The 178492-nt window shown below is 62.9% G+C and carries 159 protein-coding genes and 10 pseudogenes (1 of these 169 cut by a window edge); 73 read left to right on the top strand and 96 right to left on the bottom strand.

The features are described from left to right. The first annotated feature begins 62 nt into the window (after positions 1-62). A complete protein-coding gene (locus ACF8R4_RS24130) occupies positions 63-1397 on the top strand; it encodes an MFS transporter (protein WP_392493615.1) in 1335 nt (444 codons plus the stop codon). A 124-nt stretch (positions 1398-1521) separates the two neighbouring features. Here ACF8R4_RS24130 and ACF8R4_RS24125 read toward each other — a convergent pair whose 3' ends face one another. Next, a complete protein-coding gene (locus ACF8R4_RS24125; protein WP_060497101.1) occupies positions 1522-2529 on the bottom strand; it encodes a GlxA family transcriptional regulator in 1008 nt (335 codons plus the stop codon). Between the two features lie 181 nt (positions 2530-2710). Between ACF8R4_RS24125 and pssA the strand changes: the two genes are divergently transcribed. Both pssA and ACF8R4_RS24115 read left to right on the top strand, forming a co-directional pair. Beyond that, the gene (gene pssA, locus ACF8R4_RS24120; RefSeq protein WP_082426314.1) at positions 2711-4039 is read left to right on the top strand and encodes a CDP-diacylglycerol--serine O-phosphatidyltransferase; all 1329 of its coding nucleotides are present in this window, start codon (positions 2711-2713) and stop codon (positions 4037-4039) included. Between the two features lie 340 nt (positions 4040-4379). After that, the gene (locus tag ACF8R4_RS24115; protein WP_060497100.1) at positions 4380-5525 is read left to right on the top strand and encodes a GGDEF domain-containing protein; all 1146 of its coding nucleotides are present in this window, start codon (positions 4380-4382) and stop codon (positions 5523-5525) included. Positions 5526-5564: 39 nt separating this feature from the next. Here the strand turns inward: ACF8R4_RS24115 and ppnN are convergent, their stop codons facing one another. Then, positions 5565-6938, bottom strand: a complete 1374-nt coding sequence (gene ppnN, locus ACF8R4_RS24110) for a nucleotide 5'-monophosphate nucleosidase PpnN (RefSeq protein WP_060497099.1) — start codon at positions 6936-6938, stop codon at positions 5565-5567. Between the two features lie 148 nt (positions 6939-7086). Beyond that, positions 7087-8148, bottom strand: a complete 1062-nt coding sequence (locus ACF8R4_RS24105; protein ID WP_060497098.1) for a YeiH family protein — start codon at positions 8146-8148, stop codon at positions 7087-7089. Between the two features lie 111 nt (positions 8149-8259). On the opposite strand from ACF8R4_RS24105, the gene ACF8R4_RS24100 reads away from it, so the two are divergent. After that, positions 8260-9165, top strand: a complete 906-nt coding sequence (locus ACF8R4_RS24100; RefSeq protein WP_392493614.1) for a LysR family transcriptional regulator — start codon at positions 8260-8262, stop codon at positions 9163-9165. On the opposite strand, the pseudogene ACF8R4_RS24095 reads toward ACF8R4_RS24100, so the two are convergent. Further along, positions 9134-9402, bottom strand: a pseudogene (locus tag ACF8R4_RS24095) (aldo/keto reductase); the annotation flags it as partial. The gene ACF8R4_RS24100 and the pseudogene ACF8R4_RS24095 overlap by 32 nt on opposite strands. A gap of 80 nt (positions 9403-9482) precedes the next feature. On the opposite strand from ACF8R4_RS24095, the pseudogene ACF8R4_RS24090 reads away from it, so the two are divergent. Together ACF8R4_RS24090 and ACF8R4_RS24085 are read left to right on the top strand one after the other, a co-directional pair. Next, positions 9483-9761: pseudogene (locus ACF8R4_RS24090) on the top strand (RHS repeat-associated core domain-containing protein); the annotation flags it as partial. Between the two features lie 51 nt (positions 9762-9812). Further along, a complete protein-coding gene (locus ACF8R4_RS24085) occupies positions 9813-10355 on the top strand; it encodes a hypothetical protein (RefSeq protein ID WP_223624097.1) in 543 nt (180 codons plus the stop codon). Between the two features lie 64 nt (positions 10356-10419). On the opposite strand, the pseudogene ACF8R4_RS24080 reads toward ACF8R4_RS24085, so the two are convergent. Both ACF8R4_RS24080 and ACF8R4_RS24075 read right to left on the bottom strand, forming a co-directional pair. After that, positions 10420-10736 (bottom strand): annotated as a pseudogene (locus ACF8R4_RS24080) (EamA family transporter); the annotation flags it as partial. A 77-nt stretch (positions 10737-10813) separates the two neighbouring features. Continuing rightward, positions 10814-11407 carry a cupin domain-containing protein gene (locus tag ACF8R4_RS24075; RefSeq protein WP_060497095.1) on the bottom strand — a complete coding sequence of 198 codons (594 nt, stop codon included), beginning with the start codon at positions 11405-11407 and terminating at the stop codon, positions 10814-10816. A 347-nt stretch (positions 11408-11754) separates the two neighbouring features. On the opposite strand from ACF8R4_RS24075, the gene glnT reads away from it, so the two are divergent. From glnT to ACF8R4_RS24050, 5 genes are all read left to right on the top strand, one after another. Further along, the gene (glnT, locus tag ACF8R4_RS24070) at positions 11755-13089 is read left to right on the top strand and encodes a type III glutamate--ammonia ligase (protein WP_019097857.1); all 1335 of its coding nucleotides are present in this window, start codon (positions 11755-11757) and stop codon (positions 13087-13089) included. Between the two features lie 128 nt (positions 13090-13217). Continuing rightward, entirely contained in the window at positions 13218-14123 is a 906-nt protein-coding gene (locus ACF8R4_RS24065) for a glutamine amidotransferase family protein (RefSeq protein ID WP_392493612.1), read from the top strand. 27 nt (positions 14124-14150) lie between these two features. After that, positions 14151-14825, top strand: coding sequence for a protein glxC (locus ACF8R4_RS24060; RefSeq protein ID WP_060497093.1), 675 nt, complete (start codon positions 14151-14153; stop codon positions 14823-14825). 15 nt (positions 14826-14840) lie between these two features. Beyond that, positions 14841-16166: an FMN-binding glutamate synthase family protein gene (locus ACF8R4_RS24055; protein WP_060497092.1), complete on the top strand. Its 1326-nt coding sequence runs from the start codon at positions 14841-14843 to the stop codon at positions 16164-16166. A 57-nt stretch (positions 16167-16223) separates the two neighbouring features. Beyond that, complete coding sequence (locus ACF8R4_RS24050; RefSeq protein WP_019097855.1) at positions 16224-17525, top strand: ammonium transporter; 1302 nt, start codon at positions 16224-16226, stop codon at positions 17523-17525. A gap of 64 nt (positions 17526-17589) precedes the next feature. Here the strand turns inward: ACF8R4_RS24050 and ACF8R4_RS24045 are convergent, their stop codons facing one another. Together ACF8R4_RS24045 and ACF8R4_RS24040 are read right to left on the bottom strand one after the other, a co-directional pair. Further along, entirely contained in the window at positions 17590-19002 is a 1413-nt protein-coding gene (locus ACF8R4_RS24045) for a cytosine permease (protein WP_060497091.1), read from the bottom strand. 414 nt (positions 19003-19416) lie between these two features. Beyond that, positions 19417-19869, bottom strand: coding sequence for an Lrp/AsnC family transcriptional regulator (locus ACF8R4_RS24040; RefSeq protein ID WP_060497090.1), 453 nt, complete (start codon positions 19867-19869; stop codon positions 19417-19419). 112 nt (positions 19870-19981) lie between these two features. Between ACF8R4_RS24040 and ACF8R4_RS24035 the strand changes: the two genes are divergently transcribed. After that, the gene (locus tag ACF8R4_RS24035) at positions 19982-20596 is read left to right on the top strand and encodes a LysE family translocator (protein ID WP_060497089.1); all 615 of its coding nucleotides are present in this window, start codon (positions 19982-19984) and stop codon (positions 20594-20596) included. A gap of 66 nt (positions 20597-20662) precedes the next feature. After that, positions 20663-21295, top strand: coding sequence for a LysE family translocator (locus tag ACF8R4_RS24030; protein WP_104834577.1), 633 nt, complete (start codon positions 20663-20665; stop codon positions 21293-21295). Positions 21296-21317: 22 nt separating this feature from the next. Here ACF8R4_RS24030 and ACF8R4_RS24025 read toward each other — a convergent pair whose 3' ends face one another. The 10 genes from ACF8R4_RS24025 to ACF8R4_RS23980 form a co-directional block, all read right to left on the bottom strand. Next, on the bottom strand, positions 21318-23501 hold the full coding sequence (locus tag ACF8R4_RS24025; protein ID WP_104834578.1) for a GAF domain-containing protein: 2184 nt from the start codon (positions 23499-23501) through the stop codon (positions 21318-21320). Between the two features lie 103 nt (positions 23502-23604). Then, positions 23605-24168, bottom strand: coding sequence for an NUDIX hydrolase (locus tag ACF8R4_RS24020; protein WP_060497086.1), 564 nt, complete (start codon positions 24166-24168; stop codon positions 23605-23607). Between the two features lie 2 nt (positions 24169-24170). Beyond that, positions 24171-24923, bottom strand: coding sequence for a GntR family transcriptional regulator (locus ACF8R4_RS24015; RefSeq protein WP_003256074.1), 753 nt, complete (start codon positions 24921-24923; stop codon positions 24171-24173). Between the two features lie 88 nt (positions 24924-25011). Continuing rightward, complete coding sequence (locus tag ACF8R4_RS24010) at positions 25012-25401, bottom strand: carboxymuconolactone decarboxylase family protein (protein WP_060497085.1); 390 nt, start codon at positions 25399-25401, stop codon at positions 25012-25014. A gap of 115 nt (positions 25402-25516) precedes the next feature. Then, positions 25517-26002, bottom strand: coding sequence for a flavin reductase family protein (locus tag ACF8R4_RS24005; protein ID WP_060497084.1), 486 nt, complete (start codon positions 26000-26002; stop codon positions 25517-25519). A 12-nt stretch (positions 26003-26014) separates the two neighbouring features. After that, positions 26015-27496 carry an aldehyde dehydrogenase gene (locus ACF8R4_RS24000; RefSeq protein WP_164524625.1) on the bottom strand — a complete coding sequence of 494 codons (1482 nt, stop codon included), beginning with the start codon at positions 27494-27496 and terminating at the stop codon, positions 26015-26017. After that, positions 27493-28326, bottom strand: coding sequence for an alpha/beta fold hydrolase (locus ACF8R4_RS23995; RefSeq protein ID WP_060497082.1), 834 nt, complete (start codon positions 28324-28326; stop codon positions 27493-27495). Before ACF8R4_RS23995 ends, ACF8R4_RS24000 begins: the two co-directional genes overlap by 4 nt. A 69-nt stretch (positions 28327-28395) precedes the next feature. Then, positions 28396-28992: an amino acid synthesis family protein gene (locus tag ACF8R4_RS23990; RefSeq protein ID WP_003256068.1), complete on the bottom strand. Its 597-nt coding sequence runs from the start codon at positions 28990-28992 to the stop codon at positions 28396-28398. A gap of 282 nt (positions 28993-29274) precedes the next feature. Next, complete coding sequence (locus tag ACF8R4_RS23985) at positions 29275-30315, bottom strand: LLM class flavin-dependent oxidoreductase (RefSeq protein WP_060497081.1); 1041 nt, start codon at positions 30313-30315, stop codon at positions 29275-29277. A 75-nt stretch (positions 30316-30390) separates the two neighbouring features. After that, on the bottom strand, positions 30391-30876 hold the full coding sequence (locus ACF8R4_RS23980; protein ID WP_060497080.1) for a flavin reductase family protein: 486 nt from the start codon (positions 30874-30876) through the stop codon (positions 30391-30393). A gap of 316 nt (positions 30877-31192) precedes the next feature. Here ACF8R4_RS23980 and ACF8R4_RS23975 point away from each other — a divergent pair, with 316 nt between their 5' ends. Beyond that, positions 31193-32599, top strand: a complete 1407-nt coding sequence (locus tag ACF8R4_RS23975) for a cytosine permease (protein ID WP_104834580.1) — start codon at positions 31193-31195, stop codon at positions 32597-32599. 52 nt (positions 32600-32651) lie between these two features. Here ACF8R4_RS23975 and ACF8R4_RS23970 read toward each other — a convergent pair whose 3' ends face one another. Further along, the gene (locus ACF8R4_RS23970) at positions 32652-34277 is read right to left on the bottom strand and encodes a methyl-accepting chemotaxis protein (RefSeq protein ID WP_156868185.1); all 1626 of its coding nucleotides are present in this window, start codon (positions 34275-34277) and stop codon (positions 32652-32654) included. Positions 34278-34509: 232 nt separating this feature from the next. Next, positions 34510-35706: an NAD(P)/FAD-dependent oxidoreductase gene (locus ACF8R4_RS23965; protein WP_060497077.1), complete on the bottom strand. Its 1197-nt coding sequence runs from the start codon at positions 35704-35706 to the stop codon at positions 34510-34512. Between the two features lie 257 nt (positions 35707-35963). On the opposite strand from ACF8R4_RS23965, the gene ACF8R4_RS23960 reads away from it, so the two are divergent. Then, positions 35964-36503: an Rrf2 family transcriptional regulator gene (locus ACF8R4_RS23960; RefSeq protein ID WP_060497076.1), complete on the top strand. Its 540-nt coding sequence runs from the start codon at positions 35964-35966 to the stop codon at positions 36501-36503. A 56-nt stretch (positions 36504-36559) separates the two neighbouring features. Here the strand turns inward: ACF8R4_RS23960 and ACF8R4_RS23955 are convergent, their stop codons facing one another. Continuing rightward, the gene (locus ACF8R4_RS23955) at positions 36560-37471 is read right to left on the bottom strand and encodes an AraC family transcriptional regulator (RefSeq protein WP_060497075.1); all 912 of its coding nucleotides are present in this window, start codon (positions 37469-37471) and stop codon (positions 36560-36562) included. Positions 37472-37573: 102 nt separating this feature from the next. Here ACF8R4_RS23955 and ACF8R4_RS23950 point away from each other — a divergent pair, with 102 nt between their 5' ends. The 5 genes from ACF8R4_RS23950 (at position 37574) to ACF8R4_RS23930 (ending at position 42063) form a co-directional block, all read left to right on the top strand. After that, positions 37574-38134: a carboxymuconolactone decarboxylase family protein gene (locus ACF8R4_RS23950; RefSeq protein ID WP_060497074.1), complete on the top strand. Its 561-nt coding sequence runs from the start codon at positions 37574-37576 to the stop codon at positions 38132-38134. Positions 38135-38233: 99 nt separating this feature from the next. Then, complete coding sequence (locus ACF8R4_RS23945; RefSeq protein WP_060497073.1) at positions 38234-39298, top strand: acyl-CoA dehydrogenase family protein; 1065 nt, start codon at positions 38234-38236, stop codon at positions 39296-39298. Then, entirely contained in the window at positions 39295-40116 is an 822-nt protein-coding gene (locus tag ACF8R4_RS23940; protein WP_060497072.1) for an ABC transporter ATP-binding protein, read from the top strand. Before ACF8R4_RS23945 ends, ACF8R4_RS23940 begins: the two co-directional genes overlap by 4 nt. Next, entirely contained in the window at positions 40103-41308 is a 1206-nt protein-coding gene (locus ACF8R4_RS23935) for an ABC transporter substrate-binding protein (RefSeq protein ID WP_060497071.1), read from the top strand. Before ACF8R4_RS23940 ends, ACF8R4_RS23935 begins: the two co-directional genes overlap by 14 nt. Beyond that, positions 41308-42063 carry an ABC transporter permease gene (locus tag ACF8R4_RS23930; RefSeq protein WP_060497070.1) on the top strand — a complete coding sequence of 252 codons (756 nt, stop codon included), beginning with the start codon at positions 41308-41310 and terminating at the stop codon, positions 42061-42063. Before ACF8R4_RS23935 ends, ACF8R4_RS23930 begins: the two co-directional genes overlap by 1 nt. Before the next feature lie 105 nt (positions 42064-42168). On the opposite strand, the gene ACF8R4_RS23925 is transcribed toward ACF8R4_RS23930, so the two are convergent. Both ACF8R4_RS23925 and argC read right to left on the bottom strand, forming a co-directional pair. After that, entirely contained in the window at positions 42169-42855 is a 687-nt protein-coding gene (locus ACF8R4_RS23925; protein ID WP_104834583.1) for a GNAT family N-acetyltransferase, read from the bottom strand. Positions 42856-42936: 81 nt separating this feature from the next. Next, positions 42937-43878, bottom strand: a complete 942-nt coding sequence (argC, locus tag ACF8R4_RS23920) for an N-acetyl-gamma-glutamyl-phosphate reductase (RefSeq protein ID WP_392493605.1) — start codon at positions 43876-43878, stop codon at positions 42937-42939. A gap of 116 nt (positions 43879-43994) precedes the next feature. On the opposite strand from argC, the gene ACF8R4_RS23915 reads away from it, so the two are divergent. Next, positions 43995-44876, top strand: coding sequence for a LysR family transcriptional regulator (locus tag ACF8R4_RS23915; RefSeq protein WP_060497067.1), 882 nt, complete (start codon positions 43995-43997; stop codon positions 44874-44876). A gap of 24 nt (positions 44877-44900) precedes the next feature. Here ACF8R4_RS23915 and ACF8R4_RS23910 read toward each other — a convergent pair whose 3' ends face one another. Together ACF8R4_RS23910 and ACF8R4_RS23905 are read right to left on the bottom strand one after the other, a co-directional pair. Then, positions 44901-45095, bottom strand: a complete 195-nt coding sequence (locus ACF8R4_RS23910; RefSeq protein ID WP_060497066.1) for a 2-hydroxymuconate tautomerase family protein — start codon at positions 45093-45095, stop codon at positions 44901-44903. Positions 45096-45113: 18 nt separating this feature from the next. Then, positions 45114-45883: pseudogene (locus ACF8R4_RS23905) on the bottom strand (SDR family NAD(P)-dependent oxidoreductase). 186 nt (positions 45884-46069) lie between these two features. On the opposite strand from ACF8R4_RS23905, the gene ACF8R4_RS23900 reads away from it, so the two are divergent. Then, positions 46070-46342 carry a hypothetical protein gene (locus ACF8R4_RS23900; protein WP_060497065.1) on the top strand — a complete coding sequence of 91 codons (273 nt, stop codon included), beginning with the start codon at positions 46070-46072 and terminating at the stop codon, positions 46340-46342. A 61-nt stretch (positions 46343-46403) separates the two neighbouring features. Here ACF8R4_RS23900 and ACF8R4_RS23895 read toward each other — a convergent pair whose 3' ends face one another. Next, positions 46404-47054, bottom strand: a complete 651-nt coding sequence (locus tag ACF8R4_RS23895) for a TIGR04211 family SH3 domain-containing protein (protein ID WP_060497064.1) — start codon at positions 47052-47054, stop codon at positions 46404-46406. A gap of 270 nt (positions 47055-47324) precedes the next feature. On the opposite strand from ACF8R4_RS23895, the gene ACF8R4_RS23890 reads away from it, so the two are divergent. The 3 genes and pseudogenes from ACF8R4_RS23890 to ACF8R4_RS23880 all read left to right on the top strand — a co-directional run. Further along, positions 47325-48668, top strand: a complete 1344-nt coding sequence (locus ACF8R4_RS23890; RefSeq protein WP_104834586.1) for an OprD family porin — start codon at positions 47325-47327, stop codon at positions 48666-48668. A 100-nt stretch (positions 48669-48768) separates the two neighbouring features. Next, positions 48769-49095, top strand: coding sequence for a hypothetical protein (locus ACF8R4_RS23885; protein WP_392493604.1), 327 nt, complete (start codon positions 48769-48771; stop codon positions 49093-49095). Between the two features lie 42 nt (positions 49096-49137). After that, positions 49138-49368, top strand: a pseudogene (locus ACF8R4_RS23880) (winged helix-turn-helix domain-containing protein); the annotation flags it as partial. Positions 49369-49436: 68 nt separating this feature from the next. Here ACF8R4_RS23880 and ACF8R4_RS23875 read toward each other — a convergent pair. After that, complete coding sequence (locus ACF8R4_RS23875; RefSeq protein WP_392493602.1) at positions 49437-51185, bottom strand: BCCT family transporter; 1749 nt, start codon at positions 51183-51185, stop codon at positions 49437-49439. A gap of 316 nt (positions 51186-51501) precedes the next feature. On the opposite strand from ACF8R4_RS23875, the gene ACF8R4_RS23870 reads away from it, so the two are divergent. The 4 genes from ACF8R4_RS23870 to ACF8R4_RS23855 all read left to right on the top strand — a co-directional run bounded on the left by ACF8R4_RS23870 (position 51502) and on the right by ACF8R4_RS23855 (position 53692). Further along, positions 51502-51819, top strand: coding sequence for a hypothetical protein (locus ACF8R4_RS23870; RefSeq protein WP_060497060.1), 318 nt, complete (start codon positions 51502-51504; stop codon positions 51817-51819). Between the two features lie 8 nt (positions 51820-51827). Further along, positions 51828-52028 (top strand): DUF1289 domain-containing protein, encoded by a 201-nt coding sequence (locus tag ACF8R4_RS23865; protein ID WP_060497059.1) that lies wholly within the window; start codon positions 51828-51830, stop codon positions 52026-52028. 51 nt (positions 52029-52079) lie between these two features. After that, positions 52080-52721: a LysE family translocator gene (locus ACF8R4_RS23860; protein WP_104834588.1), complete on the top strand. Its 642-nt coding sequence runs from the start codon at positions 52080-52082 to the stop codon at positions 52719-52721. A 182-nt stretch (positions 52722-52903) separates the two neighbouring features. Beyond that, on the top strand, positions 52904-53692 hold the full coding sequence (locus tag ACF8R4_RS23855; RefSeq protein ID WP_060497057.1) for an ABC transporter substrate-binding protein: 789 nt from the start codon (positions 52904-52906) through the stop codon (positions 53690-53692). On the opposite strand, the gene ACF8R4_RS23850 is transcribed toward ACF8R4_RS23855, so the two are convergent. Genes ACF8R4_RS23850 through ACF8R4_RS23835 form a run of 4 tightly spaced genes read right to left on the bottom strand, consistent with a single transcriptional unit; the run spans position 53693 to position 58794 of the window. After that, positions 53693-54715: an XdhC family protein gene (locus ACF8R4_RS23850; protein WP_200929422.1), complete on the bottom strand. Its 1023-nt coding sequence runs from the start codon at positions 54713-54715 to the stop codon at positions 53693-53695. It lies immediately after the preceding gene. A 12-nt stretch (positions 54716-54727) separates the two neighbouring features. Continuing rightward, positions 54728-56071 carry a cytochrome c gene (locus ACF8R4_RS23845; protein WP_060497055.1) on the bottom strand — a complete coding sequence of 448 codons (1344 nt, stop codon included), beginning with the start codon at positions 56069-56071 and terminating at the stop codon, positions 54728-54730. An 18-nt stretch (positions 56072-56089) separates the two neighbouring features. Continuing rightward, on the bottom strand, positions 56090-58339 hold the full coding sequence (locus tag ACF8R4_RS23840) for a molybdopterin cofactor-binding domain-containing protein (RefSeq protein ID WP_392493601.1): 2250 nt from the start codon (positions 58337-58339) through the stop codon (positions 56090-56092). Next, the gene (locus ACF8R4_RS23835; RefSeq protein WP_060497053.1) at positions 58339-58794 is read right to left on the bottom strand and encodes a (2Fe-2S)-binding protein; all 456 of its coding nucleotides are present in this window, start codon (positions 58792-58794) and stop codon (positions 58339-58341) included. The genes ACF8R4_RS23840 and ACF8R4_RS23835 overlap by 1 nt, the downstream gene beginning before the upstream one ends. Positions 58795-59038: 244 nt before the next feature. Here ACF8R4_RS23835 and ACF8R4_RS23830 point away from each other — a divergent pair, with 244 nt between their 5' ends. Continuing rightward, positions 59039-61225: an OsmC domain/YcaO domain-containing protein gene (locus ACF8R4_RS23830; RefSeq protein ID WP_392493600.1), complete on the top strand. Its 2187-nt coding sequence runs from the start codon at positions 59039-59041 to the stop codon at positions 61223-61225. 99 nt (positions 61226-61324) lie between these two features. Further along, positions 61325-61516 (top strand): annotated as a pseudogene (locus tag ACF8R4_RS23825) (SAM-dependent methyltransferase); the annotation flags it as partial. Between the two features lie 348 nt (positions 61517-61864). On the opposite strand, the gene ACF8R4_RS23820 reads toward ACF8R4_RS23825, so the two are convergent. Beyond that, complete coding sequence (locus tag ACF8R4_RS23820; protein WP_082426311.1) at positions 61865-62164, bottom strand: hypothetical protein; 300 nt, start codon at positions 62162-62164, stop codon at positions 61865-61867. A gap of 162 nt (positions 62165-62326) precedes the next feature. On the opposite strand from ACF8R4_RS23820, the gene ACF8R4_RS23815 reads away from it, so the two are divergent. From ACF8R4_RS23815 to ACF8R4_RS23805, 3 genes are all read left to right on the top strand, one after another. Beyond that, positions 62327-62755 (top strand): DUF2231 domain-containing protein, encoded by a 429-nt coding sequence (locus ACF8R4_RS23815; RefSeq protein WP_060497051.1) that lies wholly within the window; start codon positions 62327-62329, stop codon positions 62753-62755. Next, the gene (locus ACF8R4_RS23810; protein ID WP_060497050.1) at positions 62752-64044 is read left to right on the top strand and encodes a sorbosone dehydrogenase family protein; all 1293 of its coding nucleotides are present in this window, start codon (positions 62752-62754) and stop codon (positions 64042-64044) included. Before ACF8R4_RS23815 ends, ACF8R4_RS23810 begins: the two co-directional genes overlap by 4 nt. A 293-nt stretch (positions 64045-64337) precedes the next feature. After that, complete coding sequence (locus ACF8R4_RS23805) at positions 64338-64919, top strand: hypothetical protein (protein WP_060497049.1); 582 nt, start codon at positions 64338-64340, stop codon at positions 64917-64919. 2 nt (positions 64920-64921) lie between these two features. Here the strand turns inward: ACF8R4_RS23805 and ACF8R4_RS23800 are convergent, their stop codons facing one another. The 9 genes from ACF8R4_RS23800 to ACF8R4_RS23760 are packed head-to-tail and all read right to left on the bottom strand — an operon-like array spanning position 64922 to position 74942. Continuing rightward, entirely contained in the window at positions 64922-66271 is a 1350-nt protein-coding gene (locus tag ACF8R4_RS23800) for a cation:proton antiporter (RefSeq protein ID WP_060497048.1), read from the bottom strand. Positions 66272-66294: 23 nt separating this feature from the next. Next, complete coding sequence (locus ACF8R4_RS23795; protein WP_164524619.1) at positions 66295-67782, bottom strand: amidase; 1488 nt, start codon at positions 67780-67782, stop codon at positions 66295-66297. Continuing rightward, on the bottom strand, positions 67782-69446 hold the full coding sequence (locus tag ACF8R4_RS23790; protein WP_104834591.1) for an NAD(P)/FAD-dependent oxidoreductase: 1665 nt from the start codon (positions 69444-69446) through the stop codon (positions 67782-67784). Before ACF8R4_RS23790 ends, ACF8R4_RS23795 begins: the two co-directional genes overlap by 1 nt. 56 nt (positions 69447-69502) lie before the next feature. After that, positions 69503-70141, bottom strand: coding sequence for a peroxiredoxin-like family protein (locus ACF8R4_RS23785; protein ID WP_060497045.1), 639 nt, complete (start codon positions 70139-70141; stop codon positions 69503-69505). A 20-nt stretch (positions 70142-70161) separates the two neighbouring features. After that, on the bottom strand, positions 70162-70926 hold the full coding sequence (locus ACF8R4_RS23780) for a hypothetical protein (protein ID WP_060497044.1): 765 nt from the start codon (positions 70924-70926) through the stop codon (positions 70162-70164). Beyond that, entirely contained in the window at positions 70923-72560 is a 1638-nt protein-coding gene (locus ACF8R4_RS23775; RefSeq protein WP_060497043.1) for an FAD-binding oxidoreductase, read from the bottom strand. The genes ACF8R4_RS23780 and ACF8R4_RS23775 overlap by 4 nt, the downstream gene beginning before the upstream one ends. Beyond that, positions 72550-73416: a class I SAM-dependent methyltransferase gene (locus ACF8R4_RS23770; protein WP_016713824.1), complete on the bottom strand. Its 867-nt coding sequence runs from the start codon at positions 73414-73416 to the stop codon at positions 72550-72552. Before ACF8R4_RS23770 ends, ACF8R4_RS23775 begins: the two co-directional genes overlap by 11 nt. A gap of 50 nt (positions 73417-73466) precedes the next feature. Then, positions 73467-74396, bottom strand: coding sequence for a GNAT family N-acetyltransferase (locus ACF8R4_RS23765; protein ID WP_060497041.1), 930 nt, complete (start codon positions 74394-74396; stop codon positions 73467-73469). 36 nt (positions 74397-74432) lie between these two features. Further along, entirely contained in the window at positions 74433-74942 is a 510-nt protein-coding gene (locus ACF8R4_RS23760; RefSeq protein WP_060497040.1) for a MarR family winged helix-turn-helix transcriptional regulator, read from the bottom strand. A gap of 96 nt (positions 74943-75038) precedes the next feature. On the opposite strand from ACF8R4_RS23760, the pseudogene ACF8R4_RS23755 reads away from it, so the two are divergent. Next, positions 75039-75235 (top strand): annotated as a pseudogene (locus ACF8R4_RS23755) (EamA-like transporter family protein); the annotation flags it as partial. 11 nt (positions 75236-75246) lie between these two features. Here the strand turns inward: ACF8R4_RS23755 and ACF8R4_RS23750 are convergent. From ACF8R4_RS23750 to ACF8R4_RS23740, 3 genes and pseudogenes are all read right to left on the bottom strand, one after another. After that, positions 75247-75354: pseudogene (locus tag ACF8R4_RS23750) on the bottom strand (LysR family transcriptional regulator); the annotation flags it as partial. Between the two features lie 117 nt (positions 75355-75471). Next, entirely contained in the window at positions 75472-75801 is a 330-nt protein-coding gene (locus ACF8R4_RS23745) for a hypothetical protein (RefSeq protein WP_060497038.1), read from the bottom strand. Positions 75802-75875: 74 nt separating this feature from the next. Next, positions 75876-76526 (bottom strand): DUF998 domain-containing protein, encoded by a 651-nt coding sequence (locus ACF8R4_RS23740; RefSeq protein WP_104834593.1) that lies wholly within the window; start codon positions 76524-76526, stop codon positions 75876-75878. Positions 76527-76711: 185 nt separating this feature from the next. On the opposite strand from ACF8R4_RS23740, the gene ACF8R4_RS23735 reads away from it, so the two are divergent. Next, complete coding sequence (locus ACF8R4_RS23735; RefSeq protein WP_060497036.1) at positions 76712-77461, top strand: FadR/GntR family transcriptional regulator; 750 nt, start codon at positions 76712-76714, stop codon at positions 77459-77461. Positions 77462-77535: 74 nt separating this feature from the next. Here ACF8R4_RS23735 and ACF8R4_RS23730 read toward each other — a convergent pair whose 3' ends face one another. The 11 genes from ACF8R4_RS23730 to ACF8R4_RS23680 all read right to left on the bottom strand — a co-directional run bounded on the left by ACF8R4_RS23730 (position 77536) and on the right by ACF8R4_RS23680 (position 90186). Beyond that, positions 77536-79116 (bottom strand): aldehyde dehydrogenase (NADP(+)), encoded by a 1581-nt coding sequence (locus tag ACF8R4_RS23730; protein WP_060497035.1) that lies wholly within the window; start codon positions 79114-79116, stop codon positions 77536-77538. A 157-nt stretch (positions 79117-79273) separates the two neighbouring features. Further along, complete coding sequence (gene garD, locus ACF8R4_RS23725; protein ID WP_104834594.1) at positions 79274-80827, bottom strand: galactarate dehydratase; 1554 nt, start codon at positions 80825-80827, stop codon at positions 79274-79276. 78 nt (positions 80828-80905) lie between these two features. Continuing rightward, on the bottom strand, positions 80906-82270 hold the full coding sequence (locus ACF8R4_RS23720; protein ID WP_060494126.1) for an MFS transporter: 1365 nt from the start codon (positions 82268-82270) through the stop codon (positions 80906-80908). A gap of 103 nt (positions 82271-82373) precedes the next feature. Next, positions 82374-83285, bottom strand: coding sequence for a 5-dehydro-4-deoxyglucarate dehydratase (gene kdgD / locus ACF8R4_RS23715; protein ID WP_016713836.1), 912 nt, complete (start codon positions 83283-83285; stop codon positions 82374-82376). Between the two features lie 452 nt (positions 83286-83737). After that, positions 83738-84547 carry a gamma-glutamyl-gamma-aminobutyrate hydrolase family protein gene (locus tag ACF8R4_RS23710; protein ID WP_016713837.1) on the bottom strand — a complete coding sequence of 270 codons (810 nt, stop codon included), beginning with the start codon at positions 84545-84547 and terminating at the stop codon, positions 83738-83740. A gap of 357 nt (positions 84548-84904) precedes the next feature. After that, entirely contained in the window at positions 84905-85687 is a 783-nt protein-coding gene (locus ACF8R4_RS23705; RefSeq protein WP_060497031.1) for an amino acid ABC transporter ATP-binding protein, read from the bottom strand. Positions 85688-85709: 22 nt separating this feature from the next. Beyond that, entirely contained in the window at positions 85710-86954 is a 1245-nt protein-coding gene (locus tag ACF8R4_RS23700; RefSeq protein WP_060497030.1) for an FAD-binding oxidoreductase, read from the bottom strand. Between the two features lie 16 nt (positions 86955-86970). After that, on the bottom strand, positions 86971-87681 hold the full coding sequence (locus ACF8R4_RS23695) for an ABC transporter permease (RefSeq protein ID WP_392493595.1): 711 nt from the start codon (positions 87679-87681) through the stop codon (positions 86971-86973). Continuing rightward, a complete protein-coding gene (locus tag ACF8R4_RS23690) occupies positions 87678-88397 on the bottom strand; it encodes an ABC transporter permease (protein ID WP_060497028.1) in 720 nt (239 codons plus the stop codon). The genes ACF8R4_RS23695 and ACF8R4_RS23690 overlap by 4 nt, the downstream gene beginning before the upstream one ends. Positions 88398-88538: 141 nt before the next feature. Beyond that, complete coding sequence (locus ACF8R4_RS23685) at positions 88539-89291, bottom strand: transporter substrate-binding domain-containing protein (RefSeq protein ID WP_060497027.1); 753 nt, start codon at positions 89289-89291, stop codon at positions 88539-88541. A gap of 22 nt (positions 89292-89313) precedes the next feature. Next, entirely contained in the window at positions 89314-90186 is an 873-nt protein-coding gene (locus ACF8R4_RS23680; protein ID WP_060497026.1) for a MurR/RpiR family transcriptional regulator, read from the bottom strand. 143 nt (positions 90187-90329) lie between these two features. Here ACF8R4_RS23680 and ACF8R4_RS23675 point away from each other — a divergent pair, with 143 nt between their 5' ends. The 9 genes from ACF8R4_RS23675 (at position 90330) to ACF8R4_RS23635 (ending at position 106455) form a co-directional block, all read left to right on the top strand. After that, entirely contained in the window at positions 90330-91355 is a 1026-nt protein-coding gene (locus ACF8R4_RS23675; RefSeq protein ID WP_060497025.1) for an Ldh family oxidoreductase, read from the top strand. Positions 91356-91518: 163 nt separating this feature from the next. After that, on the top strand, positions 91519-92715 hold the full coding sequence (locus ACF8R4_RS23670) for an amino acid aminotransferase (RefSeq protein WP_016713845.1): 1197 nt from the start codon (positions 91519-91521) through the stop codon (positions 92713-92715). A 207-nt stretch (positions 92716-92922) separates the two neighbouring features. After that, positions 92923-94203 carry a serine/threonine transporter gene (locus tag ACF8R4_RS23665; protein WP_060497024.1) on the top strand — a complete coding sequence of 427 codons (1281 nt, stop codon included), beginning with the start codon at positions 92923-92925 and terminating at the stop codon, positions 94201-94203. 167 nt (positions 94204-94370) lie between these two features. Beyond that, the gene (gene tpx / locus ACF8R4_RS23660; RefSeq protein ID WP_060497023.1) at positions 94371-94871 is read left to right on the top strand and encodes a thiol peroxidase; all 501 of its coding nucleotides are present in this window, start codon (positions 94371-94373) and stop codon (positions 94869-94871) included. 264 nt (positions 94872-95135) lie between these two features. Next, complete coding sequence (locus ACF8R4_RS23655) at positions 95136-96446, top strand: MdtA/MuxA family multidrug efflux RND transporter periplasmic adaptor subunit (protein ID WP_104834597.1); 1311 nt, start codon at positions 95136-95138, stop codon at positions 96444-96446. Further along, positions 96443-99541 carry an MdtB/MuxB family multidrug efflux RND transporter permease subunit gene (locus ACF8R4_RS23650; protein WP_392493592.1) on the top strand — a complete coding sequence of 1033 codons (3099 nt, stop codon included), beginning with the start codon at positions 96443-96445 and terminating at the stop codon, positions 99539-99541. The genes ACF8R4_RS23655 and ACF8R4_RS23650 overlap by 4 nt, the downstream gene beginning before the upstream one ends. After that, on the top strand, positions 99538-102645 hold the full coding sequence (locus ACF8R4_RS23645) for an efflux RND transporter permease subunit (protein ID WP_392493591.1): 3108 nt from the start codon (positions 99538-99540) through the stop codon (positions 102643-102645). Before ACF8R4_RS23650 ends, ACF8R4_RS23645 begins: the two co-directional genes overlap by 4 nt. Next, positions 102642-104132 (top strand): efflux transporter outer membrane subunit, encoded by a 1491-nt coding sequence (locus ACF8R4_RS23640; protein WP_392493590.1) that lies wholly within the window; start codon positions 102642-102644, stop codon positions 104130-104132. The genes ACF8R4_RS23645 and ACF8R4_RS23640 overlap by 4 nt, the downstream gene beginning before the upstream one ends. Positions 104133-104367: 235 nt before the next feature. Beyond that, complete coding sequence (locus ACF8R4_RS23635; RefSeq protein ID WP_104834601.1) at positions 104368-106455, top strand: bifunctional diguanylate cyclase/phosphodiesterase; 2088 nt, start codon at positions 104368-104370, stop codon at positions 106453-106455. On the opposite strand, the gene ACF8R4_RS23630 is transcribed toward ACF8R4_RS23635, so the two are convergent. The 3 genes from ACF8R4_RS23630 to ACF8R4_RS23620 all read right to left on the bottom strand — a co-directional run bounded on the left by ACF8R4_RS23630 (position 106452) and on the right by ACF8R4_RS23620 (position 108632). Beyond that, the gene (locus tag ACF8R4_RS23630; protein WP_019098363.1) at positions 106452-106712 is read right to left on the bottom strand and encodes a DUF1652 domain-containing protein; all 261 of its coding nucleotides are present in this window, start codon (positions 106710-106712) and stop codon (positions 106452-106454) included. The two genes, ACF8R4_RS23635 and ACF8R4_RS23630, sit on opposite strands and share 4 nt — an antisense overlap. Positions 106713-107044: 332 nt before the next feature. Beyond that, positions 107045-107899, bottom strand: coding sequence for an RHS repeat-associated core domain-containing protein (locus ACF8R4_RS23625; RefSeq protein WP_392493588.1), 855 nt, complete (start codon positions 107897-107899; stop codon positions 107045-107047). 85 nt (positions 107900-107984) lie between these two features. After that, positions 107985-108632, bottom strand: a complete 648-nt coding sequence (locus ACF8R4_RS23620; protein WP_223623877.1) for a DUF1345 domain-containing protein — start codon at positions 108630-108632, stop codon at positions 107985-107987. A 129-nt stretch (positions 108633-108761) separates the two neighbouring features. On the opposite strand from ACF8R4_RS23620, the gene pgm reads away from it, so the two are divergent. The 4 genes from pgm to ACF8R4_RS23600 all read left to right on the top strand — a co-directional run bounded on the left by pgm (position 108762) and on the right by ACF8R4_RS23600 (position 114403). Continuing rightward, entirely contained in the window at positions 108762-110399 is a 1638-nt protein-coding gene (gene pgm / locus ACF8R4_RS23615; protein WP_104834604.1) for a phosphoglucomutase (alpha-D-glucose-1,6-bisphosphate-dependent), read from the top strand. A 78-nt stretch (positions 110400-110477) separates the two neighbouring features. After that, complete coding sequence (locus ACF8R4_RS23610; RefSeq protein ID WP_060497015.1) at positions 110478-110990, top strand: sigma-70 family RNA polymerase sigma factor; 513 nt, start codon at positions 110478-110480, stop codon at positions 110988-110990. Beyond that, positions 110987-111931, top strand: coding sequence for a FecR domain-containing protein (locus ACF8R4_RS23605; protein ID WP_392493586.1), 945 nt, complete (start codon positions 110987-110989; stop codon positions 111929-111931). The genes ACF8R4_RS23610 and ACF8R4_RS23605 overlap by 4 nt, the downstream gene beginning before the upstream one ends. A 66-nt stretch (positions 111932-111997) precedes the next feature. Continuing rightward, entirely contained in the window at positions 111998-114403 is a 2406-nt protein-coding gene (locus ACF8R4_RS23600; RefSeq protein WP_060497013.1) for a TonB-dependent receptor, read from the top strand. 82 nt (positions 114404-114485) lie between these two features. Here ACF8R4_RS23600 and ACF8R4_RS23595 read toward each other — a convergent pair whose 3' ends face one another. Continuing rightward, positions 114486-115424, bottom strand: coding sequence for a LysR family transcriptional regulator (locus ACF8R4_RS23595; RefSeq protein ID WP_060497012.1), 939 nt, complete (start codon positions 115422-115424; stop codon positions 114486-114488). 147 nt (positions 115425-115571) lie between these two features. Between ACF8R4_RS23595 and ACF8R4_RS23590 the strand changes: the two genes are divergently transcribed. Next, positions 115572-116399 carry an amidohydrolase gene (locus tag ACF8R4_RS23590; protein WP_060497011.1) on the top strand — a complete coding sequence of 276 codons (828 nt, stop codon included), beginning with the start codon at positions 115572-115574 and terminating at the stop codon, positions 116397-116399. Positions 116400-116548: 149 nt separating this feature from the next. Here the strand turns inward: ACF8R4_RS23590 and ACF8R4_RS23585 are convergent, their stop codons facing one another. Continuing rightward, positions 116549-116965, bottom strand: coding sequence for a RidA family protein (locus ACF8R4_RS23585; protein ID WP_016713864.1), 417 nt, complete (start codon positions 116963-116965; stop codon positions 116549-116551). Beyond that, positions 116965-118284 carry a flavin-containing monooxygenase gene (locus ACF8R4_RS23580; RefSeq protein ID WP_392493585.1) on the bottom strand — a complete coding sequence of 440 codons (1320 nt, stop codon included), beginning with the start codon at positions 118282-118284 and terminating at the stop codon, positions 116965-116967. Before ACF8R4_RS23580 ends, ACF8R4_RS23585 begins: the two co-directional genes overlap by 1 nt. Before the next feature lie 339 nt (positions 118285-118623). On the opposite strand from ACF8R4_RS23580, the gene ACF8R4_RS23575 reads away from it, so the two are divergent. Both ACF8R4_RS23575 and argE read left to right on the top strand, forming a co-directional pair. Continuing rightward, positions 118624-119301, top strand: coding sequence for a DUF1028 domain-containing protein (locus ACF8R4_RS23575; RefSeq protein ID WP_019098373.1), 678 nt, complete (start codon positions 118624-118626; stop codon positions 119299-119301). Then, a complete protein-coding gene (gene argE / locus ACF8R4_RS23570) occupies positions 119294-120454 on the top strand; it encodes an acetylornithine deacetylase (RefSeq protein WP_060497008.1) in 1161 nt (386 codons plus the stop codon). Before ACF8R4_RS23575 ends, argE begins: the two co-directional genes overlap by 8 nt. Before the next feature lie 214 nt (positions 120455-120668). Here argE and ACF8R4_RS23565 read toward each other — a convergent pair. The 6 genes from ACF8R4_RS23565 to ACF8R4_RS23540 all read right to left on the bottom strand — a co-directional run bounded on the left by ACF8R4_RS23565 (position 120669) and on the right by ACF8R4_RS23540 (position 126788). Beyond that, a protein-coding gene (locus tag ACF8R4_RS23565) for an IS3 family transposase (protein ID WP_392493583.1) occupies positions 120669-121819 on the bottom strand; the annotation gives its coding sequence in 2 pieces (ribosomal slippage) (positions 120669-121585 and positions 121585-121819; 1152 coding nt in all). Positions 121820-121841: 22 nt separating this feature from the next. Then, entirely contained in the window at positions 121842-122147 is a 306-nt protein-coding gene (locus ACF8R4_RS23560) for an amino acid permease (RefSeq protein ID WP_060497006.1), read from the bottom strand. Then, positions 122141-122305, bottom strand: a complete 165-nt coding sequence (locus ACF8R4_RS23555) for a hypothetical protein (RefSeq protein ID WP_223623869.1) — start codon at positions 122303-122305, stop codon at positions 122141-122143. Before ACF8R4_RS23555 ends, ACF8R4_RS23560 begins: the two co-directional genes overlap by 7 nt. 99 nt (positions 122306-122404) lie before the next feature. Then, the gene (locus ACF8R4_RS23550) at positions 122405-123673 is read right to left on the bottom strand and encodes a carbohydrate porin (RefSeq protein WP_392493581.1); all 1269 of its coding nucleotides are present in this window, start codon (positions 123671-123673) and stop codon (positions 122405-122407) included. A 127-nt stretch (positions 123674-123800) separates the two neighbouring features. Then, entirely contained in the window at positions 123801-126218 is a 2418-nt protein-coding gene (locus ACF8R4_RS23545; RefSeq protein ID WP_392493580.1) for a glucose/quinate/shikimate family membrane-bound PQQ-dependent dehydrogenase, read from the bottom strand. Between the two features lie 219 nt (positions 126219-126437). Further along, entirely contained in the window at positions 126438-126788 is a 351-nt protein-coding gene (locus ACF8R4_RS23540) for a cupin (protein ID WP_060497003.1), read from the bottom strand. Positions 126789-126905: 117 nt separating this feature from the next. On the opposite strand from ACF8R4_RS23540, the gene ACF8R4_RS23535 reads away from it, so the two are divergent. Both ACF8R4_RS23535 and ACF8R4_RS23530 read left to right on the top strand, forming a co-directional pair. Then, entirely contained in the window at positions 126906-127805 is a 900-nt protein-coding gene (locus ACF8R4_RS23535) for a LysR family transcriptional regulator (protein WP_060497134.1), read from the top strand. 111 nt (positions 127806-127916) lie between these two features. Next, positions 127917-129116, top strand: a complete 1200-nt coding sequence (locus tag ACF8R4_RS23530; RefSeq protein ID WP_392493578.1) for an MFS transporter — start codon at positions 127917-127919, stop codon at positions 129114-129116. 9 nt (positions 129117-129125) lie between these two features. Here the strand turns inward: ACF8R4_RS23530 and ACF8R4_RS23525 are convergent, their stop codons facing one another. Then, a complete protein-coding gene (locus ACF8R4_RS23525; protein ID WP_060709616.1) occupies positions 129126-129737 on the bottom strand; it encodes a LysE family translocator in 612 nt (203 codons plus the stop codon). 105 nt (positions 129738-129842) lie between these two features. Here ACF8R4_RS23525 and ACF8R4_RS23520 point away from each other — a divergent pair, with 105 nt between their 5' ends. Then, the gene (locus ACF8R4_RS23520; RefSeq protein WP_060497000.1) at positions 129843-130811 is read left to right on the top strand and encodes a GlxA family transcriptional regulator; all 969 of its coding nucleotides are present in this window, start codon (positions 129843-129845) and stop codon (positions 130809-130811) included. 58 nt (positions 130812-130869) lie between these two features. Here the strand turns inward: ACF8R4_RS23520 and ACF8R4_RS23515 are convergent, their stop codons facing one another. The 7 genes from ACF8R4_RS23515 to ACF8R4_RS23485 form a co-directional block, all read right to left on the bottom strand. Continuing rightward, a complete protein-coding gene (locus tag ACF8R4_RS23515) occupies positions 130870-131721 on the bottom strand; it encodes a CAP domain-containing protein (protein WP_392493577.1) in 852 nt (283 codons plus the stop codon). A 296-nt stretch (positions 131722-132017) separates the two neighbouring features. Further along, the gene (locus tag ACF8R4_RS23510; RefSeq protein WP_060496998.1) at positions 132018-132629 is read right to left on the bottom strand and encodes a cell wall hydrolase; all 612 of its coding nucleotides are present in this window, start codon (positions 132627-132629) and stop codon (positions 132018-132020) included. 33 nt (positions 132630-132662) lie between these two features. Beyond that, positions 132663-133580 carry an AEC family transporter gene (locus tag ACF8R4_RS23505; protein ID WP_392493576.1) on the bottom strand — a complete coding sequence of 306 codons (918 nt, stop codon included), beginning with the start codon at positions 133578-133580 and terminating at the stop codon, positions 132663-132665. Positions 133581-133816: 236 nt separating this feature from the next. Next, a complete protein-coding gene (locus ACF8R4_RS23500) occupies positions 133817-134680 on the bottom strand; it encodes a LysR family transcriptional regulator (protein WP_060496996.1) in 864 nt (287 codons plus the stop codon). Between the two features lie 70 nt (positions 134681-134750). Beyond that, positions 134751-135599, bottom strand: coding sequence for a proline/glycine betaine ABC transporter permease (locus ACF8R4_RS23495; RefSeq protein ID WP_060496995.1), 849 nt, complete (start codon positions 135597-135599; stop codon positions 134751-134753). Next, the gene (locus ACF8R4_RS23490) at positions 135596-136612 is read right to left on the bottom strand and encodes an ABC transporter substrate-binding protein (RefSeq protein WP_060496994.1); all 1017 of its coding nucleotides are present in this window, start codon (positions 136610-136612) and stop codon (positions 135596-135598) included. Before ACF8R4_RS23490 ends, ACF8R4_RS23495 begins: the two co-directional genes overlap by 4 nt. Before the next feature lie 95 nt (positions 136613-136707). Next, the gene (locus ACF8R4_RS23485; RefSeq protein ID WP_200929406.1) at positions 136708-138852 is read right to left on the bottom strand and encodes a methyl-accepting chemotaxis protein; all 2145 of its coding nucleotides are present in this window, start codon (positions 138850-138852) and stop codon (positions 136708-136710) included. Positions 138853-139076: 224 nt separating this feature from the next. On the opposite strand from ACF8R4_RS23485, the gene ACF8R4_RS23480 reads away from it, so the two are divergent. Then, positions 139077-140396, top strand: coding sequence for a Na+/H+ antiporter family protein (locus tag ACF8R4_RS23480; RefSeq protein ID WP_060496992.1), 1320 nt, complete (start codon positions 139077-139079; stop codon positions 140394-140396). A 13-nt stretch (positions 140397-140409) separates the two neighbouring features. Here the strand turns inward: ACF8R4_RS23480 and ACF8R4_RS23475 are convergent, their stop codons facing one another. The 3 genes from ACF8R4_RS23475 to ACF8R4_RS23465 form a co-directional block, all read right to left on the bottom strand. Further along, the gene (locus ACF8R4_RS23475; RefSeq protein WP_060496991.1) at positions 140410-141417 is read right to left on the bottom strand and encodes a FecR family protein; all 1008 of its coding nucleotides are present in this window, start codon (positions 141415-141417) and stop codon (positions 140410-140412) included. A gap of 272 nt (positions 141418-141689) precedes the next feature. Then, positions 141690-143459: an acyl-CoA dehydrogenase C-terminal domain-containing protein gene (locus ACF8R4_RS23470; RefSeq protein ID WP_392493574.1), complete on the bottom strand. Its 1770-nt coding sequence runs from the start codon at positions 143457-143459 to the stop codon at positions 141690-141692. 72 nt (positions 143460-143531) lie between these two features. Beyond that, positions 143532-145154 carry an acyl-CoA synthetase gene (locus ACF8R4_RS23465; protein ID WP_060496989.1) on the bottom strand — a complete coding sequence of 541 codons (1623 nt, stop codon included), beginning with the start codon at positions 145152-145154 and terminating at the stop codon, positions 143532-143534. Between the two features lie 195 nt (positions 145155-145349). Here ACF8R4_RS23465 and ACF8R4_RS23460 point away from each other — a divergent pair, with 195 nt between their 5' ends. From ACF8R4_RS23460 to ACF8R4_RS23435, 6 genes are all read left to right on the top strand, one after another. After that, positions 145350-146756, top strand: a complete 1407-nt coding sequence (locus ACF8R4_RS23460) for a sensor histidine kinase (protein WP_104834614.1) — start codon at positions 145350-145352, stop codon at positions 146754-146756. A gap of 14 nt (positions 146757-146770) precedes the next feature. Continuing rightward, positions 146771-147403 (top strand): response regulator transcription factor, encoded by a 633-nt coding sequence (locus ACF8R4_RS23455; protein ID WP_082426309.1) that lies wholly within the window; start codon positions 146771-146773, stop codon positions 147401-147403. 228 nt (positions 147404-147631) lie between these two features. Next, positions 147632-148105: a MarR family winged helix-turn-helix transcriptional regulator gene (locus ACF8R4_RS23450; RefSeq protein ID WP_060496987.1), complete on the top strand. Its 474-nt coding sequence runs from the start codon at positions 147632-147634 to the stop codon at positions 148103-148105. Between the two features lie 30 nt (positions 148106-148135). After that, positions 148136-149329, top strand: coding sequence for an HlyD family efflux transporter periplasmic adaptor subunit (locus ACF8R4_RS23445; protein WP_060496986.1), 1194 nt, complete (start codon positions 148136-148138; stop codon positions 149327-149329). Continuing rightward, a complete protein-coding gene (locus tag ACF8R4_RS23440) occupies positions 149326-150861 on the top strand; it encodes a DHA2 family efflux MFS transporter permease subunit (RefSeq protein WP_156867482.1) in 1536 nt (511 codons plus the stop codon). Before ACF8R4_RS23445 ends, ACF8R4_RS23440 begins: the two co-directional genes overlap by 4 nt. A gap of 129 nt (positions 150862-150990) precedes the next feature. Beyond that, positions 150991-151737, top strand: a complete 747-nt coding sequence (locus ACF8R4_RS23435; protein WP_392493573.1) for an SDR family oxidoreductase — start codon at positions 150991-150993, stop codon at positions 151735-151737. Between the two features lie 9 nt (positions 151738-151746). Here ACF8R4_RS23435 and ACF8R4_RS23430 read toward each other — a convergent pair whose 3' ends face one another. From ACF8R4_RS23430 to ACF8R4_RS23400, 7 genes are all read right to left on the bottom strand, one after another. Next, complete coding sequence (locus tag ACF8R4_RS23430; protein ID WP_392493571.1) at positions 151747-153813, bottom strand: PAS domain-containing protein; 2067 nt, start codon at positions 153811-153813, stop codon at positions 151747-151749. Between the two features lie 122 nt (positions 153814-153935). Further along, a complete protein-coding gene (mapR, locus tag ACF8R4_RS23425) occupies positions 153936-155345 on the bottom strand; it encodes a GntR family transcriptional regulator MpaR (RefSeq protein WP_016713897.1) in 1410 nt (469 codons plus the stop codon). A gap of 50 nt (positions 155346-155395) precedes the next feature. Then, on the bottom strand, positions 155396-156799 hold the full coding sequence (gene ccoG / locus ACF8R4_RS23420) for a cytochrome c oxidase accessory protein CcoG (RefSeq protein ID WP_060496981.1): 1404 nt from the start codon (positions 156797-156799) through the stop codon (positions 155396-155398). Between the two features lie 121 nt (positions 156800-156920). Next, a complete protein-coding gene (locus tag ACF8R4_RS23415; protein WP_060496980.1) occupies positions 156921-157160 on the bottom strand; it encodes a DUF3203 family protein in 240 nt (79 codons plus the stop codon). Between the two features lie 636 nt (positions 157161-157796). After that, positions 157797-158696, bottom strand: coding sequence for a hydroxymethylglutaryl-CoA lyase (locus ACF8R4_RS23410; protein WP_060496979.1), 900 nt, complete (start codon positions 158694-158696; stop codon positions 157797-157799). A gap of 19 nt (positions 158697-158715) precedes the next feature. Next, a complete protein-coding gene (locus ACF8R4_RS23405; RefSeq protein ID WP_019099730.1) occupies positions 158716-159114 on the bottom strand; it encodes a MerR family DNA-binding transcriptional regulator in 399 nt (132 codons plus the stop codon). 72 nt (positions 159115-159186) lie between these two features. After that, positions 159187-160065 carry a helix-turn-helix domain-containing protein gene (locus ACF8R4_RS23400; RefSeq protein WP_104834619.1) on the bottom strand — a complete coding sequence of 293 codons (879 nt, stop codon included), beginning with the start codon at positions 160063-160065 and terminating at the stop codon, positions 159187-159189. A gap of 172 nt (positions 160066-160237) precedes the next feature. On the opposite strand from ACF8R4_RS23400, the gene pobA reads away from it, so the two are divergent. The 3 genes from pobA to ACF8R4_RS23385 all read left to right on the top strand — a co-directional run bounded on the left by pobA (position 160238) and on the right by ACF8R4_RS23385 (position 164203). Further along, the gene (gene pobA, locus ACF8R4_RS23395; protein WP_060496977.1) at positions 160238-161425 is read left to right on the top strand and encodes a 4-hydroxybenzoate 3-monooxygenase; all 1188 of its coding nucleotides are present in this window, start codon (positions 160238-160240) and stop codon (positions 161423-161425) included. 61 nt (positions 161426-161486) lie between these two features. Then, entirely contained in the window at positions 161487-163277 is a 1791-nt protein-coding gene (gene ggt, locus ACF8R4_RS23390) for a gamma-glutamyltransferase (RefSeq protein ID WP_392493568.1), read from the top strand. A gap of 44 nt (positions 163278-163321) precedes the next feature. After that, positions 163322-164203 (top strand): LysR substrate-binding domain-containing protein, encoded by an 882-nt coding sequence (locus ACF8R4_RS23385; protein WP_060496975.1) that lies wholly within the window; start codon positions 163322-163324, stop codon positions 164201-164203. 44 nt (positions 164204-164247) lie between these two features. Here the strand turns inward: ACF8R4_RS23385 and ACF8R4_RS23380 are convergent, their stop codons facing one another. Then, positions 164248-164343 (bottom strand): hypothetical protein, encoded by a 96-nt coding sequence (locus ACF8R4_RS23380; RefSeq protein WP_353511564.1) that lies wholly within the window; start codon positions 164341-164343, stop codon positions 164248-164250. Positions 164344-164384: 41 nt separating this feature from the next. Next, positions 164385-165437, bottom strand: coding sequence for an ornithine cyclodeaminase (locus ACF8R4_RS23375; RefSeq protein WP_392493566.1), 1053 nt, complete (start codon positions 165435-165437; stop codon positions 164385-164387). A gap of 184 nt (positions 165438-165621) precedes the next feature. On the opposite strand from ACF8R4_RS23375, the gene ACF8R4_RS23370 reads away from it, so the two are divergent. Continuing rightward, the gene (locus ACF8R4_RS23370) at positions 165622-166044 is read left to right on the top strand and encodes an Lrp/AsnC family transcriptional regulator (protein WP_012272037.1); all 423 of its coding nucleotides are present in this window, start codon (positions 165622-165624) and stop codon (positions 166042-166044) included. Between the two features lie 387 nt (positions 166045-166431). Further along, positions 166432-166602 (top strand): annotated as a pseudogene (locus ACF8R4_RS23365) (amino acid transporter); the annotation flags it as partial. A 559-nt stretch (positions 166603-167161) separates the two neighbouring features. Here the strand turns inward: ACF8R4_RS23365 and ACF8R4_RS23360 are convergent. The 4 genes from ACF8R4_RS23360 to ACF8R4_RS23345 all read right to left on the bottom strand — a co-directional run bounded on the left by ACF8R4_RS23360 (position 167162) and on the right by ACF8R4_RS23345 (position 171182). Beyond that, positions 167162-167761, bottom strand: coding sequence for an START domain-containing protein (locus tag ACF8R4_RS23360; RefSeq protein WP_060496971.1), 600 nt, complete (start codon positions 167759-167761; stop codon positions 167162-167164). 89 nt (positions 167762-167850) lie between these two features. Further along, on the bottom strand, positions 167851-168687 hold the full coding sequence (locus ACF8R4_RS23355) for a bifunctional allantoicase/(S)-ureidoglycine aminohydrolase (RefSeq protein ID WP_013972924.1): 837 nt from the start codon (positions 168685-168687) through the stop codon (positions 167851-167853). A 106-nt stretch (positions 168688-168793) separates the two neighbouring features. Then, positions 168794-170185: an LLM class flavin-dependent oxidoreductase gene (locus ACF8R4_RS23350; RefSeq protein ID WP_392493565.1), complete on the bottom strand. Its 1392-nt coding sequence runs from the start codon at positions 170183-170185 to the stop codon at positions 168794-168796. 16 nt (positions 170186-170201) lie between these two features. Beyond that, positions 170202-171182: an aliphatic sulfonate ABC transporter substrate-binding protein gene (locus ACF8R4_RS23345; RefSeq protein WP_392493564.1), complete on the bottom strand. Its 981-nt coding sequence runs from the start codon at positions 171180-171182 to the stop codon at positions 170202-170204. A 198-nt stretch (positions 171183-171380) separates the two neighbouring features. Between ACF8R4_RS23345 and ACF8R4_RS23340 the strand changes: the two genes are divergently transcribed. Both ACF8R4_RS23340 and ACF8R4_RS23335 read left to right on the top strand, forming a co-directional pair. After that, on the top strand, positions 171381-172262 hold the full coding sequence (locus ACF8R4_RS23340) for a hypothetical protein (protein WP_392493563.1): 882 nt from the start codon (positions 171381-171383) through the stop codon (positions 172260-172262). A 138-nt stretch (positions 172263-172400) separates the two neighbouring features. Then, positions 172401-173072: a TetR/AcrR family transcriptional regulator gene (locus tag ACF8R4_RS23335; protein ID WP_392493562.1), complete on the top strand. Its 672-nt coding sequence runs from the start codon at positions 172401-172403 to the stop codon at positions 173070-173072. A 7-nt stretch (positions 173073-173079) separates the two neighbouring features. On the opposite strand, the gene ACF8R4_RS23330 is transcribed toward ACF8R4_RS23335, so the two are convergent. Next, positions 173080-174087 (bottom strand): GlxA family transcriptional regulator, encoded by a 1008-nt coding sequence (locus tag ACF8R4_RS23330; protein WP_060496966.1) that lies wholly within the window; start codon positions 174085-174087, stop codon positions 173080-173082. 159 nt (positions 174088-174246) lie between these two features. Here ACF8R4_RS23330 and ACF8R4_RS23325 point away from each other — a divergent pair, with 159 nt between their 5' ends. Together ACF8R4_RS23325 and ACF8R4_RS23320 are read left to right on the top strand one after the other, a co-directional pair. After that, positions 174247-174714 (top strand): FAD/FMN-containing dehydrogenase, encoded by a 468-nt coding sequence (locus ACF8R4_RS23325; RefSeq protein WP_104834626.1) that lies wholly within the window; start codon positions 174247-174249, stop codon positions 174712-174714. 88 nt (positions 174715-174802) lie between these two features. Further along, positions 174803-175015: a PLDc N-terminal domain-containing protein gene (locus tag ACF8R4_RS23320; protein ID WP_060496964.1), complete on the top strand. Its 213-nt coding sequence runs from the start codon at positions 174803-174805 to the stop codon at positions 175013-175015. Between the two features lie 45 nt (positions 175016-175060). Here ACF8R4_RS23320 and ACF8R4_RS23315 read toward each other — a convergent pair whose 3' ends face one another. Continuing rightward, a complete protein-coding gene (locus tag ACF8R4_RS23315) occupies positions 175061-175384 on the bottom strand; it encodes a hypothetical protein (RefSeq protein ID WP_060496963.1) in 324 nt (107 codons plus the stop codon). A 189-nt stretch (positions 175385-175573) separates the two neighbouring features. Here ACF8R4_RS23315 and ACF8R4_RS23310 point away from each other — a divergent pair, with 189 nt between their 5' ends. After that, positions 175574-175984, top strand: coding sequence for a RidA family protein (locus ACF8R4_RS23310; RefSeq protein WP_164524594.1), 411 nt, complete (start codon positions 175574-175576; stop codon positions 175982-175984). 26 nt (positions 175985-176010) lie between these two features. Here ACF8R4_RS23310 and ACF8R4_RS23305 read toward each other — a convergent pair whose 3' ends face one another. Next, the gene (locus ACF8R4_RS23305; RefSeq protein ID WP_060496961.1) at positions 176011-176730 is read right to left on the bottom strand and encodes a TorF family putative porin; all 720 of its coding nucleotides are present in this window, start codon (positions 176728-176730) and stop codon (positions 176011-176013) included. An 81-nt stretch (positions 176731-176811) separates the two neighbouring features. Further along, the gene (locus ACF8R4_RS23300; RefSeq protein ID WP_060496960.1) at positions 176812-177063 is read right to left on the bottom strand and encodes a hypothetical protein; all 252 of its coding nucleotides are present in this window, start codon (positions 177061-177063) and stop codon (positions 176812-176814) included. A gap of 173 nt (positions 177064-177236) precedes the next feature. On the opposite strand from ACF8R4_RS23300, the pseudogene ACF8R4_RS23295 reads away from it, so the two are divergent. Continuing rightward, positions 177237-177524 (top strand): annotated as a pseudogene (locus tag ACF8R4_RS23295) (DUF2950 family protein). A 39-nt stretch (positions 177525-177563) separates the two neighbouring features. Here the strand turns inward: ACF8R4_RS23295 and ACF8R4_RS23290 are convergent. Beyond that, a protein-coding gene (locus tag ACF8R4_RS23290) for a helix-turn-helix domain-containing protein (RefSeq protein ID WP_060496959.1) crosses the window boundary here: on the bottom strand, positions 177564-178492 show its 3' portion. Its footprint extends 28 nt past the window's final position; only the last 929 of its 957 coding nucleotides appear in the window; its start codon lies beyond the right edge, outside the window; the stop codon is at positions 177564-177566.

The following is a 178492-nucleotide window of genomic DNA, read 5'->3' as shown; positions in this document are numbered from 1 at the left end:
AAAAAATCACTGTATGACCACCAGACCCTGCCTCCAATTAAAAGAACCAGAGGGTACCCGTCATGTCCAGCACCACACTTGACCCATCCACCGTCGACCGCCCCGCGCACAGTGCCGAACGCCAGGCCCTGCGCAAGGCCGCCCGGGCCAGTTTCATGGGCAACTTCGTCGAGTGGTTCGACTACGCCGCCTACGGCTATCTGGCCACCATCATCGCCGCCACCTTCTTCCCGCAAACCGACAAGACCACCGGCTTGCTGGCCACCTTTGCAGTGTTTGCCCTGTCGTTCCTGGTGCGGCCATTGGGCGGCATCGTCTGGGGGCATTTTGGCGACCGCCATGGCCGGCGCAACGCACTGTCGTGGTCGATCCTGATCATGTCGGTATCCACCTTTTGCATTGGCCTGTTGCCCGGTTATGCGCAAATCGGCCTGTGGGCACCCTGCCTGCTGTTGCTGATCCGCCTGGTGCAGGGCTTTTCGGCTTCGGGCGAGTACGCCGGTGCCGCCGCGTTTCTGGCTGAATACGCACCGCCTGGCCGGCGCGGCTTGTACACCAGCATCGTGCCGGCCAGCACGGCGGCGGGCTTGCTGTTTGGGGCGGCATTCGTGGCGGTACTGCACGAACTGCTCAGCAACGAAGCCCTGCATGAATGGGGCTGGCGGCTGCCGTTCCTGCTGGCGGCGCCGTTTGGCCTGGTCGGGCGGTATATCCGCATGAGCCTGCAGGACACCCCCAAATTTCTGGAGATGGAGCAGCGCCTGGAAAACAAAGCCTGCATGGCGCGGGCGCCAATACGCGAGCTGATGAGCCAACACCGTCGCAGCCTGGGCATCGGCATTGGCGTGACCTGCCTGAACGCCGTGGCGTTCTACCTGCTGCTGAGCTACATGCCGACCTACCTGTCTACTGAAATGGGCATGAGCGAGCGGGATTCGTTCATTGCCTCGACGGTGTCGCTGGCCACCTATATTGGCTTGATCTTCCTGATGGGGCGTTTGTCCGACCAGTTTGGCCGCAAGACCATGCTGGTGGTGGCGTCGCTGTTGTTCCTGGGGCTGACCGTGCCGTTGTTCCGCCTGCTCGATGGGCAGCCGCTGGTGGTGATCCTGGCGATCCAGATTTGCTTCGGGGCGATACTGGCAATGAACGACGGCACCTTGCCGTGCCTGCTGGCGGAGATTTTCCCGACCCGGGTGCGTTTCAGTGGCTTTGCCCTGAGCTTCAATCTGGCCAACGCGCTGTTTGGCGGGACTGCGCCGTTCATTGCGACCTGGCTGATCCAGGTGACCGGCAGCAAGCTGGCACCGGCGGGGTATTTGCTGGCGGCGGCACTGGTGGCGCTGGTTGCCATGCTGATGTGTCGGGAAACGGCGCACTCGGCTCTTGAAGATTAGTTGTACTGGCCTTTTCGCGGGTAAACCCGCTCTCACAGGAACCCCACAGGCCTGAGCATTGTGCGGTCCCTGTGGGAGCGGGTTTACCCGCGAAGAGGCCAGTAAAACCAATACAAAACTTGAATCAGTGCAGCGAGGCCTGCCGTCGCTCCCCCAGCGGCGACAACCCGAAGAACCGGCTATAACTCTTGGAAAAATGCGCCGGCGAACTGAACCCGCACGCCAGTGCCACCTCACGCACCTGTACATCGCTGCGCAGCAGCAACTCCCGCGCTCTCGACAGCCGTAACTCCAGGTAATACTGGCTGGGCGTGCGCTGCAGGTACTTGTGAAACAGCCGCTCCAACTGGCGCACGGTCACTTCATTGAGGCTGGCCAGCTCTTCCAGCCCCAGCGGTTCTTCCAGGTTGGCTTCCATGATCGCCACCACCTGGCTCAGCTTGGGTTGGGCGCTGCCCAACAGGGTGCGCAGCGGCACCCGCTGGCGCTCGCGCTCGCCACGCATGCGGTCGCACAGCAACAGCTCGGCAGCCTTGGCCGCGATGTCCTGGCCGCCAGCCTCGCGGGCTACCAGTTGCAGCATCATGTCCATGGCCGCCACACCGCCCGAGCAGGTGTAGCGGTCGCGGTCCAGTTCGAACAGCTGGCTGGAGATCACGATGCCGGGGAAGTGTGCCTGCAATGTCGGCAAGTCTTCCCAGTGGATGGTGCAGCGGTAGCCCTTGAGCAGCTCGGCCTTGGCCAGCAGGTAGCTGCCGGTACAGATACCGCCCAAAGGCATGTGTTGGCGGGCCAGTTGGCGCAACCAGTCGATCAACGGGCGGTTACCACGACTACGGTCGATGGGGTTGGCACCCACCACCAGCAGAGCATCCAGTGCGGGCGCGTTGGCGATGCTGTAGTCGGGCAAGACGCGCATGCCGTTGCTGGCCGTCACTGGCGCATCGTCTGCTGCGATAAGCACACTGCGATACAGTGGCTTGCGCGCGGCCAGGTTGGCCATGCGCAAGGTTTCTACCGCCGAGGCCAGGCCGATGGTGGTGAAGTTGGGCAAAATCAGAAAGCCGAAGGTCTTCGCGGAACAACTCTTTACAATAGACGGCGATGGGGTTGCAGAAGCGGGGTGGACCATTGCGCTGTTCCTGTGCAAGCTGAGGCATAGTTCGTCAGGGGCAGTGAGAAAATACAGCCTCGCGTGGTTCTTGTTGTTATAGGTCGTTGCCGGGTCGATCTTACACCCCCGGCGCAGCGACCAGGAATGGCCCCGCCGGCTGGCAGGGCCGACAGTGATTGCACAGAGAAGGTGATCGTTCGTGAACCCCGAATCCATGCTGGCGGCATTGCCAGGCTACGCCATGTCGCCCGAGTCGATCCAGGTGCTGCCCGATGCCAAGGCCTACCGCGCCTGCCTGTTCGAGCGCATCCGCGCTGCAACCCGGCGCATCGTCATCGTTGCGTTGTACTTGCAGGAAGACGAGGCCGGCCAGGAAGTGCTGGATGCCTTGTACCAGGCCAAGGCCGAGCGGCCGGGCCTGGAAATTACCATCGTGGTCGACTGGTTCCGTGCCCGCCGTGGCCTGCTCGGGGCCGGTCGCCAGCCGGGTAACGCCGCCTGGTACCAGGCCCAGCGCCAGTTGCGCGGGCTGGATATCGTCATTCACGGGGTGCCGGTGCAGACCCGCGAGTTGTTTGGTGTGTTGCACCTGAAGGGCAGCATTATCGACGACTGTGTGATCTACACCGGCGCCAGCCTGAATAACGTGTACCTGCACCGCTTCGACCGTTATCGCCTGGACCGCTATCACCTGTTCCAGTCGCCGGCGCTGGCCGACGCCATGGTCGGCCTGGTAGGGCGCCTGCTGCACCACACCGCCACACCGCGCCTCGACGTGCCCGCACCACCCGCCACCCGTAGCCTGCGCGGCGACATCCGGCGCTTGCGTGCGCGGTTGCGGCGCATGGCGTACGAGGCACCGGCCGCGGTGCCTGGGGAGGGCTTGCGGGTGGTGCCACTGTTGGGGGTGGGCCGTGGCAACCCGTTGAACCGGGCGCTGTGTGCCCTGCTGGCGGCGGCGCGCACGCACATCATCATCAGCACGCCGTATTTCAACCCGCCACGGGTGGTGATGCGCGAGCTCGATCATGCGCTGGAGCGGGGCGTGCATGTTGAGCTGATCGTGGGTGACCGCACCGCCAACGACTTCTACATCGCCCCCGGTGAGCCGTTCAGTGCCAGTGGCGCTTTGCCTTATCTGTATGAAGACAACCTGCGAGCCTTCGCCCGGCGCCGCCACGCGGCCATTACCCGTGGCCAGCTGGAAGTGCGGATCTGGAACGATCCCGGGCATACCTTCCACGCCAAGGGTGTGTGGGTCGACCAGCGCTATTCGCTGCTGACCGGCAACAACCTGAACCCTCGCGGGTTCAACCTGGACCTTGAGAACGGCCTGCTCATCGATGACCCGCAGGGGCAGTGGCTGGCGCCACGGGCAGCGGAGTTGAACCAACTGCGCAGGTACGCGCCAAAAATCGGCTCTGCAGCGGCGCTGGGGGTGAAGGCCGAACATCCCAAGGAAGTGCGCAAGTTTCTGCGGCGGCTGCGCTTTAGCCGGCTGGAGCCGTTGATCAAGCGGGTGCTCTGAGCCCTTGCACCCTTCCAAAAGCGATGCGTGCGCCTACAAGGACCGTGCAGGCTCGGCGACCTTAGCTAAGCCTGTGCATGTGTGACTCGGACCGCCTGAGTGCTCACGGGCGGGCAACTGGGGCGCTTTCTTGGGTGAATGCATCGCGATTTGAGTGGTGAACACGACAGCTTGATGTCAATATGATATTGCTTGCGTACGACCATGGACAGGGGCTGGGCTATCATTTGCAGGCAACCGTGCAAGGCCCCTCTGAAAAGTCATCACGAGCGCATACAATCGGGCCTTTTCTTCGTTAACCAGATAGGCCAATGCGTATATGGCGCTAGATCCATCCACGATGCTGACCATCTCGGTCGCCCTGGCAGCAGCTGCTGCGTTGTACCTGGCGATTGAGTGGCGCAGCGTCCGCGAAACCTCTTTGCTGTTCTGGAGTGCAGGTTTTGCCACCATTACTGTCGGCTGTGTTCTGGCCTTGCTACGCGGGATCGGCTTGCTGTTCATCGGCATCTGGTTCGCCAATGGCTTGCTGGTGGTTGCGCACTGGTTTTTCCTGATGGGCGTGTTGCGTTTTACCCAGGACCGTTTGTCGCGGGCCTGGTTATTGGTTGTGGTCGTGTGGTTCGCCTTGCTTTTGCTGCCCGTGGGGCCGCAGTGGTCGAAGGTGATGTTGATGGTCAACTCGCTGCTGGTGGCCGCACTGACGCTGAAGGCCAGCCTTCTGTTGCGGCCGCACGGCAAGTCGCTGAGCGTGGGGGCGGTGCAGCTGCGCTATGTGTTGCTGCTCCACGGGCTGTTCTACGTGGCCAAGGCGGTCATTGCGATCACGCCGGGCACCTTGATTGACCTGGCCACCTTTGGCGGGCTGATCATCCAGATTTCCCTGGTCGAAGGGGCAATGGCGATCATGCTGATTGCCTTGTCGATGACCGGTACCGTGCGTTATCGACGCGAGGAGCGGATTGCCCGGCTGGCCGCGCGCGACCCGTTGACTGCGCTCTACAACCGCCGCGCGCTGGAAGTGCGGGCCGGGCATTTCTTCAAGGAAGTGAGCCCGGCTCAACCCGGGGCCTTGCTGCTGATCGACATCGATAACTTCAAGCTGGTCAACGATCTTCACGGGCATATCGCGGGTGATCGCTTGCTGATTGCCCTGAGCGAACTCATTCGCACGGTGCTGCCCGAGCGCTCGCTGGCAGCGCGTTTGGGCGGTGATGAATTCGTCATCTTGCTGTGCGGGGCGAGCAGTGAGCGGGTCATGGAGTTGGGTGGGCTGTTGCGTGAACAGTTCCAGCAGTACGCCAGCAAGACCGTGCCTACACCGCAGGCGGTCACCTTGAGTATCGGTGCCAACCTGTTCGACCAGCCACCGGTCAGCCTGGCGGCATTGATCGAGCAGGGGGATGTGGCGTTGTACCAGTCCAAACGCAGTGGGCGGGACAGTATCCGGTTTGTAGAGCGGCCGATGGCAGACCTTAGCCAATAGACCATTGGGGCCGACAAGCGGCCCCGATGGTGTGGGCTATCAGGCCACCACCTGGTAGCACGGCACATACGCCGCGCCGCCGGGCAGCTTCATCCGGTGCTGATCGACGAAGGCCTGTAACAGCCGGCCCAGCGGGTCCAGCACGGCGCTGTCGCCGTGGATCTGGTAGGGCCCATGCTCCTCGATCAGGCGGATGCCCTTGTCTTTCACGTTACCCGCAACAATGCCGGAAAATGCCCGGCGCAGGTTGGCTGCCAGTTCATGGGGCGGCAGCTCGCGGCGCAGGTCCAGCTCGGCCATGGCCTGGTGGGTCGGGTCGAACGGGCGCTGGAAGCTCTCCTCGATCTTCAGCAGCCAGTTGAAGTGGAAGGCATCGTTACGCTCACGGCGGAACTGCTTGACCTCTTTGAGCCCTTCGACCATGTGCCGGGCAACTTCCGCCGGGTCGTCGATGATGATTTCGTACAGCCGGTGCGCCGCTTCACCCAAGGTGGCGCCGACAAAGGCATGCAACTGCTGCAGGTAAGGCTCGGCACTGCGCGGGCCGGTGAGTACCACCGGGAACGGCAGGTCGTGGTTGTCCGGGTGCATGAGGATGCCCAGCAGGTACAGGAACTCCTCGGCCGTGCCGGCACCGCCCGGGAAGATGATGATGCCGTGGCCGACACGTACGAAGGCTTCCAGGCGCTTCTCGATGTCCGGCAGGATCACCAGTTCATTGACAATAGGGTTGGGCGCTTCGGCGGCGATGATGCCCGGTTCGGTCAGGCCCAGGTAACGGCTGCCGTGCATGCGCTGCTTGGCGTGGGCGATGGTGGCGCCCTTCATCGGCCCCTTCATCACGCCAGGGCCGCAGCCGGTGCACACGTCCAGTTTTCGCAGGCCAAGCTCGTGGCCGACCTTCTTGGTGTACTGGTATTCCTCGGTGCTGATCGAGTGGCCGCCCCAGCACACCACCATTTTCGGTTCCACGCCCGGGCGCAGGGTGCGCGCGTTGCGCAGCAGGTGGAAAACGTAGTCGGTGATGCCCTGGGAGCTTTCCAGGTCGATGCGCTGGCTGGCCAGTTCGCTTTCGGTGTAGACGATATCGCGCAGGGCGCTGAACAGCATTTCACGGGTGCTGGCGATCATTTCGCCATCGACGAAGGCGTCGGCCGGGGCATTCAGGAGCTCCAGGCGGACCCCGCGGTCCTGTTGGTGGATTTTTACCTCGAAGTCCTTGTAGGCCTCGAGGATGGTCTTGGCATTGTCGACGTGGGCGCCGGTGTTGAGGATGGCCAGGGCGCACTGGCGGAATAGGGTGTAAAGGCTACCGGTACCGACTTCACTCAGTTGCTGCACTTCACGTTGTGACAGCGTTTCCAGGCTGCCTTTGGGGCTGACGGATGCATTGATGACATTGCGTTGAGGCATCTAAGTCTTTCCTGTGCGGGTAAAACATCCTTCTTTGACAACACCATACCGAGAAATGTGGGCGGCAACGAGAGGGCTGGTGAAAAAGCTTGAGACCGGCTTAGCTTCTTCGCGTTTTTACCCGCCAAGAAGCCAACCCGGTCTCAAGTCAGCCCAACAGCTTCTGCACGCCGAGTGTAATCGCCAAACCACCCCCGACCAGCCACAGGTTGAGAATTGCCCCGGTCGCCAGCGCTTTTGGCCCAGCCTGGCGGATCTGGCTGAAGCGGGTTTCCATCCCCAGCGCCGTCATCGCCATGGTCAGGGCAAAGGTGTCCAGGCTGTTCACCGCCTGGGTCACGCTACCCGGCAGCACCTGCAACGAGTTCACCAACACCAGGGCGAGGAAGCCGAAGGCGAACCAGGGCATGGCGATACGCCCATTGCCCTGCGCCTGGCCGGCTTTGCGCGTACGGCTGATCCACAGGCCTACCACCAGCAGTACCGGCACCAGCAACATTACCCGGGTCATCTTGACGATGGTTGCGATATGGGTGGCTTCAGGGCTTACGTTACTGGCGGCGCCAACTACCTGGGCCACTTCATGAATAGTGCCGCCCAGGAACAACCCTGCGCCCATCGTGTCGAGGTGCAGCCAGCCGGCGTTGATGGCCAGTGGGTACAGGAACATCGACAAGGTGCCGAACAGCACCACGCTACCGACTGCCATGGCGCTCTTGTGCGGGGCACTGCGCAGTGCCGATTCGAAGGCCAGCACCGCAGCGGCGCCGCAGATGGCGCTACCGGCGGCCGTCAGCAAGGCGGTGTCGCGGTCCAGCTTGAACAGTTTCATGCCGCACCACAGGCCGATCAGCAGCGTGCTGGATACCACCAGCAGCGACACGATCAGCCCCGACCAGCCGACTTCGGCGATCTCCTGCAGGCTGACGCGCAGGCCAAAGAAGGCCACGGCGATGCGCAACAGGCCGCGCGCAGAAAAGTTGATACCCGCCGCCCAGCTAGCCGGTACGCCGTCACGCAGCGCGTTGCCATACAGCGCACCGGCGACAATGCCGACGATCAGCGGGCTGATGCCCAGGTTGGCGATGGCGGGCATGGCGGCCAGCTGAGTGACCGCGAGCGCGAACAACGCGACGAACAGGATGCCATTGAGCCGCCCTCGGGTAGAGAGGGTAGGTGCAAAAGCAGGGTTGGACGGAACCGTGGCCATGTGAGTCCTCCGGAAAGGTGTTTCGACAAGGCCTACGTTAATCTGGTTATAAATTTATAAAAAATCGTAATTTAGGATGGCAAATATCCGAATAGCTGATATTTTTCATCCATGACCCCGGAACAGCTGATAACGTTCGCCACCGTTGCCGAGCATGGCAACATCAGCCATGCGGCCCAGGCCCTGCATTTGTCGCAGCCGGCTGTGTCCGGCCAGCTCAAGCTGTTGCAGGAGGCGTTTGGCGAGCCGCTCTATCAACGTGCCGGCCGTGGTGTGCGGTTGACGGCGGCTGGCGAGCAACTGCTCGCCCATGCCGAGCGCCTGCGTGAAACCTTTCGTCAGGCGCAGGGGCTGCGTGAAGCCATGCGCGGGCTGGAGCGCGGGACCTTGCGCATCGGTGCCAGCACCACGCCGGCCAGCTACCTGTTGCCTTACCTGATTGCCGATTTTCACGGGCGCTATCCAGACGTACTGGTCACCACTTCACAAGGCAACACGGCGGAAGTTGTTGCCGCCCTGGACAGTGTCGATATCGCCTTGATCGAAGGCCCGCCAGGACAGGAGCTACCGCTGGGCACGGAAGTGACGGCGTGGCGTGAGGACGAGATCGTGGCCATCGTGCCGCGTGGCCACCCCTTGGCTGGCAGTGATCAGCAGACCCTGGCGTCACTGGGCGCCTGCCCGTTGGTGCTGCGCGAAAGCGGCTCGGGTGTGCGGCAAATCGTCGAGCGGGCGTTTGCCCGTGAGGGGGTGGCGATGCGCGTGGCGCTGGAGATTGCCGGGGTGGAAGGGGTGAAGGAGGCGGTGCGGGCCGGGATGGGGGTTGGCTTTGTGTCGGCGATGTCCATTCGCCATGAAGATGGGGCGCTGCACCGGCTGCAGGTTACGCCGCTGGCGCTGGTGCGTCGGTTTTCCATTCTGGTGCCGCATGCAGCTGCCCCGTCACGGGCGGCCGCGCGGTTTCTTGAGTTGTGTGTTGGCAGGCAAGTTGGTTGGGGCGGCGTGCGGCTACGATAGTTCCGGATACTGCGGGATTACGCAGAACCCAAGCGATCGCTACAGCCGCCGCACCGACCCCGTGCCTGCACCGATATCTGCCATGACTTCTACCAAAGCGAGGTTCTTGCTTAGGCGAGGTTCCTGGAAATCCGCGCTGCGCGTTTTTCGCCAGTCGTCATCGGGCAGTTGTGCAATTCGCTCGCGGCTCATGCTTCTCGTCAACAGGCCAGATTGCAACGTTGAGTAAGCAATGACTGACCTAGTAAAAATATCAGTTTCTAAACCACGAATGTCTATGTAGGGTGAAGGCATCTGAGGCTTGGGATAGTTTTGCCATGGATTGTCTTCTTCGGAGTGTAAGCCTCCAGAGTCGTCCGAACCTTGATCTAGCCTATACGGTTTACGGTTTCTCTGACCTGTCACAACATTCGTCCATTATCGGATTCGCCGGACAGCGGCGTGACGCAGTGCATGGCTTGTATCCGCTTGGAAATGGTCGGCGTCTGTATAGCCCTTCAATCTGCCGTTTTACCAGCCCTGACTCTATAAGCCCGTTTGGTAGCGGGGGGATAAATGCGTATGCTTATTGCTCAGGTGATCCTGTGAATTATGTTGACCCTTCTGGGTCTTCCAGAAATGCATCCAGGGGACAAGTGAACCCTCAAATGAGTCTGGATATCAATGTTTTGCAAAAAGAGGGTTTTCCATCAAGCTTGCAGCCACAGCTTTTACATTTCCGAAAAGTGGCGAAGGGAATACATCGGGGAGCGATGGAAAAGAGTGTCGTAGCTGCACGGTTATATAAGCACGGGGTTCCGCACTATGGGTACACCCGATGGGATCTAAAATACAATTTTGAAACCAACGGGTTTGCAGCGGATTTTGTGGCTGGCAGCCCCATTTTTCATTTGCCGGTTGGTCACTATGAGGCGAAGCTGAATATCTTTGTATTGGGCGTGGGACCTTTTAAACCCGCACGAGGACTCGGAAATTATAAATCTTACGAAGTCAGTAAAAGAGATCTTAGGAGTTTCTCTCTTCCTGCTGCTCAGCACGAGAGACCGCAGCTAGCAGGGTCAGCGTGGCCTGAAGTTGCTAAAGCAATGTGGGATGTGCGTTTCCAAAGGGAGATTGACCGGTTTGATGGGATGCTTGAGCGCTATGGACCACCAGAAGCGCCGCCTTCTCCACCCCCTAGGCGACGCTAACTCTAGAAGTAAGCCTTTCGTTAAGCAGGCGCGGCATGCGTTGAGCCGCGCCCAGGACAGATGTTCAGTGCGCGCAGCGACTGGTGTCCCCTTGCTCCGCAGGTGCTTTTCGCGCGGCAGCCAGAAAAGTCGCCAGCACGATCAGCGCAGCACCCGCAGCCATGCGCAGGCTCGGTTGGTCACCAAACAACCACCATGCCCCGATAATCGCGCACACCGGCTCCAGCGCGATGATCATGCCGGCAATGCGGATTCCAGGCTCTTGACGAACAGAAACTGCGACAACCCGGTGCAGAACACACCCAGCAAGGCCAGGTCGACCCAGTCGCTGCCTGCCAGGCGGGTGCTGCCCAGCAGGTCGAAAGTCGGTACCACCAACACCAGGCCGGCGGTAACCATCTTGCGGGTGACGTGTGCTTGCCTGATCGCGATATCCGCAGTTGCCTTGCTACGCCGCGTCACTCTCCGCCGTAGTTCATGATTGACAACAGGCGGATGGGCACCTGCACCAGCTGTTCGGGGCCATGCGGGGTTTCACCGTCGAAGGTCAGGCTGTCGCCGGCATGCATGTGATAGAGCTGGTTGCCATGGCGGTACACCAGCTCGCCCTCCAGCAAGTGGAGGAATTCGGTGCCCGGGTGGGCGAAGGTCGGGAACTCTTCGCTGGCGTCGTCCATGCTCACCATGTACGCCTCGAAGTTCTTTTTCGGCCCCCTGGCGTGATTGAGCAAGTGGTAGGTGTGGCCCTTCTCGGTGCCGCGGCGCACCACCTCCAGCCCTTCGCCGGCCTTCACCAGCAAGGCATTGCCGTCGGGTTGGTCATACTGGCTGAACAGCTTGGCCATCGGCATGCCCAGGACGTCGCACAGGCGACTGAGGGTGTCGAGGCTGGTGGACACCTGGGCATTCTCTATCTTGCTCAACATGCCCTGGCTGATGCCGGCGATGCGCGCCACGTCGGCGAGCTTGAGGGACTGGGCCTGGCGCTGGCGCTTGATCTGGAGGCCCAGGTACTGCTCCAGGCGAAGGCGCGGTTCGGTTTCGGTCGACATCGAATGTCCTGCACGGTTTCAGTTCAAGAATAAAGATTTCGCACTGGGAAAGTGCGAAAAGCAGCTGCGTTGGCTGCTTCTTTCCTCGGGTGAAAACAAGTTTCCCATAAATAGAACAGAAAAACCTGCTTGGGTTTTGTGTTGTTTGTACGGGCTTCTTCGTGGGCAAGCTGCTCCCACAAGGCTTTGCGTCGAATCCACTGTGGGAGCGGGCTTGCCCGCGAAGAGGCCCGCACTGATCCCCAAAGGCCACCCCCCGGACAAACTTGGCAAGCGCATTGCATTCCTGTGGGGAAAGTAAGTTTCTTATGCGGAATCATTGCCCCTTACCCAGGAGTGTTCAACCCATGTTGCCAGCAGAAACCCAGCGCACCCTCGACCAGCATGGCATCAAGTACGTGCTGGCGCAGTTCGTCGATATCCATGGCTCGGCGAAGACCAAATCGGTGCCGGTCTCGGGCCTGAAGATGGTGGCCGAGGAGGGCGCCGGCTTTGCCGGGTTCGCCATCTGCGGCATGGGCATGGAGCCGCACGGCCCGGACTTCATGGCCCGTGGCGACCTTTCCACCTTGATCCCGGTACCGTGGCAGCCGGGTTATGGCCGGGTGGTGTGCGTGGGGCATGTCAACGGCCAGCCCTGGCCTTACGACAGCCGCTATGTGTTGCAACAACAGGTGCAACGCCTGGCCGACAAGGGCTGGACCTTGAACACCGGTCTGGAACCGGAATTCAGCCTGTTCCGCCGTGACGAAGGCGGCAAGCTGCAACTGGTGGATGCCTCCGACAACCTCGACAAGCCGTGCTACGACTACAAGGGCCTGTCGCGCTCGCGGCTGTTTCTCGAGCGCCTGACCGAGGCACTGCAACCGGTAGGCTTCGACATCTACCAGATTGATCACGAAGACGCCAACGGCCAGTTCGAGATCAACTACACCTACAGCGACGCCATGGAGTCGGCCGACCGCTTCACCTTCTTCCGCATGGCCGCCGGTGAAATCGCCAACGACCTGGGGATGATCTGCTCGTTCATGCCCAAGCCCGACCCCAAGCGCGCCGGCAATGGCATGCACTTCCACCTGTCGCTGGCCAGCAGCACCAACAAGAACCTCTTCCACGACGCGTCCGACAGCAGTGGCATGGGCCTGTCGAAGCTGGCCTACCACTTTGCCGCAGGGCTCCTGGCCCATGGCCCGGCGTTGTGTGCCTTCGCGGCACCGACGGTCAACTCCTACAAGCGCCTGGTGGTCGGCCGTTCCTTGTCGGGTTCGACGTGGGCCCCGGCCTTTGTCGCATGGGGGGCCAACAACCGCTCGGCGATGGTGCGCATCCCGTATGGCCGCCTGGAGTTCCGCCTGCCGGACGCCGGTTGCAACCCGTACCTGGTTACCGCCGCGATCATCGCCGCGGGTCTCGATGGCATCGACCGCCAGTTGGAGCCGGGCGAGATGTGCAACGAGAACCTTTACAACCTCAGCCTTGAAGAAATTGCCGCACGCGGCATCAAGACCCTGCCGCAATCGCTGAAGGAAGCCGCCGACGCGCTCGAAGCCGACCCGTTGTTCCGCGAGGTGTTGGGCGCTGAGATCGTCGACGAGTTCATCAAGCTCAAGCGCATGGAGTGGGTGGAGTACTGCCGCCATGTCTCCGACTGGGAAATCCAGCGTTACACCGAGTTTTTCTGAGCTGCAAGCTATAAGCCGCAAGCTGCAATAGAAAGCCAGTGCGCGGTGAACATAACTATCCCGTTCTATTACGGACAACTTGCAGCTTGCCCCTTACAGCTTGCTGCCGAACGTAGTGAGGCTCTTTTATGTGTGGAATCGTAGGTCTGTACCTGAAAAAGCCCGAGCTGGAGGCCCAGCTTGGCAAACTCTTCGAACCCATGCTCGAAGCCATGACCGACCGTGGCCCGGACAGCGCAGGCTTTGCCATCTACGGCGACGAAGTGGCGGATGGCTGGGTCAAGTTGACCCTGCAAGCCACGGATATCGACTACCCCTGGACCACCCTGATGGGCCAGCTGGAGGGGCGCCTGGGCTGCTCGCTGGACGGGTTCCAGAACGCCAGCGCGGCGGTACTCAAGGTGCATACCAGCGAATCGGCTGCCCGCCAGGCGCTGAGCGAACTGGCCCCGGACGTGCGCATCATGAGCGCCGGGCAGAGCATCGAAATCCTCAAGGGCATGGGCCTGCCAGCGGAAATCTCCAGCCGTTTCGGCCTAGCCGGTATGAAGGGCAGCCACATCATTGGTCATACCCGCATGGCCACCGAAAGCGCCGTGACCATGGAAGGCAGCCACCCGTTTTCCACCGGTGCCGACCTGTGCCTGGTGCACAACGGCTCGCTGTCCAACCACTTCCGCCTGCGCCAGGAACTGAAGCGCGAAGGTATCAGCTTCGAAACCGATAACGACACCGAAGTGGCCGCCGGCTACCTGACCTGGCGCCTGCAGCAGGGCGATACCCTGGCCCAGGCCCTGGATGGCGCGCTGGAAGACCTGGACGGTTTCTTCACCTTCGCCATCGGCACCCGCAACGGCTTTGCCGTGATCCGCGACCCGATTGCCTGCAAGCCGGCGGTGCTGGCCGAAACCGACGACTACGTGGCGATGGCCTCGGAATACCAGGCCCTGACCAGCCTGCCGGGCATTGAGCATGCCAAGGTCTGGGAGCCGGCTCCGGCCACCCTGTACGTCTGGGAGCGCGAAAGCGCCTGACCTGCCACCGAACCTCTGGAGAACCTTATGAAAACGATCGACCTTTCCAGCACTTCGGTGCGCGTGCTCAACCAGTCCCTGCACGGCGAGGTGCAGGACCACGAATGGCGGGTGACTCACCCCGATGGCAAACACAACCTGGCCGTGGGCATCAACGCCGCCGTGGCGGTGGATATCGAAGGCCACGCGGGCTACTACTGTGCCGGCATGAATCAGCAAGCCAGCGTGACGGTGCATGGCAACGTGGGCGTGGGCGTGGCCGAAAACATGATGTCTGGCTCGGTGCGGGTCAAGGGCAGTGCCTCCCAGGCCGCTGGTGCCACCGCCCATGGCGGGCTGCTGGTGATTGAGGGTGATGCCGGTGCCCGTTGCGGCATTTCCATGAAAGGCGTGGACATCGTGGTGGGCGGCAGCATCGGCCACATGAGCTGCTTCATGGGCCAGGCCGGGCGCCTGGTGGTGTGTGGTGATGCCGGCGATGCGTTGGGCGACTCGCTGTACGAGGTGCAGATTTACGTCAAAGGCTCGGTGCAGTCGTTGGGCTCGGACTGCATCGAAAAAGAAATGCGCGCCGAGCACCTTACAGCGTTGCAGGAGCTGCTGAACAAGGCAGGCCTGGACCACAAGGCCGCCGATTTCAAACGCTACGGCTCGGCCCGTCAGCTGTACAACTTCAAAGTCGACAACGCCAGCGCGTACTGATCCAGGAGCATTCCCATGAGCGAACAATTCCCCCCGGTACTGCGTGAGTCGGCCACCTTCGATCGCCTGACCATCCAGGAAATTCAGCGTGCTGCCGAAACCGGCATCTACGACATTCGCGGTGGCGGCACCAAGCGCCGTGTACCGCACTTCGACGACCTGCTGCTGCTGGGTGCCAGCGTGTCGCGCTACCCGCTGGAAGGCTACCGCGAGAAGTGCGGCACCGATGTGGTGCTGGGCAACCGGTTTGCGAAAAAGCCGATCCACCTGAAAATCCCGGTGACCATCGCCGGCATGAGCTTCGGCGCGCTGTCGGCCAATGCCAAGGAAGCGCTGGGCCGTGGTGCGACCATCGCTGGCACCAGCACCACCACCGGCGACGGCGGTATGACCCCGGAAGAACGCGGTCAGTCGCAGTATCTGGTGTACCAGTACCTGCCGTCGCGCTATGGCATGAACCCGGATGATCTGCGCAAGGCCGATGCTATCGAGATCGTCCTCGGCCAGGGCGCCAAGCCGGGCGGTGGCGGGATGCTGTTGGGCATGAAGGTAACCGAGCGCGTTGCCGGCATGCGGACCCTGCCGATCGGCGTCGATCAGCGCAGTGCCTGCCGCCACCCCGACTGGACCGGGCCGGACGACCTGGCGATCAAGATTGCCGAGATCCGCGAGATCACCGACTGGGAAAAACCGATCTACGTGAAGATCGGCGCCAGCCGCCCGTACTACGACGTCAAGCTGGCAGTGAAGGCCGGTGCCGATGTGATCGTGCTCGACGGCATGCAGGGCGGTACTGCAGCGACCCAGGAGGTGTTCATTGAGCACGTCGGCATCCCGATTCTGCCGGCCATCCCGCAGGCCGTGCAGGCACTTCAGGAAATGGGCATGCACCGCAAGGTGCAGCTGATTGTATCGGGCGGCATTCGCAACGGTGCCGATGTGGCCAAGGCCATGGCACTGGGCGCTGATGCGGTGGCCATTGGTACGGCGGCGCTGATCGCCCTGGGCGACAACCACCCGCGACTGGACAGCGAACTGAAGAAGATTGGCTCGGCGGCCGGCTTCTATGACGACTGGCAGAACGGTCGTGACCCGGCCGGCATCACCACCCAGGACCCGGAACTGGCCAAGCGCCTGAACCCGGAAGAGGCCGGGCGTCGGTTGGCCAACTACCTGCGTGTGCTGGTGCTGGAGGCGCAGACCATGGCGCGGGCGTGTGGCAAGTCGCACCTGCACAACCTGGACCCGGAGGACCTGGTGGCGTTGACCGTGGAAGCGGCAGCGATGGCACGGGTGCCGCTGGCGGGGACTGCGTGGGTACCGGGCCAGGCGCAGTACTGATCTCCCCCGACACCGCCGGCTGCCAGCCGGCGGTTTTCATTGCACAGGAGTGACTCCATGAAGCTTGCCCTTGCTGTTGTGCTGTTCGCGCTGACACCGCTGGCCTACGCCGCAGAACCCACCCTGGACACCGGCAACACCGCCTGGATGATCTGCGCCGCGATGTTCGTGCTGATGATGTGCATACCCGGCCTGGCGCTGTTCTACGGTGGCATGGTACGGGCGAAGAACTTCCTTTCGGTGTTCACCCAACTGTTTGCCGTAGCGGGTGTGATCGGCATCCTTTGGGTGCTGTTTGGCTACAGCCTGGTGGTCGACACCACGGGGATGGTCGAGGGGCAGTTGACCTTCAACAGCTTCATCGGTGGCCTGGACAAGGCGCTGATGCTGAACATCGGCCACGACAGCCTGGTGGGCACGATCCCGGAAGGTGTGTTCGCGGTGTTCCAGCTGACGTTCGCCATCATCACCCCGGCGCTGATTGCCGGTGGTTTTGCCGAGCGCATGAAGTTCAGTGCTTCGTTGCTGTTCATGGGGGCCTGGTTCGTGCTGGTGTATGCGCCGATCGCCCATATGGTGTGGGGCGGGCCGGGGGCGCTGATGGTCAACTGGGGCGTGCTGGATTTTGCCGGCGGCACGGCGGTGCATATCAACTCCGGCGTCGCTGCCTTGGCGGCGGCGTTGATGCTGGGCAAGCGCAAGGGCTATCCGCAGGTGGCCATGCCGCCCCACAACCTCGGTTTTACCCTAGTGGGTGCCGGGTTGTTGTGGGTGGGCTGGTTTGGCTTCAACGTGGGGTCGGGGTTGGCGGCCAACGAAGGAGCAGGGGTGGTGATGCTGGCGACCATGGTGGCGGCCTGCGCCGGGATTGTCGGCTGGTTGCTGACCGAGAAGGTGATGCATGGTCGACCGACTGCCCTCGGTGCGGCGTCCGGCGCGCTGGCTGGTTTGGTGGGGATTACCCCGGCCTGTGCGTTTGTCGGGCCTTTGGGGGCTGTAGTGATTGGCCTGTTGACCGGGGCCATCTGTTTCTTTGCCGTGACCCGACTGAAACAGGCATTGGGGTATGACGACAGCCTGGACGTGTTCGGGCTGCATGGCGTGGGCGGGATGGTCGGTGCGATTCTGACCGGGGTGTTTGCTGCACCGGCGTTGGGAGGTTATGTGGAGGGCGTATCGCCTATAGGGCAGGCGCTGGTGCAGTTGAAGGGGGTGGCGTTCACCTTCGTCTATTGCTTCGTGGTGAGCTGGGCGATTCTTGGGGCCATCAAGCTGACCGTGGGCCTGCGGGCCAGTCGGGAAGAGGAAGAGCAGGGGCTGGACCTGGCGGAGCATAATGAGCGGGCGTATAACCTCTGACTGATGTGTTGTCTGTACCGGCCTCTTCGCGGGCACGCCGGCGAAGAGGCCGGTACAGGTTGAATCAGTGCCCCATGGCCAACTTGGCACTCATCTGCCGACGACGGTAGGCACTGTCACGCGAAGCCAGCCACCAGTACAGCGGCGAGGTAACCGCCAAGCCCACCAGCCACGACAGGTCAGCCCCGTTGATGTGCTCGGAAATCGGCCCGACATACAGCGGCGTGTTCATGAACGGGATCTGCACCACGATGCCCACGGCATAGGCGATCAGCGCCTGCGGGTTGTAACGGCCGTAGATGCCGCCATCGACCTGGAAGATCGACTGGATGTCGTAGTCGCCCTTGTGAATCGCGTAGAAGTCGATCAGGTTGATCGCCGTCCATGGCACCAGCACCACCAACAGCACCAGCACCATGTCGACGAAGTGGCCGATGAAGTCTGCCGAGGCGAACACCGCCACCACGCAGCAGGCCGACAGCACGATCAGCGAAAGCACCGCGCGGCTCTTGGCGGTCGGGATCCAGCGGTAGGCGAAGGTTTGCACCAGGGTGATGATCGACAGCACGGCACCATACAGGTTGAGGGCGTTGTGGCTGATGACACTGAGCAGGAACAGCACCAGCATGATCGGGCCCAAGGTACCGGTGGCCAGCTTGACCGCGTCCATGGTATCCATGCCGGCCGGGATCGCCAGCACCGCCACGGCGCCGAAGATGAACGACAGGCTCGAGCCCAGGGCCGAGCCCAGGTAGGTGGTCCAGAAGGTCGAGCTGACTTTCACATCCGCCGGCAGGTAGCGCGAGTAGTCCGACACATAGGGCGCAAAGGCGATCTGCCACAGCGCCGCGAGCGACACGGTGGCCAGCCAGCCGGCCAGGTTGAAGCCGCCGCGGGTGAGGAAGTCGTCGCTTTGCACATGGGTGAAGATGTAGCCGAAACCGACCACGATGCCGATGCCCAGCACCCACGTGCCGATACGGTTGAGCACATGGATGAAGCGGTAGCCAATGATGCCGATGATGCCCGAGCCCAGCGCACCGATGAGGATGCCTACCGGTACCGGCACGGCGTCGACCACACCATGCAGCGACTTGCCGGCGAGCACGATGTTGGAGGCGAAGAAACCGATGTACATGACGCCGGCGATCACCACCACCAGCAGCGCGCCAAGGGTACCGAACTGGGCGCGGCTCTGGATCATCTGCGGGATGCCCATTTGCGGGCCCTGGGCCGAGTGCAGTGCCATCAACACACCGCCAACCAGGTGGCCGACCAGGATGGCGATGATGCCCCACACCAAGTTCAGGTGAAACAACTGCACGCCCAGCGCGCCGGTAACGATGGGCAGCGGCGCGATGTTGCCGCCGAACCACAGTGTGAACAGATCCCTTACCTTTCCATGGCGGTCTTCCGGCGGTACGTAGCCGATCGTGTGTTTTTCTATGAGGGGTGCCGAATTGGCTGCACTGGTCATGACTGACTCCAAGGCAAGGTAGGGCATCGGGAACTGCCCGGGGGCGTGCCGGCGAAGGGCGACGCGTTCTTGTTGGAGCGATGATGCGGGGCGCGGGGATAACGAGAAATTAGTAAATATGTACCCATAAACCTTAAAAAACCTAAGGCTGACAAAAGCTTAAGCGGGTGACGGTAGCAAGGAGGGTGCCAGTTGGCGGGAGGGCTGAAAGTAGAGGGGTTCGCGGTTTGGTGGGTCGTTTGCGATGGACTGTGCTGGTGCGCCATGCGCGTTTTCAGGGCAGAAGAAAAAGTAGCTTGTGCCGGCCTCTTCGCGGGCAAGCCCGGTCCCACAGGATTACCACAGCTTCTGAAAGCTGCGTTGTACTTGTGGGAGCGGGCTTGCCCGCGAAGAGGCCAGAACAGGAGAAAACAGCTACATCGGCAACAACCGATCCTGAATCACCTCTTTCATCACCAGTGTCGAGCTCAAGCGCTTCACATTGGGAATGCTGGTCAGCTTCTCGTCATACAGCTTTTGAAACGCCGGCAAGTCCTTGGCCACTACGTGCAGCAGGTAGTCCGGGTCACCAAACAGCCGCTGTGCTTCGACAATCTGCGGGATCTCGGCCAGTGCCGCTTCAAAGTCCGCCACCGGCTGGCGGGTGACCTCCCGCAGGGTCACGAACACCAGCGCGGCGAAGTTGAGCCCCAGTGCGCTCGGCGCCAGGCGGGCGTGATACCCCAGGATCGCCCCGCATTCCTCCAGTGCCTTCAGGCGCCGATGGCAGGGCGACAGGCTGAGCCCCACCCGATCGGCCAATTCGGTCACCGAGAGGCGACCGTCTTTTTGTAGTTCGGCAAGAATCTTTCGATCAGTCCTATCCATTGAGAAGGATCTTCCAGTAATTGAACCCTGAGGGGAAATATACGAAAGAAAATCCCCGGACGGAATCCGTAATCTTTCGGCATCCCTAAGCAGTGGAAAAAGGAAGATTCAAGTGGCTATCAGTGTTCTGACGGCATTCTGGGCCGTGTCGATGCTGTTCGTGATTACCCCGGGGGCAGACTGGGCCTACGCCATTTCGGCGGGCATGCGCGGGCGCTGGGTGATGCCGGCGGTAGTGGGCATGCTGTCGGGGCATTTCCTGGCCACCTTGGTGGTAGCGGCAGGTGTTGGCAGCCTGCTGGCCGGCCACCCGTTGGCGCTGACCTTGCTGACCCTGGCAGGGTGCAGCTACCTGCTGTGGCTGGGCGGCAACCTGTTGCTGAGCCCGGCATTGCCCGAGGCCGGGCAGGGCGGTGAGGGGGAGTCGGGCTCGCGCTGGGCGTTGAAGGGTTTTTGCGTCAGCGGGTTGAACCCGAAAGTGTTCCTGCTGTTCCTGGCCCTGTTGCCGCAGTTCACCGACCCGCAGTCAAGCTGGCCGGTGCCGTTGCAGATCCTGCTGCTGGGCCTGGTGCACCTGTGCAGCTCGCTGGTGATCTATTCGTTGGTCGGCTATGGCGCCAAGGCGGTGCTGAGCACCCGGCCGGGGGCGGCCAGGCTGGTCGGGCGGGTGTCGGGGGTGGCGATGATCACGGTGGCCTTGGGCTTGATCGCGGGGCAGATCAACTGAGTTCACCGGTTTCAAAAGGCTTCAGATAAACTCGTAGCCTTTCACAGCACAACCAGGACGTGCTCCATGCCCGAAGCCACACAACTGTTAACGTTTGCCCTGATCTGCCTCGGCATGGTGCTGACCCCGGGGCCGAACATGATCTACCTGATTTCCCGCTCGATCTGCCAGGGGCGCAAGGCCGGCTTGATTTCCCTTGGCGGCGTAGCGCTGGGTTTCGTCATCTACATGTTCTGCGCTGCTCTGGGCATCACCGCCCTGGTGATGGCTGTGCCTTTTGCCTACGATGCACTGCGCATTGGTGGCGCGCTGTATCTGCTGTACCTGGCCTGGCAAGCGCTGCGCCCGGGTGGTCGCTCCCCGTTCCAGGTCAAGGACCTGCCGGCGGACAGCCCGCGCCGGCTGTTTACCATGGGTTTTGCCACCAGCCTGCTGAACCCCAAGATCGCCGTCATGTACCTGTCGCTGATGCCGCAGTTCATCGAACCCGGCCACGGCAGTGTGCTGGTGCAGTCACTGGTGCTGGGCTCGACGCAGATCGCCATCAGCGTCTCGGTCAATGCATTGATCGCGATCATGGCCGGTTCCATTGCGGTGTTCCTGGCCGGTCGACCGTTGTGGCAGCAGGTTCAGCGCTGGTTGATGGGCACTGTGCTGGCGGGCCTGGCCGTGCGCATGCTGGCTGAAGGGCGTCGCTGAGCCGTCAGGCGAGCTGTCGGGTTCAGCTGCCCAGCACCTTCCCGAGTATCTGAAACACCTGTTCTGCCGAGTAGGGCTTTGCCAGAAAGGCAAAGCCCTGGTGCCCGCCCTCAGCAATCGACTCGCTGTAGCCCGAGGTGAGGATAACCGGCAATTGCGGCCGCTGACGCCGCAGTTCACGGGCCAGTGCCAGCCCCCCCATGCCGGGCATCACCACATCGGAAAATACCGCATCGAAATGGCCTGCAGGCCCCGCCAACTGGGCCAAGGCATCTTCGGCCGAACGCGCATAGCTGATCTGGTAACCATGGTCCTCAAGGATTTGTGCAGTGAAGTTACCAAGGTCGGGGTTGTCTTCCACTACCAGTATTCGCCGCTGCTCACCTTGCGCCTGAGCCTGTGGGCTGGCCATGGTGTCTGCCGTCGGAGCCGCTGGCGGCGCCTCCTGAGGCAAATAAAGGGTGAACGTGGTGCCCTGACCCGGGGTGCTGTGCACCTGCACATCCCCGCCCGACTGCTTGGCAAAGCCGAACACCTGCGAAAGCCCGAGACCGGTGCCTTCGCCTGGCGCCTTGGTGGTGAAGAACGGGTCGAAGATACGCTCCAGCAGTTCGGCGGCAATGCCCACACCGCCGTCACTCACCGAAATCGCCGCAAATGTGCCTGCCTGCACAGGCTGGCCACGCAAGGCAGGCAGGCGCTGGTCAGCCAGCAAGCGCAGTTGCAAAGTGCCTTCACCTGCAATGGCGTCACGGCCATTGAGCATCAGGTTGATCACCGCAGTTTCCAGTTGGCTGAGGTCGGCGCGGATGTGGCAAGGCGCCTCTGGCAACTGCAGCTCCACCTGGATGCGCGCACCGGTGGCGGTGTCGAGCATGTCGGCCATGGCTTCCAGCCGTGGCCCGGCTTCGAACACCTGAGGGCTGAGGGCCTGGCGCCTGGCAAAGGCCAGCAACTGCCCCGTCAGCTTGGCACCGCGGTCGACCGTGTCGGACATGGTCTTGAGGTAGCGTTCGCGGCGCTTTTCATCGAGGCTTGGGCGCTGCAGAAAATGCAGCGAGGAGCGGATGATGGTCAGCAAATTGTTGAAGTCGTGGGCAACACCACCAGTCAGTTGGCCGATGGCTTCAAGCTTTTGGGTCTGGCGCAGCACGGCTTCGGTGTGCAGTAACTGGGTAGTGCGCTCTTCGACGCGATGTTCGAGGGTGGCATTGAGTGCTTCGAGCGCCGCCATGGCTTCGCGCACTTTGGCATTGGCTTGTACCCGCTGGATGTGGGCCCAGGAGCGTTCGGTGACTTCACTGAGCAAAGCCAGTTCGTAATCGGTCCATTCGCGCGGCACGCAGTCATGGATGGCCATCAATGCGGTCAGGCGACCGCCTTTCATCAGTGGCATGCAGATGGTGGCAGTGATGCCGATGGCCTGAAAGGTGGCTGCCTCGTCGGCAGCCAGTTCACTGAGGTTGTCGTTGATCACCAGGGGCAGGCCGCTGCGCAGGCGGCTGAACGCCAGGCGACCGAAGTCGTGCAACTGGTACTGGCCCACCAGCCGTGGCGCGCCGTGGGCTACTGAGTCACCGCAGATGGTAAAGCCGTCTTCGTCCGGGTCCATCACCGCATAGGCGCAGCTGGACAGCCCCAGGTGTTCCACCAGCATACGCGTTGTGGTGGCCAGTATCTGGTCCGAGGCTGTGGCTTCGGCCACGGCGCGGCCGAGTTGGTCAAGGAAGTTGAGGCGCTGGTTGGCGATCACGCTGGCCGTGGTTTCGGTCACGGTGTCGAGCATGCCCAACACCGTGCCGTCATGGTCACGGATGGGGCTGTAGCAGAAGGTGAAATAGGCGCGTTCCGGGCCGCCGTTGCGGTTAATCGTCAGCGGAAAGTCTTCTATGTACACCGCCTCGCCAGCCAACGCGCGGTCGGCCATCCTGCCGATGTCCGCCCAGGCTTCCTGCCACACGTCGCGGAAGGGGATGCCCAACGCCAGGGGCTTGCGCCCGAGAATCGGGGTGAAGGCGTCATTGTGCAGGGTGAGCAGGTCCGGGCCCCACAGCACGGCCTGTGGAAAGCGCGATGCCAGGCACAGGGCCAGGGTGGTTTTCAGAGCGTCTGGCCAGTGTTCGAGCGGGCCCAGAGGCGTGGCGGCCCAGTCGTGGTTGCGGATGCGTTCGGCCATCAGTCCGCCGCCGTCTAGCCATTTTGCCATGTGCTCTGCCGGTCCGTTTGCATAAAGCCTTTAGGGTGCACCGAGAATAGGCGATTGGCGAGGGGTTTGTGCAGGCTTGTGCCGGCCGCTTCGCCGGTACGGGCTAGCGAATGAAGTGCACCTTGCCAGAGTCATCGTTGCCCATGTAAATACCGTAAACCCCTGCCTGCCGCTCAAGGATGTAGCGCTCCAGTATCTGCCGGATCGCCGGGTAGTAGATCTCGTCCCACGGAATCTCATCCGGTTCGAAGAACTTGTACGACAGCGTTTCTGCCCCGTACTGCCCGGTTTCTTCGATGGCGATGGCGCGGAAGATGATGTACACCTCGCTGATTTTCGGCACGCTGAAAATCGAGTAAGGCGAAACGATGTCGGCACGTACGCCGCTTTCTTCCCACACCTCGCGCAGCGCCGCCTGCTCGGTGGTTTCGCCGGCCTCCATGAAACCAGCCGGCAAGGTCCAGGTGCCCGGGCGCGGGGGGATGGCGCGCTGGCACAGCAGGTACTTGCCATCGCGCTCGATGATGCAGCCGGCGATGATCTTCGGGTTGACGTAGTGGATGTAGCCGCAGCCGGTACAGTGCAGGCGTTCGTGGGTATCGCCTGTGGGAACGCCCCGGGCCAGTTCCGTGGTGCAGTGCGGGCAGTAGCGCGGGGCGTTGGGCATGATCAGCGACCTATACGGGGTTCCTTCAGGGCCAGGGGCTCGACAATGTCGCGTACCTTGGCGTTGTCATCCTGCTTCTGGCGCAGGTAGTCCAGGGCTACCTTGGCGGCAGCGCGGACGTGGTCGACCGAGGCCTGGTGAGCCACCAGCGGGTCGCCACCCTTGATCGCCTCGACGATCTTTTCCATTTCGCGGTTGCTGGCGCCCCGGCGGTTTTCCTGCGACACAGATGTAGCACGCAGGTAGCTGATGCGCGCCTGCAACTGGCGCAGCTGCTGGGCCGCCACCTGGTTGCCGGAACCTTCCAGCAGCACATCGTAGAAACCTTGAACCGAGTCCAGCACCTGTTGCAGTTCGCCTTCTTCGAGGGCCTCGCGGTTGACCTCCAGCGCACGTTCCAGGGCACGGATGTCCTTGGCTTTGGCGTTGAGGGTGAACAACTGCACGATCAGGCCTTCGAGCACGCAACGCAGCTCGTAGATGTCGCGGGCATCTTCCAGGGTGATAATGGCGACGCGCGGGCCCTTGGCGTCGGCGAATTCCACTAGGCCTTCGGATTCCAGGTGTCGCAGCGCTTCGCGTACCGAGGTACGGCTGACCCCAAGGCGGTCGCAGAGGTCGCGCTCGACCAGGCGGTCGCCTGGCAGCAGGTGGAAGTTCATGATCGCGGCGCGCAGCTTGTCGAGCACGATTTCGCGCAGGGTAACGGGGTTGCGGTTGACCTTGAAGCTGTCGTCGAGTGGCTGGCGTTTCATCAGGTGCGCTCTTTATGAGGCTGTTGCGCCAACATCGCGGAACGCCCCGAACCGAGGCTTTCCATGCAGTGGTTCGAACAGCCCGTTGTTAACGGGTTGGCTCCGCATCGGCTTCGGCAAATGCTTCACGGGCCAGGCGGAAGCTGTCCACCGCCGCGGGTACGCCGCAGTAAATGCCGACCTGGAGCAGGATTTCGCGAATCTGTTCACGGCTCAGGCCATTGCGCAGTGCGCCCCGAATGTGCAGCTTGAGTTCGTGGGGCCGGTTGAGTGCGGAAATCATGGCCAAGTTTATCATGCTGCGCTCTTTGAGCGACAAGCCTTCGCGGCCCCAGACGTGGCCCCAGCAGTATTCTGTGACCAGTTCCTGCAACGGTTGGGTGAACGCGTCGGCGTTCTGGATCGAGCGGTTGACGTAGTCCTCGCCCAGCACCTGGGTGCGGATCTGCAAGCCTTTCTCGTACTTTTCGTTGCTCATGTGCAGTACTCCGGAAGAAAACAGGGGCCGCAACCGAGGGGGAGACGATTAGCGCGGCCCCTTAAAAGGGGTGAAACGGGGGCCGCTGTGCGGCCCATCGCCGGCGATTCCAAGATCAGCCCAAGGGCGGCAGGGCGCCCAGCTTGCCTTTGTGGTACACCATCGGCGTTACTGGCTGCTCGGGCAGCACCAGGTTTTTCACGGCGCCCACGATGATCGCATGGTCCCCGCCGTCATACTCGCGCCACAGTTCGCACTCGATGATCGCCGTAGCCTTGGTCAGCAGCGGGTTGCCCAGCTCACTCAGGTGCCAGTCGATGCCTTTGGCCTTGTCCTTGCCTTTACCGGCGAAGGCATAGGCTTCGGCCGTTTGCTCGGCGGACAGCAGGTGAATCGCGAACTGCTTGCTGTCGCGCAGGATCGGGTAGGTGTCGGAGGCGTAGTTGGGGCAGAACAGCACCAGCGCCGGGTCGATCGACAGCGCGCTGAAGGCGCTGGCGGTGATGCCGACGATGGCGCCGTCGGCGTCCAGCGTGGTGACTACCGTGACGCCGGACGGGAAGGAGCCCATCACGTCTTTGTAGATGCCGGGTTCGATCATCTCGTGTTCCTCTTAACGCATCACGAACGGGTCGGGCATCGGCGCGGTGGACAGGTTGATCCACACGGTCTTCAGCTCGGTATAGGCCAGCACCGAATCGATGCCGCTCTCGCGGCCGTAGCCGCTGTTCTTGAAGCCGCCGATCGGTGCCATGGCCGACACGGCGCGGTAGGTGTTGACCCAGATAATCCCCGAGCGCACGTCGCGGGCCAGGCGGTGGGCACGGCCCAGGTCGCGGGTCCAGATGCCGGCGGCCAGGCCGAACTGCGAGTCGTTGGCGATTTCCAGTGCCTCCTCCTCGGTCTTGAAGCGGATCACCGCGGCAACCGGGCCGAACACCTCTTCCTGCATGATGGTCATCGCGTTGCTGTCGCACTCGAACAAGGTCGGCTCGTAGAACCAGCCTTCACCTTCGACTTCAGCACGCTTGCCGCCCATGTGCAGCTTGGCACCTTCGGCCTTGGCCGCAGCGACCAGGCCTTCGACCACGGCCAGTTGCTGGGCGGTGGCCATAGGGCCCATTTCGCTGGCGTCGTCCTGCGGGTTGCCGATGCGAATGCGCTTGGCACGGGCAATCAGGCGTTCGACGAACTCGTCGAAGATCTCGTCCTGTACCAGCAGGCGCGAACCGGCCACGCAGCTTTGCCCGGAGGCTGCATAGATGCCGGCCACAGCGCCGTTGATGGCGCTGTCCAGGTCGGCGTCGGCAAAGATGATGTTTGGCGACTTGCCGCCCAGCTCCAGCGACAGCTTGGCGAAGTTTTCGGCACTGCTGCGCACAACGTGGCGCGCGGTGGCGGCGCCGCCGGTGAAGGCGATCTTGCGCACCAGCGGGTGGCGGGTCAGCGCCGCGCCGGTGCTTGGGCCGTAACCGGTGACCACGTTGACCACACCGGCCGGGAAACCGGCCTCAAGGGCCAGGCGGGCCAGTTCGAGGATGGTCGCCGAGGCGTGCTCGGACGGTTTGAGCACGATGGTGTTGCCGGCGGCCAGGGCCGGGGCCAGCTTGATCGCGGTGAGGTACAGCGGGCTGTTCCACGGGATGATGCCGGCCACTACGCCAATCGGCTCGTGCACTGTGTAGGCGAACAGGTCGGGCTTGTCCAGCGGCAGGGTGCCGCCTTCGAGCTTGTCGGCAAGGCCCGCGGTGTAGTGGAAGAACTCTGGCAGGTAGCCCACCTGGCCGCGGGTTTCGCGGATCAGCTTGCCGTTGTCGCGGCTTTCCAGCTGTGCCAGGTGCTCCTTGTTTTCGGCAATCAGGTCGCCCAGGCGACGCAGCAGCTTGCCGCGCGCAGTGGCGGTGATGCTGCGCCATTCCTTGCTGTCGAAGGCACGCTGGGCGGCCTGCACCGCCAGTTCGACGTCGGCTTCATCGGCATCGGGCAGTTGCGCCCAGGCCTGAGCGGTGGCCGGGTTGAGGCTGTCGAAGGTCTTGCCGCTCTGGGCATCGCGCCATTGGCCGTCGATGCACATCTGGAAACGAACGAGGGTCATGCAACAATCCCCTTGGCGGATTCGGTGAGGGTGCGGGCTTGCGCGAGGAAGTCCAGCAGCATCTTGTTGACTTCACGCGGGGCTTCTACCGGCATCATATGCCGTTGCTCGGCGAGGACCACACTGTGCGCACCCGGAATGCTGGCGGCGAGCTGGCGGGTCATGGCCGGGGTAGAGCCCGAGTCGAGTTCGCCGGTGGCGATCAGCGTCGGCACCTGGATGCTGCCCAGGTCGTCGGCGCGGTACATGTCCTGGGTGGCGAACAGCGAATAGGTGGTGTGATAGCCCTGCGGGTCGTTGCTCGCCAGTACCTGGCGAATGGCGGCGACCTGTGCCGGGTTGGCAGCCTTGTATTCACGGCTGAACCAGCGGTCCAGGGCGGCGTCGACGTTGGCGTCGGGGCCCAGCTGCGCCGCCTGGGCGGCGCGGGCGATAACGCCGGCACTCTGCTCGGGGGTGCGGTTGAACACGCTGTTGAGTACCACCAGTGCTGCCAGGCGTTGCGGGTAGTTCAGGGCAAATGCACGGGCAACCAGGCCGCCCATGGAGAAGCCGATCACGGTCGCTTGTGTGATTTGCAGGTGGTCGAGCAGTTCTGCGAGCTGGGCGGCGTAGCCTTCCAGGCCGATGTCGGCAGCCGGCAGGGCGCTTTGGCCGTGGCCGAGCATGTCGTAGGCGATGACGCGGTAGTCGTTGGCCAGGCCAACGATCTGACCGCCCCACATTTCCTTGTTCAGGCCCACGCCGTGGATCAATACCACGGGTTGGCCCTGGCCGACGGACAGGTAGCTGGTGCCGGCTGGGGTGTGTTCAGCGACAGGCTGAATCATGGAGGGCGCTCCTTGAAGGTCGGGCGCGGCGGGTAAGCACGCCACGCCCCGGCCCCGTTTTGGTTGTTGTTATTGAGCGTTGGCTTTTTCGGCAGCCAGTTCTTCCAGGTCGATGTAGCGGTTGCCGATGCGCGGGTGCAGGCGGCCGCCGTCGGCAGCGCCGAGGACCACGACGATTTCATCGGCACGCGGGGCGTCTTCGATCTGCATTTCCAGGGTGATGTAGTGCGAACGCAGGCCTTCGTCGTCCTTCTGCATCATCGGGATCTGGATCGAGGTGCCTGGGCCGCCACGTTTGTTGGTGAAGCTCAGGTAGCTCTTGGCCTGTACCGCTTCGCGATAGTGGTTGCCGAAGCGCAGGGTGTGGATCACCGCCGAGGCGTGCTCGATTTCGCCATCGGCGCCCACTACTGCAGCTTTACCGTAGGCTTCGATCTTGTCGGCACCGCCGATGGCGGCAGTCAGGCGCTCGACCATCAGGGCACCCAGCTCCGAGCAGTTGGCGCGGATTTCCGGCTTCAGATCTTCAACGAAACCGCGACCGGCCCATGGGTTCTTGATCACGACGGCCAGGCCGACCATGGTCACCGGCTTGTCGGTGGCCTTGCCGCCTTCGATGCGGGTCTCTTCGGAGTAGGTGACGATCTTGCGGATTTCGAAACTCATGGGTGGCTCCTGGTGAGGGTTATCAGCTCTTGTTGTCTGATGGTATACCATAATATTTGTTGTGCAAGAGGAGGCTAGAAATTTCTCTTGCTGGGAGACGAAAGGTGGCGTGATGCCTTGATTCTTGTCGTGTCTGTACTGGCCTCTTCGCGGGCAAGCCCGCTCCCACAGGGATCGCACAGTCTTCCTGCCTTGCGCAGATTTCATAAAAAAGCCCGCTCATGCAGGCCGCAGGGGCCCACGTGAGCGGGCGCGTCCCGCAATGGTTCAGGCAATGGGAATTCAGGCGAACGCCGGCACCACTTCCTTGATGAACAGCTCCAGCGACTTCTTCTTCTCGGCGTGGGGCAGGCTGTTGTCGCACCAGAAGCTGAACTCGTCGACACCGAGCGCCTGGTAGTACTTGATGCGCGCAATGATCTCTTCCGGGGTGCCGATCATGGTGTTCTTGCGGATGTTCTCCAGCTCGAACGCCGGCACTTCGGCGAACTTAGACTCCGGGCTTGGCTCCAGGAAGCCGTTGACCGGGGTGGTCTTGTTGCCGAACCAGGCGTCGAAGGTGCGGTAGAAGCGCGAGATGGCCTGGGCGCCGACCTTCCAGCCTTCCGGCTCGGCCGGGCTGTGCACATGGGTGTGGCGCAGCACCATCAGTTGCGGGCGCGGCACATCCGGGTTGTTGTCCAAGGCGGCCTGGAACTTGTTCTTCAGGTCCAGCACTTCTTCGTCACCCTTCATCAGCGGGGTGACCATGACGTTGCAGCCGTTGGCCACGGCGAAGTTGTGCGAGTCCGGGTCGCGGGCGGCGATCCACATCGGCGGGGTGGCGTTGAATGGCTTCGGTACGCTGGTGGAAGTGGGGAACTTGTAAACTTCGCCGTCGTGGGCGTAGTCGCCTTCCCACAGCTTGCGCACTACCGGGACCATTTCGCGCAGCGCCTTGCCGCCGTCGGTGGCCGGCATGCCGTTGGCCATGCGGTCGAATTCGAACTGGTAGGCGCCACGGGCCAGGCCCACTTCCATGCGCCCGTTGCTGATCACGTCGAGCAGGGCACATTCGCCCGCCACGCGGATCGGGTTCCAGAACGGCGCGATGATGGTGCCGGCGCCCAGGCGGATCTTGTCGGTGCGTGCGGCCAGGTAGGCCAGCAGCGGCATCGGGCTTGGCGAAATGGTGTATTCCATGGCGTGGTGTTCGCCAATCCACACGGTGCTGAAACCGCCGTCTTCGGCCATCAGGGTCAGTTCGGTCAGGTCTTCGAACAGCTGACGGTGGCTGACCTGTTCATCCCAACGTTCCATGTGCACGAACAACGAAAATTTCATGGGGCTTTCCTCAACGCTTGAAAGGGGCTGGCGCCGGGCAGGGGAGGCGCCAGGGGGCTCGATTCAGAATAGGCTTCAGGCAAAGGCCGGCAGGCTGGCCATCTTGCCGCGGCAGTACACCATCGGCCGTGGCGCTTCTGCAGGGACGATCAGGTTGTGCACCTTGCCGACCATGATGGCGTGGTCGCCACCTTCATATTCACGCCACAGTTCGCATTCGATAACAGCGGTGGCGCCGGCCAGGATGGGGTTGCCCAGTTCGCTCAGGGTCCACTCGATGCCACTGGCCTTGTCCTTGCCCTTTTTGGCGAACGCATAGGCTTCAGCCTGCTGTTCACCCGAGAGCAGGTGAATGGCGAAGCGTTTCTGCTTGATCAGCACAGGGTAGGAGTCGGAGGTGTAGTTGGGGCAGAACAGTACCAGCGGCGGGTCCATCGACAGGGAAGAGAAAGCGCTGGCGGTCAAGCCGACAACCGAGCCGTCGTCGTCCAGGGTGGTGATGACGGTAACGCCGGACGGGAAGGAGCCCAGGACGTGCTTGTAGACGGTTGCGTCGATCATCTCGTGTACCTCTAAAGGCTGCGGTGGTCCGCGGTTTTTATCGTTGATGTGTCTGATGGTATACCGTAATACCTATTTTGCAAGCGGAATTTTCAACCCTGATTTTTCACGAGGAACGGCTCTAAGCCACGAAAATAGCGGCTTTGAGCGGTGAGGCGGTTTGTCGCAGGGGTTTTGCGAGCAGATCAGCGGGCGTTTTTTCCTGCGGATCAGTGTTGTCAAAAGTTTGGAATACCATAATATGGTCCGCAGCTGAGAGGCCGCCCTGGATGCGGTTTCCTTACAACGATAAAAACGACCTTTCGAGCTGAATCCTATGTCCCAACCGTCGTCGCAACACCAGTTTGTCGAGAATCACACGGTCGATTACGTTCCACCTGCCGAGCGCCACGGGAAGGCGCGCGACCTGTTCACCCTCTGGTTCAGTACCAACATTGCGCCACTGCCTATCGTCACCGGCGCCATGGTGGTTCAGGTATTCCACCTCAATCTGTTATGGGGGCTGATTGCCATTGTGCTGGGCCATCTGGTCGGCGGCGTGGTCATCGCCCTGGCCTCTGCGCAGGGACCGCAGCTGGGCATTCCACAGATGGTGCAGAGCCGTGGCCAGTTCGGCCGCTACGGCGCCTTGCTGATCGTGTTCTTCACCGCGCTGATCTATGTCGGCTTCTTCATTTCCAACATCGTCCTGGCGGGTAAGACCATCCATGGCATCACCCCAAGCGTGCCGATGCCGGGCGCGATCGTGATCGGTGCCCTCAGCGCCACTGCCATTGGCGTGATCGGTTATCGCTTCATTCATATTCTGAACCGTATCGGCACCTGGGTGATGGGTTCGGCGCTGCTGGCCGGCTTCATCATGATGTTCGCCCAAGACCTGCCGGCCGACTTCTTCAGCCGTGGTGCATTCAACCTGTCGGGCTTCATCGCCACCGTGTCATTGGGCACCATCTGGCAGATCAGCTTCTCGCCATACACCTCCGACTACTCGCGCTACCTGCCGCGTGAAGTAGGCATCGCCAAGCCATTCTGGGCCACGTACTTCGGCGCCACCCTGGGCACCATCCTGTGCTTCAGCTTTGGAGCGGTGGCGGTGCTGTGCGTGCCGGAAGGCACCGACGCCATGGATGCGGTGAAACAGGCCACCGGCTGGCTGGGCCCGATTCTGATGGTGCTGTTCCTGCTCAACATCATCAGCCACAACGCCCTCAACCTGTATGGCGCGGTGTTGTCGATCGTCACCGCGATCCAGACCTTCATGGCCGATTGGACGCCGAGCATCAAGGTGCGGGTGATCCTGGCATCGGTGATTCTGGTGGGCTGCGGGATGGTTGCCCTGAACGCCTCGGCGGATTTCATTGGCCACTTTATCGGCCTGATCCTGGCGCTGCTGCTGGTGCTGGTGCCGTGGGCTTCGATCAACCTGATCGACTTCTACCTGATCAAGAAGGGGCAGTACGACATTGCGTCGATCTTCAGTGCTGATGGCGGTATCTATGGCCGCTTCAATCACCACGCGATCATTGCCTATGCGTGCGGGATTCTGGTGCAACTGCCGTTTGCCAATACGTCGCTGTATGTGGGGCCGTATTCCAACATTGTCGAAGGGGCGGACTTGTCCTGGTTGTTCGGGTTGATCGTCACGGTGCCGTTGTATTACTGCCTGGCGACGCGCGGCAAGGCTGCCGAGGAGTCGGGGCGGGTTGTGAGTGTCAACGACTGATAGATGACTTTTGCTGTAAATGGGGCTGCAACGCAGCCCCTGTTGTTTCAGGTCAAACCTTGAACTGCGCGACCATGCCGTTCAAGTCCACCGCCAACCGCGACAGATCCTGCGCCGCCGCACTGGTCTGGTTCGCTCCCGCCGACGTCTGCATCGCCAGATCACGAATGTTCACCAGGTTGCGATCAACCTCTCGGGCCACCTGCGCCTGCTCCTCCGAAGCACTGGCAATCACCAGGTTGCGCTGGTTGATCGACGCAATCGCCTCGGCAATCACTTCCAGCGCCTGACCAGCACCTTGCGCCACATCCAGTGTGCTGGTGGCACGCCCCTGGCTGCTGTGCATCGCTGTCACCGCCCGCTCGGTACCGTTCTGGATACCGGCGATCATCTGCTCGATCTCCGCCGTCGACTGTTGGGTACGGTGGGCGAGGGCGCGAACCTCATCTGCCACCACCGCAAAGCCGCGGCCCGCCTCGCCTGCGCGGGCTGCTTCGATAGCGGCGTTCAGCGCCAGCAGGTTGGTTTGCCCGGCAATCGCGCCAATCACATCCAGCACGCGGCTGATCTCGTTGGCATTGCTGGCCAGTTGCTCGATTTCGGCCGAGGTACCCGTTACGTCAGCCACCAGATGCTGAATGGATGCCAGTGCCTGATTGACCCGGTCGCGGCCATCGCGGGTGGTCTGGTCGGCGCCCTTGGAAGCATCGGCCGTGCTGACCGCATTGTTCGCGACCTCTTCGACGGCGGCGGTCATCTGGTTGACGGCGGTGGCCGCCTGGTCAATTTCCGCGCTCTGCTGGTGCAGGCCGCGGCTGGTGTCTTCGGTCACGGTGTGCAGCTCTTCCGAAGCCGAGGCCAGCTGGTCGGACGACGCGGCGATCTTGCGCAGGGTATCGCGCAGGCTTTCCTGCATACGGGCCAGGGCGCGTAAGAGCAAGGCTGGCTCGTCGCGACCGGTCACGCGAATTTCCCGGGTGAGGTCGCCGGTTGCCACGCGTTCGGCAACAGCCACGGCATCGGCCAGTGGTACCACGATGCTGCGGGTGAGCACGGTGGCAATGGCGGCCAGGGCAAGCATGATGACCAGTAACGAGGTGATGATGGCGGTGAACGCGTCGTCGGCCACATCGCTGCTGCGCTGCGAGGCGTCTTCGGCACCCTTGCTGTTATAGCCGAGCAGGGCGGTCATGGCCTTCATCATGGTGTCGGCGCGCTGCGTGAGGGGGCCGCTGATCTGCTGCTTGGCATCGTCCATGCGGCCTGCGGCAATGTCCTGCAGCACTTTTACCTGCAGGTCGAGGTACTCTTGGTGTGCGTCAGTGAAGGTGTTGAACAGGGCGCGCTCGTCGGCCGCGATGATGGTGTCGGCGTAGTCTTTCAACCCGCCTTTGAGCTCGGCGTTGATGCCTTCGAGCAGTTGCAGGTTGCGTGCGCGCTCGGCGGGGTTGTCGTCCAGTGCGGCGCGCAAGGTGAAAGCCCGTGCGCGGCCCAGGTTGCTGCTGATGTCACCCAGGGCTACCACGGCGGGCATCCAGGTGACACGGATCTCGTCGGTGGCCTTGTCCATCTCGCGGGTTTCATAGAGTGCGATAAGGCCCATGAACAGGACCAGGATGCCCAACAGGGCAAATACGCTGGCAGCGCGAATGCCGATCTTCATATTCCGTAACTGCATGGAATGCTCCTTGACGGTGGCGTGCAGGCCTCAGGAGCTTGGTCGGAAAGCCGGGTCACCGGTAGGGCGCCAGGCTCTTGATGCGCTGCGGATTAGTAGTGTTGCCTCACCCTCTTGAATACTTTTTTGGTTTGAATGATGCCATATGGCCATCATTATTGAACAGTCCAACAATGTAACGAGATAATTGACAAAACCGTCGTTTATTGACGGTTTTGTCAGGATCTTGCTGTCAAACGATCGCAATCATCGGGTCGGCAGCAGCCAAGGCCACGGCACGATCAGCCGCGGGCGGGTAGATCCATACCGAGTTGATCTGGCGCTTGAGGTCCTTGCCTTCCTGGCCTTGCAGCTTCAGTTCGCGCTCCCAGCCTTCGCTGTAAGCCGCGCCCCATTCACCCAGGTCAAGGCAGGTGACGTACTTCGGTTGGCGGTAGACCACCGGTGCAACCCCAAGCAGGTCAGCCATGGCGTTGTTGCCGCTGTGGCGACCCATGGGAATGGCGTGCTGGCAGGTCATCAGGGCGTGGTTGCCGATTTCATCGACAGCGGCCCAGGCGGTATCACCGGTGGCGTAGATGTGCTGCTGGCCCACCACTTTCAGGTGGTCATCGACCTTGAGCCGGCCGAAGTTGTCACGCTCGCCGGCAACCTGTGCGGTCAGCGGGCTGGCCTTGACACCGACGGTCCAGATTACGGTGCTGCTGGCGATGTATTCGCCGTTGTCGAGGGTGACGCCGCCTGCATCCACAGCCACCACCGAGGTATCGGTCAGCCATTCGACCCCGGCCTGTTCCGAGGCCGCAACGATCGACGGCTTGATGCCAGCACCCAATGCTGCGCCAATGCTGACACCACGGTCAACCAGCAGCACCCGTACATCGTCACCCAGGATGGCACGCAGTCGGGCGGGCATTTCGGTGGCGGTTTCGATACCGGTGAAACCACCGCCACAGACCACCACGGTGTTGCGGGCAGGTGAAGCGGGCAGGGCCCCCAGACCCGTCAGGTGCTGCTCCAGGCGAACAGCCGATTCCATCTGGTCGACATCGAACGTGTGCTCGGCCAGGCCCGGGACTGCTGGGCGCGCTACCTGGCTGCCGGCGGCGAGGATCAGGCGGTCGTAGGCGATCTGCTGGCGCTGGCCGTGGCTGTCGATGTAGCTGACGCTGCGTGCATCGGCATCGATGGCCTCGGCGTTGCCAGTGATGAAGCGCACGCCAACGGCTTCGAACAACTCACCCACGGGGGCCTTCAAGGTATGCGCGTTGGCTTCGTAGAAGCGCGGACGAATACGCAGTTCTGCTTGCGGGGCGAGCACGCTGATGCTCAGGTCGTCGCGCTGGGCCTGGTCGAGCAGGCGAGCGGCGCTCAGGGCGCTCCAGACACCGGCAAAGCCGGCACCGATGATGAGGATGTTCGATTTCATGTAGATGCTCCGCAAGGTTCGAAGAGGGCTTCGAGGACGGGTGGATGCCGCTCGAATAACTACGACTGTATCGGTCGTAGTTTCTCCCGGCAAGTCTTTTTTCGAGCACGCCGGTGCCTCGCGCCGCCTGAAAAGGGATCAGATGGCTGTATTTGCAGGCTCAGAGGTGTGGGCTGAACCGACAGGCGGCAACTGTCTGCTTTGCCCATCCAATGCGTTCGGCGTATTATTTGCGACAATATTGGTCGGAGATTGACATGTCGCTCTACAGTGCTGGCGTCGAATATGGCATCCATTGCCTGCTGTTCCTGGTGGACGAACGTGGCGATTCACGCGAGTCCAGCGTGCGCGACCTGGCGGAGTTGCAGGGTGTGCCTCAGGAGTACCTGGCCAAAGTTTTCACCAAACTGGCCCGTGCCGGGTTGGTGGCGGCTACCGAGGGCGTACGCGGCGGTTTCCGGCTGGCGCGGCCGTCGGACGAAATCACGGTGCTGGATATCGTCAATGCCATCGACGGGCCGAAGAAGATTTTCGACTGTCGCGAGGTGCGTGAGCGCTGCAGCCTGTTCGACGGCTCGCCACCTGGCTGGGCGACCGAGGGCACCTGTGCGATCCACGCGGTGATGCTGGGGGCGCAGAAGCGCATGGAGGAAGCGCTGGCGCAGCAGACCATTCTTGACTTGGCCCGGCGGTTCGGGCGCAAGGCGCCGGCCGAGTTCGGGCAGCAGGTGAACAGCTGGATGGGAGAGCGGCGCGAAGGTAAAGGTGGCGGGGATATACCTGTCAGCCAAGTCTGAATGTGGTGCCTGTACTGGCCTCTTCGCGGGTGAGCCCGCGAAGAGGCCAGTACAGGTCAGCGCCCTTCATGCTGCCGTCGATAAGCGCCTGGCTGCACCCCCACCGCCTTGGCAAACGCCCGGGTAAATGCCGCCACCGACTGATACCCCACCTGCGCGCCTACTTGCTCCACGGTATTCCCCGCCCGCAGTAACTGGCGGGCATGGCGCATACGCAAAGCCAACAGCACCTGCCCCGGCGATTGCCCGGCCAGCTCATTGAAGCGCTTGAAAAATGCCGAGCGTGACAAGCCGGTGCAGGCAGCCATGCTTTCCAGTGTCCAGGCCTGCCCCGGTTGCTCGATCAATTGCTCCAGCAAACCGGCAAACGCCGGCTGGCGGGCGAGGGCGACCAGCCCGCCCAGTGACTGCCCGGCAATGACCTGCTGGCGCAGCACGTACAGGAACAACAGGTGCGTCAGCCGCTCCAGCAACGCCTGCGACGGGCCTGCGGTACGTCGGCACTCTTCCAGAATCAGCTCGAACAGCGCCCGCGCCGCACTGCCGGCGGGGTCTTCGGCGTGCAGCAAGATCCAGTCAGCCAGGCCCTCGACAATCAGCGATGACAGGCCGGACTGAAAGTGGAAGAAGCCGCAGACCAGCCCTACGCCGTCACTGGCCTCACTGTCCAGCGCCTGCATGGCCTGGCGCGGTTGGGCACAGGCGTCGGCCGGGTCGTGGTCGCTGGACAAGCGATAGGCAAGGTCGCGTAACAGGAATACTGCATCGCCCTTTTCCAGGCGCACCGGTTGCGCTTCGCCGTCGAGGTGCAGCCAGCAATACCCTTGCACCACCAGGTGGAAGCTGGCGCGGCCCATGCCTTGGGTGCTGGCGTGCCAGCCGCCACAGTAGCGCCCGACATGAAACAGGCTGGCATCGAGCTCCAGGCCCTCTAATAACCAATCGACAAGGTGGCTGGACGAAATCATCTAATACAAACACTCAGGAGCAAGGAAAGGCGACTGATGAATATGGAGGGTAATTCTTATAACCAACAGACTGTAGTGACCACCATCAAAGGAGACCACTCCATGTCCTCCCGCATTACTTTACACACCCTGCAGAGCGCCCCGGAAGCGGCCCGTCCATTCCTCGAGAATGCCCAGAAAAACTCAGGCTTCATCCCCAACCTGCTGGGTGTGCTGGCCAACGCCCCGGCGGCGCTGGAAACCTACGTGACCGTTTCGGCGCTCAACGGCAAGTCCGAGCTGAGCCTGGCCGAGCGTGAAGTGGTGCAACTGATTGCCGCTACCCAGCACGGCTGCGACTTTTGTGTGGCTGGCCACACCGCCGTGGCACTGAACAAGGCCAAGCTGCCGCAGGACGTGGTCGATGCCCTGCGCGCCCGTGGCGAACTGCCCGACGCCCGTTACGAAACCCTGGCCGCGTTTGCCCGCGAAGTGATCGCCACCCGTGGCAATGTCAGCGAGGCCACCTACCAGGCCTTCCGCGCAGCCGGGTTCAGCGAAGGCAACGCACTGGAGGTGATTCTGGGCGTGAGCCTCGCAACCCTGTGCAACTTTGCTAATGTTTTCGCCCAGACGCCGCTCAATGAAGAGCTTGGCAAATACCGTTGGCAGCCTTCTGCGTAACTCACCTGTGATAGCGGCCTTGATGCGGTCGTTGTAGAAGCGGCCTTGTGCCGCGAATGGGCCGCAAGGCGGCCCCGGCGTTCCCAAAGGAGCAAGACCATGCAAGATTGCGCATTTCGTCACTGGCTGGATGCCAATGCCGAGGCCATCGACCGGGGCCTGTGCGAACCGCAACAGGTGCTGGCACAGATCGCCGAATCACAGCTGCTGCGCATTGGTGTCGACCCGGCCTTGGGTGGCACGGGCGGGCAGGTGACCGACGCCGTCGAGGCCATCGCCGCGATTGCCAGCCGTTCGTTGGCTTCAGCCTTCGTCTGCTGGGGCCAGCGTGCCTTTATTGAATACCTGTTACACAGCCCCAACCAGCCATTGCGTGAGCGCTTGCTGCCGCGCTTGTTGACGGGCGAACTGGCGGGTGCCACCGGGCTGTCCAACGCCATGAAGTTCCTGTCCGGCATCGAAGCGCTGCAGGTGCGTGGCCGGCCGGTAGCTGATGGCTGGCACCTGGAAGGGCGCTTGCACTGGGTGACCAACCTGCGCAAGAGCGGCTTCGTGGTAGCGGCGGCCATCGAAGACGAAGCCGGCGGTACGCCGTTCGTGCTCGCCATACCATCAGACGCCCAGGGCCTCCAGCGCTCCGATGACTTGCAACTGATGGGGCTGCAATCGAGCAACACGGCGGCGCTGGCTTTCCACCAGGTGCCGCTGGCGCGTGACTGGTTGCTGCACGAGAACGCCCGCGAATTCCTGCCGCGGGTACGCCCGGCTTTCCTGGCATTGCAATGCGGGATGGCCATCGGCTTGGCGCGACGGGCGCTGGAAGAGGTGCAGGCGCATCTGCATGGGCGTGCCTCGTTCCTCGATGAAGCCCGTCAGGTACTGAGTGAGCGCCTGGAGAACACCGTGAGCGAGCTAAAGCAGGGGTTGCTCGATGGCCGCTTCCAGCAGCAGCCAGCGGCGTTGTTCAAGTTGCGCATCACCCTGGCTGAAAGTGCCGCCGATGCCGTGCAACTGGAGTTGCAGGCCAGCGGTGGCAAGGCCTATCTCAGCGAATATGGCGAAGGCTTTGCCCGCCGCTGGCGCGAATCGGCCTTCGTGCCGATCGTTACCCCCAGCCTGGTGCAATTGCGTGCCGAACTGCAACGCCAGGCGGGCGCCGCATGAGCCACGTGTTGCTCGAAGCCTGCGATATCAGCCTGGGCTACCCGGGTGAGGGTGGCTGGCAGCAAGTGCTGGCGCAGTTTGACCTGCAATTGGCCCCGGGCGAGGTGGTGAGCATTCTTGGCCCCAGTGGCGTCGGCAAGTCCAGCCTGCTGCGGGTGCTGGCAGGGCTGCAGCAGCCCCGTGGCGGCAGTGTGACCTTGCGCGGCCAACCCTTGCAGGGGCCGCACCCACGGCTGGCAGTGGCCTTTCAGGACCCGAGCCTGCTGCCCTGGCTGAGCCTGGAGAAGAATGTTGCCTTTGGCCTGGACTTCGCCCGCCAGCCGAAGCTGGATGCTGCCGAGCGGCGCGCGCGTATCGACCATGCGATTGCCGCCGTGGGCCTGGCCCACGCCCGTGGCCAGTACCCGGCGCAGTTGTCCGGCGGCATGGCCCAGCGCACGGCGCTGGCCCGTTGCCTGGCCCGCCAGCCCGAAGTGCTGTTGCTGGACGAACCCTTCGGCGCGCTGGATGAAGTGACCCGGGCCGACATGCAGCAACTGCTGCTGCAACTGATCGCCACCCACAACACGGCGGCGGTGCTGATCACCCACGATATCGACGAAGCGCTGCTGCTGTCCGACCGGGTTCTGCTACTGGGCAACCACCCAGCGCACATCCTCGGCCAATGGCACATCGACCTGCCGCAACCACGCGCGCAGCGGGTTGAAGAATTGGGTGCCTTGCGTATCGAAATCCTCAAAACCCTTCGGCGGGCAAGCCGCACCGTAGAACCTACCCCAACCCCGTTGCCCTCGGAGGCTGTCCATGTGCATGGATGACTGCTGTTCCTCTTCTTCGCGTCGCGATTTTCTCAAGCTTGGCGCCCTGCTTACGGCGGCGGGTGCGCTGCCATTGCTGTCGAGCTTGCAGGCGCGCGCTGCCGCCGAGCCGGATGCGCCGGTGCGCATCGGCTACCTGCCGATCACCGACGCCACGCCATTGCTGGTGGCGCACAACAATGGCCTGTTCGAGGCCGAAGGTATCAAGGCCGAGCGCCCGGTGCTGTTACGCAGTTGGGCACAGGTGATCGAGGCGTTCATTTCTGGCCAGGTCAACGTCATCCATTTGCTGTCGCCGATGACGGTGTGGGCGCGTTACGGCAGCAAGGTGCCGGCCAAGGTCGTGGCGTGGAACCACGTGGGCGGTTCGGGCCTGACCGTGGCCCCGGACATCACCGATATGAAACAGCTCGGTGGCAAGACGGTGGCCATCCCGTTCTGGTACTCGATCCATAACGTGGTGCTGCAGCAGATGCTCAACGACAACGGCCTGACGCCAGTGTCGAAGCCGGCCAACGCCCAGTTGACTGCCACCGAAGTCAACCTGCTGGTGCTGCCACCCTCCGACATGCCGCCCGCTTTGGCCAGCAAGCGCATTGCCGGCTACATCGTCGCCGAGCCGTTCAACGCCCTGGCCGAGAACCTCAAGGTTGGCCGCGTACAGCGTTTTACTGGCGATGTGTGGCGCAACCACGCGTGCTGCGTGGTGTTCATGCATGAGCATGATCTGAACAACCGCCCGGAGTGGTCGCAGAAGGTTGTCAACGCCATTGTCAAGGCTCAGCACTGGACCCGCGACCACCGCGCCGAAGCCGCTGCCTTGCTGTCCAAGGCCGGCCCCAACAAGTACACCCCGCATGAGCCTGCCGTGCTGACCAAGGTGCTGGCCCCGGCCGCCGAGGACCGCGCCGGCTACCTTGCCAGCGGTGCCATTCGGCATCAGCAGTGGGACGAAAAGCGCATCGACTTCCAGCCGTATCCGTTCCCCAGCTACACCGAGGAACTTGTCAAACGCCTGAAAACCACCCTGATCGAAGGCGACAATGCGTTTCTTGCCGGCCTTGATCCGGCGCAGACTGCCCGCGACCTGGTCGACGACCGATTCGTACGCAATGCCATCGCTGCGGTGGGTGGCCCGTCGGTGTTCGGCATTGCCGACAACTTCGAGCGTAGCGAGGAGTTTGCGGTCTGATGCGAACGCATGTCGTACATGCCGGCCTTGGCCTGGCCGGATTGCTGGGTTTGTTGTTGCTTTGGTGGGCTGGCGTTGCCGTGTTCGGCCAGGCTGACGGGCTGTCGGCGCGCTTTTCTCCGGCGGCAACCCTGGACAGCCTGTTCGAGTTGCTGGGGCAGGGTGAGGTCTACGGGCATATCTGGGTCAGCCTCAAGCGCATCCTGGTCGGGCTGTTGCTGGCACTGCTCATCGGCGTGCCGTTGGGCCTGCTGGTTGGCAGTTACCGGCACCTGGAGGCGGCAACCACCCCGGCGTTTCAGTTCCTGCGCATGATATCGCCGCTGTCGTGGATGCCGGTGGTGGTGATGTTGATGGGCGTGGGTGACCAGCCTATCTACTTCTTGCTGGCGTTCGCCGCGTTGTGGCCGATTTTGCTGAACACGGCGGCCGGGGTCAGGCAGCTGGACCCCCGCTGGTTGCAACTGAGCCGCAGCCTGAGTGCCACGCGTTGGGAGACGTTGTGCAAGGTGATCGTGCCGGGGGTGATCGGCCATGTGCTGACCGGCGTGCGGCTGGCCATTGGCATTCTGTGGATCGTGCTGGTGCCGTGCGAAATGCTTGGGGTGAGTGCGGGGTTGGGGTATTTCATCCTCGATACGCGTGACCGGCTGGCGTATTCCGAGCTGATGGCGATGGTGCTGCTGATTGGCGTGTTGGGGTTTGTGCTGGATGCCTTGGCGCGAGGGCTGCATCGACGCTGGGTGCATGGCTGAGGGGCCAGTGGGGCCTTTTCGCGGGTGAACCCGCTCACAGGTATAGCGTTGTCTTTGAATTCAAATACCTGTGGGAGCGGGCTTGCCCGCGAAGAGGTCTTCAGATCAATGCACCATCTTGCGCTGACGTACACACTCCTGAGCCTGAACGGTCAATTCATCCAGCCGCTCATCGCGCATCTGTTCGGCTTCGATCATCGCATCCTCACCCTTCTGGTTAAGCAGGTAGGTATGAATCTGCAGCACTTCTGCCGTCTGATAAATCGGCGCAATGTCCAACCGCCCGATCAATGCGCCACTGGCCAGCCCGGTACTGCTCATGAGCACCTGCGGCCCATTGGCGGCCACCACTTGCATGCCCATCGCCTCAAACCAAGGCACCTGATTGGCAAAGGCATTCAGTTCCACACAGGCATGGCGTGCCTGCAGGTCGCCCAGCAAGGCGCGTGCGATGCCCTGGCGGCGGTGGCTGTCGCGCACGGCAAGAAATGCCAATGAGCATGCTTGCTCATCGTCCTCGGCCGGCAGCGACAGGGCAAAGCCAAGCAACTGGTCCGGCGCTTCGGCATCCAGCGCCAGGGTTAGCGCCACGGCCAGGCCGCGGGTGCCGTCCAGCGCTTGCAGGTACTGGTGCACTTCCATACCAACGCCGTACTGGTACAGCGGGTACAGCGGGTTGTCGGCGGCGATGGCAACACTGCTCAATTCACCGACATTGTGGATCACCAGTTCGCGGATCTGGTTCTGGAAAGACTCGGGCGGCACGCTGTCGAGGCGGCTCAGGATGAACATCGGGGGGGCAGGCTCCGGCGGGTGTGAATACAGCCCACGCCGTGTAGGCGCGGGTTGTACAGTCTAACCGGTTTTGCCGTGTCAGCCTTGTGCCTTTAATGCACCGAGCATCAGGTCGAGGTTTTGCACCGCAGCACCCGAGGCACCTTTGCCCAGGTTATCGAACACCGCAGTGAGCAATACCTGGCCATGCTCGGGGTTGGCGTACAGTGCCAGGCGCAGGTCGTTGCTGTCGTTCAATGTTTCGGGGTCAAGGTTGGCTGCTGCGCCTTGTTGGTGCAGCGGCATCACCTGTACGTGGCGGGCGCCCTGGTAGTGCTGTTCCAGGCAGGCCTGCAGCTGGTCAGCGCTGACCTGGCCGGGTAGCAGGCGCAGTTGCAGCGGGATGCTCAACACGATGCCCTGGCGGTAGGCCCCATAGCCGGGCATGAACACCGGCCGTGCTGACAGCCCGGCGTGCTGCTGAATTTCGGGTACGTGCTTGTGCGCCAGTTCCAGCCCATACAGTTGCAGGCTCGGTGCCTTGATCGCGCCGGGGTGTTCGTGGCGCTCGACCGCCGTCCGGCCTCCGCCGGAGTAGCCGGAAATGGCATGGATGCCCAGCGGGTAGTCGGCGGGTAGTAACCCGGCCTTGACCAGCGGGCGCAGCAGGGCAATGGCGCCGGTAGGGTAACAGCCTGGGTTGCTGACGCGTTTGCTTAGGGCAATGCGCTCGGCTTGCTGCTCGTCGAGTTCCGGCAGGCCATAGACCCAGCCCGGTGTGGTGCGATGCGCCGAGCTGGCGTCGATCACCCGCACCTGCGGGTTATGGATCGCCGCCACGGCCTCACGGGCGGCGTCGTCGGGCAGGCACAACAGGGCGATGTCAGCGCTGTTGATGGCCTCGCGGCGGCATTGCGGGTCTTTACGCTCGGCTTCGGGGAGGGTGAGCAGGCGCAGGTCGCTGCGGCCGTGCAGGCGTGCATGGATCTGCAGGCCGGTGGTGCCTTGGTCGCCATCGATGAAAACAACAGGGGTGTGCATGGTCAGGGTCCGGTAGGGTTGGGATGACCTATGCTCGCCTGTGGCTGAGTTAATGGAAATTTGAATATCATGATGCTGATGTTCATGTTTCATGAATGAAAAGGCCAGCACAGACCATGCGTGAAATCAGCCTCGACCGCCTGCGCACCCTGGTGGTTATCAGTGACCTTGGCTCCTTCGCCGAGGCCGCCCGCCAGCTCAACCTGGCACCGCCCACCATCAGCCTGCATGTGGCTGAACTGGAGTCACGTATCGGTGCCCCGTTACTTAGCCGTGCCCGCGGCCAGGTGCGCCCAACGGCCATTGGCGAAACACTGCTGGCCCGCGCCCGGCGCTTGCTGGCCGACGCCGACCTGGCGCTGGACGAAGTACGCCGACAGGTCGAGGGGCTGACTGGCCGGGTGCGCCTGGGCGCCTCCACCGGTGCCATCGCTCACTTGTTGCCACAGGCGCTGGAGCACCTGCGCGTGGAGCACCCGGGGATCGACGTGCAGGTTCAGGTGCTGACGTCCCAGGCATCGCTGGCGCGTTTGCGTGAAGGCGCGCTGGATATCGGCCTTGTGGCTTTGCCGCAAGTCGCCGGCAAAGGGCTGACAGTGACGCCCTGGCGGCGCGATCCGATCCTGGCCTACGTGCCGGTCGACTGGCAGCCACCGGCCAGGGTCACCCCGGCCTGGCTGGCGCAAAGGGCGTTGATCCTCAATGACAGCAGTACCCAGCTCTCGCGAGTGACAGGGGAGTGGTTTGCGGCAGCGGGGTTGTACCCCGAGCCTCGGATCGAGCTGAATTACAACGATGCGATCAAGAGCCTGGTCGGCGCCGGGTACGGGGCGACGTTATTGCCGCAGGAGGGCGAGGCGGCCGAGCTGGACCGGCGCGTTGCACGCCGGCCACTGCGGCCCGGGTTGTGGAGGCAGTTGGGTATTGCCTGCCGGGAAGGCCAGATTGAGCGGGCCACGGCGTATGTGTTGCAGGCATTGGAGCGGTTGCGGCAGTAGCGATTGCCGGCTTTACCCTCGCTCTCATGCCCGCACCACGGTCACCGTCTCGCCGCCCACCCCCCAGTTATCGGTCGGCACCTCTTCGATCACCACAAAGGTACTGGCTGGCGGCTTGCCCAGCACATCATTCAGCAGGCGGGGCGTTCCCTCGATAAGCTGGCGCTTGTGCTCGGAAGTAACCCCTTCGTCAGTTACGCGAATATGTACACAAGGCATGGTTGAACGCTCCTCAAGTCAGTGCCAAGTGCCAGCGGTACTGCCGCCATCCACAGGCAGGATGACGCCGCTGACAAAACGTGAATCGACCAGGTACAGCACGGCGTCCACCACATCCTGGGGCGAGCCGGTGCGGCCACTGGGCGACAACGCGCCCATCCCCGGCACATTGTCGCCATGCAGGGGGGGGGCGATGATCCCCGGCGCCACGGCATTCACCTGCACACCGCTGGCCGCCAGTTCCAGCGCCAGGCCTTTGACTGCCTGGTTCAGTCCGCCCTTGACCAGTACCGGCAGCAGGGCCGGCACGCGGGTGTCCGGTTGCAGTGCAATGGACGCGGTGATCGCGATGATTTGCCCATACCCTTGCCTGGCCATGACCCGCGCCGCTTCCTGCGCCGGGTAGAAAAAGCCTTTGAGGTTGGTGCCGACCAGTGCGTCAACATCGGCTTCGCTGCATTTGGCAAAGGGTTTGGCAATGAAGATGCCGGCGTTGTTGATCAGGATGTCCACGCCGCCAAACATTTGCAGTGCAGTGGCGAACAGCTGCTGCGCCGTAGTGGGCTCGGCAATGTCGCTCGCCACGCCGATAAACCGCGAAGGGTTGCCTAGACGCGCAGCGGCCTGGTCCAGGCGCGCCTGGCTACGGGCGTTGCCGACCACGTTGTCGCTGCGTTCGAGGACGCCTCGGCCAGGGCGAACCCTAGGCCGCTGGAGGCTCCGGTGACGCCCACCGTGGAGTTTTCGACAGGATGGCCGCCACATCCAGATCGAAACCCAAGGCGCATTCACCTGCCTGGGCGATTTCCTTGCCGCGGCAACGCTGGTGCGCCATGGCGGCGGCTTGATGCCGGCTTAAGCCGGGCGACCGCTGGGCTGACGGGGTGCGGGGCAGGCACGGGCCTACTATGCTTTTGGCTGCGTCGAGCCGAACCGGCCTCGACGAACCCTATGGTTTTCCAGGAGAACGCTCCATGAAATCCACGAAATGCATACCTCTGCTGGTGATTGCTTCCGTCCTCAGTTTTGCTGTGCACGCAGACCCTGCGGGCAACTGTGCAGCCAAGATCAAGGAACTCGAGGATTTCCACAAGGCCAGTGGCCAAGCGATGCATGGCGGCATGGCCCATGACTTCAAAGTCCACATGCAAAATGCCAAGGATGCTCAGAGCAAGAAGGACTATACCCAGTGCCAGGCCTCGGCGGACCAAGCCAAGACCATCTATAACAAGGCGCGTAGCAAGTAAGCCTTCTCCGGCCTCTTCGCGGGTGAACCCGCGAAGAGGCCAGTGCAGCATGGCCCCACAGTCAGAACCAGCGGTCGTTCTTCTTCCGCCCCCGGGTCAGCGCCGGCAAAATCAGCCCCGCCAGCAACCCCGCCCCGGCAATGCTGCCGCCATACACCATGTAGCGCATCATCACCTGTTTGTTCTCGTCACCCAGGCGTGCCTGGGTATCGCGCAGGTCCGACTGGCTCTGGTCAAGCTGCTCGCTCAGTGCCTTGTTGCGCGCCTCCAGTTCGTCGTTCAGCTTCTTGCGTGAATCCAGGGTTTCCTGCATGCCCTGCACGCGGCTCTTCCAGCTGTCGTCGATGGTCTTCAGCTGCCCGGTCAGCTCCGCGACCTGGGCATCGAGCTGCGGCAGGCGTTCGTTCTGCCCCGGCACGGCCTGCAGGTCGTTGCTGAGGATCCACACCACATCGCCGTTCTGCCCGCGCACCTGGCTGTAATTGCCCTGACTGCCGAGCAGGGTCAGCTTCTGCCCGGATTTGAGGGTTCCAACAATGCGGTGGCCATCGGTCGGGCCGCTGCGCACGTAGGTGCTCAGGCTGTCGCTGACCCAGCGTGCGTCGCTGGCGGGCTCTTCGGCGTGCGCTGGCAGGGCGAGGGCCACCAGAGCGGCAATCAGGCCGCCGCGCAGGGCAGGGAGGGCGGAAGCGGTTGGGCGGAAATCGGGCATGTTGGGTCTTCGCTGAAACAGGACAAAAGTAGGCCCGGTGACTGGGCCGATGAACCGGTCGGTGAGTTGACCGTCAGCGAAAGACCGCTTTTTTGTCAGCAGGTTCACTACCTGATGTCGGAAATGTCTGCAGGATGTTGCAGAACCCTACCCAGAGCGCTTCCTCGACGATGACGCAATTGTAATGCGCCGATCACCTTGGCGTTATCTGTCGGCCGTCAATCTCGGGCCGCCGACACAATTATAAAGACGACGTTCAAGGAGCATCGGATGACCTGCAGATCACCCCTGAAACTGGCTGCGTGCCTGGCGCTTTCCGGCGTCGGCAACCTGGCCATGGCGGCGGACGACGCCGCAGAAGGTTTTATCGAAGGCAGCACGTTGAACGTGCTCAACCGCAACTTCTATTTCAACCGCGACAACCGCGACTCCGCAGCCCCTACACACAACCCGGACAAAGCAGCCGACAACGGCTATTCCGAAGCCTGGGCCCACGCCGTCATTGCCCGTTTCGAGTCAGGTTTTACCCAGGGCACTGTCGGCTTCGGCCTGGATGCGTTCGCCATGCTCGGCCTAAAACTGGACACCGGCGGCGGCCGCAACGGCGGGCGCAGCTCGTTCGACGTGCTGCCGGTCGATCATGACGGCCAGGCCCGCGACGAATACACCAAGGTGGGTGGCGCAGCCAAGGTGCGCCTGTTCGACACCGTTCTGAAAGTGGGCGATGTGTTCCCGGCCAACCCGGTAGTGGCCGCCGGCGATTCACGGCTGCTGCCGGAAAGCTTCCGTGGCGTGACCCTGGAGAACACCAGCATCAAGGACCTCACCCTGCAGGCCGGGCGCCTTCATGCCATGAGCCAGCCGGTGTCCAGCGATATGCGGGAGAACTTCGTGGCCTTCTACGGCGGCCCGGTCGATTCGCCGTGGATCGCCTACGGCGGGGGCGACTACACGCTCAATGAGCATGTCAGCGTCAGCCTGTTCAGCAGCCGCCTCAAAGATGTGTGGAACCAGTACTACGCCGGCACCAGCCTCAGCTACCCGCTGAGTGATGATCTGGCCCTGATTGGCGGCTTCAACTATTACAAGGCGGTTGACGAGGGGCAGCAGCGCCTGGGCGCATTCGACAACGACATCTGGAGCGCCAAGCTGGGCGTGCGCTTTGGTGCCCACACCCTGGCCCTGACTCACCAGCGCAACAACGGTGACGACGACTTCGACTACCTGCGCCAGTCCGACTCGATCTTCCTGGACAACTCCATCCAGTACAGCGACTTCAACTCGCCCAAGGAGCGTTCGTGGATGTGGCGTTACGACCTGAACATGGCCGCTTACGGTATTCCCGGGCTGTCGTTCATGACGCGCTACGGTAAAGGCACCGATGCCGACTACTCCAATGCCAACACCTTCTACATGCGCCGCGATGCTGGCGGCAACCCGCTGACTGACCAGAAGCGCTGGGAGCGTGACATCGAGGTCAAGTACGTGGTGCAGACCGGCGCAGCCAAGGACTTGTCACTGCGCGTACGTCAGGCCACCACCCGCGCCACGGCGTTCGAGTCGGACCTGGACGAAGTGCGGCTGATCGTGGAGTACCCGTTGTCGATCCTGTGAATTCACCTGGGTAGCGTTACAGCTCCTTTGGTTTGGGTGGATGTTTTGGCGCTCCGTATGGGGCGCTTTTTTTGTTGTTGCCTTGGGTGTTCCAGCGCCTGTGAGATCGAGCGCTGCCCGCGCGGCGCATCGCGAGCTGCGCGGGCGGCACGCCCGGAGCTTCTGCGCCCAGGTCGACGACTTGCTGCGCACCCACGCTGGCAACAACCGCCGCCTGGCCTTGGACCGTATCGAAGTGGCCGGCATGCGTGCCCTCGACGCTTTGGGCGTGCAGGTACACAACGGCCAGGAAGTCACCGAGTTCGCCCGGCTGATCAAGGGGCCCGATGAAATCCTGGCCATGCGTTGTGCGGTGGCCTCGTGCGAGGCCTCGGTTGCCGAGATGCGCCAGGCGATGCGCGCGGGGGCTACCGCAAACGATGTCTGAGCAGCGCTGCACAGCGGCAACATTCGCCGTGGCGGTGAATGGATCGAAACCCGCATTCTCAGTTCCGGACCACGCACCAACCCCTGGTTCCAGGAGTCTGGGCCACGGGTGCTCAGCGATGGCGACCTGTTCTACCAGCACCACCGGGTGGTGGCTGACCGCACGGTGGACAGCCATTTGAAGAACCTGCGGCGCAAGCTGACTGCGGTGACGCCGGGGCATGACCCGATTCGGTCGGTTTATGGGGTGGGCTACAGCCTGGAATTTGAATAGTCAGCATCTGAAAGTCTGCGCGGTCCCCTGGAGGAGCAGGTCACAAGGGGCCGCGCAGACTTGAAAAGTCAGGTTTCAGAGACTTCGCTCGGCGCTGTCGCCACTTTCACCGAAGCCTTCTTCTCCTGCACCACGATGTAGAACTCCTCGCCATGCTTCACCGCGCCATACAGCACGGCCTTCTCGATCAGCTCGTTACCGCGCAGGTGGCGCAGCATCATCGGGTCTTTACGCAGGTCGCGGTACAGGGCCAGGCACAGCAGCACCATCACCACCACAAAGGGCAAGGCCACGACGATGGTCAGGTTCTGCAACCCCGTCAGCGCCTCGCCCGGGTCCCGCGGGTCGCCAATCGCCAGCATGATCGCCGCCACGGTACCGGTCAGCGCGCCCCAGAAAATCACCGTGCGCCGCGAGGGCGCGGTGGTGCCATGTTCCGAGAGTGTGCCCATCACCAGCGAGGCGGCGTCGGCACCCGAAACGAAGAAGATGCCCACCAGGATCATCACCAGCACCGAGGTCGCTGAGGCCAGTGGATAGCTGTCCAGCAACTGGTACAGCGCGTGGTTGCTGTTGACAGCGCCATTGGCCAGCTGGAACGCGCCTTCGCGTACGGCATCGATGGCCGCACCGCCAAAAATGGTGAACCACACCAGGCTGACCAGGCTGGGCACCAGCAGTACACCGGTAACGAACTGGCGAATGGTGCGGCCGCGGCTGATGCGTGCGATGAACATGCCCACGAACGGTGTCCAGGAAATCCACCAGGCCCAGTAGAACACGGTCCAGCCGGCCAGCCAGCTGTTCATTTGCTCACCGCCGCTGGCGTTGGTACGGGCCATCATCTCCGGCAGCATCTTGATGTAGATGCCAAGCGAGGTCGGCAGCAGGTTGAGCATCAGCAAGGTCGGGCCGACCATGAACACGAACACTGCCAGCACCAGTGCCAGCACCATGTTGGTGTTGGACAGCCACTTAATGCCCTTGCCGATGCCCGACACCGCCGAGGTGACGAAGGCAATGGTCAGCAGGGTGATGATCGAGATGTAGAACAGCTTGCCGGGGCTCTCGATCCAGCCGTTGTACTCCAGGCCGCCGGCAATCTGCAGGGCCCCAAGGCCCAATGAGGCGGCCGAGCCGAACAGCGTGGCGAAAATTGCCATCATGTCGATCATGCGCCCTAGCGGGCCGTTGGCATGCTTGCCGATCAACGGGCGGAAGGCAGCGGAAATCAGCTGTGAGCGGCCACGGCGGAAGGTGCCATAGGCAATCACCAGGCCGACGATGGCGTACATGGCCCAAGGGTGCAGGGTCCAGTGGAACAAGGTGGTGGCCATGGCCACCTGCATCGCTTCACTTGTCTGCCCGGTGGCCGAGCCCGGCGGCGGCGACACATAGTGCGACAGCGGCTCGGCCACGCCGAAGAACATCAGGCCGATGCCCATGCCGGCGCTGAACATCATGGCCACCCAGGACACCGTGCGGAATTCAGGCTGTTCGCCATCACGCCCCAGTGGCACCCGGCCATAACGGCTGGCGGCCAGCCACAGCACGAACACCACGAACAAGGTGGATGTGAGTACGAAGAACCAGCCAAAGTTGAGAATGACCCAGGACTGCGCGCTGGAAGCGCTGCTGGCGAGGCTGGCCTGGTTGAGGAAGCCCCAGAGCACGAACGCGATTGCCAGGAGGCTGGTGAAACCAAACACGACGCCGTCGAGTTTGCCCTCGAAATGCCGGTCCTGGCGGGCTTCTGCGGTTTTCGAGGGGTCCGTCACGCCAAGGTCGAGCGTTTCGGTGATGTGTTCCTTTGCCATGAATGATGAGGCCCCTTTGTGGCTTACCTGCGCGAGCAGGCTTGTTGTTGTGTGGGCTACCGAGTTCGATGACGGCCTCGGCGGGGTGGAATGCTGGCGCGATTATCCTGCGCGGGAAAAGGCGGCCCCTGTCCCGATAACGCCCTGGGGCGTCCCTTACGCGACTTGGCAAATACTTTTAGTTCTGGGGGCAATAGCCCTTTCTGCCTCGGGTTCTGGTACCCTGATGGGCATTACCCGGGCCCGCTCATCCGAGCACCGTAGAAGCGCTGCTGCTTGCGGGCCTGGCCGTACCAGGAAACGGAGATTCGTCAAAATGGCCACTGATCGTGTGAGCCTGATTCATTTCGATAAATTGAGCATGAGCCCTGCCGCTGCCGATCGGTTCCAGAAAGCCCTCGACGCGCTGGCAGCGCTGAAGCTGCAGGACCGTTACGTGTACCTCATCGCTCCCTATCTGGGTGATATCGCTGACGCGTCTGACGCCAAGCAACTGGACACCGCCCTGGGCCAGTGCATCCGGGTGGTTGATGAGCTGCTGGCTGCCAGGTCGGTGACCAAGGTCAAGGCCGAGGAAGTGCGCAAGGTGTTCCACAGCGCTGCCGAGCGTGCGCGGGCAGAACTGCCTGGCTGAGTGGTGGCATGGCCAGAGACATCGACAACCCCTGCGTTTCGTTATGCCAGCTCAACAGCGAGCTGTGCGTGAGCTGTGGCCGCACCCGTGACGAAATCCGCAAGTGGCGGGGCATGAAACGGCCGGAAAAGATGGCCACCGTGCAACGCGCGGCGACGCGGATGAAGGCTATCGTCAAGAAGGCAGCCAAGCGGCAGAATGCCGACTGAACCCTCGCGCCCTGTACAGGGCCTTTCCTGATTTGCCTGAAGAGCCTGAAAATGGATGTTCACTCGCTGTTAGCGTTTACCCTGGTTGCCGCCATCGCTATCGCCAGCCCCGGCCCCGCCACCCTCATGGCCATCAACAACAGCCTGGCCCATGGCCAGCGCAGCACGATCTGGTCGTCGCTGGGCAATGGCTCGGGCCTGTTCTGCCTGTCGGCAGCCGCCATGCTGGGCCTGGGCGCGCTGCTGGCCAGTTCTGAAGTGCTGTTCAATGCCGTGAAAATCCTGGGGGCGGGCTACCTGTTCTACCTGGGTGTGCGGCAGTTGCTGAAAAAAGGCCCGATGCTGGCGCAGGCTACGGCCGAGGGGGCGGCCAAGGTTCGCCCCTCGCCGCTGAAACTCTACAAGTCGGCGTTCCTTACCGCAGTGACCAACCCCAAGGCGACCATGTTCTTCACGGCGCTGTTCCCGCAGTTCATCGACCAACGGGCCGCACTGTTGCCGCAATTCCTGGCCTTGACCGGTATTTTCGTGGCGTTGTCGCTGGTTTCGCTGAGCTTGTATGCCGCGCTGGCTGCACGGGCGAAAGGCGTGCTGACCCGGCCGTCGCTGTCGCGCTGGGTGAGCCGGGTGGTGGGCACCACCTTCATCGGGTTTGGTGCGGCGATCCTGGCGATGCGTCGTCAGGGCGCCTGAGTGCCGGAGAGGGTAACCGACAACCCGTTTCATCGTTAGCCGATGAAAGGCCCATCTACTTTTCCCACAGGGTCCAGACTGTCTGCAGCCCGCAAAGATGAATGCTGCAGTTGATCACAGGATGTGGCAGCCTTTGGCCACCACGCCGGGTCACCGGATGTAACTTGTGCCGAGGGTTGTAGATGATCGAGCGTTGCTTTCGCCACGCCTTGCTCCTGTTGTCGTGCCTGCTGCTGCCGTTGGCTGCGGTAGCGGAAGAGCCTTGCCGGCGGTTGACCGCCACCGGCAACCCGGAATACCCCCCGTACCTGTGGCGCGACCCGCAAAACCCCCAGCAACTGATCGGTGCCAACGCTGACCTGCTCAAGTACTTGGGCAAGCAGTTGGGGCTGGAGATCGAGGTGATTTACGGCGGGCCATGGCCGCGCGCCCAGGAAGAGGTGCGCACCGGCCGGATCGACTTGATGGCCGGGTACTTCATGACCCAGGCCCGGCAGCAACAGATGGACTTCATCACCCCGCCATTTCTGCACACGCCCAGCGTGGTCTGGGTACGCCAGGACCATGCCTTTGCCTACCACCAATGGGCAGACCTGAAAGGTCGCAAGGGTGGGACCTTGGTCAACAACAGCCACGGTCAGCAGTTCGACGACTTTGCCAGGGCCAACCTCATCCTCGAAGCGGTACCCAGCGCCAGGCAGGCATTCGAAAAACTCATGCACAAACGCAGCGACTATGTCGTGTACGAGCAGTACCCCGGCATGGCACTGGCGCGCACCTTGGGTATTGCCAGCACTGTGCAGGTGCTGGAACCGCCGATCTCCAGCGAAGGGCTGTACCTGGCGCTTTCGCATGATTCGTCCTGCAATCGGCCGCATTTGCGTGAAGCGCTGGCGCGGGAAATGGAAAAGATCGTGGCCGGGGCATTGCCGCAGCAGTTGTTGCAGCAGAACCTGGAGCGGTGGCAGTGATCAGCGAGGAAGGTACGCGGCCTCCCGTGCGTGCTTGGCCCGGGTCACGTTGACCGCACCAGGCAGGGTGACGTCGTTCTTCGCTGCGAGAATTTCGGCCATGACGCTGACGGCGATCTCGGCCGGTGTCTTGCTGCCGATGTAGATGCCAATCGGGCCATGCAAGCGTTGCAGCGACGCCTCGCTTTCACCGAAGTGCTCGATCAGGCGTTCACGGCGCAGCTGGCTGTTGCGACGCGAGCCGATGGCGCCAATGTAGAACGCCGGGCTGTGCAAGGCTTCGAGCAGGGCCAGATCATCCAGCTTGGGGTCGTGGCTGACGGCGACGATGGCGCTGCGCAGGTCCGGCGCGAAGGCGCGGACCACGTCGTCGGGCATGCCGGCCAGCAGGTTGACGCCGGGCACGTTCCAGCCTGCGGTGTACTCAGGGCGTGGGTCGCACAGCGAAACGTTGAAACCATTGAACAGGGCCATGGTGGCCAGGTACTCGGCCAGTGCGCCACCACCGATCAGCAGTAAACGGTAGCCCGGGCCAAGGGTGCTGAGCATGTGGTGGCCATCGAAGCTGAACAGGTCAGGCGTGCTGGTAGGGGTCAGGCTGATATCACCGTTGTGCAGGTTGAGCCCGCGGCGGACCAGGCTGCCCATATCGAGGCAGGCCAGCAGTCGTTCGAGGTGCTGCAGCGGCGTTGCGAACTCCAGCACAAGCTCCAGTGTGCCGCCACAGGGCAGGCCGAAACGGTGTGCCTCATCGGCGCTGACGCCGTAACGCACCAGTTGGGGCAGGCCATTGGGCATGCCGGGGCCGCCGTAGGCGGTGGTGTAACGGTGAATGAGGTCATCCTCGATACAGCCACCGGAGACACTGCCGACCACCCGGCCGTCACTGCGCAAGGCCATCATTGAGCCCACCGGGCGCGGGGAGGAGCCCCAGGTGCGGGCGACCGTGGCCAGCAGGACGCGGTGCCCGGCGGCGAGCCAGTCTCGGGTGGTGCGCAGCACCAGCAGGTCGATGCTTTCCATGGAGGCTCCCGTTCAGCGCATATGTAAAATGATCGGGCTGCTGCTGGCCGGGTCGGTGTGCCCACGCAACGTGCCCACCGCCTGTGCATTCACGGCACCGCCCAGGTTACCCCAGGCCGTGCGCACGAAGCTCAGCACATCGGCAATCTCCTGGTCATTCAGTTGCTCCCGGAACGCCGGCATGCGGTAGGCATCAGGCAACCCCGCCGTCACCACCCGCTGCGAACCGTTCAAGGTAATGTTGATCGCCGAAGCGTCTTCTTTTGCCAGTGCCGAGGTTGCCCCCGCCAAAGGCGGCATCCATTGGTCCTGGCCTTTGCCTTCCAGCCCGTGGCACGAGGCGCAGCGGGTCACGTAGGTATGTGCGCCCGGGCTGTCGAGCTGTGTTGCTGCCGACTCGGCCACGTACTGCCACGGCGCCCCGTCGCGCTGCGGGTCGCCGGGAAGCGATTTCAGGTAGTGGGCGATGGCCGCCAAGTCATCGTCGCTCATGAACTGCGTGGAGTTGTTGAACGCCTCGGTCATCGAGCCGAACACGACGGCATGGCGGTTGCGGCCGGTTTTGAGAAATTGCGCAATCTCGTCTTCGCGCCAGCGCCCCAGTCCTGTGTTGTGGTCGGCACGCAGGCTCGGTGCGTACCAGCCATCGAGCAGGGCGCCCGCCAGGAATGGTTTGCCGCTGTCATCCAGCGCCTTTTCGTTGAAGGCCAGGCCACGGGGCGTGTGGCAACTGCCACAGTGACCGGGGCCCTGAACGATGTAGGCCCCCCGGTTCCACAGCGCATCCTGCCCGGCCTTGTCGGCGTAAGGCGTGGTGGCTGCGAACAGGCCATTCCACAGGGCAATGGGCCAGCGCAGGTTCAGCGGCCAGGGGATGTCGCTGGCCAGGTTGGCCTGCCGGGCCGGTTGCACGCCGTGCATGAAGAATGCGTACAGCGCCTTTACATCGTCGTCACTGAGCTTGGCGTAGGACGGGTAGGGCATGGCCGGGTACAGCCGCCGGCCGCCGGGCGCGACACCCTGGCGCACGGCGCGGTCGAAGTCGGCGAGGCTGTAGCTGCCGATACCGTTGTCGCGATCAGGGGTAATGTTAGTGGCGTGGATGGCCCCCAGCGGGGTGGCCATTTCCAGCCCGCCGGCGAACGGTTTGCCGTCCGGCAGGCTGTGGCAAGCCACGCAGTCGCTGAGTCGGGCCACGTACTCGCCACGGCTGACCAGCGCCGGGTCGGCGGCACTGGCCTGTGCATCGACGAACGGCGAGGCAGGCTCACGGGTGACATACCAGGCCATCAGGCCTGCCGCGACCAGGCACGGCAGCGCCAGCCAGCCAGCGGTTCTTGCGAAACGATGGGTCATGGAGCGGTCCTTGTGCGGTCAGCTGAAGGTGTGGCGGCTCATTGGCAGGCTGCGCACGCGCTGGCCAGTCAGTTGCGCGACGGCGTTGGCCACTGCCGGGGCTACGGCCGGTAACGGAGGCTCGCCAATGCCGCCCATCTTCGCCCCGCTTTCGACAATGCGCACATGCACCCGGGCCATGCGTGAAGGCGTCAGGATCGGGTACAGGTCGTAATTGCGCGCTCGTGGTTTGCCATCCACGTATACCGCCTCTTCCACCAGCGTCTGCGACAGGCCCAGGGCGACGGCGCCGTGCACCTGATGCTCGATGATTGCCGGGTTGACGATGCTGCCCGGGTCGATGGCCTGCCAGATGTCGTGCACCTTCACCTGCCCGTTCTCGATCGACACCTCGGCGATGACTGCCGCCTCCGAGCCAAATGGCGAGGCCATGGCCACGCCGCGTGCTCGCTTGCTGCCATCCTCGGCGGTGAAAGGGCCGCGCTTCCAGCCACCGGACAGGTCGGCGACCGCGTTCAGCAGGTTGGTCAGGCGTGGGTTGTCGCGCAGCAGGTGCAGGCGCAGTTCGAACGGGTCCTTGCCGCCTTTGTCGGCCAGTTCGTCGAGGAACGACTCGTAGAAGAAGTCGTTCAGCGAGTTACCCACCGAACGCCAGTAGCCGAGCATGGCCGGGCCTTTTACGTAGATCTGCGCGATGCGCTTGTTGGCGATGGCGTAGGCCTTGCCCGACAGCCCTTCAAGCGCGGTCGGGTCGATCTTTTCACCTTGCTTGCCGGCCAGGGCCTCGGTCGGGCCTTCGGTGGCGCTTACCGCTTCGAGGGCCACCGGCATGCCGTCGGCATCCAGGCCGGCGCGGAATTTCACCACGGCGACCGGGCGCAGTACATCGCGCAGGAATTCCTCTTCGCGGCTCCAGATAAGCTTCACCGGCCGGCCAACCGCCTTGGCCAGGGCAATGGCCTGCGGGTAGGGGTTGGCCGAGTCGTACAGGAAGTGGCGGCCAAAGAAGCCGCCCAGCAGTGGCGAGTGCAGGTTGATCTGCGCAGCCTCCAGGCCTGTACGCTTGGCAATGTCGTCGCGGAACATGTCCGGTGCCTGGTTGGGCAGCCACACGTCCAGGGTGCCGTCCGCGTTGAAGCGGGCGAGGGCTGAGGGCGGTTCCAGCTGGGCATGGTTCAGGTACTGGTTGTGGTAGCTGGCCTCGACCTTGGTCTTGGCATTGCTCAAGGCACCCGTGATATCGCCCTCGTTCTCCTCATCACGTGCCGGGCCCTCGACCGTGGCCAGGTGCTCGCGCCAGCCATCGCTGGAGAAGTCTGCCGGCATCGCCCGCACCTTGGTGTCGGCGGTCGCCTCTTGCCAGTCCACCTGAATAGCCTCCACCGCGCGTTTGGCATGCCACCAGCGTTCGGCGACCACGGCGACAGCACCCGGTAACTGATGCACGGAATGCACACCCTGCATGGCCTTGACCTGCTCTTCGTTGCGCAGGCTGCCCACCGTCATGCCCAGGCGTGGCGCGTGCTGCACGGCGGCGTGGAGCATGCCGTCGACCTTGATGTCGATGCAGTACTGCGCCTTGCCGGTGGACTTGTCGTAGGCGTCCAGGCGACGCACCGGCTTGCCGATCCAGCGAAACTGGCTGGGGTCGCGCAATTTGACGCTGTCCGGGTCGGGTACTGGCAGGTCCATGGCGCGGCTGGCAAGTTCGCCATAGGGGATGGAACGGTCTGTCGTGGTATGTACTACGTTACCCGGCGTGGTGGAGAGCTCATCGACCGGTACACCCAGCTGCTGGGCGCCCGCCTGCAGCAGCATGGCCCGGGCGAGGGCACCCAGGCGGCGCATGGTCGGGTAGCTCATTCGCACCGACATGCTGCCGCCCGTGATGCGCATACCGTTTTCCATGACGACATAGGCTTCGCCCGGTGGGGCGCTGTCGACCACGAAATGGGCAGGGTCGACATCCAGCTCTTCACCTACGATCTGCGCCATGGCGGTGAAGGGCCCTTGCCCGCCTTCCATGAAGGGGCTGAGCAGGCGCACCGTGCCATCCGGGCGAATTTCCAGAAACGCGGGCACTTGGGTGCCGCGTTGCGGGGCGCCTATAGTCGCCGCCTGTACGCGTGCCGACCCCATGGGCAGCCCGAAACCCAGCACCAGGGCCCCAACGGCCGTGCCGGCAAGAAAGCGCCGACGTGACACGTTGACGGTTTCGCCCATTTGCAGTTTGAGGAGTTCGGCCGGTGTATCGACTGGCGTGTTCATCAGGCCTGCTCCCCTTGGGCCAGCGCATGCACGGCAGCATGAATGGCGTTGTAGGTGCCGCAGCGGCACAGGTTGACCATGGCCGCGTCGATCTGCGCGTCACTGGGCTTAGGGGTGTGCTTGAGCAGCGCCGTGGCCGCCATCACCTGGCCGGACTGGCAGTAGCCGCACTGGGCCACCTGGTGCTCGACCCAGGCCGCGACCACCCGTTTGCCAACGGCATCGGCTTCGACCGCCTCGATGGTCGTCACTTCGCGCCCGACCACGCCGGCCACCGGGGTGACACAGGCGCGTACCACGTTGCCGTCCACCAGCACCGAACAGGCGCCGCACTGGGCCAGGCCGCAGCCATACTTGGTGCCGGTCAGCCCCAGGTCGTCGCGGATTACCCACAGCAGGGGCGTATCGGCGTCCACCTCGACCTGGTAGGTCTTCTGGTTGATGCGTAGTTCCATGGTTCACCTGCCAATCATCGGTTGCTGTCGCTGTGTTTTTCTGGGCGGGGAATACGTTGTTCCCCAGAGAAGAAACGCTAGCACAGGGACATGACCGCTGGTCTGGTGGCGGGGGCAGGTCCAGAGGATCAGGCAAGCAATCCGGTGGAATGCGCAAGCGACGAGGTAAACAGGACTTCCAGGCTGAAAACCCGGATAATGCCGGCCACTTTCGTTTTGCACGCTTAAATCACGGTAAACCCGCATGGAAATCAAGGTCAATTTTCTCGACAATCTCCGTCTCGAAGCCAAGTTCGACGACTTCACGGTGATCGCCGACCAACCGATCCGCTACAAGGGTGATGGTTCGGCCCCAGGCCCGTTCGATTACTTCCTGGCGTCTTCGGCCTTGTGCGCGGCTTACTTCGTCAAGCTGTACTGCCAGACCCGCGACATCCCGACCGAAAACATTCGCCTGTCGCAAAACAACATCGTCGACCCGGAAAACCGCTACAACCAGATCTTCAAGATCCAGGTCGAGCTGCCCGAAGACATTTCCGAGAAGGACCGCCAGGGCATCCTGCGCTCGATCGACCGCTGCACCGTCAAGAAGGTGGTACAGACCGGCCCCGAGTTCGTGATCGAAGTGGTCGACAACCTTGACGCCGATGCCCAGGGCCTGCTGATGCCGGTGTCGGACAGCAACACCTACATCCCTGGCAAGGACCTGCCGCTGGAGCAGACCATCGCCAACATGTCGGGCATCCTGGCCGGGTTGGGGATGAAGATCGAGATCGCTTCGTGGCGCAATATCGTGCCCAACGTGTGGTCGTTGCATGTGCGTGATGCGCAGTCACCGATGTGCTTCACCAACGGCAAGGGTGCCACCAAGGAAGCCGCGCTGGCATCGGCGCTGGGTGAGTTCATCGAGCGCCTGAACTGCAACTTCTTCTATAACGACCAGTTCTGGGGCGAGGACCTGGCCAACGCGCCGTTCGTGCATTACCCGAACGAGCAGTGGTTCAAGCCTGGCCCACGCGATGCGCTGCCCGCCGAGATCCTCGACGAGCACTGCTTGGCAATCTACAACCCCGACGGTGAGCTGCGCGGCTCGCACCTGTACGACACCAACTCGGGCAACACGGCGCGCGGCATCTGCTCGCTGCCGTTCGTGCGTCAATCGGACGAGCAGGTGGTGTACTTCCCGTCCAACCTGATCGAAAACCTGTTCCTCAGCAACGGCATGAGCGCTGGCAACACCCTCGCTGAGGCACAGGTGCAGTGCCTGTCGGAAATCTTCGAGCGTGCGGTCAAGCGCGAAATCCTCGAAGGCGAGCTGTGCCTGCCGGATGTGCCGCAGGACGTACTGGCCAAGTACCCGGCCATCGTTGCCGGCATTCAGGGCCTGGAAGAGCAGGGCTTCCCGGTGCTGGTCAAGGATGCGTCGCTCGGTGGCGAATTCCCGGTCATGTGCGTGACCCTGATGAACCCGCGCACCGGTGGCGTATTCGCCTCGTTTGGCGCCCACCCAAGCCTGGAAGTGGCACTGGAGCGCAGCCTTACCGAACTGCTGCAGGGCCGCAGCTTCGAAGGCCTGAACGACCTGCCGCAGCCGACCTTCGAAAGCCACGCCCTGACCGAGCCGAACAACTTCGTCGAGCACTTCATCGACTCCAGCGGCGTGGTGTCGTGGCGCTTCTTCAGTGCCAAGGCCGACTTCGAGTTCGTCGAGTGGGACTTCTCGGGCCACGGCGAGGATTCCAATATTCAAGAGGCCGCAACCCTGTTCGGCATCCTCGAAGACCTGGGCAAGGAAGTGTACATGGCGGTTTACGACAACCTGGGCGCCACCGCCTGCCGCATCCTGGTGCCGGGCTACTCGGAAATCTACCCGGTCGAGGACCTGATCTGGGACAACACCAACCGCGCCTTGTCGTTCCGCGCCGACATCCTCAACCTGCACAACCTTGAAAGCCGCCCCCTGAAGCTGCTGCTCAAGCGCCTGGACAACTGCGATGTGGATGACTACACCACCATCACCACGCTGATTGGCGTGGAGTTCGACGAAAATACGGTGTGGGGCCAGCTGACCATTCTGGAACTGAAGCTGCTGATCTGCCTGGCAGTGCAACGCTTCGAGGAGGCCAAGGAATTGGTCGAGGCGTTCCTGCAGTTCAACGACAACACTGTCGAGCGCGGGCTGTTCTACCAGGCCCTGAACGTGGTGCTGGAAGTAGTGCTGGATGATGAGCTGGAAATGGACGACTACGAGCCCAACTTCCGCCGCATGTTCGGCAACGCGCGCATGGACGCGGTGCTGGGTTCGGTGGACGGCAGCGTACGCTTCCATGGCCTGACCCCGACCAGCATGAAGCTCGAAGGCCTTGATCGCCACCTGCGCTTGATCGAAAGCTACAAGAAACTGCACGCAGCCCGGGCCAGGTTCGCCTGAGTAAGCGCTCCCATAGACACCGTGTAAGCGGGTTCGCCGTGGTGCCAGTCAGTTAAGCCTTGGGGCTGCGTAGCAGCCCCAACTGCTTGGCTACACATGGCGCATTTCATTGAGGTGTTTCGTACCTGGTATGGGCCGATGCACAAGGCGTTTGCTTCGCTGGATACGGAGAAGCCCAGTGCTTTGGAGCGAGACCTTACTCAGTTGCTGGATGAGAGTAATGTGGGAGGGCCTTCATCGTTGGTGGTACCCAGCGCATACCTTGAGGTGCTGATCATTCGCGGGCGTTAGCCGGCACACTTTCAAAAGCCTCGGCGGGTGGCGGTGCCGCGCGGACATTGAAGAGCTTGCAGATGAAGTACCAACAGATGGCGACGGTCAAGTTGTAAGGGAACAGCACGGCCCAGAAAGGCAGTTGGTTGGAGAATGAAACTTTCTTGATCAATGAAGTGTGGTGAATGAATCTTCAGCTGATCTTCAAGTGCAGGACATTGCCTTGATTAAGGCAGGAGCGTCGAGGCGGGAAGTGTAAGAGTATGTTGTCGGGTTTTGAGTCTGATAGTTGTGGTGTTTAATGCAGTAGGACAGCTTGGTTATACTTGTAGTAAGGTTCCGTTTTTATTGGTAGTGCATAAACTCTTAATTTTTGCACTTGGCCATCACCACTTGACACGTTCTAGGCGTGCCTCCTGACCGGGTGGCATAGCGCACGCAGTTGTTCAACGACTTCTGGCGGGCAATGTTCAGGGTATTCCCCCACGCCAAACCGCCTTCTCCGGCTGAGGGGACCGCTTTGGCAAAGCAGTTTGAGCCTACGGTAGAAGCTGTATAGCGTGCCTGGCTGTTTTTGCTGGAGCAGCCAGCAGTGAGTGCCAGGCAAAAGGCGAGCAGGGTGGTCAGTGCAAAGGGGGCGTGCGCGTCTTTGATTTTGCTAAACATGTCTGCTCCTGGGGCAGGTGCCAAATACCTTGCAGGATATTTCATTCCAGCGAAACGGTGAACTATCGCGCCGCCACAGGGCTCCTTTGCTTAGCGCAACCTGTGCGTGCCTGGTGGCAATAGCCCATCAGTCCTTGGGTCACTGAATGAAAAGGAGGCACTGTGACCACACCTGACCAAACCCTCTATCGTTTTACACCCAGCCCGCTTCACGCCTTGCTGCTGGCCGGCAGTGTGCCGCTGTTTCTCGGCGCATTGCTAAGCGACATCGCCTACCTGAACAGCTACCAGATCCAATGGAGCAACTTCGCCGCCTGGTTGATCGCCGGTGGGCTGGTGTTCTGCGGGCTGGCACTTTTATTCGCGCTGGCCAATCTGATCCGGGCAGCGCGCAAAAGTGGGCGACCGACGCTGTACTTCGTGCTGTTGCTGATGACCTGGGTACTCGGCCTGATCAATGCCTTTGAACATGCCAAGGATGCTTGGGCGGTGATGCCATCCGGGCTGGTGCTGTCGGCAATCGTCACGGTGCTCGCGGTAATCGCTGCCTGGACCGGCTTGAGCAACTTGCGCTCAGGAGGTGCAGCATGAAGCCTTTGCATGCGTTGAGCCTGTTGGGCGTGGCTTTGTTGTTGAGTGCGTGCGGCGGCGATGGTGAGGCGACCCAGGCGCTGGGCCCGGACCCGAAGCTGCCAGCCCCCGAGCGCAGCTTGCTGCCAAGCATGAGGATTGCTCGGCCGGTTGCCTGGGGTGAGCAGAAACCGACTGTGCCGGAAGGCTTCAGCATCACGGCCATCGCTACCGACCTGAAGATACCGCGGCAGAGCCTGGTACTGCCCAACGGTGACATTCTGATCGCCGAGGGGCGGGGCGGCAGTGCAGCCAAGCTCAAGCCAAAGGATGTGATCGCCAGCCAGATCAAGGCCAAAGGCAACACCCAGGTCAAAGGCGGCAACCGCCTGACCTTGCTGCGCGATGCCGACCGTGATGGCACCTATGAGGTGCAGACGGTGTTTGCGGAAAACCTCAATGCGCCGTATGGTCTGGCCTTCGCCGACGGCAAACTGTACGTGGCCAACCAGGATGCGCTGGTGCGCTTTGACTACCGGGACGGCCAGACCCAGGCTGATGGAGCGCCCACCAAGCTCACTGACCTTCCTGCCGAAATCAACCACCATTGGACCAAGGCGCTGACGATCAGCCCGGATGGCCGCTACCTGTATGTGGGCATTGGTTCAAACAGCAACATCACCGAACGGGGCCTGGAGGTAGAGGCCGACCGCGCCATGGTCTGGGAGGTCGATGCCGAGACGGGCGCCCACCGTCCTTATGCCACCGGTTTGCGCAACCCGACGGCCTTGACCATCCAGCCGCAGACCGGGCAATTGTGGGCGGTGGTCAACGAGCGTGATGAGCTAGGCCCCGATCTGGTGCCGGATTACCTGACCTCGGTGCGTGAGGGGGGCTTCTATGGTTGGCCTTACAGCTATTGGGGGCAGAACGTCGACGAGCGGGTGCGGCCGCAGAACCCGGACAAAGTGGCGGCGGCGATCAAGCCGGATTACAGCCTTGGCTCGCATGTTGCTGCGCTGGGTGTCGATTTTTCGATACCGGCCATGGGCGAGCGTTTCGCCGAGGGTGTGTTCGTGGGTGAACACGGCAGCTGGAACCGGCCAAATCCGGTGGGCTACAAGGTGATCTTCGTGCCGTTCCGCGATGGCAAGCCCACGGGGGAATCGATCGACTTCGCCATTGGCTTCCGGGGTGAGGATGGCAAGACCCGTGGGCGACCGGTAGGGGTAACGGTGGACCCGCGTGGGGCGTTGATCATCGCTGACGACCTGGCGAATACGGTGTGGCGGGTGACGCGTAATCGCTGAACCTTTCGGGGCTGCGCAAGGCGGCCCCATTCGGTATCAGAAGCGATAATTGAAGCTTGCCTCAAGCGTACGGGGCGCCCCTGGGGTAACCAGGTCTACCGAGCCATGTGCCGAGGCATAGTAATCCCGGTCGAACACGTTCTTAAAGAGTTCGCTTTTGCTATTACAAGGGTGGGCATGACGAAAATGGGACGAAATACGTCGCGCCAGCAGGTTGGCGGACAGGGTCTATGCTTGTTGGCGCGCGAACATTTCGCGTCCCTATCCGGTCTTGATCACATGGAAGCAGGCCTATGAACCCGATTCGCTCCTTTGCGCGTGCTGTTGCTTTGGCCACACTGGTGTCCGCTACCAGCCTCACCGCGCACGCTGCAGATATCCCGATTGCCAGCGAGGCGCTGGAAAGTCACGTGACCACGCAGGTCACCGCCATCGACCTGGCCAACCGCCAGGTCACGGTGAAGGGCCCAGATAACAGGAAGGATGTGACGTTCCAGCTGACTGAAAAGGCCAAGGCCCTACCCAACCTCAAGGTGGGGGACCAGGTCGACATCTTCGTGACCCGTGCCGTGGCCTATGTGCTCAACACGGATGTGGGCGGGGCGCCGAAGGCCAGTGAGGAGTCCGGCACCATTCGCGCCACGGCGCAAAACCCCAACCCGGGCGGCGAGGCCTTCCGCCAGGTCAGGGTTACCTCGCAGATCAAGAAGATCGACCTCGCCAAACATGAAGTAAGCCTGCTGCCGCCAGAGGGCAAGCTGCAGGTGGTCAAGGTCGAGAACCCGGACCTGCAGGCGCGCATGAAGAACCTCAAGGTCGGTCAGACTGTCGACGCGATCTACACCGAAGTGCTGCGTGTCGAAACCTCACGCTGATTTCAGCCGCTGCCGACCTCGGTTGCCTCCGAGGTCGAACGTGGGGTGCGAGAATGTGCTGTGAGCAGCCGGATCAAGGGGGAGGCGATGAAAGTACTGATGATGGCCATGATCACCAACAGGGTGAAGTACTCCTTGGGAAGTACGCCCAGGTCATAGCCGACATTCAGCACGACCAGCTCCATCAGCGCCCGGGTATTCATGCACACGCCTATCAGCGCCGCATCACGGCGGCTTTCGCCAAGCAGGCGGCTGGCTCCGTAGGCACCGAAAAACTTGCTGGCGAAGGCCACCAGGCAGATCAGCAGGCAATTCCACAGTGCGGTCGTGCCTTCCAGGGCACCCACATCCGTGCGCAGGCCGGTGTAGGCGAAGAATATCGGCAAGAAGAATGCGTTGACCACGCCACTGACCTTGGCATTCCACTGCTGGACGAAGCGGCGTTCAGTGTGCAGGGCAACGCCGAGAATGAAACCTCCGATGATCGAGAACACGCCGATCAGGTTGGTCACGGTCGCGCTGGCCAGCAGGATGATCAGCATCAGCGATATGCCTTGGGCCGTCAGCGGTCGGCGCTCCAGGTCGCCGAGGATCCAGCGCATGATCAGTGGTCGCACCAGGCCGATCACCAGCACAATGAACAAGCCCAGCGCCAGCACCCGGGCCAACGAAGCCCAAGGGTTGAACTGCGAGGCGATCAGCGATGTAACGCCACCAAGGATGAGCCAGCCGCAGACATCGTCTATTGCCGCCGCACCGATGGTAAGGGTGGCGACTCGCGAGCGCGAAAGGCCCAATTCCATGAAGATGCGCCCGAGGATGGGCAGAGCGGTAATTGAAAGTGCCGTGGCGAAGAACAGCTGGAACGCCAGCAGGGGCGGTCTGTCCCCGCTGATTTGCTGCCAGAAGTACTCGGCGGTGAGCATGCCGCTGGCAAAGGGTACCAGCAGCCCACCCATGCTGATGATGATGACCGAACGCTTGCGGCCCTTGAGGTGCGCACCGAACTCGAACTCCAGGCCGACCTGGAACATCAGCAGGATAAGGCCGATTTGTGCAGTGACCACGAAGGCAGTGGCCGTTTGCGGTACGAACAGCGCGGCCAGTTGCTCAGGAAAAAAGTAGCCGAGCAGGCTTGGGCCTAGCACCAGCCCGGCAAGGATTTCGCCGGCGACTGGCGTTTGGCCCAAGCGGCGGGTGCTGAACCAGGCGATCAGCCGCGAAACACTGAAGATCACGATGAGCTGCAACAGAAACATCAGGGTCAGGTGTTCGGCCTGGGAGCCAACGGCTGACTGTGCCGGCGCCGTTGGCGCGAGCTGCACGGTACTGGCGTGAAGGGTATTGGGCATGATGGTGTCCCGAGTGTGTTGGGTCAGAAGGGCGGCGCGATCCAGCCACCGAATGCGAGCTCCAGTGAGCGTGCTGCGTCGAGCAGCACAGGCTCCTGGCCGGGGCCGGCCACCAGCTGCAGGGCCACCGGGCAGCCTTGATCGAGGCGCCCCATGGGTACCGTCAGGGCCGGCAGGCCCAGTACGTTGAACAACGCGGTGTAGCCGATATCCCCCGGGTAGCGCAGGGCATGGCCATGCTCGGGCGAGGTGCCGGGCAACGCTGGCAGGACCAGTACACTGTTGCCATCCAGCCGTTCGGTCAGCGCGTATAACAGGGCATCGCGTTTGGGTAGCTGCCTTGCAAGGCCGGGGTTACCCAGGCATTCGCCCAGGCTGTCGAGCACGGTTGCCAGCCAAGGTCCGGCGGCATGCTGCGGTTGGCCGAGCAGTGCTTGCCAGGCATGCGCCAAATGCGCCACAGGCTGGCCGTCACCGAGAATGTCGGCCAGGCGCACGCCGGTTTCCTGCTTGAGCACGGCCAACCAGATGGCGAACGCATCGTTCAGTGCGTGGGGTAGCCAGCGCTCGACATGGGTGCCTTGGCTTTGATAGTGGTGGGCCACGTCATCCAGTGCCTGAACCACGGCCGGCGAAATCCGGCTTCCCCAGCCCAGGCGCTCGGGCTGGCACAGGTACAGGCGTTGCAATGCTGCAGGCGGCGGGCGGTGTACGTAGCTGTCGATAATATTGCGGTCCAGTTGGTCAGGCCCGGCAATGATCTCCAGTAGCACGGGCAGGTCTTCGGCATGCCGACACAATGGGCCGGCAGCAAAGTGCCTGGCGATGGCCATGGCATTCGGCTGCCCCAGGCCGCGTTCGTCCAAGGGGAGATGCCCGGTCAGTGGCACCAACCCCCGTGATGGCTTGAGGCCGAAAATGCCGTTGCAGGCAGCCGGGATTCGCACCGAGCCACCGCCGTCGGTACCCAGCGCGAAAGGCACGCAAGCGCTGGCTACCAGCACGGCATCACCGCCACTGCTGCCACCGGCACTCCGGTCGTTCCGGTAGGGGCTGCTGGTGCGGCCGTAGACAGGGTTATCGGTTTCTGGCCATAGCGCCATCTCGGCCTGGTTACCCAGTGCGACCGGAATGGCGCCCGCATCGATCAGACGTTGCGCGGCGGTGGCGGTAAACCCGGCAACCTTGTGCTGTCGGCGGCGTGAGCCGCACGTCTTGGGCGCATCGGCCAGCCCCAGGCCCTCCTTGAAGCTGAAGGGCACGCCATGCAGTCGACCCAGCGGGACGCCTTGGTCTCGCTGGCGTTCGGCAACTTCGGCGGCCCGCCGCGCCTGGTCGTACAGCGCCACTGCCACCGCGTTGCAGCGCCGTTGCACGGTTTGGCAGCGGCGGATGCTGTGTTCGACCAGTGCTACCGGCGACAGCGTGCCATCACGGACCCCGGCAGCCAGGCGCACACCGCTAAGAGCCACCAGTGCGTCGCCGCCGGCTTCGGCCATGGGCACGCCCATCAGTGGCGCGCCAGGTCGAGGAAGCCGCCGTCGCTGCCGAACGGCGACTTGAGCAGCTCGGGCGCCTCGCCGTACTTGTAAAACAGTGAAGGCATCAGCCGCAGGCTGGTAGCGCGTCCCAAGTCCTGCAGCGTGCCCAGGCTATGCCGCGCCAGCAGTTTCAGGTGGCGAGGCGCCAAACTCCAGCGCACCATGCGCATCAAGCGTAAGCGCAGCAGCGCCGAGCGCAGGAAGTAGCTGGCGGCGTATCGCGGCCGGGCCTGGTTGTCGGCCTTGTACAGGGCGAAGTTGATGGTACGCGAATACAGGTTGGGGATCATCTGCGGGCTGATGCCCGGATTGGAACGGCGTACTTCACGTAACAGGCAGGCAAAGGGCAGCGGTGATGGCTGCAGGTCCCGTGTGTAGCGTGGCAACAAATCGGCGAATTGCTGGGCCTGATGGCCGTCCAGAAAGTCACCGCTGACATACATGGGCAACACCACATGGAAGTACGCCATGTTGGCGAACAGCAGCGTCCAGCCCATCAGGAACGGGTCGTCCATTACCTCGTACCACTTGCTCCAGGTGTCCTGAAGCGCCAGTTGCGCCTGGATGTGCGACTCCAGGCAATTGACATAGGCGGGCGTCAACGTGCCCTGGATGTCTTTCTCGATCATGGCGGCCACTTGCGGTATCTGCTGGGCTACATAGGCCAGCCCAGCACTGTTGGCCGGGTCGAAGGTGAACGCTGCATCGCCGATCAGGAACCAGCCATCGGTGGAGTAGTACTGGTTGGCCTCGTACATGTAGTTGTACATGGCGTGCTGGTCGATGACTTCGCCCGATGCCATCAGCTCGGTGATCACCGGGTGGTCTGCCATGACTCTTTCCTTGAAGGCTTCCAGCGTGCCAATCCGTTCGTTGATCATGTCCGGGCGGTAGGTAATACCGATGCTGATCATGTCGGCACCGTCTTCGCTGCGCATGGGTATGAGCCAGATCCAGTAGCCCTTGCCGTAGAAGTGATGGGTGACGTAGTACGGATCGAAACAGTGATGCTTGTCCTTGTGGGTGTTGATGCTGTGCAGGATGTTGCGATCAAACTGGCGAAGGCGGAACCAGAACGTGCTGCGCTGGTAGGTCGGCTCTTTGTGCAGCTTCAGCTTCTTGGCCATGAAACGGTTGCGGCCGGTGGCGTCGACCACCCAGTCGGCGTCCATTTGCCAGGTTTGCGCTTCGCTGCGCAGGGTCAGGCGGTGACGGGTGTGCTCGCCTTCGTGCAGGTCGACCGCAGCCACGTCGGCCTCGATCAATTGCACCTGCTGGTCGGCCACGATGGCACGCAGGTCTTTGTCGAAGCTGAAGCGGTTGAGGTTGTAGGCGGGCATGCGGATCACTCCAGGTGCCTCATGGACCACGTAGTTACGGCACTCCGGGTTGTTGCGCAGTTTCAGGTAATAGGTCAGGCCGTATTTGTGGTAATGCTTTTCTTCAAGCAGGCTGCCCAGGCCGATACCTTTGAAAAAGTGGGTGGTCAGCTCGACCGTCGACTCACCGACGATCGGCCGCTTGCGGTCCGGGCGGCCGATCAGCGTCACTTCTACGCCAGGCAAGCGCTTGCGCAGGTACAGGGCAGCCAGGTGGCCGGCCACGCCGGCCCCCATGATAGCGATACGTTTCATGTCATCAGTCCGTGATGGGGTGGGGCACCGGGAAAACCGGTGCCGGGGAGTGGCGCTCAGTGGCTGGCGGCTTCGATCAGTGCCTGGGGTTCGGCGCGCTCGGAGTAGTCGACATTGATGAACGCCCGGCGTATGTGACCGTCCTGGCCGATGACGAATGCGCTGGCCATCGGCAAACTGAGGTCGTCGCTGGCATTGAGGGCCTTGAGGTCTGCACCGAGTGAGCGGTACACCGCCTCGAGCTCCGGTTCCAGTTCGAAGACGATGCCGTACTGGCGCGCCAACTGGTTGCCGGGGTCGCTCAATAGTTGATAGCGCACCCCCAGGGCTTCACGGGTTTTCCCGGTGGCGGCAGGGCTCTGGGCGGAGACAGCCACCAAGGTGGCACCGCTGGCGGCCAGGTCACCCACCATCTGCTGGTATTCGCCAAGCGCGGCATTGCAGAACGGGCACCACAGGCCGCGATAGAAAACCAGCACCAATGGGCCGCGTGTCAGCAAGGCATGCAGGTCTACCGCCTTGCCATCCGCATCCTTCAACACGGCCAGTGGTGCGCGGTCACCGGCTTTCAGTGCATGGGCTTCGGGGTGGCGTGCGATCAAGGCCTGTAGCGACGTGCTGAATTTTTCCAGCACGTCGGCGGGCAGTTGGCCCATCTGCTGTTTGATGGCGTCGAGTTTTTCCTTGAGTGACATGCTTCTCTCCTTGTGGTGATTCACTGGGGCAGGCTTCGGGTTGCTCGGGCGTGGATTCGCTGCGAGGCCTTGCAGCCGGGGGGATAGCGCTGGAACAGCTGGAGCACCCAATCGGGTCGGGTTTTGCTGGCATCGTTAAGCCAGTTGGCGACCGAGTCCTGGGCGTACTTTTCAGCCTCGGCCAACAGCGGCACCAGCAACGGCTCGGCCACTTCCGGTTGTTCTTTGAGCGCGGCTATGTGCTCACACCAGACGCCACGTGGACGCAGGATTTCGATACAAAAGCGTCGCACCAGCGGGTCTGCGTCGCCTGCGTAGCGGCTGAGCAACGGCAGGGCGGTGTCCAACTGCTGTGCCAGGCGTGGGCGCAGGGCAATCCAGGCCCATTCGCGTACACCAAAATGCTCATCGCGGGCGAAGCGCAACTGCGCCAGCAGGGCGTCTTGTGCAGGCAGCGTGCGCGAAAGGTGTGCCTGAGCGAAGGCTGCCCAGCTGCGAACGGTGTCGGACGGGTGCGCACAGCATTGCTCGAACACCTCCTGGCGCAGGGGGGCGGGTGCATGTTCCAGCCATTGGCCCAGCGCCAGGCCAATGGCTGCAATCTTTTTTGACAGGCCCAGCGTCTGAACCTGATCAGCGCAGGCAGCCAGTTGCGCGACCAGCGCCGCAGGTAACCGGGTGACCAGGGCATTGGCCAGTGTCGCCTGATCCACGGCCAGGCATTCGGCCAGGTTGCGGGTTGGCAGTTGGCCAAGGTCGATCAGGGACTTGCGATCATCAGTCATTGCTGAGGCTCCATCACAGCAGGTTGGCAGTGGAGGGCTGGCGCCAACGGGCAGTAACGCCCTGGCGCGAGCAGGTGCTCTGGGTCCAGCGCATCCTTGATGCGCTGTCCGAGTTGCCAGGCAGACGCTTGTGTTTCGCTCAGCAAGCCCATGAAGGCCAGGGGAAGCCGGTAGGGCAGTACGCCTTGCTCTTTACCCGTGCGGAACAACTGCCGGTAGCAGTCTTCGGCGCGGCTGCTGCCGGGAGCATCGTTGCGGTCGAACAGTAGCGGCACGGTGCAGTCGATTGCGCGGCCCGACAAGGTGGTGAGGGTAACCGGGCAGGGCATGCGATGGGTTTCGCAAGCCTGTTCCATGTGCGAGACGAAGGTGGCTACCTGCTGGCTGCGCAGAGGCAGGATAGGCGCGTACCAGATCAGGCCGCAGTTGTCCCGGGCCGGGTCAAGCAAGGTGCCTTGCTGCGGTTGCGCACCTGCGGCGTAAGCCAGCGGCAGTGCCAACTGGTTCGGCTGGCCTTCCATCAGCTCAACGCCCATGCGCAGTTTGCTCAAGGTCAGTTGCCAACGCCTGGACCAGGTCCCCGGCAGCAGACGCAAGGCACGCTCCGCCAGCGCCAGCTGGCGTTCGCTGCGGAACAGGTAACGGCTGCAGAACCGCCGCAGTTCGCTGCGGATGATGCCCTTGAGCGAGGCCAGCTGCGCCTGTTCGCAGTAGATCGAACCTACCCCCATCCAGGCGGGTAATGCCAGCGATTGCGCGGCGGCGTTGCGTTCGGCCTGATTCAGTTGGGTAAGGGGCCGGGTATCGTAGGCCATGCTTAGCAGACGCGTGCTGTTCATCAGGTTGATGCCGCCCACCTGGCTGCCGCAACGTTCCAGAATGCGCTTGATGCCATCGAGGGCGGCCGGGAGCTGTGCTGCCGAATCCACCCAGAAATAGAACGGTTGCACGACCTGTGGGCGCTTGACCAAGGCGATCGACATGTTTGTCACCACCCCCAGCCCGCTCTGGCTGAACAGGCCGTCCAGGTAGGGGCCGATGCCCCATTTGAAGCAGGCGGTTGTGCCCGTTGCCCACATCGGCGAGCGATAGCGTTGGCCATCGGGCAGAATGGCTTCAAGGCCCATGACTGCTTGCCAGTGGTCCGTTAACGGTGTGATGCCAAAGCCGCGCTCCAGCGCGTTGGCCAACACACTGCAGGTGGGTCCTGCGCCGGTGACTGGCGTAAGGAATGGCAGGTTGCGACTGGCCAGGTAATCGGCCAGCGCGGCTTGGGTAACGCCTGGTTCAAGGGTGACCACGCCCAGAGTCTCGTCGAAGGCAAGGATCTTATCCATGCGCGACAGGTCAAGTTGCACGCAGCGCTCGTGAAGCGTTGCAACGCCGCCATAGCCCCAGTTGTGGCCTGTGCTGACCGGATGCACCGCGACACCGTGCAGGTGTGCAATGGCCAGGCAGGCAGCTACCTGCTCGCTGTTGGCTGGCCTGAGCCTGGCACTGGCATGGGCGGGCGAGCGCATGGTGTCCTGGCTCAGCTGGCGCAGCGTGCTGGCGTCACTCTGTACATGGGCGTCACCCAGCACCGCGCGCCAGGCTGCCAAGGCGGCTTGCAGCCCCTGCGGCTCAGAACGCACTTGCCAGGCCTCCCATGCCAAGGAACAGCCGCAGTTGGTCGACATCGGCCCGACGGCTGCGTGGCAAATCGCGGTAGCGTCGCCGAAATTCGCCCTTCATCGCTGCCACACAGCGCCGCTTGGGTGTGCGGATCACCATCATCAGAGGGCTGACCGCCGTGCTGTAAACCTTGGCACAGGGGCCCAGGTAGCTGGCGGCAAGGGTCTGGAATTCTTCCAGAGAGAAAGCAGCCAACAGCGAATTGCGGTAGTCGAGCAGTGTGGCCTGGTCGGCCCCATCACTGGCGCGGCTGACGAAATAGTCCACCGACTCTACCGACTTGAGCCGGCCAAAGTCGTTCAGGTAGATGGCCCGGTCATTGCGGAGCACGCGTGCGATGTTGCGAAACGTGGCTTCCAGCTGAGCAAGGTCGGCCAGGTGATGCAGCGCCATCGAAGAGATCACCACGTCAACGCTACGGTCGGCGATACCGGCCAGGCGAGTCATGTCTTCCTCGCGCAGTTCGACGTTGTCGATGCCTTGCTGGCGAATCGAGGCCTGCCCCACTTCTAGCATGGTGGCTGACAGGTCGGTGCCGATGAATTCGGCTCTCGGGTTCAGGCGGGCCAGTTGCAGCAACAGGCTGGCCGGGCCACAACCGATGTCCAGCACGACATCGCCGGGTTTGATCAGTGCACACATCTGGGCGCAGTGGTACAGGTACGTACCGGACAGCGCCTGGCCTTGGCCTGCACTGTCGGCGTAAGCCGAGACACAGGCGTCGTCGGCCATTACCAGATCAGGCTCAGGCGTGCGCACCAGCGGGTGCCTGAGGGTAATTTCCCTGTAGATCGCGCGCAGCAATCCCATGTCCATGAACGTATCCTCCATGAAAGTCGTGTGGTGTGGAGCGCGGGGCGGGCTGCTCAATCCAATTGCAGAACCCGCCGTACCCGCGGCGTCAGATGGCGCGGCGAAGTGCCGCAACGTGCCATGTGGGTGAGCACTTCGTCAGTGCTCCAGTGGGTTTGAGGCGGCGTGACGGGCAACTGGATGTGCGGGAAATGCCGGGCGCAGAAGAAGTCGAAAAGATCGGTGTGCTGCTGCTCGACGGTAAAGCCAAGGCCTGGGTGCTGGTAGACCTTGGCGAACACCTGGCGTGCCTGGTTCAGGTTCAACGCCAGGGGTAGCGACAGGGCATTGTTGAGTTTGGTGTAGGTCTGCACAGGGCCAATGGGCGAAAAGAACAGCACGTTGCGGTAGAAGCTGGCCGCGCGAGGGTGCACGGCGATCAGCAGGCTATTTACCCGGCGATGGTCCATGGCCCAACGGAACATGGCGTTGTACAGCATGAGGGGCACGCCTTTGCCTTTGTAGTGGCTACAGACCGCCAGGGTGCCGACTTCGGCCAGGCGGCCACCGTCCAGGCGTTGCAACACAGCTTCATTGACATGCACGTCTTCCAGCGGCAAACCGAGCGGCGAGTCTTCGATCAGAGATACGGTCCCCACCACCTGGTCACCTTTCAGTGCCACGAACGTGGTGGTGCCAGGTAGCAGGTGAAAGGGTGAGAAGCGCATGCCGGCGCGGCACACGGTAGCAATGCCGCGACGGGCATAGCTGTCGTTGACCAGGCGCAGGGCCTGCTCAAGTTCGTACAGATTCTGCACCGGTCGAAAGCTGAAGCCTTCAATGGCTAGCGGGTGGTTGGAGAGGCGGTGAATGAACAGCCGCCGGTAAAGTGCTGCTGGCAGGCAGGCTTCAAGCCAGGCCTGGCGCCGCCTTACCTGGTCGCGCTCGCTGTGCACGCGCGGCTTCCTGCCGATTCGTGCCAGTACGCTCTGATTCTGCAACATCATCCACCTCCATGTGGTTTGACGGGTGTATTGGCTTCAGTCCTTGTCGGGTGGCAATGCCAGGGCAGGGCTAGCCGAAAGTGCCTGTAGCGTGGCGGAAAGGGCTTCCCGTTGTGTGTGGTCCAGCGTGTGCATGATCGTGCCGATCCAGTCGGTGTGTTCGGCGAATACCGCGTCCAGGACAGCAACACCTGCCGGGGTAAGGCTGATGCTCAGTTTGCGACGGTCATGGGCATCCTTGCGGCGCTTGATGAAGCCGTCGCCTTGCAGGCCGTCGAGTAGGCCGGTGACTGTGCCCGAAGTGATCGCCAGACGCGTCGCCAGTTCCAGCGGCGACAAGCGTCCGCCAGCCGCTTGCAACGTCAGCAAGATGGCGAAACGCCCCTCTGACAGGTTATGGCGAGCCAGTCGCACCGCGCACACGCGGTTGATTGCCGCAGCCGCGGACAGCAGTTCGAAACACAGGCGCACGCTTTGCCTGGCGTCGGCAGGGGCCTCTGCCAGTGCGTCGAGCATGATGTGATGCTTGTTCTCAAGAATATTCATAAGGCGCAGTTTATCTTGGTGCCTTAGTAAGTCAACAGTGTCTGTGTTACATGGCTGCGACAGCGGTTGAATTATTGCGTTGCATGGCTGATTTTCATGGTTCTCAGGGTGCCTGCACCGTACATGGGCAAGGCGCTGCAGGGGCGTTGGTGGCTGTGGGTAGGGGGTGTTCTGGAGGGCTCTGTATGTGTCCGGTGGTGCTGATTTTATGCGGCGTGCTGCTGGTGGAGGGCACCTGGACGACGGCGACACCGGCCGGTGCCGCAACGGTGGTGAAGCAGCCAGAAGGTTGATCAGCCCCCCCCGGTTGGCTGCGGTGCAGGCGCAGGGCGGCGCGGGTCACATGTTTCTCGCTGAGCAGCGCGTGAAAAGCCAGCAGCAGGTTGAGGTCGATCTTGCGCAGTTCATCCATGGGGTGAATGGCTTTATCAGGCTTCAAGGCCGGAGCCCCTTGACGGCCGTGATGCGGGCTATCGTTATTCAAGACTTATTCTAAGGTTTATCACATAAAAATCTGATAAATAACAAATTATCTTCTTGCCACAGCATGCTGAACGCATTGTTCATAGTACGTCTGCCTGATTGCCGACGGCTTTAGCCGCGAGCGGCTGTTGTAGGTCTGTTCGGTGATACCGAAGGCGGTCATGCGCATCCACGGTTTGGGGAATTTGCGTACCTGCAGCTTCTTTCGCGTGGCATAGAGCGTTACCCCGGAAAGCTTGGCCTGTTGGGCTTCGGCGGCTATCTGCGCCCCCCAGGTGCAGGTGTGGCGATCGTTCTGGCTTGGCGCCCGGGCTTGGGCGCCGAAAGCGAGCGTGGCCAGCAGGCAACCGGCCAACGATGCTAGAAGTACTCGCATGTTGCTGTCCTAAGCATATGAAGAGGAAGGAAGTTTGCCTTCCCTTTTCAAGACCGGGGGCCAGCAGTTTGCCGTCAGATCACCGCCATGCGCAGCGGGTTGGTGGCAGGCTTGCGCAGGCTGGCCCAGGCCAGGCCGGCGACCCAGATCACCGACACGCCATAGTTCAGGCGTTGGTACAGGCCGAACAACTGGCCGCTTTCTACCGCCTGGCCCATCAGGGCGACGGTAACGATCGCGAGTACCACGCAGGCCAGGGAGAACAACGACAGAGCCGGTGAGCCTGCAATGCGATTGCCCAGCCAGGCCCACAAGGCGCTGGCCAGGGTCAATGAGAGGAACATCAGCAGGCCAGACAGGTTATGCAGTTGCTGAGAGGTAGACGGCTGCGCCGGAGCGCACCCTTGGTCGCAGGGGAACCAGCCGGTGCCCAGGCTGCCGACACCGTGTAGCAACACCAGGCCCGCACTCAGCAGTGCAAGTCTGGAGTGACGCCAGCGCCGCGCCAGGCCCCAGGCAAACAGTGCGAACAGTACGGCCAAGGGGAAGTTGTTGACCCGTGGCGACCAGCTATGGGTTGGCGAGCCAACGGCGCCGAGTTGGCTCATGGCCTGTTGCAGGTGGTCGTAGCCGGGGTAGGCCTGGGCAGTGAGCCATACACCGGCCAGCAGCCAGAGGGGGATCAGCAGGCCGCTGGCGAGCAGCAGGCGGTCGTGGACTTTCATGCCGGGTCTTCCTTCCATGGATGAGTGAGCGCAAAGGCGCACAGTACAGGCTTGCACTGGCTTTGGGCCAGCTTTTCCCGAGGTGGGGCGACAGGGATGCGCAATAAATACCGCACCGGGTGTATGTGATCGTACAACTGCATGCGCTATGATGAGCGCTGTCTTTCAAGGTGAAACACAGGGCAATGACAGAGCAGCAGGTACAGGCAAGGACCCGGCGCAAGCCGCGTAGTCTGGCCCAGGAACTGGTCACGGTGTTGACCGAGCGCATTCGCAGTGGCCAGCTCAAGCGTGGCGACAAGCTTCCGACCGAATCGCAGATCATGGCTGAGGAGGGCGTCAGCCGCACCGTGGTGCGTGAGGCGATCTCGCGGCTACAGGCCGCCGGGCAGGTCGAGACCCGTCATGGCATCGGCACCTTCGTGCTGGACGCGCCGGCCACAGGGGGCTTTCGCATCGACCCGGCCACCGTGGTCACCCTGCGTGAAGTGCTGGCAGTGCTGGAATTGCGCATTGCCCTTGAGATCGAGTCGGCAGGCCTGGCGGCACAGCGGCGCAGCGATGAAGAGCTTGCAGGCATGCGCGCGGCGCTGGACGAACTCAACGACGGGGCGGCCCATGCCAACGATGCCGTGTCGGCAGACTTCCAGTTTCATCTGCGCATTGCACAGGCCAGCGGCAACCATTACTTCGCCGACATCATCAACCACCTGGGTACCAGCATCATCCCGCGTACCCGGCTGAATTCGGCGCGATTGGCCCATGATGACCAGGCGCATTACATGAGCCGGTTGATGCATGAGCACGAAGCGATCTACGAAGCCATTGCCCGGCGTGACAGCGAAGGGGCGAAGATGGCCATGCGCATGCACCTGAGCAATAGCCGGGAGCGTTTGCGTCAGGTGCATGAACAGGCTGAGGCGCAAGGGGCCTGACGTTTCCCTTGCCTGCGGACACTGCCAAAAGAAAGCCCCGCCATGCGCGGGGCTTTCTTGTATCAGGCAATCACTCAGATCGCCCCGTCACGCCACTGACCATTTACCAGGCGGCGCAGACCCAATGGGTTGCCGTCGCGCAGGGCTTCAGGCAGTAGCGCCTGCGGGTAGTTCTGGTAGCACACCGGTCGCAGGAAGCGGTCGATGGCCAAGGTACCTACCGACGTGCCGCGCGCATCCGAAGTGGCCGGGTAGGGCCCGCCGTGGACCATCGCATCACACACTTCGACACCGGTCGGGTAACCGTTGACCAGAATGCGTCCGACCTTCTCCTCCAGCAGCGGCACCAGCCAGGCAAAGGCCTCGAAGTCCTCCTGCTCACCGATCAGCGTTGCGGTCAGCTGGCCGCGCAGGCCGAGCAGGGCGGCGCGCAGCTGGTCGTTGTCCTGCACTTCGACCGCTACGGTGGTTGGGCCGAACACTTCTTCCTGCAGCAGCGGGTCGGCATTCACCAGCAGGCTGGTGTCGGCCTTGAACAGCTGGGCGCGGGCCTGGCTGCCTTCCTGTGGCTGGCCAGCCAGGTGCTGGATACCCGCGTGGGCGTGCAGGTGTTCCAGGCCGCCGACGTAGCTGCGCAGGCCGCCAGCGTTGAGCATGGTTTGGCCGGCCTGGGCGTTCAGGTGCTGGCCAAGGTCTGCCAGCAGCTGGCTGAACCGAGTCGATTGCAAACCGATGACCATGCCCGGGTTGGTGCAGAACTGGCCGGCGCCCATGCACACGGAGCCGGCCAGTTCTCGGGCGATGGCCTCGCCACGTTTGGCGAGGGCGCCCGGAAGGACGATCACCGGGTTGATGCTGGACATCTCGGCGAACACCGGTATGGGTTGCGGGCGCTCGGCAGCCATGCGGCACAGGGCGTCGCCACCTTTGAGCGAACCGGTGAAGCCGACAGCTTGGATGGCCGGGTGTTTGACCAGCCACTCGCCCACGCCGCCACCGAATACCATGTTGAACACACCCTTGGGCATGCCGGTACGTTCGGCGGCGCGCACGATGGCACAGCCGACCAGGTCGGCGGTGGCCATGTGGCCGCTGTGTGCCTTGAACACCACCGGGCAACCGGCAGCCAGGGCGGCGGCGGTGTCGCCACCGGCGGTGGAGAAGGCCAGCGGGAAGTTGCTGGCGCCGAACACGGCGACCGGGCCAACGCCTATGCGCATCTGGCGCAGGTCTACGCGCGGTAGCGGCTGGCGCTCGGGCAGGGCCAGGTCGATACGGGCACCGAGGAAGTCACCCCGGCGCAGCACCTGTGCGAACAGGCGCATCTGGCCACTGGTGCGGCCACGCTCGCCTTGAATGCGGGCGGCGGGCAGGGCGGTTTCGCGGCAGACGATGGCGACGAAAGCGTCGTCCAGTTCGTCCAGTTCCGCAGCAATGGCTTCAAGGAATTCGGCGCGCCGCGCCGGGGCCAGTTGGCGGAATTCGGCGAAGGCAGCGGCGGCGGCTTTGGCGGCCTGGTCCACTTCGGTTTCAGTGGCCTGGGCAAAGCTGTAGGGCAGGGCCTCGCCAGTGCTGGCGTCCAGGCTCTGCAGGCGCTGTTGGCTGACGGCGCTACGCTGGCCGGCGATGAAGTTGTGGCCGAGGATTTCAGGCATGGAGTGCTCCTGTAGGTTGAGAGTAAATCTGGCGGGTTGTCACATGACCTGTGGGAGCGGGCAACTTGGTGCATGGCACCGGCTTTGCCGGTGTTCGCGGGCATGCCCGCTCCCACAGGGAAGGAGGTGCGTTCTACGATCAAGTGAGCCCTCGGCATCAGGTAATCGGTGCCGGGTTGAACAGGGTGATGTCGTTGTGCAACCGGTGCTGTTCGGCCCAGGTCTGCTTGCGGCCGCTGGCCACGTCCAGGTAGTAATGGAACAGCTCCCAACCCAGCTCTTCGATGGTCGAACGGCCTGTGGCGATGCGCCCGGCGTCGATGTCGATCAGGTCGGGCCAGCGCTGCGCCAGTTCGCTGCGGGTGCATACCTTGACCACCGGTGCCATGGCCAGGCCATACGGGGTGCCGCGGCCGGTAGTGAATACGTGCAGGTTCATGCCGGCGGCCAGTTGCAGGGTGCCGCACACGAAGTCGCTGGCCGGGGTGGCGCAGAAGATCAGGCCTTTGCGGTTTACCCGCTCGCCAGGGCCAAGCACGCCCTGGATGGCGCCGCTGCCGGACTTGACGATCGAACCCAGCGACTTCTCGACGATATTGGACAGGCCACCTTTCTTGTTGCCCGGCGTGGTGTTGGCACTGCGGTCGGCAGCGCCTTGCTGCAAGTAGCGGTCGTACCAGTCCATCTCGCGCACCAGGGCTTCGGCGACGTCCTGGTTTTCGGCACGAGAGGTCAGCATGTAGATGGCGTCGCGCACCTCGGTCACTTCCGAGAACAGCACGGTGGCGCCGGCGCGTACCAGCAGGTCGGACGCGTAGCCCAGTGCCGGGTTGGCGGTAATGCCCGAAAAGGCGTCGCTGCCGCCGCACTGCATGCCAAGGATCAGCTCGCTGGCGGGTACGGTTTCGCGTCGGCGCTGGTCGAGTTTCTTCAGCCGGGTTTCGGCCAATTCCATGATCTGTTCGATCATTTCCACAAAGCCCAGGCTGGCGTCCTGCAGGCGGTACAGCCACGGGTCGCTGAGGTCTACCGACGGGTCGTTGTCGTGCATCACCTGGCCGGCCTGCAGTTTTTCGCAACCCAGGCTGATGACCAGCGCCTCGCCACCCAGGTTGGGGTTGCGCGCCAGGTTGCGCACGGTGCGGATCGGGATGTAGGCGTCGCGTGCGTTGATGGCCACGCCGCAGCCGTAGCTGTGGGTGATGGCCACCACGTCGTCGACGTTGGGGTATTTGGGCAGCAGTTCGCTGCGAATGCGCTTGACCGCATGCTCCAGCACGCCGGTTACGCATTGCACGGTGGTGGTGATGCCGAGGATGTTGCGGGTACCGACGGTGCCGTCTGCGTTGCGGTAGCCTTCGAAGGTGAAGCCCTCAAGGGGGGGCAAAGGCTGTGGGACAGCGTCACAGCGCGGCAGGCTGTCCAGCTCTGGTGCGGCCGGCATGGCCAGCTGGCTTTCCTGCACCCAGCTGCCCTGGCGCAGGTCTTCCAGCGCGTAGCCGATGATTTGCCCATAGCGGCGCACGGGTTCGCCCTTGTTGATGGCCACGGTGGCCACCTTGTGGCTCTGCGGCACGCCTTCGATCAGGGTCAGGCCGTCGGCGAAGCGGGCGCCTTCGCCCAGGCCGCCGTCGTTTACAACCACCACGACATTATCGTCGTCGTGCAGGCGGACGTAGCGGGGCGAGTCGGAATGTTCGATCAACTGCATGTTTGGGCCCTACTTGTCAGGTTCTCAGGCTTTTTGTACATCCGCCCGCACCGGGTAACCCGGCGCGGGCGTGTTCACTCAGTGGCGCGAGCTGGCCAGTTCGCCGTTGGCGGCAGGCTCAGCCTGTGGCTTTGGGGCATCGTCGCGCAGCTCGATACGCTTGATCGGGCCGACGATCACCAGGTAGCTGAACACGGCCACCAGGGCGTTGGCTCCTACATATACCAGCGCCCACTTGAACGAGCCGGTGGCGCTGATGATGTAGCCGATCACGATAGGGGTGGTGATCGAGGCGATGTTGCCGAAGGTGTTGAACAGGCCGCCAGACAGCCCGGCGATCTGCTTGGGCGAGGTGTCTGCCACCACTGCCCAGCCCAGCGCGCCGATGCCTTTGCCGAAGAACGCCAGGGTCATGAAACCGACCACCATCCATTCGGCGTCGACGTAGTTGCAGAACACCATGGTGGTCGACAGCAACAGGCCACAGACGATCGGCAGTTTGCGCGAAAAGGTCAGCGAGTTGCCCCGGCGCAGCAGCCAGTCCGAGATTACGCCACCCAGCACGCCACCAATGAAGCCGCAAACCGCCGGCAGCGAGGCGATGAAGCCGGCCTTGAGGATGGTCATGCCGCGCTCCTGCACCAGGTACACCGGGAACCAGGTGAGGAAGAAATAGGTGATGGCGTTGATGCAGTATTGGCCCAGGTACACGCCCAGCAGCATGCGGCTGGTCAGCAGTTGCTTGATGTAGCCCCATTTCGGGCCGTCGTTGCCGCGTTTCTGGTCCATGTCCACCAGGCCGCCGTTCTGCTCGATGTGCTCAAGCTCGCTTTGGCTGATGCGGGGGTGTTGGCGCGGGTTGTGGATGGTCTTCAGCCACACCATGGAGAACACGATCCCCAGTGCGCCCATGACCACGAACACATGCTCCCAGCCAAAGCTGAACACGATCCAGCCCATGATCGGAGCGAACAGCGCGGTGGCGAAGTACTGTGCCGAGTTGAAGATGGCCGAAGCCGTGCCCCGTTCCTGTGTGGGGAACCAAGCGGCGACGATGCGCGCGTTACCCGGGAACGATGGGGCTTCGGCGAAACCTACCAGGAAGCGCAGGGTGAAGAGGGTCACTACGGCCCAGGCAACTGGCAGGCCACCGACAAAACCCTGCAGCAGGGTGAACAGCGACCAGGTGAAGATGCTGAAGGCGTAGACGTTCTTGGAACCGAAACGATCGAGCAGCCAGCCACCAGGAATCTGGCCAGCCACGTAAGCCCATCCGAAGGCGGAGAAGATATAACCGAGGGTTACGGCGTCAATGCCGAGGTCTTTCTGCAGGCTGGAGCCTGCGATTGCAATGGTGGCGCGGTCGGCATAGTTGATCGTGGTCACCAGAAACAGCATGAACAGGATCAGGTAGCGCACATGCGTCTTCTTCGTCGCTTGCATGCTGGTAATACTCCCACTAGTTATTTTTGTGCGGGCTCACGAATTGTAACCGGAGTGGGGCTTCCCACTCCGGGTGCGGCAAAGGCAGGCCGCAGGGGTTCGCTTATTGCGGACCCATCTTGTCCATCAGGGCAGCGAGCATTTCGTACTCTTCGGCAGTCAGGTCGGTCAGCGGCGTGCGCACCGGGCCTGCGTCGTAACCGGCAATTTTGGCGCCGGCCTTGACGATGCTGACGGCGTAGCCGGCTTTGCGGTTGCGGATGTCCAGGTACGGCAGGAAGAAATCGTCGATCAGCTTGGCCACGGCGGCGTGGTCGTCACGGGCGATGGCGTTGTAGAAGTCCATGGCGGTCTTCGGCACGAAGTTGAACACGGCGGAGGAGTACACCGGTACGCCCAGGGCCTTGTAGGCAGCAGCATACACTTCGGCGGTCGGCAGGCCACCCAGGTAGCTGAAACGGTCGCCCAGGCGGCGACGGATCGACACCATCAGCTCGATATCACCCAGGCCGTCTTTGTAACCGATCAGGTTCGGGCAGCGCTCGGCCAGTTTTTCCAGCAGGTCGGCGTTCAGGCGGCAGACGTTGCGGTTGTACACCACCACACCGATTTTTACCGATTTGCACACCGCTTCAACGTGGGCGGCAACGCCGTCCTGGCTGGCTTCGGTCAGGTAGTGAGGCAGCAGCAGCAGGCCCTTGGCACCCAGGCGCTCGGCTTCCTGGGCGTATTCGATGGCCTGGCGGGTGGAGCCACCCACGCCGGCGAGGATCGGTACCGAAGTGGCACAGGTGTCGACGGCGGTCTTGATCACCTGGCTGTATTCGCTGGCCGCCAGGGAGAAGAACTCACCGGTGCCGCCAGCGGCGAACAGGGCACTGGCGCCATACGGGGCCAGCCATTCCAGGCGTTTGATGTAGCCAGCCTGGTTGAAATCGCCCTGGGCGTTGAAGTCGGTGACCGGGAAAGACAGCAGGCCGTGGGAGAGGATGGATTTCAGTTCTTGTGGAGTCATTGTTGTAGGCATCCTGTGGCGCTTGGGTGAAGGGTGTTATTCTGCGCTGGAGGTAAGTTATCGTACAACTTGTGCGATGACTAGTCCCTTTGCGAGATTTTTTTGCAGTGGGGCAGGGAAGAAGGGTTATTGCCTGTCCTGACCTGTTCACGGGACAAGCCCGCATCCACAGGTGCAGCACCACCTTTGAAACCAGCGCAGCCCCCTGTGGGAGCGGGCTTGCCCGCGAAGAGGCCGGTACAAGTAACAACTGAAGGCGCAGGAGATACCGATGGCAGCCTACCTGCAATCAGTCATCGTATCTCTTGAGAGGGAGGGGAAAAACGATCGCGGAGACAGGCACAAGCCCGCCGCCCGCATCCACGGGAAGTGTTCTGGGACCAGCAGAGGGTGACCGGGGAAACGGGGGCGGCCTTGCGCCGCCCCGCGATCAAAGCAGAGGAAACGGTAGGTCAGGCAGCGTGCTGGCGCTTGATCTGCGCCTTGCGTACCTGGGCACGGCAAGCATCGCCGAATGCTTGGAAGATCTTGATCGAATCAGGGTTTTTCGCCGCTTGCCACTCCGGGTGCCATTGCACGGCGAACAGGAACGGCGAAATGCTCGGGGCGTGAATGGCCTCGACCAGGCCATCTTCGGCGTGGGCGATGGCTTCGATGCCGGCGCCAAGCTTGCGCAGGCCTTGGCCATGCAACGAGTTGACGCGAATCTCGTCGGTACCCAGGGTGTCTTGCAGCCAGCTGCCTGGCTGGATTTTCACGCCATGAACCTGAGCGTATTGCACTTCAACCGGGTCTTCCGGGTTTTCCCGGTGGTCGTTGAAGCCCGGCTCGGCGTACACCTTCTGGTAGATGTCGCCGCCCAGGGCCACGTTGATTTCCTGCATGCCACGGCAGATGCCGAAGATTGGCAGGCCACGCTTGATCGCCGCCTTGACCAGCGGGATGTCGAACAGGTCGCGGTTCTGGTCCTGGCCTTTGCCTGGGGTCTGGTTTTCCTGGCCGTACAGGGCCGGGTCGATGTTGCTGCCAGCGCCGGTCAGGTACACGCCGTCGGCCATGTCCAGGTAGGTCTCGAGGTCTTCAGTGCCGCAGCAGGTGGGCACCAGCACCGGAACGCAATCAGAGAACTCGACCAGCGGCGTGATGTATTTGTGGGTCATGACCTGATAGTCATGGCCTTTGCGCTCTTGGCTGCCCATGGTCATCAGGACGACGGGTTTGCGCAGGGAAGGTTGCTTGTTGCCAATGTTGCTGTTGGACATATGTCACCTTGGGACAGGTTCAGCCTGTCGTTGTTGTGCAGGTGCACGGCGCGAAGCCTTGGGTGCAGCCTGTAGCCCCGAGCACTGCCGGCTCGTCAGAGGCGACGATTCCGGTCGGGGCATGTAGATAGCTTGCCAGAGCCGTTCGATATGTCAAACGACTAAAGAGGGCTTTAACGCGGGGAATGCACCGGTTTTTGGGGGCTGAAACCGATGCGGGCCTGGAGCGGCGTGGGTTTGGCGGGGGTGTCGGTCAATAATATTTAACGATGCAGTCGGGTCTTTGCAGCGGTGCAATAAAGTGTTGCTTGTGCCGGCCTCTTCGCAGGCACGCCCGCGAAGAGGTCAGAGCAGATTTCAGTGCAGTATCTGCGCCAGAAACGCCTTGGCCCGGTCGGTGCGCGGCTGGTTGAAGAACACCTGCGGCGGGCTGTCCTCGATGATATGCCCACCCTCAAGGAACAGCACCCGCTCGGCCACTTGCCGGGCAAAGCCCATTTCATGAGTGACGCACAGCATGGTCATGCCGGTGCCGGCCAGTTGCACCAGCACATCCAGCACTTCGGCGACCATTTCCGGATCCAGTGCGGAGGTTGGCTCGTCAAACAGCATGATCCTCGGCTTCATGCACAGCGCCCGGGCGATTGCCACGCGCTGCTGCTGCCCACCGGACAATTGGCTGGGGTACTTGTGCGCGTGGCTTTCGATACCCACCTTCTTCAGGTACATGCGCGCCCGTTCCTCGGCGTCCTTGCGCGACAGCCCGCGCACGCTGGTAGGGGCCAGCAGGCAGTTGTCCAGTACGCTCATGTGCGGGAACAGGTTGAAATGCTGGAACACCATGCCGATATCGCTGCGCACCTGCGCCGCTTCACGGGTGGTGGCGGCGAGGTCGATGCCGTCGACCTTGATGCTGCCCTGCTGGGCCACCTCCAGGCGGTTGATGCAGCGGATCAGCGTCGATTTGCCCGAGCCGGACGGCCCGCACAGCACGATGCGTTCGCCTTCGCGCACCTGCAGGTCGATGTCGTGCAGCACGTGGTACGCACCGTAGTGCTTGTTCAGGCCTTCGATGCGGATCAGCACCTGGCGTGGGTCGGGCTCGGGGGCAAGGCTGGCAAGGCTCAGTGGTGCGGTCATGTTGTTTTTCTCCCGCGTGGGTTCAGTCGAAACGGGTCGCGCTGTAGGGCGCGGGGTCGGTGAAGGGGTGTTCGCCGGTGATCAGCTCGGCCACCAGTCGACCGCTGACCGGGCCCAGGGTGAGGCCGTGGTGGGCGTGGCCGAAGTTGAACCAAAGCCCGGGGTGGTGCGGTGCCGGGCCGATCACCGGGCGCATGTCGGGCAGGCACGGGCGACGGCCCAGCCACGGCGTGTCATCGAGGCGTTCGCCCAAGGCCGGGAACAGCTTGCGCGCCAGGGCCTCGCAGCGGCCCAGCTGGATCTGGTTGCCGGGCGCGCTGGCTGCGTCGAACTCGATGCCGGTGGTCAGGCGCACGCCGCGCGCCATTGGTGCAAGGACGTAGCCGCCTTGGGTATCGCAAATGGAATGCTCCAGTTGCGCGCCGTCACGGGTGCTGTAGTGCATGTGGTAACCGCGCTTGATCGCCAGCGGGATCTGGTAGCCCAGGCCGCTGAACAGGTCGGCCGACTGTGGGCCGAGGCAGGCCACCACTTCGTCGGCGGTAATCGGGCCGCGGCGGCTCTCGACCCGCCATTGGCCGTTGGCCTGGCGCAGGCTGCGTGCATCACCATGCAGGAACTGCCCGCCGCGTTGCTGGAACAGCGTCGCGTAGCCACGGGTGAGGGCGCCGGGGTTGTTCACGGTCTTCGGGTCGAGCCAGTGAATGCCGCCGACCACGGTGGCGTCCAGCTGGTGCTCGCGGGCCTGCAGTTGCCCGCATTCAAGGATTTCAAATTGCAGGCCATAGCGGCTCAGGCCCTTGGCGTCGGCCTTGGCCTGCTCGAACAGGGCCGGGTCGCGGAACACTTCGATCCAGCCTTTGGCCTGCACCAGCCCTTCAAGGCCGGCAGCAGCGATGAGCACGTCGTGTTCTTCGACGCAGCGCTGCACCAGCGGCAGCATGTCAGCGGCGGCACCGGCCAGCCGACCAGGGGCTGACTGACGCCAGTAGCGCCACAGCCACGGCGCGGCCTTGGGCAGGTGCGCCAGGCTGTAGCGCACATCGGGCTGGCGGTTCAGGCCGTAGCGCAGCAATGCGCCTAGTTGCCGGGGAAAAGCATAGGGGATGACGCTGGAGCGCTCAATCAGCCCGGCGTTGCCGTGGCTGGTGCCGCTGCCCGGTTCGTCGCGGTCGATCAGGATCACCTGGCGCCCGCGGGCCTGCAGGTGCAGCGCGGTGCTGACGCCGACGATGCCGGCGCCGAGGACAAGGGTCTGGCAATGCATGGAACGTATCCTTCGGTCAGTTCAGGTGGCGGCCCAGGCGGGCTTCCAGGTGTTTCAGCAGGCGCCGCACCAGTTCGACGATCACCAGGTAGAGCACAGCGGCCCACAGGTAGATCTGGAAGTCGAAACTGCGCGAGAAGGCCAGTTTGGTCACGCCCATCAGGTCATAGATGGTCACCAGCGAGGCAATCGCGCTGGCCTTGATCATCAGGATCAGTTCGTTGCCCAGCGGGCCGATGGCCACCAGCAGCGACTGCGGCAGGATCACCTTGAAGAAGGTGGTCGAGCGTTTCAGGTTCAGCGCCCGGGCTGCCTCATGCTGGCCGGGGGCCACGGCCATCAGGCTGCCGCGGAAGATCTCGGCCTGGTAGGCGGCGGTATTCAGGGTGAATGCCAGCAAGGTGCAGAACCACGCCTCGCGGAAGAACCACCACAGACCCACGTCCTGCCAGAAGCCTTTGAGCGAGCCCAGGCCGTAATACAGCAGGAACAGTTGGGCCAGCAGCGGCGAGCCACGGAAGAAGTACACGTAACTGGCGGCCATGCGCTGCAGTACCAGGCTGCGCGACATACGTGCCAGGGCCAGCAACAGGCCGATTACGGCGCCCAGGCTGAAGGAAATGGCCACCAGCTTGGCGGTTACCAGCAGGCCATCAAGAAAGCGCGGGCCGTAGCGCTCCAGCAGGTCGGGGTCGAGCACCAGTGCCAGCAGTTGTTCGAAGCTCATGCGCGTGCTCCTTGCAGGTGGCGGTTGCTGCGCCGTTCGATGTAGGCGAACACGCGCCCGGAAAGTGCCGCGAACAGCAGGTAACCCAGGCAGGCGACGCCGTAGAAGAACATGGGCTCCTTGGTCACGCTGACCGCAAGGTTGGTCTGGCGCATCAGGTCGACCAGCGAAATGGTCGACACCAGCGAGGTGTCCTTGAGCAGCGACAGCCAGTTGTTCGACAAGCCGGGCAGGGCGATGCGGGTCAGTTGCGGCAGCAGCACCTTGAAGAAGCCGGTGCGCTTGCTCAGGCCCAGTGCCGAGCAGGCTTCCAGCTGGCCTTTGGGCAGGGTCTTGAAGGCTGCGAGCCAGATCTCGCTGGAGAACGCGGCGAACACCAGGCTGAAGGCAATCATCGCGGCAAGGAAGGTGTTGATCAGGAACTCACCCTCGTAGCCCATGGCGGCAAGGATCTTCTGCGCGGCAATCTGGCAGCCGTAATAAATGATCAGCAACGTCAGCAGCTCTGGCAGGCCGCGGAACACGGTAGAGAACGTGGTGGCCCAGGCCCGTGGCAGGCGTTTGCGCGAGCGTGCGGCCAGGGCAACTAGCAGGCCCAGCGGCAGGCCGATGGGCAGGCAGGCCAGGGCGAGGGAAACCGTAACCAGCGCGCCGGCCAGCAGCGCCTGGCCCCAGCCTCCACTGGCGAAGGACAGCAAGGACAATTGATCGAGCATGACAAACACCTTGTGTTGACCTCACCGGCCTCATCGCCGGCAAGCCGGCTCCCACAGGTACACCTCTGTTCTTCAGGTCAGTGAGCAACCTGTGGGAGCTGGCTGGCGATAGGGCCCGGTCAGGCAATGCGGGCTTGAAGGTCAGTTGTAGATATCGAAAGCGAAGTACTTGCTGGCGATCTTCTGATAGGTGCCGTTGGCCACGATCTGTTGCAGTGCAACGTTCAGGCGCTGGCGCAGGGCCTCGTCGTCCTTGCGCACGGCAATGGCAGCATCGGCTTTGGTGTTTGCCACGTCGCCGAGGATCTTGCAGCAATCCCCACCGTTCTTGGTCATCCACTCGTGCAGCGGGAATTTGTCGGCAATCACCCCGTCCAGGCGCCCGGCGGCCAGGTCGGCGTTGGCTTCGTCCATGGTCGGGTACAGCTTCACGTCGGCACCGGCCTTGCCATACACGTCTTCGGCGTAGATAGCCTGGGTGGACGAGGACTGGGCGCCGACGGTGTAGCCGACGAAGTCAGTCTGGGCGCTGTCGATCTTGCTGTCCTTGGCGACGGCGACGGTCAGCGGGGTGCGGTAGTAATGGTCGGTGAAGGCGATTTTCTTACGACGTTCTTCGGTGTCGATCATCGAGGCGACAATAGCGTCGTACTTGCGGGCCATCAGGGCGGGGATGATGCCTTCCCAGTCCTGGGCCACCAGCGTGCACTCGACTTTCATCTGTTCGCACAGGGCGTGGGTGATGTCGATGTCGAAGCCGTGCAGTTTGTTATCGGCATCGACATAGTTGAAGGGCGGGTAGGCGCCCTCGGTGGCAAAACGCAGGGTTTCGGCACTGGCGGTACCCGTCAGCAGCAGGGCACACGCACCCACCAAGGCCATGGTCTTGTTCATCTCGCACCTCATTGCACTCTTGCTATTGTTGTTTGCCCGCCGACCACGAGGTGTAGCCGACGAACTCGTTATGTAGAGCGGCAGTCGCTTCCAAGCGTTTTTCAACATCAGGCCCGAGTTTCTTGCAGACCTCGTTGACCATCAGGTGAACCCACGACAGCATCGTCGAGGTGGATTCCCAGAACAGATTGAACTCGGTGGGGATGCGGAACACCTCGTCGGCGTTGGCATCGGCCCAGTCACAGAAGGTGTCGGTCACCAGGGTGACCGCGATGCCCGCCTGGCGTGCCTTCTGGCACAGCAATAGGGCGTGGCGGGAATAACGGCGCGCTTCGAACACCACCAGGGCGCTGTCTTCGGCGCGGCCCAGCAACACGTCGCCGAAGTGCCCGGCGCTGATATCGACCAGTTGCACGCCATCGCGCAGGTATTGCAGCAAGTGGCTCATGCACATGGCCACGCCGCGCTCGGTCTGGAAGCCGGCGATGAACACCCGTGGCTTGCTGGCCAGGCGTTGCGCCACGCTGTGCCAGGCCGGGCTTTGACGGTACTCGTGCACGCGCACCAGGGCGGCGATCTCCAGCTCCAGGCTGCCGGCGTTGTCGCTGGCGTCCTGGTTCTGGCGGTAATCTTGCAAGCGGTCACCCACCAGCCAGGGGCCGTCGCCCAGGTCGTTCTGCAGGTCTTGCTTAAGCGCCTTGAGGTGGGCATAACCCAGTGAGCGGCAGAAGCGCCCGACGCTGGATTCGCTGACGCCCAGCTTGACGGCGATGCTGGCCGAAGTCTGGAACGGCAGTTCGTGCAGGTTGGCAAGCATGTAGGTGGCGATCTTGCGGCCCGAGGCAGCGGCCCCTTCGAGGCTGTTTTCCAGGCGTTGCTTGATCGGTTGGCTCATGCTGTGGCTCCAGGGGTAAGGCTTGGGAAAGAAAATGAATGTTTTCTGTCATCAAGTCAACATTTGACAGATTGCTGTCACTTGCAGGAAAGTTTTTGTCGTTGCAACGCTGTAGCCATTCCAATACCAACAAGGAGCTTCAGATGTCCGCACCTTCCAACGGCACCGTCGTGCGTGTGCCCTTTACCGAACTGCAGGGCCTGTTGCAGGCTATTTTCCAGCGCCATGGCTGCAGCGAGCGCGTGGCCGGGGTGCTGGCTCACAACTGCGCCAGTGCCCAGCGTGATGGCGCGCATAGCCATGGGGTATTCCGCATGCCTGGGTATGTTTCGACCCTGGCCAGTGGCTGGGTCGACGGGCAGGCCACACCGAAGGTCAGTGATGTGGCTGCCGGCTATGTCAGTGTCGATGCCGCTGGTGGTTTCGCCCAGCCCGCGCTGGCTGCTGCCCGTGAATTGTTGGTGGCCAAGGCCCGCAATGCCGGCATTGCCGTACTGGCGATCCACAACTCGCACCACTTCGCGGCACTGTGGCCGGATGTAGAGCCGTTCGCCGAAGAGGGCCTGGTGGCCCTGAGCGTGGTCAACAGCATGACCTGCGTGGTGCCGCATGGGGCCCGCAAGCCTCTGTTCGGCACCAACCCCATTGCGTTTGCTGCCCCTTGCGCCGAACATGACCCGATCGTCTTCGACATGGCCACCAGCGCCATGGCCCACGGTGACGTGCAGATTGCTGCGCGTGCCGGCCAGCAACTACCGGAAGGCATGGGTGTGGATGCCAACGGCGAGCCGACCACCGACCCGCTGGCGATTCTGGAGGGTGGGGCCTTGCTACCGTTTGGTGGGCACAAGGGCTCGGCGCTGTCGATGATGGTCGAGTTGCTGGCGGCGGCGCTGACGGGCGGGCATTTTTCCTGGGAGTTCGACTGGTCCGGGCACCCCGGGGCGAAAACGCCATGGACGGGGCAGCTGATCATCGTCATCGACCCGCACAAGGCCGAGGGCGAGCGGTTTGCCCAGCGCAGCCGCGAATTGGTGGAACAGATGCAGTCGGTGGGCCTGACCCGCATGCCGGGTGAGCGGCGATACCGCGAGCGAGAGGTGGCCGAGGAGGAGGGGGTGGCGGTGACCGAGCAGGAGTTGCTCGGCCTGAAGGAGTTGCTTGGCTAACCCGGTCTCTTCGCGGGCTTGCCCGCGAAGAATCCAGCACAAATTCCCAGCCATGCAATGTTGCATAGACAACCTTGCACAATAGTGGATGTTCCTGAACCCGCACTCCGGGTATGCTCAACGCTGACTTTTCGTACTGTCCTGATCCAAGGAGCTGCACGCTGTGTTCAAACATGTCGATGCCTATGCCGGCGACCCGATCCTCTCGTTGATGGAAACCTTCAAGGCCGACCCGCGCGCCGACAAGGTCAACCTGAGTATCGGCCTGTACTACGATGAGGCCGGCGTGGTGCCGCAACTGGCGGCTGTGGATGCGGTGGAAAAACGCATCGCCGGCCAGGACCACGAAGCTTCCCTGTACCTGCCAATGGAAGGCCTGGCCAGCTACCGACAGGCGATCCAGGCACTGCTGTTCGGTGCCGATCACCCGGCTGTGACCGGCGGCCGTGTGGCCACCGTGCAGACCGTGGGTGGTTCCGGCGCCCTGAAAGTCGGTGCCGACTTCCTCAAGCGCTATTTCCCGCAGTCCGAAGTCTGGGTCAGCAACCCGACCTGGGACAACCACCGCGCCATCTTCGAAGGCGCCGGCTTCAAGGTGCACACCTACCCGTACTTCGACCAGGCCACCCGTGGCGTGGACTTCGACGGCATGCTGGCCACCCTGCAGACCCTGCCGGCCAACAGCGTAGTACTGCTGCACCCTTGCTGCCACAACCCCACCGGCGCCGACCTGGAACAACACCAGTGGCAACAAGTGGTTGAAGTGGTCAAGGCACGCCAACTGATCCCGTTCCTCGACATCGCCTACCAGGGCTTCGCCGAAGGCCTGGTGGAAGACGCCTACGCCATCCGCGAAATGGCTCGTGCCGGTGTGCCGTGCCTGGTCAGCAACTCGTTCTCGAAAATATTCTCGCTGTACGGCGAGCGGGTAGGGGGCTTGTCGGTGGTGTGCGACGACGACGCCACTGCCCAGAGCGTCCTTGGCCAGCTCAAGGCCACCGTACGCCGCAACTATTCCAGCCCGCCCAACTTCGGCGCCCAGCTGGTCGCTGGCGTGCTGAGCGATGCCGGCCTCAATGCCCAATGGGCCGAAGAAGTCGAAGTGATGCGCAAGCGTATCCTCGACATGCGCCAGGCGCTGGTCGATGCTCTGGCGAAGCTGCTGCCAGGCCAGGACTTCCAGTTCTTCCTGCGCCAGCGGGGCATGTTCAGCTACACCGGCTTCAGCGTGGAGCAAGTGCGCCGCCTGCGTGACGAATTTGGCGTATACCTGATCGACAGCGGCCGCGTGTGCATGTCCGGCCTGCGCCCGGCCAACCTGCAACGGGTTGCCGAAGCGTTCGCTGCTGTTCAGAAGTAACACCACCAAGGGGCCTGCGCGGCCCCTTGCATTTCCTGTCGGCACAACCCGCTTGTAAAGACAAGTGCAACCGCCCCTCGGAAAGGGGCTTCGCAAGTGCAACCTTTCCGTGCACAATCGCGCCCCTCTTTTCCGGTTGAGTTGGGCGAAGGCACTATTTCGCCATTCTCAGCCTGTTGCAGTCTTGCGAGTGGAGCTTCACCCGGAATGAATGAGCAGGCCCCAAGCGTTGAACAACGCTTTGCAGAATCGACCCCCGCCACCCTTGGCAGCTGGGCGCGTCACGACACTACCTGGATGCTGGGCCTGTTTGGCACAGCCATTGGCGCCGGAACCTTGTTCCTGCCGATCAACGCCGGCCTTGGCGGTTTCTGGCCGCTGCTGATCCTGGCCATACTGGCTTTCCCGATGACGTACTTTGCCCACCGTGGCCTGACCCGTTTCGTCCTTTCCGGGCGCAACGGTGGCGACATCACCGAGGTGGTCAAAGAGCATTTCGGCAGCACCGCCGGTGCCTCGATCACCGTGCTGTATTTCTTCGCGATTTTCCCCATCCTGCTTATTTATAGCGTGGCGCTGACCAACACCGTGTCCAGCTTCATGGAGCACCAGTTGCACATGGCGCCGCCACCACGGGCCATCCTGTCGTTCGTGCTGATCCTCGGCCTGCTGGCCATCGTGCGTTGCGGCGAGCAGGCCACGGTCAAGGTCATGAGCCTGCTGGTGTACCCGTTCATCGTCGCCCTGGCGCTGCTGGGCCTGTACCTGGTGCCGCACTGGACCGGTGGCATCCTCGACAGCGCCACCCAGGTGCCGCCGGCCTCGGCGTTCCTGCACACCCTGTGGCTGGCCATTCCGGTGATGGTGTTCTCGTTCAACCACTCGCCGATCATCTCGGCCTTTGCGGTGGACCAGAAGCGCCGTTACGGCGAGCACGCCGATGAGCGCAGCGGCCAGATCCTGCGCCGCGCCCACCTGCTGATGGTGGTGATGGTGCTGTTCTTCGTGTTCAGCTGCGTGCTCACCCTGAGCAGCGCCCAGCTGGCCGAAGCCAAGGCACAGAACCTGTCGATCCTGTCGTACCTGGCCAACCACTTCAGCAATCCGACCATCGCTTTCGCGGCGCCGCTGATCGCCTTCGTGGCTATCGCCAAGTCGTTCCTGGGTCACTACATCGGTGCCAGCGAAGGCCTGAAAGGCATCATCACCAAGACCGGCGCGCGCCCGGGTGCCAAAACCCTGGACCGCGTGGTCGCTGCGCTGATGCTGGTGGTGTGCTGGATCGTTGCCACCCTCAACCCGAGCATCCTCGGCATGATCGAGTCGCTCGGCGGCCCGATCCTGGCGGTGCTGCTGTTCCTGATGCCGATGTACGCCATTCACCGTGTACCGTCGATGCGCAAGTACAGCGGCGCGGCCTCCAACGTGTTCGTGGTGGTGGTCGGTCTGGTTGCGTTGACTTCGGTGGTGTACGGCCTGCTGGGCTGATTCGCCTCCTGCAATAAAGAATGCCCGGGTTGCCTGTCGCAAACCGGGTATTTTTTTTGTCCACAAAAAGTCTCTGGAAATAGAACAATTTCACCGGACCCATAGGCACCCGGCCGGCTTCATGCTTAACTCAGTGTCCTTTTCAAACCCAGCATAAGGATTTCGTCATGGCTCAAGTGACTCTCAAAGGCGGCCCGGTTCAGGTCAACGGCAACCTGCCACAGGCCGGCGCCCAGGCTCCGGCATTCTCCCTGGTCGGTGAAGGCCTGGCTGACAAGTCGCTGAAAGACTTCGCCGGCAAGCGCAAAGTGCTGAACATTTTCCCGAGCGTCGACACCCCAACCTGCGCTACCTCCGTGCGCAAGTTCAACGCCCAGGCCAACGATGTCGCCAACACTGTCGTGCTGTGCATCTCCGCCGACCTGCCGTTCGCCCAGGCCCGCTTCTGCGGTGCTGAAGGCTTGGACAACGTGAAGAACCTGTCGACCCTGCGTGGCCGCGAGTTCCTTGAAAACTACGGCGTCGCCATCGCCGACGGCCCGCTGGCCGGCCTGGCTGCCCGCGCCGTGGTGGTGCTGGACGAGAACGACAAGGTGCTGCACAGCGAGCTGGTTGGCGAAATTGCTGACGAGCCGAACTACGATGCAGCCCTGGCTGTACTGAAGTAAGGACTGCGTGGGGCAGGGCGGGCATTTATTGCCTGTACCGGCCTCTTCGCGGGCACAGAAAAAGAAACCTTTCAGCCCGCCACCGCTCCAGGCAACACCCTGTAACGGCCCGGAACGCTCTCCGGGCCGTTTTCATTTAAAATTCCGCGTCTTGGCAACGTCAGCCTAAGGTAAACCTCTGGTAAAGGGCCTTTGCTTAAACGATGCCATTGCTTATCGTTCACCCTCCCCAAGTCGCCATTCCGAACAAGGTTCGTTCAACCCATGCAAGCGTTCAATTCCCGTTCCCCCCGTCGTTGGCTCGTCGGCCTGCTGATCCTGCTGCTGGTGGCTGCACTGGCCTGGTGGCTGTGGCCTGCAGCAACGCCTGCGCATAAAGAAGCCAGTGGCGGCGGGCGCGGCGGCAAGGGCATGGGCATGATGGGCGGTCGCCCGGGCTTTGGCGGCTCCAGCGAAGCTGTACCCGTGCGCGTCGAGCCGGTGCGGGTGGGTGATTTCCCGCTGTACTACAAGGCCCTGGGCACGGTCACCGCGACCAACACCGTCAACGTACGCAGCCGCGTGGCTGGCGAACTGGTGAAAATCCACTTCAAGGAAGGTCAGCAGGTCAAGGCCGGCGACTTGCTTGCCGAAATCGACCCGCGCTCGTACCGCATCGCCCTGCAGCAAGCCGAAGGCACCTTGGCGCAAAACCAGGCACAGTTGAAGAACGCCCAGGTCGACCTGGCCCGTTACAAAGGCCTGTACGCCGAAGACAGCATTGCCAAGCAAACGCTCGACACCGCCGAAGCACAGGTGGCGCAATTCCAGGGGCTGGTCAAGACCAACCAGGCCCAGGTCAACGATGCCCGCCTGAACCTCGACTTCACCCAGATCCGTGCGCCGATCAGCGGCCGAGTCGGCCTGCGTCAGCTTGACCTGGGCAACCTGGTGGCGGCCAACGACACCACCGCACTGGTAGTCATCACCCAGACCGAGCCGATCAACGTCGCCTTCACCCTGCCGGAAACCGAGCTGAACACCGTGCTGGAGCGCTATCGCAGCGGCGCCAGCCTGCCGGTCGAGGCCTGGGACCGCAATGACAGCAAACTGCAATCTACCGGCGTGCTGGGCAGTATCGACAACCAGATCGACACCACCACTGGCACCCTCAAATTCAAAGGCCGCTTCGAGAACAAGGACCTGGCCCTGTTCCCCAACCAGTTCGTCAACGTGCGCTTGCTGGCCGATACCCTCAAGCAGGTGGTCATGGCCCCGGCGGCGGCCATCCAGTTCGGCAACGACGGTAGCTTCGCCTACGTGGTCAATGCCGAGAACACGGTTAACGTGCGCAAGCTCAAAGTGGGCGCCAGCGATGGCGAGAACAGCGTCATTCTCGACGGCCTGAAGGCCGGTGACCGGCTGGTGTTGGAAGGTACCGACCGCCTGCGCGAAGGCACCAAGGTCGAAGTGGTCGAAGACAGCTCACAAGTGCCGACCACCCCGGGCCAGCACCTGCAAGGGCAAGAGGCCAAAGACTCGGCGCAAACCGGTGAAGCACAACCGGGCAAAGCAGCAGGCAAGGCGGGCGCATGAACTTCTCGCGTCTGTTCATTCTGCGGCCGGTCGCCACCACGCTGAGCATGCTGGCCATCGTTCTGGCCGGCCTGATCGCCTACAAGCTGCTGCCGGTTTCCGCCTTGCCGCAGGTGGATTACCCGACCATCCGCGTCATGACCCTTTACCCCGGCGCCAGCCCGCAGGTCATGACCAGTTCAGTCACCGCACCGCTGGAGCGCCAGTTCGGGCAGATGCCTGGCCTTGAGCAAATGGCTTCGACCAGCTCCGGCGGCGCGTCGGTGCTGACCTTGCGCTTCAACCTCGACATGAACATGGACGTTGCCGAGCAACAGGTGCAGGCCGCGATCAACGCCGCCAGCAACCTGCTGCCCAGCGACCTGCCAGCACCACCGGTGTACAACAAGGTCAACCCGGCCGACACCCCGGTGTTGACCCTGGCCATTTCCAGCAAGACCATGCCGCTGCCCAAGCTCAACGACCTGGTCGACACCCGCGTGGCGCAAAAGCTCGCGCAGATCAGTGGCGTGGGCATGGTCAGCATTGCCGGCGGCCAGCGCCAGGCAGTGCGCATCAAGGTCAACGTCGATGCCTTGGCCGCCAACGGCCTGAACCTGGATGACGTGCGCACGCTGATTGGCGCGTCCAACGTCAACCAGCCCAAGGGCAACTTCGACGGCCCGACCCGGGTGTCGATGCTCGATGCCAACGACCAGCTACGTTCCCCCGAGGAATACGCCAACCTGATCCTGGCCTACAACAACGGTGCGCCGCTGCGCCTGAAAGACGTGGCCGAAATCGTCGACGGCGCGGAGAACGAGCGCCTGGCCGCCTGGGCCAACGAAAACCATGCGGTGCTGCTGAACATCCAGCGTCAGCCGGGCGCCAACGTGATCGAAGTGGTCGACCGCATCAAGGAACTGTTGCCGTCGATCACCGACAACCTGCCGGCCGGTCTGGATGTGTCGGTGCTCACCGACCGCACCCAGACCATCCGCGCTGCGGTGAAGGACGTACAGCACGAACTGCTGATCGCCATCGCCCTGGTGGTGATGGTCACCTTCCTCTTCCTGCGCCGCTTCAGTGCCACCATTATCCCTTCGATTGCCGTGCCTTTGTCGCTGATCGGCACCTTCGGCGTCATGTACCTGGCCGGCTTCTCGGTCAACAACCTGACGCTGATGGCCCTGACCATCGCCACGGGCTTTGTGGTCGATGATGCCATCGTGATGCTGGAAAACATCTCACGGCATATCGAAGAGGGCGAGACGCCCATGCAGGCAGCGCTCAAGGGCGCCCGGCAAATCGGCTTCACCCTGATTTCCCTGACCTTCTCGCTGATCGCGGTACTGATCCCGCTGCTGTTCATGGCCGATGTCGTCGGCCGGCTGTTCCGCGAGTTCGCCATTACCCTGGCGGTGGCCATCCTGATTTCCCTGGTGGTGTCGCTGACCCTGACGCCGATGATGTGCGCCCGGCTGCTCAAGCGCGAGCCCAAGGAAGAAGAGCAGGGGCGCTTCTACCGTGCCAGTGGTGCCTGGATCGACTGGCTGATCAAGCACTATGGCAGTGCCCTGCAATGGGTGCTGAAGCACCAGCCGTTGACACTGCTGGTCGCCGTGGCCAGCCTGGCGCTGACTGTGTTCCTGTACATGGTGGTGCCCAAGGGCTTCTTCCCGGTGCAGGACACCGGGGTGATCCAGGGTATCTCCGAAGCGCCGCAATCCACCTCGTTTGCCGCCATGAGCGAACGCCAGCAGGCCCTGAGCAAGGTGATCCTGCAGGACCCGGCGGTGCAAAGCCTGTCGTCCTACATCGGTGTCGACGGCGACAACGCTACGCTCAACAGTGGCCGCGTGTTGATCAACCTCAAGCCCCATGGCGAACGGGATGTCACCGCCAGCGAGGTCATCCGCCGTCTGCAGCCGCAACTCGACCGGCTGGTGGGCATCCGCCTTTTCATGCAGCCGGTGCAGGACCTGAGTATCGAAGACCGTGTCAGCCGCACCCAGTACCAGTTCAGCCTGTCGTCGCCCGACGCCGACCTGTTGGCGCAATGGAGCAGCAAGCTGGTACAGGCGCTGCAGCAACGCCCCGAACTGACCGACGTGGCCAGCGACCTGCAGGACAAGGGCTTGCAGGTCTACCTGGTGATTGACCGTGACATGGCCGGCCGCCTGGGCATCACGGTGTCGCAGATCACCAATGCCCTGTATGACGCCTTTGGCCAACGGCAGATCTCCACCATCTACACCCAGGCCAGCCAGTACCGTGTGGTACTGCAGTCGCAGGACGCGGCAGTTATCGGCCCGCAAGCGCTGGAGTCGATTCACGTCAAGGCCACCGATGGCGGCCAGGTGCGCCTGTCGGCGCTGGCGCGTATCGAGCAGCGCCAGGCCCAGTTGGCCATTGCCCACATCGGCCAGTTCCCGGCGGTGACCCTGTCGTTCAACCTAGCCCACGGCGCATCGCTGGGTGAAGCCGTGCAGGTGATCGAGCAGGTGCAGAAGGACATCGGCATGCCGTTGGGTGTGCAAACCCGCTTCCAGGGTGCGGCGCAGGCCTTCCAGGCATCGCTGTCGAGCACCTTGCTGCTGATCCTGGCGGCGGTAGTGACGATGTACATCGTGCTGGGCGTGCTGTACGAAAGCTACATTCACCCTGTGACCATCCTCTCGACCTTGCCGTCGGCAGCAGTGGGCGCTTTGCTGGCGCTGCTCATCAGCGGCAACGACCTGGGCATGATCGCCATCATCGGTATCATCCTGCTGATCGGTATCGTGAAGAAGAACGCGATCATGATGATCGACTTCGCCCTGGAGGCCGAGCGCCACCAAGGCATGAGCCCGCGCGATGCCATCTACCAGGCGGCGATGCTGCGCTTCCGGCCGATCCTGATGACCACCCTGGCCGCGCTGTTCGGTGCTGTGCCGCTGATGCTCGCCACCGGTTCCGGCGCGGAGCTGCGCCAGCCTCTGGGCCTGGTGATGGTGGGCGGGTTGCTGGTCAGCCAGGTGCTGACGCTGTTCACCACCCCGGTCATCTACCTCTACTTCGACCGCCTGGCCCGCCGCTGGCGCCCGGTCACTGACGCGAAGCAGGCCGAGGCATGAACCTGTCCGGTCCTTTCATCCGTCGCCCGGTGGCGACCATGCTGTTGAGCCTGGCGATCATGCTGCTGGGCGGCGTCAGCTTCAAGCTGCTGCCAGTTGCGCCGCTGCCGGAAATGGACTTCCCGGTGATCGTGGTGTCGGCCAACCTGTCCGGGGCCAGCCCTGAGGTCATGGCGTCTACCGTGGCCACGCCACTGGAGCGTAAGCTGGGCAGCATCGCCGGCGTCACCACGCTGACCAGTAGCTCCAACCAGGGCTCGACCCGGGTGATCATCGGTTTCGAGATGGGCCGGGACATCGACGGTGCGGCGCGCGAGGTGCAGGCGGCGATCAACGCTACCCGCAACCTGCTGCCCAGCGGCATGCGCAGCATGCCCACCTACAAGAAGATCAACCCGTCCCAGGCGCCGATCATGGTGTTGTCGCTGACCTCGGATGTGCTGCAGAAAGGCCAGTTGTACGACTTGGCCGACACCATCCTGGCGCAGAGCCTGGCCCAGGTGTCGGGGGTAGGGGAGGTGCAGATCGGCGGCAGCTCGCTGCCGGCGGTGCGCATCGCCGTCGAGCCGCAACTGCTCAACCAGTACAACCTGTCGCTGGACGAAGTGCGCACGGCGGTGTCCAACGCCAACCAGCGTCGCCCCATGGGCTTTGTCGAGGACGCTGAGCGCAACTGGCAGGTGCGCGCCAACGACCAGCTGGAAACGGCCAAGGACTACGAGCCGGTGGTGATCCGCCAGCAAAACGGTACCATCCTGCGCCTGTCCGACGTGGCGACCATCACCGATGGCGTCGAGAACCGTTACAACAGCGGCTTCTTCAATGACCAGGCGGCCGTGCTGCTGGTGGTCAACCGCCAGGCCGGCGCCAACATCATCGAAACGGTTGACCAGATCAAGGCACAGCTGCCGGCCCTGCAGTCGTTGTTGCCAGCCAGCGTGCAACTGAACGTGGCCATGGACCGCTCGCCCGTGATCAAGGCCACCCTGAAAGAGGCCGAGCACACCCTGCTGATTGCGGTGGTGCTGGTGATCCTGGTGGTGTACCTGTTCCTCGGCAGCCTGCGCGCCTCGCTGATCCCCAGCCTGGCCGTGCCGGTGTCGCTGGTGGGCACGTTCGCGGTCATGTACCTGTGCGGTTTCTCGCTGAACAACCTGTCGCTGATGGCGCTGATTCTGGCCACCGGCCTGGTGGTGGACGATGCCATCGTGGTGCTGGAAAACATCTCGCGGCACATCGAGGACGGCCAGCCGCCGATGAGGGCGGCCTTCCTCGGCGCCAAGGAAGTAGGCTTCACCTTGCTGTCGATGAACGTGTCGCTGGTGGCGGTGTTCGTCTCCATCCTGTTCATGGGCGGCATTGTGCGCAACCTGTTCCAGGAGTTTTCCATCACCCTGGCGACGGCGATCATCGTGTCGCTGGTGGTATCGCTGACCCTGACGCCCATGCTCTGCGCCCGCTGGCTCAAACCGCATCAGGCCGAGCAGACACGCCTGCAACGCTGGAGCGACAAACTGCACCAGCGCATGGTTAACGTCTACGACCGCAGCCTGGGCTGGGCCCTGCGCCACAAGCGCCTGACCCTGCTCAGCCTGTTGGCCACCATCGGCATCAACATCGCGCTGTATGTAGTGGTGCCCAAGACGTTGATGCCGCAGCAGGACACCGGCCAGCTGATGGGCTTCATCCGTGGTGACGACGGGCTGTCGTTCACCGTGATGCAGCCGAAGATGGAAATTTACCGCCGTGCTTTGCTCGCTGACCCGGCAGTGCAGAGCGTTGCAGGTTTCATCGGTGGCAATAGCGGTACCAACAACGCCATGGTGCTGGTGCGCCTGAAACCGATCAGCGAGCGCAAGATCGATGCGCAGAAGGTGATCGAGCGCCTGCGCAAGGAAATGCCCAAAGTGCCTGGCGGGCGCCTGTTCCTGATGGCCGACCAGGACCTGCAACTGGGCGGCGGTGGCCGTGACCAGAACTCGTCGCAGTACCTGTATACCCTGCAGAGTGGCGACCTGGCAGCGCTGCGTGAGTGGTTCCCGAAAGTGGTCGCAGCCGTGCGTGCACTGCCGGAGCTCACCGCTATCGATGCGCGTGACGGTGCCGGCACCCAGCAGGTGACCCTGGTGGTCGACCGCGACCAGGCCAAGCGCCTGGGCATCGACATGGACATGGTTACCACGGTGTTGAACAACGCCTACAGCCAGCGGCAGATCTCTACCATCTACGACAGTCTCAACCAATACCAGGTGGTGCTGGAAATCAACCCGAAATACGCCTGGGACCCAAGTACCCTGGAGCAAGTGCAGGTGATCACCGCCGACGGCGCCCGTGTGCCGCTGTCCACTATCGCCCACTACGAGAACAGCCTGGCCAACGACCGCGTCAGCCACGAAGGCCAGTTCGCCTCCGAAGACATTGCCTTCGACGTCGCGGAAGGCTACAGCCCTGATCAGGCCATGGCTGCGCTGGAGCGCGCGGTGGCCAAGTTGGGCTTGCCTGAGGAAGTGATCGGCAAGCTGGGGGGCACTGCCGATGCCTTTGCCAAGACCCAGGAAGGCCAGCCGTTCATGATCCTCGGTGCGCTGGTGCTGGTGTACCTGGTGCTGGGCATCCTGTACGAAAGCTACATTCACCCGCTGACCATTCTTTCGACACTGCCTTCAGCCGGTGTCGGGGCCTTGCTCGCGTTGTACGTCACGGGGGGCGAGTTCAGCCTGATCTCGCTGCTGGGGCTGTTCCTGCTGATTGGCGTGGTGAAGAAAAACGCCATCCTGATGATCGACCTGGCCTTGCAGCTGGAGCGCCACCAGGGGCTGTCACCCGAGGAGTCGATTCGCCGGGCCTGTCTGCTGCGCCTGCGGCCGATCCTGATGACCACCCTGGCGGCCATCCTTGGCGCCTTGCCGCTGCTGCTGAGCCACGCCGAGGGCGCGGAAATGCGCCAGCCGCTGGGCCTGACCATCATTGGTGGCCTGGTGTTCAGCCAGATCCTCACCCTTTACACGACGCCGGTGGTCTACCTGTACCTGGACCGCCTGCGCCACCGTTTCAACCGTTGGCGCGGCGTGCGCACCGACGCCGCCCTGGAAAACCCGCTATGACTTTTGCCCAGACCCCACTTCATCGTGCCCTGCAAACGCTGACCCGTGGGCGTGGCTCGCGCCTGCTCGGCGCCGGGTTGTGCGTAGCCCTGCTCAGTGCCTGTACCTTGAGCCCGGACTACCATCGCCCCGAACTGAACAGCTCGGCGGCGCAGTTCAAGCACGCCGAAGGCTGGACCCAGGCCGCGCCATCCGACGCCATCGCCCGCGGCGCCTGGTGGGAAATCTACGGCGATGCCGGGCTCAATGCGCTGGTTGAGGAACTGAACCGCAGCAACCAGACCGTAGCGCAGTCCGAAGCCCAGTACCGCCAGGCCCAAGCGCTGGTGCGCAGCAGCCGCGCGGCGTTGTTCCCCAGCCTGGACCTGAACGCCAGCAAGAACCGCTCGGCCCAGGGCACCGGCAGTTCCAGTTCGAGCTTGTCCAACAACAGCAGCGGTATTCGCAACACCTACAACGCGCAGTTGGGCGTGAGCTGGGAAATCGACCTGTGGGGCAAGCTGCGCGAAACCATGAATGCCAACGAGGCCAGTGCCGAAGCCAGCTTCGCCGACCTCGCCTCGATTCGTTTGAGCCAGCAATCGGAGCTGGTGCAGAACTACCTGCAACTGCGGGTGATAGACGAGCAAAAGCGCCTGCTGGAAGCCACTGTGGCGGCCTACGAGCGCTCGTTGCGGATGAACGAAAACCAGTATCGCGCCGGCGTCGCCGGGCCAGATGCCGTGGCGCAAGCTCGTACCCAGCTCAAGAGCACCCAGGCTGACCTGATCGACCTGATCTGGCAGCGCGCGCAGTTCGAAAATGCCATTGCCGTGCTGCTGGGCAAAACCCCGGCCGACTTTGCGCTGGCCGACAGCAAGGACATTCCCGCGCTGCCGCAAATCCCGGTTTCGCTGCCTTCGCAGTTGCTGGAACGGCGCCCGGATATCGCTGCCGCCGAGCGTAACGTGATGGCCGCCAATGCCAACATCGGCGTGTCGCGGGCGGCGTATTTCCCGGACCTCAGCCTGAGCATGAGCGGCGGCTATTCCAGCAGCAGCTTCAGCAACTGGATCGAGCTGCCCAACCGCTACTGGTCGGTAGGCCCGCAACTGGCGCTGACCCTGTTCGACGCCGGCAAGCGCAGCGCCGAGGTGGACCGCACGGTGGCCGCGTATGACCAGACCGTGGCGCAATACCGCCAGACCGTGCTCAACGGCTTCAAGGAAGTGGAAAACCTGCTGGTGCAGTTGAAGGTGTACGGCGATGAGGCGGTGGTGCGCCAGGAAGCGCTGGATGCCGCCCGCGAGTCGCTGCGCCTGACCGAGAACCAGTACCGCGCAGGGTTGATCGGCTACCTGGATGTGGTGAACGTGCAGACCACGGCGTTGAGCAACGAGCGCAGTGTGTTGAACCTGCTGCAAGGGCGCCTGGTGGCCAGTGTGCAGCTGGTGGCTGCGCTGGGAGGCGGCTGGGACGCCGAAAAGGCATTTGCCGAGCAGGATTGATCGGTTTCTGCAAGCTTGCAAACATCCAGTGGGAGCGGGTTTACCCGCGAAGAAGCCAGCGCGTTTTATGGCACCGGCTTCAGCGGTGTTTGCGGGTGAACCCGCTCCCACAGGGAGAATGTTGGGCCGAACTATTGGATCCATTCCCATTCGCAAAAACCCCGTGCGTTTCGCTTAAGCTTGAGTACAATCGTCAGCTTTTGCCGGGCCCCCTGTCCCGTCGCTGGAACTCCCAATGCTGACCGGTAGCTACTCCTCTTCGCTGGTGCTGATTTCGCTGTGCGTGGCGATTTTGGCGTCTTATACCGCCCTTGACCTGACCGGCCGCATCGCCACGGCCAAGGGCCGGGCTGCCTACTTGTGGATGGGGGGCGGCGCGTTGGCCATGGGCATCGGCGTGTGGTCGATGCACTTTATCGGTATGCTCGCCTTCAGCCTGCCTGTCGACCTGGGTTATGACCTGGCGCTTACCGCGTTCTCGCTGCTGATCGCCGTGCTGTCCTCGGGCTTTGCCCTGTGGCTGGTGAGCCAGCCGAGCCTCCCGTGCCTGCAACTGGCCTTCGGCGCGCTTATCATGGGTGCCGGCATCGCCTGCATGCACTACACCGGCATGGCCGCGCTGCGCATGCTGCCGGGCATCGACTATGACCCGACGCTATTTGGCGCCTCGCTGCTGATTGCCGTGGGTGCGTCTGCGGCGGCGTTGTGGATCGCCTTCCGTCTGCGCAAACACACCCCCTACGTGCGGCAGATCCGCGGGCTGGCGGCAGTGGTGATGGGGTTTGCCATCGTCGGCATGCATTACACCGGCATGGCGGCGGCGAACTTCCCCGAAGGCAGTTTCTGCGGTGCACTGGCAGGCGGGTTGCAGGGCGACAGCCTGGTTTACCTGGTGTTGATCACTACCTTGGCGGTGTTGGCCGTGGCCTTGCTCACCTCGGTGCTGGACGCTCGCCTTGAAGCACGCACCGCCGAACTGGCCCGTTCGCTGACCCTGGCCAACCAGGAACTTACCCAACTGGCGCTGCACGACACGCTCACCGACCTGCCCAACCGTACCTTGCTGGCCGACCGTATCGAGCAGGCTATCGCCAAGGTGGCGGAGCAGGGCGGCTGTTTTGCCCTGATGTTCATCGACCTGGACGGTTTCAAACCGGTCAACGATGCCTTTGGTCACCACATTGGCGATCTGCTGCTCAAGGCCGTGGCGGGGCGGCTGCGCGGCCACTTGCACAGCCAGGACACGTTGGCGCGCATCGGCGGTGACGAGTTCGTGCTGCTGGTGGAATTGCAGGAGCCGAACGATGCCATGGACGTGGCGGTCAAGCAGGTCAACCTGGTGTCGCGGCCATTCCGCGTGGCCGAACACGACCTGCAACTGTCGGCGAGCCTGGGCATCGTCCTGTACCCCGGAAACGGCCAGGACCAGCACGAACTGCTGCGCAATGCCGACGCCGCCATGTACCACGCCAAGAGCGCCGGCAAGAACGGCTACAGCTTCTTTGATGTGTCGATGAACAGTAACGCCCGCCAGCAATTGCAGCTGCTGCAAGACCTGCGTCAGGCGTTGGAGCACCGTCAGTTCCGTTTGCATTACCAGCCAAAGTTCGACGCCCAGGCGTGCGAGCCTATTGGTGCCGAAGCCTTGCTGCGTTGGGAGCACCCGCAGCAGGGGCTGTTGCTGCCCGACCGCTTCATCGGCCTGGCGGAGAAGACCGGCCTGATCATCCCGATCGGCGAGTGGGTGCTGGACGAAGCTTGCCGGCAGATGCGCCAGTGGCTGGATCAAGGGCACCAAGGCTGGCGCATGGCCGTGAACCTGTCGGCCATCCAGTTTTGCCATGCCGGGCTGGTCGAGAGCGTGGCCCGGGCCCTGCAACAGAACGGCCTGCCGGCCAACTGCCTGACCCTGGAAATCACCGAAACCACCGCCATGCACGACGCCGATGCCAGCCTGACCGTGCTGCAACGCCTGTCCGACATGGGGGTGGACCTGTCCATCGATGACTTTGGCACCGGCTACTCCAGCCTGATGTACCTCAAGCGCCTGCCGGCCAACGAACTGAAAATCGACCGTGGCTTCGTGCGTGACCTGGAGCAGGACAGTGACGATGCGGCGATTGTCTCGGCCATCGTCGCCTTGGGCCAGGCGCTGGGCCTGCGCATCGTTGCCGAAGGGGTGGAGACCGACAAGCAGCAAGACTTCCTGACCCGACTGGGGTGTGATTCGCTGCAAGGCTACCTGCTGGGCCAGCCAGTGCCCGCCGAACAGTTCATGAGCAAGTTGCAAGCATTGCGGCCGCAAGATACCGCCACGGGTTAAACGGCATCGCGCAAGGTGAAGCTGGGTATGAACGCGTCCATCTCCGCCTCGACGGCTTCGATGATGCGTTCAACGTCGGCGGCAGCCATGACTGCCGTGCAGGGGATACCGGCTATGGCCAGTAGCGTTTCGCCGGTGGCGCGGTCGAACAGCCGTGCAACCATGCTGCGTGGCGCATCCATGATCGCCTCGAAGCCCAGCGGGTGAAAATGCCAGCGCATCACCTGGCAGGCGTTGGGGAACGTCATTTTGTTCATGCCAGCCTCCTTGTCCGTACCTGGACGTGGTGAACGGGTGGCCACATAGATGCGGTCGCCGGGAAGGTAAACATAGCACCTGCCACGCGCGATTCTCGGCTGCAAATACGACAAATGTACTAATTCATGACGAGGGTCACAACCTTGTGATGGCTGGCGTTTGGTTACCATTAGAAAGGCAAACGTTTTCTTCGCAGGCTTGAGGCAGTTAAGCCAACCCGATCTGCCATGGTCGTCGACATCTGGTGCACATTGCTTTTTCGGACGAGCGGTAGGATGAACAGCTAGGAAGCTGTAGATGTGCGCATCGTATTAGCTTGATGCAGCCGGTTTCAAGAAGCCAAGAACTTGTTCATGTGGTCAGGGACCTGAGGTTGTCGGATTTGGAACCCGAGAGCTATCTGTTGCTCTGGAGTGGCGCTGCCCATATACCAGATTCCGATTGCTTCCCATGGCGACACACTCAACATCGTCCCAGTTTGTGAATATGAAATCGCTGCTGTAGCAATCGAGGCACCTACTCCGGCCGCAACTCCAGTTTGTACGGCTAGCCTTAGGGGCAGTGGTGTAGTTGCAGGTAACAATTGACGTGAGGCGTTTTCTGCCGTTGCTACAATCGTACTTAAAATAGGTTGTAAATAATCTTTGACTATTGCAGGTGGGGCAAGTGCTTGGTTTATGGCTTCTCTTAAAACCCGTTTGATTAATCGAACCGTCCTCGTTACACCTGTAACGATGAATTGTGGGAGTTGTCCGCTAGGGTCATGCAGGTTCACGGGATCACCCAAGGCATAGGTATAGCTGTTAGTTGCTCCACGATGGAAAGGAGAAAGCGTATCTGGCTGATGAAAGCGCATCATTGCAGGATTGTAAAAGCGATGTCCATTGCCAAGTGGATAGCACCTAGTGACAGGGTCGGTTGGTTGGCCGGTGAAACCCAAGAAAGTTGGTGCCGTATGATCGAGTCCATAGGGGGTATAGGTTCGATTTAAATGCGCTAAGGAAGTGCCTAATACACTGGAGGCGCGATCGCTTTGGATTATTGAAGTAGTGGATGTCGCTTCGTAGCGCTCGGCCAGCACGGTCATGTCGGTGCGAAGAAGTTGCACTGGGGCAGTTCCGGTAATGGTGGCGAGGTGCTTCTGGCCATAAAAAAATAATCTATCTGGATAGTTGTAGTTTTGCATGGGGCTTGGTCCATTGTGGAGATACCAAGCCTTATAGTTTGCAAATGCTCTGCAGGTTGTCTACTGGCAAATATGCCAGGTCGATTCATCCCAATAAGCCTGCAGCAATGTTGATGGTGAACCCCAAAATCGCCGTATTGAACACAAACCCCACCAGCGAATGCGCCAGCACCACCCGCCGCAACCCCCGCCCGGCAACGCCCACGTCAGACGTTTGCACGGCCACGCTGATGGTGAACGAGAAGTAGTGAAAGTCCCAATAGTCCGGGTTGCGCTCGCCATCGGCGAAGCGCAGCGGTGGTTCATGGTTCTGCCCGGTGTAGAATAACCGGGCGTAATGCAGGCTGAAGATGCAGCCAATCAGCAGCCAGGAACCGGCCACGGTCAGGCCGGTGTAGAGGTAGTGCAGGGCCAGGTCTGCGCCTTGCAGCCCACGGCTGGACAGCAGTTGCAGGGTGACTGCGGCGAGGCTGGCGATGGCGGCAATGCAAACGGTGAGCAGGACCAGGCCTGCGTTTTCGTCTTCGACGCGGGCAACCTTGCGGACCTTTTCCGGGTTGGCGCCCCAGCTCAGCCACAGCACCAGCAACAGGTACAGCCAGACGCCCAGGTTCCAGCCAGCGAGGATGTGTTGCACGGCGTCACCGGCAGGGATCAGCCAGGCGCCAATCAGGCCTGCCGCTGCGGCGAAGCTCAGGCGGGGGTGGGTTCGGGTCAGGCGGTGGAAAGCCATGGGGCCTCATTCACGGTGGGTATGGTCTCTACTCTAGCTTGTTCTTTGCTGGCACCCATCGCACACCCTTGCAACTCTCAGTACACTGCACGTTCCAACACCAACATCTGTTGAACTCGAGGTTTTTGCATGACGCTCAGTCCTTTGGCAGGCAAGCCGGCTCCGGCCAGCGTGCTGGTCGATATTCCCCGACTGCTCACCGCCTATTACACCGGCCGCCCTGACGCTGCCGTGGCGGCTCAGCGGGTGGCCTTCGGCACCTCGGGGCACCGGGGCACTTCGCTTGAATTGAGTTTCAACGAATACCACGTGCTGGCCATCACCCAGGCCATCTGCCTGTACCGCCAGGAAAAGGGCATCGATGGCCCGCTGTTCATCGGCGCCGACACCCACGCCCTGTCGGCCCCGGCCACGGCCAGCGCGCTGGAAGTGTTGGCGGCCAACGGCGTGCAAGTCAGGTTGTCGAAGGACGACGAATACACGCCCACGCCGGCTGTGTCCCACGCCATCCTCTGTCACAACCGTGGCCGCCAGCAGGGCCTGGCCGACGGCATCGTCATCACCCCGTCGCACAACCCGCCGCAAAGCGGTGGCTTCAAGTACAACCCGCCCAATGGCGGCCCGGCCGACAGCGATGTGACCAAGTGGGTCGAGGCCAAGGCCAACGAACTGCTGGCAGCGAACCTGGCAGGCGTGAAGCGCATGGACCATGCCCAGGCGCTGCAGGCACCGACCACTCAGCGTCACGACTACGTCAGCAGCTATGTAGCGGACCTGGAAAACGTCATCGACTTCGACGTCATCCGCAGCGCCAACTTGCGCCTGGGCGTCGACCCGCTGGGTGGGGCAGGGGTGCGCTACTGGTCGGCCATTGCCGAACACTACAAGCTGGACCTGGAAGTGGTGAACACCGAGGTAGACCCCACCTTCCGCTTCATGACCGTCGACTGGGACGGCCAGATCCGCATGGACCCTTCCTCGCCCTACGCCATGCAGGGCCTGATCGGCCTGCGCGAGCGTTTCGACGTGGCCTTCGCCTGTGATCCGGACCACGACCGCCACGGCATCGTCACCCCGGACGGCCTGCTGCAACCGAACAACTACCTGGCCGTGGCCATCGACTACCTGTACCGCCACCGCCCGCTATGGCGCAGCGATGCAGCCGTTGGCAAAACCGTGGTGTCCAGCGGCCTGATCGACCGCGTTACTCAGCGTCTGGGCCGTGAGCTGTACGAAGTGCCGGTGGGCTTCAAGTTCTTTGCCCAAGGGCTGTTCGACGGCTCGCTGGGCTTTGGTGGCGAAGAAAGTGCCGGTGCGTCGTTCCTGCGCCGCGATGGTTCGGTCTGGGCCACCGACAAAGACGGGCTGATCCCGGCCTTGCTGGCTGCCGAGATGACCGCCCGCACCGGGCGCAACCCGAGCCAGGCTTATGCTGATCTGACCGAAGCCTTGGGCAAGCCATACGCTACCCGGGTCGAAGCCAAGGCCGATGCGCGGCAGAAGGCGTTGCTGAGCAAGCTGGCGCCAGAGCAGGTCAAGTCGACCGAACTGGCCGGTGAGCCTATCGTGCAGATCCTCAGCCACGCGCCGGGCAACGGCCAGGCGATTGGCGGGCTGAAGGTGATGACCGCCAATGGCTGGTTCGCTGCGCGCCCATCGGGCACTGAAGACATCTACAAGATTTACGCCGAAAGCTTCATCGACGAGGCGCACCTGCAGCGTCTGGTGCAGGAAGCGCAGGTGCTGGTGGATGCAGCGATTGCCTGACAGGTAACAAACCGCTTGGCCCTGCGCCGCAACGTAAATTAGAATGAATCCTATTTACGCCGCCGCAGGGCCATCCTCATGATCGACGCCGCGCCGCCAACGGACCCTAGCCTGCCTGCCCTGTACCGGGAGCACCGCAGCTGGCTCGAAACCTGGCTACGCCGGCGCCTGGGCAATGCCTGGGATGCCGCCGATCTCAGCCAGGATACTTTTCTGCGGGTACTGGCCAGTGCCCAGCCCTTGGCAGACATACGTGAGCCAAGGGCTTATCTGCTGACAGTCGGCAAGCGCCTGCTGAGCAACTTCCACCAGCGACGTAGCCTGGAACAGGCTTATCTCGATGCCTTGGCCACCTTGCCCGAGCAGCATGTGCCCTCGCCAGAAAAACGCTGGATATTGCTGGAAACCCTGCAAGCACTCGACGAATTGCTCGATGGCCTGAAGGCACCGGTACGCAAGGCCTTTCTCTGGAGTCAGCTCGAAGGCGTGGGTTACGCCGAAATCGGCAAGCGCCTGGGCGTTTGCGAGCGCTCGGTGAAACGCTACATGGCGCAGGCTTACGAACATTGCCTGCTGGCCGAATTGCAATGATCCCCCATTCCCCCGAAACCCGCGAAGCTGTGTGTGCTGCCGCTCGCTGGCTGGCGCTGCTGGACTCTGGCGACGCTAGCGAGACCGACTTGCTGCGCCTGGCACAATGGCGGGCCAGCAGCAGCCTGCATGAAGACGTCTGGCAAAAGGCATCATTGTTGCGCCAGCGCTTTACCGCGTTACCCGGCACACTGGCCATGGCCACCCTGGACCGCCCGGACGCCGGCCGCCGCGCGCTGCTCAAGCAAGCCTTGGGTATCGCCGCACTGTTGCCGACAGCCTGGCTGGTCAGCCGTGAGCTGCCTCTGGACGCCTGGACTGCCGACATGCACACCTCGGTAGGCGAACGTCGGCAGGTGCTATTGAGCGATGGCACCTCCGTGCAACTGAACACCGACAGTGCAGTGGATATCGATTTGGGGGCACGCCGCCTGACATTGCTGCGCGGCGAAGTGGCGATCAAGGTGCCCGCTAACCTGAGCCTGACGTTGCAGGTGCCCTATGGCCAGGTAGTACTCGGTGGCGGCGAGGTATGCCTGCGGCTGATCGATCAGGCTTGCCGGGTATCGATCGTCGAAGGTGTAGCCAGCCTGCAGCCGCTGCGTGGCCCGGCACAGGTGCTGCAAGCCGGGCAGCAGGCCAACCTGCACGTGGCCGGCTTCGGCCCGGTGACAGGCCTGGACGAATGGCGACTGGGCTGGCGCGAAGGTGTGCTGCGTCTGGATGACCGCCCCTTGGGCGAACTGCTGCATGAACTGCGCCGATACCGCCCTGGCGTGTTGCGCTGGGCCCCGGAACTGGAGCGCCTGCGCGTGACCGGCACCTTCCGCCTTGACGACACCGACCGGGTGCTGGCCTTGCTGGCCGCCAGCCTGCCGTTACAGGTGCGAACACGCACGCGTTACTGGGTGAGCCTGGGCGCACGAGAAAATCGTGCGTGAGGCTGTCCCCTTTTTTTCACTCGCCGGTCATTACCGGTAGAAGAAAACAAAGGGGAGCCTTGTTCAATGTCTGCAGTAATGTCTTGCCGCCTGCGCCCGCTGGCGCGCGCAGTGCGTCCGTTGTTCGCCATGAGCCTGTTGTTGTCTGCGCCCGCCTGGGCCGATGAGCCGGCGCGGCGTGCCTATGAGGTGCCGGCCGCGAGCCTGGGCGCCGTACTGACCCGCTTTGCCGACCAGGCCGGTGTCAGCCTTTCGCTGGACCCTGCGCTGGTTCAGGGTCGGCAGAGCAGCGGCCTGTCAGGTAGCTACAGTGTCGAAGAAGGCTTCATGCAACTGCTGCGTGGCAGCGGCCTGCAGTTGCTGCCGGTAGGTGAGGGTGCCTTCACCTTGGTGCCGGCGCCGCATGCAAGCGGTGCGCTGGAAATTGCCCCGATCAGCATCGTGGGTGGCCGGGCGGCTGGCAGCGAAACGCTACCCTACGCCGGTGGCCAGGTGGCACGCCAGGGCGCGCAGGGCCTGCTGGGTTCGCGCGACTTCATGGAAACCCCGTTCAGCATCACGAGTTACACCAGCGAACTGGTCAAGAACCAGCAAGCGCGGACCTTGGGCGAACTCATCGCCACCGACCCGTCGGTGCGCGCTACCAACCCGGCGGGCGGGCGTTTCGAGCAATTCACCATTCGCGGTTTCAGCCTGTTCAACAGTGATGTGGCCTACAATGGCCTGTACGGTATCTTGCCGACTTACTCGATCGACATGGAAATGGCCGATCGGGTCGATATCATCAAAGGCCCCAGTCAGTTGATCAACGGCATTTCGCCGCGTGGCAGCGTGGGCGGCGGTATCAACGTGCAGCCCAAGCGGGCCACAGACAAGCCGATCACCGAGTTTACCGGCAGCTATGCATCGGCTGGCCAAGCAGGTGGCGCGGTGGATGTTGGCCGACGTTTTGGCGAAGGCCAGCAGTTCGGCGTGCGTTTGAATGCTGTGAAGCAGGCGGGCGATACCGAATGGGACCACCAACGTGTCGATCGCGAAATGGCGGTACTGGGCCTGGATTTTCGCGGTGAGCGCCTGCGCCTGTCGGCAGACCTTGGCCATACCGAGCGTGACACCGATGCGCCGCAGGAGCGCGTGCTGATCGGCGCCAACGCCAAGGTGCCGGAAGCCGACGATGTGCGGCGCAACTACGCCCAGGCCTGGAGCAAGGCGCGCACCAACGACACCTTTGGCGCACTGCATGCCGAATACGACGTCAGTGAGTCGCTGCTGGCCTATGGCGCGGTCGGTGCGCGTGAAAGCAACCATGATTTCCTGCGGCACAACGTGTCCATCACCAACGATGCCGGCGACTTCACCGTGCAGCCGCGTGACTTCACCCGGGACGAGTCGGTGCGTACCGCCATGGCCGGCCTTCGCAACTGGTTTCACACCGGGCCGGTCAGCCACGAGTTGAACTTGGCCGCCACCTACTTCTACATGGACTTCACCAACGGCGGCGCCCGCTATGCCTCGGCGCCCAGCAACCTCTACAACCCGGTGGCGACCCCGACCCCGGGCACACCCACCCGCATCGATCCCGAGGTCTACACAGAAAACCGCTTCTCCGGTGTGGCCCTGGCCGACACCCTCGGTTTTTTCGACGACCGCCTGCTGTTGACCCTGGGCGCGCGCTGGCAGCGGGTGCAGGTGGATGACTGGAGCGACGGCGTCAAAGGTGAGACCGCCTACGACGAAGAAAAGGTCTCGCCCTCGGGCGGCGTGCTGCTCAAGGTCACCGACCAGCTGTCGTTGTACGCCAACTACATGGAAGGCCTGAGCCAGGGCAAGATCGCGCCGTCGACGTCGATCAACGAAGACCAGATCTTCCCGCCGTTCACCAGCCGGCAGGTTGAGGTAGGGGCCAAGTACGACCTGGGCCAGGTTGCGTTCACGGCCAGCGCATTCCGCATTCGCCAGCCGGCCTACGAGACCAACGCCACCTCGCGGGTGTTCGGGCCCAATGGCAAGCGTGACAACCGTGGTATCGAGTTGAGCGTGTTCGGCGAACCGGTGCAAGGCGTGCGGGTGCTGGGTGGGGTCATGTACATCGACAGCGAGCTGACCGATACCGTGGGTGGTGCCTACGATGGCAACCGCGCGCCGGCCACGCCCGAGTACAACGTCAACCTCGGCGCCGAATGGGACGTGCCCGGTGTGAGCGGGCTGACCCTGACGGCGCGGGGCATTCATTCCAGCTCGCAGTACCTGGACCAGAACAACAGCAAGCAGATTGATGGCTGGGAGCGTTACGACCTGGGCGCGCGCTATGCCTTCAAGGTGGACGCTACCGAGGTGACCTTACGGGCCAGTGTCGAGAATGTGCTGGATGATCGTTACTGGAGCTCGGCGGGGGCTTCGGATGACAGTGAGCCGGGGTTGACCCTATCCACGCCGCGTACCTACTTGTTGTCGGCTACAGTCGGTTTCTGAACACGTCCGGCAAGTCTTTTGCGGACCCTGTGGGAGCGGGCAAGCCCGCTCCCACAGGGGTGTGTTAGCCCCAACACTTGTGTCAGTTCGGCGCAATCGCCCGCCCCAGCTTCTGCGCCTGTCCCTGCAACACCCGCATCAAATGCATCGCCGCATGCGACGGCGGCTCGAACCGCGAATAGACAAAGCTGATATCAAAGTGAATTTCATCGGCCAGCGGCACCACCGCCAACCCACTGTCCTGCGCCACGAATTCGTCGATCACGCTGATGCCCATGCCCTGCTTCACCAGGGCCACTGCTTCGTTGGCGTTGGTGAACGACAACAGTGATTTCAATTGCAGCCCGCGCCGCTCGATGTGCCCGGCCAGCAGTTTGCCAAACGGCATGTCGGGCCTGAACAGCAGCAGCGGGTGGCCTTCCAGCTGCTGCAAGGTCAGCGAGCCATGCCCGGCCAAGGCGTGGTCGGGTGGCATCACCACCACCATGCGCCCGCGCATGAAGGCTTGCGAATGCAGGTGATCGTGCACCACGGGCAGGGCGGCAATCGACAGGTCGACCTTTTTCGACAGGATCTGGTTGGGCATTTCGCCCATCAGCGAGGTTTGCCACTCGATGTCCAGCGAAGGCGCCTCGCGCTTGAGCTGCGCCAGGGCAATCGGGATGACCACCGTCGACAGCGAGGCGCTGCAAGAGATACGCAGCTTGTGGTGGCCGCCGGCACCCAATGACAGCGCACACTCATTCACCTCCAGCGCCGCCTGGTACACCCGCTCGACCTCACGGAACAGCACCTGCGCCTCGGCGGTGGGCACCAGGCGGTTGTTGATGCGCTCGAACAGGCGATAAGCCAGGCGCCCCTCGATGTACTGGATCAGCTTGCTCACGGCCGGCTGCGACACGTACAGCAGCTTGGCCGCCGCGCTGATCGAGCCGGTCAGCATCACCGCACGGAACACTTCCATGTGCCGCAGTTTGAACACCATGGGGCTCGCGTCTGCGCCTTCGTTGCCAAGCAGCATGTCTATTACCTTCGGTTATGGTCTTCGCCATCTGGGTATGAGCGTCAAACCCGGCCACGCAGTATCTTGAACACAGCCCAATCGCCCTGGCGGCGAACAATAACAAGATCTGTAGGCAAGCGCAGCGGTGCTTGCCGGGAGTGCTGCGTGAACATCTTTGACGAACCGAAGATCGATTGCCATAACCATTTGTTTGACCCCGCCCGTTTCCCTTACCACCCCGAAGCACCCTATGCGCCCTCTGGCCAGGAGGTGGCGACCCAGGAGCAGTTCACCCGGGTGATGGACGCCTACGGTGTACAGCATGCCTTGCTCGTCGGCCCCAACAGCGGCTACCACACCGACAACCGCTGCCTGCTGCACGCCCTGGCCACCGGGCAAGGGCGGTTCAAGGGCGTGGCGGTGGTCGAGGCAAGTATCCCTCTCGATGCGCTGGCTGCGCTGCAGGTGCAAGGGGTGGTCGGTATCGCCTTCAACCCCGCGTTGTACGGGGTGGCCAGCCTCAAGAACGTTGACGGGTTGCTCGGCAAGGTCGCCGAGCTTGGCCTGTTTGCCCAGATTCAGGTGTGCGAAGACCAGTTGCTGGACCTGCATGGTCTGCTGCAAGGCTCCCGGGCACGTCTGTTGATCGATCACTGTGGCCGCCCGGATGTAGCCGCCGGGGTGCAGCAAACTGGCTTCCAGGCCTTGCTGCGGCTGGCCGACAGTGGCCGGGCCAGCGTGAAACTGTCGGGCATGCAGAAGTTCGCCGCCGTCGATGCCTTGCTGGAGCAGAGCAGTGCCTACGTCCACGCCCTGCTCGAAGCCTTTGGCCCCGAGGCCTGCGTATGGGGTTCGGACTGGCCGTTCATTCGCCAGTGCTCGCGGGTGGACTACGGCCCGTTGCTGAAACTGGCCGAGTGCCTGATGCCGGATGCCCGCACGCGCCGTGCAGTGATGTGGGACACACCCCGCCGATTGTTCGGGTTTGCCTAGAGCTTGATACTTGTCAGCAGATCGTTGGGGGCCGCTTTGCGGCCCATCGCAGGCACGCCCACAGGGACTGCACAAGCCTTAAGCCTACGGTGTACCTGTGGGCGTGCCCGCGAAATATCCAGCGCGCTGGATGGCATCGGTGTTGCCGGTCACGCCTGATCCGGCACCACGGCGATCACATCGATTTCCATCAGCCATTCGGCCTGGGCCAACCCGGCCACCACCAGCCCGGTGGAAATCGGGAACACACCCTTCAGCCACTTGCCCACTTCCTTGTACACCGGCTCGCGGAAGCGCGGGTCGGTGATGTAGGTGGTGGTCTTGACGATGTGCGACAGGTCCGAGCCGGCTTCTTCAAGCAGTTGCTTGACGTTTTTCATCGCCTGCTCGGTCTGCGCCCGAGGGTCGCCCAGGCCCACCAGCTTGCCTTCGAAGTCGGTACCGACCTGGCCGCGCACATAAATGGTGTTACCGGCCCGCACGGCCTGGCACAGGTCGTTGTCCAGGGTCTGGTTGGGGTAGGTTTCCTTGGTGTTGAACATGCGGATGCGGGTATGAGTAGGCATCAGTGGGCTCCGAGGGTGCTGACGTTGCTGATGGTGTTGTCTTGCTGCTCATCCGCGTCGCGCTGTTCGCGGTCGCGGTAGGCCAGGTAGGTGCGTTGCGTGGCGATGTGGCCGGCGACGTGCTTGGCGTCGTGCCACACGCCCCAGATGAACGACGAGCCACGGCGCGACAGCCACGGCAGGCCCAGGAAGTACACGCCGGGCTCACGGGCTACGCCACGCTGGTGCTGGGGTTTGCCGTTGGCGTCGAAGGTGTCTACCTGCAGCCAGCTGAAATCCACACCGTAACCGGTAGCCCAGATGATGCTGCTGACACCGGCCTTGGCCAGGTCCAGTTGCTGCAGCGGGTTGACCATGCACTCCGGGTCGGCGAGGCGCTGGCGGGCTTCGGGCTCTTCTGGCAGGTCCAGGCCGTTGCGTTCGATGTAGGCATCGGCGGCATCCAGCAGGGCCAGGTAGTTTTCGTCGCCACGGTTGATGTTCTCGACCAGGTTGTCCTGGAAGCGCGCCACGCCGTTCTCGAACGACTGGGTCAGGCCGACCAGGGTCATGCCTTGATGGGCGAGGGCGCGGAAGTCTACGGTGTGGCCGCCACGGGCGCCGCTGACGGCGATGGTCACGTGCTCGCGGCCAGGCTTGGCGATTTCTGCGTCCCACTCACCCAGCACGCCCAGCCACCAGCAGAAGTCGCGGTTGCGGTAGGCACGCGGCGGGCGGTCGTGGGCGCCGACCGACAGGTACACCTGGCGGCCCGCACGCATCAGCTCTTCGGCGATCTGCACGCCAGAGGAGCCGGCACCTACCACCAGCACTGCGCCTTCTGGCAGTTGCTGAGGGTTGTAGTAGGCGGCGGAATGGATCTGGTGCAGGTTGCTGTCCTTTGGCGCAATGGCGGGGACAACCGGCTTCTGGAACGGGCCGGTTGCCGCAACCACACGGTTGGCGCGAATCACGCCTTCATTGGTTTCGATGGTAAAGCCCGGGCGGTCGCTGTTGCGTACCACGCGCTTCACTTCAATGCCGGTGCGCACGGGCAGGTTGTACTTGCGTACGTACTGCTCGAAGTAGTCAGCCACCTGGTCCTTGCCGGCGAAGGCGTCGGCGTCGAGGTTGAATGCCAGGCCCGGGAAGCGGTCGTGCCAGACCGGGCCGTTGGCGACCAGCGAGTCCCAGCGGCCAGTGCGCCACGCTTCGGCGATGCGGTTGCGCTCCAGCACCAGGTGCGGCACGCCAAGCTTGTTCAGGTGTTCGCTCATGGCCACGCCGGCCTGGCCGGCGCCGACGACGAGGGTGTCGATTTCGAGGTTGTTCAGTGTCATGTCCGAGCCCTTGTTCAGGCGGTTTTTGTCAGGTCGGTTTGGAGGACCGCCGTTGCCTGGGGCCAGACTAGGGATGTGGCACAAATGGCGAAAATAGTATTTAGCTGGTGCTTGCCGATAAAACGGCGAAGGCCCCGAGTTCTGTGGCCTCGCACAGGAGAAACTGGCCTGAAACAAACGTAGGAGCGAGCGCAGCTCGCGATGCGCCGCGCGGGCGGCGTTCGCTCTCTGCCTGAGCAAAGTTTTTTCCTGTCTAACCCCTCGGAAAAAGTTGGTTTCGCCTACCGAAAGGTTCCACCCAGAATGCCCTGCATCGCACAGGACAACAGGAGCATTACCATGACCTTCTCCATCATTGGCCGCTGCCAGGAAACCGGCCAGGTTGGCATCGCCATCAGTTCGTCGAGCATTGCCGTGGGTGCCCGTTGCCCTTGGGTGCGTGCCGGTGTTGGCGCCGTTTCCACCCAGAACATCACCTTGCCGGCGCTTGGCCCGCAGATTCTCGATGCCCTTGAACAGGGCCAGTTGCCACCCGCCGCCGCGCTGGACCGGGTACTCAGCGCCAATGGCTGGAGCGAGTACCGCCAGGTTACCGTGATCGACAGCCAGGGGCAGGTGGCGCTGTTTACCGGGCGCGAGGCATTGGGCACGCACAACGCTGTGGCCGGTGAACAGTGTGCGGCGGCCGGGAATCTGTTGTCCTCGACCCAGGTGATCGAAGCGATGGTCGTGGCGTTCGAGCAGGCTGGCGGCCACCTGGCCGACCGCTTGCTGGCCGCCATGCACGCGGCGATGGCTGCGGGTGGTGAAGCCGGGCCGGTGCACTCGGCGGCGTTGAAAATTGCCGGCGAGTTGACCTGGCCATTGGTGGACCTGCGCGTGGACTGGGCTGATACCGACCCGATCGGCGTGCTCGACGGTCTTTGGCAGGCCTATCGCCCACAAATGCAGGATTACGTCACCCGTGCCCTCAACCCGACCGCTGCACCCAGCTATGGGGTCCCGGGCGATGAGTGAATTTGCCAGCCGCGCGCTGCTGGCCCGGCTGATCGGCTTTGCTACGGTCAGCCGGGACTCCAACCTTGAGTTGATCGGCTTCATCCGCGATTACCTGGCCGAGCTGGGGGTGGAGTGCGAGCTGTTTCACAACCCGGAAGGCACCAAGGCCAACCTGTTCGCCACCATCGGCCCCCAAAACGTTGGCGGCGTGGTGTTGTCGGGGCACACCGATGTGGTACCGGTGGATGGGCAGGCCTGGACCGTCGAGCCGTTTGCCCTGAGCGAACGTGATGGGCGCCTGTATGGCCGTGGCACGGCCGACATGAAGGGCTTTATCGCTTCGGTGCTGGCCGCCGTGCCCGCGTTCCTCGCTCAACCTCTGCGCATGCCGGTGCACCTGGCATTCTCCTATGACGAGGAAGTGGGCTGCCTGGGTGTACGCTCGATGCTGGCCGCATTGGAACAGCGCCCGCACAAGCCGCGCCTGTGCCTCATTGGCGAGCCCACCGAGCTCAAGCCGGTGCTGGGACACAAGGGCAAGTTGGCGATGCGCTGCCAGGTGCATGGCGCGGCCTGCCACTCGGCCTATGCGCCCTATGGCGTGAATGCCATCGAGTATGCGGCGAAGCTGATTGGCAAACTGGGTGACATCGGTGACGCACTGGCCTTGCCACAGCATCACGACGAGCGCTTCGACCCACCGTTCTCCACGGTGCAGACCGGGGTGATCAAAGGGGGCAGGGCACTGAACATCGTGCCGGCGGAGTGCGAGTTCGACTTCGAAGTGCGGGCCTTGCCGGGGTTTGAGGCGCAGGCAGTGGCCGACCAGTTGCAATCCTATGCAGAAGCCGAGTTGCTGCCACGTATGCGCAAGGTCAATGCGGCCAGTGATATTCGCCTGGCGCCGCTGAGCGCCTACCCGGGGCTGGCGACACCTGCCGACAGTGAGGCGGCGCAGCTGGTGGCGTTGCTCAGTGGTACCGATGAATTCGGTACGGTGGCGTTTGGTACAGAAGGCGGGTTGTTTGACCAGGCAGGTATCCCGACCGTGGTGTGCGGGCCTGGCAGCATGGACCAGGGGCACAAGCCGGATGAGTTTGTCAGTGTCGAGCAGTTGCAGGGGTGTGATGCGATGTTGCTCAAGCTGGTGGATTACCTAGGCTCTGTATGAAAAATCTTGAGACGCAGGTCAGGCAAGGCGAAAACAGCCGAGGAAGCGGAGTTTACGGGTTGTAAATGAGCATTCCGAGGCTGTTTTCAACGCAGCATGACCACGTATCAAGGCTTTTCGTACAAACCTAGCATTTATGTCAGTTGTCATCCGGTAGCAGTGGTTAGAAACTTGAAACGTCCCCATCAGCCCACACTGAATCGCCCCTGGTTCCCTAGACACTCTCCAAGCTCAGAAAATAGCGTTTCTCATACTCTACTGGAGACAGCTGCATAGCACTGCTGTGTCGACGCTTGGGGTTATAGAACATCTCGATGTAATCGAAAATATCACTTCGGGCTTCGTCACGCGTTGCGTAGATCTTTCGTCGGATTCGCTCCTGCTTCAAAAGCTGGAAAAAGCTCTCGGCTACGGCATTGTCGTGACAGTTTCCCCGTCGGCTCATGCTGCTGATCACATTGTTGGCCTTCAGGAAGCTTTGCCAATCTGAGCTACTGAACTGACTGCCTTGGTCTGAGTGAATCATCACTTGCTGCTGTGGCTTGCGTCGCCACACGGCCATCAGCATGGCGTCGATGGCCAGGTCGCTGCTCATCCTGGGCTTCATTGACCAACCAATGACTTGGCGAGAGAACAGATCCAACACTACCGCCAGGTACAGCCACCCTTCATAGGTGCGGATGTAGGTGATATCGGTCACCCAGACCTTATTCGGCTCACTGACCTTGAACTGCCGGGCCAGATGGTTGGGCGATGCCACTGTTGGTTTTCCGCCATAAAACCCAGGACGACGGCGATAGCCCGTTTGCGAACGCAGCCCCTCTGCCTGCATCAAGCGACCGACTCGATTTCGCCCACAGATCTCTCCCAGCTCTCGAAGGTCATCGTGAATCTTGCGATAGCCATACACGCCTCCGCTTTCTAACCAGGCATGCTTGATCAAGCCAAGCAGGCGTTGATCTTCTTTGGCTCGGGCAGATTGAGGCTCGGCCAGCCAAGCGTAGTAGCCGCTGGGATGCACCTTGAGGGTTTGACAAAGACGCCGCACCGGGTAATCGATCGAGTGCTTCTTGATGAAGGCGTACTTCAGCCGCACTCCTTGGCAAAGTACGCGGCGGCCTTCTTTAAGATGTCTCGCTCTTCCGTCACCCGCTTGAGTTCAGCGCGCAGCTTGCGCAGTTCGGCCTGCTGATCATCGTCGTGCTGACGCTGCTCTTGGGGCTTGCTGTAGACCTTGATCCACGCGTAAAGACTGTGCACGGACATGCCCAAGCGCTGAGCGACATCGGCGACAGGTTTGCCTTTCTCGGTCACTTGCTTGACCGCTTCGATCTTGAATTCTTCAGGGTAACGCTGACGACTCATGGCACCTCCTATTTGGGCCTCATTATGAGGCTTGGAGGTGTCTACGAAACCAGGGGCGATTCAAGTAGAAGGCCCACAACAACACGGATGAAGCGGCGATGGCCGCCACCGTGTTGCCGTCGCCAAAGAGCAGAAAGAAGGCGCCGAGCGTGGATTTGATGAGGATGGAGTAGGACACGTTGCCGATGCAGGTGCCGGCCCAGAAGCCAAAAGCCGAGGCAAAACCCAGGTAGCTGCCGAAGCCGGCGCTGGCGTAGGCGTAGATGCCTGAGTCTAGGTCCGGGCGGGGGCGGGCAAGGGTCTGGAACACGAAGGCCAGCATCAGCATGCCCAGGCCGGCGATGCACCGCGCAATGATGGCACCAAGCCGCCGGTGGCACGGCCGAAGGTGGCTGGCAGCGAGAAGATACCGGCGCCGACCAAGGAGCCCACTACCAGGGCAGCGAGCGCCCAGACGTTCAGTTTGCCTTCCGTTGCAGTGCTCATTGGCCTGGCTCTCCCTTGCGCTGACGGGGTGAGTAAAGACCGAGGGGCCAGTTTGTGCCAGTTTGATGGCGAATGGGCCGCAATGCGGCCCTTTTCAATTTAGAAACTGGCCTTGACCTGCAAGCCAACGACCAACGCGTTGTCGATGTCCTTCCCGGAGAACGCCCCAGGCTCGATGATGTATTGCACATCCGGGCGCAGGTTCAGCCAAGGTGTGGCCTGGTAGCCGTAGCTCAGTTCGATCAGTTGCTCGGCGCTGTCGATGTCGGGGAACTGCTGGCCGGCATTGAAGACAGCATCCTCCAGCACGTCGCGGCTACGCGGGTTGGGTACGGCACGGCCATAACCCAGCGCCACGGTATCTTTCGGGCGGCCTTCGAACGGCTTGTACAGCACCACACCGGCGCCATACCACTTGGTGAACGGCGAGGCCGCCTTGCTCGACGCCGAGTACTGGCCGAAGGCGTGCAGGCTGCGGCCTGGCGAGCCTTGGTCGTTCCACACCGCCTGGTCAACCAGCAGGTAATGGCCGCCACGGCCAGACACTTCATCCTCGCTGCCGATGCGTTTCACGTCGGAGCTGTCGTAGTAGTAGCCCAGCTTGTACTCGCCCGGCAGTTCACCCTGCAGCTTGTACACCAACTCCACCGGCACCACGGTGCCCGTGGTGTGCTTTGGGCCAAGGTGCCAGGCACGGCTGGAGTTGCCATTGCTCTCGGGGTCGACGTTGAACGCCGCTACGCGCAATTGCCAGGCAGGCGAAAGGTCATACTTTACCCGCACGCCCAGGTGGGCATTGGGGTAGTTGGTCCAGCCACTGCCACCCGACATGTTCAGCGGGTGGCCGCAAAAACCGGCGTTCATGAAGTTGCACAGGATACCGCTGTCCAGGCCACCCAGGTCGTTGCCCATGGCCATGTAACCCAGCTTGACGTTGAGTGCCGGGGTGAACAGGGTGCGCTCGTAGCTCAGCTCGGTCAGGCGCGTATACAGGCCGCCGAAGTTTTCCTGGATTGGCAGGCGGTTGCCGACCAGGTCTTCCGAGGCGCTGTTGCCGCGACGGTCGTTGATGGTCAGCTGGACCTTGCCACCGTTGTCCAGGCCATACAGTCTGGACAGGTCGAACTGCACGCCCAGCTTCAGGTTCTGCGAATAACGCGCCGAGCGGTGCAGGCCACCGTGGGCGTTGTAGGCGGTTTCGCCGCTGTAGTCGCCGGTGAACTTGACGCCGTCGTCTTCCAGCTGATGGCGCAGGCCTCCCCAGTCACCGGTCAGGGTGCTGCGGGTCATCAGGTCGCCGTCGGCCAGGGCGGTGGTGCTGGCCAGGGCCAGCAGCAGGGTGGGGGTGATGCGAATTGCGGATGGCATTGCTAAATCTCGAATTATTTTTGAGGGCCATTCGCGGGCAAGCCCGCTCCCACAAGGACTGCACAGTTCGTAAGGGCAGTGAGTATCCTGAGGGAGCGAGCTTGCCCGCGAAGCAGGCGACGCGGTCTTACGGCAGTGCGTAAGAAATCACGTAGTCGCCACGGTCAGTCGACTGGCGTGCGCCGCTAGCGGTGATCACCACGTACTGCTTGCCGGTCTTCGGCGAGACGTAGGTCATCGGGCCGCCCTGGCTGCCCACTGGCAGGCGGGCCTTCCAGATTTCGTTACCGTTGCTGCTGTCGTAGGCGCGCAGGTAGAAGTCCTGGGTGCCGGCGATGAACACCAGACCGCCTTGGGTCGACAGGGTGCCGCCCAGGGTTGGCAGGCCGATCTTGATCGGCAGGTGCATGCGGATGCCGAGCGGGCCGGTGTCTTCAACAGTGCCCACCGGAACCTGCCAGGCCACCTGGCGGGTCTTCATGTCGATAGCGGTCAGGGTGCCGAACGGCGGGGCCTGGCACGGAATGCCGGCGACCGACAGGAAGCGGTTCTTGTTCACCGCATACGGGGTGCCCTTGAGCGGTACAGCGCCCATGCCGGTGTTCAGTGCTTCGCCACCGGACGCTGCGCCACCCTTGTTCTGCGATGGGATCATCTGGATCCACAGGCCCAGGCGCATGTCGTTGACGAAGATGAAGCCATGCACCGGGTCGGTTGAGATGCTGCCCCAGTTCATGCCACCCAGCGAACCCGGGAAACTCAGCGACAGGTCGGTGCCCGGCGCGGTGTACAGGCCGTCGTAGCGCATTTTCTTGAAGTCGATGCGGCACAGCAGCTGGTCATACGGGGTGGCGCCCCACATGTCCGACTCGGTCAGGGTTTGTGCGCCGATCTGCGGCATGCCCACCGACTTCGGCTGGGTTGGGGAGTACGGCTCGTTCGGGATGTTGCTTGGCTTGACCGGTACTTCGTCGACCTGGGTCAGCGGCTTGCCGGTGGCGCGGTCGAGCACGTAGATCTGCCCGGCCTTGGTGCCGATCACCACCGCAGGTACCGACTGGCCGTCGTCCTTGGTGAAGTCGATCAGGCTCGGCTGCATGGGCAGGTCGAAGTCCCACAGGTCGTTGTGAACGGTCTGGAATACCCACTTCTGGTTGCCGGTGGTGGCGTCCAGGGCCAGCACCGAAGCGCCGTAGGTGTGGTCCAGTTTGCTGCGCTCCACGCCGTAGATGTCGGTGGACGACGAGCCCATCGGCAGGAACACGGTGTTCATCGCCGGGTCATAGGACATCGGTGCCCAGCTGTTCGGGGTGCTGCGCACGTAGGTGCTGTCGCCCTGCGGTGCCTGGCGATCTTCCGGATTGCCCGGGTCGAAGGCCCAGCGCATTTCACCGGTGATCACGTCGAAACCACGGATCACGCCGCCTGGCATGTCGGTCTGGACGTTGTCGGCAACACGGCCGCCGACCACCACGGTAGTGCCGGCCATCAGCGGTGCCGAGGACAGCTGGTAGTAAGAGTCCGGTACGTTGCCCAGGCCCGCTTTCAGGTCCACTTGGCCGTTGTTGCCGAAGCCTTGGCAGAACTCGCCGTTGTCGGCGTCGACAGCAATCAGGCGACCGTCGATGGTGTTGGTCAGCAGGCGACGCTGGCAGTTGGCACCGGCCGGCACGCTTGCCACCGTAATCGGCGAGCTGTTCGGCTGGGTTGGCTGGGCGATGGCGGCGGTGGCATCGAAGTACGCCATGCCACGGCAACGCTGCCAGACCTTGGACTGGGCGTTGATTTCGTTTTTCCACAGCTCTTTGCCGGTGTCGGCATCCAGGGCGATCAGGTTGTTGTGCGGGGTGCAGATGAACACCTTGTTGCCGATCTGCAGCGGGGTCAGCTGGTCTTCGGCACCGTTGCCGTCACTGATGGCCACGTCACCGGTGTGGTAGGTCCAGGCTACTTTCAGCTTGTTGACGTTGTCGCGGTTGATCTGGTCCAGCGCGGCGAAGCGACTGCCACCTTCGGTGTTGCCGTAGTGGGCCCAGTCTTTCTGCTGCTTGCCATCCTCGACCGGGGTCATGCCCGGGCCGTTGCCAGTGGGGGCAACGCTTGGGTGGGCAACAAACATGTTGCCGGCGGCGATCACCAGCACCACGGCCATCACCCCGGCAACGCCGTAGGCACCACGGCCGGCGCTGGCGCCGTTGGCACGCGCCAGCAGCGGGTAGACCAACGCCACGACCATGCCGATTGCGCCGAACATGAACAGGCGCGAGAACAGCGGCCAGAACACCAGGCCGGCGTCGATCAGCGCCCAGAGGGCGGTACCCACCATGAATGCCGCGTACAGCCAGGCGCCTGCCCGCTTGCGCCGGGCAATCAGCACACCGGCGATGGCCATGGCCAGGCCGCCGATCAAGAAGTACCAGGAACCGCCCAGGCCGGCCAGCTTGACGCCGCCAGCAGCAAGGAGGAGGCCGAGCAGGGCGATGATTACGCCCAGGCCAACCAGGAGGATGTTTGTGGCGCCAGAGGCGCGCGGTGTTTCGTTCATGCCAGGGATCTCAGCAGGTGGAATGCGCGCAGTCTAAGCCCTTAGCTTGCTAATTAACAAGTTGGTACATAATTTTGTGAGGCTGATTGTCGCAGGGCTGAACTTGCGAAGATGTGGCTAAAAGTCTAGATCATGTGCTTAAAAATGCATTAAACGATATGTTCATGTTGGTTAATAATTTTGCATTCATACGTTGGTCGAGTGGGTGTTTGGCCGCCGTCACACCGGCCAAGGCGCGTTGCTGCTGTAAAAAACGGCGAGCCAGACCGTCGCCACTCCAGGCGCAGTCCACTCCACGCGATGGCGGTAGTGCGGCGGGATGTCCAGGCAATCGCCCGGCGCCAGAAGGCGGGTGTGCTGCTCGTGTTCGAAACGCAGGCCGGCAGCCCCGCTGAGTAGCACGATCCACTCACCTTCGGCCTGGTCGTACCAGAACCCGGGCGGGCTGACCTGGCCGCTGGAAACGATACGCTCCACGCGTAAGCCAGGGCGGCTCAGCAACTCATCTACACGCTCGGCACGGGTGGGGTCGCAGTGTGGCAGGGCAGTCAGCAGGTTGTTGAGTGTCATGGGAAGCCTCGCTGGAATGGGAGTGGTTTCACTATGGACGCAATCGCCGCATAGCGCGCTTCTTGACCCGCCCTGCGGTTTGTAAGAACTTTCTGAGTTTTGGAAGACGTGCAGCAGATGGACAAACTCCTGGCGATGAAGATGTTCGTAGCTACCGTCGATGCCCAGGGCTTTTCTGCGGCTGCGCGCAGGCTTGGGCTGGCGACGTCGTCGGTAACCCGCCTGGTCGATGCCCTGGAAACGGCCGTGGGCGCCTCGTTGCTCAATCGCTCGACACGCCAGGTCAGCCTGACCGAGGCCGGGGCCCGTTACTACGAGCGGGCCCGCAGCATTTTCGAGGCGCTGGACGAGGCCGATGCCAGTGTTGCCGACCGTGGCGAGGAGCCCGTCGGTGTCTTGCGGCTGTGCCTGCCGGTGGAGTTCGGCAGGCGGGTCATCGCCCCGCACCTGGGGCCGTTTCTGGCGCGGCACCCGGCGTTGGAGCTGGACATCGACCTCAGCGACCGGCTGGATGATCTGCTGGACGGCCGTTATGACCTGTCGATTCGCCTGGGCGACCCCTCACCCAATGACGAACTGGTGTGCCGCCAGCTTGGCCGCTTCGAGCGGTGGCTGGTGGCCAGCCCGGCATACCTGGCCGGGCGTGACCCGCTGCAACACCCCCGGCAACTGTTGGAGCACGCCTGCCTGCGCTTCCGTTACGGGCAAAAGGCACGGCCCTGGCGCCTGGCGCGCGGGCAGGACAGCCTGGAGCTGAACGTAACCGGGCCGCTGCGCAGCGCCAATGCCGACATGTTGCGTGAAACCGCGCTGGGGGGCAGCGGCATCGCACTGCTGGCCGACTGGCTGGTACGCGAGGATGTGCAGGTCGGGCGCCTGCAGCGGGTGTTGCCCGACTGGCAGGTCAGCCCAGGCATGGCCAACAACAGCATCAATGCCCTGTACCTGCCCAACCACCGTGGCTCGCGGCGGGTGAATGCGTTCATCGACTTTTGCGCAGCGCTGCTGGAGCGGTAGCCGCGGCATTGCTCAGCGTGCAAAGCCGCGTTGCGCCAGCAGCGGATTCTCTGCGCTGAGGCGTCTGGGTAAGGTAGCCGGCATATTCCACCCCTTGCCGAGGAACCTCGCATGAATCCCTCCCTTGCCGCCGCCCAGCCCGCAGCCACCGGCCTGAGCCGGGCCCTGGTCGTGCTGCTGGCGTTCTGCTGTGGCGCGATCGTTGCCAACATCTACTACGCCCAGCCCATTGTCGGCCTGATCGCGCCGGACCTTGGGCTGTCCACCGAACATGCCAGCCTGATCGTGTCTCTCACCCAGTTGGGTTACGCCCTGGGGCTGCTGTTGCTGGTGCCGCTGGCCGACCTGTTGGAAAACCGCCGGTTGATGGTCGGCACCGCTGTGCTGGCTTGTGTAAGCCTGCTGTTGGCGGGCACCAGCCGCAGCGGCCAGGGCCAGCTGTTCCTGGGCTATGCACTGTTGATCGGGTTCAGCTCAGTGGCGGTGCAGATGCTCATTCCACTGGCAGCGCACCTGGCGCCAGAGGCGCAGCGTGGCCGGGTAGTGGGCAACATCATGGGCGGCCTGTTGCTGGGTATCCTGCTGGCGCGGCCGTTGTCCAGCCTGGTGGCCGACCACTTGGGCTGGCGCGCTGTGTTCATTGGCGCCGCCGGGGTGATGCTGGCGATCATCCTGCTGCTGGCGCTGACCCTCCCGCAGCGTCGGCCCGAGCACAAGGCCAGTTATGCCGGGTTGATGCTGTCGTTGCTCACGCTGTTGCGCCGTTATCCGCTGCTGCGCCAACGCTCGTTGTACCAGGCACTGATGTTTGCAGCGTTCAGCCTGTACTGGACAGCCGTGCCGATGGCGTTGGCGGGTGAGCATGGCCTGTCGCAGAGCCAGATTGCCGTGTTTGCCCTGGTGGGGGCGGTGGGGGCCGTTGCCGCGCCCTTGGCTGGTCGCCTGGCCGATGCCGGGCATGCTCGGGCCGGCTCGCTGCTGGCCCTGCTGCTGGCGCCGGCGGCCTTGTTGCTGGGGCTGACGGCGCCGGGTTACAGCGTGATCGGCCTGGGCCTTACCGGTGTGCTGCTGGATTTTGCGGTGCAGATGAACATGGTCATTGGCCAGCGCGAAGTGTATGCCCTGGACCCGGCCAGCCGCGGACGGTTGAACGCGGTGTACATGACCAGCATCTTCCTGGGCGGGGCACTGGGTTCGGCGGTAGCCAGTGCGCTGTTCAGCCAGTTCGGCTGGCAGGGGGTGGCACTGGTGGGCGCAGGCTTGCCCGGCCTAGCATTGCTGGTGTTCCTGTTCAAGGCCCGGGGCAACTGACAAGGGGCGTCATCGGCCAAGCGGCAGCGCCACACCGATCAGGGCAAACAGGCTGCCGCAGCAACGGTTGAAACCTTTACCCCCCTTGGCCAGCCAAGGCCGAATACGAAATGCCAACCGCGCCAGCAGGTACTCGACCAGGAACTCGACGCTGGCGAAGGTCGCCGCCATCACCACGAACTGCAGCATCAAGCCGCGTTGCGGGTCGATGAACTGGGGCAGAAAGGCCCCATAGAACAGCAGCACCTTGGGGTTGGCCATGGCCGACAACAGGCCTTGGCGGAACAGGCCGGCATTGCCAAGCCGAGCGCTGCGCTCGTTCAGTTCCAGGTGCAGCCCCGGGCTGCGCCACAGCTGGATGCCCAACCAGACCAAATAAGCCCCCCCCACCCATTTCAACACGCTCAGCACCGAGGCTGAGGTTTGCAGCAAGGCACTGAGGCCGAACATCGCCAGGGCGATGAGGGCGCTGAAGCCGAACACCCCGCCAACGATCGTGAACAACGTTCGCCGGGCGCCGTACAAGGCACCATGAGTCAGGGCCAGCAAGCTGTTGGGGCCTGGGGTCAGTGACAGGCCAATGCTGGCCAGCAGGTAGATCAGCCAGGTGTCGAGTGCCATTTGCGCAAGTGCCTTATTGGTGTGGAGGGTGCCAGTTTATGGCGCGAACTGCGCCCATCAAGGGTAGTATCTGGACATTGAACAGTCGTTTCTGGACGCAACGCCATGCTGCCTGATATCCGTTTGCTGATCCTGCCGTTACCGGATTTTGCCCTGTTGCCGTTCGGCGCCTTTCTCGACAAGTTACGCTTCAGCGCCGATGACGAAGACTACAGTCAGCAGCGCTACTGCACTTGGACCGTGGCAGGGATCAGCCTCGACCCGGTGCCATCGAGCAGTGGCGCGGTGGTTCAGGTGGAGGCTGATGCCGGCCAGGTCGATCTGTCCCGTTTCGACTATCTGGTCGTGTTCGGCGGGCGCAATGCCATGGCCACCGCCGCGTTGGCGCCGCGCTACCAGGCCTTGCTCAGGCGGGCCGGCAAAGCCGGGGTCAAGCTGGTAGGGGTCGACAACGGCGCGTTCCTGCTGGCTGCCTGCGGGCTGTTGCAAGGGCACAAGGTGGTGGTGCACTGGCGCCACGAAGCCGAGTTTCGTGCAGCTTTCCCACAGTTGCAGATGCTGCGTGAGCAGCTGTATTGCATTGACGGCAACCGTATCACCTGTGCAGGAGGTACGGCGGCCATCGACCTGGCGGTGGCGTTGTTGTCACAGGCCTGCGGGCGAACCCGGGCGCTCAAAGGGCTGGCTGACATGCTGGTGGACGAAACCCGCGACAGCCGTCATACCCTGCGCTCGCTTGAGCTGGCCGCCGGGCAGGGGCGGCAGGTGCAGCGGGCGCAGGCGCTGATGCGCCATCACTTGGGCACGCCGTTGGCAGTGGCGCAACTGGCGGCTGAACTGGGCATCAGCCGGCGTCAGCTCGACCGGCAATTTCAGGCCAGCCACGGCATGAGCGCCAAGGCCTGGTGGCTGGAGATGCGCTTGCAGCAGGCGCGCTGGCGCTTGCTCAATTCCAGCCACAGCCTGGCGCAGATTGCCGATGAAGTAGGGCTGGGCGATGCCAGTTACCTGGGCAAATGTGTGCGACGGCGGTTTGGGTGTACGGCCTTTGAGTTACGGACAGGTAAGCAGTAGGACTGATGCCCGTCAGCTAAACCCTTGGGGCTGCGCAGCAGCCCCGATTCCAGCGGTTTTACTGCGGCGTCCCGAACAACCCCGTCCAGTAGATCCCAGCATCACTCTTAGGGTCCACCGCATAAGCCGCACCCATTTCGCGGAAGTCCGGGTTCATCAGCGTGGCGCAATGCCCCGGGCTCTGTAGCCAGCCTTTGACTACCTTGTGCGCGGTATCACGCCCGGCCGCAATGTTCTCTCCAATCTGCTGATACAGGTAACCCGCCAGTTCCGCCCGGTCACCTGGGGTACGGCCTTCCTTGTCGATGTGGTCGAAGAAGTTCTGGTTGGCCATGGCCCGTGTGTGGTTGGCGGCGACGCCGGCCAGTGCGGTGCTCCAGCTCAGGGCTGGGGCGGCGGCGAAGGGTTGGCCACCGCATTGGCGTGGCAGCTTGCGCGCGGCGTTGATTTCCTGCAGCACCTTCTGCCCTTCGGCCTGCCAGTCACCCAGGCGGCCACTGAGCAGTGGGCGGGCCAGTACGATGCGCCAGTCGCGGCCCTCCTGGCTGACACCGATATCGACGAACTGGGGGTCGAGCACCACCTGGCAAAAGCTTTCTTCGATGGCGTGCATGGCAGCGCGCGCGTCGCGTGGCCCCGACAGGCTGATGGCCTGAACGTTGACCATGGGGTAGGCGGCGCGGGTCATGGCCTGCTGCAGGTCACGGGTGCCCTCTGGCGAAAGCGCCAGGCGGGTGTCGCTGTTGAGCGGCGGCAGCTCCAGCGACGCCTCGCCACCGCAGGGCTGGGCCTGGCTGCGGTAGACATTGATCGAATCGATCAGTTGCGCCTCTTCGCCGGTGAAAGCCAGTGCCCCGGTCGAGACGACCAGGCCCAGCGACAAGGCGGCAACGGATGACAGGACGCGCATGTGGATCTCCCTATGACTGGCAGCGTCGTGGTATGCGCTGCTCATCCTACACAAGCCCGGGGCTTTTGGCCCCTGGCGGGTGCAAAGCAATGAAAACGCCGGCAATCGTTGCGGGCGGCAAAAGAGGGAGTAGACCACTGGTTGGCACAAAAGTGCGATTACTTGGTAATCATTCGTAACATTGGCTAGAAACAATCCTCAAACGCCAACTGTTCCCAACCTCCCAGGTAGCCCAGGGTGACCCACGGCTGGTCAAGTTTTCAGGTCGCATCGGTTTCTGATTGCTCGGTACCGCATCAACGGGCCAACGCCTGATTCGGCTTGTAGAACAGGAAATGTGTGGTCTGCGCTGTCTTGCGGTAGGCCTTGGCCCATTCGGGGTGCACGGTGCGGTCGTGGAAGTACAGGGCGCCGCCGGTGGGGTCTTTCAACTGTTGGTTAAGCGCCTTGCGTGCGATTTCCTTGGCCACATCGTAGCGTTGCGCTTCCTCGACCTGGTCCGGGCGCCCGTCGCACCACCAGGAAAACTGGCAGGCCTTGGTTTCCACGCCCTGTTTGACCACGCCGCAGATGGTATCGGGGAAACCATCGTGGCCCAGGCGGTTGAGCACCACACTGGCCACAGCCGACATGTCTTCGGCGTCGGCGCCCTTGGCCTCCCAGTAAATGGTGCGGGCCAGGCAGGTGATGCTGTCGTCCAGCGGTGCCTGGCCGGCGGGATCGACCGCCTGGGCTTCACCTGGGGTCAGTTTTTCTGATTTCTTGGGGGGCGGGGCGTTTTCCACCACCTTTTCTTCAAGCACTTCGGCCTTGTCTTCAGCCACTGCGGCCTTGGCGGTGTCGGCTGCGTGCAAGGGGCCTGCGAGCAGGGCCGAGGTCAAGCCGATTAGGATCCAGGCAAGGCGCATGGGCTAGCTTCCGGGAGAGGGGTTGATACCAGTCTAGCCAAGCGTAAGCATTAGTACCAAAGGCAGGGTGGCTGCGGCGGCCACGGTCTGCAGGGCAATGATGGTGGCCATCAGCGGGGCGTTGCCACCCATTTGCCGGGCCATCACGTAGGACGAAGAGGCGGTAGGCAGGGCCTGGAACAGCACCGCCACGACCGCTGCCTGGCCACTCAGGCCAACCAGGCGGCACAAGCCCCAGGTGGTCAGCGGCATGACCAGGAACTTGAACGCCGAGGCCGCCATCAACGGGCGCACCTGCTGGCCCAGGCTGGCGCCACCCAGTGCCGCGCCTACGCACAGCAGGCCCATCGGCAGGGCGGCCTGGCCCAGCGCCTTGACCGTGGGTTCGATGCCGGGCGGCAGGCCCAGCCCGGTCACACGCAGCAGTAAGCCGCCCGCGCAGCCGACGATCAACGGGTTGGCGAAAATCGCCCTCAGCACCGTGGCCGGTGAACTGTGGCGGGCGCTGAAACGGGCGAACACCAGCACGCACAGCAGGTTGACCAAGGGCACGATGGCGGCATTGGCCACCGCGGCCAGAGCGATGCCGGCGCTGCCGTAGATGCCGGCGGCCAGTGTGGCGCCAATGTAGTTGTTGAAGCGGATACCGCCCTGGAAGACCGACGTGAAGTCGGCGCCGTCGTGGCTCACTGCGCCTTGGTACAGCACCAGCAGCAGCGCCCCGGCCAGGGTCGACAGCATCAGCACACCGACCATCCCCAGTACTGGCACGCCGTCGAGGTTGGCCGTGGCCAGGCCGTGCAGGAACAGCGAGGGAAGCAATACGTAGTAGCTCAGGCGTTCAGCACCCGGCCAGAAAGTTTCGGCCAGAAAGTCGCGAAGGCGCAGGAAGGTGCCCAAGGTAATCAGCAGGATGATCGGTAGCAGGGTGGTCAGCAGCAACGGGAGCATGGTCGACGTTCCGTGGTCGGGTACGCGCACAGACTACGGGTGCGAAAGGGTTTGTAAAAACGTTGTTTTCTGCACCGACTGTTGAGAAAAAATGCACGCTAGATGCCCTACGCGTCATTTGTGGGAGCGGGCGTGCCCGCGAAGAATCCAACGCGGTGGATGGCACCGGCTGCGCCGGTGTTCGCGGGCGCGCCCGCTCCCACAGAGATCACGCTAGAGCAGGCAGCTATGTGCAACTACGCCTCCAGCGCAGTCTTCAACACCGCACTCAAATGCCGCCGCTGGCTTTTCTCATGCTCCAGCAACACCACCCGCCGGGTCAGTTGTGGCTCGCCAAACGGCAGGCACGTGGCGGGTGGCAGGCGTTGCAGGTCGTCGTCCGCCATGGGGATGATCGCCACGCCCAGGCCCATTACGGCCATGCGCGCCAGGGCCTCCTGGCTGTCCAGCTCCATCTGCTCGCTCACCTGCTGATGCTGGCGGCGCAGTTCCTGCTCGATCTGCCGCCCGGCCCACGCGCGTTTGTCGAAGCGCAGGAACGGTTGGCTGGCCAGCAACTCGGCTACGCTGTGCCCAGCCAGTTCCGGGCTGGCGATGGCCCAGAAGCGGTCCTCGAACAACGGTGTGAAGTCCAGGCTTTGCGGGTAGGGGCTGACCGGTTCGGTGGTGATCGCTGCATCGAGTTCGCCGTCCTCCACGCGCCGCGCCAGTTCCGCCGACATCCCCGATGCCACGCTGATATGCAATTGCGGATGGTGGGTCTTGATCCAGACCAGTGCCTTGGGCAGGCGCCGCGCCAGCACCGTGTGGATGGCCCCCAGGCGCAGGCGGCCACGCAGGCTCGGGCCGCTGGCCAGGGCGTCGGCCAGTTCGTCATAGGCGCCCAGGATGGTTTCGGCACGCGCCACGGCCAACTGGCCGGCCTCGGTCAGTACCACCTGCCGACGGCTGCGGTCGAACAAGGTCACTTGCAATTCGTCTTCAAGGGTTTTGATGTGCAGGCTCACTGCCGAAGGTGTGAGGCTGAGCAGGTCGGCGGCGCGGGCGAAGGTGCCGTGGCGGGCGATGGTTACCAGGGTGCGCAAGGCTTTGAGGGACATGCGGATGAGGTCCGGTTTCAAGCTGACAGAGCTGTATTCTCAGGCCCGACCCTATCGCCGGCAACACTGTTCAGCGCCCGTTGCGCCCATACGCCTGGCTGATCCGGTCAATCACCATGGCCAATGCGACAATTGCCAGCCCGGCCTCCACACCTTGCCCCACATTCAGCGTCTGGATCCCCACCAGTACATCCTCACCCAACCCGCGGGCGCCGATCATCGAAGCCATCACCACCATTGACAGGGCCATCATTACCGACTGGTTCAGCCCGGCCATGATGCTCGGCAGCGCCAGCGGAAGGGCAACACGCCGCAGGCGTTGCCAGCGGCTGGCCCCTAGACCGTGCGCGGCCTGTAGCAGCGAGGGGTCGATCTGGCTCAGGCCCAGTTCGGTCAAGCGCACCAGCGGCGGCAGGGCGTAGATCAATGTGGCAAACACGGCGGGCACCTTGCCCAGGCCGAACAGCATCAGCACCGGGATCAGGTAAACGAAAGCGGGCAACGTCTGCATCACATCCAGCACCGGTAACAGCAGCCGCTTGGCCAGTGGCCTGGCAGCCAGCAGAATGCCCAGCGGTATGCCCACCAGCACGCACAAACCGGTACTCACCAGCACCAAGGCCAAGGTTTGCAGCAGTTTGTCCCATAACCCGATCATGCCGATCAGGGCCAGCAGCGACATCAGCACCGCACTGCGCAGCAGGCTTCGGCTGGCGTGCCAGGCCAGCACGCCGACCAGCAGCAACAGCAGCCACCACGGCAACAGGCGCAGCAGGTTTTCCAGGCCTACCAGCAGTTGCAGCAACTGGTCGGAAACGCTACGCAAATGATCGCCGTAGTTCAGTACCAGCCAATCGACCAGCCGGTTGACGCTGTCGGCAAAGGAAAACTGCAAGGCCTGCGGGAAGCCGTTGCTCACAGGCTGCCCTCGACCTTGGCGGCGACTTCACTGGGCAGCCAGGCCTTCCAGACGTCACGGTTGTCACGCAGGAAGGTGAGGGCGGCATCGCGCGGCGGCGTGCGTTTTTCGCTCATGTCGGCCAGCGCCTTGTTGAGCCGGTCGATCGGCAAGTCGACCTGTTCGAACACCGTCACCAGGTCCGGGTAGCCTTCACGAAAGGCTTTGGACACGCCAATCGACAACTTCGCCGGCAGCGAACGGCTGCCCTGCGGGTTGGGGTTGCTGGCATCGGTGAGGGTGGCCCAGGCCTGGGCATCGAACGGTGGTTCTTCAAGCCGGATGAGCTTGTAGCGCCCCATCAATGGCGTCGGGTTCCAGTAGTAGAACAACACCGGCTGACCACGGCGAATGGCTGAGCCGATTTCGGCATCCATCGCAGCGCCGGAGCCACTGCGGAAGTTGGTGTACAGCTTGTCCAGGCCGTATGCCTTGAGCTTCTGGCTGTTGACCGTTTCCGACGTCCAGCCACTGGGGCTGTTCAGGAAGCGACCTTTGTCGGGTGACTCGGGGTCACGAAATACCTGCGGGTAACGCTTGAGGTCGTCGACATGGCGCAATTCGGGCGCCATGGGCTTCAGTTTGCGCGCGGCGTCCCCTTCGATTACATACGCAGGCACCCACCAGCCTTCCTCGGCATTCTTCACCGTATCACCCAGTGCGAATACCTGGCCTGCCTGCTCGGCTTTGACCCACGCCGGGCTGCGTCCGGCCCACTCTTCGGCGATCACTTGCAGGTCGTTGCGGGCCAGGGCCACCTCCATGCTGAGCGTGCTGCCGGGCAGGGTGTCTGTGGGGTAGCCGTAACCGCGCTCCACGATCAGCCGCAGGATTTCGGTGGTGAGGGCGCCGCTTTCCCAGCCGATGGCACCGAAATGGATGGGTGGGCGTTGTTCTGCCGAAGCAGCACTGTCAGTGCTTGCCAGGCATACGGCCAGCAGCAGGCCGGCCAGCAGTGTTGAAAGCTTCTTCATCCAGACCTCGTCGTTTGCCGCGCCTTGGGTGCAGGCAAGTGTAGACGACGAGGTTTGAGCGGTATTCAGGGCCGCACGAGGCGGCCCTGCCTGCCTCAGACGCGGAACTGGTCCATCAGCGCCTGCTGCTGGTTGGCCAGGCTGTTCAGCGACTGGCTGACCCGCGCCGACTCGTTGGCCTGGCCCGACAGCGACTCCGTGACATCGCGGATGGTCGCCACGTTGCTGTTGATTTCTTCAGCCACCGCGCTTTGCTCCTCGGCGGCCGAGGCGATCTGCAGGTTCATGTCGGTAATCACGCTCACCGCCTGACCGATACGCTGCAATGCCGTCACGGCCTGGCCAACCTGCTCCACGCCGCCCTGGGCCTGGCGATGGCTGTTGTCCATGGCGCCGACCACTTCGCGGGTGCCGGCCTGCAAGGCCTCGATCACCTGGCGGGTTTCTTCCACCGACTCCTGGGTACGCCGGGCCAGGTTGCGCACTTCATCGGCCACCACGGCAAAGCCACGGCCGGCTTCACCTGCGCGGGCAGCCTCGATGGCCGCGTTGAGGGCCAGCAGGTTGGTCTGCTCGGCAATCGAGCGGATCACCTCCAGCACCGAGCCGATCTTCTCGCTGTTCTGCGCCAAGCCCTGGACCTCGGCCATGGCGTCGCTCATGTTGGCGGCCAGGGCATCGATGCTGGTGGTGGTGTGGTCGATCACCGCCAGGCCCTCACGTGTGGCCTGGTCGGCGTCGCGGGCAGCCTGCGCGGCCTGGGCCGCGCTGCGGGCCACGTCCTGAGCGGTGGCGCTCATTTCGTGCGAGGCGGTGGCCACCTGGTCGACCTGGCGGTACTGCTGTTCCATGCCGGCGCTGGTTTCACTGGCAATGGCCGAGGACTGGTCAGCGGTACCTCGGGCGGCCTGCACCGAGCGTTTGACCTCGGCGATGGTCGGCTGCAGCTTGTCGAGGAAGCGGTTGAACCAGCCGGCCAGTTCGCCCAGCTCGTCCTGTTTCTGGTAGGTCAGGCGGCGGGTCAGGTCGCCTTCACCGCTGGCAATGTCCTTGAGCATGGCGGCCACGCCAAGGATGGGACGGGTAACGCCACGGGCCATCAGCCACACCATCAGCAGGCCGGCAATGGCTGCAACCAGGCCCAGGCCCAGCTCAAGCAGGGTGCCGCTGGTGTTCAGTGTGTCCAGTTCCTGCTTCAGCTTTTCGGCAGGCCCTGTCAGGGCGTTTTCCGGCACATCCAGCAGCACGCCCCAAGGCTGGGCGTCGGGGATCGGCCGGAACGCGGCCAGCACTTTCAGGCGCTGCTGGTCGTGCAGGATGGTCATCTTGCCATCGGCCAGCTTGCGCACCAGCTCGGCGCCCTTGGTCGGGTCTACCTGATCGAAGCGCTGGGCCAGCTTGCTGGCGTCGGCGCTGTAGCCGGCCAGCAGGCCGACCGGGCTGAGGATGCCGACCGTGGTGCGGCCTTCGTACAGGCTGCGGCTGGCTTCCTGGCTCAGGGCCTGCAGGCTGTTAAGGTTGATGTCGATGGACAGGGTGGCAATGATCTTGCCGTTGACCGTCAGCGGGAAGACGATGCTGGTCATCAGCACCTGCTGGCCATCGATGTCGTAAAAGTACGGTTCCACCACGCACACCTTGCCGGTGGTGCGCGGGCACACCCACCAGGTGTTGGCCGGCTGGCCGCTGGGGCCGATCTCGGTGTTGGCCATGTCATGCTCGGGCAGCGCCATGGCGGTCAGCTGGCCGGCGCGTGGTTGCGACCAGTACAGGGCAAAGCGCCCAGTTTCGTTGCTGCCCAGCTCCGCCTTGCCGGCAAACAGGCTGTCCTTGCTGTCCAGTGCGTTGGGTTCGAACACCAGCGAGAGGCCAAGCAGGTCGTGGTTGGCCTGCAGTGCGGCGCGCACTTGGCGGGTCATGTCCTCGCGCAGGTCGAAGGCATCGAGAAAGCGCTTCTCCGCCTGTTCACGCAAGAACAACACTTGACGGGCGAAGCCGGCGCCGTACTGGTAGGCGTCCATGAACTGGCGGCGGATGTTCAACGCCTGCACCTCACCTTGCGATTCGATGCGCGACTGCGCCGCCTCGGTCAGCATTTGCATGCTGCTGGCCTTGACCAGGTCTGAGCTGTGGTCCATGCGGTACAGCGACAGGCCGACGAGCAAAGTGACGATGCCGGCCAGGCAGAGACCGGCGAGCAGGGTGATCTTCCACTGGATGGAAAGTTGTCGCAAAGGCATGGGGGGATCCCTTGTAATAAGAGTGTGGCTAGCGACTGTGTCGGCGGGCGCGGTTTTTTCTTTATTCAAACGTTCAATTTAATTGTTGCGGCCGCTTGCGCTCCCACAGGGGATCGCGTGTTCTTTTAAGCATTGGTAATGCGCCGCAACATGGCGCTTTTGACATCTGCCGCCCACTGCTTCAGAGTTCGCGCTTTTTTCTGTCGTAATGAGGTAAGCCAACCATGAATGCAGTGATCGCCGCGGTCGGCATCATGCTGATACTCAGCCTGTCCCGCGTGCACGTGGTCATCGCCCTGATCATTGGCGCCCTGGTCGGTGGGCTGGTCGGAGGGCTGGGCGTCGAAGGCACGCTCAAGGCCTTCAACGGCGGCCTGGGCGGTGGTGCCACGGTGGCTTTGTCCTATGCACTGTTGGGCGCTTTTGCCGTGGCCATCGCCAAGTCTGGCCTGGCCCATGCCTTGGCTGACCGTGCACTGGCCATGATCGATCGCCAGGGCCACGCCAATGGCGGCAAGGTCAAATGGCTGATGATTGGCCTGATGCTGGTGGTGGCGGTGTCGTCGCAGAATATCCTGCCCATTCACATTGCCTTCATCCCGCTGCTGGTGCCGCCGCTTTTGTATGTGCTGACCCGCTTGCGCATCGACCGCCGGCTGATTGCCTGCGTCATCACCTTCGGGCTGATTACCCCATATATGTTCCTGCCGGTGGGGTTTGGCAACATCTTCCTCAACGAAATTCTGCTGGCCAACGTTGCCCGTGCCGGTGTCGATGTGAGTGGCGTCAATGTGACCCACGCCATGGCCATCCCGGCGGCAGGCATGCTCGCAGGCCTGTTGCTGGCCGTCTTCATCAGCTACCGCAAGAAGCGTGACTACGACCTGGCCCGCATCGAGCAGGTGGAGCAGGTGAGCGTGCAGTACAACCCGCTGACACTGCTGGTGGCCGGGCTGGCAATCGCCGCAGCGTTCATCGTCCAGCTGTTGCTGGATTCGATGATCATCGGGGCCATGGTTGGCTTTCTGATTTTCTCGCTGTCGGGCATCGTCAAATGGAAGGACACCGATGACCTGTTCACCGAGGGCATGAAGATGATGGCCATGATCGGCTTCATCATGATTGCCGCTTCGGGCTTTGCCGATGTGATGAAGGCCACCGGCGAGGTGAAAAGCCTGGTGGAAACCTCGGCGCAGTGGATCGACCACAGCAAGGGCGTCGGCGCCTTGCTGATGCTGCTGGTGGGCCTGCTGGTGACCATGGGTATCGGCTCGTCGTTCTCCACTGTGCCGATCCTGGCCGCGATCTTCGTGCCGCTGTGCGTGCAACTGGGTTTCGACCCGCTGGCCACGGTGTGCATCGTTGGCACTGCCGGTGCCTTGGGAGATGCGGGCTCGCCGGCTTCGGACTCGACCCTGGGCCCAACCTCGGGCCTGAACGTCGACGGCCAGCATCACCATATCTGGGACACCGTGGTGCCGACCTTCATCCACTACAACCTGCCGCTGCTGGCGTTCGGCTGGCTGGCTGCGATGACCTTGTAAGGTGGGGAGGGCGTCAGCCCTTGTCGGGCGGCGGCGAGATGCGGTTGAGCACGGTGCTGCCGTCCTTGCTGCGGGTCAGGTAGACCGGCAGCACCTTGGGCAGGTTGTTGACCAGGCGCCCCACTTCACGGGTGTTGTAAATGCCGCTGATGCGGATGCGACCGGTGCTGGCATCGGCCAGCAGCAGCGGCGCGTCGAGGTAGCGGTTGATCACCGGCAGCGCCTGTTCCAGGCTCAGGTTGTCGAGCACCAGCTTGCCGCTGCGCCAGGCCAGGCTGTTGCTGTAGTCGTCGCTTTGCTCCAGTTGGGGCTCGAAATCGCCCTGGTGGTAGCTGGCCTGCATGCCAGGCCCAAGGCGATAGCCACCGGTGCTGCCGTCGCTGGACACCAGCACCGAGCCTTCCACCAGGGTGACCTTGACCTGGTCCTGGTATTTCCACACATTGAACTGGGTGCCGGTGACCCGTGTCTGGCCGCGACCGGCGCGCACGATGAACGGGTGGTTGCTGTCGTGCTGCACCTTGAAAAACGCCTCGCCGCGCTTGAGCGTGACCTGGCGCTGGTCCTTGTAGTTGAGGTAGGTGAGCTCGGTATTGAGGTTGAGCTGCACCGTGCTGCCGTCGCTCAACTCCACGGTCTGCATGCGGTCACTGGCTTCGAAGTGCTGGTAGTGGTTGGGCAGCCAACCTTGTTCCCAGCCCACCCAGCCGGCCAGCGGCAGTACCGCCAGGGCGATGGCTGCGGCAGATGCCAGCGGGCGCCAGCTGCGTGGACGCGCAGGGTATCGGGCAGGCGGGTTGAACTCGACGACAGTGGCGGTGCGTGGCAACAGGTCGGCGGTTTGCCAGATTTCCAGCATCGCCTCGTATTCCTCGGCATGCCGCGGATCTGCCGCCAGCCAGCGGGCGAAAGCCTCGCGCTCGCCAGCCGTGCAGTCTTCGGCGTGCAGGCGCATGCACCAATGCGCGGCGGCGTCGGTGATGGCGTCGTCTGGGCTGGGATTGAGGCGGTCGTGGTTCATTGCGGCTCCGGGTTTTGCGCATTCTACCCTTGCCAGAGGGCTCCCGAGAACCGACGTAATGGCGAATGACTATCAGTTGTGCCGTTTTTTCGTCGGATTTGCAACGGTTTTTCAGCGTTTGAGAACCCTTCGCGCACGTAAATGCAGGCTGAGATCCTTGGGGCTGCTGCGCAGCCCATCGCGACACAAGGCCGCTCCTACAAGGAGTCGCGCCGCCCCTGTAGGAGCGGCCTTGTGTCGCGAAAGGGGCGCAAAGCGCCCCAAACGTCCTATCAGAATTGCGCCGCCTTCAGCCCATAAAGGCTGTCACTACCCGCCCGAATACTGGCCTCAAGCCCCAACCCACGCGGCAAAACCCGTTGGAAAAAGAACGCCGCACACGCCAGCTTGGCCCCATGGAAGTCAGCGTCCTCGCCCTGCTTGGCCAACGCCACCGCCGCCATCCGCGCCCACATGTAGGCATATGCTGTCAGCCCGAACAGCTGCAAGTACTCTACCGCCACCGAGCTGACCAGATTGGCGTCCTCGCCGACACGCGCCCGCAGCCACGCACTGGTCGCCTCCAACCGCGCCAGGCTTGCCTGCAGGGCTTCGCGGTGCAACGGGGCATCCACACTGAAACTCCGCACTTCGGCGGCAAAGCTGGCCAGCGCCTGGCCGCCGTCGGCCAGTACCTTGCGGCCGAGCAGGTCCAGGGCCTGAATACCGTTGGTACCTTCATAAATCTGCGCGATGCGCACGTCACGCACCCGCTGCTCCTGGCCCCACTCGCGGATATAGCCGTGGCCGCCATACACCTGCTGGCCAAGCACGCAGCTTTCCAGGCCGTTGTCGGTGAAAAACGCCTTGGCCACTGGCGTCAACAGCGCCACCAGGCGCTGGGCATGTTCGCGTTCGCCGGCATCTTCAGCGTAACGGGCCAGGTCCAGCTGCTGGCCAACGTAGGCGGCAAACGCCCGGCCACCTTCGGTGAGGCTGCGAATGGTCAGCAGCATGCGCCGTACATCGCCGTGGTGGATGATGGGGTCGGCCGCCTTGTCCTGCGCCTGCGGGCCGCTGGCGGCGCGGCTTTGCAGGCGTTCGTTGGCGTAACGGGCGGCGCTTTGGTAAGAGGCTTCGGCACAACCGATGCCCTGGATGCCGATAGACAGGCGCTCGTAGTTCATCATGGTGAACATGGCTGCCAGGCCCTTGTTCGGCTCGCCCACCAGGTAACCGATGGCACCATCGAAGTTCATGACACAGGTGGCCGATGCCTTGATGCCCATCTTGTGCTCGATCGAGCCGCAATGGGCGGCGTTGCGTACGCCCAGGCTGCCGTCGGCCTCGACCAGGTACTTCGGCACCAGGAACAGCGAGATGCCTTTGGCGCCAGCGGGCGCATCCGGCAGTTTGGCCAGCACCAGGTGGACGATGTTATCGGTGAGGTCCTGCTCGCCGCCGGTGATGAAAATCTTGCTGCCACTGATGTGATAGCTGCCATCGGCCTGGGGTTCGGCGCGCGTGCGGATCAGCCCCAGGTCGGTGCCGGCGTGGGGTTCGGTGAGGCACATGGTGCCCGCCCAGCGGCCTTCGTACAGGGGGGGCAAGTAAGTGGCCTTGAGCGTTTCGCTGGCGTGGGCATCGATGGCCAGGCAGCTGCCAGCACTCAAGGCCGAATACAGGCTGAAGCTGCAATCGGCGGCGTAGAGCATTTCTTCGAACAGTACGCCCAGCATTTTCGGCATGCCCATGCCGCCATACGCCGGGTTGCCGCCCAGGCCGACCCAGCCGCCTTCGCGGTAGGTGTGCCAGGCTTCGCGGAAACCGTCTGGCGTGGTGACCTGGCCTGCTTCGAAGTGCACGCCTTGTTCGTCGCCGTTGCGGCTGAGCGGGGCGATCAGCTGGCCAGTGACTTTGGCGGCTTCTTCGAGGATGGCGTCGGCGGTGTCGGCGTCGATGCGCTCGGCCAGGGCGGGCAGGCGGGCCCACAGGGCCGGGGCGTTGAATACGTCATGCAGGATAAAGCGCATGTCGCGCAGGGGGGCTGAATAGGTCGTCATCGTTGGCTCTTGAAGGGGAGAAATCAGGATTGACTTCTTCGCGGGCATGCCCGCGAAGAGGCCACTACGGCTTCAGAGGGCTTTGGCCCGGTCGCGCAGCACGTACTTCTGGATCTTGCCGGTGGAGGTTTTCGGCAGCTCGCCAAACACCACGGTCTTGGGCACCTTGAACCCGGCCAGGTGCTCGCGGCACCAGCTGGTGATGTCGGCTTCGCGGGTGTCTTCCCGGCCAGGCTTGAGGGCTACGAAGGCGCATGGGGTTTCTCCCCATTTTTCATCCGGGCGCGCCACCACGGCGGCCTCGAGCACCGCCGGGTGTTTATACAGGGCGTCCTCGACCTCGATGGTGGAAATGTTCTCGCCACCAGAAATGATGATGTCCTTGAGTCGGTCCTTGATCTCTACATAGCCATCGGCATGCCACACCGCCAGGTCGCCCGTGTGGAACCAGCCGCCGCGGAAGGCTTCGGCGGTGGCTTCGGGGTTTTTCAGGTAGCCCTTCATCACCGTGTTGCCGCGCATGAAAATCTCGCCCAGCGTGTTGCCGTCGCGCGGCACCGGCTCGAGGGTTTGCGGGTCGGCGACCATCAGGCCGTCGAGGGTCGGGTAACGCACACCCTGGCGTGACTTGATGCGCGCGCGTTCTTCCAGCGTCAGTTCGTCCCACTCGTCATGCCAGGCGCACACGGTCACCGGGCCGTAGACTTCGGTCAGGCCGTAGGTGTGGGTAACCTGGATGCCCATTTCTTCCACGGCACCGATCACCTTGGCGGGTGGTGCGGCGCCGGCCACCATGGCCTGCACCGGGTGCTCGATGGCGGCCTTGGCGGCTTCCGGCATGTTGACCAAAGCGTTGAGCACGATCGGTGCGCCGCACAGGTGGCTGACCCGGTGTTCGCGGATAAGGTTAAGGATCTTCTGCGGGTCGACCCGGCGCAGGAAAACATGCGTACCGGCCAGGGCGGTGATGGTCCAGGGGTAGCACCAGCCGTTGCAGTGGAACATCGGCAAGGTCCACAGGTACACCGGGCGATGCCCCATGGCCCAGGTCATCTGGTTACCCAAGGCGTTCAGGTAGGCGCCGCGGTGGTGGTAAACCACGCCTTTTGGGTTGCCGGTGGTGCCGGAGGTGTAGTTGAGCGAAATGGCCTGCCACTCGTCATCCGGCCACTCCCAGGCATATTCCGGGTCGCCCTCGGCGAGTAGGGCCTCGTAGTCCAGCTCGCTGACCGCACGGCCTTCGCCGTACTCGGGATCATCCACGTCCACTACCAATGGCGGATGTTCGAGCAGCGCCAGGGCGGCTTCAATCACCGCATGGAACTCGCGGTCGGTGATCAGCACCTTGGCCTCGCCGTGCTGCAGCATGAAGGCGATGGCCTCGGCGTCCAGGCGTACGTTCAGGGTATTGAGCACGGCACCGGTCATGGGCACGCCAAAGTGGGCTTCGAGCATGGTCGGGGTGTTGGGCAGCATCACTGCCACGGTGTCGCCACGGCCGATGCCGCGGCCCACCAGGGCACTGGCCAGGCGGCGGCAGCGTTGGTAGGTGTCTTGCCAGTTGCGGCGGATGGCGCCGTGGATCACGGCGGGGTAGTTGCCGTAAACGGCAGCAGTGCGTTCGATGAAGCTCAGCGGGGTGAGGGCGACATGGTTGACGGCAGCGGGCATCAGGCCCTGGGCATAGATCGACATGCGGTAATCCTGTAAGGGAGGCAGGCGCAGCCTGTGCGCTTGGCCCCCGGTGGCTGATTGTTAGCTCTGTTCAGGGTGCGGGAAGGCGTACGGTAGGCCGCCTTCCTCTGTCGCAGTTTTACGCGAATCGCTATGGTAGTAGGAATATCGACTATAGCAATATAGTAAAACTACTATAACAACGAGCCGCCTATTGTGGACAAGAGCGCTTATCCCTTGCTCGCCAAGGACCCTCAACCCAGCCTGCTGCTGGCCGATGACGCCAGGCCGCTGGCGCTCAACCCCGCGCTGCAAGCCTGGGTAGATGAAGGCCCGGGGCTGGCCAGCTGGCTGCCGGCCAACTGCGCCGCGCTGGTACGTGCTTGCCTGCGCCAGCACCGGGCGATTGCCGATGTCGAAGTGCAGGTGGGTGAGCGCATCGTGCTGTGGACGTTCATGCCTGATGACCAGGGCCAGCAGGTGCTAGGGCGCTGCCGTGACGCCAGTGAAGAGCGCCAAGGCGCGCGCGAGGCCAGCCGTGCACGGCGCTTGTATCGGTTGATCATCGAGAACACCACCGACCTGATCTCCCGGCACAGCCCCGATGGCCGCTTTCTGGATGCCTCTCCGGCCGCATTTCGCCTGCTCGGGTTGTGGCCCGAGCAACTGCGCGGCATGCCCATGCACAGCCTGCTGCACCCGCGCGAGCGGCGGCAGGTGCTGCGCCAGGCGGCAGCGGCGCTGGACCAGGATGGCTACCACACCATGACCTGCCGGGTACGCCAGGCTGCGGGCGGTTACCGCTGGTTCGAAATCGCCAGCCGGGCCATCCGTGAAACCTACACCGGCACGGTGGTGGAGGTGGTCAGCGTGTCCCGCGACATCACCTTACGCATCGAAGCCCAGGAAAGCCTGGCGCACAGTGCCCGGCTGGCCACCCTCGGCGAACTGGCATCGGGCATCGCCCACGAGATCAACCAGCCGTTGGCTGCGGTGGTCAATTACGCCAACGCCAGCTTGCGCTACCTGTCGAGCATCGAGCGCGACCCGCAGGCCCGTGAGCGTGTAGGACAGGGGCTGCAGCGCATCAGCGAACAGGCCACCCACGCCGCTGAAGTGATCCGCCGGCTGCGCGCCTTCCTGCGCAAGGGGCCACGGAACCTGCAGGCGCTGGACGTGACCGAGGTCGCCGAGGAGGCCATGCGCTTGTGCGCGTGGGAGGCCGCGCGCGACCAAGTGACGGTGGAGCTGCGCATGAGTACGCAACTGCCCTTGGTGTACGCCGACCGGGTGTTGCTGGAACAGGTTCTGCTCAACCTGTTGCGCAATGCCATCGATGCCAACCGCGAGCAGCAGGGCGAACGGCCGTCACGTATCCTGCTCGGCGCTGGGCGTGATGGCGACGGCGTGCTGGTCGAGGTGGCTGACCAGGGCCCGGGTGTGGAACCCGCGCGACTGGACGATATCTTCACACCGTTCACCACCAGCAAGGCCGACGGCCTGGGCCTGGGTTTGAGTATGAGCCGCAGCCTGATCGAAGGCTTTGGCGGCAGCCTGTGGGCGCGGGCGGGTGACAACGGCGGTCTGGTATTGTGCTGCCGCCTGGCGGTCAGCAGGGGATAAGGGGGGAGTTGAGGGTGCAAGCGAAAGTGTATGTGGTCGATGACGACCAAGGGATGCGCGACTCGACGGTCTGGCTGCTGGAATCTGTGGGTTTGCAGGCCTTGCCCTTTGTCAGTGGGCAGGCATTTCTCGATGCCTGCGTCGACGATGGGCCTGCCTGTGTGCTGCTGGATGTGCGCATGCCGGGGCTGGGAGGGCTTGCGGTACAGCAGGCAATGCGCGAGCGCGGCCTGGCGCTACCGGTAATCTTCGTGAGTGGCCATGCCGATGTGCCGATCGTGGTGCGTGCGTTCAAGGCTGGCGCCTGCGACTTCATCGAAAAGCCTTACAGCGACCAGTTGCTGCTCGACAGCGTGCAGGCCGCGCTGGAGCGCGCCACGCGTGCGCGGCAGGGCGATCAGGAATTGGCCCAGGTGCAGGCGCGTATCGACGGCCTGACGCCGCGTGAGCGTGACGTGTTCGTGCCGCTGGCCCAGGGGTTGAACAACCGAGAGATTGCCGAGCAACTGGGCATCAGCGTAAAGACCGTGGACCTCTACCGGGGGCGGGTGATGAAGCGTTTGCAGGCGGGCAGCCTGGCAGAACTGGTGGGCATGGCGATTGCCTGCGGGGCTGTTGCGGCACTTGGCCTGAGCGCACGATATTAACAGCAATCACAGATCCCTGTGGGAGCGGGCGTGCCCGCGAAACAAGCAGCGCGCAGGATGGCACGGGCTTCGCCCGTGTACGCGGGCGCGCCCGCTCCCACACTGAGAAGGGCGCTGGGCTTCAGATTTGCACATGAATCATGAAATTTTGCATAGCTACCTAATTAAAGCTTTGACATTCACTGCCTAGGCAGTAATATTTTCACACAATTACCCGAGCAATCCCCGATGGCCCATTTTTCCCCCGAAAACTTCCAGACCTGCGCCATCGGCATGTTGCTCGGCCGCGCAGCGATCCTGAAGGACCGCATTCTCGACTGGCACCTTGAATCAGAGGGCGTCACCGCCGCGCAGTTCAAGGTGCTGATCATCGTCACCCAGTACCAGGTGGACACCCCGGCCGAGCTGTGCCGCTACCTGGGTCTGGACAGCGGTTCGATGACCCGCATGCTCGACCGCCTCGAACAGAAGGACCTGATCGTGCGCAACCGCTGCGCCGACGACCGCCGCCAGGTGCGCCTGGCGCTCACCGCCGACGGCCAGCGCCTGGCGGACCGCCTGCCGGAAATTGGCGCCGCTGCCATGAACGAATTGTGCGGCGTGCTGGCACCGGAAGAGCTCAAGGCCCTGGAAGGCCTGCTGGCCAAGGTGCTGCTCAGTGCTGGCGACCCGTTGACGATCCGCCGTTTTGGCGACCGTTGAACCCTGTCACGAATTATCCAAGGTATTGTCATGGCCACTCCCGCAGACACCCCGACTCCCTCCGCCGCGCCCGAGCCGTCGCGCAAGCGCAAGGCCTGGCTGCTTGGCCTGGTGTTGTTGCTGATCCTTGCCGGTATCGGCACCTGGGCCTGGTACAGCCTGGTCGGGCGCTGGCACGAAAGCACCGACGATGCCTACGTCAATGGCAACGTGGTGGAGATCACCCCGCTGGTCACCGGCACCGTCACCAGCATTGGTGCCGATGACGGCGACCTGGTCCACGCCGGCCAGGTGTTGCTGCAATTCGACCCGGCCGACAGCGAGGTGGCCCTGCAGTCCGCCGAGGCCAAGCTGGCGCGCAGCGTACGGCAGGTACGCGGGCTGTACAGCAACGTCGACTCGCTCAAGGCTCAGCTGGAAACCCGCCAGGCCGAATTGCGCAAGGCACAGCAGGACTTCAACCGGCGCAAGGTGCTGGCCGACAGCGGTGCCATTGCCGCAGAAGAGCTGTCCCATGCTCGCGACGACCTGAGTGTCGCCCAGGCGGCCGTCAACAGTGCCCGCCAGCAACTCAGCACCAGCAGCGCGCTGGTCGATGACACCGTGGTGTCTTCGCATCCCGAAGTGATGGCTGCTGCTGCCGACTTGCGTCAGGCCTACCTCGACCATGCCCGTACCACCCTGGTGGCACCGGTGACCGGCTACGTGGCCAAGCGCACCGTGCAACTGGGCCAGCGCCTGCAACCGGGCACTGCGACCATGGCGGTGATCCCGCTGGACCAGGTGTGGATCGATGCCAACTTCAAGGAAACCCAGCTGCGTGACATGCGCATCGGCCAGCCGGTGCAGATCAGCGCCGACCTGTACGGCAGCGAGGTCAAGTACAGCGGCACGGTGGACAGCCTGGGGGCCGGTACCGGTAGCGCATTCGCGCTGTTGCCGGCACAGAACGCCACTGGCAACTGGATCAAGATCGTGCAGCGGGTGCCGGTGCGTATTCACCTCAGCCCTGACCAGCTCAAGGACCACCCGTTGCGCATCGGCCTGTCCACGGTGGTGGAAGTCGACCTGCACGACCAGAGCGGCCCGGCCCTGGCCCAGCAGCCGCCGCAGCAGGCCAGCTACACCACCCAGGTGTACGACCGCCAGCTGGTCGAGGCAGACGACCTGATTGCCCGGCTGATTCACGACAACAGTGCAACCGGCAAGACGGCCCAGCGATGAGCAACAACGCCGCTGCCCAGTTCACGCCGCCGAGCCTGTTGCTGACCACCATCGGCCTGTCGCTGGCGACGTTCATGCAGGTGCTCGACACCACCATCGCCAACGTGGCGTTGCCGACCATTTCCGGCAACCTGGGGGTGAGTTACGAGCAGGGCACCTGGGTCATCACGTCGTTCGCGGTGAGCAACGCCATCGCCTTGCCGCTGACCGGCTGGCTGAGCCGGCGGTTTGGTGAGGTGAAACTGTTCATCTGGGCCACGCTGCTGTTCGTGTTGGCCTCGTTCCTGTGCGGTATCGCCCAGTCGATGCCGGAGCTGGTCGGCTTTCGCGTGTTGCAGGGGGTGGTTGCAGGGCCTTTGTACCCGATGACCCAGACCTTGCTGATTGCCGTGTACCCCCCGGCCAAGCGGGGGATGGCGTTGGCCCTGCTGGCGATGGTCACGGTGGTGGCGCCGATTGCCGGGCCGATTCTGGGGGGCTGGATTACCGACAGCTACAGCTGGCCGTGGATCTTCTTCATCAACGTACCCATCGGCTTGTTCGCCGCCGCCGTCGTGCGCCAGCAGATGCGTACGCGGCCTGTGGTCACCAGCCGCCAGCCGATGGATTACATCGGTCTGCTCACGTTGATCATCGGTGTCGGCGCGTTGCAGGTGGTGCTGGACAAAGGCAATGACCTGGATTGGTTCGAGTCTTCGTTCATCATCGTCGGCAGCCTGATTTCGGTGGTGTTTCTGGCCGTGTTCGTGATCTGGGAGCTGACCGACCGCCACCCTGTGGTGAACTTGCGCCTGTTCGTGCACCGTAACTTCCGGGTCGGCACCCTTGTGTTGGTCGGGGGGTATGCGGGGTTCTTCGGCATCAACCTGATCCTGCCGCAATGGTTGCAGACGCAGATGGGCTATACCGCTACCTGGGCGGGCCTGGCGGTGGCGCCAATCGGCTTGCTGCCGGTGATCATGTCGCCGTTCGTGGGCAAGTATGCGCACCGGTTCGACCTGCGGGTGCTGGCGGGGCTGGCGTTTCTGGCGATCGGTACCAGCTGCTACATGCGTGCGGGCTTTACCACTGAGGTGGACTTCCAGCATGTGGCCTTGGTGCAGTTGTTCATGGGTATCGGTGTGGCGCTGTTCTTCATGCCGACCTTGAGCATTCTGCTGTCTGATCTGCCGCCGCACCAGATCGCCGATGGTTCGGGGCTGGCGACCTTCCTGCGTACGCTGGGGGGGAGTTTTGCGGCTTCGTTGACGACCTGGATCTGGATTCGTCGGGCGGATCAGCACCATGCTTACCTGAGCGAAAATATCAGCCAGTTCGACCCGGCTACCCGGCATACGCTGGAGCAACTGGGTGGGGCTAACCCGCAGAGCTATGCGCAACTTGAGCAGATACTTAATGGGCAGGCGTACATGATGTCGACGGTGGATTACTTCACCTTGATGACCTGGGTGTTTGCCGGGTTGATCTTGCTGGTGTGGTTTGCCAAGCCGCCGTTTACGGCCAAGGCGGGGCCGGCGTCGGCGGGGCATTGAGCTGGGCTAATAGGGCAAAAGCAAGATCAAGATTGAGAGCGGGGCGGTGTTTGGGCTGACTTTGGTCATTCCCATGCACAGCCGTTTCGCCTATTGTCGACTCTCCTTTCCCAAACGATTGGCACATTCATGGAGAACGTCATCGTCATCACGGGTGGTAGCCGTGGCATCGGCGCCGCCACGGCGCTGCTGGCTGCTCGCCAGGGCTACCGTATCTGCATCAACTACCACGCCGACGGGCAAGCCGCCGAAGACATCCTCGGCCAGGTCCGCGCCTTGGGCTCCGAGGCCATTGCTGTGCGCGCCGACGTCAGCGTCGAGGATGAAATCATCCAGCTGTTCCAGCGCGTTGATGATGAACTCGGCCCGGTCACCGCATTGGTCAACAACGCCGGCACCATCGGCCAGCAAAGCCGGGTGGAGGATATGTCCGAGTTCCGCCTGCTCAAGGTCGTGAAAACCAATGTCGTCGGCCCCATGCTCTGCGCCAAGCACGCCCTGCTGCGCATGGCACGCCGGCATGGCGGGCAAGGCGGCGCCATCGTCAACGTGTCATCGGTGGCCGCACGCCTGGGCTCACCCAACGAATATGTCGACTATGCCGCCTCCAAAGGCGCACTCGATACCTTCACCCTTGGCCTGGCCAAAGAGGTGGCAGGCGAGGGCGTGCGGGTCAATGGCGTACGCCCGGGCTACATTCACACCGGCTTCCATGCGCTGTCCGGTGACCCGGACCGCGTCAGCAAGCTGGAACCCGGCTTGCCCATGGGCCGGGGCGGGCGCCCTGAAGAAGTGGCCGAGGCCATTCTCTGGTTGCTGTCAGACAAGGCGTCCTACTCTACGGGTAGCTTCATCGACCTGGGTGGCGGGCGCTGAACGCGCCCGTCAATCTTCAAGCAGGGTACTGACCCGCTCGGCCAGCGCCTCCAGTTCAAACGGCTTGGTTAGCACCCGCGTGCCTTTTAGCAGCTGGCCGTCACTGAGCGCCGCGCTTTCATCGTAGCCGGTGATGAACAGCACCTTCAGGTCCGGATAGCGTTCGCGGCAGCGCTCAGCCACCTGGCGGCCATTCAGGCCGCCGGGCAAGCCGATATCGCTCAGTAGCAGGTCTGGCCGTTCGCCGTTTTGCAGGTAGACCAAGGCAGTGGGGCCGTCCTCGAATGCATCAACCCGGTAACCCAGCTCTTCCAGCACTTCGCAAACCACCAGGCGCAAGGCCTTCTGGTCTTCGATCAACAGGATACGCCGCGCCACTGTACTGCCTTTTTCCAGTGCCTTGCGCTGCGGTTTGGGGGCTGGCGGCTTGGGTTGCTCGTAGTGGCGGGGCAAAAGCAGCTCGATGCGTGTGCCTTCACCCAGCGTCGAAAGTACGCGCAGTTGCCCACCCGATTGGCGCACGAAACCGTAGGTCATCGACAAACCCAAGCCAGTGCCCTGGCCCATGGGCTTGGTGGTGAAGAAGGGGTCTACGGCCCGCTTGGCCACCTCCGCCGACATGCCATTGCCGTTGTCGATGATGCTCAGCCGCACGTATTCGCCGGCGGGCAGTTCCAGCGCCTGGGCCTCGACCTCATCAAGCAGCAGGTTGTCGCCGACGATATCGATAGCGCCGCCCCCCGGCATGGCGTCGCGCGCGTTGATGCACACGTTGAGCAGGGCGCTTTCCAGTTGGGGTGGGTCGATGAACGTTGGCCACAGCTCGCTGGCAAACCGGCTGCTCAGGGTGATGGCCGGGCCAATGGTGCGGCGCAACAGCTCTTCCATGCCCGCCACCAACGTTGCCATTTGCGTTGAGCAGGGCTGCAGGGTCTGCTGGCGTGAGAACGCCAGCAAGCGGTGCACCAGCGAAGAGGCCCGTTGAGCCGAACCGCTGGAGAGCTCCAGCAAGGGTTCGAGGGTGTCGAAGCGTGACTGGTCCAGGCGTTGGCGCATCAGCTCTTGCGCGCCCAGAATACCGCCCAGCAGGTTGTTGAAGTCGTGGGCGATGCCACCGCTGAGCTGGCCCACGGCTTCCATCTTCTGCGCCTGGCGCAGGGCCTCCTCGGCTTTGGCCAGGCGCTCTTGCTCTTGTACCCGCTCGCTGATGTCATAAGCGAACAGAAACGCGCCTTGTATTTCGCCTTCATGGTCGCGCAAAGCATTGAAACGCAGTTCGTAATGGTACTGCTCGGGCGCCTTGCCGAATGTACCGATTTCGACGAATTGCTCGCCCGCCAAGGCACGCTGCCACATGGCCAAGCTCAACGTCCGATCGTTTGGCTCATCGTCGATCAGGTCCGGCAGGTAATCGCCAATTTCAGGCGTGCGCCCGAATAACCGTTGAAAGTCATGTTTCGCCTGGCGATTGATGGCCAGCCAACGCATGTCTTTGTCGACCACATGCACATTGACCACGCTGTGGTCGACCAGCTCGGCGAACAGCCGTCGCTCTGCCAGTGCAGCGCTTACCCGTTGCTCCAGTTCTTCGTTCAGGCGTTGCAGGGCCTGCTCTGCCCGACGGCGTTCAGTAACGTCCTTGAACAGCACCGCTACCTGGCGTTTCTCGGCAGGCTCCACACGGAAGGTGGTAATAGAAAGCACGTGGCCGGTTGCGACCAGCTCCTGCTCGAAATGCAGGGGCTCGCCAGTACGCAGCACCGCGCCGTAGCGGGCTACCCAGTCATCGGCTTCATCGGGCACCATTTCGCGCAGCTTCTGCCCGACCACGTTGGGGATGCCGGCGTGCTTGGCGTAGGCCGCGTTGGCCAGTACATGCACGTAGTCACTGAGCGGGCCGTGCGGGCCGTCGAAGAACTCGATGATGCAGAAGCCTTCGTCCATGGTGTCGAACAACGAACGGTAGAAGTTCTGATCGTGGTCCTGGAGGCTGGCAAGCTGTGATTTCAGTTGCGCGTTCTGCCGCTGGAGGGCTTCGACGTGTTGGCGCAGTGAGCGCAGGTCGCGGGAGGGCATGCCGACGTCCGACAAAAGGGGAGGCTCTGACTTTAGCGTGTTCACCTGCATGCGAATAGCGGGTCAATGCAGTTGGGGGGGGATGCCCGGCAGCCGTTGTTCGGCAGCCGGGCGTTCGATGGTCAGAAGGAGCGGATGATCCGCCCGAGGGTTTCCATGGCCCGTTCGGCGCCGTCATGCCAGGGGCTTCCGTAGTTCAGGCGGATGCAATTGCCAAAGCGCCGGGTGGGCGAGAAGATCGGCCCGGGGGCGATGCTGATGCCTTGCGCCAGGGCCATGTGGAACAGCTTGAGGGCGTCCATCTGTTCGGGCAGTTCCAGCCACAGGAAGTAGCCACCGGAAGGCTGGCTGACCCGCGTCTGCGCCGGGAAGTGGCGAGCGATGGCCGCCAGCATGTTGGCCTGCTGGCCTTCCAGCGCGTAGCGCAGCTTGCGCAGGTGGCGGTCGTAGCCGCCGTGCTGCAGGTAGTCGGCAATTGCCGCCTGGGCCGGCATCGAGGCACACAGCGAGGTCATCAGTTTCAGCCGCTCGATCTTTTGCGCAAAGCGCCCGGCGGCGACCCAGCCGATGCGGTAGCCCGGTGCCAGGCTTTTGGCGAACGAACCGCAGTGCATGACCAGGCCCTGGGTGTCGAAGGCCTTGGCCGGTTTGGGGGCCTGTTGCGAGTAATACAACTCGGCGTACACGTCGTCTTCGATCAACGGCACCTCATGGCGCGCCAGCAACTCCACCAGGGCCTGCTTCTTGGCTTCCGGCATGCTGGCGCCCACCGGGTTCTGGAAGTTGGTCATGCACCACACGGCCTTGACCGGGTGCTTCTCCAGGGTTTGTGCCAGCACGCCCAGGTCCATGCCTTCGCGCGGGTGCACCGGGATTTCCACCGCCTTGAGCTTTAGCCGCTCCAGCACCTGCAGGCAGGCATAAAAGGCCGGGGCCTCGATGGCCACCAGGTCGCCGGGCTGGGTCACTGCCTGCAGGCACAGGTTCAGGGCCTCCAGTGCGCCATTGGTGATCAGCAGTTCTTCCATGGGCAGCATCAGCCCGCCAACCATGTAGCGCAGGGCAATCTGCCGCCGCAGTTGCGGGTTGCCGGGCGACAGGTCGGTGACCACCATACGCGGGTCCATGCTGCGGCTGGCGCTGGCCAGCGAGCGCGACAGGCGTTGCAGCGGGAACAGTTCGGGGCTGGGGAAGGCCGAGCCGAACGGTATGGTGTTGGGGTCCTTGATCGAGTCGAGGATCGAAAACACCAAGGCGCTGACGTCGACATCGGTAGACTCGCTGACCGGCTGCAGCGCCTGAGGTTCGCTGAACTGGCGCGGGGCGTGGGCGTTGACAAAATACCCCGAGCGCGGCCGGGCGCGGATCAGCCCGCGCCGCTCCAGCAGGTAATAGGCCTGGAAAACGGTAGAAGGGCTGACCCCGTGGGTCTGGCTGGCGTAGCGCACCGAGGGCACGCGCTGGCCGGGGCCCAGTACCCCGGAGCGGATCAGTTCGGCAATGTCGTCGGCAAAGCGTTCGTAGCGTTTCATTCTGGCCTTCTGTCGAAGCCTGGCAGGCAAGGTGGCGTCAGTGTAAGGGATCAACGGTTCAGGGGGGCGACGAAGCGGCTGTGGGCCACGCTGCGGATGGCGGGGTCGTCACGCTCGCTGATTTCGAAGCTGAGTGTTTGCGAGCTGCTGGTCGGGCGCTCGGCGAGCATCGCCACCGACACCGGCAGTTCACTCATTTCGCCCGCCGGGATGACCAGCGCCGTGTTGCCCTGCAAGGTGAAGCCGTCGGCGTCCAGCAGGCGCAACGCATAGTGCTGGGTGCGCTCGGTCTTGTTGATGACCTTGAGCAGGTAGATGTTCTCGATCTGGCCCAGGGCATTTTCACGGAACAGGCCGCGGTCCTTGATCACATCCAGCGACACCATCGGGCGCAGTTGCAAGGCCACCACCAGCGCCGCGATCATCACCACCAGCGCCGCGGCGTAGCCGAGCAGGCGTGGGCGCAGCCAGTGAGTCGTACCGCCCTGCAGGCTGTGTTCGGACTTGTAGCCAATCAGCCCGCGAGCGTAACCCATCTTGTCCATCACCCCGTCGCAGGCGTCGATGCACGCTGCGCAACCGATGCAGGCCATTTGCAAGCCATCGCGGATATCGATGCCGGTGGGGCACACTTGCACACACAGCGTGCAGTCGATGCAGTCGCCCAGGCCCTGGGCCTGGACGTCGCTGCCCTTCTTGCGCGGGCCACGGGCCTCACCGCGCCGTGGGTCATAGGCGACGGCCAGGGTGTCCTTGTCGAACATCACACTCTGGAAGCGCGCATACGGGCACATGTGCAGGCACACCGCTTCACGCAGCAGGCCGGCATTGATGTAAGTGGCGGCGGTAAAGAACAGCAGCCAGAACAGCGCCACACCGCCCAGTTGCAAGGTGAACAGTTCTGCGGCCAGTGGGCGGATCGGGGTGAAATAGCCGACGAAGGTCAGCCCGGTGAGGATACCAATGACCAGCCACAGGCTGTGTTTCAGGGTGCGGCGCCCCAGTTTGTTCAGGCTCCAGGGCGCGGCGGCCAGCTTGATGCGCTGGTTGCGGTCACCTTCGGTGACCTTTTCGCACCACATGAACAGCCACGTCCAGGTGCTTTGCGGGCAGCTGTAGCCACACCACACGCGGCCGGCGTACACGGTGATGGCGAACAGGCCGAAGGCGCAAATGATCAGCAGCGCTGACAACAGGATGAAGTCCTGGGGCCAGAAGGTTGCGCCAAAGATGTGGAACTTGCTGTTGGCCAGGTCCCACAACACGGCCTGGCGGCCGTTCCAGTTCAGCCACGCGGTGCCGAAGAACAGCACGAACAGGACGCCGGCAAAGCCGATGCGCAGGTTGCGGTACAGCCCGCTGAAGCTGCGGGTGTGAATGCCGCTGTCGGTGTGTCGTGGTCGGGAGCTGGCTGGGGTGGGGGCGATCTCTGTGAAAGGGATTCTATTGTTCATGGCTCGGTGCTCATCAGGCCTCGATCAGGCATGAGCACTATGGCCCTGAGGCTGTTATCAGCACAGGCTCAGATTTTGCGATAAAAACCATATCAGATTACCCGGCTTCGACCGCCAGGCCTTAAATTACCGAGCCTGGCACGCTGGCCTTCAGGTGCCTGCGGCTATCCACCGCACCCGCTACGGTCAGTGCATCGGCCTCGGCTTCGGTGATGGGGACGCGCTGGCCTGCCAGCAGGGCCACTGACATGCGCAGGTGCTCGTCGGTGACGATTTCGATAGCAGGGCCGTCGCCCTCGATGCGCAGGTTTTCGCCGGTGAGGGTGCAGCGGCGGGTGGTTTCGTCGATTTCAACGGGCATGGCGTTGTCCTCCTTGCAGGGTTACAGGGTGGACCACAATGCAAGGCGGGTTACTGCATCAGGGGGCTGAAAGGAGAAGAAAGGAGGAGGGCGGGAAGCACTGAGGGGAGCCGAAGCTCCCCTCAAAGCGTTGTTGCTTGCTCTTTTTTTATTATTGGGACTGGCCTTTTGTTGTTTTTGTCAGCCTGTCCTGGTGTTGCGGGCGACCCCCATGCGGGGTCAAGAGCAAACGTATTTTTTTGAGCGCTGACCTGCTTTCATCATGGCTGATCCGAACCTGGCTGCCGCTACCTTGAGGTAGTTTTATTGTTCTGTGCCAGACCGCGGGGCGTACCCCTGAAAAGCGTGTCTACTCCAAAAAAATCTGCTTGCTACGCCTCTGCCGTGTTGTTCTTGTTATGTCAGAGCCGTTACCTGTTGTTTTTATTGGGTGTCACATTTTTATTGTTCTTGTACCAGAGATATAGCAGGCTGCGTGCCAACTTTTTAAAAATCTTTAAAATCAGTAGCTTAGCGATTTCCTTCAAAAGTGCTTGGCCTGAAATTCTGCCGATTTGTTTCCCTGTTACCCGATTTTTTGCTGTGAAATGTGGGGGCGGTAACACTTCGCCCACACCTGTGTGACACCCGTATTACTCACTGCGCGCTACGCGCCCGTGCTACCCGCGACCCATTGCCGCGGCCCAGCACGCTACTGATACGCTGGCCGGCGGCGATCAGCCGGTCGAGGTCGATGCCGGTTTCAATGCCCAGCCCTTGCAGCAGGTACACCACATCTTCGCTGGCGATGTTGCCGGTAGCCCCCTTGGCGTAAGGGCAGCCGCCCAGCCCGGCCACCGAGCTGTCGAACACGCTGATGCCTTCGAGCAGGCTGGCATAGACGTTGGCCAGGGCCTGGCCATAGGTGTCGTGGAAGTGCCCGGCCAGCTGCGCGCGCGGCACCTGGGCAGAGACCACCTCGAACAGGCGCCGGGTATCGCCGGCAGTGCCGGTGCCGATGGTGTCACCCAGCGATACTTCGTAGCAGCCCATGTCGTGCAGTGCGCGGGCCACCGGGGCCACCTGTTCGGCGCTGACCTTGCCTTCATATGGGCAGCCGAGTACGCACGATACGTAGCCGCGCACGCTTATACCGTGGTTGCGCGCAGCTTCCATGATCGGCTCGAAGCGCTTGAGGCTGTCGCTGATCGAACAGTTGATATTGCGCTGCGAAAACGCTTCAGAGGCGGCCGCGAACACCGCCACTTCCTTCACCCCGGCAGCCAGCGCGTCCTCGAAACCGCGCAGGTTGGGTGCCAACGCTGCATAGGTGACACCGGGGCGCTGGTCGATACCGGCGAACACCTCGGCAGAGCCGGCCATTTGCGGTACCCACTTGGGCGAGACGAAGCTGCCCACTTCTATATAGGCAAGGCCCGCTTCGGTAAGGTCGTTGACCAGGCGCACCTTGTCGGCAACGCTGATGGGCTGGGCTTCGTTCTGCAGGCCGTCGCGGGGGCCAACTTCGACCAGGCGGACGTGTTTGGGCAAGGACATGGCGGGTTTCCTGTGGCGTTCAGCGGTTGTCTTTGTTGTTCAGGGTGGCGGCCAGGGCTTGTTCGCAACGCTCCTGGGCGGTGTCCAGTTCCAGTTGCATCTGGTGGATGTCGAGCATCTGCTGCTCCAGTTGGGCGCGGCGCTCGGCGATTTTCGCCAGCATGCTGTTGAGCTGTTTAAGGTTGCCGCTGGTGGGGTCGTACAGCTCGATCAGCTCGCGGCACTCGGCCAGTGAAAAGCCGATGCGCTTGCCGCGCAGGATGAGCTTGAGGCTGACCTTGTCGCGGGCCGAATAGATTCGCTCCAGGCCACGGCGTTCGGGGCTCAGCAGGCCCTGCTCTTCATAAAAGCGGATGGCCCGGGTGGTGATGTCCAGCTCGCGGGACAGGTCGGAGATGCTGTAGGTCTGGGTGCTCATGCTGGCGCTCGGCGTGGGGTATGCGGGTATCCTGAAGGCAGGTTGACGTATACGTCAAGCAACCTGCCGCAATCAGTCCGGTTGCGCCGCGCGTCGGTACCCGTTCGGCGTATCCCCCGTCAACCGCTTGAACCACCGGGCAAAGTACGTCGGGTCGGTGAATCCCAGGCTATCCGACAACTGCCCGATGCTCATCCGCGTATAAATCAGGCTACGCCGCGCCTCCAGCAGCAACCGCTGGTGTACCACCTGCAACGCTGTCTGCCCACTCAAGGCCCTGCACAGCTGGTTCAGTTGCAGGCTTGGAACGTTCAGCCGTGCGGCAAAATCTTCTACTGACAGATGCTCGCGGTAATGCGCCTCGACCAGCCGCAGGTACTGCCCCAGTAACTGCCGGTCGCGTTCAGCGCGGTTACGCGGTGCCTGCCCCAGTTGCTGGCGGCGGTTGATCCACACCATCAGCGCGGTTACCAGCGCTTCGAGCATGGCCGCGCGCGCCGGAGCATTGCCCTGGTACTCCTGCTGCAAGGTGTCGATCAGGCTGCGCAGGTGCACACGGTCATGCCCAAGCGGGTAGCACGCAGGTTGGGCCAGCACCGCCAGCGGCATGCCCAGCCGCTGTTCCAGTTTGGCCACCAGCGCGGTGCCGAAGGTGAGCACATAGCCCTGGATATCGGCGCTGAAGCGAAACCCATGCACGGTCATCGGCGGCACCACCTGGATCGCTGCTTCGCCGATGGCGCTGCGCAACCCTTCGATCTCCACCTGGGCCTGGCCGCGCTGTACATACAGCAACTGGAACAGCTCGGCATGCTGGTGTGGCTTGATCTCCCAGTGGTGCAGGCGGCTGCGTGCAGGGATCGATTCGCAATGCAGCAGGTCGGTGCCGGGCCAGGCCTGGTTTTCGCCATACAGCTTGAACAACGGAACGCCGGGGAGGGTGGATTTCATCAAGGGCAGCCTGTCCGTTAATCGAACGTTTTTTATAAAAGTGCAGGTTTTAGATGGAATAGCACACGTCCGTAGTGCTTTTTGCCATTAAAAATGCAAGGGCAAACCCTAACAGCAGATGCCGCCCCACTGCCAGTCCAGGGCCGGCATCGTCCGAACAGAGACAACAACAATGAAAACTCAGGTTGCAATTATTGGTGCAGGTCCGTCTGGCCTGCTGCTGGGCCAACTGCTGCACAAGGCCGGTATCGATAACGTCATCGTCGAGCGCCAGACGCCTGAATACGTACTTGGCCGCATCCGCGCCGGGGTGCTGGAGCAAGGCACTGTCGACCTGCTGCGCGAAGCCGGTGTGGCCGAGCGCATGGACCGTGAGGGCCTGGTGCACGAAGGGGTCGAGTTGCTGGTCGGCGGGCGCCGCCAACGCCTGGACCTCAAAGCCCTGACCGGTGGCAAGACCGTCATGGTATACGGCCAGACCGAAGTCACCCGCGACCTGATGCAGGCCCGCGAAGCGACTGGCGCGCCGATCATCTATTCGGCCAGCAATGTCCAGCCGCATGAACTGAAGGGCGAGAAGCCCTACCTCACGTTTGAAAAGGAGGGCCAGTTGCACCGGGTGGATTGCGACTACATCGCCGGGTGCGACGGCTTCCACGGTGTGTCGCGCCAGAGCATTCCCGAAGGTGTGTTGAAGCAGTACGAGCGGGTCTATCCGTTTGGCTGGCTGGGCCTGCTTTCGGATACGCCGCCGGTCAATCACGAGTTGATCTATGCCCACCACGAGCGTGGCTTCGCGCTGTGTAGCCAACGCTCGCAAACACGCAGCCGCTACTACCTGCAGGTACCTTTGCAAGACCGGGTCGAGGCGTGGTCTGACGAGCGCTTCTGGAATGAACTGAAAGCTCGCTTGCCCGCCGACGTAGCGGCTGACCTGGTCACCGGCCCTGCTTTGGAAAAAAGCATCGCCCCGCTGCGCAGCCTGGTGGTCGAACCTATGCAGTATGGCCACCTGTTCCTGGTGGGTGACGCCGCGCACATCGTCCCGCCTACCGGTGCCAAGGGCCTGAACCTGGCGGCGTCGGACGTGAATTACCTGTATCGCATTCTGGTCAAGGTTTACCGCGAAGGGCGCACCGACCTGCTGCAGCAATACTCCCCGCTGGCCCTGCGCCGGGTGTGGAAAGGCGAGCGCTTCAGCTGGTTCATGACCCAGTTGTTGCACGATTTCGGCAGCCACAAGGACGCCTGGGACCAGAAGATGCAAGAGGCCGACCGCGAGTACTTTCTGACGTCGCCGGCCGGGTTGGTGAACATTGCCGAGAACTACGTGGGCTTGCCGTTCGAGGAAGTGGCTTAGTTTTTTTCAGGGGTTCGACAGGGTATCTTCGGGGCTTTTGAAGTTCGCAGGAAGCATGCCGATGTATTTCTCCCCACCCCTGATCAGCGCCCTTTGCCTGGTAGCCGCCAGTGGCCTGGCCTGTGCCGACCAGGTGCTGCCCGCACCTCCCGAGCTGGCCTCTGGCTACCGCACAGGCTTGCAGCCCGTGCAGGCCAGCCGCCATATGGTTGCTGCAGCCAACCCGTTGGCCAGCGAAGCGGGACGGGCAATGTTGCGTGCCGGTGGCAGCGCCATCGATGCGGCCATTGCGATGCAAATGGTGCTGACCTTAGTCGAGCCGCAATCCAGCGGTATTGGCGGCGGGGCGTTCATCCTTTATTGGGACGGCGAGCGTGTGCAGGCGTTCGATGGCCGCGAGGCCGCGCCGGCCGCTGTAACGGAAGCGCTGTTCCTGCAAGCCGACGGCACGCCGATGCCATTCAGGGCGGCGCAGATTGGCGGGCGCTCGGTTGGCGTGCCGGGTGTTCTACGTGCTTTGAAATTGGCCCACGATCAGCACGGCAAGCTGCCCTGGCGCGACTTGTTCGCGCCGGCCATCGCGCTTGCACGCAACGGTTTCCCGGTGTCCGAGCGCCTTCACGCCCTGGTGTCCGGTGACCCGTTCATTGCCCGGTCACCGGCCATGGCCCGCTACTTCCTGGATGAGCAGGGCAAGCCGCTGGCGGTGGGAACGATCCTGCGCAACCCCGAGCTTGCGGATGCCTTCGATCAGGTTGCCGCGCAAGGCCCTGACGCGTTCTATACCGGCGAGATCGCCGAAGCCATCGTGGCCAAGGTACGCAGCCATGCCAATGCCGGTTACCTCTCGTTGCAGGACTTGCAGCAGTACCAGGCCAAAGAGCGCGAGCCCGTGTGCGGCCCCTATAAGGCATGGCGCATCTGCGGCATGCCGCCGCCGTCTTCGGGCGGGGTGACGGTGTTGCAGACCCTGGGCATTCTCGAAGCCGTACAGCGCGCCACGTCGCAGCGCGATCTGGCAGCGTTGCGCCCGCTTGCGAGCGCATCCCCGGCTGGCCTGGAGGCATCACCACTGGCCGTGCACCTGATCGCCGAGGCTGAGCGTTTGGCCTATGCCGACCGCGCACAGTACCTGGCCGACAGCGATTACGTGCCGGTCGCGGTCAAGGCGCTTACCGACGCCGACTACCTGGCCAGCCGTGCAGCGCAGATAGGCGAGCACAGCATGAAGCGCGCTCGCCCGGGCCAACCCCAGGGCGCCGACTTGGCCCTGGCGCCGGATCGCTCGCCATTGCGCATTTCCACCTCGCACCTCAGCGCGGTGGATGACAGCGGCCAGGCCCTGGCCATGACCACGTCGGTGGAGGCGGCGTTCGGTTCGCACCTGATGGTCAAGGGCTTCCTGCTCAACAACCACCTCACTGACTTCTCGTTCATTGCGCAGGAGCACGGCAAACCCGTGGCCAACCGGGTACAGCCGGGCAAGCGGCCGCTGTCGGCCATGGCGCCAACGCTGGTGTTCTCGCGAGCGTCGGGTGATCTGGTGGCCAGCCTGGGTTCACCGGGCGGCTCGCAGATCATCGGCTATGTGAACAAGGCTTTGGTTGGCTTGCTGGATTGGCAGCTAGACCCGCAACAGGCCGCAGGCTTGCCCAACTTTGGCAGCCGCAATGCCGGCACCGAGGTGGAAGCGGGGCTGAGCAGCCCGGCGCTGATCCGGCAGTTGGCAGCCTGGGGGCATGAGGTGACGCCCATGACCATGACCAGCGGCATGCAGATCATCCAGCGCCGTGGCGAGGGTTGGTCGGGTGGCGCCGACCCGCGGCGTGAAGGTGTGGCCCTTGGCGACTAGCCGTGATAGAACGCAGTCTTGCCATTCAGTCGTTGAATACCCAGATGTCCATTAGCGTTAAATCGAATAGGGCGCTGTTCGACCTCGACCTGCTACGCGCGATTGTGGTGGTGGCCGATTGCGGCAGCTTCACCACCGCTGCCGCTCGCCTGCACTCGACACAGTCGACCATCAGCCAGAAGGTACGCCGCCTGGAAGACATGGTCGGCCACCGTTTGCTGGTGCGGGGCAACCGCGATGTGCTGCCCACCGATGCCGGGCAAACCTTGCTCGGCTACGCCCGGCACATGCTGGCCTTGAACGACCAGATGCTCGAAGCCCTGGCCGGGGCGATGGTGGGCACCACCGTGCGCCTTGGTGTGCCCGAAGATTTCGTTGGCGGGCGCACCACCAATGCGCTATCGGCCTTCAGCCGCCTGCATCCGCAGGTGAAGCTGGAAGTGACCAGCGGCCTGTGCCGCGACCTCAGCCAGGCCTACGACAACGGTGAGCTCGACCTGGTGTTGCTCAAGCAGCGGCGCAACACCCGCGAGGGCGTGGCCTGCTGGCCCGAGCGCCTGCAATGGATCGACAGTGCGCGCACCCCCGCCTTCGAGCTGGACCCGATCCCGTTGGTGACCTTCCCGCCGCGGGGGCTGTACCGCGAAGACATGATCAACGCCATCGAAGGCATGGGTCGGCGCTGGCGCATCAGTTTCACCAGCTCCAGTCTCAGTGGTATCCAGGCGGCAGTGGCCGATGGCATGGGTGTCAGCCTGCTGCCGCCAAGGGCGGCCACTGGCGAGCATCGGGTGCTGGGGGCGGGGCAGGGGCTGCCGGAGGTCGACAGTTATGAAATCGTCATCGTGCATCGGCCGACGGCGGATGTGATGGTCAAGGCGTTGGCCGACGTGATGACACAGTTGCTGGCGGGCGGTGGGATATAGCGTGCCTGACGACAAGGCCGCTCCTACACCGACCGCGTCAGTGGTCAGGCCGCAGCCATTCTCGGCGACAGGTGAATCCCCGCAATCTTGCAGCGCACCGAGCCACCGGCCATTTCGATGGTGTGCACATCCAGCGGCACCAGCCGCGCCGAACGCTCGATGCGGCGGCGCTGCTCATCGGTTAGGCAACGCGTCGGATGCGGTTTTTGGCAGCGTGGCCACGGGTGTGGCTGAACAGGTCTTTCGGGTCGTCTTCCACCCACGGCACCAGGTCGATCTTCGAGCCCATGCCGCGTTTTTCGGCTTGCTGTAGTACGTACCGTAGTACGGTGTAGTCTTCCAGGGCGAAGCCCACCGAATCGAACACGGTGACCTGACTGTCACTCTGGCGCCCCTCGGTATCGCCGCGCAGTACACGCCACAGCTCAACGACTGGGAAGTCCGCCGGCAGTTGCTGGATGTCGCCTTCAATACGGGTTTGTGGTTCGTACTCGACGAACACGCGGGCCTTGCGCAGTACATCAGCGTGCAGCTCGGTCTTGCCCGGGCAGTCGCCGCCCACGGCATTCAGGTGCATGCCGGGTTCGAGCATGTCGGGGGTGATGATGGTGGCGTAGGCCTTGTCGGCAGTAACAGTGGTGATGATGTCCGCGCCTTTCACGGCTTCGGCTACCGAGCCGACCCGGCGGATGGTGAGGCCGCTGTATTCCTTGAGGTTGGCAATCAGCTTGGCGGTGGCCAGCGGGTCGGTGTCGTACGCAACGATTTCTTCGATACCCAGGTGCTTATGGAAGGCCAGCGCCTGGAATTCGCTTTGTGCGCCGTTGCCGATCAACGCCATCTTGCGTGCGTTCGGCCGGGCCAGTGCCTGCGCAGCCATCAACGAGGTGGCGGCGGTGCGCAAGGCGTTGGCGATGGTCAGTTCGGACAGCAACACCGGGTAACCGGTGTCGACATCGGCCAGCACGCCGAAGGCCATTACCGTATGCAGGTCACGGGCAGTATTGGTCGGGTGGCCGTTAACGTATTTGAAGGCATAGCGGTTGTTGTCGGCAATCGGCATCAATTCGATAACACCCACTTCCGAATGGCTGGCAACACGCGCAGACTTGTCAAACTCCTGCCAGCGTTTGAAGTCTTCACGCAGGGCCTCAGCCAGTTCGCCTATGAACGGCGCTACGCCAATGTCATGTACCAAGTCCGACATGGTTGGAACATCAATGAAATACGTCATGCTCTTGCACCTTGTTATTGCGCGGTTGCCCCGGTCACGGCAGGCGGCACGCTTAAGATTGTTGAAGTGGCATGAACATTTTGATGAAAGGTTGCGTCAATCGGAAGAATGCAGGTTGCCAGTTTCATCAACTTTCTAGACAATCTGCCACCCCAAAGTAGCAATCTGATTATTGGCAGGCGTTATGGATACGATTGATCGGGAACTGATTGCGCTGTTGCGGGACAATGCACGTACCCCTGTGTTGACCCTGGCGAAGAAGCTCAAGGTGGCCAGGGCAACCGTGCAAAACCGCATTACCCGGCTCGAAGAGCAGGGCGTGATCATTGGTTACACGGTACGCCTGCGGTCCGACGCGCTGGAGCAGGGCGTGCGGGCAATCACCAGCATCGGCATCAGCGGCCACCACGCCGCAGAGGTCAAGCACGCGCTGCGCGGGCATCCCAACGTGGTGGCCATCCATACCACCAATGGCCGCTGGGACCTGATGGCAGAGCTGCGCGCCGACACCCTCGAAGCCTTCGACCGGGCGCTGAACACCATTCGGTCGATCCCGCACATCGAGAATACCGAGACCAGCATCCTGCTCTCGACCTACAAGATGTGACCGCTGGGTCAGGCCTTTTGACAGGCGCATTGTGCAAACTGTCACCTGGGCTTTTCACACTGCAAAAAATCCCTTTGCCTGTGTGCATTCTGTAGCGTTCCGCTTGACCTGGGCCGCTGGCAGAATGAAACGGCTTTCGCGGGACGGTTTCAGGCGCACGTTCTGACGGTGCGTTTAAACAATAAGAAAGTCCGTTGCTAAGTTGCATCAGGCATTAGTTTGATTTTTTATTGCCTACGCTTTTATCATTTGAATGACATGAGACCTGCACCTTGGTTTCAATTTGTTGGTGCGCTGCGGGGCGTGGAAGTTTTACATAAAAAGAATAAGAAGTTGACTACGCATCAAACGTGCAACGCGAAAAGCAGCGCGCCGGAAGCGGGCCGAGTGCTCAAAAGACGGCTGGAAAACCGGCACATACAGCTTATTTCGATCAATGGCGCAATGGGTACCGGGTTGTTAATGGGCTCGGGCAAAATCATTGCGCTGTCCGGCACTTCGATCATTCTGGTGTACGCCATCATCGGCTTTTTCGTCTTCTGCATCATGGGGGCCATGCGCAATCGACGTTCAAGCTGCCGGGTGGCAAGGTCACCGCGGCGCTGTCGCAGCTGTTTCTGATCTTCGTGTTGTGCCTGCTGGCGCTGGAGCCAGACACCCGTACCGTGCTGGTCCGCGCCGCGCGGGCACAGTGGCAGAAATTGACTCAGGGCGATAGGGCCTGCGCGCGATCAGTCAGCGCACGACGGCATTGTCTGCTGCAATGATGTTTCCCACGCAGCAACTGTGGGCTTCCCAGTGATCTGGAGGCAATTGCCTAAAGCCCCATGGGTTGGGTGGCGCGTAGGATCTTTCGGGCAAGTCCCTTAATGTTGTTACAGGAAACCAAAATGAAAAAAATAGCATTCATTACACTGCTGGCCGCCGCAGGCCTGGTTCAGGTTGCGCATGCCAACGATGCCGTCTTCAGCGAGCAGCCTCAAGCTGACCGTGGGGGTGTCAACAGTATAGGCGTGCCAGAAATACAGTGCCCTGAGGGTACTTTCTTGACCCCGATCGGCACTTGCGAGCCAAGTTTCGATTTTGACTGATACCCAGGCGATCTGGTGGATAGCCCTCAATGCTGACGTTCGGCGACAGCCCTCAGGGTTCTGAGGGTTACCACCGGCGCATCCACCACGAACCGATTGGCAAGCCAGCCCGGCACATCTCCGGCCGGGTCGGCTTGCAACTGGTACGTCACTTCGGTCAACCGCTCATTCAACGGTTTCATTCGCCACTCACCACTCAGGTGCTGCACCCGGATCAACCCGTCAACCTGGGGAATCTTGTCGGGCTCAGCGCTCAGGTGTCGCAGCAGCGTGCCGTCATCCAGGCGTTCGCTGCTCACCTTCAACACAATGTCCCGTGGCATGGTCGGCCAGGGCAGGTTGGTGGTCAGGTACACCCAGGTGTCGGCCCCGTCCACGTCCAGCAGGCGCATCTGGTCACAGGCATATAGCCACTTGCAGGCCACCCGCAGGTTCTCCTGCAGGTCGGTGAGCGTGCGCACGCTGGCTTTCATGGTGCTCACACCACGAAACTGCTGGTAGGGCGAGTCGGGTACGCCACTGAGGTACACGCGGATGCCTTCGCGGTCGTAGGCAAGGTTCCAGGCATCGGCGGCCAGGGCAGGGGTGCACAGCAGCAGGAGGGTAAGCAGCAGGCAGCGGGGCATGGCCGGTACCGTGCGGGAGATGGGTGTTTCAGTATGCGCGGCAAATGGAAAGCCCGCCAGATTGGCGGGCTTAGGGCATCAGCCTGAGCTTAGCGCTTAGGATTCAGCGTCAAATGCACATGACGGTTCACGTCCTTGTACAGCAGGTAGCTGAACTTGCCTGGGCCGCCGGCGTAGCAGGCTTGCGGGCAGAAGGCGCGCAGCCACATGAAGTCGCCGGCTTCCACTTCGACCCAGTCCTGGTTCAGGCGGTACACCGCCTTGCCTTCCAGCACGTACAGGCCGTGTTCCATCACGTGGGTTTCCGCGAACGGGATCACGCCGCCCGGCTGGAAGGTGACGATGTTTACGTGCATGTCGTGACGCATGTCGGCCATGTCGACGAAGCGGGTGGTGACCCAGCGGCCTTCGGTGCCCGGCATTTCGATGACGGTGGCGTTGTCGCGGTGGGTAACAAACGACTCGGGTACGTCCAGGCCTTCAACTTTCTGGTAGTGCTTGCGCAGCCAGTGGAAGGTCACATTGGATTTGCTGTTGTTGCGCAGGCTCCACTCGGCGCCCGGGGCCAGGAAGGCGTAGCCGCCCGGTACCAGGGTGTGATGCTTGCCTTCGACGGTGATGTCCAGCTCGCCTTCGACGATGAACACCACGGCTTCGGCGTTCGGGTCCAGCTCTGGGCGCTCGCTGCCGCCTTCCGGGGCCACTTCGACGATGTACTGGGAGAAGGTTTCGGCAAAACCGGTCAGTGGGCGGGCAATGACCCACATGCGCATCTTGTCCCAGAACGGCAGGTGGCTGGTGACGATGTCACGCATCACGCCTTTAGGGATAACGGCATAGGCTTCGGTGAACATGGCACGGTCAGTCAGCAGCTCGGTTTGAGCCGGGTGCCCACCGTGGGGGGCGAAGTACGAATGGTTCGACATGGACGATCTCGACTTGTTGTTCTCTCCCCATGCCGTGAACCGCACCGGCCGGTGCGGCGCAGGGGATGTGGCGACAGAATAGGGTTGAGCGCGTGGCATCCACAAATTAAATGTTGGAATACCCGGTATTTAATCGCTGAATGTCAACCTGACGCCCAATGTGCTGTGCCGGCAGCTGGTCGCCTTGGCCGAACAGCTTGTGGCGCAGGGTGCCCTCGGTGTAGCGCGAAGGGTAGCGACCACGGCGTTGCAGTTCGGGCACCAGCAAATCGACGACATGGGTCAGGTCGTCCGGCTGCACGGCATAGGTCAGGTTGAAGCCATCGATGCCGGTCTGGTCCAGCCAGTTTTCCAACTGGTCGGCGACCTCGCTGGCTGAGCCGACCAGCACCGGTCCGCGCCCCCCCAGGCCAACGAATTCGGCGGCCTCGCGCATGGTCCAGCGGCGCTTGGGGTCGGCGGCGGTGAACGCGGCCAGGGCGGCGCGACCGGCATCGTTTTCGACATATTCGATCGGCGCGTCGGGGGCGAGGCCGGCAAAGTCGATGCCGGTCCAGCCCGACAGCAGTGCCAGGGCAGCGTCCAGGTCGACGTAGCGACGGTATTCGGCGAAGCGGGCCTCGGCTTCTTCCCGGGTGGGGGCGACGATCAGCAACGCCTGCGCATAGATCAGCACCTCATCACGACCCCGCCCGGCGGCCTCGCTGGCCTGGCGGATGCCGTCGGCGTAGCGGCGCAACACCGTGGGCGTCGGGCCGCTGATGAACACGCATTCGGCATGCTGCGCGGCAAATTGCTGGCCACGTGCCGAAGCACCTGCCTGGAACAGCACCGGCGTGCGTTGTGGCGACGGCTGGCACAAGTGCATGCCGGGCACCTGGAAGTGCTCGCCCACATGGTTGATAGCGTGCACCCGCGAAGGTTCGATATAGCGCCCACTGTCACGCTCCAGCAGCACGGCATCGTCGTCCCAGCTTTTCTCCCATAGTTTGTACAGCACCTGCAGGTACTCTTCGGCAAGGTCGTAGCGCTGGTCGTGGCCCAGCTGGCGCGCCAGGCCGAGGTTGCGTGCGGCGCTGTCGAGGTAGCCGGTGACGATGTTCCAGCCAACCCGGCCATTGCTCAGGTGGTCGAGCGTGGACATGCGCCTGGCGAAGGGGTAGGGGTGTTCGTAGGTCAGCGAAAAGGTAACGCCGAAACCGAGGTGCTCGGTGACCCCGGCCATGGCCGGTACCAGCAGCAGCGGGTCGTTGACCGGCACCTGCACACCACCGCGCAAGGCGGCTTCGGGCCCGCCTTGGTAGACATCGTAGATGCCCAGCACATCGGCGATGAACACGGCGTCGAACAGGCCGCGCTCCAGCAGGCGAGCCAGGTCGGTCCAGTAGCTCAGGCGGTTGAATGCCACGCTGGTGTTGCGCGGGTGGCGCCACAGGCCGGGGGACTGGTGGCTGGCGGCGTTCATGCTGAAGGCGTTGAAGCGGATCGGGCGGGGCATGGTGGCTGCGCTCCGCTCAAGGCAAGACGGAAGCCGGGTAGACCGCATCGGCCACCTGCAGCTTGCGTGGAATCAGGCCCAGGCCCTGGAAGGTATCGGCCAGTTTCTGTTGTTCGGCAACGATTTGCGGGGTGATGGCCACGGCATTGTAGTTACGCCGTTCGCTGGCCATTTCCAGCACGTTGGCGCTGATGCCCAGTTGCGGCGCCAATAGCGCGGCAACCTCGGCAGGCTTGGCGTTGGCCCACTGGCTGACCTTGCCCAGTTCGCTGAAGAAGGTTTTCAGCAGCGCACGGTGGTGGTCGGCATAGCTGGCGGTGGACAGGTAGAACGTCCGGTTGTTGGACAGGCCGCTACCGTCGCGCAGGTTCTTCAGGCCGGGCTGGCTTTCTGCTGCGGCGAGGAACGGGTCCCACAGGGTGACGGCCTGGACACTGCCGGACTGCAGGGCAGCCACGGCATCGGCGGCATTGTTGACGTAGGCGGGGGTAATGTCCTTGTAGGTAAGGCCAGCCTGCTCCAGCGCTACGGCCAGCAGGTACTGGGCGTTCCAGCCGCGGCCGGTGGCCACGCGCTTGCCTTTCAGGTCTTGCACGCTGGTCAGGTGGTCCTGCTCGCGCACCACCAGGCCGATGCCGCGTGGGTAGGGTTGTTCGGCAGCCAGGTACACCACCGGTTTACCGGCGGCCTGGGCGAACACGGACGGCGCATCGGCGGCATGACCCAGGTCGATGGCACCCGTGCTCAAGGCTTCGAGCAACTGCGGGCCGGCGGCAAATTCGTGCCAGCTTACGGTTACACCTTGTGGTGCCAGCGCTTTTTCCAGGGCGCCGCTGCCTTTGAGGATGTTGATACTGTTGAACTTCTGGTAGCCGATGCGCAGGGTCTTGGCGTCGTCGGCCAGAGCTTCGGACCAAGGCAGCAGGGCGCTGGCCACACTGGCCAGCAGGCCGCCGATCAACAGCCGGCGCAGGGGAGAGAAAGCACGGGTTGGCATGGGTTTGCTCCTTGAAACCGAGTGGGAAACGATGTGCCCAGCCTAAGGAGGTGGCGTTCGGCTTTCAATTTTTATATTCCTGTTTGTTAGAATGTTTAGTTATTTTTATATCCATTTGTTTTTTGTAATGTTCTGCATTTCTCGACATTTTTTTCACATTCGCTTGCTAGCATCGCGGCAATCCCGAGGAGCCCCTACATGCCGCACATCCTGCGCAAGCGCAGCACCCGCATCGCCCTGACTGCCACCACCGGTCTGCTTACCGCCACCCTGGGCTTTTTCGCCTGGCAGAGCTTCTACCCGGTTCAGGCTGCCTCCGGCTGGGATGTCGAGGTACTGCACCGCGATGTGACCAAAGCCGCCTCGCTGCTGCCGCAAGCCGATGGCAGCCTGCTGGTCAGCCGCGAGCTGGATGATGGCCGTGGCAGCATCCTCAAGATCACCGCGACCGGCGACCGGGTCATGATCATCGATAACCTGTCCAAGCCCGACGGCATGGTGGCGGCTCAAGGGGGGTGGGTGTTCAGTCAGGAAGGCGGCCGGGCACCTGTCAGCCTGGCCCGCGATGGCCAGGTGACCCCCCTGTTCGACGGCGACAGCGTGCAAGGCTTGTGGAATGACGGCGACCACCTGTATGCCATCGAAGACCGCAAAGGCAATGGTCGCTTGATGCGTTACGACTGGAACAGCGGCCAGCTCGATGTGCTGCGTTCCGGCCTGACCGAAACCGAAGGGCTCACCCGCTGCGCGGGCCGTGTGCTGTACACCGAAAAGGCCAATGGCAAGGTCCGCGCATTGTCCGACGATGGCAGCGACCCGGTGGTGGTCGAAGGCCTGCGCAACCCGACGTTCCTGTACTGTGATCAGCGCGGCCTGTGGATCAGCGAAGACAACACCCACCGTGCCCGGCTGCTGCGTGTTGACGCCGATGGCGTTCAGCACACGGTGCTGACTTTCCTCAAGGCGCCACAGTCGATCGTGGCGGATGGCAAAGGTGGTTACTTGCTGGCCGAAGGCGGGCGTAACCGCGTGCTGCACCTGACGCCGCCGCTGGAGCGCAATACTGCCCAGCGGGAGTGATGCCCGCGGCGTGCCGTGAATGATTTCACGGCCAGCCACCCATGAGGCTTTATGGCTACCCGACCAACAGCGCGCTTCCCTGCATGGCCGCGCTCACGGATAATCCCCCTCATTCCAATAAATAGCCTGTGAGTGGGTATGAGTGATTCCGTAGTTGGCCTCGGCCAGCCTGAAACCGAAGGGGGGCGCAGAACGCGCAAGAACAACCCCGAGAAAACGCGCGAGGATATCCTCCAGGCGGCCATCAACGAGTTCGTCCAGCAAGGGCTGGCCGGCGCCCGCGTCGATGCCATCGCCGAACGCACTGCCACCTCCAAGCGCATGATCTACTACTACTTCGGCAGCAAGGAGCAGTTGTACTGCGAGTGCCTGATCAAGCTGTATGGCGACATCCGCAAGACCGAGCAAAGCCTGGACCTGGAGTCGCTGCCGGCCGAGCAGGCGATTCGTCGTCTGGTTGAGTTCACCTTCGATCACCACGACCGCAACGTCGATTTCGTGCGCATCATCTGCACTGAAAACATCCACTATGGCGAGTACGTCAAGCAGTCGCCGGCCATTCGTGAAATGAGCAGCCTGGTGCTCGAAGCGTTGGGTAACACCCTGCGCCGTGGCGTGCAGGAAGGGGTTTTTCGTGGCAGCATCGAAGTGATCGACCTGCACATGCTGATGAGCGCGTTCTGCTTCTACCGGGTGTCGAACCGCCATACCTTCGGCGAGATCTTCCAGATCGACCTGTCCGATGACGAGATCAAGCTGCGCCACAAAGCCATGATTTGCGACGCCGTGCTGCGTTACATACGCGCCTGAACGGCGCTCACTCGCCCAGCCGCTGCTCCCGCGAGGGCGGGTAGCCGAAGTAGGCCGCATAGCACTTGCTGAAATGCGACACCGAAACAAACCCGCAGGCCACTGCCACTTCCATCACCGACAGGTCGGAATACTGCAGCAGGCGGCGGCTTTTGGTGATGCGCAGCTCCATGTAGTAGCGCCGCGGCGACGTGCCCAGCTGGGCCTGGAACAGCCGGTCGATCTGCCGTCGCGAGCGCCCGCTGTAGGCGGCCAGCTGGTCGAGGCTGAGGGTTTCCTCCAGGTTGTTTTCCATCAGTTCGACGATGGTGCGCAGGTGCAGGCTCATGGACTTCTTCGCCCCCGGTCCAACCTGACGGTAACGCGCTCCGGAGAATGACAGGATTTCTTCCACGCCTTCGGCCAGGCCATCACCATACAGCCGGCGCACCAGGCCCAGCATCAGCTCCATGGCACCGTTGGGGCTGGCGGCGCTGAGGCGGTCGCGGTCGAGGGTAAAGCTGGCCGGGGTAATGCGTGTTTGCGGGCTGCGTTCGGACAGGCTGGCGCGCTGTTCGGGGTGGATGCTGCAACCGTAGTCGTCCAGCACCCCGGCGCGGCCTAGGAACCAGGCGCCGTTCCACAGGCCACCCAGGGCCATGCCGTGGGCCGCGCAGTCGTCCAGCAGGCGGTCGAGTTCCGGGTATTTCAGGGGCGTGCGCAGGCCGCCGCAGATCACCAGCAAGTCCAGCTCCTTCAGCGCCTCGGCGGACAGCTCAGTGGCCACCAGCTCCAGCCCCAGGTCGCTGAGCACCCGGTCGCCATCCATCGACAACGGGGTGAACCGGAAGCTGTCCGTGCGCAGCAGGTTGGCGGTGACCAGCACATCCATGGCGACGGTAAAGCTGGCCATCGAGAAATGTTCGAGCAGGACGAAGTCAACCCTGTACGGAGCCTGGGCGTTGGCGCTGGTGGATTTCAGTCGCAGCATGTTGCTGGTACTGGTCTTCTTGCTGAACTGACGTGGCGTTGGCACTCTGGTCTCCGCTTCCTGGCTGGCCCGCAGAGTGTGGCGGCTGGCTGGGGGAAAGACAATCTCCCGGGTGCGCGTGTCGTATTTCAGGTCGTGTTCAGGCAACCTGCCTGGCTTGGCCCTTCGCCGCCATGCCGCCCCCTATTACCGAGGACACCCTTCATGAAGTACGTCATTGCCCTGCTGTGCAGCCTGTTGCCGTTACTGGCCAATGCCTTGGAGGCGGGCGACAAGCTGGCACCGTTCACGCTGCTTGACCAGTATGAGCAGGCCTACAGCCTTGATGCTGGCACGCAGATCCTGCTGGTGGCGCGCGACATGGACGGCGCAAAGATGGTAAAGGCTGCGCTGGCCGAGCAGCCCAAGGGCTACCTCGAGGCGCGTCATGCCGTGTTTGTTGCCGACATCCAGCGCATGCCGGCGATCATCAGCAAGCTGTTCGCCATCCCCGCCATGCGCGCATACAACTACCGTGTGCTGCTTGACCGTGAAGGGCGCGTGGCCAGCCGTTATTCCGGGCAGGATGGCCAGGTACAGTGGTTGCAACTGGAGCAGGGGGCGCTGGTGGGCCAGCGGGCGTTTATCGATGCGGCGGCGCTGAAGTCGGCGCTGGAACAAGCACCACACTGAATGGGCTGCACTGGCGCCAAACAAAACAATCTGAACCCTCGGCGCTTGCTGAAACCCAACCCATTACACGCCAAATGGGAGAGCGCTCATGGAAATCGGAACGATCTGGATCATCATCGCGGCCTTCGTCATCCTGCTGGAGGTCTGGGCGATCTGGCACATCATTGGCAGTGATCGGCGCGCCGAACGCAAGATGCTGTGGGTCGTCTTCGTGGTGTACGCGCCATTTCCCGGGTTGTTGTGCTGGGCATGGCGCGGGCCCAGGGCGGTAAAGGGCAGGGCGGTACTGCAGGAAAAGTGACGGTGTCCGGCATCAGGCGCGGGGGCGCCTGATGCCTGTTGAGGCTCACTTGGGCAGGATGTCGAAGCGTATGGCGGGGCCTAGCCCGTTCACCATCAGGCTGCCGTAGAATTTCACGGTAGACAGCACACGCAGCTGCTTGAGCGCATTATGAATATATTCGTGAATCAGTTTCTCAGCCTCGAGCTTGCGCTCTGCAAGCGTGGAGCCCTTGAGTTCGACCGTCCCAAGCAAGGTGGTCTCAATGTGCTCAACGGTGTCCAGGCCGAGATTTTCCCGTAGGTGTACCCGTGCCTGGGCGGCATCGGCGTCATCGCGTGCGGTGTGCGGCTTGATGGTATAGGCCAGCTGGAAATCAAAATTACTCATGCGCTTTTCCTTGTTGGATTCAGGCCTCCATGCCGGGGCTGGTAATCTAGCGCGCGACGGCCGCCGCGCAAACAGACGCGTGGTTCACATCAGTTCGCCTTCTGTGCGAAACGTCCTACGCTGCGCTTGACCTCGAGTTAACTTAAGGTCCGATACTCCGCCACTCTTCCATCCGATCGAGGGCATGTCGTGACCCATCAAGCCGTATTCCAGCTGAGCAACCCCGAGGGCCTTTACGATCCCAGTGGCAATGCCTATTCCCACGTCGCCGAGGTACGCGCCGACAGTCGGCTGTTGTTCATCGCCGGCCAAGGCGGGGAGGACAGCGATGGCCAGCTGTCACCCCTGTTTGCCGAACAGGCCCGCCAGGCGCTGGTAAACCTGGAGCTGGCGTTGGCATCCAAAGGCGCCAGCCTGGCTCAGGTGTTCAAGCTGACCTTGCTGATTGTCGAGCATTCTGAAGCGCGCCTGCGCCAATGGGTAGTGGAGGCGGACAGGGCGTGGGGGCCGCACATGAAGCCGACCTGCACCCTGATCCCGGTGCCACGGCTGGCGCTGGACGGCATGCTGGTGGAGATCGAGGCTGTTGCAGCGTTGTAGCACCGGGTCAAGCGGCGCTCACGTCGTTAGAAGAACCTGCGCTGTGCCTTGAGCGTGACCATGCTGTCGCAATAGGTGTTCATGCCCGAATACGCATCGCAACCCCCGCCACTGAGGTTGGAGTTGCTGTAGACCAGGTTCAGGTCGATGCCAAGCCAAGGCCGCGACAGCTCCAGCGACCAATCGGAAAAGGCAGTCACCTGGCTGCCGTCGCCAATGGTGAACGGTGTACCCAGTTGGTGGTGGGCGAGCTTTACGGTCAGGTCGACATCGAACAGCGGCAGTTGGCCAAAGTCGGCGAACAGCGTGCCGGTGCGGTTGTTGGGGTTATCGCGCAACGCGCCGCCGAAACGGCTGCCCAGCACCGAGATGCCACCGTACAGGGCGTAACTGTCGGGGCCTGCGATATTCGGCTGACTGTAATGGATCAACCCTACCTCGTAGCCCAGGCTGCTGTCGAAATGGTGCTTGTAGCCCAGGTAGCTGTCCAGGCGCAGGGTCGAGTTGGGGGCAACGCCCATGCTGGGCGCGTACTGGCCCAGGTACCAGCCACTGGCGTGACTGAAGTCCAGCCCACCATGGAAGGCGCCGACGGCACTGGGTGAGATAAGGCCTTGGGCCATGGTGCGCGAGGGTGTGGTGCCGAGTGTGAAGTCGAAGCTGCCCAGTTCGCGTTTGATCTGCTGGGCCAGTAGAACAGGGCTAAACAGCAGTGCAGCGCTCAGCAACAGAAGGGGCCTGGTCATGGTCTCCATCCTGGAAGGCTTGCGGTTGAGCGCTAGAGGATACCTGTACAGGTGGAACGAGGGAACCGCTGCTTGCCCCTGTCAGCCTTTGGTCGAAGTGTCTGCGTCGGTGGCTTCCGTTACTACAGGCAGGTTGTCAGCGCGCTGGATGACCCGCCGTTGCTGCTCGTAGTCGTCAAGGGAAAGACCGCGACGCTGTAGCGCTTCCAACTGCAACTGGCGGGTTTCTTCAGCTGTGTACGGGCGCAGTTCCGGGTGGCTGGCACAGCCGCTCATGATGGCGATGGCAAAAACGGCGAAGGTGGCGAAAAGTAGGCGGGCCAGGGTGTTCATCAGGGTAGCTCCAAGGGCCGGGGTCATGGGCGGCGAGTCGATGGAGCAAGGTTATTAGGCCAAGGCGCCCGGTAGAAATTGCCCTGCTCGATAGTGACTATCGATGAACCGGGCGGGCTTTCGGCACCTGGCCAAAACCGCCGGAAGCGTTGGGCCCGCTGTTCGGCCAGGATGTGGTGGGTGATGACTGGTACGGCTACCACTTCCGCATCCTCGATGCACAAGGCCCCTCTGCCCCTGGCGGCGCGTACAGCTACTGATAGGCAACCAGATGAGCCGTGGTTTTTGCCATGGTCGTCTGGCCGGCCAGGTACGACGACACTGGGGTGATGAGCTTCATGATCAGCCACGACGGCCAGGTGTTCGAGAAAAACCTCGGGCCACAGGGTGACAGGCTGGCCAAGGCGATGAAACGCTTCGACCCGGATGACAGTTGGCAGGTGCTGGACGTGGCGGCCTAAGACTGACTCCGGTCGCGCAGTGACCGCCGCTTGCACCGTTCAGTGCGTACGTGCAGCCCTGACCTCCCGTGCCGTGCACCCATATTGCTGGCGAAATGCGCGGGTGAACTGCGCCTGATCGGCAAAGCCCCAGCGGAACGCCAGTTCGCCAATGGCCAGGTGGCAATACGGGTCGCGCAGTTGCCGGTGCACAGCCTCCAGGCGTTGCAGGCGCACCCATTCGCCAAGGGTGTAAGGCGTGATCGCGAACAGCTTGTGCAGGTAACGCAACGACAGCCCGCAGGCGCTGGCGATGGTTTGTGGCGTGAGTTCGGGGTCGCCCAGGTGTTGCAGCACGTACTGCTCCACCCGCGTCAGGTGCAGGGTGCTGAGGTTGCTGCCTTCGCTGCCCAGTACGCGGTCGTCCTGTTGCAGGGCCAGCAACAGGGTGGCTGAGGCCTGTTCCAGCAGCAAATGCCGGGCAGCCACAGGGCTGGCATCGAAATGGCGGGCGCACAGGTCCAGCTGTTCGACGAAGATGCGCCCCAGGCCCTGGCTGGCATCGAAGCAATGCCGGGTATAGCGTTTGTGCCCCAGCAAGTTGGCCTTGAGTGCCTGCTCAGGCAGCTTGAGCACCCACAGGTCGTTCTGTGTGCCGTAATGGAAGCGGTAGGGGGCGTCGCCGCGCTCGACGATGAAACCACCCGGGCGACAACTGATCGGGTGACCGTCCTGTTCGAAGTGCACCTCGCTGCTGTGCGGCACGGTCACCAGGTAGAACGCTTCATGGTCCTGGCCGATGTGCGCCTTGCTGCGCGAGTAGCCCAACGGGCTGGAGCGCAGGCGCGACAGGCTGAGCGGCGTGCTGGGCGTGCTCCAGCGCTGCAGGTGGCCATTGAACGGCTGTTCGGTGGCAAACTGCAGGCTCAATGGGAAATAGGTGTCGCTGATGGCTTCGGCCCAGCGCGCCTGGCGCTCCGGCTGAGCCC

It is taken from the genome of Pseudomonas sp. FYR_2, from assembly GCF_043106425.1.
GTDB classification, from domain to species: Bacteria; Pseudomonadota; Gammaproteobacteria; order Pseudomonadales; family Pseudomonadaceae; genus Aquipseudomonas; species Aquipseudomonas monteilii.
Note: the sequence above shows the minus strand (reverse complement) of the source record. Positions and strands in the feature narration are given on the sequence as shown.

Bases quoted from the DNA above. Each gene is read 5' to 3' on its own strand.
- ACF8R4_RS24130 (WP_392493615.1), top strand. From the start codon at position 63: ATGTCCAGCACCACACTTGACCCATCCACCGTCGACCGCCCCGCGCAC.
- ACF8R4_RS24125 (WP_060497101.1), bottom strand. From the start codon at position 2,529: ATGGTCCACCCCGCTTCTGCAACCCCATCGCCGTCTATTGTAAAGAGT.
- ACF8R4_RS24115 (WP_060497100.1), top strand. From the start codon at position 4,380: ATGCTGACCATCTCGGTCGCCCTGGCAGCAGCTGCTGCGTTGTACCTG.
- ppnN (WP_060497099.1), bottom strand. From the start codon at position 6,938: ATGCCTCAACGCAATGTCATCAATGCATCCGTCAGCCCCAAAGGCAGC.
- ACF8R4_RS24105 (WP_060497098.1), bottom strand. From the start codon at position 8,148: ATGGCCACGGTTCCGTCCAACCCTGCTTTTGCACCTACCCTCTCTACC.
- ACF8R4_RS24100 (WP_392493614.1), top strand. From the start codon at position 8,260: ATGACCCCGGAACAGCTGATAACGTTCGCCACCGTTGCCGAGCATGGC.
- ACF8R4_RS24085 (WP_223624097.1), top strand. From the start codon at position 9,813: ATGAGTCTGGATATCAATGTTTTGCAAAAAGAGGGTTTTCCATCAAGC.
- ACF8R4_RS24075 (WP_060497095.1), bottom strand. From the start codon at position 11,407: ATGTCGACCGAAACCGAACCGCGCCTTCGCCTGGAGCAGTACCTGGGC.
- glnT (WP_019097857.1), top strand. From the start codon at position 11,755: ATGTTGCCAGCAGAAACCCAGCGCACCCTCGACCAGCATGGCATCAAG.
- ACF8R4_RS24065 (WP_392493612.1), top strand. From the start codon at position 13,218: ATGTGTGGAATCGTAGGTCTGTACCTGAAAAAGCCCGAGCTGGAGGCC.
- ACF8R4_RS24060 (WP_060497093.1), top strand. From the start codon at position 14,151: ATGAAAACGATCGACCTTTCCAGCACTTCGGTGCGCGTGCTCAACCAG.
- ACF8R4_RS24055 (WP_060497092.1), top strand. From the start codon at position 14,841: ATGAGCGAACAATTCCCCCCGGTACTGCGTGAGTCGGCCACCTTCGAT.
- ACF8R4_RS24050 (WP_019097855.1), top strand. From the start codon at position 16,224: ATGAAGCTTGCCCTTGCTGTTGTGCTGTTCGCGCTGACACCGCTGGCC.
- ACF8R4_RS24045 (WP_060497091.1), bottom strand. From the start codon at position 19,002: ATGACCAGTGCAGCCAATTCGGCACCCCTCATAGAAAAACACACGATC.
- ACF8R4_RS24040 (WP_060497090.1), bottom strand. From the start codon at position 19,869: ATGGATAGGACTGATCGAAAGATTCTTGCCGAACTACAAAAAGACGGT.
- ACF8R4_RS24030 (WP_104834577.1), top strand. From the start codon at position 20,663: ATGCCCGAAGCCACACAACTGTTAACGTTTGCCCTGATCTGCCTCGGC.
- ACF8R4_RS24025 (WP_104834578.1), bottom strand. From the start codon at position 23,501: ATGGCAAAATGGCTAGACGGCGGCGGACTGATGGCCGAACGCATCCGC.
- ACF8R4_RS24020 (WP_060497086.1), bottom strand. From the start codon at position 24,168: ATGCCCAACGCCCCGCGCTACTGCCCGCACTGCACCACGGAACTGGCC.
- ACF8R4_RS24015 (WP_003256074.1), bottom strand. From the start codon at position 24,923: ATGAAACGCCAGCCACTCGACGACAGCTTCAAGGTCAACCGCAACCCC.
- ACF8R4_RS24010 (WP_060497085.1), bottom strand. From the start codon at position 25,401: ATGAGCAACGAAAAGTACGAGAAAGGCTTGCAGATCCGCACCCAGGTG.
- ACF8R4_RS24005 (WP_060497084.1), bottom strand. From the start codon at position 26,002: ATGATCGAACCCGGCATCTACAAAGACGTGATGGGCTCCTTCCCGTCC.
- ACF8R4_RS24000 (WP_164524625.1), bottom strand. From the start codon at position 27,496: ATGACCCTCGTTCGTTTCCAGATGTGCATCGACGGCCAATGGCGCGAT.
- ACF8R4_RS23995 (WP_060497082.1), bottom strand. From the start codon at position 28,326: ATGATTCAGCCTGTCGCTGAACACACCCCAGCCGGCACCAGCTACCTG.
- ACF8R4_RS23990 (WP_003256068.1), bottom strand. From the start codon at position 28,992: ATGAGTTTCGAAATCCGCAAGATCGTCACCTACTCCGAAGAGACCCGC.
- ACF8R4_RS23985 (WP_060497081.1), bottom strand. From the start codon at position 30,315: ATGAAATTTTCGTTGTTCGTGCACATGGAACGTTGGGATGAACAGGTC.
- ACF8R4_RS23980 (WP_060497080.1), bottom strand. From the start codon at position 30,876: ATGATCGACGCAACCGTCTACAAGCACGTCCTGGGCTCCTTCCCGTCC.
- ACF8R4_RS23975 (WP_104834580.1), top strand. From the start codon at position 31,193: ATGTCCCAACCGTCGTCGCAACACCAGTTTGTCGAGAATCACACGGTC.
- ACF8R4_RS23970 (WP_156868185.1), bottom strand. From the start codon at position 34,277: ATGCAGTTACGGAATATGAAGATCGGCATTCGCGCTGCCAGCGTATTT.
- ACF8R4_RS23965 (WP_060497077.1), bottom strand. From the start codon at position 35,706: ATGAAATCGAACATCCTCATCATCGGTGCCGGCTTTGCCGGTGTCTGG.
- ACF8R4_RS23960 (WP_060497076.1), top strand. From the start codon at position 35,964: ATGTCGCTCTACAGTGCTGGCGTCGAATATGGCATCCATTGCCTGCTG.
- ACF8R4_RS23955 (WP_060497075.1), bottom strand. From the start codon at position 37,471: ATGATTTCGTCCAGCCACCTTGTCGATTGGTTATTAGAGGGCCTGGAG.
- ACF8R4_RS23950 (WP_060497074.1), top strand. From the start codon at position 37,574: ATGTCCTCCCGCATTACTTTACACACCCTGCAGAGCGCCCCGGAAGCG.
- ACF8R4_RS23945 (WP_060497073.1), top strand. From the start codon at position 38,234: ATGCAAGATTGCGCATTTCGTCACTGGCTGGATGCCAATGCCGAGGCC.
- ACF8R4_RS23940 (WP_060497072.1), top strand. From the start codon at position 39,295: ATGAGCCACGTGTTGCTCGAAGCCTGCGATATCAGCCTGGGCTACCCG.
- ACF8R4_RS23935 (WP_060497071.1), top strand. From the start codon at position 40,103: ATGTGCATGGATGACTGCTGTTCCTCTTCTTCGCGTCGCGATTTTCTC.
- ACF8R4_RS23930 (WP_060497070.1), top strand. From the start codon at position 41,308: ATGCGAACGCATGTCGTACATGCCGGCCTTGGCCTGGCCGGATTGCTG.
- ACF8R4_RS23925 (WP_104834583.1), bottom strand. From the start codon at position 42,855: ATGTTCATCCTGAGCCGCCTCGACAGCGTGCCGCCCGAGTCTTTCCAG.
- argC (WP_392493605.1), bottom strand. From the start codon at position 43,878: ATGCACACCCCTGTTGTTTTCATCGATGGCGACCAAGGCACCACCGGC.
- ACF8R4_RS23915 (WP_060497067.1), top strand. From the start codon at position 43,995: ATGCGTGAAATCAGCCTCGACCGCCTGCGCACCCTGGTGGTTATCAGT.
- ACF8R4_RS23910 (WP_060497066.1), bottom strand. From the start codon at position 45,095: ATGCCTTGTGTACATATTCGCGTAACTGACGAAGGGGTTACTTCCGAG.
- ACF8R4_RS23900 (WP_060497065.1), top strand. From the start codon at position 46,070: ATGAAATCCACGAAATGCATACCTCTGCTGGTGATTGCTTCCGTCCTC.
- ACF8R4_RS23895 (WP_060497064.1), bottom strand. From the start codon at position 47,054: ATGCCCGATTTCCGCCCAACCGCTTCCGCCCTCCCTGCCCTGCGCGGC.
- ACF8R4_RS23890 (WP_104834586.1), top strand. From the start codon at position 47,325: ATGACCTGCAGATCACCCCTGAAACTGGCTGCGTGCCTGGCGCTTTCC.
- ACF8R4_RS23875 (WP_392493602.1), bottom strand. From the start codon at position 51,185: ATGGCAAAGGAACACATCACCGAAACGCTCGACCTTGGCGTGACGGAC.
- ACF8R4_RS23870 (WP_060497060.1), top strand. From the start codon at position 51,502: ATGGCCACTGATCGTGTGAGCCTGATTCATTTCGATAAATTGAGCATG.
- ACF8R4_RS23865 (WP_060497059.1), top strand. From the start codon at position 51,828: ATGGCCAGAGACATCGACAACCCCTGCGTTTCGTTATGCCAGCTCAAC.
- ACF8R4_RS23860 (WP_104834588.1), top strand. From the start codon at position 52,080: ATGGATGTTCACTCGCTGTTAGCGTTTACCCTGGTTGCCGCCATCGCT.
- ACF8R4_RS23855 (WP_060497057.1), top strand. From the start codon at position 52,904: ATGATCGAGCGTTGCTTTCGCCACGCCTTGCTCCTGTTGTCGTGCCTG.
- ACF8R4_RS23850 (WP_200929422.1), bottom strand. From the start codon at position 54,715: ATGGAAAGCATCGACCTGCTGGTGCTGCGCACCACCCGAGACTGGCTC.
- ACF8R4_RS23845 (WP_060497055.1), bottom strand. From the start codon at position 56,071: ATGACCCATCGTTTCGCAAGAACCGCTGGCTGGCTGGCGCTGCCGTGC.
- ACF8R4_RS23840 (WP_392493601.1), bottom strand. From the start codon at position 58,339: ATGAACACGCCAGTCGATACACCGGCCGAACTCCTCAAACTGCAAATG.
- ACF8R4_RS23835 (WP_060497053.1), bottom strand. From the start codon at position 58,794: ATGGAACTACGCATCAACCAGAAGACCTACCAGGTCGAGGTGGACGCC.
- ACF8R4_RS23830 (WP_392493600.1), top strand. From the start codon at position 59,039: ATGGAAATCAAGGTCAATTTTCTCGACAATCTCCGTCTCGAAGCCAAG.
- ACF8R4_RS23820 (WP_082426311.1), bottom strand. From the start codon at position 62,164: ATGTTTAGCAAAATCAAAGACGCGCACGCCCCCTTTGCACTGACCACC.
- ACF8R4_RS23810 (WP_060497050.1), top strand. From the start codon at position 62,752: ATGAAGCCTTTGCATGCGTTGAGCCTGTTGGGCGTGGCTTTGTTGTTG.
- ACF8R4_RS23805 (WP_060497049.1), top strand. From the start codon at position 64,338: ATGAACCCGATTCGCTCCTTTGCGCGTGCTGTTGCTTTGGCCACACTG.
- ACF8R4_RS23800 (WP_060497048.1), bottom strand. From the start codon at position 66,271: ATGCCCAATACCCTTCACGCCAGTACCGTGCAGCTCGCGCCAACGGCG.
- ACF8R4_RS23795 (WP_164524619.1), bottom strand. From the start codon at position 67,782: ATGGGCGTGCCCATGGCCGAAGCCGGCGGCGACGCACTGGTGGCTCTT.
- ACF8R4_RS23790 (WP_104834591.1), bottom strand. From the start codon at position 69,446: ATGAAACGTATCGCTATCATGGGGGCCGGCGTGGCCGGCCACCTGGCT.
- ACF8R4_RS23785 (WP_060497045.1), bottom strand. From the start codon at position 70,141: ATGTCACTCAAGGAAAAACTCGACGCCATCAAACAGCAGATGGGCCAA.
- ACF8R4_RS23780 (WP_060497044.1), bottom strand. From the start codon at position 70,926: ATGACTGATGATCGCAAGTCCCTGATCGACCTTGGCCAACTGCCAACC.
- ACF8R4_RS23770 (WP_016713824.1), bottom strand. From the start codon at position 73,416: ATGGACATGGGATTGCTGCGCGCGATCTACAGGGAAATTACCCTCAGG.
- ACF8R4_RS23765 (WP_060497041.1), bottom strand. From the start codon at position 74,396: ATGTTGCAGAATCAGAGCGTACTGGCACGAATCGGCAGGAAGCCGCGC.
- ACF8R4_RS23760 (WP_060497040.1), bottom strand. From the start codon at position 74,942: ATGAATATTCTTGAGAACAAGCATCACATCATGCTCGACGCACTGGCA.
- ACF8R4_RS23745 (WP_060497038.1), bottom strand. From the start codon at position 75,801: ATGCGAGTACTTCTAGCATCGTTGGCCGGTTGCCTGCTGGCCACGCTC.
- ACF8R4_RS23740 (WP_104834593.1), bottom strand. From the start codon at position 76,526: ATGAAAGTCCACGACCGCCTGCTGCTCGCCAGCGGCCTGCTGATCCCC.
- ACF8R4_RS23735 (WP_060497036.1), top strand. From the start codon at position 76,712: ATGACAGAGCAGCAGGTACAGGCAAGGACCCGGCGCAAGCCGCGTAGT.
- ACF8R4_RS23730 (WP_060497035.1), bottom strand. From the start codon at position 79,116: ATGCCTGAAATCCTCGGCCACAACTTCATCGCCGGCCAGCGTAGCGCC.
- garD (WP_104834594.1), bottom strand. From the start codon at position 80,827: ATGCAGTTGATCGAACATTCCGACTCGCCCCGCTACGTCCGCCTGCAC.
- ACF8R4_RS23720 (WP_060494126.1), bottom strand. From the start codon at position 82,270: ATGCAAGCGACGAAGAAGACGCATGTGCGCTACCTGATCCTGTTCATG.
- kdgD (WP_016713836.1), bottom strand. From the start codon at position 83,285: ATGACTCCACAAGAACTGAAATCCATCCTCTCCCACGGCCTGCTGTCT.
- ACF8R4_RS23710 (WP_016713837.1), bottom strand. From the start codon at position 84,547: ATGTCCAACAGCAACATTGGCAACAAGCAACCTTCCCTGCGCAAACCC.
- ACF8R4_RS23705 (WP_060497031.1), bottom strand. From the start codon at position 85,687: ATGACCGCACCACTGAGCCTTGCCAGCCTTGCCCCCGAGCCCGACCCA.
- ACF8R4_RS23700 (WP_060497030.1), bottom strand. From the start codon at position 86,954: ATGCATTGCCAGACCCTTGTCCTCGGCGCCGGCATCGTCGGCGTCAGC.
- ACF8R4_RS23695 (WP_392493595.1), bottom strand. From the start codon at position 87,681: ATGAGCTTCGAACAACTGCTGGCACTGGTGCTCGACCCCGACCTGCTG.
- ACF8R4_RS23690 (WP_060497028.1), bottom strand. From the start codon at position 88,397: ATGCTCGATCAATTGTCCTTGCTGTCCTTCGCCAGTGGAGGCTGGGGC.
- ACF8R4_RS23685 (WP_060497027.1), bottom strand. From the start codon at position 89,291: ATGAACAAGACCATGGCCTTGGTGGGTGCGTGTGCCCTGCTGCTGACG.
- ACF8R4_RS23680 (WP_060497026.1), bottom strand. From the start codon at position 90,186: ATGAGCCAACCGATCAAGCAACGCCTGGAAAACAGCCTCGAAGGGGCC.
- ACF8R4_RS23675 (WP_060497025.1), top strand. From the start codon at position 90,330: ATGTCCGCACCTTCCAACGGCACCGTCGTGCGTGTGCCCTTTACCGAA.
- ACF8R4_RS23665 (WP_060497024.1), top strand. From the start codon at position 92,923: ATGAATGAGCAGGCCCCAAGCGTTGAACAACGCTTTGCAGAATCGACC.
- tpx (WP_060497023.1), top strand. From the start codon at position 94,371: ATGGCTCAAGTGACTCTCAAAGGCGGCCCGGTTCAGGTCAACGGCAAC.
- ACF8R4_RS23655 (WP_104834597.1), top strand. From the start codon at position 95,136: ATGCAAGCGTTCAATTCCCGTTCCCCCCGTCGTTGGCTCGTCGGCCTG.
- ACF8R4_RS23650 (WP_392493592.1), top strand. From the start codon at position 96,443: ATGAACTTCTCGCGTCTGTTCATTCTGCGGCCGGTCGCCACCACGCTG.
- ACF8R4_RS23645 (WP_392493591.1), top strand. From the start codon at position 99,538: ATGAACCTGTCCGGTCCTTTCATCCGTCGCCCGGTGGCGACCATGCTG.
- ACF8R4_RS23640 (WP_392493590.1), top strand. From the start codon at position 102,642: ATGACTTTTGCCCAGACCCCACTTCATCGTGCCCTGCAAACGCTGACC.
- ACF8R4_RS23635 (WP_104834601.1), top strand. From the start codon at position 104,368: ATGCTGACCGGTAGCTACTCCTCTTCGCTGGTGCTGATTTCGCTGTGC.
- ACF8R4_RS23630 (WP_019098363.1), bottom strand. From the start codon at position 106,712: ATGAACAAAATGACGTTCCCCAACGCCTGCCAGGTGATGCGCTGGCAT.
- ACF8R4_RS23625 (WP_392493588.1), bottom strand. From the start codon at position 107,899: ATGCAAAACTACAACTATCCAGATAGATTATTTTTTTATGGCCAGAAG.
- ACF8R4_RS23620 (WP_223623877.1), bottom strand. From the start codon at position 108,632: ATGGCTTTCCACCGCCTGACCCGAACCCACCCCCGCCTGAGCTTCGCC.
- pgm (WP_104834604.1), top strand. From the start codon at position 108,762: ATGACGCTCAGTCCTTTGGCAGGCAAGCCGGCTCCGGCCAGCGTGCTG.
- ACF8R4_RS23610 (WP_060497015.1), top strand. From the start codon at position 110,478: ATGATCGACGCCGCGCCGCCAACGGACCCTAGCCTGCCTGCCCTGTAC.
- ACF8R4_RS23605 (WP_392493586.1), top strand. From the start codon at position 110,987: ATGATCCCCCATTCCCCCGAAACCCGCGAAGCTGTGTGTGCTGCCGCT.
- ACF8R4_RS23600 (WP_060497013.1), top strand. From the start codon at position 111,998: ATGTCTGCAGTAATGTCTTGCCGCCTGCGCCCGCTGGCGCGCGCAGTG.
- ACF8R4_RS23595 (WP_060497012.1), bottom strand. From the start codon at position 115,424: ATGCTGCTTGGCAACGAAGGCGCAGACGCGAGCCCCATGGTGTTCAAA.
- ACF8R4_RS23585 (WP_016713864.1), bottom strand. From the start codon at position 116,965: ATGCCTACTCATACCCGCATCCGCATGTTCAACACCAAGGAAACCTAC.
- ACF8R4_RS23580 (WP_392493585.1), bottom strand. From the start codon at position 118,284: ATGACACTGAACAACCTCGAAATCGACACCCTCGTCGTCGGCGCCGGC.
- ACF8R4_RS23575 (WP_019098373.1), top strand. From the start codon at position 118,624: ATGACCTTCTCCATCATTGGCCGCTGCCAGGAAACCGGCCAGGTTGGC.
- argE (WP_060497008.1), top strand. From the start codon at position 119,294: ATGAGTGAATTTGCCAGCCGCGCGCTGCTGGCCCGGCTGATCGGCTTT.
- ACF8R4_RS23560 (WP_060497006.1), bottom strand. From the start codon at position 122,147: ATGCTGATGCTGGCCTTCGTGTTCCAGACCCTTGCCCGCCCCCGCCCG.
- ACF8R4_RS23555 (WP_223623869.1), bottom strand. From the start codon at position 122,305: ATGAGCACTGCAACGGAAGGCAAACTGAACGTCTGGGCGCTCGCTGCC.
- ACF8R4_RS23550 (WP_392493581.1), bottom strand. From the start codon at position 123,673: ATGCCATCCGCAATTCGCATCACCCCCACCCTGCTGCTGGCCCTGGCC.
- ACF8R4_RS23545 (WP_392493580.1), bottom strand. From the start codon at position 126,218: ATGAACGAAACACCGCGCGCCTCTGGCGCCACAAACATCCTCCTGGTT.
- ACF8R4_RS23540 (WP_060497003.1), bottom strand. From the start codon at position 126,788: ATGACACTCAACAACCTGCTGACTGCCCTGCCACACTGCGACCCCACC.
- ACF8R4_RS23535 (WP_060497134.1), top strand. From the start codon at position 126,906: ATGGACAAACTCCTGGCGATGAAGATGTTCGTAGCTACCGTCGATGCC.
- ACF8R4_RS23530 (WP_392493578.1), top strand. From the start codon at position 127,917: ATGAATCCCTCCCTTGCCGCCGCCCAGCCCGCAGCCACCGGCCTGAGC.
- ACF8R4_RS23525 (WP_060709616.1), bottom strand. From the start codon at position 129,737: ATGGCACTCGACACCTGGCTGATCTACCTGCTGGCCAGCATTGGCCTG.
- ACF8R4_RS23520 (WP_060497000.1), top strand. From the start codon at position 129,843: ATGCTGCCTGATATCCGTTTGCTGATCCTGCCGTTACCGGATTTTGCC.
- ACF8R4_RS23515 (WP_392493577.1), bottom strand. From the start codon at position 131,721: ATGCGCGTCCTGTCATCCGTTGCCGCCTTGTCGCTGGGCCTGGTCGTC.
- ACF8R4_RS23510 (WP_060496998.1), bottom strand. From the start codon at position 132,629: ATGCGCCTTGCCTGGATCCTAATCGGCTTGACCTCGGCCCTGCTCGCA.
- ACF8R4_RS23505 (WP_392493576.1), bottom strand. From the start codon at position 133,580: ATGCTCCCGTTGCTGCTGACCACCCTGCTACCGATCATCCTGCTGATT.
- ACF8R4_RS23500 (WP_060496996.1), bottom strand. From the start codon at position 134,680: ATGTCCCTCAAAGCCTTGCGCACCCTGGTAACCATCGCCCGCCACGGC.
- ACF8R4_RS23490 (WP_060496994.1), bottom strand. From the start codon at position 136,612: ATGAAGAAGCTTTCAACACTGCTGGCCGGCCTGCTGCTGGCCGTATGC.
- ACF8R4_RS23485 (WP_200929406.1), bottom strand. From the start codon at position 138,852: ATGCCTTTGCGACAACTTTCCATCCAGTGGAAGATCACCCTGCTCGCC.
- ACF8R4_RS23480 (WP_060496992.1), top strand. From the start codon at position 139,077: ATGAATGCAGTGATCGCCGCGGTCGGCATCATGCTGATACTCAGCCTG.
- ACF8R4_RS23475 (WP_060496991.1), bottom strand. From the start codon at position 141,417: ATGAACCACGACCGCCTCAATCCCAGCCCAGACGACGCCATCACCGAC.
- ACF8R4_RS23470 (WP_392493574.1), bottom strand. From the start codon at position 143,459: ATGACGACCTATTCAGCCCCCCTGCGCGACATGCGCTTTATCCTGCAT.
- ACF8R4_RS23465 (WP_060496989.1), bottom strand. From the start codon at position 145,154: ATGTCGATCTATGCCCAGGGCCTGATGCCCGCTGCCGTCAACCATGTC.
- ACF8R4_RS23450 (WP_060496987.1), top strand. From the start codon at position 147,632: ATGGCCCATTTTTCCCCCGAAAACTTCCAGACCTGCGCCATCGGCATG.
- ACF8R4_RS23445 (WP_060496986.1), top strand. From the start codon at position 148,136: ATGGCCACTCCCGCAGACACCCCGACTCCCTCCGCCGCGCCCGAGCCG.
- ACF8R4_RS23440 (WP_156867482.1), top strand. From the start codon at position 149,326: ATGAGCAACAACGCCGCTGCCCAGTTCACGCCGCCGAGCCTGTTGCTG.
- ACF8R4_RS23435 (WP_392493573.1), top strand. From the start codon at position 150,991: ATGGAGAACGTCATCGTCATCACGGGTGGTAGCCGTGGCATCGGCGCC.
- ACF8R4_RS23430 (WP_392493571.1), bottom strand. From the start codon at position 153,813: ATGCCCTCCCGCGACCTGCGCTCACTGCGCCAACACGTCGAAGCCCTC.
- mapR (WP_016713897.1), bottom strand. From the start codon at position 155,345: ATGAAACGCTACGAACGCTTTGCCGACGACATTGCCGAACTGATCCGC.
- ccoG (WP_060496981.1), bottom strand. From the start codon at position 156,799: ATGAACAATAGAATCCCTTTCACAGAGATCGCCCCCACCCCAGCCAGC.
- ACF8R4_RS23415 (WP_060496980.1), bottom strand. From the start codon at position 157,160: ATGCCCGTTGAAATCGACGAAACCACCCGCCGCTGCACCCTCACCGGC.
- ACF8R4_RS23410 (WP_060496979.1), bottom strand. From the start codon at position 158,696: ATGTCCTTGCCCAAACACGTCCGCCTGGTCGAAGTTGGCCCCCGCGAC.
- ACF8R4_RS23405 (WP_019099730.1), bottom strand. From the start codon at position 159,114: ATGAGCACCCAGACCTACAGCATCTCCGACCTGTCCCGCGAGCTGGAC.
- ACF8R4_RS23400 (WP_104834619.1), bottom strand. From the start codon at position 160,065: ATGAAATCCACCCTCCCCGGCGTTCCGTTGTTCAAGCTGTATGGCGAA.
- pobA (WP_060496977.1), top strand. From the start codon at position 160,238: ATGAAAACTCAGGTTGCAATTATTGGTGCAGGTCCGTCTGGCCTGCTG.
- ggt (WP_392493568.1), top strand. From the start codon at position 161,487: ATGTATTTCTCCCCACCCCTGATCAGCGCCCTTTGCCTGGTAGCCGCC.
- ACF8R4_RS23385 (WP_060496975.1), top strand. From the start codon at position 163,322: ATGTCCATTAGCGTTAAATCGAATAGGGCGCTGTTCGACCTCGACCTG.
- ACF8R4_RS23375 (WP_392493566.1), bottom strand. From the start codon at position 165,437: ATGACGTATTTCATTGATGTTCCAACCATGTCGGACTTGGTACATGAC.
- ACF8R4_RS23370 (WP_012272037.1), top strand. From the start codon at position 165,622: ATGGATACGATTGATCGGGAACTGATTGCGCTGTTGCGGGACAATGCA.
- ACF8R4_RS23360 (WP_060496971.1), bottom strand. From the start codon at position 167,761: ATGCCCCGCTGCCTGCTGCTTACCCTCCTGCTGCTGTGCACCCCTGCC.
- ACF8R4_RS23355 (WP_013972924.1), bottom strand. From the start codon at position 168,687: ATGTCGAACCATTCGTACTTCGCCCCCCACGGTGGGCACCCGGCTCAA.
- ACF8R4_RS23350 (WP_392493565.1), bottom strand. From the start codon at position 170,185: ATGCCCCGCCCGATCCGCTTCAACGCCTTCAGCATGAACGCCGCCAGC.
- ACF8R4_RS23345 (WP_392493564.1), bottom strand. From the start codon at position 171,182: ATGCCAACCCGTGCTTTCTCTCCCCTGCGCCGGCTGTTGATCGGCGGC.
- ACF8R4_RS23340 (WP_392493563.1), top strand. From the start codon at position 171,381: ATGCCGCACATCCTGCGCAAGCGCAGCACCCGCATCGCCCTGACTGCC.
- ACF8R4_RS23335 (WP_392493562.1), top strand. From the start codon at position 172,401: ATGAGTGATTCCGTAGTTGGCCTCGGCCAGCCTGAAACCGAAGGGGGG.
- ACF8R4_RS23325 (WP_104834626.1), top strand. From the start codon at position 174,247: ATGAAGTACGTCATTGCCCTGCTGTGCAGCCTGTTGCCGTTACTGGCC.
- ACF8R4_RS23320 (WP_060496964.1), top strand. From the start codon at position 174,803: ATGGAAATCGGAACGATCTGGATCATCATCGCGGCCTTCGTCATCCTG.
- ACF8R4_RS23315 (WP_060496963.1), bottom strand. From the start codon at position 175,384: ATGAGTAATTTTGATTTCCAGCTGGCCTATACCATCAAGCCGCACACC.
- ACF8R4_RS23305 (WP_060496961.1), bottom strand. From the start codon at position 176,730: ATGACCAGGCCCCTTCTGTTGCTGAGCGCTGCACTGCTGTTTAGCCCT.
- ACF8R4_RS23300 (WP_060496960.1), bottom strand. From the start codon at position 177,063: ATGAACACCCTGGCCCGCCTACTTTTCGCCACCTTCGCCGTTTTTGCC.